We start from the raw sequence: 230,686 nt of genomic DNA on the forward strand, positions 1-230,686 counted from the left end.
TAAAAAGACATCGTATTGGTCGATATGTGCGCCCACATTACCACCGGGAGGTGCATAGCTGATCATTACGTCATCGAGCCGCCAGCGCGGAAGGAAATCAAACTCATCCATTAGCGCAGCCACCGAGGGGACATAATGGTCCACCGCCTGAACCAGTAAGCTCCAGTTGGTTTCTGGTAGCCGCTCGAAGGTGGCTTCATCGAAGGGGCCGTGGGAGACCTGCCAAGGGCCATCCGGGCCGTCTTCCTCTACCAAACGTGCCTCTACGCCAGGTTCGCAAGCGAGCCCCGCCAGCTCATCCGCCTCGATGGGGCTAATGAAATCCGGTATTGCGCCACGAATCAGCAGCGGCTTTTGCTGCCAGTAATTGGCCAGGAAGTCTGCAGCGGTGAGATCGCCCAGCAAGGTTAGCGGCTTATCGTGATGGTTCATGGCGTATCCTGGTGTCGTGGTCACAGCAATTGAAATTATAGAGCGTTTAGCTGTTGTGTGAGTGCTTCGGCTTGCGCTTGGGCATTACCAATATAGTTGGCCGGTGAGAGCGCCTTCAACTCGGTTTTGACTTCGCTGGGCAGTTCCAGTGTATCAATAAATGCAGCAAAGCCCGCTTGGTCAATGCGCTTGCCACGGGTCAATTGCTTGAGTTTTTCATAGGGCTTTTCGATGCCGTAGCGGCGCATTACCGTTTGGATCGGCTCGGCAAGCACTTCCCAGCTATTATCCAGGTCAGCGTCTAAGCGCTCGGGGTTGGCTTCTAACTTGCTGATGCCTTTCAGGCTGGCGTGATAGGCAATCAAGCCATAAGCCAAGCCGACCCCTAAATTGCGCAGCACAGTGGAGTCGGTCAGGTCGCGCTGCCAGCGTGAGATAGGCAGTTTTTGGGCAAGATGGCTAAGAACCGCATTGGCCAAGCCCAGGTTGCCTTCGGAGTTTTCAAAATCGATCGGATTGACTTTATGCGGCATGGTGGAGGAGCCAATCTCGCCTTCCACTGTGCGCTGCTTAAAGTAGCCCAGCGAGATGTAACCCCATACGTCGCGGTCAAAATCAATCAAAATGGTGTTGAAACGGCAAATGGCATCGAACAGTTCGGCGATATAGTCGTGGGGCTCAATCTGAGTGGTGTAGGGGTTGAACGTAAGCCCCAAACCTTCCACGAAGGTGCGCGCATTGGCTTCCCAGTCGATCTCTGGGTAAGTCGTCAGGTGGGCATTGTAGTTGCCCACGGCGCCATTGATTTTGCCGAGCACTTCCACCGCTTCAATTTGCTTGAGCTGGCGCTTGAGGCGATAGGCCACGTTGGCCATTTCCTTGCCCAAGGTCGTAGGGGTAGCCGTTTGACCATGGGTGCGCGACAGCATCGGTTGGGCGGCGTGGGCAATCGCCAGCTTGGCAATTTCGTCAGCCACTTCGTGCATGGTGGGCAGCATGGCGTTAAGGCCGTCGCTGAGCATCACGCCGTAGGAGAGGTTGTTGATATCTTCGCTGGTGCAGGCAAAGTGAATGAACTCGGTGACCGCATGCAGCTCCGCCTGATCGGCAATCTTTTCTTTTAAGAAGTACTCAACCGCTTTGACGTCGTGATTGGTGGTGCGCTCGATCTCTTTAATCCGCTCGGCATCGGTGACCGAGAACTCGCGGATTAACCGCTCGAGAAACGCCGTGGCTTGCGCAGAGAGGGGCGGCACTTCGGTAATTTGGCTGTGCTCGGCCAAACGCTGCAGCCAGCGAACTTCCACAATCACACGGGCGCGAATCAGGCCGAATTCACTGAAGTGTTCGCGCAGCGCGGCGGCTTTAGAGGCGTAGCGGCCGTCAACGGGAGAAAGAGCGGTCAAAGCGGAGAGTTGCATGGTATGGTTTCCAGATAGTTCGAGAGCAGGTGGTTCAAAATAGACTGTTCAACGTAAAAGCTAGTCGAGAACATGTCGGTCGAGATGAGACGAGAGAGAACGGGCGCAGCTAGCTGAGGCTATCGAGCGCACGGCGCAGCGCTTTGCGCTGGAATACCAGCTTCCAGCGACGCCCGCCTTGCTGGTGCCACAATAACCCAAAGCGAATACCCGCCATTAAACAGGCCCGCACGCGCTCGGGCATCATGCGACTTTGCAGCAGCGATGGGTCGCCTTGCACCACGATCCGGGTTTTAAAAGTGGAGATCGTCTCTTGATACGCCTCTCCTAGGCTAGCAATCACATTTTCATGGGTAGTGCCGAAGTGCTCGGCCTGGCCTTGAATACGGATTAGTTGTTGGCCGAGCGAATCCATCATGTCGCTATTAGTACGTAGCTTATTCATCAGCAGGAGTAGCGAAAAGCCGTAGCGAAGTACGACGGGGTTCGCCTGCTTACGTCCCACCAGCGCTTCTAAAGTATCCAGACCACGGCGTAAATTATTGGGATGCCCACCATAGATAGCTTCAAAGCTTTCGGGGTTGGTATCCACCGTGGCTTCAATCAGTGTTTCCCAGGCGCGCGGGTCGACCTGACCCGTGCGGGCGAGTTCGTCAACCAGACTGGCGGCTTGAAAGACACCTGCCAGGGCTAGTGCCTGGCGGGCTGCTGGCGAGTCGGGGGCGCGATGAATCGGGGTCGTCGGATTCATGCAGCAGCCTCCGCGGCTTTTTTCCAAGTGGCGCGAATCACGCCGCCGCCTAAACAAATGTCGCCATCGTAAAGTACTAACGATTGACCGGGGGTAACGGCCCACTGGGGATCGTCAAACGTGACCTCAACGCCGCCGTCGGGCAGGACCCGCATCTCACAGCTGCAGTCGCTTTGCCGGTAGCGTGTCTTGGCGGTGAAGCGGCCTTGTTGAGCCGGCGGCTCGCCAGCCACCCAATCCATCTTCTCAGTCGCCAACGTATCTGAATAGAGCAGTTGATCATGCTTACCCTGCACGGCGATGAGCACGTTTCGATCAAGATCCTTCGCTGCCACGTACCAGGGCTCTTCCGAGTAGTTGGCGAGCCCACCAATGCCTAGCCCCTGGCGCTGGCCCAGGGTGTAATACATCAGCCCCATATGATCGCCAATCACATCACCTTCAGGTGTTTCGATTTTGCCGGGCTGGGCGGGCAGGTACTGCTGCAGGAAGTCGCGAAAGCGCCGTTCGCCGATAAAACAGATGCCGGTGGAATCTTTTTTCTTGGCGGTAATTAGCTCGTACTGTTCGGCTAGCGCGCGCACAGCGGGCTTTTCCAGTTCACCCACGGGGAACAGCGTGCGGGCAATGGCGGCTTCCGGCACCGCATGCAGGAAATAGCTTTGATCTTTGTTGCCATCCAGCCCTTTAAGCAGACGAGGGCTGCCTTCACGCATGCCTTGCCTTACATAATGACCGGTGGCAATTTTGTCGGCACCCAGCATCTCAGCGTATTCAAGGAAGACCTTGAATTTGATTTCCCGGTTACACAGGATGTCCGGGTTGGGCGTGCGTCCTGCCTTGTATTCGGCTAAAAAGTGCTCGAAGACATTATCCCAGTACTCTGCCGCGAAATTGGCGGTGTGCAGCTTGATGCCCAGTTTGGCGCAAACGGCCTCGGCGTCGGCGAGATCCTCTTTGGCCGTACAGTATTCGGTGCCGTCGTCTTCATCCCAGTTCTTCATAAACAGGCCTTCCACCTCATAGCCTTGTTGCATGAGGAGAAGAGCAGAAACGGATGAATCGACGCCGCCGGACATACCGACAATCACTTTGCCGTTAGTGCTGGGCACAGTAGTGGATGGCATAGGCATCCTCAGTAGAAGTAATGTGCAAAAAAACGCTGTGCAAAAAAGCAACGTGCAATTGGGCGGTGATTATACACGATAGGGGCTTGCTTTGAGTACATCACTCACGAATCACACTGAGGGGGTAACGAGGCCCGCTGAGAGCATCTTCGATACGTTTGAGTACTAGCGGACTACGTAGCCGCGCCTGTTGATCCAAGGCACGAATCTGCTCAAGAGTGAGCCAGTGCGTGGCGATGATATCGGGGTCAAGAGGGAGGTTGAGCGGGGTAAGTGGCTCGGCAATAAAGCCGTGGCTATGGAACGTTTGCCCGCCATCGGTATGAAAAATATACAGCCCAAGGTAACTGGTGAGCGATACCTGCCAGGCAGTCTCTTCTTGAACCTCACGCAGAACAGCTTCAATGGGGCCTTCGCCGGGTTCGATATGCCCGGCGGGCTGGTTAAACACGCTGGTGGGTCCACCGCGCTGTTCCTCCACCATTAAGTAGCGTTCTCCCTGCTGAATAACACAGGCCGCCGTACTGTGAATAAGGTTCATAATGGCTTCCTGCGTTTGGCGGTGGGCCGTGCTCGTTGTCGGGAGTGCGTATTGGCAGGCCGGGGGGCGTGTAGTGTTTCTTTGCGCCACTCGCCAGGCATTAAATCGTCTAACCGCCAGGGGCCAATCGCCATACGAATCAAACGCAGCGTGGGAAAGCCGACATGCGCGGTCATGCGCCTTACTTGGCGGTTACGGCCTTCGCTGATGGTTAGCTCCAGCCAACTGGTCGATGGGTGCCGCTTGGGGTCGATGGCCGGTTGGCGCGTTGCGGTAACGGGTGGCGCTATCCTGCGCGCCTTGGCTGGCTGTGTTGGGCCGTCTTTAAGCACAATGCCCTGGCGTAGCGCCTTTAGTGCTGCGTCATCTATGTGTCCTTCGAGCTGGGCCCAGTAGGTTTTGGGCTGCTTATGGCGCGGGTGAGAGATGCGGTGAATCAATTCGCCGTCATCGCTGAGCAGCAGCAGACCTTCAGAATCGTAGTCAAGCCGCCCGGCAGGATAAATATCTTTTACATCAATATAGTGAGCCAGCGTTTGGCGTCCTTCGCGGTCACTAAACTGGCTCAATACGTGAAAAGGCTTGTGCAATAAATAGAGGTTGCTCATGACATCTCGTTACTCTTTGCCCTTGGCGTATAGGTACATCCCTCATGCGCATGAAGTGCAGCGCTGGTATACTCCGGCCTAGCTGCTGGGGCGCACATCGCTGAGTTCGCGCTCCGCTCAAGATTCCTTGCAATCAGGTTCCTTGCAATTTTAGTGACAAGAGAGGTTAACGCAAAAATGACCAAAACGCCGAAGATCATCTACACGCTCACCGACGAAGCCCCTGCGCTCGCGACACACTCCCTGTTGCCGATTATTGATGCATTCACCGATTCTGCAGGTATTCAGGTAGAGACGCGTGATATTTCTCTGGCCGCTCGGATCATCTCTCAGTTCCCTGACTACCTGAGTGAAGAGCAACAGATCGGCGATCACCTGGCAGAGCTTGGCGAACTGACCAAGACCCCAGAAGCTAATATCATCAAATTACCCAATATCAGTGCCTCGCTGCCCCAGTTAAAGGCGGTGATCAAAGAACTACAGCAGCAAGGTTACAAGCTTCCTGACTACCCGGAAGCGCCGAAAAATGATGAAGAGAAAGACATTCAGGCGCGTTACGACAAAACCAAAGGCAGCGCCGTTAATCCCGTGTTGCGGGAAGGTAACTCTGATCGCCGCGCCCCGCTGTCGGTTAAAAACTACGCCCGCAAATACCCGCACCGTATGGGCGAGTGGAGCAGCGATTCTAAATCCCACGTCGCGCACATGAGTGAGGGTGACTTTTACGGTAGTGAAAAGTCGGCACTGATTGAAAAAGCCACTGATCTTAAAATTGAGTTGGTGGCTAAAGACGGCAGCACCCAGGTTCTTAAACAGAAAACGTCTGTGCTTGAAGGCGAAGTGGTCGACGGTGCTGTGATGAGCCGTAACGCGCTGCGTCGTTTTGTGGCCGATGAAGTCGCTGATGCGAAAGCCAAAGACGTGCTGTTTTCGCTGCACCTGAAAGCAACCATGATGAAAGTCTCTGATCCGATCATGTTCGGCATGGTGGTCAGCGAATTTTATCAGGACGTGCTGAGCAAATATGCGGATGATTTGCAGCAGGCGGGCTTTGATCCCAATAACGGTATTGGTGACCTTTACTCGGCGATTAAGTCGCTGCCTGAACAGCGCCAAACCGAAATTGAAAATGAAATCCAGGCGCTATATGCCGAGCGTCCACGTCTGGCCATGGTGAACTCCCACAAGGGCATCACTAACCTGCATGTGCCCAGCGATGTGATCATCGATGCTTCTATGCCAGCGATGATCCGCGACTCCGGCAAAATGTGGGGCGCCGACGATCAGCTTCACGACGTCAAAGCGGTGATTCCGGATCGTTGCTACGCAGGCATCTACCAAACCGTGATCGAAGACTGCAAGCAGCACGGCGCCTTTGATCCGACCACCATGGGTAGCGTCCCTAACGTTGGCCTGATGGCGCAGAAAGCCGAAGAGTACGGCTCTCACGATAAAACGTTCCAGATTCCCACCGACGGCACGGTGCGTGTTACGGATGCCGGTGGTAACGTCGTGCTTGAACACAGCGTTGAACAGGGCGACATTTGGCGTATGTGCCAAACCAAGGATGCTCCGGTTCGCGATTGGGTGAAACTGGCCGTGAATCGTGCTCGCGAAAGCGGCACGCCTGCTATCTTCTGGCTGGACGCCCAGCGCGCCCACGATGCCCAGTTAATCAAGAAAGTAGAACGCTACTTGAAAGATCACGACACCGCTGGTCTGGATATCCGCATCATGGCGCCGGAAGAGGCGATGCGCTTCTCGCTTGAGCGTATCCGCAAAGGCGAAGACACTATCTCCGTCACCGGTAACGTACTGCGCGATTATCTGACCGACCTGTTCCCGATCATGGAGCTCGGCACCAGCGCCAAGATGCTCTCAATCGTACCGTTGATGAATGGCGGTGGCCTGTTTGAAACCGGCGCGGGCGGTTCAGCGCCCAAGCACGTTCAACAGCTGTTGGAAGAGAACCACCTGCGTTGGGATTCGCTGGGTGAATTCCTGGCCTTGGCCGCCTCGCTTGAACACCTGGGCAGCACCTTTGATAACGCCCGGGCGAAAATGCTGGCCAAAGCGCTCGACCAGGCGAACGGCAAATTCCTGGATAGCAACAAGTCACCTTCGCGCAAGGTTGGTGAAATCGACAATCGCGGTAGCCATTTCTATTTAGCGCTATACTGGGCAGAAGCCTTGGCTGAACAGAATGACGATAGCGAGATGAAAACGCTATTTGGGCGCTTAACTGAGCAGTTGCAGGCCAAAGAAGCGACCATTATCGATGAGCTTAACAGTGTGCAGGGCCAGCCTACCGATATTGGTGGTTACTACCACCCTGACCATGCGTTAACGGGCAAAGTAATGCGTCCCAGTAAAACGCTTAACGAAACGTTGGCACTGGTCGCGAAAGGCTAACAGCGAACTCTTTGGTGAGCCCTGTCACCCCCGTCCGCTTGGCGGGCGGGGGTTTTATGTCTTTTGCAGTGTGATATTTTGAACTTTCCATGAACCCTTGCTGATCGTGGGCGTCTTAGAAAGGAGTCTTTTACCTAGACCCTTTTATCGGTCAGCTTTGAGACAACCAACCGTGCTGCTTATGTCCAACCTAGAGAGTTCATATTGGGTCAATTTGCCTGCTTATGCGGGAATGACGCGACCTGATATGCCCGATGAAGATGATGATATAGCGGTGCAGCCGGCGGAACCAGCGCTGGCGCAACCGCCACTTTATAAGGTAGTGCTTCATAACGACGATTACACGCCGATGGAATTCGTCATTGAAGTACTGCAAGGTTTTTTCAACATGGATAGCGAGACGGCCGTCCAGGTCATGCTCGCGGTACATACCCAAGGAAAGGGCACTTGCGGCGTGTTTACTCGCGATATAGCGGAAACCAAAAGTTACCAGGTAAACGAGTACGCCCGGGAGTGTGAGCATCCGTTAATAAGTGATATTGAGGCTGCCAATTAAAAACGTTGAGAAATAATTGGTGGTGAGGCTTGCAACCGTGCCATTTGTACCCGATGTTGAGAGTATTGATCGATTAAACTGATCCGACGTCAAGCCCTAGGTGGCGATACGCCCTAGGTAGTAGCGAAAAGGGGACTGCCATGCTGAGCAAAGAACTTGAAATGACCCTGAACACGGCCTTTACCGTGGCGCGCTCCAAGCGCCATGAGTTTATGACCGTTGAGCACCTGCTGCTAGCGTTGCTGGATAATGCCTCAGCGGTAGACGTACTGAAGGCCTGCGGGGCTAACCTCGACAAGCTGCGGTCCGATCTGCAGGATTTTATTAACTCGACTACCCCGCTGATCCCAGAAGGTCAGGGTGATCGAGAAACACAGCCTACGCTTGGTTTCCAACGCGTTTTACAGCGTGCGGTATTCCACGTCCAGTCATCTGGTAAAAGCGAAGTATCCGGCGCAAATGTGCTGGTAGCCATCTTCTCCGAGCAGGAGAGTCAGGCGGTTTACTTCCTTAAACAGCAAAGTGTCGCCCGTGTTGATGCGGTTAATTATATTGCCCACGGTATCTCTAAAGTGGCTGGGCACGGTCCGTCACCTTCCCCGTCTTCATCTGAAAGCGAAGACGCAGAAGAGGGCGGCAGTGAAGGCGCTGCGCATCCGCTTACCGGCTACGCCACCAATTTGAATGAACAGGCGCGGCTAGGCAAAATTGATCCGCTGATTGGTCGCGATCATGAGCTTGAGCGCGTAGTACAAATTTTGGCGCGGCGGCGTAAAAATAACCCGCTGTTGGTGGGTGAGGCAGGCGTGGGTAAAACCGCGATTGCCGAAGGCCTGGCCAAGCGTATTGTGGAAGAAGACGTACCCGACGTGATTGCCGATGCGGTGGTCTACTCACTGGATATGGGCGCGCTGCTTGCTGGTACGAAATACCGCGGGGATTTTGAAAAGCGCCTTAAGAGCCTGCTGGGCGAGCTTCGTAAACAGCCTAACGCCGTGCTTTTCATTGATGAAATCCATACCGTCATCGGTGCGGGCGCCGCTTCCGGTGGTGTAATGGATGCGTCGAACCTGCTCAAGCCGCTACTCTCCTCGGGCGAGCTGCGCTGTATTGGCTCGACAACATTCCAAGAATTCCGCGGTATCTTCGAGAAAGATCGCGCCCTGGCACGCCGCTTCCAAAAAGTGGATGTGTTGGCGCCGTCTGTGGATGACACCATTAAAATCCTCAAAGGCTTGCGTTCACGCTTTGAAGAGCACCACGAGCTCAAATATACCGACGGCGCGTTAGAAAGTGCGGCGCGTTTGGCAGATCGCTACATCAATGATCGATTCCTGCCCGACAAGGCAATTGATGTGATTGATGAGGCGGGTGCGCATCAGCGTCTGTTGCCGCCGGAAGTGCGTGCCAAAACGATCGACGTTGAGCAAGTGGAAGCCGTGGTGGCGTCGATTGCGCGTATTCCGCCGAAGAGTGTTTCAAGCTCCGATCGCAAGCTGCTTGAAAAGCTCGACCGTGATCTGAAAATGCTGGTCTTTGGTCAGGATGAAGCGATTGATAGCCTTTCTGCGGCCATTAAGCTTTCGCGGGCAGGGCTTAAGTCGCCTGACAAACCCGTCGGTAGCTTCCTGTTTGCCGGGCCGACAGGTGTGGGTAAAACCGAAGTGGCCAAGCAGCTTGCGCATATCATGGGCATTGAACTGGTGCGCTTTGATATGTCCGAGTACATGGAGCGGCACACCGTATCACGCTTGATTGGTGCGCCTCCTGGCTACGTCGGTTATGACCAGGGTGGTCTGTTAACCGAAGCGGTTACCAAGCAACCTCACTGTGTGCTGCTGTTGGACGAGATTGAGAAGGCGCATCCAGAAGTCTTTAACCTGCTGTTGCAGGTCATGGACCATGGCCGCTTGACGGATAATAACGGTCGCGAAGCCGACTTCCGCCACGTTATCGTCATCATGACTTCTAACGCCGGAGCTGAGCAGGCATCGCGTCGTTCGATTGGTTTCCAGCATCAAGACCACTCAACCGATGCGATGGAAGTGATTCGTCGCACCTTCTCGCCCGAGTTCCGCAACCGTTTGGATGGCATTATCCAGTTCCATGCGTTACCGGTCTCTGTGGTACGCAATGTGGTCGACAAGTTCTTGATCGAACTGCAGGCGCAACTGGATGAGAAGCGTGTTCAACTGGATGTGGACGATATGGCGCGGGATTGGCTGGCCGACAAAGGTTACGATCCTGACATGGGTGCACGCCCAATGGCGCGCCTCATTCAAGAGAAGCTGAAGAAGCCATTAGCCGAAATGATATTGTTTGGCGAGTTGGCAGAGCACGGCGGTATTGTTCACGTCAGCCTGGAAGAGGGGGAATTACACCTTTCTACAGAAGCTGAAATGGCCGATGCGCCCTGAAAAGGGCGCTAAGACCGCCTGAGCCAACCACCTAATTATAGTGGTTGCCGTAAAACGCAGCGCCCTGTCTTCGACGGGGCGTTGTTGTTTTAGCGAGAGCAACGTTAGCGCGTACAGTCGTGTTTAGCGCGAGCGGTAAACGATACGGCCTTTGGAGAGATCGTAAGGCGTCAGCTCTACTTTTACCTTATCCCCAGTCAGAATGCGGATATAATTTTTGCGCATTTTGCCGGAGATGTGAGCGGTAACAACGTGACCGTTTTCCAGCTCAACACGAAACATGGTATTCGGAAGGGTATCGACGATGACGCCTTCCATTTCAATATGATCTTCGCGTGCCATATAGGCATTTCCTCACTGATGAGTTAGTAATATCACAATCGGTTAGAATTTGAGTGCTGCTAGGTAAGCGCTCAAGAAACAGCGCTATATTGTGCCGTAAGCCCGCCGTCAAGGCAAAAAAGCTGACGTGTTTAACGAATTAACTGTCGCCAATGGCGCCCATCGAGCATTTCCAGCGGCGCAAAAGCCTGTTTATATCGCATCTTACGGCACTCTTCGATCCAATACCCTAAATATAGGTGCGGCAGCGCTTTTTCTCGGCAGAGCTCAATGAGCTGAAGAATAGCAAAGGTGCCTAATGAGCGCTTATCCAGCTCTTCACTAACGGCAAAAAATGTGTAAATTGCCGAAAGCCCGTGCTCCAGTTGGTCAAACGCAGCTACCCCGATCAAGTCGTCGTCAAGGTACATTTCCATAAGATGCGCATAGGGCTCATCAAGGGTAAGAAAGGTGCGGTACTGCTCACGGCTAGGTGGATACATATCCCCGTCGGCGTGGCGTTGGTGAATATAGTCAGCATAAAGTGCATAGTGACGTGACGCAAAGTGAGCGGGCATGATGCGGATATTAATATCAGCATTGCGCCGCCAGATTTTACGCTGAGTGCGATTGGCTGCAAACTGTTCAACCGGAATGCGCACCGATCTGCAGGCGTCGCAGCCTTCACAGTGAGGGCGATAAAGGTGGCGCCCGCTGCGCCGAAATCCTAACAAGGCCAGCGAGTCATAGACCCCAGGCACGGGCGACTCCTGAGGGTCGAGAAACAACGTCGTTGCTTCCCTGCCGGGTAGGTAGCTACAAGCATGAGGCACGGTAAGGAAGAAGCGCAAATCCCGCACCGGGCGACGCGGCGTGTTACTGCTCACAGCTTGCCTCCTCGTTATAAAAAATGGTTGAAACAGAATGAATTCATCCCTTTGCGTTACCCTCGGCGGCAATCGCATTCAACCAGAGCGACGCGGGAACAGCCGGGGCCTCAATGGATGATAAGGTGAACGCCTTGTCGGGCAACCAGTCCTTAAGATAGTTGATGAATGCCTCGCGGGCGACTGTAATAGCGCCCAGGCTAGCTAAGTGGGGGGTATGCATTTGGCAGTCGATGAGTTTGCCGCCATGTTCACGCATGGCTCTGGCTAGGTGTGCCAGTGCCACCTTAGAAGCATCGGGTACACGGGAAAACATTGATTCGCCGAAAAACACCGGGCCCATGGCGATGCCATACAGTCCGCCTACCAAGTGACCGTCTTGATGAATTTCAATACTGTGGGCAATGCCCAGCGTATGTAGCAGGCTGTAGGCGTCGTGCATTTCGTCAGTAATCCAAGTACCAGCCTCCTCACCACGTGGTGCAGCACAGGCTTGAATAACATGGTTGAAGTGTTGATCCAAGGTGACATGAAAGCCACCATGGCGAATTCGTTTTGTTAGACTACGACGCTGCTTAAATTGTTCAGGTAGGAGTATCATGCGCGGGTCAGGGCTCCACCATAAAATGGGGTCGTCATCGCTGAACCATGGAAATATTCCTTGCCGGTAGGCTTCTACCAGCCAGGCGGGGGAAAGCTCTCCACCGGCAGCCAGCAGGCCGTTGGGAGAATTCAGGGCCCTAGATGTAGATGGAAAGCTAGGATATGGCGAGGAAAGCCAAGGTAGCATTATTTGCTCCTGATACGACGTTCTTGTACTGAGCGCTTAACGAGAGGCTCTGTGACGGCGAAAGGATGCTCGGTATCATGCAAACTCGCAAGTGGATTAAAGACGCCATTGAGGTGTAAAGGGAGACTCGCTTGAAAGTGACTAAAGCAGTAAACAAGCGAACGCAGCGTAGCGCGCGTCAAACACCATCATCGGCTTCTTCTGCGCGCGTTAACGCCGCGAAGGATAAGGCTCGTCGTTTTGGCCTGCGCTTACAAGGCTCTGTGCGCGAAGGCGTAGTGGTGATACTGCTTGCGCTGTGTGTGTTTTTATTATTAGCGTTATTTAGCTACCACCCCTCTGATCCCGGCTGGTCTTACCAGGGGCCGGAAACAGATGTACGTAACTGGATGGGGCAGGTGGGAGCCTGGTTAGCAGATGTGCTCTATTCATTGCTCGGTGCCAGTGCACTTTGGTGGCCGGGTATGTTTGGTTTCGCCGCTTGGTGGTTGATTCGCTCACGCCAAGTGCGCTTTGAACTCGACCCTGTTGCGATTGCCGTGCACGCGGGTGGGTTGGTATTGCTGATTTTTGGCACCACCATGCTAGGCGCGCTGCACTTTTATCATCCTGATAGCATGCTTCCCTACGCTTCGGGCGGTATTTTAGGCGAAGGGTTGGTTGGCGCGCTTAGGCCGCTGGTCAGTAGTGGTGGCGTAGGGCTAATCGCTGCGGCATTGATTCTAAGCGGCTTTCCGCTCTTTAGCGGTATGTCATGGCTGCAGGTGGCGGATGAAATCGGCAAGCGGATTTGTCGCCTGGGCGGTTGGCTGGCGGCACGTCGGCAAGCCAGTCGGATGCGAGCAGCACAGCGTGCAGCGGCTAAAACCGCCCAGCCTGCGCCGAAAGCTCAGGCTACACCTGAAGCTAACGCTAAAACGAAAGCTGAACCCGTTGCCGTTAAACCTGATGTGGCGCCGGTGGCGGCTCAGCCTACGTCTGAATCGGTGAGTAAAAACAGCGGTGGGCGTGAACGGCGTGAACCGGGCTTCTCCATGCCGCTTGATGACAGCGCCACGGATAACTCAGGTAATACTCTAGAAGGTCACGAAGCGACCGATACCTCAATTCCTTGGGAAGCTGCAGCGTTTTCAAGCAATAAGCACGTGCCGGCTAAAACACCCGCACCTGACGTCGAGCCATCGATCAAAGCATCTGAAAAAACGCCAGTGCCACCAGCCAATAAGTTGGAAGAAGAGACAGAAAGCGTAGCGTCGCCTATGCCGCGGGAAAATGCCTTTGTGCAGGCTGATACAACGCCGGTAACGCCTGAACCTACTGAAGAGCCTAAGGAGCACGATACCTCCTTCCCTCTGCGTGCAACACGCCAAGAAGAGTCATCGGCACCCGCTGCAAGTAGCTTCTTTGTCAGTGACGAACGTGCCAGAGACGAACGTGCCAGTGACGAACATGTTAGTGGCGAATTTGTCAGCGACGAAGCGCCTGTTAAGACAGAGTATATTCAGGATACGTCGATTGAACGCCGTAGTGAGCCTTCACTTACCGGCGAGCCACACCCCGGTATACGCGAGCCTGAATCATCTGTGCCTCAGCCAGTGCCTGCACGTAAACCTGAACGTGTCGCTGAGGTTGTCCCTGAGCCCGTTTGGGACGATGAAGAAATGTACGATGAGGAAACGGACGACGAGCTATACCAGGCAGACCGAGCTGGTGAAGCGCGCTCAATACCTACACCGCCGCCGACACCAGCAGCGCGACAGGAACCCACCTTCGCGCCTGATGAGAGCACGTCAGAAGCCGATGAAGGCCCCACACTTTGGACCGTGGAGCATTTGCAGAGCCAGCGGCCTGCCTTTGAAACCATGGACGAACCCGAAGGTGAAGTGCCAAGCCTGCAGCTACTAACGCCTGCAGAGCCACATCAGCCGAATTACACCGACGAGCAATTGGCCGATATGGCTGAACTGCTGGAGGTGCGGCTGCGTGAATACGGGGTCAAAGCCGAAGTCGTCGATACCTGGCCTGGGCCGGTTATCACGCGCTTTGAGATTAAGCCTGCTGCGGGTGTCAAGGTTTCAAAAATCAGCAACCTGGCGAAAGACTTGGCACGTTCACTGATGGTGAAGAGTGTGCGTGTAGTGGAGGTTATTCCAGGGCGCCCGACAGTGGGGATTGAAATACCCAACCCCAATCGCGCCATGATTCGCCTGCGCGAAGTCATCGATTCCGACCGTTACCAGCAGGAAACGTCGCCGCTGACCATGGCGCTCGGCCAGGATATTGGCGGCAGCCCTGTCGTGGCCAACCTGGGTAAAATGCCCCACCTGTTGGTGGCGGGTACGACAGGTTCGGGTAAATCGGTGGGTGTTAACGCCATGCTGATTTCGATGCTGCTTAAAGCGAAGCCCAGCGAGTTGAAGCTGATCATGGTCGATCCAAAGATGCTGGAGCTGTCTGTCTACGACGGCATTCCTCATTTGTTGGCGCCCGTAGTGACCGATATGAAAGAGGCGGCTAACAGCCTGCGCTGGTGCGTGGCTGAAATGGAGCGCCGCTATAAGCTAATGGCGGCCATGGGGGTGCGTAATATTGCGGGCTTCAATGGCCGCTTGGATGAAGCCGAACGCGCCGGTGCGCAAGTGGCAGACCCGCTCTGGGAGCCGCAACCCTGGGAAGTACATCAACCGCACCCTGTGTTGGAAAAGCTGCCCTATATCGTGGTGGTAATCGACGAATTTGCCGACATGTTCATGATCGTTGGCAAAAAGGTCGAAGAGTTGATTGCGCGCCTAGCGCAAAAGGCGCGCGCTGCTGGTATCCATTTGATTCTGGCGACTCAGCGGCCTTCGGTAGATGTCGTGACAGGCCTCATCAAAGCCAACATCCCTTCGCGGATGGCGTTTCAGGTTTCTTCACGCATTGATTCGCGCACCATTCTCGATCAGGGCGGTGCTGAAAGCCTGCTGGGGCATGGCGATATGCTCTATCTTCCGGCCGGATCTGGACCGCCTAATCGTATCCACGGTGCGTTTGTGGATGACGACGAAGTGCACCGGGTGGTCGATGACTGGAAGCGCCGTGGCGCGCCGGAGTATATCGAGGAAATTCTTTCTGGTGGGGTCTCTGCTGATGCTTTAACTGGCCTTGAAGCCGAAGGGGGCGATGGTGACGATGCCGAACAGGATGCGCTCTACGATGAAGCTGTCCAGTTCGTTACTGAAACACGCAAAGCCTCGATTTCCGCGGTGCAGCGTCGCTTTAAGATCGGCTATAACCGGGCGGCGCGCTTGGTTGAAGCCATGGAAGGGGCTGGCGTGGTGACCTCTATGGGCACTAACGGCGCACGGGAAGTGCTTGCGCCGCCACCGGTAGGCCATTAACCGAGCACAATTATGCAATAAGCGTGAAAGTAGCGCCGCAGTTGAAACCTTGCGGCGTTTTTCTCGTCTGACGGTGACTCGTCTGAGTTAGGCATGGTTTCTGAGTTAGGCATGGTTTTCTGAGTTAGGCATGAACGGTTAAGCTGACCGCACTGATTGACTATTGAGCAATGGGTAATTGTTTTGGTCATGGATATTTGATTTGGCAATGGTTGCCTAGGGAGAGTATATGCGCGATACGCAAGCAAGAAGACCTTCATCGCTGGCATTTGCCGCAAGCGCCTTGGGTTTAACATTTGGCGCGCCGGTATGGGCGGATGATGCCGCTGAACGGTTAACTGAGCGCTTAGATCCGCTTGAAAACTATCAAGCCGCTTTTGAACAGCAGATTTTGGATAGCAGCGGCGAACGCCTACAAAGTGCACGTGGTGAAATGTGGTTGTCCCGTCCCGGCTTGCTGCGTTGGGAAGTGGAAGCCCCATACTCTCAAACCGTGGTTTCCGATGGCGATGATGTCTATTTGTACGATCCCGACCTTGAACAAGTCACCGTTCAAGCGATGGATGAACGCGTAACGCATACGCCCGCGCTGCTATTGTCAGGAAGCGTTGACGAGTTAACCGATAGCTATGAGGTTTTCTACGAACAGGATGGCGGTGAAGACGTCTTTACTCTGGTGCCTATCTCTGTCGATACGCTGTTTGAAGAGTTAAGCATGGTGTTTGATGAAGACAGCCTAACTGAGTTGTGGATGATGGACAGCACCGGGCAGCGTACCGCGATTACCTTTAGCAATATTACTAGCAACAGCAATATTGATCAGAGCATGTTCGATTTTGAGATCCCTGAAGGGACGGATGTTATCCGCGAAGAAATGTGAAGAAACGATCAGGCGCCTTAGGGCGCCTGATCTGTTTCCTGGTCTCGACTTTCCCGCCACGCCATTATTTCCCCAAAACGTTTCTCCTGGCCGAAAGTACTCGGTTTAAAGAACGTCGCTTTAGGTAACTCTTCAGGCCAGCAATCATGAGCACTGCCCGCTGGGTAGCCGTCGGGCTCATTATGCGCATAACGGTAGCCTTCACCATGTCCCAGTTGTTCCATCAGCTTGGTCGGTGCGTTGCGCAGGTAAGTCGGCACCTCCACTTGGGGCTGCTGGCGTACGTACTGCTTGGCTTCACTCCAGGCGCGGTCAATGCGGTTGCTTTTGGGTGCTACCGCCAAATGAATCGCTGCATGGGCAATCGCCCGCTGGCCTTCGTAATCGCCAAGCCGCAGGTAGGCATCCCAGGCCGCTATCACCAGCGGTAGGGCGCGGGGGTCAGCGTTGCCGACGTCTTCTGAAGCAATGGCGGTCAGCCTGCGAACGACATCCAGCGGGTCGCCCCCGCCCTGCATAAAGCGCGCCATATACAGCAGCGCAGCGTTAGGGCGTGAAGAGCGGATTGATTTATGAATCGCCGAAAGCAGGTCGTAGTAAGCGTCACCTTGTTTATCAAAGGCGCTGGCCTGATGGCCGATCACATCCGCTAATACTTCTTTATGCAGCACTTCCCGGCCCGCTTCCTGAGTAGCGAAATCGCAGGCGGTTTCCAACAGCCCCAGCGCCCGGCGGGCATCGCCTGCACTGGCGTGGGCCAGGGCATTTAAAACGTCGTCATCAACGTGGATATCCCGCTTGCCGAGACCGCGTTCAACGTCGCTAAGTGCCTGACGCATCACCGTGATTAACTCCTCCTGGGTGAGCGATTTCAGCACGTAAACCCGTGCACGTGAGAGCAGCGCCGAGTTGACTTCAAACGAAGGGTTTTCGGTAGTGGCACCAATCAGCGTTAGCAGCCCTGACTCCACATGGGGGAGAAGGGCATCCTGTTGGCTCTTGTTGAGACGGTGAATCTCATCTAAAAAGAGGATAACGGTTGATGACATTTGCTGGGCACGTTCTACCACGGCGCGTATCTCTTTTACCCCAGCCATCACTGCGCTGAGGTGTTCAAGATGCGCTTGGGAGGCCCGGGCCAATAGCTCTGCCAGCGTGGTTTTGCCAACGCCTGGTGGCCCCCACAGAATCATCGAGCGCACCACCCCGGATTCCGCCATACGGCGTAGAGGTTTATCCGGCCCTACCAACGCCTGCTGACCTACGTAATCGTCCAACTGGCGTGGGCGCATGCGAAAGGCTAACGGGGCGTCGTCAGCAGGTACCGCCTGAGCGCTATCAAATAAATCCATGTGAGCTTCCATTATAAATCGAGACGTTAAGCAACAAAGCGCCACCAAGTGTCGATGGTAAATCGTGCCTTAGCGAACTACCTTTGGCGTAACCCTTCGGAAAGATACATTTGCTAGGATACCCTCATAGGGGCAAGGTTGTTGATAGCCGTTGTAAGTTCACAGCCGATTTTAACAGTCATCGTTAACAGTAATTTTGAAAAACTCGTTAGTTACGACAAGCTCACGATAGGATATGTTCTAGCGATAAAACGTTCTTGTTACCACACGCTTACGATCGCATGCTGTCAAACGCTAAGGCTTGGCGGCAGGCATGACACAACAAAGGAGACGGTTCGATGTTAAACCAACTACGTCTAGATCATGCCAACATGGCGAGATTACTCCATGTGCTGCAGCTAAAGCATAAAACCCTCGACCAGGGTGAGCGACCCAATTTCCAACTCATGCGCGAGGTGGTCGATTATATTTTGTCTTATATGGACGGCTTTGCGACGCCGCTAGAGCGGGTCTGCGTGGAACGGTTACAAACCCAAGCCCCCGAGCACAGTGCGGTTACCGAAAAGATGGCCGATGAATACCGGGAGCTAAAACCACGCCTGCAGCGCTTATCCAACGATATTGACATGATCTTAATGGATAACGTACTGCCCATGGATCGTTTTGCCGATGACCTGAAAGCCTACTTAGAGGCCCACCGTGCTTATCTGCGCCATGAGCGAGAAGGGCTGTTCCCGCTCATTGATGAGCACTTTAGCCAGGAAGATATGGAAGAACTGCGCCAGGCGCTCCCCGAAGGCGCTGAACAGGAATTAGAACGCCTGCAGCAGGCTTATCCTGAACTCTATGCGGATCTGCGCGGTGCCGATGTTCCTAATGTATAGCGGTACGCGGTTAACGGTCGCGTTGTCATGACGATGAATAAATTCACGAACGGGGCATGCTAAACTAGCGGCCCCGTTTTTGTGGTAACGGTTCAATCGTCGGCCATTTTAATCGTGTTAAAAGAAGCAGGACAATGATGCAGAGAGTGTCATGGATGCAGAGAGAGCCATGAAAGGCCCCGTGTTAATTTTTGATTCTGGTGTCGGCGGCCTGTCCGTGGCGCAGTCGCTGCGTCAGCACTATCCTGATGCTGCCATGTGCTACGCCTGCGATAATGCTTGGCTGCCCTACGGGCTGCGCGATGATGCAGTGCTAGCCGAGCGCATCGTCGCAGTCTGCCAAGCCGCTGTCAGGGCATGCCAACCTAGTGTGCTGGTCGTCGCCTGCAATACCGCAAGCACACTGGCATTGGAGAACTTACGCGAGCTGCTAGAGATTCCCGTCGTAGGCACCGTACCTGCTATCAAGCCAGCTGCGGCCATTAGCCAAACACGCCATATTGGGCTGCTGGCGACTAAAGCAACTGTGGGTAGGCCCTATACTCAGCGCCTGATTGATAACTTTGCCAGCGACTGTATGATCACCCGCGTCGCCGCTGATGCCCTGGTGATCGAGGCAGAAGCGTACTTGGCGGGTATCCCGCCCAATATTGACCGTATGCAGGCGGCATTAGCACCGCTGTGGCAAGCCGCCTCCTCGTCAGCAGCGTATCCTGCTTTGGATACCGTGGTGTTGGGTTGCACCCATTTCCCACTGCTTAAGCCGTGGCTTGAGCAGCTTGCGCCTGAACCGCTGCAATGGATTGACTCCGGCGATGCCATTGCCCGACGAGTAGCGCACGTGGTTGATGAATTAACGAGCGATCAGCAAGATGGCCGCTGCTTCACATCAGCGCCCGCCGTTAATCTGACCGCTGGCCTGGCGCGTTATGGTTTTAAGGCACCCCAGTTACTTGACCCAGTTACTTGACCCAGTTAATGAACATAGACGCATCGCAGCGCGTCGCTGAATAACCCTACCCTTAATCGTCCTGGATTGAATTTAAGAGGAGCAGCCTTGGCTATCCCTGTCGTAGAACCTGAACGCTATGCTGAGCAGTTGGCCGCCAAGCGTGACTATCTGGAAACGTTATTCGCGCCATTCAAGCCACCGGCACTGGAAGTATTTGAATCGCCGCCGGGCTATTACCGCCAGCGCTGCGAGTTCCGTATTTGGCACGAAGAGGAGGACCTCTTTTACGCCATGTTTGAGGTAGATCCGGAGAACCCGAAGAACAAGCGTGTGATTCGGTTAGATCAGTATGCAGTCGCTAGTGAACGAATTAACCAGCTAATGCCGCAACTACGCGAGGCCTGCCTTGAGTCTGACGAGCTGCGCCGCAAGCTGTTTCAGGTAGAGTTTTTAACCACGTTGTCGGGCGAAGCCCTGGTCACACTGATTTACCATCGCCCCTTAGGCGAAGAGTGGGAGCGCGAAGCCCGTGCACTGGAAGCCGAGCTGGACATCATGATCATTGGTCGTTCCCGCAAGCAGCGCCTCGTGCTGACCCGTGACCACGTATGGGAGCGGCTAGAGCTGGATGGTCGCACGTTGCACTATCAGCAGGTCGAGAACAGCTTCACTCAGCCCAATGCGCATATTTGCCAAAAAATGCTGAGCTGGGCGCGCGAAGTGACGGCGGGACAGGAGCAGCAGAATTCTCATAAGGATTTAGTCGAGCTTTACTGCGGCAACGGCAATTTTACCATTGCCCTGGCGGATAACTTCCGTCGCGTATTGGCCACCGAAATTTCCCGTACGTCGGTAGCCAGTGCCAACGTTAACCTGGAGGCTAATGGGGTAACGAACGCGCAAATTGGTCGCATGTCGGCAGAAGAGTTTTCGCAAGCGTTAAAGGGTGAAAAAGCCGGTCGCCGTGTGGCAGAAATGGGGCTGGATGACTATGACTTTTCCACCGTACTGGTGGACCCGCCTCGGGCCGGTTTGGATGAGCAGAGCTGTGAACAGCTCAGCGAGTATGCTCAGATCGTCTATATTTCATGCAACCCCGCCACGTTAGCTGAAAATTTGACCATACTGACCAACACCCATCAGATAGAACGCTTTGCGCTATTTGACCAGTTTCCGTTTACCGACCACTGTGAGTGTGGGGTGTTGTTACAGCGACGGGAGACCTAAAGCGTAAGCGACCAATGCTGAAGCGGTATGCGTCATGAATAACTCGTCAGGTGATTAGGGACGCGGCGATAGGTAGCGTAAGCTAGACTTTATGTTGGCCTAAAGGCCTATTGTTCTTCGTTTTTTTGGCCGTTTTAAGGCCTAGGCAGTCGAGGTGATGGATGCACTACGTTGCGATTGAAGAGAGTCGGCAAGATCTGTTGAAGCAGCTTCAGGAGCGGCTATATGCGCGATTAGAGCCCACTCGCGCGGCCACGGTAGACGCCTTTGCTCGACACTTTTATGCCACCGTGCCGGTGGAAGACCTCGTGGATCGTCGCCTGGACGATCTGTATGGCGCAACGCTGTCAATCTGGCAGTTTTTGCAGCATCACGATCCGCAAAGCCCTAAAGTGCGTGTATTTAACCCGGATTTCGAAGAGCACGGCTGGCAGTCAACGCATACGTTTGTGGCCGTTCTGCATGAAGATATGCCGTTTCTGGTTGATTCGGTGCGTATTGAACTCAACCGTCGCGGCTTGACGGTACATGCGATTCAGAACGCCGTGCTGGCGGTGGCCCGCGATGAACAGCACCGGTTGCAGGCGTTGGCCTCGCCGAGAGACGGCAACGCGCCTGAAGCACGCGAATCACTGATTGTGATTGAAGTCGATCGACACACCGATGTAACGCTGCTTGAGAGAATCGAGCGTACGCTGCACGAAGTGCTTCGTGATGTGCGCACCGCCGTGGGTGACTACGAAGCCATTTGTTCGAAAATTACTGATTCGATTCAAGAGCTTGAGAAAAATTGCCCACCGCAGATTGACCCCGACGACCATGAGGAGGCAATTGCCTTTCTAGAGTGGCTGCTTAAAGATAATTTCACCTTTCTGGGTTACGACGAATACCTGTTGGAAGGCCGCGAGTTGCAACGCGATGCGGATAGTGTGCTGGGCGTGTTCCGTCTGGATCATCCACGCTACTGCGAGCGTATCCGCACCGAAGAGGGCGTCGGTGATAACAACGAGTATGTGCTGGTGCCGCAACTGCTGTCGTTTGCCAAGAGCGCCCACCACTCCCGTGTGCACCGCCCCACGTATCCTGATTACATTACGGTTGACCGCTACGATGACGACGGCAATGTCATCGGCGAACGGCGCTTCTTCGGTCTGTTCACCTCGACGGTGTATAACGAATCACCGCGTAATATTCCGTTGCTGCGCCGCAAGCTCAAAGCCGTGATGGACATTGCCGGATTCAACCCGCAGGGCCATAACGGCAAGCAATTGCTGCAGGTGTTGGAAGTCTACCCCCGTGATGACCTGTTTCAGATTGAAACCGAGTCACTGGCCAGTACTGCGCTAGGCATTCTTAATATTCGTGAGCGCCGTCAGGTGCGGCTGTTCATTCGCGCCGATATCAGCGGTAAGTTTTACTCCTGTCTCGTGTTTGTTCCTCGCGACGTGTTCTCTACGGACCTACGTCAGCGGATTCAAAACGTATTGTGCGATGAGTTAAACGCCCACTTTGGTGATTTCAATACCTACTTGTCCGAGTCGGTGCTCGCCCGTATCCAACTGATTCTACGCTTTAACGGCGATGCACCGAGCGACTATGATCTCAAACTCCTTGAGAGCAAGGTGGCCCGGCTGGCGCGTAGCTGGCGCGACGAACTGCAGAACGCCATGATTGAAGGCTTCGGCGAAGAGCGTGCCAACAGTCTCATGGATCAGTTCGGCGAAGCATTCTCAGCGAGCTATCGAGAAGACTTCTCCGCGCGCACGGCCGTGTTTGACGTACAACACCTTTTAACGCTGAATAACGGCGATGATTTATCGCTGTCGCTCTACCGTCCGTTGGAAGAGCAGGGCGGTGGTGTCAATCTCAAGCTTTTCCACCGCGAATCGCAAATTCCGCTCTCAGACGTGCTGCCGATGATGGAAAATCTGGGCCTACGTGTCATTGGCGAGCGTCCCTACGACATCAACGCCCCTGAACAGCGCTACTGGATTCACGACTTTGAACTGGAGCACAGCGGCGCGGATGTCAACTTGGGTGATATGCGCGATGTGTTTACAGAAGCCTTTAAGCGTATCTGGACCGGCGAAGCCGACAATGACGCCTTCAATCGCCTGATTATCGGCGCGGGGTTGGATTGGCGTGAAGTCGCCATGCTGCGTGGCTATGCCCGTTACCTCAAACAGATTCGTTTCGGCATGTCCCAGGATTACATAGCCGCTACGCTGGCCAACTACCCAGCCATTACACGCGAACTGGTAGAGCTATTCCGCCTGCGCTTTGACCCTGAGCAACAGAGTAACGCCACCGACGAGTGCATAGCGGGCTTGAATGAACGCCTGGAAGGCGTTGCCAGCCTTAACGATGACCAACTGCTGCGCCGCTTTATGGAGCTGATTCTCGCCACGCTGCGCACCAACTACTATCAGCTCGCTGAAGGTGGACGCTTTAAGGACTACATCGCTTATAAGCTTGAACCTTCGAAAGTCACGGGTATGCCTAAGCCGCGACCAATGTTCGAGATTTTTGTTTGCTCGCCGCGGGTAGAAGGCGTGCATCTGCGGGGCGGTAAAGTAGCCCGCGGCGGCCTGCGCTGGTCGGACCGCTTTGAAGATTACCGCACCGAAGTGTTGGGGCTGGTGAAAGCCCAGCAGGTGAAGAACGCGGTTATCGTGCCGGTAGGTGCCAAAGGTGGTTTCGTCTGTAAGCGCATGCCGGAAAACGCCAGCCGTGACGTCATCCAGAAAGAGGGCATTGCCTGTTATCAGATCTTTATTCGCGCATTGTTGGATGTGACCGACAACCTGGTGGGTAGCGAGGTGGTACCCCCCGAAAATGTTGTCCGCCATGATGAAGACGATGCGTATCTAGTGGTGGCCGCCGACAAGGGCACTGCCACCTTCTCGGATATTGCCAATGAAATCTCTCTCGAATACGACCACTGGCTAGGCGATGCGTTTGCGTCAGGCGGCGCCAACGGTTACGACCATAAAAAAATGGGTATCACCGCACGTGGTGCCTGGGAGTCGGTGAAGCGCCACTTCAAAAATCTTGATGTCGATACCCAGCGCGATCTGTTTAGCGTGGTAGGCATTGGCGATATGGCGGGGGATGTGTTCGGTAATGGCATGCTGCTCTCCGACAAGATTCAGTTGGTAGGCGCCTTCAACCACTTGCATATCTTTGTTGACCCTAACCCGGATGCCGAGGCCTCCTTTGCCGAGCGTCAAAGGCTATTCGAACTGCCACGCTCCAGTTGGGAAGACTACAGCCAGGAGCTGATCTCTGCCGGTGGCGGTATCTTTAGCCGCAGCGCCAAGTCGATTGTCATAACGCCAGAAATGCAGCACGTATTTGGTATTCAAGAAACGCGTCTTTCACCCAATGAGCTTATTCGCGCCATGCTCAAATCCAAGGTGGATTTGATCTGGAACGGTGGTATCGGGACTTATGTAAAAGGTTCTGATGAAACCGACACCGATGTGGGCGACAAAGCCAATGACACGCTGCGAATCAATGGCAATGATCTGAATTGCCGTGTGGTTGGCGAGGGCGGAAACCTTGGCTTGACCCAACGCGGGCGTATGGAAGCCGCAGCCAAAGGCGTGCGCGTATATACGGACTTTATCGATAACGCTGGTGGGGTAAATTGCTCCGACCACGAGGTCAATATCAAGATCCTCATCGATGAAGTGGTCAAACGCGGCGATATGACGGAGAAGCAGCGCAATCAGCTGTTAGCGGAAATGACCGACGAAGTAGCGGATCTAGTCATTCTGGATAACTACCGTCAAAGCCAGGCGTTGGATCTGTCGGCCATCCTCTCCGATCAGGCGATGGGGCCGTATCGCCGCTTTATCAGCGAATTGGAAGCCGCCGGGCAAATTGATCGCGAACTGGAATTTTTGCCCACCGATGAGGTGCTAAAAGAGCGCGCCAGCAATGACCAGGGGATGCGTCTGCCCGAGTTGTCAGTATTGATCTCCTATGCCAAAAGCACGCTGAAAGGTGACTTGATCACCTCTGACGTGCCGGACGATCACTATATTGACCGGCATCTGGAGCGGCTCTTCCCATCAGTGCTGGTTGAGCGTTTTAAAGGCGAGATGTACGAGCACCGTCTGAAGCGTGAAATTGTCTCCACTCAGGTCGCTAACGATCTAGTCGATCACATGGGCATTGTCTTCGTGCGTCGCTTGATGGACTCCACCGGGGCGGGACGCGCCGATATTGCACGGGCTTATATTGTCGCCCGTGACAGTTTTAATTTGCCAGGACTATGGGCGCAAATTGAAGCGCTCGATAATCAGGTGCCGAACCGCATTCAGTACTCAATGATGCTCGATCTGATGCGCTTGATCCGCCGCGCCACGCGCTGGTTCTTGCGTCAGCACTTGGGGCTCTCGACCCAAGACACCATTGAATACTTCGCCCCGCGTCTGGCGCAGTTGCAAGAAGGGATTGGCGAGCTGCTAAGCGGTGAAGAACTCAGTGCCTGGAACACGCGGCGGGACGAACTGCTGGAAGCAGGCGTGCCGGATACGTTGGCGTCCACTGTGGCCGCCTCATCAAGCCTCTACGCCGGTCTCGGTATTATTCAAGCGGCGCGCCTGACGAATGAGAAACCGCAGCGAGTGGCGGAGGTACTCTACGAGATTGGTAGCCGTCTGGAACTGCCGTGGATGATTCAGCAGGTCACGCAGTTGGAAGTACGCGATGCTTGGCAGGCCCAGGCGCGTGAAACCTTCCGAGACGATATCGAGCGCCAGCAGCTTGCTCTGACCACCAGTGTATTGAAACTTGATGCGGGTAGCCGTGATACCCAGGAGCGGGTGGCGCAGTGGTTGGAACAGCACGCTGACTTGCATCGTCGCTGGTGTCGTCTTATTGAGGAAGTGCGTGGCGGCAATGAAGGGGGCTTCGCGCTGTTCGCGGTGGCGGTGCGCGAGTTGGTCGATCTCGCTGAAAGCGATAGCGAAGCCTAGGCATGCATCTTCTGTTTAACTAAAGAGGCTGCTTAGCTAAATCTCTGTTTAGTTTAAGCATATCTCTTTGTGAAAGCGCGCTCTGGTTCTCCACCAGGGCGCGCTTTATTACGCTATACTGGTGCCCGTTTTAAACCCCGTGATCGTTTTTGCCCCGTTTCAAGAGACTCGCCATGTACGCCCTTGCCCGCTCATTGTTCTTTCGCGTTGATCCAGAAACCTCCCATGGGATGGCGCTGAGCGCGCTGGATACACTTCATCGCGTGGGGGGTGTGACGCGATTGTTTGGTCAGCCGGTGGATGATCCTGTCGAGCTGATGGGGCTGCGTTTTGCCAATCGGGTGGGGTTGGCCGCTGGGTTGGATAAGAATGCAGACCATGTGGATGCCTTGGGCGCTCTAGGGTTCGGCTTTGTTGAAGTCGGCACTGTTACCCCTAAAGCCCAGCCTGGCAACCCTAAACCCCGGCTGTTTCGCTTGGCGGAACATGAGGCGATCATTAACCGCTTTGGTTTTAACAATAAAGGGGTTGAGCATCTTATCCAACAGGTTAAACGGCGCCACTACGGCGGTGTTGTGGGTATCAATATTGGCAAGAACCTGAGCACTGCGGTAGAACATGCATTGGATGACTACTTGCTATGTTTAGAGGCAGTGCATCCCTGCGCGGATTACATTGCCGTCAATGTCTCCTCACCGAATACGCCTGGGCTGCGTACCTTACAGTTTGGTGAGCAATTGGATGCACTACTGGGTCCCATTCGCGCCCGAGCCACCGAACTTAATACCCAGTCGGGGCGTAACGTTCCCCTGCTGATTAAGATTGCCCCGGATATGAGCGCAGAAGAAGTGGCGTTAATGGCGGAAAGTATTGCGCGCAACGCTCTTGATGGCGTAATCGCCACCAATACCACTGTTTCCCGCGCGGGGGTAGAGGGCGACCCGCAGGCAGACGAGATGGGTGGGTTGTCAGGGAGGCCTGTTTTTGAAGCGTCCAATCGCGTCATTCGCCAGTTGCGCGAGCATTTGCCTACGCTGCCCATTATTGGCGTAGGCGGTATTGATAGCGCCGCTGCCGCCCAGGCTAAAATCGCCGCAGGGGCAGATTTAATCCAGCTTTACTCGGGCTTGATTTATCAAGGCCCTAAACTGGTGGGCGAGTGTGCAAGAGCAGTGAAGAACGCGAGCCGTTAAAAAGCCCACTTAATAAAGTGGGCTCACTTAAAACCTGTCGTTTAAACCTGTCGTTTAAACCTAGTTTTCATTTAAACATCAGCGATGTATAAAACGTTAAGTCATGACCATGGGGTTTTTATGAATGCCGGAGATGCCGGTCATCCCGTCCCACTGGTCGCCGCGACCTTCACGCCAACCGCTCATCCAATACTCGCGTAAATTAATATCTTGACTGGGACAATCATCGCGAGAACGACCTGATATACCCGCTTTATAGCCGTGGACATAAGCCCGCTGGAAGCGATCACGTTTTTGCCGTTTCATTGGCTAACCTCTTTTCACGAAAGCCTTTGATAAGAAATAGGGTGTTATCGGAAACAGCCACTATTCCGAGAGCTTACTTCAAGAGCGAGCCGCCGCCGCAACCCAACCGTCTAGCACTCACGCGCTGAACGGGCCGAACGGCGAACTCATACAAGCCACAGGTCTGCTTATTAGGAATGTATCCTTAAGGACCCTGACAGGAAACGCATGCGTTTTTCAGTAGCTACTCTCTTATTGTTAGACCATGATGGGGCCATCTGTCGACTACCAAATTGTCATAAAACGTAAACTCATTTGATATATACAGGAATGTCGCGCCTTTCAGCGCAGCTATAACTATGACCGAGTTGAACCAAAATACCCCCCTAAAGCTGTTGGCCACCTGCCCAAAAGGCATTGAAGGCCTGCTCCACGATGAACTCATAACGCTGGGCGCCACGCCGGGTAAAACGACCGTGGCGGGGGTATATTTCACCGCCAGCCAAGCCATTGCCTATCGTGTATGCCTGTGGTCGCGGTTAGCCAACCGGGTTATTTTGTCCCTCGTACGCGAGTCCATGATCGATACGGCTGAGCAAGTGCGTGATGTGGTTGCGCGCATTGCATGGACCCAGCACCTAGCGCCGGGTAACACGCTGGCCGTAGATTTCCACGGCCGCAGCGAGCATATCCGCCATACCCGCTTTGGCGCCCAAACCGTTAAAGATGGCATTGTCGATGCACTCCAGCTGGCAGGGCAGGAACGTCCTAATGTGGATATCAAAGCCCCCCATCTGCGCGTCTATGCCCACCTGCACCGAATGAACCTCACCATTGGGCTGGATCTTTCTGGTGAGAGCCTGCACCGCCGTGGCTATCGCCGCGATGTCGGCCACGCGCCGCTTAAAGAAAACTTGGCAGCGGCACTGCTGGTGCGTGCAGGCTGGCCCGAGCGTCTAAAAGCTGGTGAGCCGTTGATTGATCCACTGTGTGGCGCGGGTACGCTGTTAATAGAAGCCGCGATGATGGCGGCCGACCAAGCACCTAACCTAAACCGTGAGCGGTTTGGTTTTCATGGTTGGGCGGGCCACGATGACACCGTATGGCGTGAGCAGAAGCGCGAAGCCGAAGCGCGCGCATCGATTGGCCGCAAGCGCTGCAAAGCTCAGTTACTTGGCTTTGATCAAAGCCCGGCGGCCCTTACGGCGGCAAAAGCCAACGCCATGCGGGCGGGTATTCCCGCGCTAATCACCTTACATGGGCAGAGTCTTGCCCAGTTGACACGGCCGGAAACACTGACTGCTGAGAGCGGCCTACTGATCACTAATCCCCCCTATGGCGAGCGCCTGGGTGAATTGCCGGAGCTGGTGCGCCTGTATGCCCAGTTAGGCGAAAAAGCCAAAACACAGTTTCCCGGCTGGACGCTTGCAGTCTTTACTGGCAACCCTGATCTCGGCCACCGATTAGGGATGCGGGCACACAAGCAGTACGCGCTCAAAAATGGCGCACTGGATGCCAAGCTGCTGTTGATGGAGATTGGCGGGGCAGAGCATACGCCTACCGCTAGCGATGCAGCGCCTGCTCAGCGCGAGAGCGTGGCAGAAGCTATGCCCAGTGAACGGACTAGCGAAGAGCAAGCTATTCATCAAGCTCTCCATAAAGCCCAGGCTGATGCTAAACCTCAAGACAATGCGCAGATGTTTGCTAATCGTCTGATCAAGAATCAGAAGCGCCTGAAGAAGTGGCTAAAGCAGAGCGGTGAAACCAGCTATCGCGTCTATGACGCCGATATGCCGGAGTACGCTTTAGCAGTGGATCGCTACGGTGATCGCGTGCACGTTCAAGAGTACGCGGCGCCCAGCTCGATCAACCCGGCCCAAGCGCAAAAGCGCTTATACGACGCACTGGAAGTCATGCCCGAAGCACTCGGTGTTGACGCTAGCAAGATTTATATCAAACGCCGTGAACGCCAAACCGGCAACGCCCAGTACCAAAAACGAGCCGCTAGTGGTGAACGCTTTGAAGTACAGGAAGGCAATGCGCGGCTATGGGTGAATCTGCGCGACTATCTCGATACAGGGCTGTTTCTTGATCATCGTCCGGTTCGGCGCATGCTGGGCGAAATGGCCATTGGCAAGCGGTTTTTAAACCTTTTTTGTTACACTGCTACGGCAACGGTACAGGCGGCGTTAGGAGGCGCCAGCGATAGCGTAAGTGTGGATATGTCCAACACCTACCTGGAGTGGGCCAAGGACAACTTTGCGCTCAATAAGCTGGATACCCGCCTGCATCGCGTGGTGCGCGACGACTGCTTTCGCTGGCTGGAAACCGCCAACGCCGAGTTCGATCTGATCTTTATGGATCCGCCAACGTTTTCTAACTCCAAGAAAATGCGCGATACCCTCGACGTTCAGCGTGACCATCCGCGGCTTGTGGAGCTCGCCATGGCGCGCTTGGCACCCGGTGGAACGCTCGTGTTTTCTAATAACCAACGGCGCTTTAAACTCGATGAAGCGCTGAGTGAGCGCTACGCGGTAGAGGACATTACCGGGCGCAGCTTCGACCCTGATTTCCAGCGGCGCACGAACCTGCACCATGTGTTTTTGCTGCGTCATAAAGTGTCATAAGAGAGCTATCGTATGAAAAGAGCATTCGCATGATTCAGCTGTCGCTTTACACGACGCTTGGCTGTCACCTGTGCAGCCAACTAGAGGGGTTGGTGGCAGCACTGGCGAATCAAAAAGTGTGGCTGCACCACATTGAGATTAGCGAGGATGATGCGCTAGTCGAGCGTTACGGCGTGCGGATACCTGTGTTGGTGGATAGTGAAGGCAATGAGCTGGACCGTGGCTTTGAGCTGGAGCGGTTAAGCGCATGGCTGCGCGAGCGTGGCTGGCTGGATGAAGCGGCCCTGGAAGCATTTACCACACCGCCAGAGGCCACGCCGCCAAAAGGCGCCTATGAGCGTGGCGGACGGCGCTTCTTAAGTTAATAGCACTAGGTTAATAGCACGAGGTTAATGGCGCGAGGTTAACAGGCATGGCTAAAAGCGTTGCTCTCAAAGCACGTCCAGCAGTGAGAGCTGGCGCATGGCTTCCTGACCTTCGGGGGTGTGGTCGGCCACTTCCAGTACCTTGCGGAACCCTCGCGAAGACTGGATAGTGGCTTCGTCCTCAAGCCACATCTGGGCTTGCTCCAGTGTATCGGCTAGCTGATGTTTCAGGCCGCCAAACTGGGTGCCGATTTGCCCCCAAGCGCGGCTGAAAATCCAGTCACCAAACATATCTTGGTGAATATGAACCAACACGTAGTCATGGTTGGTCTCCCAGCGTACGATCAAAACACTCTCCTTACTTAGCCTTTAAAAGATAGCCTTTAAACACGCCTGCACATCAAGCCGTCGCGGCGTATTGTAAAGCCCGGATAAGAAAACGCCTATGAAACTTGTTGTCGACGCCAATATCCCTGCTGCCGAGCGCTGCTTTGGCCATTTTGGTACGCTCACCCGCGTGCCGGGCCGGGAGATAACCGCCGCGCATCTGCAGGACGCTGATGCACTCATCGTGCGCTCCATTACCCAGGTCAACGACGAGCTGCTTTCAAACAGCCCCGTGGGGTTTATTGGTACGTGCACCATCGGCACGGACCATATCGATCAGGCGGCCCTTGCTAAGCGCGATATCGGTTTCGCCAGTGCGCCCGGCTGCAATGCCGAAGCGGTGGCCGACTATGTATTGAGTAGCCTGCTGACGATGGCGGAGCGGGATGGTTGGTCACTTAGCGAACGTACCGTGGGGATTGTGGGGGTAGGCAATGTCGGTCGCCGGTTATTGGCACGGCTAACGGCTATGAGCGTGGCAACGCTGGCCTGTGACCCGCCTCGGGCCGAGAAGGAGGGGCAGGCTGGGTTTCACTCCTTAGACGCCCTAATCGAGCACTGTGACGTGCTTTGCTTACATACACCGCTGACCCGCGAAGGCCCATACGCCACCTACCAATTGCTCAACGCTCAGCGTATTCATGACCTTGCGCCGGGTTGCGTGTTGCTGAATGCCGGGCGGGGCGACTGCGTGGATGGGCCAGCGCTGCGCAACCGCTTGGCGGGCAAGGGTGATATCAGCGCAGTGCTGGATGTGTGGGAGAATGAGCCTGAGATTGACGCAGGCTTACGCGATCTGGTCTCCCTGGCAACACCGCATATTGCCGGCCATAGCCTGGACGGCAAGCTGCGTGGCACCTGGATGATTCAACAAGCGTTAGCGCGCCACTGCGGCCAACCCAATGAACTCACGTTCGCCGATATTTGCCCGCCGCCTGCACTGGCTTCGCTGCATTTACAGCACGCGCTACCGCCCGAAGATGCCCTGCGGCTTTGCATACGAGCGGTGTATGACGTTCGCCGTGATCACGATGCGCTTCAGCGTCAAACGCAACATAGCGGAATGCGCAAAGGCTTCGATGATTGCCGAGCCAATTACCCGCTGCGCCGCGAATTCGCCACGCTCAACGTGATGCTGTCAGGCGAGGCGGTCGCATTGGAAGGTGTGTTGCGTGGTGCAGGGTTTTCTCTACTGCTATAGCGAGGAACCTTGCTCCTTTTCATTGGAAAGCGGTCAACTCTTGTCATTGCGAGGAGCGAAGCGACGCGGCAATCTGATCCTGCGGCGGCACATCCCCCAGATTGCTTCGCTGCGCTCGCAATGACATGAAAAGCCACCGACTCGCGGTGGTTCAAGCCTTGTCATTGCGAGGAGCGAAGCGACGCGGCAATCTGCACCCGCGGCGGCACATCCCCTAGATTGCTTCGCTTTGCTCGCAATGACATAAGCAACTTACTGACGATATGCGGCTTCTTTCAGCGCACGAATGCGCTCATCCAGCGGCGGGTGGCTGGCAAACAGCTTTTCCACCAAAGAGCGTGTTTGGCCTTTCGTGATGGCCAGGGCGCGCAGCGTGTCCGGCATTTGGTCCGGCATTTCCGTTTCGGTTTTTAAGCGTGCTAATGCACTGACCATGGCATTGGTACCCGCCAAGCGCGCGCCTGCTTCATCGGCGCGGTATTCGCGGTAGCGTGAGAACCAGGCGACGATAGCCGAGGCCAAAATACCAAACACAATTTCGGCGACCATGACCACTGCGAAGTAACCCATAAAGCCAAGCCCGCCTTCACCATCGCTACGGCTGCGCAGGAAGTTATCGACCAAGTGCGCCACTACCCGGGCGAAGAACATTACAAAAGTGTTCACTACGCCTTGGATCAGTGCCAGCGTGACCATGTCGCCGTTGGCCACATGGCCAATTTCGTGGGCTAAAACGGCACGCACTTCTTCAGGACGCATGCGGTTCAATAAGCCTGCCGAGACAGCAACAAGCGCATCGTTTTTGTTCCAACCCGTGGCAAAGGCATTAGACTGCTGCGCCGGGAATATACCCACTTCCGGCGTTTTAATGCCGACATCACGGGACAGCTCCGCGACCGTGTCCAGCAACCATTGTTCGGTTGAGTTAGAGGGCGTTTCGATAACCACTGTGCCGGTGCTGCGTTTGGCCATCCATTTGGAAATGAACAGCGAGATAATGGAGCCCGCCATGCCGAACACAAAGCAGAAGATCAATAAACTGGTGAAGTTAATGCCCTGGCCGCTCAGATAGCTCTCCACGCCCAACAGGCGCAAGGTAATACTGGCAACCAGTAAGACCGCTATATTGGTCGCCAAAAACAGCAGAATTCGCATCATAGTGCAGGTTCTCCCTTAAAGGTCTTTGCAGCGTTACTAGAATAATGGCTTAGATACGTGCTGTTCATGACAGTTTCAAGTCCCACCGGCTTATTGCCGGTAGCGGGACAAGAAATTGGCAAAGCGGTCAAGTGCATCGCCTAACTGGTCGGCCCAGGGCAGCGTCACAATGCGCACATGATCCGGTTCCGGCCAGTTAAAGGCCGTGCCCTGCACCAGCAATATTTTTTCCTGCAGCAGCAAGTCAAGTACCATCTGCTGATCATCTTTGATGTTGAAAACCTTAGGATCCAGGCGCGGAAACGCATAGAGCGCCCCTTTGGGTTTCACACACGAGACGCCGGGGATTGCATTGAGCTTTTCGACAGTGATATCGCGCTGCGCCAGCAGCCGCCCACCGGGCAGGATTAAATCATTGATCGACTGATAGCCACCTAGTGCGGTTTGTATTGCGTGCTGGGCGGGCACGTTGGCACACAACCGCATGGAAGCCAGCATATTCAGCCCCTGGATATAATCCTGAGCATTTAGCTTGGCCAGGGTGCCAGAAATGGTCATCCAGCCGGAGCGGAAACCGGCACAGCGGTAGCTTTTTGAGAGGCCGTTCATGGTGATTACCAATTGGTCATCGTCCGCCAGTGCGCCGGTGGCGGTGTGTTCGACGCCGTCATACAAAATTTTGTCGTAGATCTCGTCAGAAAATACCACCAAGTTGTGCTGCTTGGCGATCTCGAGCACCTCTTTAACCACGGCGGGCGGGTACACTGCGCCAGTCGGGTTATTGGGGTTGATCAGCACAATGGCTCGGGTGTGGCTGGTGATCTTGGCGCGTATATCCGCCATGTCAGGCGTCCAATCGGCCTGTTCGTCGCAGAGGTAATGCACCGCGTGGCCACCGGAAAGATGGGCGGCGGCTGTCCAGAGCGGGTAGTCAGGCGCGGGGATCAAGACTTCGTCGCCGTCATTGAGTAATGCCTGCATCGCCATCACGATCAGCTCGGAAACGCCGTTGCCAATAAAAATATCATCGATGCCGACGTTTGGGATCAGCTTACGCTGACACTCCTGCATAATCGCTTTACGCGCTGAGTAGAGACCTTTGGAATCGCAGTAGCCCTGTGCCGTGGGCAGGTTACGCATCACATCCTGGAGAATCTCTTCCGGCGCCTCAAAACCAAAGGGCGCAGGATTGCCGATGTTCAGCTTGAGAATTCGTTGGCCTTCCTCTTCCAGGCGCTTGGCGTGGTCGAGTACCGGACCGCGAATGTCATAGCAGACATTGTGCAGCTTGTGAGATTTCTTTAGCGGTTGTGGTTCGTGCGACTGCAGGGTATCCATGAGGTGTTTGTCCAAAAGTAGCGAGAAGCCCAAAGTATCCAACGTAATGAGGTGATTACTAAGTCAAAGGGTGGCTTAGCAGTGCTTGGCTCATTATGCGTCGGAAAGCCCTTGATTGTCTTCGTCGTTTTGCACCGGGGGAGGCGGAATATCCGCTGGCGTTTCAAGCGTTAGTCTGCCCAGCTTGCCATCGCGCAACTCGTGAAGCAGCACTTCGGCGCCGCGATGCAGATCCACCTCGCCGCCGGGGCGTAGGCCGCCTCGGCGAGCGGCAATATCTTGTAAAATAGCGTTGCCATCAAAACCAGCAATAGCGAGAAAATCGGGCTTTTTCGGGCCATCTGCATCAATGTCGTGAGGGATATCCGGCGCGGTGTAAGGGGGGAGTTCTTTGAGCTTATAACGGGCAGTCAGCGCGTCAGGGTAGCGCTTGGCCAGTTCCGCGCTGGTGACAATGGCCACATCAGTGTATTCAATGGCCGTGTCACGAATAGCGCCAGTAGCGGCGAGGCGATAAGCGCTTGCCTGATCCTCAATTTTGGGCCACAGCACCCCAGGTGTGTCGGTGAGTGCGACGCGCCCGTCGATTCGTACCTTTTGCTGGCGCTTGGTGACCGCGGGTTCGTTGCCGGTTTTAGCGATTTTGCGTCCGGCCAGGCCGTTAATCAGCGTGGACTTCCCCACGTTGGGAATGCCCATCACCATCACCCGGACATCGCGGTCGGCGCGTACGGCACCGGCCAGCTCATGGCACAGCTTGGGGATTTTCTTCAGCTCACGGGTATTGGTGGTGGTAACAGCCAAGGCGCGCATGTTCTCTTGGGCATCGAAAAAGGCCACCCACTCAGCCGTGCGTTCGGGATCAGCGAGATCGGCGCGGGAGAGAATTTTCAACACTGGCTTATGGCGCGTTAGCTCGGCCAGCATCGGGTTGGCGCTGGAGTAGGGCAGACGCGCGTCGAGCACCTCGATCACCACGTCAATCTCCGGCAGCACCTCCTTAATCTGGCGGCGGGCCTTGTTCATATGTCCGGGGAACCAGCCGAGCATGGGTCTCTCCTGAAATTACAAAAATTAGAGGCACAAAAAAAGCGGGCTGCCATTCTAGCAGATGGCGCCCGCCTTGCTGGTTTTCCTTGAATAGGATTTAGCGCTGATTACTCGTCAGGATGAAACTCCAACGACACCGAGTTGATGCAGTAGCGCAACCCTGTGGTCTCTGGTGGCCCATCGGGGAAGACGTGACCCAAATGCGCATCGCAGTGAGAACAGACAACTTCGGTACGCTGCATGCCGTGGGTGGTGTCCATATGCTCTTCAACACAGCGGCTTCCCAGCGGCCGGTCAAAGCTTGGCCAGCCACAGCCAGCGTCAAACTTATGCTCGTTTTCAAACAGGGGTGCATGGCAGCATACGCAGTGGTAAATACCCTGGGTATCCTGCACTTGGTAATCGCCGGTAAATGGGCGCTCGGTGCCTTTTTCACGGGCTACGCGGTATTGCTCGGGCGTTAGCTGTTGTTGCCATTCGTCGGGGGATTTTTCTATTTTCGCCATGGGGGCTCCTCTCCCTCTGGTTGCCGTTAGTCAGAGGCTAAATAAGCAGGCTAGCTTAACACTCCCATCAATGACAGCGAGCCGCCTGCTCAAGTTCAGCAAATACGAATCCCCGAGTGTGTACTTACACGCTCGCCGCGCCACCGTTACTGCGAGGGTCGTGGGCGCTCTCAATCAACCCATCAGGGTGATGCACAATGCCACCCGCATGGCCCATCGTGTCGCTGAACGCGTCGGGCAGCACCTCCACATCGTGGCCAGCGGTAGCCAGGTCGGTGACTAACGCATCGTCAAAACGCGCTTCCAGTTTTAAGTTGGTGCTGGTTTCCCCCCAGGTGCGCCCGAGCAGCCAGCGCGGTGCGGTGATTGCCTGCTGAAGCGGCATGCCGTACAGCGCATAGCGTGAGAAAACCGCCGCCTGGGTTTGCGGCTGGCCTTCACCGCCCATGGTGCCATAAACCATGGTGCGGCCATCGTTAAACTTGGCAAGCGCCGGGTTGAGCGTGTGAAAAGGTTTACGGCCGGGGGCCAGGCCGCGCAGATCATCAGGATTAAGCGAAAAACTGATGCCGCGGTTTTGCCACAGCACACCGCTTTCTGGCAGCACTACGCCACTGCCGAACTCCCAGTAGATGCTTTGAATAAAGCTGACTGCGCGCCCTTGGCTATCCACGGTGCCCATCCAGATAGTATCGCCGGGGGCGGGTTCGTGAGGCCAGGGTAGGGCGTGCTGTGGGTCGATGTTCGCAGCTTCTCGGCCGATATTTTCTGAGCTAAGCAACTCTTGCAGCGGCGTCGGTACACGGCCGGGGTCAGTGACGTTTTGGTCGCGTAAGATAAAGGCGCGCTTGGTGGCTTCAATTAACCCGTGCAGGTGCTCAAAGCTGTTGGGCTCGGCGGCTTTTAAGCGCTCGTAAATGGCCAAAATCATCAGCGACGCCATACCCTGGGTAGGGGCGGGCAGGTTATACAGCGTGGCATCCTGGAGGGTGACTTCCAGTGGCGTTACCTGTTGAGCCTGATAGGCGTGAAAGTCTGCCAGGCGCAGCGGACTGCCCACTGCTTCCAAGTCCCGCGCCATGCTGGCCGCCAGCTCACCACGGTAGAAGTCATCCAGTCCCGCTTCCGCCAAGCGCTTCAGCGTGGCAGCTAGACGCGGCTGGCGTAGCCGCTCGCCTTCATGGGGTACCTGCCCGTTCAGCAGTAGCGCGTCGCTAAAGCCTGGGCTTTGGGATAAACGCTCAAGGTGTTTGGCAGTCAGTGCTTGCTGGCTTTGGGAAACCGCAATACCCGCTTCTGCGTGACGAATGGCATCGGCCAGTAGCGTGGAGAGGGGCAGCTGTTTTCCACAACTCGACGCCACGTTCAGCGCTTCATGCCAACCGCCAATGGTGCCTGCCATGGTGAGGGCGGCTTTGGGGCCACGCTCGGGAATTTGCGTCTCTCCGGCGTAGAAATCCGCGTTGGCGAGGCCCGCCGCTGGGCCGCAGGCATCAATGGCAATGGGGGCTTTGCCGGGCTCATGAATCAGCCAGAAGCCATCACCGCCCAGGGCATTCATATGTGGATAAACCACGGCAATGGCCGCGGCAGCCGCTACCATGGCCTCCACCGCATTGCCGCCCTGTTTAAGCACATCGCGCCCGGCGCTGGCGGCTAGGTGATGAGGGGCGACGCAGCTGCCGCCGTAACTACGTTGGGTGTGGAGCATCTCAAATTCCTTTGTTATTGATCTTGGTTACCAGCCAATGGCGTTTGGCAACCATGTAGCAATGCTGGGGAAGATAAACACCAGCGCGACGGCGACAAACTGTAGGCCGATAAACGGCAGCGCGCCTTTATAAATATCCAGTGTGGTGACTTCTTTCGGGGCCACGCCTTTGAGAAAGAACAAAGACCAGCCAAACGGTGGGGTGAGAAACGAGGTTTGCAGTACCAACCCCACCAAAATACCCAGCCATACCAAATCGACCCCCATTTGCACAAAGAACGGCAAAAATAGCGGTAGGGCGATATAGCTGATCTCGATCCATTCCAGAAAGAAACCCAACACAAACATCAGCAGTAGCATAAACAGCATTGCGCCTAGTTCGCCCCCGGGCACCCAGTCGAACATGCGGGCAACCAAATGCTCGCCGCCCAAGCCGCGGAATGCCAAGCCAAACACCTGCGCGCTAATTAAGATAAAGAATACCATCGCTGAGATTATCAGCGTGGCTTTGGCGACTTCTTTGAGCAGCGCAAACGTTAACCGGCCTGAGCAGGCTACAAACAGCAATGCCCCTAGCGCCCCCATCGCGGCAGCCTCTGTGGGCGCGGCAATGCCGCCAATAATCGAACCCAGCACAGCAAATACCAAGCCTACTGGCGGGCCCACCACGGTGATTACCTTCACCAGCAGTTGGCGCCGTCCCATCGCTTTACGCTCCTCAATAGGGATGGGTGGCATTAGGTGAGGGTAGAGTTTGGCGATTATTAAAATGGCAATAATATAAACAGCCGCGAGCGTTAGCCCCGGCACCATGGCGGCTGCAAACATCGTACCGACGGACTCACCCAAAATTTCAGCCAATAGGATCAACACCAGACTGGGCGGGATAATCTGACCCAAGGTGCCGGACGCGCAGATCATGCCCGTGGCCAGAGATTTAGGATAACCGCGACGCAACAATGTAGGCAGCGTGAGAAGGCCTAGCGTGACGATAGTGGCGCCAACAATCCCCGTGGCGGCACCTAACAGGACGCCCACCAGAATAATCGCCACGCCCATGCCACCCGAGAGGCCGCCGAACAAGTGGCCGATCACATCGATCAACTCCTCGGCAAGCTTCGATTTCTCCAGCATCACGCCCATAAACACAAACAGCGGTATCGCCATAAACGTGTAATTGGTTACCACGCCGTAAATACGTGATGGAAGAAGGTTAAACAACATCGGGCCAAAGCCGATGTAGCCAAAGAAAAAGGCAGTGGCCGCGATGCTGATACCCACGGGAATGCCGATTAGCAGGAACACGAAAAAAGCCACGATCATGCCGATCGCTAGCCATTCATTGGGAGACATGCGTTATTCACCTCGTGTGGGCAGGGCAAACGCCTGACGCAGCGCGTGGGCCAACCCCTGCAGCGCGAGAAGGACAAAACCAAACGGAATGAGCGATTTGAGCAGCCAACGAAGGGGCAGACCACCGGGGTTAGGCGATACTTCGCCGCGGGCGAACGACTGAGCTATCCACGGCAGCGTCAGCCAGGCGATATACAGCCCCATCACCAGCAACAATAAACCGCCGATAACCTCAATCACGCGCTGCAGGCCCGTGGGGAAGCGTTCATAGAAAACATCGACGCGCACCTGCTCACCCATCATCAGCAAATACGACATGCCAAATAGCGCGATAGGTGAGATCAAGTGCCACTGTAGCTCTTGCAGCCACACCGCTCCGATCCGAAACACATAACGCATCAATACGTCGCCAGCGACGAGTCCGACTAATACCACGCAGGTCCAGGCGGCGATCCAGCCAAATAGCCGAACCACCGCCTCAACCCCGTGGACAAAGGTTGCCACGGCGCGCATATCAGACTCCGATAATGTCGTTTAACCAAGCCCGCTCGCTGGAGCCCGCCCAGCGGTCGTGATTGGCTTTAAAGGCCATGTAGCTGTCGTGGACTTTGCGTACCAGTGGGTCAGCGTTGGCCTCTGTGGCCAGCGTGTCTTGGGTGGCTTCGCGAAGCGCATCAACAACAGGAGTGGGAAGCATGCTAGCCGTCACACCTTCGTTTTCTATCAAATCGGTCATGGCTTCCCCATTAACCGCTTCAGACCACGTGACACTCTCCAAACAAGCGGCCATGCAGGCGGTTTTGACGATCATCTGCAGGTCTTCCGGCAGGCTATCCCAGTGTGTTTTCGATATCAGCAGTTCGCCGGTGGTGGAGGGCTCGTGCCAGCCGGTGGTGTGGTAGAACTTGGCGGCGTTATGCAGCCCCATGCGGCGATCTTGGAAAGGACCAACAAATTCGGCTGCATCAATGACGCCACGTTCGAGGGCTGGGAAAATTTCGCCACCAGGGAGCACGCGCGCATCGACGCCTAGCGAGGAGTAGACCTGGCCCGCCAAACCGGGGACGCGCATTCGCAGGCCATTAAGCTGACTGATATCTTCTATCGGTTCGCGGAACCAGCCGGTCATCTGCACGCCGGTATTATTGAGCGGGAAAGCCACCATGCCGTAAGGCTCATATACTTCGTGCCAAAGCTCCAAGCCACCGCCGTGATAGAGCCACGCCATATGGCCCATAAAGCTCATGCCAAACGGCACGGTGGTGAAGTACTGGGCCGCAAATGTGGTGCCTGACCAGAAGTAGCTATTAGCAGCATTCATCTCGATGGTGCCGCTTTGCACGGCTTCAAAGCCCTCAAAGGCTGGAATCAGCTCACCGGCTGCGAAGTGCTGGATGTTAAGCCGACCGCCGGACATGGCATTGATTTTGGCGATGACATCGGTAGGACTGCCAGGACCTTCTACATAAAAGGGCGAGCCGGGACCGTAGGCATTGGTCATACGCCAATTAAAACGCTCGTCGGACTGCGCACGGGCGATAGACGGAGCACCTAATACCAGCCCGGCAGTGGTGGAAACGGTTGCCGTGGTGAGAAACTTGCGGCGAGATAAGGACATAGCACACCTCATGATGGGGAAGTGGATCAGTAAGGGAACACTATGAGGTAGCAAAGGGTGTGCCATAAAAATCGATTTTATTATAAATAAAAGATTTTTAAGGGTTTCATAGCAGATGGAGAGTGGGCAAATGCTAAGAAAATTCAGCGCTTGCACCGTTATGAGGCTTCATTAGAGACGAGGGCACTCCCAATGTGCATGCTGGCGCAACAAAGCTTGTGCTTGGGTGTAGGTGATTGATAGCGGGTCAGTAAAGCCGCTGCTAGCAGAGAGCTTGACAGCTCAATACGGTCTGAGTAACATACGCGCCACCTCGACGAGGCAATGCAACGTCCCATTCGTCTAGTGGTCTAGGACACCGCCCTTTCACGGCGGTAACAGGGGTTCGAACCCCCTATGGGACGCCACTTATTCATTGAAGGGCACGTTCTTTTAAAGGTAAGCGGTCGTCAGGGTTATCGGAATGCGGGACAGATTGCGGGAATAGCTCAGTGGTAGAGCATCGCCTTGCCAAGGCGAGGGTCGGGAGTTCGAATCTCCTTTCCCGCTCCAGTTCGGTGTGTGGTAAGTCAGGCAAGGTCGGGAGCTGGAACGCCAGCCCGGTCGAATCTACTTTCCCGCTCCACACGTCCCATTCGTCTAGTGGTCTAGGACACCGCCCTTTCACGGCGGTAACAGGGGTTCGAACCCCCTATGGGACGCCACTTCCGATAAATTGATTAAGTATCTATTAGCGGGAATAGCTCAGTGGTAGAGCATCGCCTTGCCAAGGCGAGGGTCGGGAGTTCGAATCTCCTTTCCCGCTCCAGATTTAGTAGTATCGGACGGTAAGCGATGGGTCGGGAGCTGGAACGCCAGCCCGGTCGATCTCCTTTCCCGCTCCAGTTTTGATTTAGTCCCATTCGTCTAGTGGCCTAGGACACCGCCCTTTCACGGCGGTAACAGGGGTTCGAACCCCCTATGGGACGCCATCTAGCGTTATACATCGTTTTGTTTGCGTTGCGGGAATAGCTCAGTGGTAGAGCATCGCCTTGCCAAGGCGAGGGTCGGGAGTTCGAATCTCCTTTCCCGCTCCAATTTGGATGTGTGGTTAAGAGTATTGCCTTGCCTAGGCGAGGGTCGTGATCTGGTGCGCCAGCCCGGCCGAATCTCCTTTCCCGCTCCAAGTGTTTCTATGTTCACTCTTTATTATTTCAATGGTGCATCAGCTATTTGCTGAGCGTCATTTTTTGCGTGTCTAGCGCTCGGCTCGATTGTTCGCCTTGAAAAAAGTCGTTTGCGCCCTAATGTCTTACCTTCTCTTCTTATTTTGCTGACAGGACATGTTCATGGCCGAACCGGCATTGTCGATCCGTGGCCTTACCAAAGTGTACGGTAACGGCTTCCAGGCACTCAAAGGTATTGATCTCGACGTCCAACAGGGCGATTTTTTTGCCTTGTTAGGCCCTAATGGCGCCGGTAAATCCACCACGTTAGGCGTGGTCTGTTCACTGGTGCAAAAAACAGCGGGCAAGGTGTCCATATTTGGTATTGATGTCGATAAAGATTTCGCCAAGGCCAAATATCAATTGGGTGTCGTACCCCAGGAATTTAACTTCAATCAGTTCGAAAAAGTGCTCGATATCGTGCTCGCTCAGGCGGGTTATTACGGCATGACCAGCCGTGAGGCGTTGCCCCGCGCCAAGCAACTGCTGACTGATCTCGGCCTGTGGGACAAACGCAACGGCAGCGCGCGGATGCTCTCCGGCGGGATGAAACGCCGCCTGATGATCGCGCGTGCACTGATGCATCGGCCTAAATTGCTGATTCTGGATGAGCCGACTGCTGGCGTGGATATCGAACTACGTCGCAGCATGTGGGAATACATGCGGCGGATTAATCAAGATGAAGGCACCACTATTATTCTTACCACCCACTACCTGGAAGAGGCCGAGAGCCTGTGCCGCAATGTGGCGATTATCAATAATGGCGACATTGTGCGGAATACCAGTGTGCGTGAGCTGCTGGCTGAGCTTGATACTGAAACCTTCCTGATTGATACCTCCGAGGCCATTACAGCCATACCCAATATAGAGGGATTTGAGATACAGCAGCTGGAATCTACTCAGCTATCACTCGTGGTACACCGTGGGCAACGTTTAAATGATGTGTTTAGTGCGCTGAGTGAGCAAGGTGTTCAGGTGGTGTCTATGCGTAACCGGGCCAACCGTCTTGAGGAGATGTTTGTGTCAATGGTAAAAGGCAGTGGCCAAGGGGCAATAGATCAGCGCGTCGAGAAGAAGGAGGCGCGCGCATGAACGCCACACAAACACTGATCGCCTTATGGACCCTGGTGCTAAAAGAGATCAAGCGCTTCACGCGCATTTGGCCACAGACGCTATTGCCGCCCTCAATCACCATGGCGATGTACTTCATCATCTTCGGCAATCTGATCGGTTCGCGTATTGGTGATATGGACGGCTTCAGCTATATGGACTTTATCGTCCCTGGGCTGATCATGATGTCGGTGATTACCAATAGCTACTCCAATGTAGCATCCAGCTTCTTCTCGAATAAATTCCAGCGTTCGATTGAAGAGATGATGGTCTCGCCAATGCCCAATTGGGTGATTTTGTCCGGCTTTATTCTAGGCGGCATGGCCCGTGGGTTGGGCGTTGGGCTGATTGTGACCGTTGTTTCGTTGTTTTTTACCCGCTTAACAGTGGAGCATCCGCTGCTCACGGTATTAGTCGTGGTACTGACATCAGCGCTTTTCTCTATTGGCGGCTTTATCAACGCCTTGTTGGCCAACAAGTTTGATGATATTTCCATCGTGCCGACCTTTATTCTCACGCCGCTGACCTACCTGGGCGGGGTGTTTTATTCTATTTCTATGCTGCCGGACTTCTGGCAAAACGTTTCCATGCTCAACCCCATTCTGTACATGGTTAACGTCTTTCGTTACGGCTTCCTGGGCGTCTCGGATATCCCGGTTGGTTGGGCCCTCGCTGCGATTTTCGCCTTTATCATTGTGCTGTTTGTGGCGGCGCTGACCATGTTAGAGCGCGGTAAAGGTATTCGTAGTTAATGGTAATAGCGCACTGATAAAGAGAGGCTAAAAGCTAATGACACACCGCCCCGATACCCTGGAAAACGCGCCACTAGGGCGTGACTCCGCTTACCCCGAGCAGTATGACGCGGGGCTTCTCTATCCCATTCCTCGTGCGGCCAACCGCACTCCCTTGGGGATTGAAGAAGATGCCCTGCCGTTTGTAGGGGAAGACGAGTGGCACGCCTTTGAAGTTTCCTGGCTGAACAGCCGCGGCAAGCCTATCGTCGCCGTGGCGCGCTTTCGCCTACCCGCGAGCTCGCCCAATCTGATTGAGTCCAAATCGTGGAAGCTCTATCTCAATAGCTTTAACCAATCCCGGTTTTATAGCCGCCAGGAAGTGATGGAGACGCTCGCCAATGACCTCGCTGTTGCGGCAGGGGCTGAGGTGAGTGTCGAGCTCTTTGATGTCGATGCCTCAGAGCTTTCAGCACAGCAATTGCCAGGCGAATGCTTGGACGATTTAGATATCGCAGTAAGCGATTACACACCCAGCAGTGACCACTTGATGGTTGGCAACGAGATCGTCGAAGAGACGCTTTATTCTCATCTGCTGAAGTCTAACTGCCCCGTCACCGGCCAGCCGGATTGGGGAAGCGTGCTGATTCGCTACAAAGGACCAAAGCTTGATCGGGAAGGGTTGCTGCGCTACCTGATTGGCTTTCGTCAGCACCAGGATTTTCACGAGCACTGCGTTGAACATATTTTCACCGACTTAATGACGCAGGCAAAGCCTACGCAATTACTGGTGCTGGCACGCTATGTGCGCCGCGGTGGGTTAGATATTAGTCCCTGGCGCGCCACGCCTGGGCTGACGCCACCCACGCCGCTGCGTCTAGCAAGGCAGTAAACGTCGGTGTTATAAATGCTGATACTACAGTAGCCTCACACGATTGGATTTGGAGTCATTAATGGACGCACTCACGCTTCTTCACGAACGCAGCTCAATGGGCAAGTTGATGGAGCCAGCGCCCAGCGCCGAACAGCTCAGCGCCATTTATCAGGCGGCACTTCGTGCACCTGACCATAAAGAGCTGCGCCCTTGGCGCTTTATTGAGTTCAGCGGGGAGGGGCGTGAGCGTTTAGGCGAGCTATTTGCTGAGGCAGAGTTCCAAGAAGACCCTAGCGCCGACGACGAAACACTCAACTCAGCACGCAAAAAACCGCTCCGCGCGCCGATGGTTATTGCTGTGATCGCCAAAGTAACCCCAGAGATCGCCAAAGTGCCCAAAATGGAGCAGGTGATTTCCGCTGGCTGCGCCGCCCACGGCATTTTACTCGCCGCCCATGCGCTGGGGCTTGGCGCTATGTGGCGCAGCGGCAAGTACGCATTCGACCCTGTCGTACGCAAAGGACTAAGCTTGGATGAAGACGATGAAGTTGTCGCGTTTATCTATCTAGGCACCCTGGGTGGCCGCCATAAACCCGTGCCGCAGCATACTATTGCTGATTTTGTTGAGCGCTGGGATTAATCATGAACATGCCCCGTCAGCCAGGCGTACCACATCCGCGCTTGCCATTGCCGGAAGGGCAGCCAGAAGACTTATCCGCCTTTCATCGCTGGCTGAGTGAGGCGATTCCTATGGTCAAGGCGTTAGGCATTAGTGATGTGACGCGCCAAGACGATACATTAACGTGGCAGTTGGCACTCGCGCCCAACCTCAACGATAAAGGCACTGGCTTTGGCGGTGCGCTCACGGCGCAAACCACGCTACAAGGGTGGTGTTGGGTAACGCTATGGCTGCGTGAGCGGGGTATCGCCCGCGATGTCGTGGTTGCCGAAGCCAGCCAGCGTTTTCTGGCGCCGGTGACGGGCGACTATCACTTGGCATGCAGGCCAACTGAATCGGAAGGCCCCGCCCAGTTGTCCAACAAGCTCGCTGAGCGAGGGAAAGGGCGTATTGCGCTCACCCAGCAGCTTTACTGTGGCGAGACGCTCTGCCTGGAAGCCAGTAGCAGCTACGCAGTGTTACCGCTAAGTTGACCATGCCGTCCCGCGGGCCGAAGGGCTAGCCAGCCTGAAAAGGCTTGCTATTTCGAGGCTTAGCCCATAGTATATGCGCCGTTCTGTCGCGAAAGGTACAGCCTTTCAAGAGCGCCAAAACGCGGAGGGGTGTCCGAGTGGTCGAAGGAGCACGCCTGGAAAGTGTGTAAGTCGTAAGGCTTCGAGGGTTCGAATCCCTCCCCCTCCGCCAAGAATTTAGATTAAGCCGCTGATATCAGCGGCTTTTTTGTATCTGTAATTCGGCCAGCCCATACTTCAGCCCATACTTTGGTATCGGATCCCTTCGTAACGCACGGGATGCCTTTGGACAGTTCAACTATCTATCTAAGCTTCTGCAACCTCATTACCAAGTCCAAACCTAAGCCTATATGTTCCACGTAAGCTTTAAACCTACTAATGCTGAGGTGACAGGGGCTGCCGACTTCGCTATTGTCATCTTAAGAATTATGAGTAATTGCTATACATCTGCTTTCGACCGAGGCTGTGTGAAAACGTGATTGTCGCTATACTTTGACGAGGTTCGCTGAGGAAATAGTGATGAAGCGATTCGTGGTAGGCGAGGCCCGAGACCAAAGCACGTTATTTCCTACGCTTTTGGACGACTTCATCGCCGAGGACAACCCGGTTCGTGCCATTGAGGCATTTGTTGAGGGGCTCGACCTTAAAGACATGGGCTTCAAAGGTGTTGATCCGCACGCTACCGGGAGACCGGCTTATCATCCGGCTGTTCTTCTGAAGCTCTACATCTATGGTTATCTCAACCGTATTCAGTCAAGTCGCCGGTTAGAGCGAGAGACCCAACGTAATGTCGAGCTAATGTGGCTGACTGAGCGTTTAACACCCGATTTCAAGACGATTGCTGATTTCCGAAAGAATAATGGCGAGGCCATTCGCCGTGTTTGTCGAGAGTTCATCGTGCTTTGTCGACGCTTAAACCTGTTCTCAAAAGCTATTGTGGCGATCGATGGCAGCAAGTTTAAAGCCGTCAATAACCGTAATCGTAATTTCACGGCGACCAAGATGAAGCGTCGCCTTGAGCAAATTGAAGAAAGCTTTGAGCGGTACCTGGGCCAACTTGACGCGGCTGATCGCGAAGAGCCTGCGCTGGCAGAGGCAAAGACCGCCCACCTAAAGGATAAAATCAGGAAGCTGAGAGAAGAGACGTCAAGATTACAAGTGGTTGAAGAGAAGCGCTTACAGTCACCCGACCAACAGGTCTCCTTAACGGATCCGGACGCCAGAGCTATGGCCACGAGTGGCAGAGGTACCGGAACGGTGGGATACAACGTGCAAACGGCGGTCGATAGCCAGCACCATCTGATTGTCGCTCATGAAGTTACCAACATCGGCCATGACCGAGGCCAGCTGTTCAAAATGGCTAAGCACGCTCGGGAAGCCACCGGTATTAAAGAGCTTAAGGTTGTGGCTGATAGAGGCTACTTCAAAGGCGAAGAGATCCTGGCCTGTCACAAGGAAGGTATTACGACTTATCTCCCGAAGCCACTGACATCGCCAAGTCAGGCAAAGGGGCTTTTTCCCAGGTCGGCATTTCGTTATCTACCCGAGCGCAATGAATATTCTTGTCCAGCAGGACAACGGCTTACTTGGCGGTTTGAATCTGAAGAGAAAGGACAAAAGCTGCATGCTTATTGGAGTTCGTCATGTGCAAGTTGCTCCATAAGGGAGAAATGCACGACGGGAAAGCAGAGGCGGATAAAGCGTTGGGAACACGAAGATGTACTTGAAGCTGCGCAAGCCCGACTGGATTGGACCCCTGCAATGATGCGATTAAGGCGACAAACGGTGGAGCATCCATTTGGCACGTTGAAAGCTTGTATGGGGGCGACACATTTCATGACCAAACGACTTGAAAATGTGAGTACGGAAATGAGTCTTCATGTGTTGGCCTACAACTTGAAGCGAGTCATAACGATCTTGGGTGTGAATGGTTTAATAAGGGCTACAAGGGCGTAACGGGCCCTTTTACCTGCATTTTAAGAAGCCTTAAAAGCCAAGTAGGCACATTATACTGGCTTCATAACGCAAAGAAGTAACGGCAGCATCATTGAAACAGCGGATCAGTAGGGCGCCGCTGCGATAAAAGAAGAGGATGTCGTGGGTCAGGCCATATTTTCTATTTTCACACGGCCAGGACCCAAAGCAGACATGCCGGAAAAGGCAGCGAGCACGTTCATTGGGGATATTAAGCATACAGGATGACCTGTTTTATACATCTGCACTATATTGATTTTTTCGGAATTGCAAGAGAATGATAGGTGGTCGGTCGTACAGCACAAGATTGTTGAACGTGAATGCACGATCAAGTGGAATATCGGGCACGCTATGTAATAAAAATTTCATATGAAAAAGGAGGGACTGTGGTTCAGCTAGCTGATATTGAAAGGGTCGCCCCTGGTGTTGCATACCTGTCGCCCGATGAGCATGAGGCGCTGCATAGATTTTCACTGCTCTGGACTTTATTCGAAGCCCAAATGTTGGAGAGCAATGCCTCGGCGAAGAAGATTTCTGAGAAAGTGCAGAGTGTGGAGACGGAGATCATTCGGGGTGGTTGGTTCGCAGAGCATTTAGATTACTTTTCCGATCGCTATGTTGATGGCAGTAATACGAACCAACGCTTTGAAAACCTTTATCTACGTAACAACGATAACCCCGACTTGGTTCGCGCCGTGCTAACTGGGGAGAATTTAGAACCAACTTCTCAGCTTATAGGTTGCCTGATCATAGTTTATCGTTTTAGAAACAATTTCTTTCATGGCATCAAGTGGGCATATGGTCTACAAGACCAGCTTGATAATTTTAAGAATTCAGCATCTCTTCTGGGAAAGTTCTTAGAGAAGGTGCCAAATGACATATAAAACAACTGTTAATTTTGAGGCTAGCATAAAAATTTTTCGACTTATTCCTTTGCTCACGCTGTTCTTACTTCAGGCCTGTGCAAACCCATCAATCGTGAATGTTCGAGATGACATGGTCTCTGAGATTCCATCAGATGCTGTCATTTTTATTCCAAGATTTGAGGGTGAGCCAAACTTTGTTGAGGAAAGCACAGATTATTTTGTGTCCATTATTGAGGCCTCCATTGATAATCAAATCGTTCAAGGAAGTGTTCTGAGAGAGGAATCCACCGATATCGCATCAGGAGGGAATTTGGCCCCCGTGGAAATTGCATTAAGTTTTTCCCGTGAGCGTGGGTACGACGTCTTGATAATGGGGAAGGTTACAAGCCATAAAACAATGGGCAGCCTGAACGGATTTTCAACAGTCAGAATTTACGATGTTGAGACTGGCGACCGCATAGCAAATTTCCATCGTCCCAGTGGTTTGTTGGTCGCTCATAGTGAGCATCAATCTGTAATGGCAGCAGTTAAGAGAACGGCGGGTGACGCTTACAAAGTATTCCCCCGATAGTCAGAAACAACAAGTGGCCGATTTCGTCACTAGCGACCCAAAGCGGCCCCACCGGTGAAAGCGGCATGCTGATTCAGCCGTGTTATGCAGCCGACACGATAATCTATGTTATGCTTCCTATTTATACTTAATTAATTTTAATTTCAATGGGATAGATCGTGAATGAAGGGCTGAATAACCTGAATGAACGAGCCGGCGGGTTCATTCAGGTTACGTAGAAGGGAGTATAATCACTGTTATATATTTTGAGAAAAATGAATATTTGGCAACTGAATTTAAAGGATAACCATGAATAATAAGAAATCAATGAGTCACGTAAATCCTTTGGGATTAGATGCTAAAAGAGAAAAAGCAGGAAGTGATACTTATAGAAAGTATAATTATCAATATCATTGGGCATTCTGCAGGATGCTTGATGAACATAGTGAGGGAAATGAATACGCTATATTTGTGGAGGAACATGAAGATGTAACACTGGCGAACAGCCTTAATGGTGCGTCTGCATTGTTTGAGTTCAATCAAATTAAAGAGATAGCAAGCAAGTCAACAATTACCTCATTGACAAAAGATAAAGAAAAAACAGGCTCACCATTAAAAAAGCTTGCAAACAGTGTGTGCAATAAAAACTTCTCTGGTAGAGTTTCAAGTGTTAACTTTGTGTCTACTGGTGGGTTTAGCTTTGACTTGCACAAAGATGGTTTGTCGTTCGAGGTAATCAAGGTCGGGCAACTAACAGATGACGAAAAAGAAAAAGTTTTTAGTTGCATATCTGGAATAGATAAAGCAAATATGCTAGAAAGCAAACTGGCATTTATAATACCAGAGTTGCCCGAAAAAGGCTTTGATCTTGCTGTTGAAGGTAAGATTAGTCAATTGATAAATAAACGAGCGCCTGGGTGCACTTACAACTCTAGCTCTATTTACAACTGCATAATAAGAGACCTTCAAAGAAAAGGTGAAAATAGTTTTGATTACCTTGACTGGGATACTTCACTGAAGAAAAAAGCAGTTACGAGCAAGCAGCTCGATGAAATCATAGAGCAACACGTTAAAAGCAAACCTGATGAGAGTTTAACTACAGAATTATTAGATATACTCAAAGATGAATACAACCTAAAATCTTTGAGGCGGAGAAAAATCGTTAGCGCATTCGATAGGTATTATACTGCTAAACTGAGTAATCGAGATTCAGAGCTGCACAAAGTTTCGGAAGAGATAAAAATGTCAATAGAAGATAAAATTGACAACTATTCTACTGCTGCAGAATTAGATGAGAGTATATTTAGCCAAGCCTCTGATTTATTAACTAGCTATTTCCTTAGTCGAGAAGACTTTTCTGGTGCATTTTTATATGAGCTGATTGCATTGAAATGAACAATGACATTTATACATACAAAAAGCTTATTAGGAATTTAAGGAATAATTTGCATGAGAACCTTGAAGTTCAAAAAACTCACATTAATAAGCGATCTGCAAAAGAAAGCAAGACAATTAGAGTTCTCAGACAGATACAATCTGATTCTCGCTGAGGGTAAAAATAGTGTTGGCAAGTCTTCTGTGGTAAAAAATTTATTCTGGTGTTTTGGCTGTGAGCCCAGGTTTGACGACAAATGGAATAGTCTAAACTGCAAAGCCATCATTGAGTTTGAAGTTGGAGATAAAAAATACTGGCTTGCCCGAGATGACAATCGTTTCTTTTTATCTGATGATGGGGTTAAATACAAATCATTTGTTGGCCTGTCTGGAGAGTTCTCCAAAAAAATATCAGAGATCGTAAATTTTAATGCTTTATTACCAGTAAGAAACAAGGATGAGGTTGTTATACCACCTCCTGCATTTTACTTCCTTCCATTTTATATAGACCAAAAGCAGAGTTGGTCGAATGCATGGGAATCATTTGATAAACTTGGTCAGTTTTCTGACTGGAAAAAGCCAATTATACAATACCACTCCGGAATGATCAAAAAGAACTATTTTGATTTAACTGAGAATATTTACGAGAAAAAAAGAGAGAAAAGTGCGGTTAAGAATAAGATCGAAAAATATGAAACTGCAATATCAATAGTCAGCGACTTTATTCCTAATATTGAAACTACCGTAAATTTAGAAGAGTTCGACGAAATCGAAGAAGAGCTCAAGTATAAAATGTTTGATCTACACAATTTACAGGAGCTTGTCTTTGAAGAGTTTGCAGAGCTTAGGGCAGATAAAGCACACGTTCAAAGCCAGCTTGTGATTGCAAATGAAGCTTTGAGTGAGCTTGAAAAAGATTATGAGTTTGCAGAAGAAACAGATGATGAAATAGAATGCCCAACCTGTGGTGTCATTCATGATAACACTCTAGTTAATAGATTTTCGTTGCTTAAAGATAAAGAGCAGGCTGGGCAAGTTGCTAAACGACTAGAAGCGTCATTAAAAAAATTAGAGCGAAGTGTCATAAAGAAAGAGGAAGAATTAAGAGACATTAGAAACCAAATTGAAGAATTAAATGAGAAGTACTATAGAAAAGAAGAAGATGAAAATAAGATAACATTTCAAAACATCCTCGATTCGGTTGCAGTACACTCTGTTACGCAAAAAGTTAACAGTAGAAAAAGTATCAAGTTTGAACAGCTTTACTCGCTAGAAGCGGGCGAGAAAGCTTTGGGAAAAGACCGGAATAGTGCATCTAAAGAAAGTAAAAAAATTGTCAAAGAAAAATTTATAGAGCTTTTTCCAAGCTATATTTCCAAACTTAAGGCGTTTGGAGTAAATACTTCCAACATTAAATCACCAGAAAGCTATACAAAAGTCGCCAAAAGTGGTGGTGCTGCTGAAAGCACGAGAGCTATGCTGGCGTATTATGTAACTTTCTACAACCTCATAAGTATATATAGTGAAGAAGTATTGAGCCCGCTGGTTATTGATACTCCAAACCAGCATGAACAAGCTGCTAAACACTATGAAAGCATCGTTTCTTTAGTCATGAACAATACTCCTGAAAACTCACAAATATTTCTATGCGGCATGGATTCAAAGAAACTATCTCAAATGAAGGGAAAGGGAAAAGTGCACTTATTAGAGAAAGAGCATGCCCTTTTAGAAGCTAGTGAATATGAGGGTCTGAGCGAGAAATATGGTAGTATCTTCGAATAATCAAGGGTAAACGTATAACAAAAGGTTCCAGGTGACGCCTACAGCGCACCTGAACTAAACGTTATATTTTTGGTAAGCATATAGGAATGAAATGTCTATAACATATAAACAAGCTGCTGGGGCTGCTTTTGCATTGGTTGGTGCAACCGCCACGGCTACATGGAATATAAGGAATGATAGGCTAGAGGAACTTGACTCGATAGTGAACTCCTACGAGGCAGCGGAATCTTGGAAGGTTCCTGAAACAATTGCAAAATTAGATAAATCTGTTGAATACCTCAATAGCGAGTTAGGTCTCATAGCAGAAAACCAGAAATATAAAGAAGAAATCGATGAATTAATGGCCCAAGTTTCTGAGCTTTCTGAGACCGTTTCTATGAAAAATAATCAAATATCAGCGCTTGAAGACAAGGTTGCTGAGCAAGAGCAATTCGTTAATGAATTTTTTTCCGATACAGAAGAATTTGTTTTAGAAAAGAATACCTCTATTGGTTTCTTTGGCGCTGAGATTGTCGTTGCCCTAAATGATGTTTATGAAGTTTTAGGTGACGCAGATATTACGATTAACAATAGCAAACATCGGATTGAAGTAGGGAGTATCATTCCTGTCACTAGTGCGAATAAAACCTGTGATCTGATATTTAACGAATTTGTGGGATACGATAGTATTAAATTGAGCATTCTATGCAAAGAAATATAACAATTGGCTGTTGTCGGACGTTCCTGCGCTAGCGCTCCGGCACGTCGCAAAGCCAGAGCGTTATACCAGAATCACATAAAAGACCGCATTTGACCGTAATCAGTCTAAAAAGCGGTCGCTTTCTTTACGCAAGACGTCCTAGCCACCAGGTGGTTTTGTGAGGTCTGTTCTTCATAAAGAAATCGTTAAGTATTTTTATGGCTAGGAAAGGTAAACTTCTCCATCTTTCCCATCTTGCCGGTATTGAAAGGCTTTTTAACTATAAACTTAATACTCCAGTTATTAATTTTAATATTAAAGTGTCGAGCTCTGTAACTGACAACAATAAGGTGAAAAAGAGTGCCGAAGCATTTTGGCTTCCGGCACTCGTTAACATTAACTATCTATAGTCTTAATTTTTTCATATTCCTCTTTTGCCCATTTCCTAGGGTCTATTCTCCAGATATATTTAAACCCTTTTAGAAACAAAAGTAGAAACACAAGTGGCATAATTAGTGTCTTAAATAAAAATGCTGCCATCAAATTAAGTAAGGAAGGGATTATATCTTCAACTGTTGTTACAATACGTTCCCATTTTGCTATATCCCGGAACTCAGATATTTTATTCGACATACTTGCCATCCAGCCTTCAGTAACATTATTTCCTTCAATAATATCGGTGGTATTTTGAATATTCTTATCTACAGAATCAAGTTGAGTCGTTAGGTTCTCAATTTCATCCTGAAATTGTTCAATTTGTATAATTGCACTTTCTTTTTCTGATATAGCTTGAGCATACTCATCTTCACGAGAAAATACATTTAATTTTTCGATTGTACCCATTTTTCCTTCTAACTCACTCACTCTATTCTCAAGCGGTATGAGGTTATTTTGAGATGTAAGTAGAGCTGTTTCCTTATCATCTATTTTATCAATTAATTGAGAGTGCTCATTTTCGAGCTCTTCGCGCATGGTAAGAAGACCTTGTCTTTCATCTACACTTAATCCATTTTCGGGACTTCTATTCTGTTCGATCTGACTGGCGGCCACCTCTACTTCTTGTAAACTAATAGCTATTCTTTTATCCACAAAAGCCTGTTCTACCACCCCGTTCATAAGTACGACTATTACTACAAGGAACCGAATCATCGTGAAAAAAGCGAATATACGGAAAATAAAAAAAGAGTAAATGCCATCACGAAAATAATTTGAAATGATAAAAGCTATGCCTAGTAATGTAAGTGCAACCTTAAAAAAAAGCGTAGAAATAATTTCTACTGTTATTTTTTGTACAATTAAAGAGGATATAGAAAATTTCATAGCGGAGCTATATTGCTCAACTAAATCATTTAGAGGGTCTAGGATTTGAAATGGTTGTACATCAAAACCCACTCCCAGTGATGCGCTAATGCTAATAGAAGATGCGAGTGATACTGCGGCGTTTATGACCCTAGCGGTACCGTATGCTGCTAATGCCTGCACAGTCGAAGCGTTAACATATTCTCTACTTAAATGATCAATTATGCCTGTCCATGAGACGATCAAAATTATTATAACTAAAAGTGAAATAATTAATTTTCTGCTTTTGTCAAGTTCTTTTAGTTCTAACATACTGCCAGCCCCTTGATGTCCCATTTATATTTTAATGTGTACAACTGCTTTTAAGCAGGTTTTCTGCTCCCATTACATGTCGCCGTATATTTTAAGAATATTTAATAAAAATAATCATGTAATATTTTGAAACAAATTGAGACAACCATTTTTCTTTGGTTACCCCTTCTACCAGCCTTGTTGTCCGGTTGGTGATATCGCCAACATGACAACAAGACTGTCAGAGTGGGTGTTGTCATATAAAATATTATATAATTCAATTATTTAAATAAATAGCTAAAGTTGTATTTGGATTGGCCGATGTAAAAAAGGGCATTCAAAAAAAGAGAGGGCTATGATGGGAACTGAGTCAGGCAACATTCAAGTTTGGGATAAAATCATCAATTCTGCCGTGCATATGCCAGGATCGAGGGTGTCAAGAAACGATTTTTTGAGGAAAGAACTCAGCAAATACTGCGATGCAAGTTTAGTTGAAGCGGCCATAGCAGAAAGCCCAGCAGTAGCGGGTGTGCCTCAGGATTTAATTCGTAAGATTTCAGATTCAGTTATTTCTAGCCAGCGTACGCGTACTACTTCCCTCTCCGTAGCAGCGGGATTGCCAGGGGGGTGGTGGGCAGCGGGAACAATACCTGCAGATATTTCTCAGTTCTTTTGGAGTGTAACTGTCGTCAGCCAGAAATTGGCTTATTTGCATGGGTGGCCGGACCTAAATGAAGGCGGTGCCGATGATACTGATGAAAAAACGAAAGAAGTTCTTACTCTTTTCATTGGTGTGATGTTTGGTGTTAACGCCGCGAACAAGGGAATTACTCGTCTTTCTGCCCACGTCGCTGGTAATACAGCTAAACGTATTTCAGATAAAGCACTTACTAAAACTACTTGGTATCCATTATTAAAAAAGATAGCTGCAGTACTTGGATATAAAATAACAAAAGAAAGTACTGGTAAGTCAATCAGTAAAGTTATCCCCCTCTTGGGAGGTGCTATTTCTGGAGGAATGACGTGGGTTTCCTTCGGAAAAATGGCAAATCGTTTGCGAAGTCACCTAGAAGGTCTTTATTTGCACACACGTAGGCCTGAAGACTTAGCGAATGAAAATTCAATTTTCGAAGATGAAGAAGACATTATTGTGAATGAGAGCGATGAAACAGTAAATACACTAAATAAATCAGCTATTTAACGATAATTTATATCTTTGCTAAATGTTTTGTAAGGTAGCCCCTCCGGTTAAGAGGGGCTTGGATATAGCTTTATTTTTAGAATAATTTCCTCTCCTCGAACTACTCGCACCTATCACTACTCACTACCACGTGGTTAACCACTCGAATATCCATCAGCCCCTGGCTTCCTTCAATCGCTCGGTAATACAGCTGTCTGCGTTGCTGGGCTCGTTGTCTCCACTAGGATGATTGTGTACCAAGATGACCGCGGTGGCATTGTAGGCGAGGGCTGCTTTCAGTACCTCGCGGTGGGTAAACGCTTGCTGAGTCGATCGTGCCACGAAACATCTCTTCACAGCGGATGACTCGATGTTGGCTATCGATAAATAACACGCTGAAAACCTCATGTTCATAGTCTTGAAGCAGTAGCTGTAACTGCTCAAATGCTTGTTACGACTGGTTTATTTTGCGGCCTTTAGCGAGTTTACGCTGCGCAAAGTGCTTGGCATAGGTGATGATGTCTGTTTCAGTAACGGGCGAGCTCACGTGATAAGTGCCCGCTACCTCACCGGCTTTGAGTTTGGAATGAGTCATGGTTGCTTCCCAAAAAAAAATGCCGGGGTGGTGGTGGCCCGGCATCTATGTCGTTAATGATGAGTGGGTGTTGTGGTTAAGTGAGTAGGTCACGCAGCCATTACTTGACTCATGCGCCGCTCCATCTCTTCATAAAAGGCCTCGACACGCTCGGCGATGGTGCGAATCATGATGTCGTCACGGTAGGCACGTTTGATAAACAGCGGCATGCCCGGCCAATAGCTGACAAAGTCGATCCATTCCCGCTCGCTGACCCATAGGCCACCCTGGCATTGGGGCACGTGCTCATCCGGTATTTCTCCGTTTAGTAGTATGTCGATCTGGAATTTGGGCAGTTTGGTTTTGATTTCCAGCAGACCGTTACTGCCTACCAAGCTGTCAGGCGAGTAACCCACGTTGTGGTTAAGGATGATGCCCACTTCGTGTGGCTTGGGTTCGCCAGTGGTATCGCAGTAGAGCGCACGGCCTACACCTTCCAGCGAATGCCCACGGCGGGTATGGGCATTGCCTTGAAATGGCTCGGCCAGCTCGCCGGTTATCCGCTCACCGATTAACTGATGCATATAGGTAATCGCCCCGGTACCCAACCCACACGGGCCTTTACCCTTAACCAGCAAGGCTTTGAGCTCCGACATGGTGACGCGACCTAACCGCGCAGCCAGCCACTCTGGGGTGCCTTGCTCCATACTAAGCACTTGCATGGAGGTCTCCTGTCATAAGAGGTAGTTGGTGGGTTATTTAACCGATCGCTTAGAAAGTGAAGCGCGTAGCTTGTCGAAGTCAGGCTGAGGTACTTGCACGGCTGAACCATACTTGCCGCTAAACCACTCCTGGGTTGTGGCAGGGCATTGGCTGATCAGGCGTTGGATCTGTCCCGCCTGAAAGGGCGTTACTAGCTTGATAGCGGATTTAGTACTGGATTTACCGTTGTCGTCCTGGCCCCGTGTGGTGATGTTGAGTAGGGCGCAGAGTACGTAGCGCTTGCCATAGCTGGTGGATGAGCCAAACGCCTGCACCGCGTTTTTGTTACCGCTCATATCGGCAGGCAGCAGCATGCTGGTCTCTTCACGATGACCATCCTTATGCATCAGTACACCGGTCACCTCAATACCGCGCTCCTGTGTCCTAATACGAAAGCTCACTGCAAAACCGTGTTTTTGCATAATGGGGCGCACGGTGTCGACGATATCTTCCAGCGTGGCGTAGCAGCCGTTGTTGGTTTGCCCACGCTCTTCGATGCTGGGGAGTTCAGTCTGCATCGCCGCCATGGCCGCGCTATAGGCCATCATGGCCTGGCGATCCATCACTCGTTCCTGCATCTGTAGCAAGCGCTCCATCTTGTCGATATCGACGTCCGGGTTAAGCGCTGCACGCTCAATCACTTGGATAATGGCCGTGCTCTCCGCGAGGTGAGCGGTGGGTGCTGGGGGGACTGCTTGTAGGGAAGAGGTGGCAGGCTCCTGATTTACCACATTAGATTTGGTGGCCATGACAAGGCTCCTTCAATTGGGGTTAAAGATCGGCGGGAAGCTCATGCGGGGGAACGGGGCATAGGCGCAGCTCGGTGCGATACAGCTGGCCCTTGGCCATGACGTAGGTCTGGGCAAAGGTTTGATCGTTGGTGAGCAGTCGTTCCGTCAACTGGGTTAATGCGATATCTAAATCGGGGCTAAGAGAGGCCATGGTGTGCTCCACGTAAAAAGCAAAAAGCCCAGCCTGTTAGGGGCTGGGCTTATCGCGCTATCCAATGAGGGGTAAGACAAAAACTAAGAAAATTAGCAGCAAAATCATGAGAAACAGCATGTCAGCTCACCAGCGCAAGGGCTGTTTGCAATGCCTCCTGCTTCAACTGGGCCCCTTGGCCAAACCACGCTGAATCGAGCCGGGTATCGTTGCTACGCGCACGCTTGTCATGATCCACGTATTCGGTAACGGCATTGAGCAAGCCCCAGGCGGTGTCTTTGGCTGTGTCGAGGTGAGAACCGCGGCCTTCGCCGTGGTAGAGCTTCTGTACCTTGTTGAGTGCCCGGTAGTTAGGCAGTTTGGAAGGATCGTCTATCGGCTTATCGATCCCACAGAGCACCGATTGAAAATATTGCTGCGCCTCTCGGTGGTCGATCTTGCGTTCCGATAACGCCTTCATGCGGTACATGAAGTCATTCCACTGGGAAACGGAAATACCCAGCTGGCTTTTTACCGCACGGGGATCGAACTCCGACCGGTGGGGTACCTTAACCGCCTGCGACGTTCCATCGACGGCGATCTGCAGCGTGTTGTTACACACCACCCGTACTGTGGTGGGTGTCGCCATGGTGGCCAGCGTGCCATCACAGGACGTTGCCAACAGCAGGTAGTCGTTAACCTCATCCTGGTTTTTCAGCGAGGTACTTAAGCCACTGCGCGCCAAGGCCCAGAACTTCCGACCGCCTTTAAGTACCCCTGCGGTTTCCAGTTCATACCCGGCGTATTCGGTGAGATCGCGGTAGAACTCCAGTATCTCCTCGGGCTGCACCACCTTGTAGCGCTGGGACACCACCGATAGCGGCGCTTTGGTATCCGAGCGGTAGAGCACTTTCTGTTCAGGGAACGAGTGGATACTGCCCAAGTGGCTGGCACCCTCGGCAATAAAGCGTACCGGTGCTTCTTCAATATGCCAGTTCATTCCGGCCTGTTGCTGCCAGACTTCTAACGGTTGTTGACGTGATAGCTGTTGCCCCAGGCCGTGCCAAGGGGTAGCGCCGACGTAGGCCATTTGTTCAATGAGATGAGCCATGGTGAAAACTCCTAGCAATACAAAAAGCGCTGACGTTAATCGTCAGCGCTTCATGGTTGGAAAGTATGGGGTATATCGCTTAGATGGGACGCATTAGCGAGGTGCGGTCAAGGGGTGGGGTAATTGCCGGAACGCATGACCGCACGATACGCATAGCCAAGGTGTTCCTTCACCGAGTGGCAGCTTTTGGGTGAAAAACAGCGTTGCGACGCGCGAGCCTGCCTGGCTACCGGACACAGCCCCCATCACAGCAGCGGGCAGTTTGGCTAACGGGAAGCGGGAGGAGGCCATCGATAAAGGGGGCGTTGAGGTATAGGTCGCACGATACGCACCAATGGCACCGCCCACGAGGCTGCTGCCCACCGTGCCGATGCGTTGGGCAGTTTCAAGGTTAAGCGTGCAAGCGGCTGCACAGCGTAGGCAAAGTGGGGACATAAACAACACTCCTATAGGCGTCAAAGTGATCCCGTGTGCAGGATTCATAGGAGTGATATAGATCTGTAATTTTTTGGATTTTCACTTCATTCCAGTCGCATGGAAGGTGGCAAATCCAGTGTCACGTTACGCTGCATCGTTTGGCCGATGTAATGTGTCAAAGCGCTCCTTTAGCTTTTCAACCTTAACCCAACTTGTTCTCGAATTTTTGATGGTATTTAGTATTCTTCTTTTAAGGCGGAGTGCATCCCTTTGGAAGCGCGGATAAGTGACCACGTGCATCATAGGGTCATCACCCTGAAGCCTATATTTTTTAGCAACCTTTGCAGCTCGACGAAACTCTTGCTTTTTTTCAGTTTCTAGGCTGTTTATATCAATGGTAGAAACCACAAAATCTCCGCCTGGATTAGTACGTGGGATAAAAGAGTATTCTCCTGCTAACGTCACTCCTCTGAAAGTAGACCTCGCTGGTTCAAGCAGCTGATTGTAAGAGCTTGCCGCCTTTGAAACATCACGCAGGTACCGATGGCAATTTGCAATGGCACGCTGAAGCTCAGGCGTATAATCCCAGCTATACTCATTAATATCGATCAAATCCCTGTAATCGAACTTGCTAATAACATCGGGAAAGGGAACACCAATAACATAACCTTTTTCGTCCGGGTTTTGGGTCTTAAACCCTTCTTCTGCTGCAATGAACTCATGCTCTATCTGTGAGAGATCATTATAGATATATCGTTTTTGCCTCTCTATTGTTTTAGACATCTCGGGCCATTTTGCGACGAAGTACGGCTTATCGAATAATCTCTTCTGCAGGGCGGTGCTCTTTTTATAGCCCACAAAGCCAAGCGCAAAACCTGCCATGCCAGCTACAGCGGATACAATAGCGCCAATGTCGGTAAGAACATCCAGATAAGAAAGTGGCTCGGGCATAGTCTCACCTCCGTAAGTTATGCAAGACTTTAGGCGCAGACACATATGGCACTTCCCTATAAAGATTAGTACTTTCTCCGTCGGTAAGATGAAAATAAAATCAGTAACCAATTCGTGCCTTTGCTCATCAACAACAAGCGGTATGTAACTCATCACTGACTTTCATGCCACCCAGGCACGATTAAAACAACTGTCGGTAACTAAGCTGAGGAGCGTGGCACACCGTGCCAGTGAACGATTAAGAGTAATGGGCATGAGAGCGCATGGCAGCTACGCGAAGCAGACCCGAAGCGTATTAGGCAGCGCTATAGTGTGATGCAGGAACGCATCGTATGGGAGCTACGCGGGCAATCCGCCATTCAGCTCGATGACATGAGTCTACCCAAGTAACAGACCATGGTATCGCGCTCATTCGGCAGGCTAACCGATAATCCCCACGACCCGCGCAAAGCCTTAAGGCAACACGCCGACAGAGCAGCCGAAAAGCTGCGCAAACAGCACAGCTTTACTAGCGCCGTCATAGTGTTTATCCGCACCAACCCGTTTCGTACCGATTTACCCCAATACCCCCAACGTGTCGATCCCTGGTGCGGCGCACCGATGACAGCCACGACATCATCGCATCAGCGGTACAAGGATTAAGGCGTCTATGGCGAAAAGGTTATGCCTACCACAAAGCAGGCCTGATGCTGCTCGACCTTTCCCCAAAGGCTAATTGGCAGCTTACCTCACTGAAACTCCGCAAACCGACGAAGAGGCTAAGCGAAGCGAACGCCTCATGGCGACGGTAGACAAGCTAAATCGCGAACTGGGTAAGGGGGCGGTACAGCTAGGCCTACCCCGTAAAGGCAATGCCTGGTCGTTGCGTAGTGAGCGACGCACACCGCGATACACTACCCAGTGGAACGAGTTAATGATCGTCAGGTAGGACTATCACGCTTTAATGGTGCTGGTCATGCTATGGGAAGTGTCATTTAAGAAAGAAAGTACTGGCCGGCATGATTATATGAGCAGATGCCGAGCCTAAAAGGCTTTTATTCATCTTATTGAAAAAATGGAATTATTTTTATTAAAAAGGAGAGCTTACAAAGTTGTCATGACCTGTCAGCAATCCGCTTACCATGCGGGTTTTGCCACTGGATACTAAAACTATCGACCTGGTTTAAATGACGGTAATAGTATTATGCTCCTTTTAGAGATTAGAAATAGTATCCATGAAGGAGGCCTACAAGCCGACGACCTTTCCTCAAGACGATAACCGAGAGTCCTGATAAGCCATGCTCTTATACTCATGGCAAAACAACCAAGTGTCTTTTATCGCTTAGCAAGGCGTGCTTGTAACACGCCTTACGGATAGCCCTGTAGAACCCCGCTATACAACGCTAAAGCGATAAGATACCGAGTATGACTGGGCTCGCATGATGCTCACAACCGCCTGCTAGGGCATTTCCTGTTACGCCGAGGATAAGCGCGTCTGCTAACGCGTTATCACTTCAGCGTTTTCTATCTATCCCATGATCACACTTTTGCTACGGGTAATTACACGGCATCTACGCCGTGGGTATTTCCGTGCGTGAGTGTTAGGAGTTTGATGATGAACACTAATCTACCGAACGTAGGTCAACGCAATCGTAAACGCCATCCTGCTAACCCGGCACTAAAGCTATTCTGGGAATGCCGTTACCAAAACATGCCTGTGCTTACCCATGAAGGGCCTTTGATAGAAAACTATCTAGAAATATTGCTTCGTATAATTAATCAAGCAAGCCAAGACTGCCCGAGGTTATTCGCGGCCCGCATCGACTTACATTTTCCTGCACAGGGATATACGGGCTATACAGGCAATGACAACACCTGTATTGGCTCATTTATTAACCGTTTTCAGTGGGAGTTAGACATCGCAGGTATCAAGTTTCCCCACAAGATGCGTTACGTGTGGTGCCGTGAGCAGGTGACTAGCGTACATCATCATTACCATTTGCTGTTATTACTAAACAAGGATGCCTACCGGACGTTAGGCAAATATAAGGCTACCTCTGACGATTACCCCGAACATGACAACCTATACCAGCGCATTGTAAGAGCGTGGTCACACGCCATCAATTGGCCGGAGCAAGGAACACGTGGGCTGGTACACGCCACACCGTATAAATGGATTATCTACCGTGGCGACCAAGCAGCTTTCGCTGAAGTATTTTATGGAGCTAGCTACATGTGTAAGGCTTACTCAAAGCCTATCGGGCAAGGCATGCATTGTTTCGAGGGAAGTCGACGATAGCCAAATATTCCTTTTTAAGCCGTAGGTCGCGATAATCTACCTCAAATGGAATAAGCGCTCAGCAAGCGTGCTGAGCGCTTAATTTCTTTTGCACTACTCGGCATTATAATGCGCTTCTTTTGATAGCTGAATAACAGCTTACCAACACCACTCCCTGGTCAATTTAGCACGACAATGCATACTGAATATTGTATTGCCGATCTGCTTCAGTGCATTGAGACCCACCGAGTCTTCACCTTAATTGAAATCAAAAAAGCGCGAGATCTGCAACGGGTAGCATCTAGCCAAATGCCAAAAAAGTGAATAGAAACTTTGCTAATGTTGCTATTAATAGCAAAAATAGCAGCAATAGAGGTTAATTTTTATTTTTTAATGGTTACAGCGATGAGGACACAATGCACACGAGTATAAATAAAGAAGAACATTGGCCAGCTTTTGATGAGCATTCGTTATTCGAGTCCATGAGTCGTGAAGTGGCCCAGCATGTCGAGGTGGCTCCAGAAATGGCGCGAACGACAGCACTGGGGGCAATGGCAATGGCATGTCAGGGGGGCATTGATGTCGCTTATCCTAATGGCCACGTGGTCCCCGTATCGCTTTATCTTCTCACCATTGCAAATAGTGGTGAGAGAAAGACGGCCTTGGAAGCCTGGTTCTTTAAACCCATTCGTGATTTTCAGGCTGTTCAGAAAAAAGAGGGCCAGCGATCCACTCAATTGTATCAGCGAGATCTGAAAAACTGGAAAAGTGACGAAAAAGCTCTTGAAAAAAAACGAACCCAAGCCTTTGTCAATGGCGAATCTGTTAAAGAAATCGAGCAGAAACAAGCCGAATTGGATCGGCAACAACCTCAACCTACGCGTCTTCGCCAATTGATTTATGAAAATGTTACGCCAAGTGCCCTAACGTACAGCTTGCATGAAAATATCCCGTTGGCCTGCCTTGTCTCGAGCGAAGCAGGAAACATTTTGGAAGGGCAGGCATTTCGAGATCTTTATATGTTTAATTCCATATGGAGTGGCACCCCTCTAGATGTGGCGCGCCGGAGCTCTGAAAGCTTCACATTGGAAGATTCTCGGTTAAGTATGGCTTTGATGGCACAACCGAAAGTCATCGAAAGGTTTTTGGAAAAGCGAGGCAATGAGGCCAGGGATAACGGTTTTTTGTCGCGTTTGATCATGATCAAGCCAGCTTCATGGATTGGGAGCCGAATAGGCGGCAATCCTGTTGCTCCTAATACTGTGAAGGATTTCAACGAGCGCGTAACAAGTCTTCTCTCAGAAGCGTTCGCTATACTGGATAGTGACAGCCAACAGCGACGAATCCTGGAATTCACCGCGTCAGCCAAGATGCGCTGGCAAGAAATGCAACAAAGTATTGAGCAAGATATGGCGGAGCATGGAAAGTATTACCATGCTCGCGACCATGCCTCAAAGCTTATGGATAATGTCACTCGGATTGCCGCTATTCTCCACACGTTCGAGGGGTATGAAGGTGATATGGGCATCGGTGTTCTCGAGTATGCCCATCAGCTTTGTAAATGTTATTCCCACCACTATTTGAAATATCTAGCTGGCGAGCCGGAAATTGTCACTGTAACAAATGAGCTCGTCAGGGAAATTCGACGCCTAGTGGATGCTAAAGAGGCAGGTAAATATCAGTTCAAAAAAACGTGGATTCGCCAAAAGGGAAGGGGGCAGACCAGAAATCCAAGCAAGCTTGAGCCGGCACTACAATTACTTACCCAGTTGGGGCACTTGAAGAAACTATCTCAAGGGCTGTACGAATTTTCAGAGACGATTCTTCTTAACACTCAACCTGAGTTAAAAAATGGTATCGACTACCACATTGAAGAGCTTTTACGGTATGACGAACAAGAATTACAACATCGAGATCGGGGAAGATACATAGTTTTTGTAGAAGTGAGTAAATAGCAAACTACTAAAAATTAAGTGCTTTCGTATTGAGAGTCCTGAGATTTCAACCTTCATTATAAGAAAATCCTTAAAGGCTTACAGACCATCTCTGATACAACCATTCATAAGCAGGTGATTCAGGCATTTAGGTTTTGTCGAACCTTCGGAAAGCTAGCCATCCTGCGCAGAATGTGAGGCCGATTCTCATCGGCACTTCTGTATTTTCTGATTAAGCGATAAAGGCTCAGTACTTTCTTACATTATTGATTTTGAATAAAAAAACCATACGAATCGCGATTTTTACTAGAGCAGCACTTTGCCCGTTGAGTTGAGGTTAGGGGCTGGCTAAGATGTAGCCATCAATCAATGAGGAGCTACACGATGCCAACTACTAACCAGTCACTTACGATTTTGAGAATTCGCCAGCTTAGTGAAAGGCTTAGCATGAGCCGCTCATGGATCTACGAAAAAATCAATCCAGATTCACCTCGGTATGACCCCTCATTTCCGAAGCCAATCAAGTTAGGCTCAGCTGCAGTAGGATGGTTTGAGTGTGACATAGATAACTGGTTAAAGAGCTTGATTACCGCTTAGCTATCTGGAGGGTTACTGTTTCTTATTAGCAAAGAATACATCTCTACATTCTTGGTTGTTTTTTAACCAACTAATAAGTTTTATTTCCGTTTCATCTTGAGTAAGAGGGAATACTGATTTCAACCCACTTGTAAGGTAGTAATTATGAACATCTGACGCTAGCTTGGCAGCAGCTACTTTTTGGGAAATCCATCCCTTTTCAGGTGCTTCTTTCGCTAGTAAATCCACGAAATGATTTCTTAGAGGTAACATAGCTTTGTTTTTCTCACTTCCGGCAGCTTGAGTGCGTTTTCTCACCTGCAATTCTAGTTCTTTTCGCTCCTGCTGTAGGAGGTGATGCTTAGCGTCTTTAAAGCTTAGTAATGCAGACCATGCTTTTTCTGACAAACCACTATCTACTAACAATTCAGCGCAAATGATCCAGGTTGTAGCTACCGGGAACCATTCGCGATAACCTTCACTTCTAAATACAGGGGACAGTGTTGTACGCAAATGCTCTTCACAACGCATTGCATTTAATCCTGACTTCAGCTGTTGAATGCAATAATGTAACTGTTCATGAAAAAGGTCCAAATCATCTATCTTTGAAGGGTCTGAAACAGCGTTTTGTCCGTAAATCAAGGCTTCATGGTAATGTTCATAGAGAAACCTTTTTTCATCATCTACATGCTTGTGTAAAGGCCACTCCGAAAGCACGTAATAGAGGTCAGGGCCGATGATGCAGCCTTGAGGATGATTCAAATCAACATGCGATGGAGTATCAGTATCAGGTAGTGGGTTTTTAACTGTTGTTGTCATGTTATCTCCCAGCATATTAGAGCAATACCATGCCATGATGAGGACTTTAAAGCGACTGTATAACGTCGATTTTCTTACTGAGGTTGTTTCTAAGCACTACCCACAAGGAAGCCATGAATTCGCGCCTTGAACTGTTACCAGATTTTCAAGGAAGCAATGAAAGTAACCATCGCTTGAGGGGGTGATCTTTTGAACGTCAATAACGTCTTATCGTAGCGCAGCCCTAAGGTGTACTGAAGCCAGAGGGAGGTGTGTGTATCATGCCCTCCATATCAATGCCTTCTTACCTTGGAGATGCACCGTGAACACGGATAGTCACTCTCAGCTTGCTGCTTTTATCTGGTCTGTCGCTGACCTTCTGCGAGGCGATTTCAAGCAGTCCCAATATGGTCGCATCATTCTGCCGTTTACGCTGCTTCGGCGTTTGGAGTGTGTGTTGGCCCCCACCAAGGCTGACGTGCTAGAGGACGCTTTACAGCACCAGAACAAGCCCGAAGCCGTGCGCGAAAAGCTATTGCTACGCGCTTCTGATCAGCCGTTTTACAATGCCTCACCGCTAACCCTGGGGAGCCTCTCAGATACCCAGACCAGCGACGACCTAATGAGCTATGTGCAGTCGTTCAGCCAGAGCGCTCGCGAGATCTTCGAGCACTTCGAGTTCGAAAGCTTTGTTCAGCAGCTCAGCGCGAATAACCTGCTTTACAAGGTGGTGCAGCAGTTTGCGGCTATTGATCTAAGCCCGTCACGGGTGACCAATCACGGCATGGGCGGCATCTTTGAAGAGTTGATTCGCAAGTTTGCCGAAAGCTCCAACGAAACCGCCGGGGAGCATTTCACGCCACGCGATATTGTTCATTTAACGACTTCTCTAGTACTCACCGGGCAAGAAGCCAAGCTTAAGCCGAATAGCATCGTTACCGTGTATGACCCAACGGCGGGCACTGGCGGCTTTCTTTCCGAGAGCGACGAGTATATTCAGCAGGTCAGCGAGAAGGTCACCGTCTCGCTGCACGGGCAGGAGCTCAACCCTGAGTCCTACGCCATCTGTAAGGGCGATATGCTGGTAAAAGGGCAGGAGGTTGAACGGATCAAGCTGGGCAATACGCTTTCCGACGATCAACTGGCGGGCGAGCGCTTTGACTACATGCTCTCCAATCCGCCGTTTGGCGTTGAGTGGAAGAAGGTGCAGAAGCAGGTCACCGACGAGCACAAACACCGTGGCTATGATGGTCGCTTTGGCCCTGGCCTGCCACGCGTTTCCGATGGTTCGCTGCTGTTTCTGATGCACCTGGTGGCCAAGATGCGCACCCGCCAAGACGGTGGCTCGCGCATTGGCATCATCCTTAACGGCTCGCCGCTGTTTACCGGCGGCGCGGGCAGTGGGGAATCCGAAATTCGCCGCTATCTGTTGCAACATGACATGGTGGAAGCCATCGTCGGCTTACCTACAGATATGTTCTATAACACCGGCATTGCCACCTATGTGTGGGTGCTCTCCAATAACAAGCCCGCCGAGCGCAAGGGCAAGGTGCAGCTGATTAACGCCGCTGGCCGCGCCAGCAAAATGCGCAAATCGCTGGGCAGTAAACGCCAGTACATGACCGACCGCGATATTGACGATATCGTGCGGCTTTACGGCACTTTTGAAGAGACTAACGAGAGCAAGATTTTCCCCGTGGAAATCTTTGGCTATCGGCGCATTACCGTCGAGCGGCCACTGCGCCTCAACTTTGCAGCCAGCGCTGAGCGCTTGGCCAAACTCGATGACGAAAAGGCCATCCAAAAGCTGGATGACGCCGAGCAAGCTGCGCTCAAAGCCGCCTGCGAGCAATTAGGGGAGCAGCGGTACACTAACCGCGATACCTTCACCAAGGCGCTGATAAACGCTCTGAAAGCCGAAGGCTTAAAAGTTAGCGCGCCACTGCAGAAGGCGATACTCAGTGCGCTCTCTGAGCGTGACCCGGAAGCGGATACTTGCCTGGATAAAAACGGCAACCCCGAGCCGGACGCCGGTTTGCGCGATAACGAAAACGTGCCCTATAACGAATCGGTGTTTGATTACTTCGAGCGTGAGGTAAAACCCCACGTACCCGATGCCTGGATAGATGAAGAAAAACGCGACGAGCTAGATGGCCGCATCGGCATTGTCGGCTTCGAGATACCGTTCAACCGCCACTTCTACCAGTTCACGCCGCCGCGCCCGCTAGAAGAGATCGACGCCGACCTAAAAGCTTGCACTGACCGGATCAAGCAGATGATCGAGGGGCTGTCGGTATGAGCTACCCAGCCTATCCTGAGTACAAGGACTCCGGCGCTGAGTGGTTGGGGGAGGTGCCTGTGCATTGGGAGGTGACGAAGCTTTCATATATCACCAACCGCATTGGAAGTGGGAAAACCCCTTCTGGAGGAGCCACAGCATATGTCTCCAGCGGCGTGCCCTTTATCCGTAGTCAAAATGTTCATGACCAAGGTTTGCGGCTAGGTGACATCGTATATATCGATGAAGCAACTGATAGAGAAATGGCTTGGTCCCGTGTGAGGCCGCTTGATGTCCTGATAAATATTACGGGAGCCTCGATTGGTCGCAGTTGTCAAGTTCCTGTCGGCTTTGGTAGAGCAAATGTAAACCAGCATGTTTGCGTGATAAGGCTAGAGAAATCAGAGGAAACCTCGGGTTGGGTTGCTTGGTTTATGAAGGCCCCTTCAACCAAGGAGCAGGTGAAAGTCGGCCAAACTGGAGCTGCTCGGGAGGGGCTAAATTTCGAGCAGTTAGCAAGCTTTTGCCTATGTATGCCACCAATTAATGAGCGGAAGACAATCGCTGCCTTCCTCGACCACGAAACCGCCCGCATCGACGCCTTGGTGGAAGAGCAGCAGCGCCTGATCGCACTGCTCAAGGAAAAGCGCCAGGCGGTGATTTCCCATGCCGTTACCAAAGGACTCAACCCTGATGCGCCGATGAAAGACTCTGGAGTGGAATGGCTTGGAGAAGTGCCTGAGCATTGGATAGTGGCACCAATCAAGATGTTCGTTAGTTTTTTAGATGGAAAACGGATACCACTGAAATCTGAAGATAGAGGTAGTCGCCAAGGTGAGTTCTCATATTATGGCGCCTCTGGTGTGATTGATTGGATAGATGATTACATCTTTGATCGTGACCATGTTCTTGTTTCTGAAGATGGAGCAAATCTTATTGCAAGATCAACCCCAATCGCCTTCGTGGCTAGAGGGAAGTACTGGGTGAACAATCACGCCCACATTTTGGAGCCTATCGATGAAAATCTATTCTACTGGGCAGAGCTGATTGAGGTGCTAGACCTTTCCATCCATGTAACAGGATCTGCTCAGCCGAAGCTTACTAGCGAGGCGCTTGGGTCGATTTCGATTACTTCGCCGCCTTCTTGTGAAGAAAGATTTGAAATCCAAAAAAAAATAACTGAGGTTGATCAGGTAGCAAAAGATCTAATCAACGAAGCACAGAATGGAATTAAGCTATTGCAAGAACGCCGCTCCGCCATAATTTCCGCCGCCGTCACAGGAAAGATTGATGTACGCGGCTGGAAGCCGCCAGCCGAATCGGTGGTTTCTACAAAGGCCAAGCAGATGGAGGCGGTATGACCCAGCAAAATGAACCCCAAGCCCCCGTATGCTGGATAGTGGCCGGACCCAATGGGGCGGGCAAAACCACCTTTGCCTTTAACTATTTGCCACAAGTCGCCCAGTGTACGCGCTTTATCAATGCCGACTTGATTGCCGCTGGCCTTTCCCCGTTTGCACCTGAACGGGATCTTGTCGCGGCCAGTCGTATCTTCCTGCGTGAGATCGAAGAAGCGATTGACGAGCGAGAAGACTTTGCCTTTGAAACTACGCTCTCGGGGCGTGGCTACTCGCGGCTGGTAAAGCGCCTGCTAGCCGAAGGCTGGAAAGTTGAGCTAGTGTATCTCGCCTTACCCTCTGTTGAGATGTCACGCCTGCGCGTTGCCGAGCGTGTGTCTCACGGCGGCCACAACATTGCGCTCAAAGATATTCAGCGTCGATTCCCGCGCAGCCTGAACAATTTGCTAACGCTTTATGCACCATTGGTCAGCCGTGCGCGCTGCTTCATGAATGACCGAGACCAACCAGAGCCGGTTTTCGAGCAGCATGGCAATCACCGCCAGGTGTTTAATACTTCACTGTTTGACGCGCTTTCCCAGGAGGCAAAATCATGACCCAGCTTTCACCCGATACCCAGGAAATGCTCAATAGCCTTCGCACAGCCGTAGCCGAAACCTTAGAGCGCAAGCGGCGCCTTGGGCAATACGCGGTGTTTTGGCAGGAAGGTAAGCCCGTTTTCATCGGTGAGGATGCTCCACGCAATCCTGACGACACAGCCTCCGATGATGATCAGCAGCCCAAGACTCGACATTGAGCAATGCTGAGTATTCCAATAAGTGTGTATAGCCAACTCGCAAAATGGCGAGAACGGCTAGCACTAACGGAGTTGATATGACACAGGGACGCAGCATCCGACTGTTTCTAGTGGATGGCACGCCTAATGGCCTGCTTACCGCCGAGATTATGAACTGGACAGGGCATGTGCTGACAGGGCCGCGCAGCAGACTCAGCGAGTTAGTTCAGCGGCCCGAGTGTGGGAGAACCGGAATATACTTTTTGGTCGGTACAGATCCCGAGGGTGATTTACGCCCTTTGGTATATATCGGTGAAAGTGATGATGTTGCTACACGGCTTAAACAGCACAATCGACCGGAAGATAAGGGAGGCAAGGATTTTTGGGAGAAAGTGTGTCTTATAACAAGTAAAGACCAGAACCTGACCAAGGCTCATGTGAAATACCTGGAGAGCTTGCTGATACAGAAAGCTGGTGCTGTGGGGCGTTGTAAGCTAGCCAATGGGACGGCACATGAATACGTGGGACTTCCAGAATCTGATCGTGCCGATATGGCCTTTTTTATCGAGCAGGTTCGCACGGTGCTTCCCGTTCTTGGCCTGGATTTTTTACGCAGCACTACAAAGATTTCACCAAGTTCTGGCCTTGAGCGTCAAGCACCCACAGAGCTAGAGCCAAACCAAAGTGTTTCAGTAAGCCCTAGGCTGAAGATGGAAGTTAAAAGACAAAATATTGTCGCCTTCGCCCAAGAAGTTGAAGGTGAGTTTGTCGTTCTTGAGGGGTCTCTCGCCAGGGGGGAATGGATAGACCTAAAGCACAACTACCGGCATCTCTACAAGCAGCTTTGCGATGAAGGTGTGCTGATGGACGATGGTAATGGATTCAAGATGTTCACGCGTGACTATGGCTTCACTAGCCCCAGCTCGGCCGCCGCCGCTGTCGCAGGGCGCGCCGCTAACGGCCGCATTGATTGGAAAGTTGAGGCCACGGGGCAGACCTATGCCGATTGGCAGGATCAGCAGGTTAATGCCGCGGCGGCAATGCCAAATGAGAGCGTCTAGGAGTAAGCCCCGACAGCACCTGGTTAGCCCGATGCTTGGCCCTAAAGTTCTCATCAGCCGCTATGGTCGCGTTTATAATCAAGGTGAGCTTAGTGCTCTGATGGTTTGAAAAGCGTTTCTTCGAGCTTTGGCGTGAAATTATTCATCCAAGGAGCGGGTGTGGAAAGGGATAAACCGTTAAGTTTATAGCTAGCGGCTCGTCTCGTTGAGCCGCCAGTGATAGCTTACAAGGCCTTGATTTCGATAACCCAGATCCGGAAAGTGGCATCGGCCACGATTTCGTAATCTCGATTGATAAATGGTGTAAGGGGATCACTGTGAATTATTTTACAGCTCACCCCCTCGATGCCATCTAATTCTTCGAGTATTACCTGCTTTGCCTTTTCTAAGCGTGAGCCGCCCTTGGGGCATTTTCGGGTTAGAACCAGATAGTTCGTTTCCAAACTTTTGTGGCCTGCGTGAAAGCACACTCTGGCTAAACGTTTTATGTCTGGGCGTAGAGAATCCAACTTGGCGCCACGTTTGAATTCGATTACATGGGCGGGACGTTCTCGCTTGTTGTTGTAAAGCACTAAGTCAAAACGGCCGTTGTGCCGAATATCTGGATCAGCACGTAGTGACTCGGCCTCTTGGTGCCAGAGATGAGCGTTCTGGAAGGTTAGTTTGACCTGAGGTTCCAACCGATAGCCGAAATCAAGAAAATTATCCGCAAAGTAATCGGCCACGCGCATCGCCATATAATACTCCGGCATGCGGTTCAACGATGTCTCGCATAGCTGCATGGCGCTTTCATGGGCGCGTACTAAGGCGTCTACAATGGCCTGGCGTCGGCTGTTAGGTGAGGATTTGATCAAGTGCTTGCGCCTTCATGGTGGTTTTTGATAACTATTGGAATATATCGGCTAGGTCGAATATAACTTAAGCTATTAATTCAATGACGTTAATAAATTAGGAAGCCAGTTGAAAGATCAAGCCAAGAAGCAAGAGCAGCCAATCTCGCCGACCCTGCAGGCTTACTTAGTTGCTTTTCACGATGCGGTATATGCCCAGGCCGAGCTAGAAGCTCAGGACAGCATGTTTGAGATGGTAGGCACGCTCGAGCAACGAGAAGACCACGATGCAATCATTTCAACTGCTCAAGATGCCCTTCGTGCAGTGGGCTATACAGAGGCCGAACAGATAGCGGTATCACTTGTAATGCTATTGGAGGTCAAGCAACTGAGCTTCGATCAATTGGCCAAAGTGTTTGGTGAAGATATCGCTAACTTGGTGGAAACCAGTCGAGCGATAGGCGAGTCTGGCAATGTCGATGATTGGTATGCCTCGCTGGAAAAGTTTGCCCAAATGCCATCCAATTGCCAGACGCTCCGCATGGCGCTGCTGCTGGGCGTTGTCGAGCGAGGCATTGAATCGTGTTCTCCCCACGAGTTCTGGTACGAAGAAGCCCTTGCGCTACCCAATGCGCACCCGAGCCTGCGCCAGTGGGTCATCGCCCGGTTAGAAGAGAATTTAATTGGTTAATATCTAACCGCCGAGCGTCTTGCGTTCTTTATGCCTGAGCAATCGCTACCAACTATGAAGCCGGCAGAAATAGCTTCACATTAGTTTGCGAAATATTAAAAAAATCAGCACGATAATTTCTGGTTGCTTGTAGAGTTCTAATAATAAGGGGAAACATGAAAGCGAGTGATATGCAGGCGTTGTTAGATAAAGCACGCCGTCTAAAACAACCCGAACGAGAGCGGACTCTGTTTGATATAGGTGCGCTGGGTTACTTTGATACTGACAACAGACCTGCTCGCTTTCTTTCTGCGCAGTAGTCATGGAGAGTGAAAATGGCCGATAGCAGGGAAGGTCAGTTCCAACAAGACATCATCGACGCCATGGGTACCGGTGGTTGGAAACTGGGCACCGCCAGCGGTTATGACCGCTCCACAGCGCTCTATACCGAAGACTTGCTGAGTTATGCGAGAGAGGCCTGGCCCGAGCGGTGGGAAAAGTTCTGTAAGGCCAACCCACAAGCCTCCGAACAGGTGTTTGTGCAGAAGGTGGTGCGTGAGCTGGAGCGGGCGGGCACTCTGGAAGTGCTGCGCCATGGCTTTAAAGTGCCGGGGGTGGCGTTCGACCTGTGCAGTTTCCAGCCTGACCACACTATGAATCCCGAGGCGCTCGCCCGTTACCGCGCCAACCGTCTGCGGGTGGTACCGGAAGTCTCTTACTCGCCCCATGCACGAGAGAAGGGCAAAGGCGGTGAAAGTTATAACCCGCGTCTGGATCTGGTGTTATTTGTTAACGGCATACCTACTGCTACGCTGGAGCTGAAAAGCGAGTTCAAGCAGTCCGTAGAAAATGCCAAGCGCCAATACCGCAATGATCGTCCACTAAAAGACCCAATTACTCGCAAGATAGAGCCGCTGCTAGCGTTTAAGCGCGGCGCGCTAGTGCATTTTGCCGTCAGCCAAGCGGAAGTGGCGATGACCACGAAGCTGGCGGGGAAAGAGACGTTTTTTCTGCCGTTTAATCTGGGCACCGAAGGCGGCGGTGCTGGTAACCCGCCACCAGCAGATGACAATAGCTACGCCACAAGCTATTTGTGGGAGCGTGTGCTTTTGCCGGATGCTTGGCTGAAGATTCTCGGACGCTTTTTGCACTTGGAGCAGAAAACGACTGAAGACTTCCACGGGCGGCGCAAAACGAAAGAAACGCTGATTTTCCCGCGCTACCACCAATGGGAAGTAGTTAATCAGTTGATTGAGACCACCCAGGCCGAAGACGCCGGGCAGCGCTACTTGGTTCAACACAGCGCGGGCTCAGGTAAGTCCAACTCGATTGCCTGGCTCGCCCACCAGTTAGCCAACCTGTATGACGAAAGCGGCCAGCAGAAGCGATTCAACTCGGTGATTGTGGTGACTGACCGCACAGTGCTCGATAGCCAGCTGCAAAACACCATTTATCAGTTTGAGCACGCGCATGGGGTGGTGTGCCCGATTACCCGCGATGTAGGCAACCAGAGCAAATCGGAACAGCTGGCTGAGGCGCTGGCGAGCAATACCCGAATCATCATTGTCACCATCCAGACCTTTCCTGCGCTATTCGATGCGCTGGATAAGCGCCCAACGCTTGCCGAGGGCCGCTATGCAGTGATTGCCGACGAAGCACACTCTTCACAGGCAGGCGATTCTGCGCGTAAGCTCAAGGCGCTGTTAGCCGCCGCTGGCGAGGGCACAGAAGATGACGAGGAAATCAGTGCAGAAGTAATGCTGGATGCGGCTGTGTCCACTCGTCGCCCTAATGAGCGAATCAGCTACTACGCGTTTACCGCCACACCCAAAGCCAAAACACTAGAACTGTTTGGCCGTGTGCCAGACCCAAGCTTGCCGCCAAGTGCAGACAATAAGCCCGAGCCATTTCATCTCTACTCGATGCGTCAGGCTATTGAGGAAGGCTTTATTCTGGATGTGCTGTGCAACTACGTCACCTACAGCACTGCCTGGAAACTGGCACATTTGGAGGATGAAGAGCAGGAGGTGGATGCCAAAAAGGCCTCCCGTGCGCTGGCCAAGTGGGTGCGCTTGCACCCTTACAACATTGCCCAGCGTGTAGAGGTCATTGTTGAGCACTTCCGCGCCAATGTACGCCACCTGCTGGACGGCCAAGCCAAGGCTATGGTGGTTACCGCTAGCCGCCAAGAGGCGGTGCGTTACCAACTGGCTATGCGGGAGTACGTGGAAACCCAAGGCTATAGCGACGTTCATCCCTTGGTAGCCTTTTCGGGCACCGTACCGGCCGATGAGATAATTCCTGAAGAAGTCAGCGAAACCAGCAAGCTGCTCAATCCCGGGGTGCGTGGGCGTGATTTAGCGGCGGTGTTAGATACCGACGATTTCAACGTGATGATCGCTGCTAACAAGTACCAGACTGGCTTTGACCAGCCCAAGCTATGCGCCATGTACGTGGACAAGAAGCTGCAGGGCGTGGACTGCGTTCAGACGCTCTCGCGGCTGAACCGTCTGTTTCCCGGCAAACAGACGTTTATCCTCGATTTCTTCAATGAACCACAAGAAATCTTAGAGGCGTTTGCGCCGTATTACCGCAAGGCAACCTTGGCTGACGTATCCGACCCGCAGGTGGTGTATGACCTTAAACGTACGCTGGATGCTAACGGCATTTATCACTGGCCCGAGGTTGAAGCGTTCGCAACTGCTTTCTTTGACCCCAAAGCACCGGCCTCGCGCCTGAGTTATCACTGCCAGCCTGCTCAAGATCGCTTTAAGAAGCGCTATGAAGTCACCGTCGAGCAACAGCAGACCTGGAAGGAAGCCCGCTACCAAGCGGAGCAGCAGGGCGACGATAAAGGCATAAAGCGTGCCGATCAGGAACTGGAAGACGCCGGTAAAACCCGCGATGAACTGGATCTGTTTCGTAAAAACCTACAGAGCTTTGTGCGCACCTATGAATTCCTGAGCCAGATTATTCACTTCGATGATGCTGAATTAGAGCAACTGTGCGTTTACGCCAAGCACCTGTACCCCCTGCTCCGTATCGACCGGTTATTGATTGGCGACCCTATCGATGTCAGCGAGCTAGAGCTGGACAGCTACCGGCTGACCAAGCGCGCCGAACAGCAACTTTCGCTTGAAGAGGAGAGCGGCGATTACGGCTTGAAACCGATTTCAGATGTTGGCTCCGGTAAACCACATGATCCAGAGACTCAGCTCCTTAATGAGATTATTGAGCGTTTAAATGATCTCTACGGCGCAGATATTAGCGATGGAGATAAGCTGCATTTTGCCAATGGCATTGCCGACCGCATTGAACGTGATGATGCTGTCATGGCCCAGATCAACCATCATGATGAAACCCAAGTGATGCACGGGCTATTTCCCAAGCGCGTTACTGACGCCGTGTTAGATGCGATGAACGACCACGAAAAGCTGAGTATGCCGCTGCTGGAAAACGAAGAAACTGGCAGACAGTTTGCGCTGCTGATATTGAAGTTGTTGGCAGGGCGGCAGACGGATAGCCTTTACTAACGAGTGACTTGACCATGCTTATCAGCGTGCTGAAAGTATCAAAGCCTTGGTAATTTACATGAAGCGCTTCAATAAAGAGGCATAACAAGCTGATAGCGATAAGGGCTGAACTAACGTTTAGATCTCATCGTTGTAATGCGCTAACACCTGCTCGGCATTTGCCTTGAGTGCTTCTCGCCAGGAAATCGGCTCAATAACCTTTACATTGGCCCCCATGCCCATCAACCACCACAGTGTTTGTTGGTCATTAGGCACGCGAGCGGTGAGATGATAAGCCTCACTGTTCGTGAGGGGCTCAATAGTTTGGGTCTTGGCTAATGGAGTCTCTTGCAGCAACCATGCTACCGGGTGAGCAATTTCCGCTTCGAGAGTGACATCGTCTGTCCCTTGCCGATAGCCAAATGCACCCCCCTGGATATAAGCATCGATATCGAAGTCCTCTTTCACTTGCCAGGGCACATCGCTCATCGCCGCGTGCTTGACACGGTGCAACGCAAACTGGCGCAGGTCATCAAAACCATCTACTTGTGCGAGCATGTAAGTCACACTATGACGGCTCACAATTCCCTGTGGGTGCAGTGTCATTTTCTTTTCGATTTCAGTTGTGCGTGACAGATACATAACCTCAATGGCCTTTTGCTCTAACAATGCCTGTGCGACCGTCTGCCAGGTGGTTTCCTCCAACTCCGCCGGGATCAGCGCCTTGCCGTTGGGAATTGCACGCACCTTACGTGCCCATTGGCTCAAGCCATTAGTGCTCAGGTCATCCAGCAAGCGACGTGCATCGGAAAAGTGGGGCGACAGCTGACCGACCACCACCGGTGGCAGCAGCCCAGACAGATACTCTTCAGCTAGTACTAGGGTTAAAGCGCTGGGCACATCCAGGGCAGGTAGGTGGCAGTGAAAGTCTCGATCGAAGTACCACCGGTAGGGCTTTTGGCTATCATCACAAATAAGTGGAAAGTGCAGCGACAGTCGATCACGTAGGTCTCGCTGCAGGGAGCGAGTGTCAATATAAAAACCCCGCTCTTCGAGCTTTTCCTTCAGCGCTGTGGTGGAGGTGCGCCCTGGCGCACGAGGAATCAATTGTAGCAGGGTGAGGTAACGAAACAGCGTGTCACGAAAATCCGACATGGGAAGTCATGTCCTGAATTAGAGAAAAGGAATGTGCAGTTTAACGACCCGCACAAAATTCAGCGACCTTTGTCGGTATGTCGGATGTTCTCTGAGCAGTTAGGTGCGCTCGGCGACGCCACAGCTCGACCAATTCCAGGTCTGGTATCCGCGACGGGCTATATGACCAAAGGGCAGCTGGATGCACGTCGAGTGACGTCACATCATTTATGCACGGATGGTCCTCCAGCCACTGGTACACTTGAATTGCACACCGCCCGAAATACGCCGGAAACAGCAGCGCGCGGGAGGGGAGCGATACCCCTAGGGTTAGCAGTAGGCTGTTGACTTCATGATCACATGCCAGATGCCAACGATGAGGAGACGCCACCAAGGGTGCGGAAAGATGTCCAGCCACACAGTGCCAAATCAAATGTGCCTGCAGAAATATTCGCTCCTCGTCGTCGAGCGAGGCACTAAAGGTAGGGCAGAAATATAGCTTACGTCCGTCGGTGCTTGCGAAAAACGTATTGTTTTTATCTGCCACCGGGGTTAGCTCCAGAAACTGACTCAATAACTCCATCACCGGTAGAGTTTCCTTCCAACGCTTACGATCTGTCTGCCACTTAGCAAGCTCCTGTTGCGCTAGTGGGGTCATGGGCGTGAAAGATTGAAGATCATAAGACGTCATCATTGTCATCGTGCTGCCTCCCTAAGTATCAATAGAGGCAGGTTAATGTGATGATGCGACGATTAGTGTCGCTAAAGTTTCTGTCAGCTCGACAACGACGAAGGAGATGTTTCCAACCACGCCTGAATGGCTCCCAGCGAGGTAACCAGGGGCATGGTATTGCTAACCCCTCTAGCTTCGCTGAGAGCCCAACGGTTTCCTTGCCGGGCAATGGCAATGGTCACTTTTTGTGGATGATGAAGGTGATAAATGGCTAGGTGCCCCAACGCAATGGCATGACCATAGCTGCCTACGCAGTGCATCATGCGCTGACCTTCGCCAAGCAGGCCCTGCCAAGACGTGATTGGCGTAATGTTTTCAGTGCCTTGCAGCGGTGGTGTCGGATAGTCGCCATGGCGACGCTGAAGCTCAAGGGCGTGGTGATTGTCGTTTTTAAGCCCAGCATTAAAGCGCTGAACCAAACGGTCATGCAGGCGTTGTAGGTCCGTGGCGGAGCGAACACGATCAAGCGCCAAAGAGGAAGTAGGTAGCATGCGCGAGGTGTCGGTCAACATACGCTGTAGCCAAGCGCTCGTGCCGGCTGGTGTGGGCCGTGCGACGAGGCAGTCATCGATCAACACAAGCAGTCCAGACCAGCGCGGGCCTTCGTAGCGGGTTAGAAACACAAGGTGAGCTAAGTTGAGCGATGGATGATGGCGTAACAGAGCCGTATCCTCCTTGTGTTGGAGCGTGCGTATCAGAGCAGGTATATCGCGTCGACTCATTGGCCAGAGCGCGCAGCGACGAAGTAGCTTGGCACATGCTTTTGATTCGGGAAGCCCTATCGCTGAGCATTGAATGGCTTGTCGCTTTGCCAACAAGCGTACGAAGGCTTCGCGTGACCAGCTCTCATGCACACCACGCTCCACCAGCAGAATCAGCATTAGCGGCGATGATGACGCAAGCTCTTGCGCAGCCTTGACTTGGCCGCAGACTTGAGCCAGTTCAACACCAAGAAAAGGCGCGGCTTGAATCACCGATCGCACTGCCTCGGGCATGCCCGACATCAGCATCTCAGCATCGGTGGATAGCAACTCCCAACCAATACCCAAAGGAGCAAGAAACTCTCCGCTCGCTACGCGTTCGCCATTTACAAGGCTTACCCACGAGAATGGTATTTCGGATTGCCATGGTGACAGGTAAAGCGTTAACGGATACCCGACAGCTGCTTGGCAATCCAGTGCCACCGGCTTTTGTTTATTGTGTGCGCTTAACCATAAATTACGAAATAGGCGTAGAGGCTGTATCCAAGATTGCGCTAATGTAGTCATGAGCTTAATCGACATTGCCATTTGAGCCATTTGAGCCATTTGAGCCATTTGAGCCATTTGAGCCATTCGAGCCATTCGAGCCATTGGGCATCTTCCTTCCGTGCAGATAGGCAAAGCATAAAAGGGTGATGCGACACGTCTTGTCGTATCTTCACGATAAATTATCCATAAGCCCAATATAAAAGGAGTCAAATTTGCCTTTACGCGTCCATACAACTATAGAAATTGGTCTCCGCGAGCAACGCGATATTTTGGTATTGACGTTTCGTGATGAAATGGCTCAGATAAAAAGCATCGAAAACGCACCTGTAGACGGTTCATGGGAAGAGCTTCCAGAGCGAAAGGAAATAATTCGTTGGCTCGACAACCACGCTATAGGGTGGGAGCCATGTTTTCATATGACGCCTGGCTACCTGTTCGCTCAATATGAAGGGACTATCTATATCGATGTGGCGCCCCAAGCTAAAAACCCGTTGTATCAACAACTGCTTGAGTACTTGGAAGATGAATCAGAGCAATGCCGCTTCCCAGGCGTAGGCTTTTGGTTGATGCCGTATGAAATGACATTGAAACTAGATGCGAAATATAAAAGATGACGGAAGCGACTCCTCAACTGAAAAAGGGCGTGCTAACTGTTAAGCAATTGTTGGAAGACAGCAGTCTGACCATCCCCGAATATCAACGCCCCTATAAATGGACGCCGAGAAATATCAATCAGCTGTTTGCCGATATTGTACTGCATAAAGACAAATCCGCTTACCGGCTGGGTACGGTGGTTTTTCACCAGGAGGCCGATGATAAAAACCCCGGTAAAATTAAACGCAACATTGTGGATGGCCAGCAGCGTACACTTAGTCTGATGCTGGCAGTACGAGCGCTTATAAACGAGCGTGTTGACTCATACCGACCTATCAAAAGTCAGGATCTTTTAAAGACGTTGCAGACGCTTGGTGATTGCATGGTCGATCCTGTGTTCAACAGCCTGACTTCGCAATCCAATCTGCATAACAACTACCTGGCTGTCAGCAGGATCGTATCGCGGGCAGAATTTACCGAAGAGCTGATCGACTTCCTGCTGAATAAATGCCAAGTGGTTTACTTTGAACTAAACAATATCTCAGAAGCATTTCAGTTCTTCGATTCACAGAACGCCCGTGGTCGTGATTTAGAACCCCACGACTTGCTCAAGGCCTTTCATCTGCGAGAGTTTACGAATGAAGATGAGGGCCTTAAGGCGGAAGTGGTCAGCCAATGGGAGAGCAGCGAGACAGAGAAGCTGGCCAAGCTCTTTGCCAACTACCTATTTCGCATTCGCAACTGGTCGCGTGGTGCGTCAGCTCGCTATTTCGGCAAGGAGCATACGCACCTGTTTAAAGGGGTGAATATTGATCGCACTGATCGTTACCCCTTTGTGGAACAGCTGCGCATGACGCACTATTTCGTGGATAGCTATAATCGTCACGACCATCGCAAAATGGATGACAATCGCATCGCATTTCCCTTTCATCTGGATCAGATGATTATTAACGGCCGCCGCTTTTTTGAAATGATTGGCCATTACCAGAACGAAATCGACCTTTACCGAGCAACGTTTGCTACCCAGGAGACTGGAAGTGCCGGTCCGAGCGCTTATACGCTTTCGCAGTTGGACGGCTATGCGCGCCGTATTCTAGAAACTATCAACTCTTATGGTGCTCGCCATAGAACGGGCGACCGCTATGTTCGCTCGTTATTCGATTGCTTGATGATTTTCTTCATCGATAAATTTGGTATGACCGAAGTCTCCCGTGCAATCGAGAAGGCCTTTATCTGGGCCTATGGTCTGCGCTTGAAAATGCAGGTTTTACAGCTTGCCAGCATGGATAATTACGTTCTGGACAACAACATGTTTTTGCTTATCAAGGAGGCGACGCAGCCAGCGGACTTCCTGGCAGTTGAGTTGACGGTATTACAAAGTACGGCTGGCGAGAAAGTCGACGACATTAAAAAACTGTTTCAGGAGATGCGTTACTGTGAGTGATGGAATCAGCCAGCTCTCGGTCAGTGAACTACTCGACGGCCAGGTAGATTATTTGGTGCCAATGTATCAGCGTAACTACGCATGGGATGAAGCAGAAATCTCCCAGCTTATTCAAGATGTGCTGGATGAAATGCCGCAAGGTAAATACGCATCGTCAGCGCCTACGCCTTATTATATTGGTACCTTGGTGGTGTTTCGAAGGGGTACGACGTCAGGTGAACGTCCGCTTTATGAAGTGATCGACGGTCAGCAACGTTTGACCACGCTTTGTTTGTTGGCCAGCTATTTTAAACGGCGAAGTAGTAGTGAAGAAGGCTTAAACGTTAATACCTGGTTCAAGCGTCAATGCGTGCGTTTTGAGAGCCGTCCGCACTCATCAAATGCATTACTGGCAGCCTTTGAAGGTAAAGTCGAAGATATAAATACCGAGGCATTCCATAACGCCGAATATAACGCAGACATTATCCATGGTTACGAGCTGGTACAAAAACTGGTGCCCAAGCTCAAAGGCGAATCCATCGCAGAGCAGGATTTAGCTCGCTACCTGTTTAACCAAGTACAGATTATGCGGGTAGAGGTACCCGAAGATACAGACCTGAACCATTACTTCGAAGTCATGAACAATCGTGGCGAGCAGTTGGAAAAGCACGAAGTGCTCAAGTCGCGCTTGATGAACGTGCTTGACGACCCCGAAGAACGCTCTGTTCTGCATCAAGTGTGGGAAGCCTGCGCCAACATGGAGCGCTACATACAGATGGGGTTTTCGCCACGTCTGCGCAATAGACTCTTTGGTAAAAAAGATTGGGGCACATTCACCCCGAAAAATTTTGATGATGTAAAGCAGGCGCTTTTTGACAGTGAAGTCGAGAGTAAAGCTGTAACAAGTCGCTTGAGCGATATTATCAAGCAACCGCCTAAGCAGGAAAAAACTCAGAGACATCAAAGTACTGCCGAAGAAGCACCTGAGCGTTTCAATTCCGTGATCAACTTCCCCAACTTTCTGCTACATGTGTTGAGAGTGACAACCGAGCAGATGACAGCCAATAAAAATGTACCGCTTGACGATAAACAATTGATCACAGCGTTTGACGATTACGTGCTTAAGCAGAACGATGCCATAGAGCTGGTCAAGCGCTTTATCTTCGACTTGCTTAAATGCAAGTATCTTTACGACCAGCACATCATCAAGCGCGAGTTCTCAGGTAATATCGATGCGTGGAGCCTAAAACGCCTGAAATGGCAGGCTTCCAACAATAGCCATGACTACGTCAACGCTTTCAGCGATGACGCCGAAGATATAAATGCAAACCGTCGGGTGCTGATGCTATTGTCGGCTTTGCATGTATCTACCCCCACCATGGTTTACAAACACTGGTTGAATGCGGCGCTGTACTATCTTTACCACGCTGAGACGGTTACGTTTAAGGCGTATCTAAAATACCTTGAATCGGTCACCCGTTGCTTTGTTTATGACCGTTTCCTCTCCCGCCACGAAGAAGCCGGTTACTTCGAGATTATTTATAGAAGGAACGGACAGCTTCAAGCCCAAAACTGGGATGCTATTGATGAAGCCAAACTGAGGTTTGGAAATATCGCCAACAACCTAGTTTTTAATTATTTGGACTATCTTCTGTGGCTAAAATATAGGGGGAGTTCTCAGAAAGTGGTTCAAAAATATGAATTTAGCTTCCGAAGCTCGGTGGAGCACTATTATCCGCAGACACCTATAGATGGGGCTGAGAGGCTTCCTCCAGAAAGCCTTAATCTTTTTGGCAATCTCTGTTTAATCAGCCACAGCAAAAATTCAAGGCTAAGTAACCTGACGCCTAAAGCCAAGCAGGACCATTACTTAACCGGCGGTATCGACAGTGTGAAACAATGGCTGATGATGAGTAGTCCATCTTGGGGTGAGCTTGAAATCGTTCAGCATCATAAAGAGATGTTGGAAGTATTCCAGCATGACCTCCGTACAATGAAATCATCAGGTAGTAGGGATCGCCCTATACTTGTCCCTTTTCGCAGAGTTGAGGATGTTACCTCAGTAACTAGTAAGGGCAGGTAAGATGCGAGGTTAATTGAAATATTTCAAGCGCCACGGGCAGCAAGCTTAGAATTTAGCCATTGCAATTTTTCTCGCCTGCGATAGCTTATTAATGGTGTTTCCAACTGTGTTCTCCCTATCATGGCACCATTCTCGTCTTCTCGAACGGAAGGCATGCCGATTCTATATTAGTGAGATGTTGCTAAAGTTCGGTTCGACTTGCGCTGGCAGATGAGGGTGGGGCCATGGCAAAAAAAGCACGGCGTCAGCGCCAAGATACTTTCGATTTTTTGTATCTATGGCTGACGGGGTACGACATTCAGGTAGGGCTAGGGGTGAATCATCGGTTAAGGATGAACCCTCTATGGAGCGATCTCGAAACCCATGTCTTAGAAGCCAGCAGCGATTTGGAAGTGAGAGGAAAGTGCTTTTATCCGGAAGAGCGTAAAGGTGAAAAATTCGTTATCACATTGAGGGGATCCCCATCCCCAGTTGAGTTTGCACGTACTGTGGCCGACATTCAGCAACGCGACGCAGATGGAATGCCACGATACCGGACGTACCGTGGCTATCAAGTGCCGGTCTTCGAGTGCCCGAAAGGGGTGGCGAGATTACGCCGTGAGCGTCGTGCCGATGCATGGAAAGCTTGGATGTACGTTCCCGAAAGTTATATCGATAATTGCTTAGCAATACTGCGCACCAAGGCGGCACAGTACATCTATATCCACGAGCACATTATTGAGAAGGAGCGTTGGATCAACAGCTTCTCGGTTCAGTCGAACGATCCCACGGAATAAGCCTATACGAGCTAATATGCCGAGAAGGATATTTCGGTTGCTTGCTGATGTGTGCCTTAGGAGTAGGGTAGTGATGCCTGATTTGGTAATTTACGAAATGTAATCCGCCCATTCCTGCATCATCGCTCGCCGCTTCTCGAATAGATCCCCTCGTCGGTACGCTGCTTCCACCTTATTTTCGATGGTGTGGGCCAAGGCCATTTCTGCCACATCACGAGGGTAGCTGGTAACTTCACCTGTCCAGTCACGGAAGCTAGAGCGGAATCCGTGGGGGACATAGTTACCTTGTTCCCCACTCGGGCCGTAGCCTAGTCCACGCATAAACTGCAGTAGCGACATATTCGAAAGAGGGCGCCCCTGCTTCATGCCTGCGAAAATGTAAGTGTTGGCTTTCACGCGAGGCAGGTTGGAGAGTAGTTCTACAGCTTGGCGAGAGAGTGGAACGCGGTGCTCGCGATTCGCCTTCATTCTGTCAGCTGGGATCGTCCAAGTAGCATTGTTCAGATCAAGCTCATTCCATTCGGAATTCAGCACTTCCGAAGTGCGTGTGGCGGTCAAGATCAAGAACTGGAGTGCTTTCGATGACAGGCTGTTATAGCCGTTCACGGTAGCCATGAAGTCAGCAACTTCATCATAAGGCATGGCAGGATGATGATTGACCTTTTGAATTCGCGATGGCTTTGCCAATAGTTTATCAAGATGCCCACGCCAGCGGGCGGGGTTAACCGGATCACGATAGCCGTGAGCTGCTGCATAATCCAAGATGTTCTCTACGCGGCCTTGTACACGTTTGGCCGTTTCGTTTTTATTTGTCCAGATAGGCTTTAGGACTTCAAGCACGTCCTGCGTTGATATTTCATCGATGGATTTTTTGCCTATTTTGGGTCTTGCATAGGTTTTGAGCGTGCTAACCCACTGGCGGGCATGCTTGATATTACGCCAGCTGCGGCGGTGCGCCTTGATATAGCGGGCGGCACAGCTTGTAAATGTGATGGCTACTTTCTGTATTTCTTTTTCTTCTTCCAGGCGAGCATCCAGCGGATTAATCCCTTGCTTGACCAGCTTTCGGTTACCTGTAGCCTGCTCGCGGGCTGCAGATAGGTTGATGTCTGAACAGCCCCCTAACCCCATATCGCGAAGTTTACCATCCCAACGGAAACGGTAAATCCAGCTAGCCCCACCACTTTTACCGATCTTAAGATACAGGCCATCACCATCGTTGGTTAGCGCCGGTTTGGATTCCCGAATTAGCTTCTGAACCCCCTTGGTGGTTAGCTTGCCCATGACTATGTCCTCTGGTGATGAGGAATAGAAAGTATCATACCCAAGCCCATACTTCAGCCCATACTTTGGCTCTCTATTTGATTGCATTAATATGGACGAGATAGGAAGGTATAATAATTAAATGTTTTTAAAATCAGTATGTAATAGTATTTATTTGGAAGGGCTTGGATGGTAAGTATGCGGACTCCCCCTCCGCCAAGAATTTAGATTAAGCCGCTGATTTCAGCGGCTTTTTTGTGCCTGTAATTTGGCTAGCCCATACATCAATCCGGCGTCTTGAATAAAGGTAGAGCAGCTAAAAGCAGGCATACCAGTGCCACGGCAGCCAAGATGCCGCCGGGCTGGGCTAGCTGAGCCCAGCTGTCGCCGCGGATCAACGCCCCGTAAAAACCTTCAATAGCCCAGGCATTTGGCGTGAACAGGCTCACCGTCTGTAACCAGTCAGGCATCATAAAGCGCGGCACCATTGAGCCGCCGAGGCTGGAAATAGTGAGCACAAAAAACGAAGAAAAGGTTATCGCCTGTTGCGTTGTTCGACACAGCGACAGGAGTAAAAGTGCCAGCCCAGCACAAGCGGCGGCGCAGGCAAGTGCCATGACAATGACTTTCGCCAAAGCACTCTCTATCTCTAGTCCGAAACCGAACCTTGCGACTAAGAATATAGCGCTAGCCTGCAAGAATCCCAGACTTAACAAAAACAGAAACCGCCCCAATAGTAACCGTGAATGCGCAGCCTTGCTCAGTAAAAGGCGCTCGGAGATGCCGTTTTGGCGTTCTTCCAAACTGACCATGCCTGCGTTCACGGCGGACAATAACAAGAACAAAATAGTGGTGGCACCAGCATAGTAAGCAATACCGCTAAGCCCAGAGATAGACGCCGGCGTCTGGCCATAGACGGGCTGTAACTCGATAAGCGAGTCTTCGGCCGCTGCGTTGTCCGGTTCCCTGGCCATTGCTCCTAAAGCAGCGTCCAGACGCGCCTGTTGTTCGGGCGAGAAACCATCAACCAACGCTTCTGTGCTTTGCGCAAGACGTTGCACAAGAACTTGCGGTTGTTCCGAGGCCAGGCTTTGTCGCAGCCAGCCTTGTAAAGACAGGGCGGCAAGTTCACGGGTGGGTTCGCTGATGATGGTAAACAGCGGACTGTTGCTCGTGTCCAGTTGCCCGTGAATGATCACCGCTGTGTCGAAATTGCCTTGTCGCACCTGCTCCAGTAGTTGAGCACGGCTCGTATCGGGCAGAGCCGTAATCTCCACGTCTTCGGTCTGTGTCAGGTACTGCGCGAAGTCTTGCAGTACCGGATCTTCGGTTTCCACCACAAGGCCAACCCGCAGATGCAGGTCGCCTTCCGTGGCGCCGGAGAAGATGCTGGCGAATATGGTGAATACCAGGCTGGGCAAAGCGAATGCCAGGAGTAACGCTCCGCGGTCACGCCACAAGCCCAAGGCCATCACCCAGAAAATTGCCCTCATGACACCGTCTCCGCCGCAGAATCGATTCGGGCGCCGGTAAAGTGCTGCATCACGTTTTTTAATCCGGGCCGGCGAACCGAAACCTCGGCAATGGCATCACGTGCTCCGCCCAAGCCGCGGTAGAGGTGAGCGATCAACGTATCCAGCGGTAGGTCACTTTGTAGCCACCATTCATTGCTCTCATCACTATCACGGCGAAAGCCGATCTCCTGCAGCCGCTCACAGAGTGCTGGGGAGAAAATGAGAACCGTACGCACAACGAATAGCTGACTGTTGCCGAAGGTTTCGTGTACTAATGTTTGGGGCTCGGCCAAGGCTTTCAGCCGACCTTGATGAAGAAGGGCTACGCGGTGGGATAGCACTTCAGCTTCATCTAACTCATGAGTAACAACGACCACGGCCGCACCTTGCTCGGCGCGGCGGCGAATAAGGTCATGGATTGACATGCGCACACCCAGGTCGACCCCTGCTGTGGGTTCGTCCAGCACAAGTAGAGAAGGGTGCGAGACGAGGGTGGCTGCCAGGTGTAAGCGCCGTTGCATCCCACCGGACATCTGGTCCACCCGCACATGGGCTTTGTCTGTTAACTCGATTTCTTCCAGCGCTTGGCTGACCCGTGCGGGTACTTGTCGGCGATTGACACCTGTGCAGCGCGCGAAAAACGCCAGGTTCTCCCGCCCCGTCAGATGCCGGTATAAACCCAGGAACTGGGGGGTGAAACCGATGGAATGCTGATAGGCCTTACCCGGAGAAAGCGCTTTTCCTGCAATGAATATTTGCCCAGAGGTGGGGCGCAGCTTGCCGGTAATAGCGCGCAACAGCGTCGATTTTCCCGCGCCGTTAGGCCCGAGAATGCCGAGTATTTCGCCTGGACGTACCTGTAAAGAAACGTCGTCTAAGGCACTGTGGCTGCCGTAGACGACCCCTAGTTGATCGATGGTGAGTGCTGCCGTCGCCGTCATTCGCAAGGTCTAAACCCCAAGCCTTTGCGCCGCACCGTCGAAGGTAACGAACTGTTGTTCCACGAACGCTGCGAGTAGGGATTCATCGTGTCCTGCTCTACGCAATTGCTCTCTTGCCAGTGCTTGTGCGTTGCTCAATGCACCGCGAACTTCTTCCGGTGTGTAAAGAGAAAGCAAAGTGGTTTTCGCCGCATCCTGCTGCACGTCCTTACCGGTCTCCTGCGCAAAGGTACTGTGGTCTAACATATCATCGTAAAGCTGAAACAGCAGACCAAAGGCACGGGCAAAGCGCGTCAATGCCTCTATCGCTTCTGCATCCAGCCCCCGAAGTCGTGCACCGGTGACGACAGCAAACTCAAACAGGCAACCTGTTTTCTGATAATAGAGTTGTTCAATTGCGCTCTTGCCGCCAACGGGCTGGTTTTGTAAATCAGCGATCTGCCCGCCAACTAATCCCATGGAACCAATAACATGACTGAGATGAGCGCTCACGGTGACTTTGGTGGAAGCATCCACGTTGGGGCAATTGGCGATAACCCCGTACGCGAGGTTGAGGAAGTTTGTTGATGCAAGAATGGCGGTGCTTTCGGAAAAGCGTAGGTGCGTACAGGGGCGATCACGTCGCATCGTCGCATCATCCATGCAGGGCAGGTCGTCGAGAATCAGCGAAGCGGTATGCACCAGTTCCGATACACAGGCCATACTAAGGGTGTGACTGTCAGTGGCCACGTTCGCAGCCAGAAGCGTAAGAAGCGGGCGCAAGCGCTTGCCTGGACCCAACAAGGCATAATGCATGGCTTGATGCAGATGCGTAGGCGATGTTTCCTGAGCTGGCAGAAGCTCCAGCAAGGTGTCGTTTACCCTGCTCTGTAGGTGGACAACATCCATTGCTGGCGTCATGGGAGCCGAGACGGTTATTGGTGCTTGTCTCTTTCTACCTCGGGACGCGATAGACGCGGACTCTGCGGCGGACGCTTGCGGCTTGTGTGTAAAGGTCACCCTGTACCCCCGATTGGCTACCTATGCGGCTAGCATAGAGCCAGAGCTGACTCCATTTAACCGCCATTTGAAAATTGTACTGTCCTGGCCTTTTTGGATCACCACGAAAGACGGGCGACGACACGCTGCTCATCAGCGAGTAGCGAAAACGACCAGCCATTGCGCTCACACAGCCGTTGCACGATACCCAGACCAAGACCATACCCTTGAGACGACGGCGCCTCGGTCGGTGTGTGCCGATTATCAGCGTCACTGCTCACCTGATTGGTGACTAAGAGCTCATGCTCTTTAATACGAATCGTGATCGGTCCCTGCGCGTGGAGCGTATGCTCGAACGCATTTCGCACCAGATTATTGACCGCAATAGAAAAAGCCTGTGGGTGTCCGTTGACGCTGGGTTTTGCGAGTTCGTCGATATCAACATTGACGAATTTGCGGATCAGCAGGTAGCGCTGCTGATCTATCGCTTTGCTCACCAGCGGCATCACTAAAAACTGCTCGTCATACAACCCGTCGTCGGTTTCGCGAGCGAGGCACAAGAACATTTCAATCGTGATTTTCATATCGAGCGTTGCACGCTTCACTCGATCAAGCGCCTTCGTATCGGTCGCTGACAGGTTGCTTTGTTCTAGCAATTCAATTGCGCCTGTTATCACCGTGATCGGCGTCCGCAACTCATGACTGGCTGAACTGGTAAAATATCTTTCTCTCTCAACAAATGCGCTGATACGCTCAAGCGTCTTTTCGATAGTCCTGGCAAGTACACCAACTTCATCATCGCCGTAACGGCTGGACTCTATGCGTTTATGATCTTCGGCCGTTAGTTGTTCCGGGTCGATGTCCGCGACCGCTTTGGCGAGTTGCGCCACAGGGGCGACGGCTTTGCGCATAACAACCACGCCCAGCCCGAAACCAAGAGTCGCGAGCGTACCCACAGCACCGGTGATAAAGAGCAGCCACCACCAATCCTCTAACGACGACGCCTCAATCCCGGCAACATCGAACACCACAAAGCCGAGTCGCTGTTCATCGTCGGTAGCCAGCTTTTCATTGTCGGTAGATAGCACAGCGACATGCAATTCGTTTTCCTCGAATTCGTACAAGCCCTCACCGGGATTCGTTTGCGCCCATTCCCTCAGTGGTTCAGGCAAGCTAGCGATCTCATCGTATCCGCGAAGGTTCATCGGCATAGAGGGATAGCTCTCTGCGGCACGCTGCAACTGATGCTGCAGCACTCGGTCTTCGGTCAACCTGATCGCAGCGAAGAAGGCGACCCCCCAGGCCACGCTCAGTACAGCAACGCACACTGCAAATGCAATGGCGACACGCGTACGCAAACTGTGCCGGTACATTACCGAGCATCCTCAGCAATTCGGTACCCGATGCGATGAACGGTATGAATTAACGGGCTATCAAACGGCCTATCGATAGCCTGGCGCAGCTTGTACAAGTGCGAGCGCAGCGCATCGCCATCGGGGCGCTCGTCAGCCCACAACAACGTTTCGAGATCATCGCGCGCGACAACAGACGGCGCCTCTTCCATCAATCGTTGCAGTAGTTTCATGCCAGTAGGATTGAGATCAATGCGCCGCCCCGCACGATGCACTTGCAGCGTGGACCGGTTCATCGTCAGCTCACCAACCGTTAACAGGTTGTCGGTTTTGCCGTGACTGCGTTTGTACAGCGCCTGCAGTCGCGCATGTAGTTCCTGTAAGGCGAATGGCTTGACCAAATAGTCATCGGCTCCCGCCTCGAACCCCTTGAGTTTATCGTCAAGCGTGTCTCTCGCCGTTAGCATCAGTACGGGTGTTTCTAGTTTGGCGTCAGTTCGAAGTTTTTGGCAAAAACTCAGGCCATCCATCCCCGGAAGCATTAGGTCCAGAACAATAACGTCGTACGGGTTCGTCAACGCCAGGTACATCGCGCTTATACCGTCGTAGGCAAAATCCATAACATAGCGATGCTTTTCAAGGTACGCAGCAATGTTCTCGCAAATGTCGCGGTTGTCTTCGACAATCAATATTCTAATCGGCGCCGCTCCAAGCACGTTTCCCATTTGCTGTTCTCCCTTGCCAGGCACGATTTACCAGCCCCAGCCATAATCCAGTCGCAGAAGTCCAGTCGCAGAAGCCCAGCCGCATAAGCCCAGACGCAGACCAATAAGCGGCTCGGCCTCGCTATCCTGATGAAACTCTGGAAGCTAGCAAAGCCGATGTGGCTAAAAAGTCGCTGAAATGTGAAAGCTACAATTTCATGATAGTAGAAGAAGCAAATAGGACGGCGTCGGTTTCTTCAGCAAGTCGGGCGCTTGGCCACATTCGCGACTATGGTGAGTCATGAATGATTGCCGTGCATCTGGTCTGGGGGGCTGGCACCGTATGGATCGGCGAATATCTGGCGAACCGACGGGCCTTCCCCCCTCGGGTAGCTACGGCTATGCTTTTTAGTACACGCGACGCTAAGGAGAGAGAACATGCCATTGCAATGGACTGGCCAAGTGACGCTACATATCTCGAACACTGAGGAAGACGTTGTCGTGCAAGGCCAGGGTCTTGAGTTGATCCAGGCTGGCTTGCGTATCCTCGATCACGATGAGGTACGCCATGAATTCATCTATGGCTATGACGATCCCAGGTTTGAGCTGGAGGTCAATGCCACCGCCGAGAAGAACACCGTAGAGATTGACCCTCCTCTTCTCAATGCTAAGACGTCGGCGGCGGTAGAAGAGCGGGCCAATACACTCGCGGCCACTTTCCATCATGATCCTGATATCGATGACGAGCCGTTGACGCCTGTCTCGAGTAATTGACCGTCACCTCGGTCACAGGTTGGCCGGCTATCTTTGTAATCGTGGCCGACCGGGGTGTCTATGCTTTCCTGCTCCCTTCGTTGGGCCGAGAGGTTGGCTCATCAGAAGACATCGCGGCCATTTGATTAAATTCGTGCCCCTTGGGCAGAGGAACCTCGTCCAAAAATTCAAGAGCGCGCACCGGCATTGCGAATTTGATATTACGGTTACTCAGCTCTTCCAGTAGAGAGAAGTTAATGGCTTGCTGGATATCCATATAAAGGTTGTAATCCGCGCTCAAGACGTAATAGACAACTTCGTATCTCAGGGCGTAATCGTCAAACATAAGCAAATGAGCGCGATCGAAACGGGTGTTTTCGACTGCCTCAACGGCTTGTTTGATGAGTGGCGGGAGCTCGCGCGCTTTTTCGACGGGTGTCCGGAAGGAGATAGCTAGGCTGAACACGACACGCCGCTCGCTCATTCGGCTGTAATTGTGGATCGTTTGTTGGAGCAGCTTAGTGTTCGAACAAAGAATTTGTTCTCCACTCAAGCTACGGATGCGAGTGGTTTTTAGACCAATATATTCAATCGTCCCGGCAATATCGTTAAAAACAATAAAGTGGCCTGCCTTAAAGGGTTTATCCACCCCGATAGAGGCCGATGCAAACAAATCCCCCAGCAGTGTCTGTACCGCAAGGGCGATGGCAATTCCCCCGATGCCCAGGCTGGCGACAAAGGCGGTGATATCCACACCCAGGTTGGCCAGTACCGACAGCAGTACAACGGCCCAGAGCACGATGCGGAACATCAATGCCACCATGGTCACTGTCAGTTGGTTATCCTGGCCCGCTTTATCCTGGATAACTTTCTCTTTCCAATAAGCGATAGCGGCATCGACCCAAAGGCCGAATTGTAGGGCGAGGACTAAAAACCATAAATGACTGACCCGAGCATCCCAAACGGGACCCAACTCAACAACCGCCAGGCCGATTTGAAGAGCCATCGCCGCGATTAGCAGGCGACTGGTGTGCTTGAAGATCTCAGCGGCGTAGTCGCTCCAACGCCCTTTGCTCGTTGATAGCCAGTTGACGATCCGAGCAAGGACGGAACTCATCAATACCCGAAGCGCGACATAGCTGACGGCAGAAATACCTATGACTAGAGCGAAGTTCAGGAAGCTAGTTTGTGATATCCATATCTCCCAGGTCCGCCACAACTCCCAATTAACCATATCTGATTCCCTTCTTATGCAACTTAAGCCTCGTTAATATTACGGATAATCGCTTACACAAGCTGAAAACTGTTTTTTAATGTTTATCAAATTCTGTATATCAAGTTGTGTGATTCATCAGTCGTTCCTAGCCTAAGCAGACCATTATAAATTGGCAAAAACCAACACTTACGATCGCAGAAAACTTGGTATTTTAGCCGAAAGTACGCAAGCAGTTACTAGCTTACTTATGCAATACAGTTAAGATAAGTACCGGTCGCAATGTTCTATATCTTTTTATCAATTGTTTGCTTATGCCGCTGATATATGGCTTCTCATCATTAGGTGGTTTTTAAATTCACTAACTACACGGAAAGGAGGGCCCATGGAACCGACATGGAGAGAGGGTAACCGAATCCAGTTATTGCCTGGGGCCGAACATTACGTACCTGCGCTCCTTGATGCTTTGGGGGAAGCGGAGGAATCGATTCTTTTTGAACAGTATTTAATTGCGTCGGGAAGATTCGCCAGCAGTGTCATCAGCGCCTTATGTGATGCCTCGCATCGGGGTGTACAAGTATTTGTCTTATTCGATGCGTATGGCGCAAAAGGGCTCGACAAACAAGACCGACAACGACTAGAGCAAGCGGGCGTTGTGATACGAGAGTTCAACCCTCCGCTTAGCTTTCGGCGCGGAAGCATTTTTTCCCGGGACCACCGAAAGCTACTGCTGGTGGATAGCAAGGTCGCCTTCACAGGGGGGTTCTGTATTATCGATGAGTTTCTAGGGGAGTGGTACGATGTGGTGGCACGGATAGAGGGGCCGGTTGTGCAGGATTGGTTGTCATTGGGCTTTGGCAGTCGCAGGCTACCAAAGGTGCAGAGACGGCTCCGACATTCGAAGGCGCCAGATATAGCCTCGACCCCTGGTTCATCGGTTCGTCCGCGAGGGTGATCTGGGGCAGGGGGTATCGCCAGCAGGCAATTCGCTTTTCGCTACTGCAACAGATCGAAAGTGCGCAGCAAACTATTTGCTTGTGTACGCCTTATTTTCTACCAACACCGAGTCTTAAACGTAAACTAGCAGCTGCAGCCAAGCGCGGTGTTGACGTACAGTTATTAGTCGCTGGTAAAGACCATGATCATCCCACCATTTTTCATGCGGGCCGCCGACACTACACGTTCTTAATGAACGCAGGCGTGAAAATTTACGAGTATAGCTCCCGGTTTATTCATGCCAAATACGCGGCGGTAGATGACTGGGTAACCATTGGTTCCTGCAATTTTGATCATTGGAGCCTACGTTGGAATTTAGAGGCCAATCAGGAAGTGCAAGGCGTTGAGTTTGCTGACGAGACTCGGCGGCTTTTCGCACAAAATATCGCCGCGAGCGAGAAAATTGACTCAACCGAATGGGCAAGCCGACCGCATTATCAAAAATTAAAAGAAACCATGGCAGGAACCCTAACAGCTTATTTAACACGATTGCGTTAACCACGATTGCGTTAACTACGTGGCTTTCGTGTAAACATGCGCAAGCTGACGCCGCTGATAGAGGTACCCACTCCCGGTCTGACAAGCGTATGTTCTGGCAGTACATCGAAGCATTTGCGCTTTATAACGCACTGGTCGGCTACCTAGGCCTTTTGTACTAGACGCAGCCCTATATTTTTCACTCTTGCTCGTGGTTTTATTGACGACTTAGTCCAATAAGTTGTTTCGTTTATTTTATATTTAACAGCTAACATTTTTAATGTAATACGGTTTGTATTTTAATTTATTTTAATAAAAACGTTATTAGTTAATATCTGCCTGTAGACAGCTTTGAATCCACCCCAAAACCAACTAGCTTAATTGTTGTATAGCTTGGTTAAGATGATGCGAAGGCCAAGTTTAGTTTCATCTAATGACTAAAAGGAGTCGGTCATGTTTAAGAAGCTACTTATCACTGCAGCAATTTCTACCGCACTGGCCACGACTGGGTCTGCAATGGCTCAGCAGTGGGATCAAAATAACCAATCGCAGAATCAGGACCGCTACAGCCAAGACAATCAATGGGGCGATCAGAATCGTCAGAATGATCGCTATAATCAGGACCGCTACAATCAGGACAATCAGTGGCGCGATCAGAATCGCCAGAATGATCGCTATAATCAGGACCGCTACAATCAGGACAACCAGTGGCGCGATCAGAATCGCCAGGATGACCGCTATAGCCAGGACCGCTACAACCAGGACAATCAGTGGCGCGATCAGAACCGCCAGGATGACCGTTACCAGCAGGACCGCTACAACCAAGATAACCAATGGCGCGATCAGAACCGCCAGGATAACCGCTACCAGCAGGACCGTTACCAGCAGGATCGCTACCAGCAGGACAACCAGTGGCGCGATCAGAATCGCCAGGATAACCGCAATCAGCAGGACCGCTACAACCAGGACAACCAGTGGCGCGATCAGAACCGCCAGGATAACCGCAATCAGCAGGACCGCTACAATCAAGACAACCAGTGGCGTGATCAGAACAGTAACCGCTATAGCAATTAATGCTTTAAGAGCGTCCCCTTTAATAGGGTCGCCCGTAAGAGAGACGCCAGTAAGAACTTCATTATTAAGACAGTCGTTAGTAAGAAAGTCGATAGCATAAATGCCGACTGCCTTGAGTTAAGTGGTTACTAAAACTTTAGGAGTAATTTATGTTTAAGAAATTGATCATTGCGTCTGCTGTCACAACGGCTCTGGCTACCAATATGGCCGTCGCTCAAGATTGGGATAATCGCAACGATAATAACCGTTACGATAATAACCAACGAAATCAACAGAGTTACCAACAGAACTATCAACAGAACTATCAATCAAGGGATAATCAAGGCGGTCAGCAATACCAAAACGATCGTTACGGCGATAACTTCGATCAGAGCGACCGTCAGCGCAACCGGCATTGGGAAGATCAACAGCGCCAATACCAAAGCAATCGCTATGGAAATGATGACGAGCGCAGAAATCAACAGCGCAATCAGTCATCAATGGATCAAGATCGTCACCAGTATAGATCCGATGAGCACCACTATAACGATCAGCAAAGAGGCCAACGGCAGGGTCAATCACAAGCCAGTGAACAGGAATCCTACATCTTCTTTCAGGGTTACATCGAAGGTAAGCAAGAAGGGCTTGAACAGGGCCTAGTGAGAGGCTACCGGCAGGGCTATCTACAGGGTATGCAAGATGCTGCTCGTAGCCAGGACGCTAGTCAAAACACGAATCAGGGTGCCAATCAGAACTCAAATAGGAACCAAAGCAACACCGAAAGCGGCAATCAGCAAAATTCGACAAGCCAGCGCAGCGGAGGGGGGAATCAAACGCCTCCTAGGCCTGTAGGAACCGTCAGTTCCGAGAGTGCCGCTGAAATACTGAATTCGAATAACCAAAATGACTCGGAGTCGGACTCAGAGACAGACACAGAGTCTGAGGAAGATTAACGCGTCTGAGTAGGGTTATCGAACCTTAAGTATCGAGCTTTAAGTATCGAACTTTAAGTAAAGCAAGCCCAAGGTGCATGTTACCCATGCACCTTTTTAACGAGTGCACTTTTTTAACGAGTGCACTAGGCACGGCCATCAGCCGAGGCCCTGGTAGTTTATTGAGTAATACTGCCTAAAGGCCGGTTAACTACGGCACCAAGACCCGAATTTAAAAACCAAGACTCGAATTTAAAAACACAGGAGTAGGCGATAACGTCTCAAGGAACGAGCATGCAAACAGAACATGGCACGAATACCGTCATTCACCGAGAGGAACCGGAGCAGAAATCAGTGCCGCCAGTACCGCTGATGGAAGCTGTGTTAGCCGCACACAACATGCAACGGGCTTACCGCCGGGTGGTTGCCAACAAAGGCGCACCGGGTATCGACGGCATGACGGTGCAAACATTGGTGGATCACCTAAAACAGCACTGGTCAACGCTGCGAGAACAACTGCTGGCTGATACATACACCCCCCAACCGGTCCGTGCCGCGGTGATTCCCAAGCCTAAAGGCGGAACCCGACGGCTCGGCATTCCCACGGTGACGGACCGCCTAATCCAGCAGGCGCTGCTCCAGCTATTGACGCCAATCTTCGATCCTGATTTCTCTGAGTCAAGTTTCGGCTACCGCCCTAAACGCAGTGTTAAGCAGGCCGTTTCAGCCATGAAGTCCCATGTCGAGGCAGGCCACTACTGGGTGGTTGACCTTGATCTGGAAGCCTTCTTCGACCGAGTGAATCACGATGTACTCATGGCACGGGTCGCGCGGCGTGTTGAGGACAAGCGAGTGCTGCGCCTGATCCGTCGTTATCTGGAAGCCGGCACCTTTGAGCATGGCTTGATCACGCCGCGAAGGCAGGGGACGCCCCAGGGTGGGCCGCTTAGCCCGTTGCTGGCGAATATTCTACTGGATGACGTGGACAAGGAGCTGGAACGGCAAGGCCACCGCTTCTGCCGGTATGCCGATGACGTGCAGGTTTACGTCAAGAGTCGGCGTGCGGGGGAGCAAGTGATGGAAAGTCTGAGTGAGTATCTCAGCTCACTTAAATTAGCTGTTAACCGCGCTAAGAGCGCAGTTGATCGGCCATGGAAACGTGATTACTTAGGGTATCGCATTACCCTGGACAAACCGCCAGCGCTAACGCTTGCCAAGAATGAGGCCCCCTGTCACGTATCTGTACTGTCTTAATCGGCAGGGAGCCACCTTAGGCGAATTAGTGGATAGTTTACGATGTCGCTTTTTCATCAAGATGAAGGTAGAGGGGATCAAACTCGCCTGCTTCTTTTAATTTCTCCCAATCAGGGATCTTTATTTGCTTTTTATCGCTGATTATTAAGCCATCCGCACGAAGCGCCTGCAGAACCCTATTGACGTGAACCGGCGTCATACCCGTCGCATCAGCAAGCTCCGCCTGGGTAACAGGCATATTAAACGTACTATCCTCAGCCAACCCCACTGCCTTTAAGCGCATCATGAGCTCACAGATAATGTGAGCAATCCGTGCATAGCCTTCGCGCTGCCCGATATTCAACAGCCACTCTCGGAAGATAGCGGCGTCCACTAATGTTTCACGCCAAAAGGCAGAGGTAAGCCGAGGAAAGCGCTCACATAAACGATGCAGATCTTTGTGCTGTATATAGCCGACTTTGCAGGCGCTGATAGAGGCAATATTAATATCGGCGACCTCCAAATGTAGACTTTGCAGATCCGGGATATCACCGGGAATATGCATGGTCATTATTTGGCGTCTGCCCTCACGGGTCAGTTTATAGACACAGGAAAAGCCTCCAAGGAGCAAGCAGCACTGGCTAGGTTTATCACCCATTTTAACAATGTCTTGATGAGACTTGACATCGACTATTTGTATGGGTAATTCCAGAAGCGCCTGTTTTTCCTCGCTATTAAGAGGAAAGCTGAGTTCCAATTTGCTAATCATGAGATCATGATGAGGATGATGTGCTGTTGGCATGTTTGACTCCATATCTGGCAGAAATGAAGCTCCTATGCAACATTGTGTCTGCTTGTCTGCTAATTAGTTTTAATTTAAATAGCAACGCTGAAATTTCTGACGTAACTTCGCGTAACAATACGTTTCATATAAGTGTAGTTCAATAGCTTATATCAATGTGGAGTAATGGCGTTTTGAGCCAATAAAGGGCAATGCTTCCCACCTGGAGTGCTGGGGTGGGATAGGTTTCATACCAGTGGGAAGCAGTTGCGAGGGTGGTGTTCGAAATAGCTGGGTTGGGCGTTTTAAGTCAAGTGAGGCAAGCAGGTGCCGGTGTTGACATCATTCCTAACATAAGGGCCTGAATAGCTGCCTGAATAAGGGCGACAAGCGCTTTTTAAAAAGGCAGTCCGCCGCTGAAGCCAATGCCCAGTACGGCCACGACAACAACAACGATAACGACGATGGTAGTAGTAGACGGCATTTTTCTCTTCCTATGAGTAGTAAACGTGAATACAGCTTAGTCGCCATTGCGCAATTTCGCACCTTTGGGGAAAGGTCAGCGGAGTGGGCTACTGGCCATATCCTGACTACCCTTATAAGCAAATAGGTTATTTCTTAAAATATTTCTTCAAGCGAGCAACAAGGAGGCGACCACATGGAGACCGCACACGTTTATCGCATGAAAACGGCTGAGCACCTCTGCCCATTCGGTATGAAAACGGTCGATTTGTTGAAGCGAAAAGGGTACGAGGTTGACGACCACCCGTTGACATCCAGAGATGAAATTGATGCCTTCAAGGCCCAAGAGAAGGTAGATACCACGCCACAAACCTATATAGGTGATAAACGAATTGGAGGTTATGAAGAGGTGCGGGAGCATCTCGGAATGAGCGTGTCTAGCGCGAAGGAAGTCACTTATCGGCCGGTGGTCGCCATTTTTGTGACCGCTTTGTTAATTGGTTTAGCCGTTAGCTGGGCTGCCAATGGCACCTTGGTCGCGGCGCGGATGCCCGAGTATGCGGTAGCGACGGCGATGGTGCTGTTAGGTTTGCAAAAACTGCAGGACGTGGAAAGCTTCAGCACTATGTTCCTTAACTATGATCTGTTAGCGCAACGTTATGTCCCTTATAGCTACGTGTACCCCTACGCTGAAACACTGGCTGGGATCTTGATGCTGGCGGGTGCCTTGATTTGGCTGGCGGCGCCGTTGGCGCTGTTTATTGGTACGGTGGGCGCCGTCTCGGTTTTTAAAGCCGTTTATGTCGATAAGCGCGAGTTGAAATGCGCTTGTGTCGGTGGCAGCAGCAATGTGCCGCTAGGGTTTGTATCGCTTACGGAAAATATCGTCATGATACTGATGGGGCTATGGATGCCGCTTAGAATGTTGCTTTGAGCAGCTCCGATGGTGTCTTACCCTTTCGCAGCCGATGCTTGGGGAGCCAGCACAAGGCCCAGCGCGGCGGCTGGCCACCCGCTTTTGATATCATAAATATTCTCATTAAGGAGAATTAATCACGCCTACAAGATAGCGGTTTTTATCTTTTGAACTTGGCAAAAACTTATTTAAGTTACAAAAATAACCGAATTAAATAATTTTTTTTACCATTACATATCACAGGTTAGATAAACACACCGTTATAAAGCGCACAGTGTGCACACAGCGAAGGGAAATCGTGAAAAGGAAGAGCAAGCAAGGATTGCTTGAGTAGCACAAGGATGCACGAACAGGATGTTTGTGGTGCACGATCAGGGAAGACTGGATAAGGCCCGGCCAAGGAATGGCTGGGCTTTTTTTTAGCGAAAATATTACATATGTGTTAAACGATCATGACGTTTTAAATATGTTAGATTATTGCTTATTAAAAAGTAAACATTTTTTCTTAATTAGCCATTCCTTTTAGCGAGCAGCTTGGTTCTTAAGTATGCTTGTTAAATGTATTTAACTAGCACGCGTAGTGATAGTAGAGTGAACTTAGCTCACTCAGCGGGATCTCAATGGCCGTTCGGCAATTAAGGCAGCGTAAGGTGGTGCTGTCCTTGCCTGTCCCTTCTAAGCGAAAGTATTTGAAATGTGGGGTTTTGGGTGACTCTGCGTTGCCACAATGGCGACAGGTGACATCCAACCCCTTCACCTTATGACTAATGATAATATCTCGCACGCTGATCTCCTAACGCTAGGGTTAATGGTAGTACAAGCGTGGTAACATCCGTGTAGAAGTTTGTAGCTGTTGCTTCTTTAAATTATAAGCAACGTTAGCGATACGCGCTAGGTATAAATAAACGTCAATGAGTACACTAAATCGATGTTATAAAAACTATTTTTTATAACTAAAAAATTATTTTACTAGTTAATAACCTAGGTTAGTTAAGGTCTTTTTTAAAAAGCGCATTCTTCACATTAAGCACATGGAGGTGGCTTCAGGGAAGACAGCGCTAGGATGGCTTAATGCTTCAAGGAAACACAAACAGGATGTTTGTGGAGAAAGAGGAAGTTGTAATAAAGCCCCAGCCAAGGAATGGCTGGGGCTTATTTTTTATGCGTTTTGTTTAAATTATACGTTTGTTTTATTCTTCCGTTTTAATCTTCTGTTTTATTTTTACTTTCGCTCTCTTCGCTATCAGGTTTATCACTACCCTGATGGGTGAGTGGGCTTGCTTGATCCAGGCGCGGGTGGTTATCCAGGAACTCACGCGCTAGATTTGGCAGGGCATCCATGGCTTGTAGCGTATGGGTGAGAGCATGAATAGCCGCCAGCACATCCTGGGTATGGCCGGTTTCGGAGATGGTGTGCATGTTGCGGATGGGGAAGCCAATCGAGGTGGCGGCGCTGTCAATAGACGCCAGCACACCCGCCATGCCATCGGTACCCGTATCGACGCCAACAATATCGCGCTGCAGCGGGATATCCTGCTCTTTAGCGGCGGTGGCGATAATCCGGTTGAGCTGCTCGCTGGCAATAGAGCCCACCGACATGGTGAAGCCTTTACCCATTTCTAACGGCTGCATGCGCTTGTCGCCAATGCCAGGCGCGGCCACGTAGTCGTGGTTCACATCCACGCCGATGAGGGCATCAGGTTTCATCTCGCCGGCCATGACGCGGCTACCAAAGCGGCCAATCTCTTCGTAGCTGGCAATGGCAAACAGCACACGTACGTTTTTCGTACCGCCCGCTTCGGCGATAAGGCGCGCCACTTCAGCAGCCACAAAGCAGCCCAGGCCGTTATCCAAGTAAGCGCCGTAAAAGGTGTTGGGGCTAAAACCCGGGCGGATAGGGCGGTCAAAAATAATTGAATCACCCGGGCGTACACCCAGGTTCAATACCTGCTGCTTTTTATTTTCGCCATGAATTTGCAGGTCTAGATAGATCTGCTCTTTCTTGATGCCCTTGCTGCCATCGCGCTGCGCCGGATCTGAGAAGTGAATGGCGCCCAATGCTTCTACCGTGCCGCCTTCAATGCAGCGGTAACTGCCAGGGGCTTCCGGGTCTTCGCTGAACAGCTTCACTTCATGGCCGATCAGCACGGTGGGTAAGAAAGAATCAGTATTGATCCAGATCTTGCCATCTTCGCCAATCGAGCGCACCTGCATACGGATTTTATCCGCATGGCCGATCAGCATGACCTTGAACATATCGTCGCGGCCGGGGTGGGTGTCCAGCACAACCCCTGCGTTGCCCTTGAACTGGTGCAACTGCCAACCGCTGGGGGCAAAGCTTTCAAAATGTGGTTTGAGTACGCCGTACGTCATGGCGGCTTCGAGGCCCACAGGGCTTGGCGCAGCAAGAATATCGCGCATCAGCTTGAACTGCGCGTCGGGCATCGGTTGTGTCCAGGGTTTTGCAGTATCACTCATCGTATTCGCTCACTCATTAAGGTGGGTGTTGATCACCTCTAGTCTGCCAGATTCCTTCCTGGCTTGTAGAGGAAGCGCCTCATTCATAATCATGAATCAGTTGGCGCAGAGCGCTAGTGGCGGCGGAAGGAGGGTGGCGGCGGCTTAGTATAATGCCTAACTCCCGGCGGATAGTGGGCTCCACCAGCGGGCGGTGCTCAATGCCATCGGTGGCTATTTGTCGAAAACTAAGCGAGGGCAGCACGCTAATACCTAGGCCGGCAGCCACCATACGACCTACCGTGGCGATCTGACGCGCATCGCACAGGATATCCAGCCGCTCATCGATACTCTGCATAATGCGGTCGATATCCTGGCGCGAGCTGGAAAGGCGATTGATGCCAATAAACGGATAGGCGGCAAGTTGGCTCCAGGCAACTGCGGTTTGCGCCAACAGTGGATGCCCGCTGGGGCAAACGGCAACGTAGCTATCTTCGAGCACTGGCTCAAACGTAAGATCATCTGTATCGCTTGGCGGCACAGAAAGCCCTAAATCGGCACGACCCTCGCGTACCATTTGGTTGATCTGTTCGGCCAGCACATCGTGCAGGCTGAGATTAATACGCGGGTACGCCTCATGAAAACGCTTAATCACTCGCGGGAACAGCCCTGCAGCCAGCGTGGGCAGCGCGGCAACGGTAACCTTGCCGCGCTGTTTGGAAAACTGGTCGTTGAGATCCTCAAAAGCTTCGTTCCAATCATTTAATAGCCGCACGGCAACCGGCAGGAAAGCGTCGCCTTCCGGGGTGAGGGCAAGCTGGCGCGTCGTGCGGGCAAATAGCGCACCGCCCACATTTTCTTCTAGTTTACGCAGAGCAATGGAGATGGCCGGTTGGGAAAGGTGCACTCGCTCGCTGGCCTCGGCAAGGCTACGCGAATGGGCGACGGCAACGAAAACACGAAGCTGCTGGATGCTGGGATTCATTTATAAAGTAAAACATAAAATAAAAACTATTCAATATACAAAACAGAACTGGCAGACCATGCTGCTTCTATCGCGTGCAATCAGCTTCGCGATCACCGTTTTAAATAAAAAACCGCTCTACAATAACAATGGCTCGCTTCGCGAGCTTCGGAGACACAATGAAAACGCTACTTACCGCCATGGTGGCAAGCGCCGCGGTGCTGGCTGCTGCCACTTCCCATGCCGATGAGCGCCTGCTGATTGGTTCTACCTCGAGCTCCTCCAGCCACTACAGCTATTTTGTCGCAGTTAACCAGATCATCAACAACCAGGTCGAAGGCGTCAGTTCCTCTGTGGCTGAAACCGGCGCCACGGTGGATAACCTACGTCGTTTAGGGCGCGACCAGATCGATATGGGGTTGGTCACGACCAATACCGGTTATCACGCCTATGCCGGTGAGGAAGATTTTGAGGGCCGCCCGGTCGATAACCGCCTGCTATGGGTCTACACCGTCGCGCCACAGAACGCCGTGATGCGCCAGGATGCCAACGTAGAGACTTTCGCCGACCTGGAGGGCGTGCGTTTCAACCCCGGTATCACCGGCTCAGCCACTGAGAAAACCACCGAAGCGGTCATGCGTACCCTCGGTATCGAGCCAGATTACGTGCGTGGTTCCACCACCGATATGGTCGACGCCATGAAAGATGGCCGGGTGATGGGCTCGGTGAAGTCAGGGGTCGGCGAGCGTTTGGATGGCTCCTCAATGGATATCGCGACGTTCACCCCCATCAGCGTACTGTCTCTCGATGAAACACAGGCCGATACGCTGCGCAGCGAAATGCCCGACGTGGCGATTGTCGATGTGCCTGAGGGCGCGGCAGAGGGTATTCCCGCTTATACCACCTGGGCGTTTGGGGTTGCCGTTCACGCGCACCCGGATATGGATGAAGAGACCGCCTATCAAATCGTCAAAGCCGTGATGGAGAACCCCGAACCGCAGGTCAACGCCTTTGCCGCAATGAAAGATGCCGATATGGCGAAGATGACCCTGGAAGTTGGCACCGTGCCACTGCATGCCGGTGCGGCGCGCTATTTCGAAGAGCAGGGGTACGACATCCCTGAAGCCTTGCAGCCCGTTCAGTAAGGCCATTCGGAGAAGATGATCATGCGTGAGACAGTCACCAAAGGCTTGGCGCTGCTGTTGGGCGGGCTAATCCTTTATACCTCCGCCACTGGGCCGTTCGAGAGCTTGATTCAGCGGAGTATCTTTCTCGCGCTGGTCATCCTGCTAGGGCTTGCCGTGTACCCCTTGGGTGACGGCAAGCGCTGGCGCCCGCTGTGTATCGTTATCGATGTCGTACTGGCAGTCGGTGTGGTAGGCGCCTGCGGCTATGTGGCGCTTAACCACGAACAAATTCTCGTCGAACTCCCCTGGGCAACGCCCCGCGATATGCTGCTAACCGGCGTTCTGCTGGTGGCAATTCTTGAGCTTTCGCGCCGCGCCATTGGGGCTATTTTCCCCCTGCTGGTGTTAGCGGGATTAGCTTACGCGTGGTTCGGCGCGGCCATCCCCGGGCCGCTCGGCCACCGGGGGTTTGATCTCTACTACATGACCGAAACCATTTACCTGGGTGATCTAGGCGTGTGGGGCATGCTGGTGGGCGTTGCCGCCACCACCATTGCCGCTTTCGTGCTGTTCGGCTGTTTACTCCTGCACACCGGAGGCGGAAATACTTTTATGGATTTAGCGCTGCGTATCAGTGGTCGTTCGCCGGGCGGTGCGGCCAAAGTGGCCACGGTCGCTTCCGGGCTGTTTGGCATGGTCAGCGGTAGCGCGGTGGCCAATGTCGCCACCACCGGCAATTTCACCATTCCCATGATGAAACGCTTGAACTACCCACGCCCGTTCGCGGCGGGGGTAGAAGCAGTGGCCTCGACCGGCGGCCAAATCGCGCCGCCGATCTTAGGCGCGGCCGCCTTTATCATGGCGGAAATTTTAGGTGAAAGTTACCTGCGTATCGCCTTGGCGGCCTTGCTGCCAGCGATCCTGTTCTACCTGGGCGTGTTTGTCACCATCCACCTAGTGGCCAAGCGCCGTCAGCTACAGGTGGTACCCGATGATGAGCTGCCCAGTTGGGCAGACGTGATACGCCCTGAGCGGCTTATTCCCATTCTGGCGGCGTTGGGTGGGCTGTTTTACGGCGTGCTGAGCGGTCGTTCGATTCAAATGTCCGCTTTTTACGGCATCCTGATGACCGTGCTCACCTTTGTGCCTTTTGCACTGCTTTCCAAAATGCCCCTGCGTGACATACTGGGCAAACTGGTGGCGGGCCTGGTCGATGCTGGTAAAGGCATGGTGATTATCGGCGTGCTGTTGGCCGGGGCGCAGATTCTGGTGGCGATGATCGGTATGACCGGCATCGGCGTAACGCTGGCCAGCTTGATCGTCACGGTTGGCGGCGAATCGCTCTTCCTGGTGGCCTTTATCGTTGGCGGTGTGTGCCTAATTTTGGGCATGGGCATACCCACCACCGCGGCGTATGTGTTGGTGGCTTCAGTGCTGGCGCCAGCGCTCACTACCATCGGTGTCGAGCCGTTAATCGCCCACCTGTTCGTTTTCTACTTCGCCACGCTCTCGGTGATTACGCCGCCTGTCTGTATTGCGGTCTTCGTGGCCTCGGGCATTGCCGATACCAACTGGCTGCCTGCGGCAGTCGAGTCAGTACGCTTGGCGGCGGCGATCTATGTCATACCTTTCCTGCTGTTGATCTACCCAGCCTTGGCGGGCTTTGGCTCTGCCCTGGATATCGTCTTGGCCAGTTGCCAAGGCGTCGTGTTTGTTGTGGCATTTGCCGCACTGATGTCGCGTGTCGCCATGACAGGCAAGCGCGTCATCGATGTGCTGGCACTGATCGCGGTGATTGGGCTTGCACTAACGCCCGGCTGGCTGACGACGCTCGCAGCACTCGCCCTGATCATTGGGCTGTTTATACGCCGCCGTGCGCTGCTGGATGACGAGCCGGTGTCAGTCTCCGGCGGCCATTCTTCAATTCAAGCCAAGGAGACACAGCTATGAGTTTCTTGCTTGGCAGTGGTGCGGGCTTCTCCGGTGACCGTACCGATGCGGCCGTGGCCGTGGTGGCAGAGTTAATCAAGCGCCAGCAACCCGCCGCGCTGGTATTTGAAACCCTGGGCGAACGCACATTGGCCGCTGCCCACCGGGCAATGCGTGAAGACCCCGAAAGCGGGTTTGAGCCGCTGTTAGACGAACTGCTGGCGCCGGTGCTACGCGACTGCCTGGATCACGACATCAAAATTCTAGGCAACTTTGGTGCCGCCAACCCCAGTGGCGCCTGCCAGGTGATTGCGGAGTTGGCCGCCCAACTGGGCCGTGCCGATGTGCGCATTGCCCAGGTGCATGGTGATGATATCCGCCAGCAACTGCACAGCCTGGATCTACAGCGATGGGAAGCCGAACGGCTAGAGATGCCCAGCGATGACGCCTTGATTTCCGCCAATGTCTATTTGGGCGCCAAGGCACTGGCTGAGGCGTTAGCCATGCAGGCCGACGTGGTAGTCACCGGGCGTGTTGCGGACCCAGCACTGTTTTTAGCCCCGCTAATGCACCATTTTGATTGGCGATGGGACGATTGGGACCGCTTGGCCTGCGGCATGATGGCCGGGCACTTGGCCGAATGTGGCGCCCAGGTGAGCGGCGGCTATTTTGCCGATCCAGGCTTTAAAGACGTGCCTGGCCTCGCTACGGTGGGCTATCCGATCATCGAAGTAGAGCAGGATGGCAGCCTGATCATTACTAAGCCCGCCAATACCGGCGGCTGTGTCACCGAACAAACAGTGAAAGAGCAGTTGCTCTATGAAGTCCATGACCCGGCTAATTACCTGACGCCGGATGTCACCGTGGATCTCACCCATGCTGAAGTACGCCAACTGGCGCCTAATCGAGTGTCGGTTACCGGCATTCGCGGCAAGCCCGCGCCGGAACGGTTAAAGACCACTGTGTGCTACGAAGGGGGTTGGCAGGGCGAGGCGGAAATTTCTTACGCCGGGCCCAACGCGCTGGCACGGGCGCAACTTGCCGCACAGGTACTGCGCGAGAGGCTGGTGTTCCGTGCCCCCGCTGAGCTGCGAACCCGCTTGGATATCATCGGCCTGGCCAGCGTATTCGATAGCGATAGCGGCGAGCTTCAGCAAAGCACCGCGCCTTCCACCAGCGGTGATTACCGGCTGCGGCTAGCGGCCGAACACAGCGAGCGACGCTGGGTGGCGCGTGCCACCCAAGAGCTTTTGGCGCTTTATTGTGCCGGGCCTGCCGGGGGCGGCGGTGTGCGTCGTCAGTTCCAGCGGCGGGTGTTTACCGCTTCGTACCTGGTAAAGCGCAGCGACATTCATGCCCATGCCACACTGTTTGAGCCGTCGGCTCAGAATACCCACAGGAGCGAACGCTATGCGGCAAGTTGAACACACCCCGACCGCAGCGCGTCCGCTCACGTCGGTTTCACTTCATCAACTCGCCCACGCCCGTGCGGGTGATAAAGGCGAGCGGCTAAACGTGGCGCTGTTTGCCTATGACGCGGATCACTATGCCACCTTGCTGGAGCAGGTCACCGAAGAGCGAGTGCTGGCGCTGTTTGCCCACCGTGGCGCCAGCCGGGTGCGGTGTTATCCCTTGCCTAACTTGGCGGGCATGAACTTCGTGATCGATGATGTGCTGCAAGGCGGCGTTAACGGCGCACTCAATTTGGATGGCCATGGCAAAACGCTCTCGTTCTTGCTATTAAGCCTGGAGGTAACTCTTTAGCCCGGCCGCTCAAGCCTAGCCCCCCGACCTAGGTGGTCATGACGCGCTGTCCAAAACACCTTACTATGCATGAAATTGTATGCGCGCTAATCAATATAGCGTTAGCTAATATAATAAAAGCAGTGTTTAAGGAGCAGCCCGATGCCCGCAGCAACGCTAGGTTCCCAGCGCTTTAGAGTGCTATTGGCGGGCGTTTTTAGCCAGATATTGTGTGTGGGTATCGCCCGCTTTGCCTATACGCCGTTACTGCCGGTGATGCAGCAGCAAACCTGGATGGGTGACGCCGATGGCGGCTGGTTGGCGGCGCTCAACTACGCCGGTTATATGTTGGGCGCTGTATTGGCCGCTTCTATTCGCAGTGTTTACATCAAAGATACGCTATTTCGCTGTGGGCTCGTGCTGGCGGTACTCACCACCGCGGGCATGGCGCTCACTGAACACTTCTGGTTGTGGGCGGGGCTGCGTTTTCTGGCCGGTCTTTCCAGCAGTGCTTCCATGCTCCTGGCCTCCGGCCTAATCCTTCACTGGTTACTCCAACATCGTCAACGCGGCGAGTTAGGCATTCATTTTGCCGGCGTGGGGTTGGGCATGATTGTCGCAGCGGTCGCGGTTGAAATGATGCTGCAGCTATCGTTTAGCTGGCAGACTCAGTGGTGGGGCTTTAGCCTGCTGGGGGTGGTACTGCTGGTGCCTGCCTGGCGGTGGCTGCCGCGCCCGGAAAAACCGGTGGTGGGGGCGAACACGGCAAATGCTCAAGCGGCGATGCCACCCACCCGCACCTTTATGCGCTGGATGCTGGCTGCTTATTTTTGCGCCGGCTACGGCTATGTGATTAGCGCTACCTTTCTGGTGGCGATTGTCGAGCGTGAGCCGCTGCTGGCGGGAATGGGCAATTGGACCTTCGCCCTGGCCGGATTAGCCGCCGCGCCTGCGGTAATGCTGTGGGATTTAGTCGCCCGCCGGGTGGGCTATTTGGGTGCATTGATTATCGCCATGGGTATTCAAGTGGTGGGCATCGTGCTGCCTGCCATCACAGCCAATGCGGCGATCGTGCTGCTAAGCGCCGTGCTTTACGGCGGCACCTTTCTTGGCTGTGTCAGCTTAGTGTTGACGATGGCCGGCAGGCTTTATCCGGCAAGCCCCGCGCGGCTAATGGGGCAGATGACCCTGGCCTACGGTGCCGCGCAAATCTGCGCCCCGGCGCTAACGGGCATGTTGGCCGAAGCCTCCGGCCATTACGGTGTTGGGCTTTGGCTGGCAGGCGGCTTTGTAACGCTCGGCGCCGTACTACTGGCCTGTTTACGTCGCGTGGACCAAACCGCCCAGCGTTTGGATGCCGCCGCTAAAGCCACTGTCTATGCCTAAGGAGTGGGAGCTAATGGGGACTTAGTGGGCATTGCTCGCGAAATCCTCTAGCATGAGCCCCTTTTTCTGACAGGATAACTGGGCAAATGACCACGTCTGGGCAACCTCGCACTCAGTGGCTAGGCCGCTGGGGGTTTATATTAGCGGCAACAGGTTCAGCGGTTGGGCTGGGCAATATCTGGAAATTCCCCTATATCACCGGGGAGTTCGGCGGTGGTGCCTTCGTGCTGGTCTACCTGGCCTGCATTTTTGCCGTGGGTGTACCGGTAATGATGACCGAAATCGCCTTTGGGCGGCGTGGGCAGGGCAGCCCGGTGGATGCCATTCGCCGTGTGGTTAATGAGTCTGGCCGCGCATCGGCGTGGTCGCTGGTCGGCTGGATGGCCATGCTCTGCGGCTTTATGGTCCTGTCATTTTACGTCGTCGTGGCGGGCTGGTCGTTTTCTTATCTGTGGAAAATGCTAACGGGTGGCCTCGCGGGCAGCAGCGTCGATGATATGGCCGCAGTGTTTGGCGCCAATAACGCCAACCCACTGACGCTGGGTTTCTGGAGTACGTTAGTCACGCTGCTGACCATGCTGATTGTCGGCAAAGGCGTACAGAAGGGCATTGAGAAAAGCGTGAGCTGGATGATGCCGGGCTTGGTGATCATGCTCGTGGTGCTGATTGGCTTTGGCATGTTCTCCGGCGGCTTTGGCGATGCGGTCAGCTTCCTGTTTTCGTTTAACGCGGGCAGCCTTTCCAGCGAAGGCCTGCTGGCAGCGCTTGGCCACGCCTTCTTTACGCTCTCTCTCGCCTCTGGGGCGATTCTTACTTACGGCAGCTACCTGCCCAAAGGTGCCTCGATTGGCCGCACCACGGTGAGTGTTGCCGTGGCGGATACGGTGGTAGCGCTCATGGCGGGCCTGGCGATCTTTCCGGTCATTTTTGCCAACGGTATGAACCCCGGCGAAGGCCCCGGCTTGATCTTTATGAGCCTGCCGCTGGCCTTCCAGGCGATGCCGCTGGGCACGCTGTTCGGCAGCCTGTTTTTCTTAATGCTTTCTATGGCGGCGTTGACCTCGGCAATTTCCATGGTCGAAGCCACGGTTTCCTGGCTGTGTGATAACAAAGGCCTCTCGCGTCCGGCGGCCTCGTGGAGTACGGGTATTGTGCTGTGGTTAATCAGTACCCTGGCGATGTTGTCGTTTAATCTGGGCGCTGACTGGACGCTGGCAGGCAAAACCTTTTTCGACTGGCTGGATTACCTGACATCACGCTGGATGATGCCGCTGGGTGGCCTGGGCATGGTGGTGTTGGCGGGCTTTGTATTGAAGAGCGATACTTTCCGCGATGAACTAGGGCTTGCGCCGCTGCCCTATGCACTATGGCTAACCATGGTGCGCTACGTTAGCCCGCTCGGCATTGTGGTGATTTTTGTCGATGCGCTGGGCGTCTATCAAGTTTCATTTGCAGCGCATTGGCCGTGGCTGTTGGCAATTTTGGTGGCGATGGTGGCGCTGGGTGAAACCCTAAGCCCGCGGCTGCGCTCTGCGCTTCGCACTGGCTAGGGTTTGTTGCTCGCGCTGCTTTGTCTTTTCCTTCGCCTCGGCGGCGGCCAGCGCGCCGGGGTGAGTGCCCACTTTCATCAGCTCATCCCAGCGCGTGGTAAAGCGGTCAGAGCGGTGGGCGCAACGTAACTGCCAAGCCGCTGGGGCATCCGTCATACCAAAACTGATCGTGCCTTGCCCCATGCGCTGATTGATTTGGTCGACCGTGGCCATCAAAAACGGATGGCGATCACGGGTGGGCGGATGTAGCAGCGAAAGCTGATACTGCTCAGCGTCCACTAAATCGAGCAACATCACGCCCGCCTTCATAAACCGATAGCGGGGGCGGTGAATCTGCTCAAGCCCCTGGCGTACCGCGTCAAGAATCACTCGGGTGTCGTCGCTAGGTGAGGGCAGGGCGATGAGCGCTTGCGGAAAATATTGCGGTTGGTCACGGCGATGGCGGTTGGTTTTAAGAAATACCATTACCGCCCGGGCCAGGCTGCGCTGTTCGCGCAGTTTTTCAGCGCTACGCTGGGCGTGACGACGCAGCGCGTTATGCACTTCTGTAAAAGCGCCCGTCATTTGGCCGAATGAGCGAGAGGTCATAATGCGCTGGCGCGGTTGATCCAACGCGTTCATCTCCAGGCAGGGGATGCCGCGCAGTTCAAGCGCTGTGCGTGCCAACACCACCGAGAAGCGCTTGCGCAGCAGCTTTTCATCACTTTCACGTAAATCCCAGGCGGTGTTGACGCCGCCGATGGCTAAGCGCTCGGCCAGCCGACGACCAACGCCCCATACACTGCCCACCGGGGTGCGTTTTAGCAGTGCCTCGGTGGTGTGGTCTTGTCCATTCAGCAGGCAAACGCCTTCGTAGTGGGGGTCTTGCTTGGCAAGGTGGTTGGCCAGCTTAGCGAGCGTATGGGTCGGGGCCAGCCCGACACAGACCGGTAAGCCTAGGTGGCGGCGAATACGCTGGCGCAACTGCCGCCCCAGCGCCTCACATTGCTCTGCCGTTAACCCTTCTAAGTAGACGAACATTTCATCAATCGAGTAGGGGGCGATCTCTGGGCAGGCGTCACGCAACAATTGGGCTAGCCGTGCCGACATATCGCCGTAAAGCTCATAGTTAGAGGAGAGCAGATGGATCTCGCCGCGCTGGCGCAGCCCTTCAAGCTTGAAAGCTGGCGTGCCCATGGGAATGTCCAGCGCTTTCAATTCGGCTGAGCGCGCGATGACGCAACCATCATTATTCGACATAACGCCGACGGGCCGGCCTTCCAGGTGGGGCTGAAAAACGCGCTCGCAGCTGACATAAAAATTATTGGCGTCGACTAATCCGATCATCACTCTTCCTTAGCTCAACGTAAGTACTCGTGCACCACGGCACGCACCACACCCCATAATTGGCAGTCGCTGCCCTCAAGAGGAACGGGCGGGTAGTGCGGATGGGTTGAACATAGATGTGGGGTGCCCTGGTAAAGTGCGTAGCGTTTAATCAGCGCTTCGCCTTCCAGCATCGCGACCAAAATATGGCCCAGGCGCGGCTCAATACCACGGTCAACGATGAGTAAATCACCCTCAAAAATACCCCAGCCTTCCATGCTGTCGCCGGTGGCGGTGACATAAAACGTCTCGGTGGGGTTTTTGACCAGCCGGGTATTGAGATCCAGCGTGCACGGCTCGTAATCCTGCGCAGGCGAAGGAAAACCGCTAAAACCCGCGCGGCCTAAAAAAGTTAAATGCGGCAACGGCTGGGCGCTTAACGGCAAGGCGGGGGTAAAGTGAGATAGTTGGCCCGGCATTGTCGGTATCCTGATGTTTAAAGTATTGTATGAATATACAGTATTTTTTAACAGGAAAGAAAATGCAAATGGGTTGCGAGTTAAAGGTAACTAATCTTCTGTGATGACTGTCCACTCGGTCAGCATTTAATGGCTGGCTCAACATGAAGCACGCTCATGCACGACCTGACGCGGATGCGATGAAAGTCGCCTCAGGCTGCGTTATGATAGCGGCCTCGCTTCTCCCATGATGACCCTTTCTCGTTACGAGGTGCCCGCCGATGTTCAGCCGCGATATGACAATTGCCGGATTCGATGATGTGCTGTTTGATGCCATGCAGAAAGAGGTGGCGCGCCAGGAAGCCCACATCGAACTGATTGCTTCTGAAAACTACGCCAGCCCCCGCGTACTGGAAGCCCAGGGCAGCCAGCTGACCAATAAATACGCTGAAGGCTACCCCGGTAAGCGTTACTACGGCGGCTGTGAATTTGTCGATATCGCTGAAAACCTGGCGATCGATTACGCTAAAGAGCTGTTCGGCGCGACCTACGTAAACGTACAGCCGCACTCCGGCTCGCAAGCCAACAGCGCCGTTTTCCAGGCATTGGTCAAGCCAGGCGACACCATTCTAGGCATGAGCCTGGATGCCGGTGGCCACCTGACCCACGGCGCCAAGCCGAGCTTTTCGGGCAAGCACTACAATGCCATCCAGTACGGCCTGAATGACCAAGAGCTGATCGATTACGAACAAGTGGCCCAGCTTGCCCGTGAGCACAAGCCCAAAATGATCATCGCCGGTTTCTCAGCCTATTCACAAATCGTCGATTGGGCCAAGTTCCGCGAGATCGCTGACGAAGTGGGCGCTTACTTACTGGTCGATATGGCCCACGTCTCAGGCTTAGTTGCGGCAGGTGTTTACCCAAGCCCCTTGCCCCATGCCCACGTAGTCACCTCCACCACGCACAAAACCCTGCGCGGCCCGCGTAGTGGCGTAATTCTCTCCGCCGAAAACGACGCCGATATCGAGAAGAAGCTTCAGTCAGCCGTATTCCCCGGCGGCCAGGGCGGCCCGTTGATGCACGTGATCGCGGCTAAAGCAGTGTGCTTCAAAGAAGCCATGGCGCCCGAGTTCAAAACCTACCAGCAGCAGGTAGTCAAAAATGCCCAGGCAATGGCCAAGGTGTTTATCGAACGCGGTTACGACATCGTTTCCGGCGGCACCGAAGACCACCTCTTCCTACTCTCACTGATCAAACAGGGCGTCACCGGTAAAGATGCCGATGCGGCGCTAGGCCGTGCCCACATCACCGTGAACAAGAACGCCGTGCCTAACGACCCGCAAAGCCCGTTCGTCACCTCTGGCCTGCGCATCGGCACCCCGGCGGTAACCACGCGCGGCTTCGGTGAAGAAGAGTGTACCCAACTCGCTGGTTGGATCTGCGACATTCTCGACGTACTGGCCAAAGGCGAAGACACCAGCGCTATTGAAGCCCAGGTGCTGGATAAAGTAGCTGAGGTTTGCGCGCGTCTGCCTGTGTATAAATAAGCGACGCCTGCTATAAGTAGCTAGCCCAGCGTTCGATAGAGCCGCTGAAGACCACACTCTTCGGCGGCTTTGTCTTTTACGGCTACTGTAAGTACATATTGGAGGCTTCACCTGCTGATGGCCTGCTACGCCGTTTGTGCTGAATTGGAGCGGGTGGAGGGCAGCGTAACCTTGGCTTTCCGACCAGGTAGAGGGGCAGAAAGACTCGCCCCGCTTACACTGGATAAGGTACCATTGCGCGCGTTCTGCGCTGGCTTAGCTGTCGTAAAGGTACATGTCCCTCCTTGCGTTGGGATGAGCTAAACCAAGAGCATCATTAACCGTGCGGCCAATGGGCATTCTATTAAAATCGCAGTGACCGAACGCAGTAAGCCATGCAGTAAAAGGCGCCGCCTGTGCGCCAAATGCTAATTAAGGCTAGGGCCCGGGGAATGTCCAGAAAAATCCCCGGGCGGTAGCGTGCCTGAAAGGTTTTTAAGAAGCAGAGTTATGAGAGTCTCCGCTATTTATACCCTGCTCATAGGCGCGGTAGAGTTAAAAATTTGATGTGATTCAGAAGTGGTCACCGCTACCGCCCACAACCTTTAGACGCTAATCTGCAATTAGCAAGAAGGTCGGCTCAACCCTTATTGTATTTTTGTGAGGGCAGCGCGATAGCCGCTGGAAAGCAGTGCTAAAAAAGGGTGGACTCCAAGCCTTTATAGGAGGCCAGCTTGTTGGGCGATTGGTCATCTACAAAGTATCACCCACGACAACAAAGAACCTAGCACTTGTTCACGTAGTGCCTATCATTAAGAAAATGTATCATATCGATCAATTGACAACTGCAGCATGCACAAATAATTAGCTGACTAGCTAAATTAAAGCATGAGGCATATACCTAAAAAGGGCACGGGAAGGCGTCCGGAATATCCCCGGGCGGTAGCGTGCCTTTATTTTGATTACCCCTTACTGGCGAAATAGCATGAATCAATCTCCTCCTCATGAGCCGCAGCGCTACCCTTCAAACGACGAAATTTCCTTGGTTGATCTTGCTAAGATTCTGGTCAAACGCTGGAAAGCCATGGTGTTAGTCTTTCTTGTCATTGTGCTTGGTGCATTGGCCTATGTGCTGCTAACAGAGCGCTCCTATGAATACGTCTCAATTTATCAGGTGGTAGAAGAGGCGCCCGGACGTGCCCTGGAAACACCAGCTTCCGTATTGGCTAAGGTTAATAGCCTCTATATTGGATCAGAGACGCGTAAACTCAGGGAGTCGGCAGGATTGGAGAGTCTACCCTTTGAAGTGACTGCAGATAATCCTAGCGACACTTTGCTTGTCCGTTTGTATTCGGAAGCGAGTACGCACAATCATGAATTGGTAGCTCAGATGCATGAAGCATTGCTATCTCGCATGATGGAAGAGCAAGGTGATCGTCTTGAGAGGCAGCAGGCCGCCCTTGAGCAACAATTACAGAACACTGAAGCTACTTTGGAGTCCGTCGCGCAGACCAGTACCGAATGGGGAAGTGAACTGGCCGCTAGCTACACGGAACGCTTGGCCGATATACGGCAAGATCTCACTCAGTTAAGCGAAGGTGAGGTTGTGCAGGTGTCAGTGCAAAGCCTTGAACCTGCTGGTACCGGCCGCAGTTTAATTATGATTTTGGCATTGGTATTTGGCGGCATAGCGGGGATTATGATGGCATTCTTTGCTGAACTTGTTTGCAGAGTCCGTGAAAGTTTAGACGCGGAAAGTAAATAGCGTACTTTTTCTTTAAGTTAATTTTTTAAATTTAAATAATATTAATCTAAATGTTGGCTATTGCTACTTAGTCTGAGTTGAATAGGTGTAAAAATGAAGTTTCTTATTACAGGCGGTGCTGGGTTTATAGGTTCAGCAGTCATCAGGCATATTATTACCAACACCTCAGACGAAGTGATTAACCTTGATAAACTAACCTATGCTGGCAACTTAGAAAGCTTGGTTGAGTTCAGTGACAGCGAGCGGTACGCCTTTGAGCAAGTGGATGTTTGTAACCTTGCTGAAGTGAACCGAGTATTGGCCCGACATCAGCCAGACGCCATCATGCATTTAGCCGCCGAAAGCCACGTAGACCGCTCTATAGATGGTCCGGCGGACTTTATCGAAACCAACATTATTGGCACCTATACCTTACTGGAAGCTGCTCGCATCTACTTTCAATCTTTAGATGTCGACCGTAAGGCAAGCTTTCGCTTTCATCATATAAGCACGGATGAAGTCTACGGCGATCTCCCCCATCTCAGCAAAACACCGAACGCAGAAGAATATCTATTTACTGAACAAACTAGCTACGCTCCAAGCAGTCCATACTCGGCGAGCAAAGCCAGCTCCGACCACTTGGTACGTGCATGGCAGCGCACCTACGGCCTACCAACGCTGATCACTAACTGTTCAAATAACTATGGCCCCTATCACTTCCCCGAGAAGCTGATTCCACTGGTAATTCTTAATGCTTTAGAAGGTAAGCCGTTACCAGTTTACGGTAAAGGCGAACAGGTGCGTGATTGGCTCTATGTGGAAGACCATGCCCGGGCGCTCTACCAAGTAGTCACGCAAGGCCAGGTAGGGGAGACCTATAACATTGGCGGTCATAACGAAAAACAGAACATCGAAGTCGTCCGCACCATCTGTGATATCCTGCAGGAACTCCATCCGCAGGAACGCAGCTACCGTGACCTGATCACTTTTGTGAAAGACCGCCCTGGTCACGATATGCGCTACGCCATTGATGCCAGCAAAATTCAGAAAGAACTAGGCTGGGCACCAGAAGAAACCTTCGATACTGGCATTCGTAAAACCGTGCAGTGGTACCTAGAAAACCAAAGGTGGTGCCAACGAGTACAAGACGGTAGCTATCAAAGAGAACGTTTAGGAGTAAATGCATGAAAGGAATCATTCTGGCTGGCGGTTCCGGCACGCGTTTGTATCCAATTACCAAAGGCGTCTCTAAGCAGTTGCTGCCTATTTACGATAAGCCAATGATTTACTACCCGCTTTCAGTATTGATGCTGGCCGGTATCAGTGAAATTTTAATTATCTCCACTCCTGAAGACCTGCCCAACTTTGAAAAACTGTTGGGTGACGGCAGTAACTTCGGTGTAAAGCTCAGCTATGCCGAACAGCCCAGCCCAGATGGCTTGGCGCAGGCATTTATTATCGGTGAAGACTTTATTGGTGATGACTGTGTTTGCTTGGTTTTGGGTGACAACATTTTTTATGGTCAGGGCTTTTCTCCCAAGCTGAAGCATACCGCTGCACGCACATCCGGCGCCACTGTATTCGGTTATCAGGTGAAGGACCCGGAACGCTTTGGCGTGGTGGCTTTTGATGAAAACAACAAGGCTATCTCTATTGAGGAAAAGCCTGAGCAGCCCAAATCCAGCTATGCGGTTACCGGCCTGTACTTCTACGATAACGATGTGGTGGAAATTGCTAAGCAGGTGAAGCCTTCACACCGCGGAGAGCTGGAGATTACCAGTATTAATCAAGCTTATTTAGAACGCGGTGACCTGAACGTAGAGCTTCTAGGACGTGGCTTTGCATGGCTAGATACGGGCACCCATGAAAGCCTGCTGGAAGCGGGTAGCTTTGTGCAAACCATTGAGCATCGCCAAGGATTGAAAGTGGCGTGCCTAGAAGAAATTGCCTTCAATAACGGTTGGCTAAGCAAAGAGCAGCTAAAAGCACAGGGGCAAGCTTTGAGCAAGAACGGTTATGGCCAGTACCTGCTCAAGCTGGCAGGGGAAACATAATGAGTGGCTTAGTAAAGCTGATAGACCTTCTCTCATTAGGTGATGACCGCGGATCATTGGTCGCGCTTGAGGCTAATAAAACGGTTCCGTTCGATATTAAACGTGTCTACTACATATTTGGTACCAAGGCAGAAGTTGCTCGGGGTTTTCATGCGCACAAGGCACTCAAGCAGGTAGCGGTGTGTGTGACAGGCAGCTGCCGCATGGTGTTGGATAATGGCAAGCATAAAGAAACAGTATGGCTTGATTCACCGACTAAAGGGCTGGTTATTGAAGACTTGGTTTGGCGGGAAATGCATGACTTCTCCCCCGACTGCGTGCTACTAGTGTTGGCAAGCGAACACTATGATGAGGATGACTATATCCGTGATTATGGCGATTTCTTAAGGATGGCTGAATGATTTTAGAATCTAAAAACATCCTAATTAGATTTGTAGAAGAGTCTGATGCTGACTTTATTTTGAGTCTGCGATTAGATGAACGATACAACACTTTTCTTTCTGCAGTGAGTCCTGATGTTAAAGCGCAAAGAAACTGGATAAAAAAATATAAAGATGATGAAGAGAAAGGCAAGCAGTATTACTTCATTATTGAACGTTTAGATGGCACTCCTTGTGGTACGGTTCGTGTTTACGATATTCGTAAGGACTCATTCTGTTGGGGTAGCTGGATACTTAACGAAAAAAAAACACGCTACGCGGCTTTGGAAAGTGCTTTTCTTGTTTATGAGTTTGGTTTTAAGAGACTAGGTTTTAAAAAATCGCATTTTGATGTTATGAAAGGAAATAAAGGAGTGATCAGATTTCATACAAGGATGGGAGCCATTAAATTTAGTGAAGATGAAGTTAATGATTACTTTGAGATAACAGAAGAAGCAGTACTAAAAGCAAAAGAGAACTTGGCAGACAAAATCTAATGACAATACCTTTCCTCGACCTCAAATCCATCAATGCGCAATACCGCCAAGACTTAGTAGATGCTGCTACTCGTGTCATCGATTCCGGTTGGTACATTCAGGGCACAGAGCTAAAGGCTTTTGAGTCTGAATTTGCTGAATATTGCGTCAGCAAACATTGCATTGGTGTAGCCAATGGCCTGGATGCATTGACGCTGACACTGCGGGCCTGGAAAGAGCTTGGCAAGCTTAAGGAAGGCGATGAAGTCATCGTTCCTGCCAATACCTATATAGCGAGTATTCTTGCCATTACCGAAAACCGACTCAAACCGGTGTTGGTTGAGCCTGACGAGCAGACTTATAATCTCTGCCCAACGAAAACAGCAAAGGCTATTACATCCAATACTAAAGCCATTTTGGCGGTTCATTTATATGGCCAATTGGCCCCAATGCCTGAGCTCATGACATTGGCGGATCAACATGATCTACTGGTATTGGAAGATTCCGCGCAAGCACATGGTGCTGCCATCAATGGTAAAAAAGCTGGTAGTTGGGGTCATGCCTCAGGCTTCAGTTTTTACCCTGGTAAAAATCTGGGTGCTTTGGGGGATGCAGGTGCCGTTACCACAAGCGATGATGAGCTGGCGAGTACTATCCGCGCCTTGGGTAACTACGGCGGCCATAAAAAATATGAGAATCTCTATCAAGGTGTTAATAGTCGCCTGGATGAAATGCAAGCGGCCATGCTACGTGTAAAACTTAAACATCTGGTTGTTGAAACACAGCGGCGCAAAGAAATTGCACTGGCCTATGCCAAAGGCATCACCCATAAAGCGCTATCTCAGCCAATATCAGCCGACAGCACAGATGAGTCACTGGAAAACCATGTATTCCATTTATATGTTATTCGCATGGCAGAACGCGATGCCTTGCAAGCCTACCTGACAAGTGCAGGTATTCAAACACTGATTCACTACCCGATCCCACCGCATCAGCAACAGGCATATGCAGAGTGGAGCGCACAAAAGTATCCGCTGACGGAAGCTATTCATCAGCAAGTGCTTAGCTTGCCGATCAGCCCGGTGATGACAGATGAACAGGTAGATGCTGTTATTGCCGCCTGTAATCACTTTGAGATGCCCTGAGGCATGACACTGATTAAAACCAGCCTGCTTAACGGTATAGCTGTAGTCATTAAAATGCTAACCTTGCTGGGCCTAAATAAAATTCTAGCTATCTATGTTGGCCCCACAGGCTACGCTGCCATTGGTAACTTCCAAAATGCTGTGCAAATGATTACAACGTTTGCCAGCGGAGCAATTAACACCGGCGTAGTAAAATACACTGCAGAATATTACAACGAAGAAGAAAAACAACGCCAAGTTTGGCGTACAGCTGGCACTATTGCCATTGTCGGCTCTGTCATTACGGGCATTGGTGTGTCGCTATTTAGTAAGCAAATTGCATATTTGTTTTTAAAAGATGAAAGCTACAATACAGTTTTTATTTGGTTTTCCATAACCCTTGTGTTTTTTATATTAAATACACTTCTTTTGGCAATATTAAATGGCAAAAAAGAAATCCACCGTTATATTATTGCTAACATTGTGGGTAGTGTTTTCTCTCTCGCAGTCACTAGTGTACTAGCCATTCAGTTTGGTCTACATGGAGCATTAACTGCGCTAGCTATTCATCCGTCTTTTTCTTTTGTGGTAACTTTATATCTTTGCTACAAAGCTGACTGGTTTAAATTTAGCTATCTTTTTGGTGATATAAATAAAAAAGTATTGCTAAATCTAAGTAAGTTTACTGCAATGGCATTGACCAGTGCGGCATGCGTGCCAATAAGTCATATTCTGATTCGTAACCACCTGGGTGATACACTTGGCTGGGAAGCAGCTGGCTATTGGGAAGCCATGTGGCGTTTAAGTGCAGCGTATCTAATGTTAGTGACAACAACACTGAGTGTGTATTACCTACCAAAACTGTCTGAGTTACAAAAGCCAGCTGATATTAAGAAAGAAATAATCCAAGGTTATAAAGTTATTCTGCCTGCCGCAGCAGCCTGCGGCTTGGTTATTTATTTGCTACGTGACTTTATTATCAGTGTACTGTTCACTGAAGACTTTATCCCTATGCGTGAGCTTTTTGCCTGGCAAATGGTGGGGGATACATTGAAGATAGGTAGTTGGCTACTGGCTTATTTAATGCTTAGCAAAGCTATGATGAAGCTATTTATAATTACCGAAATCGTTTTTGCAATAGGTTTTTACGGCTGGACATACTTGTTCACTGGCATGGTAGGTTTAGAAGGCATGTCTATCGCCCATGCCGTCAACTACGCAATATATTGGGTGGTAATGAGTGTTTTCATTGGTAATACAGTTTTGAGAGAAGCAAAGTAAGTAATGCAAAATTACTCCCAACTTTCATTTTCCGACTTCGAAATCCTCGCAGCAGAACTACAGTCCGTGCTATGGTTACTTGATATGAGGAATCTGAATAATTGCAAAGATGGCGCAGCCTTAACTGAATTATGACAATAAAGCAAAAAAACTCAGCAAAGTTTTAATCCCCAGAATAAAGAATTAAATAATAGTTGCTTACTGCCTGCGCCGAAGAAATCGACAGAACATAAGACCCCAATCTATTAAATTAATATGATTTTTTTATGCTTAATACATTAAAGAAATAAACATACAAATGAGCAACCTTTCGTCTCCATTGTTATACTCTGTTACAGACACGCACGGTTTGTTCAAAACAGCATTCAAAGTGGGATTGATAAAGACTGTAAACATAGAATTATTTGTTATTGATGATGAATCTAACGATAATTCAGATGATTTTATTCAGTAAATAGTTGTTTTGTGAATCACGTGTTAAGGGATTTGAGTTGAGACATAGGCCAAATAAGGGTTTGTGTGCAACGCTTATTGAGAGATTTTAGTTGATGCTACGTACGATATTTTCGAGGAAGAGCTGTGAAAGTTTCAATTGCTGTAATTTCTTATAATTCAGAAAAAACAATTTTATCAACACTTGATAGCATACTGGGTCAAGATTACGATCGTCGTAAAATTGAATTGGTTATTTCAGATGATGCTTCTAGGGATGCAACTGTAGAGATCGCTCAAAATTGGCTTAAAGAGTATGGTTCTTCATTTGATTCAACTAAATTGATAGTTAACAGTGTTAACTCAGGTGTTTCAGCTAACTATAATAACGCTTCTAAAGCTTGCACCTCTGAGTGGATAAAAATTATTGCAGCTGATGATATATTAAAAGAAAATTGTCTGTCATCAAATATTAGCTTCATAATTAATGAGCCTAGGGCTCAAATAGTATTTTCATATATAGAATGTTTTGGAGACGCTACTGGGATTATCCCTTATGCATCTCAGTTAGATTTTTTTTCTCTTGATGCAAAAGAGCAAAATAATGTGTTTAGATATTTTAGTTTTAATGTGGCTCCATCTCAGTTTATAAAGAAGAGTTTACTGCAAGATGTGGGGTTTGCAAATGAAGACTATCGTCTTATGGAGGATTGTCCTTTATGGCTAAAGATCACTGCGTCGGGTGTGCGATTATATTTTAATGAAGTTGTAACAGTTAAATATCGGGTGGCAAATTCCATTTCAAAGGCTGGAAGCAAGTTTATCAATAGAGATTTTGTTAAATGTTGTTTACTTATTAATAAAAACGAGAAAAAAGAGGTTTTTCCTTCATTTGGTTTTTTCTTAAAGCTTGAAGAGCAGTTGATTCTACGTTATAAGCTTTTTCTTTCTTACATATTAGGAAATAGAAGAACTGTGTTACATAAAATCCTGTTTAACATGATATGGTTTTTCACGCCGCTTAATTTATTTTATAGGGGCAGAGAAAGAATGTTGCGAATAAGGAGTTACAATTAGTGTTTTATTTGTATCTGCTATTTTATTTGTTTGTAGTGTATGTTGAGCTTAAATTATGGAGGGAGTTGACGCCGGTAATAATATCGTTCAGTGGTATAACCGTAATTGCGGTTCTTCATGCTACGCTAGGTCGTTATTTAGGTTTTCTTGAGGTAGATCCAAAAGTTTTTCAATACATTTTTCTTTTCCTACTAATCGCATTTGTAGCTAGTTTATTTGCTTTTATAATATTTAGTTCGTGTCGGAGACCTCGGCAGTTTGCTACAGCTAATGATGGTCCTGCACTTTATTCTAGTATGTTTGAAAAGAGTAATAACGATCTTACTTTTTCAAAATCGAGTGGCGACGGTGGTTTTTCAAATGTTTTTTTCCATAAAAAAAACGTTGCTTACCTTTTCTTAAGTTCAGTTTTTCTTCTTTTAGCCTTTCTAGCTTATTCCATTTTAAATGCTTATTTGTCAACGGGTGGTATCTCGGGTCAGATGTATGAAAGGGCATTAACGTATGGGGTTGTAGGGCACTGTTTTGCTTTGTTAATGTCGTGCGTGCCTTTTTTGTATTTATTTTATAAAAACTCTCCTATTCGCTTTGTTAGGCGGTTGTGTGCTCTTTTTCTGATTTTTGCATTTGTTTTTCTTTTCATGAAGCAAGTGAAGTATTGGGTCTTGGTTCCTCTGGTTTGGATTACAATTATAAACTTTAAATTGAATGGATTCAGAATTAATTTTTCGTTTCTTTATAAGGTCCTAGGGCTGGTGGCTGTTGCTGTAGCACTATTCTATACTGTTTATTTTTTACAGGTCATTGACGGGAGGGGGGGCACAGATGGCTTGGATTTTTACCAGTTAAATTTGAGTATATTTTATCACTTACTTGGCTATTTGTTTTCAGGATTGATTGTTTTCTCTTCATTGATTGAGGATGGTTTTTTTTTAGAAATAATCTATAGAGACATAGCGGTTGCTTTTAACGGCTTGTCTAATATTTTGAGTTCTTTAGTCGGTAAAGGGGTGTACGAGGGGGAACATGTATTAATTAATTTTTATGTGCTGGATGATGGGTTCGGCAAAACTGGTAATGTGGGAACTCTCTGGGCTGATTTTATGTTGTACATGGGAGTTTTTGCATTTCCAGTTTATTTTTTACTTTACTTTGCTGTCTATTTATTATTCATGCTATCTAAAGCTTATTTTGTGTGCTTTATCTATTATTCAGGTATTGTTTCTTTCTTATTCTTCTCTTGGTTTTCATCTTATTTTAAACTTTTATCTCCTTACGAGGTGCCTATTTTGTCTGCATTTATAGCATTGCTGCTTGTACTTCTTTCTAATGCTGGATTATCAGGCAGTAGATCGAAGCGCCTACACTAAAGCAAGGTATGTAAAAGTGATAATAAATAAGCTTGGTTGTGTAAGATGCTGCTTGATCAAGGAGTTGTCCTTCAAGAAATGAGGTATGCTAAAATGAAAATTGCCTTAATCTCTGGTGCTTCTTCAATCCACACCGTGCGCTGGGCCAATGGATTAAGTGATGCTGGACATGAAGTACATGTGATTACCCAACATGCTCCTTGCGACCCGTTTGTGCCTGCAGTAACGGTGCATACTTTTCCCTTTCGTGGAGTGCTTGGTTATTTCATAATGGCCCCTGCGGTGCGTCGTTTGCTGAAGCAATTACAGCCCGATATTGTTAATGCGCATTATGCTAGTGGTTATGGTACTACCGCGTGCTTGGCGCAAGTGCGTCCCTTCGCGCTTTCGGTGTGGGGCACTGATGTGTACGACTTCCCTTATAAATCGCCTGTGCACAAATGGTTGGTACGTAGAAATGTCATGGCGGCTGATGCCGTCGCATCTACCAGTTATTGCATGGCCGAGCAAACCCGCCAGATCGCTCCTGAGGTAGGTAGTATCCACATCACACCTTTTGGTGTTGATATGAATGCCTATACCCATATCGAAGCGTTGCAGCCTAATAATGACAAGCTAGTTATCGGCACAGTAAAAACCATGGCGGATGCATATGGCATTGATACGTTAATTGAGGCGTTTGCTTTGCTGCATAAAAAGCTAATTAGCATACGGCCAGAACTTGCAAAAAAATTACAGCTGCGGTTGGTTGGTGGTGGCCAGCAAACGGAAGCATTACAAAAGCTAGCGAGCAAACTTGGTATATCAGAAAAAACCAACTTTATAGGCCGTGTTCCCCATCAAGAAGTACCTAATGAACTTGCCAAGTTGGATATATACGTGGCGTTAAGCCGTCGTGAAAGCTTTGGTGTTGCTATCATCGAAGCGGGTGCTGCTCGCCGCCCAGTGGTGGTCTCTGATGCGGGTGGCCTGCCAGAAGTAACATTAAACAATAAAACTGGCCTCGTCGTTCGTCGTGAAAACCCACAAGCTGCGGCTGATGCCATAGAGCAGCTCGTGCTTAATCCTGAGCTTCGTTTACAAATGGGTGAAGCTGGAAAGCAGCATGTAAACGAAAACTACAGCTGGGATGCTTGTATTAAAATTATGGAGAGAGTATTTGAAAAAACTATAAAAACGTATAAGGCTGATTGAGATGTAAGAATATTAAGTATCATCGTTGCTCTCCTTCAGTTTATAATAGCCAGTGTGGCATTCCGCGCAATTTAATATACGACCAGTATTTTAGAATTTATATTGCATATAATCAGTTTTTTGATGCCACATTTTAGCTAGTGAAATTAGTCGACTGACCAGGCATCTATTAATTTACCGAGGTAAAATTGTAGTTAAATTGCTCAGATTTGACAGCCAACTAAAGTGAAGATATGACACCATTAGTATCAATAATAACTCCAGTTTATAACTCTGAAATTTCTTTGAAGCAAACAGTAGAGTCTGTTAGGTTCCAAAATTTCAAAGACTGGGAGCTTATTCTTGTAGACGACAACTCTCAAGATAATTCGTATGCTCTTGCGCATGAGTTAGCTGAGAACGATTCGCGTATCAAGGTTATTAAACTTTCAGAAAATTCAGGTGCCGCTGTAGCACGTAATACTGCGATAGCTGCTGCGCAAGGTCGTTATATTGCTTTTTTAGATAGTGATGATCTTTGGTTACCAAATAAGTTGGAAAGGCAGCTAAATATTATGCAGCAAAAAGACATCGCTTTTTCATTTTCTGCTTATGAAAAGATTGATGAACAGGGAAACCTTTTGGGCTTTATGGGCGTACCTGAAAAAGTTAATTATGATCAATTGCTTAAATGTTGTGTGATAGGGTGCCTTACTGCAATGTATGATACTGAAAAGTTAGGCAAGGTTTATATGCCGTTAATTCGTAAGCGGCAAGACTTAGGTCTTTGGTTATGTTTACTTAAAAAAACTGAATTTGCTTACGGGATTCAAGAGAAATTGGGCCAGTATCGTCTACGCAAGGGCTCTATTTCATCCAATAAGGCTAATGCCGCAAGCTTTACATGGCGCCTTTACCGAGATGTTGAAAAATTGGGATTATTGAAAAGTAGTTATTATTTTTTACACTATGCGGTTCGGGGAGTTCTTCGCCAAAAATTTCCGGCCTTAGCTAAAAAGCTGGGTGTTCTTGATTAAAATATATGCTCTTATGATTAAGTGTTAATGAAAAAATAAATCAGTCATAAATTGCTGATTAATAGCTGTTTTTATTAACTGTAATGCACAAATTTTATGTATGAACACTTAATGATTTTATTTATGATAAAAGTATGTGTTTATAAAGGAAAAAAGATAAAGGGTGCTTATGAAAATTACTGTTTTTGGCACCGGCTATGTGGGCTTAGTGCAGGGCGTCATTCTAGCTAATGTCGGCCACCACGTGGTGTGTGTCGATGTGGATGCCGATAAAGTAGAAAAGCTTACCCAGGGCATCATTCCTATTTTTGAACCTGGCCTGGAAGCACTGGTAAAAGAGAACAGCGCCGCTGGGCGGCTGCAGTTCACTACCGATGCCGCCGCGGGCGTTACCCATGGCGATGTGCAGTTTATTGCAGTGGGTACGCCGCCAGACGAAGATGGTAGTGCCGATCTGCAATATGTCCTGAAGGTGGCTGAAACCATCGCTGAACATATGCAGGCGCACCGAATTATTGTTGATAAATCTACCGTGCCAGTTGGTACTGCCGATAAAGTACGCACCTGGGTGGCCCGGGTACTAGAACAGCACGGCAAAACGGCGCTTACCTTTGATGTTGTCTCCAACCCGGAATTTTTGAAGGAAGGCAGTGCCGTGGCGGACTGCCAAAAACCTGATCGTATTATTATTGGTACCGAAGATACCCATAGCATTGAGATAATGCGCGAACTTTACGCGCCGTTTAATCGCAACCATGAAAAAATGATTGTGATGGATGTACGTAGCGCTGAGCTAACCAAGTACGCCGCTAACTGCATGTTGGCGACCAAAATCAGCTTTATGAACGAAATGGCGAACCTAGCTGAGCGCTTGGGCGCTGATATTGAAGCGGTGCGCCAGGGCATCGGCACAGACCCTCGCATTGGCTATCACTTTATTTACCCAGGGGTGGGCTACGGTGGCTCCTGTTTTCCTAAAGATGTGCAGGCGCTGGTGCGTACTGCTGAAAACATTGGATTTGATGCCAAGGTGCTAAAAGCGGTAGAAGCCCGCAATGCCGAACAGAAAACTACCCTGTTCGAGAAAATCCACGCTCACTTTAACGGTGCGCTTTCCGGTAAAACATTCGCCCTTTGGGGCTTGGCCTTCAAGCCAAACACCGATGATATGCGCGAAGCGCCCAGCCGTGTGCTAATGGAAGCTCTGTGGGCAGCCGGTGCCAAGGTGCAAGCGTTTGACCCTGAAGCCATGGAAGAAACCCAGCGGCTATACGGTAACCGCGATGATCTAACCCTGTGCGGGACTAAAGAAACTGCGCTAAATGGGGCCGATGCGCTAGTAGTAGTGACTGAATGGCAAAATTTCCGTGCGCTAGATTTTGCATTGATCCATACGCAACTCAGCCAGCCCACTATTTTCGATGGTCGTAATATGCACGAACCTGCACGCATGGCCAACAAAGGCTTTACCTACTACTCCGTAGGGCGCAAGCCATTGATGAGTGAGTAACCTGCAGTATCAATTAGCGTTGCATAAAAGGCGCCGTCTTGAGCTTTTACTCTTTCATTAAAACCTTTGCCGCCTAACTATTAATGCACCTGTCGCTGTCTTTTTGGGCTGTTAGCAGTGAGGTTGTTAGAGAAGGTGACGGCTACCAAGGCCATTTGGGAGTCCGACTTGTCGGGCGATCAGACCATCTAAAAATTTTACCCTCGGCGGTAAAATGCCTAGGGCTTGTCTACGTAGTACCCGCCATTAAGAAAATGTATCATGCCGATCAATTTACAATTGCTCTGTGCGTGCGTATTCACCAACCACCTATTGAAAAATGCAGCATTGAGTATATATCAGTATTAGGTCATAGAAATGCATTCGGTACATTCCAGGGCTGTAGCACCCCCTGAACTTTATTTAAAGAGATCAACGATATGTGTGAAATCTCAAACTGCACATTGATGGAGTCGCTGTGGCATGTCGGCGCCATGGTTCAGGCCAATGAACCGGAGGCGATGCTGGATGATAAGCAAATCTACTGGTTACGCTATGATCTGAGCCAGATGGCCACTCGCGACCAAGCGGGTAAGGGCGCCAATTCGCTAGAGATCTCCACCGAATGGAAGATATTTTGTGCTGTCGATTTCGGCTGGCCAAAACAACAGCTGACCGCTCCGGTCATTATTTGTGAGCGAAACCCGCTCGAACCGGCGGCGGATGTAGCGGATGTAAAAGCGGCTGGTCTGTTGTACTACCCCGTATGTAGGGATTATGTCATTCAGGAGTATGTGTGAATAATAAATTCGAACGCCGTCATTCGCGGTGGTATGAGGTATTTCTTCTTGGTATTGCCTTTCAGATATTAATAGGGCTGCCTTTTGTCGTATTAATACCTGGTTTAGAGAGGTGGGGCTGGGATTTTTGGTTGTATCTTCCAGACGTGCGAAGAAACACTATTGCCGCAATAGCCTTATCATTTTTATGTATATTGTTTATTTTACGGCGCCTGATGCGCTTCCCAGGGGTGAAGGTCGCTTCCTTCATCTTCCCTACAGTTTCAGTTGTTTTTTTGATAGCTATGGCTATTTTGCTGTTTACACGTGAGCGCTATACACGTCAAGTAATAGGGGGTGGTTATATACTGACGTTGGTCTGGTTTTATGCTGGGTATTTCATCGGTATAAGATACAGGCGCTTAAAGTTTGGTGTTGTACCAGTTGGTGAAGCATTAAAGCTTGAACCGACGACAAATGTCGAGCTCCGTTTTCTAGACAGTCCTGAGCTTGATGGGGTCAGAGTGGATGGGATTGTTGCAGACTTACACGCTAATGATCTATCAGGGGAGTGGGAGCACTTTCTTGCAGAGTGCACACTTAGTCAGATTCCTGTGTATCATGTCAAACAAATTCAAGAATCTCTTACTGGGCGCGTTAGAATCGATAGATTATCTGAGAATGAATATGGTTCTTTACTGCCTTCATTTTTCTATATGAATTGTAAGAGATTCATCGACACCGCAGCAGTATTAGTAACCTTTCCGTTAACCTTGCCTCTTATGGCATTGACAGCTGTAGCGATAAAGTTAGATAGTCCTGGCCCAGCACTGTTTATTCAAGATCGTGTTGGGCAGGGCAACCACACCTTCCGAATCTATAAATTCCGAAGTATGGGCCGCGATTCGGAGAAAGACGGAGCCATGCTCGCACAATGCAACGATATGCGAATCACGCGGGTTGGTAAGTTCATCCGGAAGACGCGCCTGGACGAGCTGCCGCAATTCTTCAACGTATTGAAGGGCGATATGAGCCTTATCGGCCCGCGCCCTGAGCAACGCTTTTTTGTGGATCAATTCGAGAAAGAGATTCCTTTCTATATCTACCGCCATGTAGTCAAGCCAGGTATCACCGGCTGGGCTCAGGTGGTTCATGGTTACGCCAGTGATGCAGATGATACCCGCATCAAGATCGAACACGATTTTTACTACATTAAGCACTTTTCGCTATGGATAGATATACTGATCGCGTTCAAGACGTTAAAAACGATTTTGACGGGGTTTGGTGCTAAGTGATGTATTTGGCATGGTTGGTTGTCTTGATTAATATATCAAGTTGAACTGAGCTGGCTGTGGATAGAGCGACAGGAGTTGTGAGGTTTTTATCAGCTTTGTTTGGTGTGATTGTTTCATTAGCGCTTCCATTATTATTAAGGAAGATAAATGGCTATTCTCGTGACTGGTGGTGCCGGGTATATCGGCTCACATACCGTAGTGGAGCTTCTTCAAGCCGGCCATAACGTGGTAGTGGTTGATAATCTTTCCAATGCGTCTATCGAGGCACTTAAGCGCGTCGAATCGATCACTGGCAAGAAAGTATTGTTAGTTGAAGGTGATATACGTGATCGGGTCTTGTTAGACAGAATCTTCAGCGAACATTCAATCGAGGCGGTGATGCATTTCGCTGGCCTCAAGGCTGTCGGTGAGAGCGTGCAGAAACCGCTGGTGTATTATGAGAATAATGTCGCGGGCAGCGTCACGCTTTGTCAGGCCATGCAGGCGGCGGGTGTCTATCGACTGGTGTTTAGCTCCTCAGCGACCGTTTACGGCGAGCCGCCGAAAATGCCGATCCATGAAGATTTCCCTACAGGTGTGCCGACCAATCCTTACGGGCGTTCGAAGTTAATGGTCGAGGAAATACTCAAGGATCTGGCGCTGTCCGATGAACGCTGGGCGATCGCCTTGTTGCGTTATTTTAATCCGGTCGGGGCCCATGAGAGTGGCCTTATCGGTGAGGATCCGCAGGGCGTTCCCAATAATCTACTGCCTTATATCGCCCAAGTGGCTATCGGCCGTCTCGACAAGCTCGCCGTTTATGGTGGCGATTACCTTACACCCGATGGTACTGGGATACGCGACTATATACATGTGGTGGATTTGGCTAATGGTCATCTAAAGGCACTGGACGTGCTGGGCCGCCAGAACGGCGTGAATACCTGGAACCTGGGCACGGGCCGGGGAGTTTCCGTGTTGGAGATGGTCAAGGCATTTGAGCAAGCGAGTGGCAGGCCCGTTCCGTATACTGTTGCGCCGCGTCGAGCAGGGGATATCGCTGAGTGTTGGGCCGATCCCTCCAAAGCCAGGGAGGAGCTCGGCTGGAGCGCACAAAGAGGGCTGGCACATATGATGGTCGATACCTGGCGATGGCAATCACAGAATCCCACGGGCTATCGGCAAAGCTGAATGGCTATCGCCAGATATCTGCGCCGTTTTGCCGATCATAAGATTGCACTACACTATTTAATATAACAAATTTAAGTTTGTTGGTTTTTTCTGACGATGGTAGGGGAGGTATGTGGTAGTATCCCGCGCTCGATTTATATCAGTGTCGGAGCTTTCGTGAATCACTCCCCACCCACGGTTTCTTTGCCAGGCTTGTCCTCTTTGTCCTCTCCATCTATATCCTCTCCTTTGTCGATCTATACTTCCCTTTCCGTTTTTCTGTTTTGTTCTATAGCGCTGGTGGTACCTAGCGGTTATTCGCTAGGCGCGTTGATGCTGCTATTGGGTAGCGTAGTGCTGTTGATAAAACGACCGGCGCTTGCCTTGAGCCGCCAGGATGCATTGGTGATGTTAGCCATGGCGGCATATGCACTTGTGGGTGTATTGGAGGCATGGTGGGACGGGCAGGGCTCAAGTGGAATGGATAAACCGCTGCGTTTGTTGCTGGCTGTCCCCGCGCTATTGTTAGTAATGGCTTACCCCCCGCGTTTGGCGTGGTTCTGGGGCGGAATTGCGGTTGGCGCGATAGGGGCAGGGGGATGGGGAGCATGGATGAAGCTGATAGAAGAGGTTGCGCGCCCAGGTGGTTATAACAACCCGATACAGTTTGGCAATTTAAGTATGCTGCTGGGGGTGTTGTGTCTCGCAGCGTTGGGGTGGGCGGTAACCCAGCGGCACCGTCAACTGTGGGTGGCGTTGTTTTTGATGGCGGCTTTGTTTGGTATGGCTGGGTCGTTGTTTTCCGGTAGCCGCGGAGGTTGGATAGGGATCCCTTTTATTCTGTTGGTGGTGTTCCGTGCCTACGGCGGTTTTATATCCAAGCGTATGCTCGCAGGGCTAGTGGGTATCTTGTTGGCGGGTGGGCTCAGTGTTTACGCTGTTCCCGAAGTGGGGGTTCAGGCGAGGGTCAATGAAGCCGTTGAGCAGGTTCAGCGTTATGTAGCTGGCGATAGAAGCTATTCTTCTGTGGGGGCACGGTTTGAAATGTGGCGTGGGGCTGGCCATTTGATAGCAGAGAAGCCGCTGCTTGGGTGGGGGGCAAATGGTTACGCCGAGGCAATGCAAGCGTTAGCAGACGAAGGCTTGATCATCGAACGTGCTGCTGAATTTGGCCATGCACATAATGAGTTTATCGATAGTTTTGCCAAGCGCGGGTTGGTTGGCCTTGTGGTGTTGTTGGCTATTTATCTGGTGCCGATGCGCTTTTTTGCCAAGGAAATGGATGCCAGTGATTTATCGTTACGTGCCACGGCCACGGCGGGTGTATTGCTATCGGTTACCTATATTGACTTTAGCCTCACGCAGAGTTTTTTATCCCATAACAGCGGGGTGATGATGTACGCCTTTTTGCTTGCTGTGCTGTGGGGGCTTTATTCCCGCCAGCGCAAAGAGTTAGTTCGCGGAAAGCCGCAGACGTAAGAAGCAATTTCTTACACTGTGATGAACAATTCTCTACAAAAGGTTAATTGGTATTGAAGTAAAATTTATCGGCGCCAGCTAAAACTGGGCTAATCAATAGGCCTGCAGGAAACCCTAAAGGGAGGTTTGCTGCACATAATAACGGCCGATAAATTATTCAAGGGAAAACGATGCTTAAAATGAATAAAACACTCGGCTTAGCCGTAAGCGCTGTCACGTTGATGATGCTTAGCAGTCATAGCTTTGCGTATGACAAAAAAGTGTCGGTGTCTGCTATCGCCGGTACGACGGGTTTTGGAGCAGATGCGTCTTGGCGTTTCCATAAAAACCTAGCCGTTACAGCACGCTATACCGATGGTTTGGATCTGGACACTGATTTTGATGAAGATGGCGTGACTTATAACGCTGACTTTGAAATGAAGGCATCTAGTGTCAAAATGGATTATTTCCCCTTTGGTGGTAGGTTCTTCTTATCCGCAGGCATCATGATGCCGGATATCGAAGCCAACGTGGTGGGCACCCCGGATAACAACAGCTCGTATGAGATTAACAACGAGACGTATACTGCCGCTGAGATTGGTTCGGTCGTGGGTAGTGCTACCGTTTCGGATGGTACCCAGCCTTATGTGGGGCTTGGGTGGCGCAGTTCCCACCAGAGTGGGCTCTCGTTCTTCTCCGAGTTCGGTGTCGTCGCAACCAATGTTGATGTGTCGCTAAGCACTACCCGTAACCTTGAAGAGCTAGATCCGCGGCTAGAGCGGGATATTCGTGCCGAAGAGCAAAGCCTTAAAGATGACATTGATAAGTTGCCTGTCTTCCCCGTTGCAGTGCTGGGCATTTCTTATACGTTTTAAGCTTTAGACCCTGCTGTTGTTAAAGCTGGATGCGTTTTAAAGCCCGCCATCACCCAGAGTGTTGGCGGGCTTTTTGCTAATTAAACATTGCCTTTCTCGCTTTTTTACTGCATCGTCGATTTATTAATGACGTTGCTTGGAGAGCTGACGATGGTGATAAATCCTAAGACGAAGTCTCTATCCACTATCATTCATCGTGGCGGCGCTAGCGGGGTTACCGGTAGCTGTCATCAGCTGATCGCTAATAGTGAGTCTTCACTTTTAATCGATTGTGGCTTGTTTCAAGGCGACGATGCGCAGCAGGATAGCTTCGCTCAGCTCTCTATTGATTTTGATATTTCGACGGTAAAAGCGCTGGTTGTGACGCATGTTCATATCGACCACATCGGGCGGTTGCCGTATTTGTTGGCTGCTGGTTTTTCAGGCCCTATTTTATGCTCAAAGCCTTCGGCGAAGTTATTACCGTTGGTGATCGAAGATGCTTTGAAAATAGGCTTTACCCGCGATGCGCGTTTAATTTCTCAGTTTTTAGAGCGGGTAGAGCAACAGCTAGTGCCGTTGGATTATGCTAAATGGCATACCGTGGAATCATCGCCCTCTATTAACATGAAGGTAAAGCTGCAGCGTGCGGGGCATATTCTGGGGTCTAGCTTTGTGGAAGTTGCATTACGCGAACCCCACTCAACGCACCGTGAGCGTGTGGTGTTTTCCGGCGACTTGGGGGCAGCTAACTCCCCCTTGTTACCTGCGCCTAAATCGCCGCCTAGGGCCGATGTATTGGTGTTGGAGTCTACCTATGGCGACCGGCTGCATGAGGGGCGCAGCGAAAGGGCGACGCTTCTTAAGTGTGCTATTGAGCAGGCGCTAGAGAATAAAGGCACGGTGATTATTCCTGCCTTTAGCATTGGCCGAACCCAAGAATTGCTTTATGAGTTAGAGGGGATTATTCATCGGGCGGGCAGTGATGCGCTCTGGCAATCGCTGGAAATTATCGTCGATTCGCCGCTGGCGTCGCGTTTTACGCGAGTGTACCGCGAGCTAAAACCTTTTTGGGATGACGAAGCGCAGAAACGCGTGAAAGCAGGTCGGCACCCATTAAATTTTGCTGCGCTGTATACCGTGGATAGCCACGAAACGCATGAGCAAACGGTGCGCTATTTAGCCGAAAGCGGCAGGCCTGCGGTGGTGATTGCTGCCAGTGGAATGTGCGCTGGTGGGCGAGTAGTTAACTATTTAAAAGCCATGTTAGGTGACCCGCGCCATCAGGTGCTGTTTGTGGGGTACCAAGGGGCTGGAACGCCGGGGCGCGATATACAGCGCTATGGCCCTGAGGGCGGCTGGGCAATGCTGGATGGGGAGCGTTACGATATTCGTGCGGGCGTGAGTACCATCAGCGGTTACTCCGCCCACGCGGATCAACGGGACTTACTCAACTTCGTTAAGCGAATGCGTCATTGGCCCCGGGAAATTCGTCTTGTGCATGGCGATGCAGGTGCCAAGCGAGAGCTTAAAACCGCCATTGAAGCAATGGCCCGCAAAGCGGGTCGGACCATCAGTGTTGTTTTGCCTTCGGAGGATGGGTGATTTTCGAGAGGCGGGATAATTGCTGATCGCCCAATGAATTGGGCTCCTACAAGGGGGGGCGCCGAGCCCTTGTAGGAGCCCGGCTCACCAACCGCCTTGGCCTTCTAGCAAGCTGCGTGTGTTGTTATTTAACGGCAGGCGGAAGTCAGCGCTGCCGAGTACCATGGCATCGCCCGCCCGCACTACCCGAGCACTCACATAGACGTAGTCCTGCCCTTGCGCATAGGTGCCCATAAGAATGGAGCGGGCATTATGCTGGGCGCTTAAGCGCTGCACTTGGCGTGAAAGAATCAGCTCGCCCACGCTCTCTTCGATAAACATGCTGTCGCGCATTTTAACTTCGCGTACCTGCATACCTTGGCGCGATAGCGCCGATGCCATGATTTCAGAGCTGATCCGCCCAAGCGTCGACGATTGACTAAGGTTGTCGATGCTGACGAAGGTGGCGGCGATCATAGGGCTATAGCGTGTTAGCTCTGGGTTGCTGGCGATCATCTGTTCGGCAGCGGCATGAACCAATTCCGAAAGGTCGGGTTCCGGTTGGGCGGGCGTGTTGTGAGCATTACCCAAGGTGTTGCAGCCCGCTAGCATCAGTAGCGTAATGCTAACGACCATTGCACGGGTTGAGTGGTTTACAAAGCGAGCGCGCCATACAGTCAAAAAAGTCTTCAGCATGTCATTACCACGTGTCAGTAATGGAAACGGAGGGCGTGGCAGGGGCCTGAGGCACGCGATGAGGCGCGTATTGGCGACGATCGCCTGCATTAATGTAGTAAATATTGGAGGAAGAGTAGAGAATTCGTTCGCCATCGATAATCTGGGTCGTCACAATGATCTCTTCGTTGCCGGTATGGGTCCAGCTACCGCTGGTGGTGTCGGCGAGTGCGGCGGCAGGGATTAACCCCAATGCGGGTTCGGCCCACTGGTTATAAGGGATGGTCGCCACAGCGATGCCAGCGGTGAGCGCGGTAAAGGCCCCAATAGGCGGGCGTATAAAACCGCGATCCCGATGTTCGACGACTTCTACATCAATCGTGATATTGGCGCTGTTCGCGGTGGGAACCGTGGTGAGGTTGGCGCCGCGTGATACTAGCTCACTGGTGAGTAGCGTGCGGAATCCACGTCCAAACTCACCACCGCTGTAGGCATGTAGTTCGCCGTTGTCTGCTTCGCTGATATGTAAATCGCGATTGCGTACGCGCTCACGTTGTAAAATGCGGGTAGCTTCGTGTTGGGCCAGAACGTCCCAATGATGAGCTGCCTGCATGCGCTGTTGTTCAGTATAAGGATAGGTGGTGGCGATCGGCGCTTGTGATGTATTGGCGTAAAAGCAGCCGCTGAGCATTAAGCTTGCCAGCCCCAAGCTAACCGGACGTATGAAATAAGGTAGTTGAAATAATGTGGGACGGGTGCGCACCTGCTAGTTCCTTTTTCGCTACAAAACTGCTTTTGATAGACTGTTCGTCGTGCTTTTCTGCCACGGTTAGTTTGCCATGCCTGGTTCGAAGTGCCTAACCTGACATACTTAATTCCTAGTTCTTGTATTCATAGTTCTTGTATTCGAAGTACTTGTAATCGATATAAATAGCTAGATCGGCCATAAGGTTCAAAACTTGAATGAGCAATAACACCCATGCTTGAAGATTACCGCAGAGGACCGCGTCATGATTCGCTAATGTCGGCTTACCAAGAAGGCGATAGCAATAGCGGATGGATGATCAGCTATCTCGATATCATGACGTTGATGGTGGCCCTTTTCGTGGTCATTATTGCCGCTGCCGGGGCGACAAGCCCTGAATGGGTGGCGGAGGATACCGCGAGTGACTACACCCAATCAGCATCATCGCCTACGCTGGGAGTCCCGATGCCCGGGACGTTAGCTAAGGCAATGCCTGAGCGCGCCGGTACTGCCGCCTGGAATGGGGTAGGGCTGAGCCCCATGGCCATTAGTACGGCGTTGGGGGTGGCTGGGTTGCCACCCTTGTCTCAAGTACGTCGTCGCGTCAGCGTTGGGGTGCCACCCCTTTTGGCGGCACCATCTCCGCAGCCTCCCACAGAGCCGGTTATCGCCCTGCCAACCCTGCTAATGCCTACAGGTATCGAGAATTTAACGTCACCCTTGGCTGATTATATGGTGGTGTTAACGGATCGTCCCCCGGTCAATGTACAGGCGGTGAGCGATGAAGCAAGACTAGGTGCGGTTGCACTGGAGCAGTCGCTCTCTCAACGCGTTGAAGAGTCGCCTTATCTGCCCGACCTGGAGGGGGTTGAAGTGTCGCGGGTACCGGAGGGGATTAGTCTGCGTGTTCAGGATCAGCTGCTGTTTCCTTCTGCGACAGCGGAGCTAACCGACGATGGTTCTTCACTGGTGGGTAGTTTGCTGGCGACTATTCAACGTTATGATGGCGAAGTCTGGGTTGAAGGCCATTCCGATAGCCAGACCATTAACACTGACGAATTCTCTTCTAACTGGGCACTCTCAAGTGCGCGTGCCATTGCCATTGTTGAAGCGTTAGAAGCTGCCGGTGTTTCTGCTGAACGGCTACGCGCCGTCGGCTTGGCGGCCACAAGACCGCTCGAAAGCAACGCTACCGCTGAAGGGCGCGCACGCAACCGGCGGGTTGAGGTAGTCATTCATGTGGAGTAGTTGTCGTGGGCTTAAAACACGGGTCTTAAAACACAGGGCTTAAAACAAAAGCTTAAACAAACATTAAAAAAAGCCCGCCGGGGGAGGCGGGCATTAAAGGGCTTGGCTTACTGTGGCCCACTGGCATCAGGTGAGGGGTATACAGGGCTGCCAGTGGGTACAGCTTTAGTATAGCTATTTGCGCGAATTTTCCAAGTGTTGCGATATTTTTTTACTAGCTTGTTTAGTCAATTTGATAAGTTCTTTGCGTCTTAATTTGCAAACAAGCGGTGAGTAAGGTGCACCGTTCCGCTTCATGCGCTTTTTTGGTGCGCTGATGCTGCCTCTTTTTGGTGCTGAGTGATGTTTGAACGTTATGAGCCTTATAAACCCACCTGCATTTACATGTAACCTTTTGCTGATTCAATACTTCTTTGTCTTGGCGCATAACTTGCTACATTGGTTAGGTAACCTAGAGATACCATCTTAACGATGCGTTAAGACTGATGAGAGGTAGTGCCATGTCTGAACACATTCACCTTTCGGTACCAGCGCCTCCGGCAGACCCCGCTTTGCAGCCACGGCTGGTAGTGACTGATTTAGACGGCTCGCTGTTGGATCATCATAGTTATGATTTCAGCCCTGCTGCACCATGGCTTGCCCGTTTAAAGCAGATGGGGGTGCCGGTAATCCCGGTGACCAGTAAGACCCGTGCCGAGCTGCTCCCGCTGCGTGAAGCACTAGGCCTTACGGCCACGCCGTTTATTGCTGAAAATGGTGCGGTCATTGGCTTACCGCCGGGTTGGTGTCATGCGCGCTTAGACCGGCCTGGTAGCGGTCGTGACGGGGTCGTTATCAAACACCCAGGCGTCGATGTTGGCTTTATTCGCGCTCGTTTGAAGGTATGGCGCGAGCGCTTGAATGTTCAATTTACCCGCATGGGTGAGTTGAGTGTAAAGGAAGTCATGGAACTGACAGGGTTGGACGAACCACGCGCCCGTGATGCTCGGCAGCGGGAGGGGAGTGAGCCACTATTGTGGGAAGATAGTGCCGCGGCATTGGAAACGTTTCGTGCCGCGCTAGAGGGGGATAGCCTGCAACTCACTCAAGGGGGGCGTTTTTGGCATGTCATGGGGCGCGCGGCCGACAAGGGCGCCGCCGTGGAATGGTTGGTTAAACGCTTTACGGCGTTAAGAGGCCAGCCCCCACTTTCATTGGGGTTGGGAGACGGGCCGAACGATATCACTATGCTTGAAGCGGTCGATCAAGCGGTGGTGATTCGTGGTTGTCATGACTTGGTCGTCGAGCCCCGTAATACATCGCTATATCGCACGGAAGCAACAGGACCGACCGGCTGGGCCGAGGGAGTAACCCACTGGTGGGGGCGAGATGACCGCCGTTTAACGACGGCGGAGAAGCATGTTGCCGTTTCTTTATGATTCTAAGTTTATGAGACCAGGGAGGTGAGCGCGTGAGTGACTTTCATCAGAACGGTATTATTACTGACTTTCACAATCTTACCCAGCGCTCGGTTGATGCGCTTGAGCAAGAGTTATGTCAATTTTCCCATCGACGCCCGATGGGGTTGATTCTGCCCTCGCTTTTTTCGGAACTGGAAGGGCCAGCGTTGTCGGGGATAGTTGATGAGCTGGCTAAAGTCCCTTATCTCAATGAAATTGTGATTGGTTTGGATCGAGCTGACCGTGAGCAGTTCTTGTATGCCCGGGAGTTTTTCTCTCGGCTACCGCAGCATACGCGTATTTTATGGAATGACGGCCCACGGCTAAGCGCCTTGGATGCGGAACTAGGGGAGCACGGGTTAGGCGCCTCGGAACCGGGTAAAGGGCGTAATGTGTGGTATTGCGCAGGCTATATGCTGTCGTCAGGGCGCTCGACGGTCGTAGGGCTACACGATTGCGATATATTGACCTACGAACGCGGGCTGCTGGCACGGCTGTTGTATCCTGTGGCTCACCCTAATTTTAACTATAGTTTTAGCAAAGGTTATTACCCACGCATTGCGAAGGGTAAGCTCAATGGTCGTGTCTCACGGCTGCTTGTGACGCCCCTGTTACGGGCGCTTAAAACCGTGTGCGGGCCATTGCCCTATCTCGACTATCTGGATGGTTTTCGTTATCCGCTGTCAGGCGAGTTTGCAATGCGCCGTGAAGTGCTGGAAGAGATTCGCATGCCTGCTGATTGGGGGCTGGAAATTGGCGTATTGTCAGAGCTACAGCGCAATTACTCACTGCGGCAGCTTTGCCAAGTGGATATTGCCGATGCATACGACCATAAACACCAGCCGATTAGCGAAGAAGATCCCAATGGCGGTTTAAACCGCATGAGCCTTGATATCTCCAAAGCGCTCTATCGCAAATTAGCGACTCAGGGCGTTACCTTTAGCAGCGAAGATTTCCGCACGCTCAAAGCGACCTATTACCGCTTTGCACTGGATTTGATTGAGGCCTATGATCACGATGCGACGATGAATGGCCTAAGCCTTGATCGTCATAGTGAGGAGCAGGCCGTGGAGCTATTTGCCAGTAATCTACTCGAAGCAGGCAACCTGTTTTTGGATAACCCCAGAGAGCGGCCTTTTATTCCCAGTTGGAACCGTGTGCAGGCTGCCGTGCCGGATCTCCTTGCGCGCATGCACGAAGCGGTAGAACTCGATAACCAAGGTAAGGTGTAAAGGCTATTAATATGGCATTGCGAGGGTAGCAGCGATGCGGCAATCTCAGGCTGCGTTGGAGCATAAAATCGAGATCGCCGCGCTTCGCTCGCGATGACAAATACAACCAACCCCGAGATCGCCGCGCTTCGCTCGCGATGACAAATACAGCCAACCCCGAGATCGCCGTGCTTCGCTCGCGATGACAAAAACAACCAACCCCGAGATCGCCGCGCTTCGCTCGCGATGACAAATACAGCCAACCCTCCGAGATCGCCGCGCTTCGCTCGCGATGACAAATACAGCCAACCCTGAGATCGCCGCGCTTCGCTCGCGATGACAAATACAGCCAACCCCAAGATCGCCGCGCTTCGCTCGCGATGACAAAAACAACCAACCCCGAGATCGCCGCGCTTCGCTCGCGATGACAAATACAGCCAACCCCCGAGATCGCCGCGCTTCGCTCGCGATGACACCCACGTGTCATTGCGAGGAGCGCAGCGACGCGGCAATCTCCGCCTACGATGAGGCGTTAAAAATCGCTGTGCTGAGGGGAAACCCGCTTGGCAGGGGCGGAGGCTGGCAAACTCGCCTGTGCATTCCCTATGCTTTGATTAATGCGGAAGTGGGCAACCAGTTGACGTAGCTGCGCACTGAGTTGTGCCAGCGACTGGGTGGCATGGTTGCTCTCTTGGACCAGGCCGGCATTTTGCTGGGTCATTTGATCCATTTGTGTCACGGCTTGGTTAACCTGCTCGATACCGCTGCTTTGCTCGATAGTGGCGGCAGAAATTTCCTGCACCAATGTGCTGAGTTGTTTGATGTCGTCGACCATGCCATTGATCACATCGCCCGTGGCGCGCACTTGGCGGCTACCTTCCACCACTTTACTATCCGACGCTTCGATCAGGGTTTTGATTTCCTGGGCGGCAGCGGCCGAACGGCTGGCGAGTTGGCGAACCTCATTGGCGACGACGGCGAAGCCGCGCCCTTGCTCTCCAGCGCGAGCGGCTTCCACCGACGCGTTAAGTGCCAAAATATTGGTTTGGAAAGCAATGCCGTCAATGGTATTGACGATACTGCTCATTTGGGTGGCGCTCTCGTTAATGGTCCCCATGGTGGTAATGACGGTGGTCATGGAGTCACTGCCGCGCTGGGCGCTGTCGGCGGCTCTTGTGGCAAGCGTGCGCGCATGGTCCGCATGCTCGGCATTTTGCTTAACGGTCGCCGTGAGCTGTTCCATGCTGGAGGCCGTTTCAGCCAATGAAGCAGCCTGTTCTTCAGTGCGGGTGGAAAGTTCTTCGTTAACGCCGACAATTTGCTCAACGCCATTATTCACCTGGTTCGCCTCGTGGTGAATATCGCCAATCGTCTTGGCTAGGGTTTCGCGCATGCGGTTAATATCAAACAGCAGGCTTTCGCGATCCTTTGCCGACAGCTGAGTGGTTTGGGTTAAATCGCCGTCAGCGATATAGCGCACCACGCTGGCGGCGTAGCGTGGGTCACCGCCTAACCGACGCGAAACGTCACGAATTACCCAGCCCATTAGTAGGGTGACCGGTAGCCCAATGATCAGCAGGATGACGATCGAGCGAATCAAACCGGCAATAAAGGCTGCGTTAATATCATCGACATAAACGCCTGTTGCCAGCGACCATTCCCACTCGGGAAGATAGGCTACATAGCTTATTTTTGGCACCTGTTCATCGCCAGTAATACGGCGAGAGTAGTAGCCAACGTGACCGCCGCCGGCTTGGGCTGCTTCTCTGAAAGCGGCATAAAGATCCATGCCACTGGAATCTTGGTAAGCGCTCATGTCTTCGCCGCGAGGGCGGTTTGGGTGGGAAATAATATGTAGGTCGTTATCGAAGGAAAATATATATTCACCGTCGCCAAAGCTAGCGCTAGACATATTGTCGATCGCACGCTGCTGCGCTTCTTCAAGGCTGATTTCGCCAGCGGCGACTCGCTCTTGCAGCGCTACAATTTGGCTATGTACACTCTCGATGACGTACTGAATGCTGTCGCGGCGTTCGCTCTCAATTGTTTGGCGATTTTCCCATGCTAGCCAGCCCACCAATAACAGCATGGCGAGCCAAATAATGCCCAAAGTTCCCCAAAGTTTTTGCGTCGTCGTTAAGCGCGTCATGTTTTTCCTAGCCGATGTAAGTAAGTAACGGTTTTTTTATCGGCTTAACGCGGCAATACATTAGTTTTATTTAAAGGAAGTGCTGCCGCGGCAATTTCAGACTGCATTGGAGCATAAAATCGAGATCGCCGCGCTTCGCTCGCGATGACAAACACAGCCAACCCCGAGATCGCCGCGCTTCGCTCGCGATGACAAATACAGCCAACCCCGAGATCGCCGCGCTTCGCTCGCGATGACAAATACAGCCAACCCCGAGATCGCCGCGCTTCGCTCGCGATGACAAATACAGCCAACCCTGAGATCGCCGCGCTTTGCTCGCGATGACAATATAGCCAACCCCGAGATCGCCGCGCTTCGCTCGCGATGACACTCTCTGGTCATTGCGAGGAGCGTAGCGACGCGGCAATCTCAAACGGCGATGGCTAACGTTAAAAATCGCTGTCCTGGTAGGCTGCCCGAGGGGCTGTCGAAGAGGTTGGCAAACTCGCCTGCGCATTCCCAGTGCTCTGATTAATGCGGAAGTGAGCAACCAGTTGACGTAGCTGAGCACTCAGTTGTGCCAGCGACTGGGTGGCATGGTTACTCTCTTGCACTAAGCCTGCATTTTGCTGGGTCATTTGATCCATTTGAATCACGGCTTGGTTGACCTGCTCGATGCCGCTGCTTTGCTCGATGGTGGCGGCAGAGATTTCCTGCACCAATGTGCTGAGCTGCTTGATATCGTCGACCATGCCATTGATCACATCGCCCGTGGCGCGCACTTGGCGGCTACCTTCCACCACTTTACTATCCGACGCTTCGATCAGGGTTTTGATTTCCTGGGCGGCAGCGGCCGAACGGCTGGCGAGTTGGCGAACCTCATTGGCGACGACGGCGAAGCCGCGGCCTTGCTCTCCAGCGCGCGCAGCTTCCACCGACGCGTTAAGGGCCAAGATGTTGGTTTGGAAGGCAATGCCGTCAATGGTATTGACGATACTGCTCATTTGGGTGGCGCTTTCGTTAATGGTTCCCATGGTGGTAATGACGGTGGTCATGGAGTCACTACCGCGCTGGGCACTGTCGGCAGCTCTTGTGGCAAGCGTGCGCGCATGGTCTGCATGCTCGGCATTTTGCTTAACGGTAGCAGTGAGCTGTTCCATACTTGAGGCCGTTTCAGCCAGTGAAGCAGCCTGTTCCTCGGTGCGTGTGGAAAGCTCTTCGTTAACGCCGACAATTTGCTCGACACCGCTGTTGACCTGATCTGCCCCGTGGTGAATATCGCCAATTGTCTCGGCAAGCGTTTCACGCATACGGTTAATGTTAAATAGTAAACTTTCCTGGTCTTTCGCTGAAAGCTGCGTTACCTGGGTCAGGTCTCCGTCAGCGATATGGCGCACTACGCTTGCGGCGTAGCGTGGATCACCGCCTAAACGCCGGGAAACGTCACGAATCACCAAGCCCATTAGCAGCGTTACCGGTAGGCCGATGATCAGCAAGATGCCAATCGAGTGAATTAAATCGGTAATAAACGCTTCATTGATGTCATCGACATACACGCCCGTGGCTAACGACCAGCCCCACTCGGGAAGGTGAGCGACATAACTGGTTTTTGGTAGCTGTTCATCGCCACCGGCGCGGGTCGAGTAGTAATTAACGTGGCCACCGCCTGCTTGGGCAACGCGCAGCAACTCTGGATAGAGCGCCATGCCGCTAGCGTCTAAATAGTCGGTCATGTCCGTGCCGGACTCACGGCTGGGGTGGGAAATAACTAATAAGTCATCATTGAAGGAGAAAATATATTCGCCAGCGCCGAAGCTGACGCTAGACATATTGTCGATCGCGCGTTGCTGCGCTTCTTCGAGGCTGAGCTCACCGGCGGCAACCCTTTCCTGAAGTGCTTCAATTTGGTTGTGGACGCTTTCGACCACGTACTGAATGCTGTCGCGGCGTTCGCTTACAATCGTTTGACGGTTCTCAAGGGCCAACCAGCCCACCAAGAGCAGCATCGCGATCCAGATGATGCCCAGTGTTCCCCACAGTTTTTGTGTTGTTGTTAAACGAGTCATGTTTTTCCTATTTTATTGTAATTGAGTTCTTATTCTTTATCGGCATGACGCGCCGATACCTTAGCGGTATTTTTTTGGTTAATTTCTCTTGTTGAGGTCAAAAGATACATAGGGGCGATGAAGCCAATCATCGCCCCTATAATCTAGCTAACTAGCTAAGAGCGACCAGCCAACGCACGGCATAAGGGGGCAGGGCGCCTTCAGCGACCCAAGGGTTATTTGAGTCAAGCGCTTGCCAGGCGTGCTTACTGAGCGATTGGGTAACCGCTTCGCCCACGTTTTCTAAGGGAAGCGGCAGGTCGGAGACGTTATACAGTGCTAATAAGCGACGCCCATCCTGCAGTGGGCCACGTTCCACCGCCAACAGTTCGGGGGCTGAGTCCAATACTCGCTGCGCGGCATTGGGGTGAAAGCAGGGCTCCTGGCGGCGCTGGTCGAGCAGCCGGTTTAAAGCGTGGAAAACATCGTGGGTGGGGGTCGAGGGGCTATCTAATAGCAGGTCCAGCTCGCTGCGCTGCCAGCGCCGACGATTAATCGAACGCAGACGTCCACTGCGTTCAACCCCTTCTACGTCATTGAGCGTGCCCGTTAACGTATGGATATAAAGCGCGGGAATCCCCTGTAAGCTCAGCATAATCGCTTGGCTACATAGGAAGCGGGCAATTTGCCAAGGGTCCTGGCCTCGGCGGGTGCCGCGCATGGCTTCAAACCACGTGATATTGATCTCGTAAGGCGTGTCGCTGCCATCCGGATTGCTGCGCATGCTGACAAAACCGCCGAAACGGTGCATCAGTTCTAACAGCGCGTCTCGCTCGTGATCAGGCAGTAGGCCTTCCAGCGGGCGCACGCCAATGCCGTCGTGGCTGGCGGTAAAGTTCAGGTAAGTGCAGTGGTCAGGCAGCACGGGCAGGCTGGCAAGCCAGGTTTGCAGGGTGCGTGCTTCTCCCCGCGTTAGGGTATGTAACAGTAGGGGCGGTAGGGTGAATTGGTAAATCATATGGGCTTCATCGGGCGGGCCTTTGGGGAGCCGTTCCAGCCCGAAATAGCTGATGTTCTCTTGATGAGGAACGTTGGTTTCAGTCACCAGTAAGGTGCCGGGGGCAACATAATCCACAATGGCCCGCAGCAGGCGTATGACAGTATGCGTCTCCGGCAGGTGAATGCAGGGGGTGCCTAGTCGCTTCCATAGAAAGGCCACTGCATCCAGGCGGATAATTCGCATGCCTTGTTCAAGGTAGAACAGCAAAATGCCTACGAACTCCAGCAGTACATCAGGGTGTTCAAAATTTAAATCTAACTGGTCTTCGGAGAACGTTGCCCACAGGTAACGGGTGCCACGCCGGGTAGATACAGGCACCAGCAGCGGGTTGCTGCGTGGACGAACCACTTGAGAGACATCGGTATCGGGATCGACTTCGATAAAGTAATCGCGGCCGGGCTGGCTACCGCTCAGATAATCGACGAACCACAGAGATTCCCGGGAAACGTGGTTAAGTACCAGGTCCGCCATCAAGTCGTAGTGGCTTGCGAGCTCGCGAATATGTGACCAGTCACCTAGCTCACTGTTAACCTCGCGATAGTGGATGACTGAGAAACCGTCGTCGCTACTCCAGGGAAAGAACGGAAGCACATGGACGCCGCTGATACGTTCGCCCAATCGCACTTGAAGAAAATCGCTCAGCACCGCCAGCGGCGGCACACCCTCTTCTATAATAGAATCGCCATAGCTAATCACCCATTGATCCTTTTCGCTCCAAGAGGGTGCGTTTTTAGACGGTGCATCGTCGGGGGCGGGTGAAAAGGGGGCAAGCGAAAGAAAGTGCTCAATATGCTGGTTTAAACGGCGCTGAACTTCGCCAGCACGGGGCCCATACAGGTGACTGAGGTAACCGTGAACGGTCTGTTCAAAGGAAGACATTGAGAGCTCCTGATAAACAATCTGCCACAAACACTGCAGCTTGTGTGCCAAATTGTTACAATACGAGGTTGATGTCACGTTTAAACGTTATTAATAGCACACACATTAACAGGTTATAACACGCTAACTCGTGCCGTAAGCCGACACGAGCTGACAATAGGTTGACCGCCATGCATTGCCCTTTTTGTGGTGCAAACGATACTCGAGTGACTGATTCTCGGTTGGTAGCCGATGGTGACCAAGTACGCCGTCGCCGCCAATGTGCGAGCTGCCAGGAGCGCTTTACCACCTACGAAACCGCTGAGCTCGTCATGCCTCGCGTGGTGAAGTCCGACGGTTCGCGGGAAAGTTTTAATGAAGCCAAGCTGCGGGCAGGCATGTTGCGTGCGCTGGAAAAGCGTCCAGTCAGCGCAGAAGCCATTGAGGCGGCGGTGGAGCGCATTCGCCAAACCTTGCGCGCGCGGGGCGATCGCGAGATCAACGCGCGTGATATCGGCGAGTCGGTAATGCAAGCGCTTAAAACCCTCGATCATGTGGCCTATATTCGGTTTGCCTCGGTGTATCGTAAGTTTCAGGACTTGGATGAGTTCCGCGCTGAGATCGATCGGCTTTCCCAAGAGCCCTCAAACAAGAGCGCGCCGTCAAAATGAGTGCTGTGTTTAGCGAAGCCGATCACCGCTATATGGCGCGGGCGCTAAAGCTGGCTCAAAAAGGGCTTTATACCACCGACCCCAACCCACGGGTGGGCTGCGTGATTGTGCGCGATGATCAAGTGGTCGGTGAAGGCTTTCATCTGCGTGCCGGTGAGCCCCATGCGGAAATCCACGCGTTAAATGCCGCTGGTGAACACGCCAAAGGCGCGACCGCTTACGTCACCCTTGAGCCTTGCTCGCATACTGGACGTACCGGTCCCTGTGCTGTTGCTCTCCTAGAGGCCAAGGTGGCTCGGGTAGTGATCGCTATGCAGGATCCCAACCCCCAGGTTAGTGGACGTGGCATCCGCTTGCTTGAAGAAGCCGGCATTGAGGTGGCGGTAGGGTTGCTCGAAAGTGAAGCGCGTGCTCTGAATCCTGGTTTTATCGCTCGTATGACCCGGCAGCGTCCCTTTGTGCGTTTGAAAATGGCGATGAGTTTAGATGGCCGCACCGCCATGGGCTCCGGGGAGTCCCAGTGGATTACCGGCCCTGAGGCGCGCGCGCAAGTTCAGCGGCTGAGAGCGCGTTCCAGCGCGATATTAAGCGGCGTAGAATCCATTATCATGGACGATTCGCGGCTTACCTTGCGTGCAGATCAGCTACAGCTTGCCAACGCTGCTGAGGCAGTACAGCGCCAACCCCTGCGGGTGATTTTAGATACCCGGTTGCGGTTGCCCCTGGCGGCGGCCTGTTTGAGTGAGCCGGGGCGAACACTGGTGATTACTACCCCTGCCCACACGGCTGAAAAGCGTGCGCGTCTTACACAGGCTGGCGCTGAAATCCATGTGTTGCCGGCCGGCAGTGATGGCCGCATCGACCTTGCTTTGATGCTGCAGTGGTTAGCCGAACATGAGCAGGTTAATGAACTGCTGGTGGAAACCGGTGCGACGCTGGCGGGCGCACTGCTCGATGCGGCATTGATCGATGAGCTACAGTTGTTTGTAGCGCCCACGCTGTTAGGCGGTGAAGCTCGGCCGTTATTTGCGTTGCCGGGGCTTTCACGCATGGCCGATCAGCGGCGATTAACGATTCATGATATGCGAGCGGTGGGGCGTGATTGGCGTATTATCGCTTCCCCCCAGACGACTAGCGCAACCGGCACATCTGGTGAATTTAGCGAGAGCAAGGTACCCTGACGCGCGAAATCGCAGCTAACGTGACTGTCTTTTGCGACAGTCTTTCGCGACAGTCTTTCGCGACGATCTTTCGCAACAACCGTTCGTGACTACATAAATTGGAGATTCCATGGCGCATTCCTCCTCTAGAGGCTTAGCCCCTATCGCCGAGCTGGTGGACGATATCCGCCAGGGCAAAATGGTGATTCTCATGGACGACGAGGATCGCGAGAACGAAGGTGATATCATCATGGCCGCCGAAAAAGTGCAGGCCGAGCATATCAACTTTATGGCCCGTTTCGCCCGTGGTCTGATCTGTATGCCGATGACACGTGCCCGCTGTGAGCAACTTAACTTGCCGTTAATGGTGCGCGATAATGGTTCTGGTTTTGGCACCAAGTTCACTCTCTCAATTGAGGCGACTGAAGGTGTGACTACCGGGATTTCCGCTGCAGATCGCGCGCGCACGGTACAAGCGGCTGTAGCGCCCCATGCCAAGCCTTCCGATATCGTTCAGCCGGGGCATATTTTCCCGCTGATGGCAGAGCCGGGCGGCGTACTGCGCCGGGCGGGGCATACCGAAGCGGCGTGTGACCTGGCTGCACTGGCAGGGTGCGACCCAAGCGGTGTGATCTGCGAGATCATGAACGATGACGGCAGTATGGCGCGCCGCCCTGAGCTAGAAGCGTTCGCCCACGAGCATGGGATTAAAATCGGCACTATTGCTGACTTGATCCACTACCGCATTGTCAACGAGCAGACCATCGATCATCTGGAGGCGTCTTCGGTCATGACCTCCCATGGCGAGCTGACACTGCATGTTTTTCGTGATCGCATCCAAGGCGCCCACCATTTGGCGCTAGTCAATGGTCAGCCTACGCCGGAGGAGTCCACCACGGTTCGCGTGCATCTTGCCGATGCGCTGCGCGATGTGATGGGCTTGATGAAAGGCGAACAGTGCCGCTGGGATGCCCACCGCGCACTGGAAGAGATCGCTGGCGCCAAGGCTGGGGTGTTTGTGTTGATCGATGACGGACGTCCGCATCAGGATTTAAAAGATCAACTGGATATCTTTTTAGAGCGTACTCGTCAGCCGCGTACCAGCGATTCTGACGGTGCCGGCAACTATTTAACCATCGGTACCGGTTCGCAGATTTTGCGCTATTTAGGCGTAGGTAAAATGCGATTACTGAGTTCACCGTGGAAGTTCTCCGCGCTGTCCGGCTTTGATCTCGAAGTCGTTGAGCGTTTGGGCCCTAATGACACGGCGTATGAGCCAACCTTTCAGCAGGAATAAATTGATGCACTCCCTGACTCAAGTTGAAGGTACTTTTGTTGATGTTGATGGCCATTATGTCATCGTCGTCGGTCGTTTTAACCATCACGTAGTGGATAGCCTAGTAGAAGGCGCTGTCGACAGCTTGACGCGTCACGGCGTCGATGCCGAGCATATTCATATCGTTCACGTGCCGGGTGCTTGGGAACTGCCGCTAGCGGTTAAACGCGTACTGAAGGTCATGAAGCCAGATGCAGTGATTGCGCTGGGCGCTGTGATTCGTGGCGGAACGCCGCATTTTGAATACGTGGCGGGTGGCTGCAACACGGCGATTAATCACTTGCAGCTTGAGTTTGATACCCCGGTAGCCAATGGCGTGCTCACCGTAGAAAACATCGAACAAGCGATTGAGCGCGCGGGCACTAAAGCGGGTAATAAAGGGACTGAAGCCGCCATGGCCGCCATGGAAATGGTCTCGCTGCTACGTGCGCTACCGCTAGGAGAGACTCAATGAGCGAGCGTAAACCCTCTGCCGCTCAGCAGGGCCGTCACGCGGCACGTGAGCTAACGGTGCAGGGGCTTTATCAGTGGCACATGACGGGCAAATCCATTACGACGATTGAAGCCGAGTTTCGTAGCCAGGTGGCGGATGACGACCTGGAAGATCACGAAAACTGGGTGAAAGTAATGGAAATCGCCGATAAGGCGCTGTTTCATGAGCTTCTGCACAACACGGTGCGCTTTAAAACCGAGCTGGATCGTGAAATTTCACCCCTGCTAGACCGCCGCCTGGAAGATCTGGATGCAGTAGAGCTGGCGATTCTACGGTTAGGCGCTTACGAGCTTTCCCGCCGTATGGAAGTACCCTATCGTGTAGTGATTAACGAAGGCGTTGAGCTGGCTAAGTCATTTGGCGCCACCGACGGCCATAAATACGTGAACGGCATTTTAGACAAGCTGGCGATTCGCCTGCGTAGTGCCGAGGTCAGCGCTCGCCGTCTCTGAACGCGAGCGATTTGACGATGCGTTTAAGGGGCCTTTGTGCTTGCCGAATTTGATTTGATTCGACGCTACTTCATGTCGTCGCAGGAGGCGTCGGCTGCGTCAAATGGCGTCACACTAGGATGTGGAGACGATGCCACGCTACTAGCGCCTTCTGCGGGTCAGCAGCTGGCCGTGAGTGTTGATACCTCAGTGGTGGATGTGCACTTTCCCCGTGAAGCCCCAGCCTTCGCGGTGGGCCACCGTGCGCTGGCCGTTGCGCTTAGCGATTTGGCCGCCATGGGGGCGACTTCTCGCTGGTGCCTGATGGCGTTAACGTTTGATCAACGCCAATTTGCCGACGATGAGGCAACCCACGTCTGGCTGGATGGTTATGCACGCGGTTTTCATGCACTTAGCCAGCAACATGCTACGGCCCTGGTGGGCGGAGATGTTACCTCCGGTGCGCTTTCGATAGGCGTTACCGTGATGGGTGAAGTGCCGGTAGGTGAAGCGCTCACTCGTTGCGGTGCTCAGGCAGGTGATCTAATTGCGGTCACTGGCGCCTTGGGTGGTGGGGCAGGGGGGCTGGCGCTCTGGCAGCAGGGTGAACGTGATCTGACGCATCCATTGTTGCGCCGCTATTTATTGCCGGAACCACGCTTGGCAGCGGGCCTGGCTTTGCGCGGTTTAGCCACTGCCGCGCTGGATATTTCTGATGGCGTACTGGCTGACCTGGCGCATCTGCGCGAGGCCTCACAGGTCGGCGCCGACATTACGCTGGATGCGTTGCCGTTAGCGGAAGGCTTGGAAAGCCTGCTAGGCACGGAAGGAGCCCTAAAGGCGGCGCTTTCCGGTGGTGATGATTATGAGCTGCTAGTGACCTTAAACGCTGCCGATATAGCGAAGGCCCAGCAGCGCTTGGCGTCATTAGGCTTGACGCTAACGGTGATTGGCCACTGTTGCGAGACGCTAGGTATTAGCGCCTCTGGTCAGCGTGGCCTGAGTCGTTATGTCAGCGGCTATGCAGGTTGGCAGCATTTTAGTGGGGAAACGCCATGAATCGCGCACCGAAAAGTGTCTGGCGTCGCCCAACACATTTTTTTGCTTTTGGTTTAGGTAGCGGCACGGTGCCTTGGGCACCCGGTACCTTTGGCACGCTGGCAGCGATTCCGTTCTACTGGATGATGGCGGATCTGCCTCTTGGGTGGTTTTTAAGCATTTGTTTTATCGCTTTTGTGGTCGGTGTTTGGCTGTGCGATAAAACCTCCAAAGATTTAGGCGTGCATGATCACTCAGGCATCGTGTGGGATGAATTTGTCGGTTATTGGCTGACCATGGCAGCGGTACCCTTTTCTTGGGAGGCTGCGTTATGGGGGTTTGTGGTATTTCGCATCTTCGATGTCTTTAAGCCCTGGCCAATACGCTGGGCAGACCGCCGTGTCGCAGGTGGTTTTGGCATTATGATCGATGATGTGATGGCTGGCGCCTACGCATGGAGTACTATGCACCTGTGGTTCTGGTTGCACTAAAAAGTATGAGTGGTGTGCAACAAGGAGCAAGTGAGTTCAGTAGCGGTATATAGCTTTTTCTGGTGCTTTAGCTTCAAGGCGTTAGCTTCAAGGAGGTAGCATGCGCAAGGAACGTCTGATTGTCCCTATACTGGCAGTCATCGCCGTGGTATGGATGGCAGCGCAACTGCTCTCAAGCGTTCTTTTTGAACGCGGCCTGCGCCAAGCGCTGGAAGATTTGGAAGCGCGGGGTGAATGGCGTGTTAACCGAACTGAGAGTCGGCAGGGCTGGCTAAGTTCCCAAGGAAGGCTGATTCTTTCACCGTTACTGGGCCGCCCGTGGCGCCTTGAGCTGACCTATCGGGCACGCCATGGCATTTTAAGTACAGATGTTGAAGGCACCGTGTTACCCCGCCTGGATACCGTGTTGCAGCAAGCGGTGGGTGAAGTAACTGCCCCTTCCGTGCCACGCTGGCAAGGGCGCTATCACACCCTTAGCGGTCACAGTGAACTACGTCTTTCCCTAGCCCCCTTCGTTATTCAACAAAATGGCCGTGAATTAGCCGTTCGCGGTGGTCGCCTGCGCCTGGAAGGCGTTTTTGGTGATTGGCGTCTGCGTGCGTTGTTAGATCAATTGACACTCACGGATGGTATGGCGCAGCTTGCACTAGGGCCGACGGAGCTCGAAAGCCGCTATACGTATACTGAGGGTGCTTACCACTTTGCCCAGCGCGATCACCTGCATATTGAAACGCTGACATTGAGCTATCCTTCCTACGACATTCAGCTTTCGCCACTCGACTTGAATAGCCACATGGAACTGGACGAAAGCGAGCTGCGTATCAACGTTGCTTTAGACGTGGGCGATGTGATGGTGCCCTCTGAAGCACCAGACACGCCGCTGCTCAATGGGCAGATAGAGATGGAACTTTCGCGTATCAACGCCGATGCCGTTCGCCACGTTATCCGTCGGTTACGCCAGGAAGCTTCCTGGGGTGATGAAAGCCTACCCATGGCCGAAGGGTTAATAGCCCGTCTTGAACCGGATTTGCGTAAAATGCTCAGTGACTCGCCGCGTTTAGATGTGACGACCGTTGCCATCGATAGTCCGTTGTTGGGCATTCAGCTCGATGCGGACGGAGCATTATTTTTTGACGCACGCCAGTTGGATGAACTTAGCGTGGTTAATCTTGACAACGAAAAAGAGCAGGCAAAATGGCTCGAGCGGGTTGATGGCGACTTTACTTGGCACGATGCACCTACCGTTGCCGCATTATGGTTAGGGCTGCCGCTCGGCACCCGCGAGCTACAATTTGATGTGGTGCGCGGTGTATGGCGGGTGAATGGGCGCCCCATGCCCCAGCTTTGGCCTTAGCCCTGTCATTGCGTAGTGAAGCAATCTCGGGGTTGCCCTTGTTTGTCATCGCGAGCGAAGCGTGGCGATCTCGGGTTGGCTTGCCTCCTGAAGTAGAGATTGCCGCGTCGCTGCGCTCCTCGCAATGACATATGAGAAGGCTACTCGAAATGATCGAGTCAGGCTCCTTGCAGCTTCAAAGGGTGACAGCATTTTGTTATCGAACCTCCCTAAGGGTTGAAGTTTAGCCGCACTGCCCGCATTCCATGAACAAATCTAGGCGGTTCTTATCGCCGACATCGGTTCATTGGAGGACGCATGAGCGACCAGGATTACGAACGCGATTACGAACATCTTGATTGGCAAGTGGATGATGAGGAATCATCAGCCACAGACAACGCCCACGGCGCTGAAAATAGCGCTAACGCGAGTTCCGAAGAAAACTCTGAAGAACAGGACAGCAAAGAGTACCGCTCAGACGGTGAACGGGTAAATTCCCTGGTGCCGGCTAGCGAAATGCTGCCCGAGCGCATTTATCTTCTGCCTATTCATAATCGACCTTTTTTCCCCGCCCAGGTCCAGCCCCTGGTCGTCAATCGTGAGCGCTGGGAAGAGACCATGCGCCGGGTAGGTAACACCCCCCACCATACGTTGGGCGTTGCCTTTGTGGGCGAGCAAGGCGTTACCTCGCTAGATCACGAAGGTTTCCCCGAGATCGGTACCGCGGTGAAGGTGCATAAACTCAAGGGCGAAGACGATCAGATTCAGTTTATCGCTCAGGGCCTGCAGCGCTTCAAAATTACCCGCTGGCTGTCTAAAGAGCCGCCTTATCTGGTCGAAGTGACCTACCCCAAAGAGCCTGTTGACGCGGAGAATGAAGAGACGCGCGCCTACGCCATGGCGATCATCAACGGCATTAAAGAACTACTGCCGATTAACCCGCTGTATGGCGAGGAACTTAAGCATTATCTCAATCGCTTTAGCCCCCATCAGCCTGGGCCGTTGACCGATTTTGCCGCAGCGATTACTTCTGCCAAAGGGCCTGAGCTTCAGGATGTGCTGGCCACCCTATCGGTGGAAGAGCGGATGCAGAAAGTGTTGCCGCTGCTGCGTAAAGAGATCGATGTTGCGCTACTGCAGGGCGAGATCAGCGAGCAGGTGAATGCCCAAATGCAGGATCGCCAGCGCGAGTTTTTCCTGCGCGAGCAGCTCAAGGTCATTCAACGTGAACTCGGCATTTCTAAAGACGATCGTGAAAACGATGTGGATACCTTTAGAGCCCGGCTGGAGTCGCTGGTAGTACCCGAGCGTGTGCAAACGCGAATCGACGATGAGTTGAATAAACTCAGCGTGCTGGAAACCGGTTCGCCTGAGTATGGCACCACCCGGAACTACCTGGATTGGCTCACCTCGTTGCCTTGGGGTGTTACCAGCCAGGATCAACTGGATCTACCTCACGCTCGTCAGGTCTTGGACCGTGACCATGATGGCTTGAAAGACGTAAAAGAGCGCATTGTCGAGTTTCTGGCCGAGGGCACCTTCAAAGGTGATGTGGGCGGCTCAATTGTTCTGCTCGTAGGCCCGCCCGGGGTGGGTAAAACGTCCATCGGTCGCTCGATTGCCGAAGCCTTGGGACGTCAGTTTTACCGCTTCTCGGTAGGCGGTATGCGCGATGAAGCGGAGATTAAAGGGCACCGGCGTACCTATGTGGGCGCGATGCCCGGTAAGCTGGTGCAGGCCTTTAAAGAGGTGGAGGTCGAGAACCCGGTGATTATGCTCGACGAGATCGACAAACTGGGACAATCCTTCCAGGGCGATCCCGCCTCAGCATTACTGGAAGTGCTCGACCCTGAGCAGAACGTCGATTTCCTTGATCACTATCTTGATGTTCGCATGGACCTTTCAAAGGTGCTGTTTATATGCACCGCGAATACGCTGGATTCGATTCCAGGTCCGCTGCTCGACCGCATGGAGCAAATTCGTCTCTCCGGTTATATCGCGGAAGAGAAGCTGGCGATTGCCAAGAATCATCTATGGCCGAAGCTGCTTAAGCGCAACAACCTGCCCAAAAAACGCATCAACTTATCCGATGCGGCCTTGAAGCAGGTAATTGAAGGCTATGCCCGCGAAGCCGGGGTGCGCCAGCTAGAGAAACAGCTGCACCGTATTGTGCGTAAATCCGCTGTTAAATTACTGGAAGAGGAGCTGGGAACGGTCAAGGTATCGGTTAAAAACCTGGAGGAGTTCTTGGGCGCGCCGATCTTCCGTAAAGAAAAAGTGCTTACTGGCGAAGGAGTGGTGACCGGCTTGGCGTGGACCTCGATGGGCGGGGCAACGCTGCCGATTGAAGCGGGCAAAGTACACTCGCTGGATCGCGGTTTTAAACTGACCGGCAAGCTGGGCGAAGTGATGCAGGAGTCCGCCAATATCGCTTACAGCTATACGCTTGGCCATTTGCAGGAGTATGGCGCCGATGCAGACTTCTTTGACTCGGCGTTTGTACACTTGCACGTGCCTGAGGGGGCCACACCTAAAGATGGTCCTTCGGCGGGGGTTACTATGACCACCGCACTGCTATCGCTGGCCAAGCACCATGCTATTAAGCGGCCTTTGGCAATGACCGGCGAGTTAACCTTAACGGGCCAAGTGCTTCCGGTAGGGGGGATTCGCGAAAAGGTCATTGCTGCACGACGCAGCGACATCTTTGAACTAATTCTGCCCGACGCCAACAAGCGTGATTATGAAGAACTGCCGGATTATCTAAAAGAAGGCATGACGGTGCACTTTGCCAAACGTTACCGTGATGTGGCGGATGTGGTGTTTGGTAGTTGATAGAAGATTTATAACCCTTTTACGACAATTGCTTATTACCTACTTGGGCGCCATACGAAAGTATGGCGCTTTTTTTACAGTTGTTCGCGGCATTGCCGATATAAAGCGCAGCGATAATAAAGTTTGTTTTAATAAAAATTAATTATTCCTAATTATTGGAGAGCTAATGCGCAATAACCAGCCAGTGACGCAACGCGAGTATGTGCTGAGTGAGGAAGCAGTACTCATTTCCCGTTCGGACCTTAAAGGAAATGTCACCTACGCGAATCCTACCTTCGTTGAGGTCAGTGGTTATAGCCGTGAAGAGCTCATTGGTGCCCCGCATAATCTACTTCGTCACCCCGATATGCCCGAAGCGGCTTACGCGGACTTTTGGAAAACCATTCAAGCAGGCGTGACTTGGCAGGGTGTGGTTAAAAACAGACGTAAAAATGGCGATCACTATTGGGTAAATGCCACAGTTGCCCCGTTGCGGGATGGTGAACGCATTGTTGGTTATACCTCTGTGCGCCGTAAAGCTGCCGCAAATGCCGTTGCCAGAGCAGAAAAAATTTATGCAGAGATTCGCGAAAAGGGCAAGTCACGACACTATGGCCTTTCCCAGGGCACGCTACGGCGCAAAGGGTTAACAGGGATACTGGCGCGATTACAACTGACCAGCTTGAAAGCCAAGCTGACCAGTATGGTGGTGGCGTCGCTGTTGTTGCTTGTCCTCGCGGGTGGGTTGGGCGTTTATGCGTTGATGGTTTCCGGCGAGCGCCTGGAAACACTCAATCGCTCAGGGCTGGGCGAAGTCGCCTCACTGCAGCATATCGAACGCTATATTGGACAAACGGTCGAGACGTTAGAGCCGGTGGTACGTAACCCGCGTCAGGCTGATCTGGATGCCATTAACGCGGAAATTAGCCAGTATGTTGAAGCGATGCAAGGGCTATGGACGGATTATTACGTTGATGAAACAGCCGCGGCTGAGGCCACCCAGCGCTTTAATAGTGCGCTGGCCACATGGAGTACCGGCGTAAACACTACGCTGGTGGCTATTCAAGAAGGCAATGGATTCGCGGCGTTTGAAGCCTTTAATGACATTGTGGTGCCGACGACTCAGACACTGCGCGAGATAAACAGTACGCTGGTTGAACAGGTGCGTGCTGATGCCGAAGTGTTGGTTTCCCAGGCGCAAAGTGGGCGTCAACAAATGTTGCTTGCACAATTGGCGTTACTGGCCGTTGGTTTCTTAGTCATGATTGGCCTAAGTATCATGACTATGAGATCGGTGTTTCGCAGCTTGTCAGGCGCGCGTTATATCACTTTCCAAATTGCGGCAGGTAATCTGGCCGCTCGCGAGCGTCGCCAAACCAACGATGAGTTGGGCGAGTTACTCTACTCGTTGGACACGATGCGCTTTAGCCTATCCAGCATTGTGGGGGATGTTGAAAGTCGCGTCTCGGTGGTTACGCCGGCGATCCAGCAGATAGCCGCTGAAAATGAAGAGCTCTCTTCGCGCACAGAGCAACAGGCATCATCGCTTCAGCAGACCGCATCGAGCATGGAGGAGATGACCTCGACGGTTCAGCAGAATACCGAGAATGCCCGCCAGGCCACCGATCTAGCAGTGCAAAATGCCGCGAGCACTCGCGACACAGGGCGGCAAATGCAGCAATTGGTGGAGCGTATGCAGCGTATTGCCCAGAGTGCCGAAAAGATGACCGAGATGATCAGTGTGATCGATGGCATTGCTTTTCAAACCAACATCCTGGCACTCAACGCATCGGTTGAAGCCGCCCGCGCTGGCGAACATGGCCGCGGCTTTGCGGTCGTCGCCAGCGAAGTGCGCAATTTGGCCGGGCGGAGTGCGGATGCCGCCCAAGAAATTCGTAAGATGATTGACAGTACTACCCAAGAAGTCAGCGGTGGCCGTAGTGCAGTTGAGCAGGCGGAACGGGCGATAGAAGAGGTCACCCAGCAAGTTAGCCGAGTCAGTGAACTGATGGAATCCATTAGCACTGCTTCCACCGAGCAGAGCAGTGGGATTGGTCAAATCAATTCGGCAATTGCCGAAATGGACCTTGTGACTCAGCAGAACGCCTCAAAAGTACAATCAATCGCAGCGTCAGCCGATCACCTCTCTCTTGAAGCTTTTGAGCTCGTCAATGTGGTGGATGCGTTTCGTTTGGAAGGTGCTCAGGATGAGAATATCCAAGCGGCAAGAGCGAAGTTACAACGCGCCACTCAAGCGCTGAATAAAGCAACACACGGTTTGCCAGCGCCTTCCGAACAGCGTGCTAAGCCGCCCGCAACGCAATCCCGCTCTGATCAGTGGGAAGCGTTTTAGCGCTAATAGTGCTTACAATAATAGAATCAGTAACTGTAATGTAGGCTGCTGATTTCTATCAATTCGTTTTACCACATGCCACCCTTCGCGGTGGCATGTTTTATGCATTACTCCTAATTGAAAAGGCTCAGCCAGTGAGTAATTTAGCCAAGGGGACTCAGCTAAATCTAATGGCGGTAAAAAGCCTTCAATAAAAAAGTAGGGGTTCTAAATGCGCACTGTTAAGCAAACACAATCTACCCAAACACCGTTTACACAAGCGACCGCTGCTGTGTACGAGCTAGCCGATGATGATGTCTTGATCTCGCGCTCGGACCTTCAGGGCAGGATCACCTACGCCAATCAAACCTTTGTCGACGTTAGCGGCTACCCGTTGGAAGAGTTAATGGGCGAACCCCACAACCTGTTCCGCCACCCCAGCATGCCCAACGTCGTTTTTCAGAACCTGTGGGAAACCATTGAAGCGGGTAAAACCTGGCAGGGTCTGATTAAGAACCGCCGTCAAAGTGGGGAAGCCTATTGGATGCATACCACCATCGCACCGCTACTTGATGGTGACCGCGTGGTGGGTTATACCTCTATCCGGCGTAAAGCCACGGTTGAAGCGATTGAGCGGGCTGAGCGTGTTTACGCTGCCATGCAAGAGGGCAAAACACGAGGCTTCAAGCTCCATTATGGTGCAATACGCCACAAAGGAGTGCGAGGCTGGGTAAAGCGTTTTAGCTTCAGTAGCATGCAGGCCAAGCTTATAGGGATGGTGCTGGCTTCGATCATCTTGTTGGTGTTAGCAGGAGCGGCAGGCGTTTATGGCTTAACCAGTTCTGCCGAACGTCTACGTACGCTCAACCAAACCGGCCTAGAAGGCATTTCCGATCTTCAACAGATTGATCAACGCGTTAGCCAAGCGATCCAAGTGCTTGAGCCTGCCGTGCGCAACCCGCGCCGTGCGGACCTCGAACTCCTTGAAACACAATTAAAGACCATGAGCACTGACATTGATCAGTCATGGCAAGGTTTCACCGCGCAGCGTGAAACAGAGAGTTTACAGGAAGAGCTGACAGCGCAACTGGCCACCTTTGTAGAAAGTGCCGATATCACCCTAACCGCGATCGTTGATGGCAATGGGTTTGCCGCCTTTGAGGCTTTTAATGACACCGTGCAGCCGACTTCTGACAATATCAGTGTCTCTATTAACGCATTGGTGGATCAAGAGAGAGCCGCGGCCCAATCGCTAATGGAAAACGCAGAACAACAGCAACAAGTGCTGCTGTACGGTCAGTTAGGTGTTCTGCTGCTCGGTATTGTATTGATGATCGGCATCAGCATGGCGGTGCTTAAATCGCTGATTAAATCGCTTAACGAAGCGCGTCGGGTTACCTTTCAAATAGCGGCAGGCAATCTGGCCAATCGCGTTACTTTAAAGCGCAATGATGAACTGGGTGAGTTGCTGAATTCGCTAGAAACAATGCGCGCAAGCCTGTCGGGGCTAATTACCGAGGTGGGTAATAAAGTCGATGTGGTGACGCCCGCCTCTGAACATATCAAGCAGCAGAATGAAGAGCTGGCGTCACGCACCGAGCAGCAGGCGTCTTCGCTGCAGCAAACGGCTTCCAGCATGGATCAAATGACGGCGACCGTGCAGCAAAATACCGAGAACGCCCGCCAAGCCAATCAGTTGGCTATGCAAAATGCCACCACTAGTCGTGAAACCGGCGAGCGCATGCAGGCCCTTGTCGAGCGTATGGAACGCATTGCCGCCAGTGCCGGTAAGATGACCGATATTATTAGTGTCATTGATGGCATCGCCTTCCAAACCAATATTCTGGCGCTGAATGCTTCGGTGGAGGCTGCCCGGGCTGGCGAGCAGGGGAGAGGTTTTGCCGTGGTGGCAAATGAAGTGCGTAATCTAGCGGGGCGCAGTGCCGATGCCGCTGGCGAAATACGACGGCTAATTGACTCTTCCGCCCAGGAAATCAGTGGTGGTGCTCAAGCGGTGAAGGAAGCTGAGGCAGCTATCGATCAGGTCGTGACGCAAGTAATGAAAGTCAGCGACATTATGGAGGAGATCAGTACTGCGTCTGATGAGCAGAGCAGCGGAATTGCGCAAATCAATACGGCCGTCTCCGAGATGGATCATGTCACCCAGCAGAACGCATCCAAGGTGCAGACAATTTCCAACGCTGCTCACGATCTTACCCGCGAAGCCTTGAGCCTTGCCAATGTCATCGCTGCCTTCCGCTTGGAGGGCGCAGCCGACGAGAGTAGTGAAACAGCGCTTAGACGTGTGTTTAAGCAGGCAGGGCTAGGATCCCCACCTGCATTAGCAGCGGCAGCACCGTCGCCGTTAATTTCACGCCAGGACCGTTCGCTTCAACCCAATACTCCTGCCCAGCCAGCCGAAGAGGCGTGGGAAGCCTTTTAATTAATTTGGCGCCATGGAGGGCGCTTTCCTCTTCTTGTGTCTAGTCTCCTCTTCTTGTATCTAGTCTCTGGGCGGCGCTCATGCCACAATCTAAAGCCGCTGATTCTTTCAGAAAAAGCCTAGCCTGCAGCCTTGCATGCTGTGGGTTAATAAAAAATAGAGCATTTCTTTAAGATAGTTATTAAGAGAGATATTGAGAGAGTAGAGGACGACATGCCAGAGTATCGCTCACGTACGACCACCGCTGGCCGCAATATGGCCGGTGCCCGTGCCCTATGGCGCGCCACCGGTATGCAGGATGGGGACTTTCAAAAGCCAATTATTGCTGTCGCCAACTCCTTCACGCAGTTTGTGCCGGGCCATGTTCATTTGAAAGACATGGGCCAGCTTGTCGCGCGGGAAATTGAGAAAGCCGGTGGCGTTGCGAAAGAGTTCAATACCATTGCGGTGGATGATGGCATCGCCATGGGACACGACGGCATGCTCTACTCGCTGCCCAGCCGTGACCTGATCGCCGACAGCGTCGAGTATATGTGTAACGCCCACTGTGCCGATGCGCTGGTGTGTATTTCCAACTGCGACAAAATCACCCCAGGAATGTTGATGGCTGCTTTGCGCCTTAATATTCCGGTTATTTTCGTTTCCGGCGGCCCCATGGAAGCGGGCAAAACCAAGCTGCTCGACCATGGCCTGGATTTAGTCGATGCCATGGTGATGGCCGCCGATGACAGCGTTGACGATGAGACCCTCGCCGAAGTCGAGCGTAGTGCTTGCCCTACCTGTGGTAGCTGCTCGGGTATGTTTACTGCCAATTCGATGAACTGCCTGACCGAAGCGTTGGGCTTGGCACTACCGGGCAATGGGACCGTGCTGGCGACTCACTCGGATCGTCGCCGCCTGTTTGAAACGGCCGGCCAACGTATTGTCGAGCTTGCCAAACGCTACTACGAAGGTGACGAGGCGCATCTGCTACCGCGTGCTATTGCTTCCAAGGCGGCGTTTAAAAACGCCATGACCCTGGACATCGCCATGGGCGGTTCTACCAATACTATTCTGCACTTCCTGGCAGCGGCTCAAGAAGCAGAAGTGGACTTTACGATGTCGGATATCGACCGTCTGTCCCGTGAAGTGCCTCAACTGTGTAAAGTAGCGCCCAATACTCAGAAATATCATATCGAAGATGTCCACCGTGCGGGCGGCATTATGGCGATTCTGGGTGAGCTGGATCGTGCACACGTTCTGGATACCTCGGTGCCCACCGTGTATGGCGATAGCCTTAAAGAAGCGCTGGATGAGTGGGATATCATGCGCTCACCTAGCGCTGAGGTGGTCGAGTTCTTTAAAGCCGGGCCGGGTGGCGTACCTACTCAGACCGCGTTTTCCCAAAGCGCCCGTTGGCCGAGCCTGGATGGTGACCGGGCTACCGGTTGTATTCGTGATCTCGAACACGCCTTTTCTCAGCAGGGCGGCTTAGCCGTGCTTTACGGCAATATCGCGCTGGATGGCTGCGTAGTGAAAACCGCCGGGGTCGACGACTCGATTTTAGTATTTGAAGGGCCTGCCCATGTGGTCGAGTCCCAGGATCAGGCGGTCGCCGACGTGCTTGCGGATAAGGTCAAAGAAGGCGATGTCGTGGTGATCCGCTACGAAGGCCCCAAAGGCGGCCCCGGCATGCAGGAAATGCTTTATCCCACTTCGTATCTCAAGTCCAAAGGGTTAGGAAAAGCCTGCGCGCTACTCACCGATGGACGTTTTTCGGGCGGTACTTCTGGGCTTTCAATTGGCCATGTTTCGCCTGAAGCGGCAGCAGGGGGCGCCATTGGGTTAATCGAGCAGGGCGATATCATCCGCATTGATATTCCTAACCGGGCGATCAACGTCGATCTTAGCGATGCTGAGTTGGCGGCTCGCCGTGAAGCGATGGAGGCCAAAGGCGCAATGGCCTGGAAGCCCGTTGAACAACGCCCACGCAAGATTACACCAGCGCTTAAAGCGTATGCGTTATTGGCGACGTCGGCGGATAAAGGCGCCGTTCGAGACCTCAGCAAGCTGGATTGATACAGCAGCTAAGCTTAGCAATCAGCCGCAGCAACAAACTGAAGGAATGCAATGAAGGCAATTATTAACGTTGGATTGGTCGGCTACGGGTTCGCTAGCCAGACGTTCCACGCACCGCTGATTCGGGCTACGGAAGGCTTGGATCTGGTGGCGGTTTCATCAAGTGATGCCGCTAAAGTTCAGGCATCTCTACCTCATGTAGACGTGGAGGCGCAGGCACTAGCGCTTTGCAAACGCAGCGATATTGACCTGATTGTTATCCCGACACCGAATGACACGCATTTTCCTCTCGCCAAGGCTGCACTTTCTGCGGGCAAGCACGTGGTGGTGGATAAACCGTTCACGGTCACCCTGTCAGAAGGAAAGTTACTCAAAAAGCTGGCGGACGAAAAAGAGTGTCTATTATCGGTATTTCACAACCGCCGTTGGGACAGTGACTTTCTGACCATCAAGGCATTGCTAGACGCGGGTACGCTAGGGCGTGTCGTTAACGTTGAGTCTCGCTTTGACCGCTTTCGCCCCGAAGTCCGCGATCGTTGGCGCGAGAAGGCGGCCCCCGGTGGTGGGATTTGGTACGACTTGGGGCCGCACCTGCTGGACCAAGCCTGCGAGTTATTTGGCATGCCCCAGGCACTCTTGCTGGAACTAGATGCATTACGTGATGGTGCCAAGGCCGACGATGACTTCCTGGCACTGCTGGATTATGAAGGCTTCCGCGTTACCCTGTCGGCAGGTACGCTGGTAGCCGATCCAACCCCGCGCTTTCGAATTCACGGAACCCAGGGCAGCTTCGTTAAATATGGTTTGGACCCCCAGGAAGACCGTCTGAAAGCAGGCGAAGTGCCCACGTCACAATGGGGCGAGGATAACCAGCACGGCATCTTAACGCTGCGCGAAGGGGAGGGTGAAAACGCGCCGCTAGTGCGCCGTGAATTGCCAACGCTGCCGGGCGACTACTTTGCTTATTACCAAGGCATCGCTGCCGCTATCCGCGATAAAGCGCCGTTGCCCGTTACTGTAGACGATGCCCTGCGCTCAATGATCTTGCTCGAAGCAGGATTGGATAGTCACCGCCAACGGCGCTGGATATCGTTGAAAAATCATCTCTAGTGGCTGCAGGGAATGGGGCTATGGCTAGCCCCGGCCCCTATCTAGTCTCACCCCTTATGCCTCAAAGCAGGTCCGTCGCGCTGTTGCGCTTCTCTTCTCGCAGCCTGTCTCGCGCGATATAAAGCGCGGCAATGGCCCGCGCCTCATGAAAATCCTCGCGCAACAAAAGGGCGGGAAGCTCTTCGATTGCGTGGGTTTCGACAATCAACGGCTCAGGCTCATCACCTGGTAGACGCTTGGGATAAAGGTCGGTGGCGAGAAGCACCTGCATACGGTGGCGCATATAGTTGGGTGCCAGGGAAAGCTCGACTAGCGGTTCAATACGACGCGCGCCAACCCCACACTCCTCCATCAACTCACGATTAGCAGCGGTGATGATATCTTCGCCGGGGTCAACCAGCCCCTTGGGCAGGGTGAGTACATAATCTTCAAACCCGGCCGCATACTCGCGAATCAATAGCACATGGTCGGGGTCTGGCATGGCCACCATCATCACCGCGCCACGGTCAGCGCCGGTTAAGCGTTCAAACTGACGCTCTTCGCCGTTGGAAAAGCGCAAATCAAGTGACTCAATCTGGAATAAACGGCTTTGGGCTACGCTTTTACGCGCCAAAATTTGTGGCTTGCGCTGATAGCCCGAGCGCTTAACGCTAGTATCCTCGGGGGGATTAGAAGTGGGGTGCGTCGGGGGAAACGTCGACATAAAGAGAGCCTCCATGGCTGGAAAAAGGCGGTTAAGCTACAATAGCACGCTTACTCCTTATGCGACTGGAGCGGCAATGATTGATTGGCGCGAGATAGACACCGTCCTACTCGATATGGATGGCACGCTGTTGGATTTACACTTTGACAGCCATTTCTGGCTGGAGCACTTACCGCGACGCTACCGCGAACTGCACCAGTTGGATGAAGCCTCCCAGGAAGCACTGCGCGCACGCATTATCGGCGAGCAGGGCACGTTAAACTGGTACAGCCTGGCGTACTGGAGCCGCGAACTAGGCGTCGATATTGTCGCTCTTAAGCGCGAAGTTCAGCACCTGATTGGGCTGCGTAGTGACGCGCTGGATTTCCTCAAATGGCTTAAACTAGCGCACCCAAGAGTGGTGTTGGCCACCAACGCTGATCGCGCAAGTCTCGCATTGAAATTGCCTCTAACGGGTCTGGAAAGCTACTTAGACGCCATCATCTCTTCCGAGGATGTGGGGGCCGCCAAAGAGGAGCAGGCATTCTGGTTTGCCCTTCAGGAGATCGAGGCTTTTGATCCTGCACGCACGCTGTTTATTGATGACAATGTTCGCGTATTGGAGAGCGCTCGTGAGTTTGGCATCAAGCATTTGCTGGGCATTAAACAACCTGACAGCCAGCGGCCTGAAAAAGAGCTACAGGAATTTATAGCCCTTGACCGGTTCGCTCATCTGTTTCCCGAACAACTGCCGGAACAGCTGTCAGAAACGCAAGGAGAGCATTAATGAGCGAGAGCGTACGCTTGGATAAATGGCTCTGGGCCGCGCGTTTCTTTAAGACCCGCGCACTGGCTAAGAAAGCCATCGAAGGCGGCAAAGTACACTACGACGGGGCGCGGGTTAAAACCAGCAAAAACGTCGAGCTGGGCGCGCTTATCCGTGTGCCTCAGGGCTGGGATATTTATGAAGTGGAAGTGATTGCGCTTTCCGATCAACGGCGCGGCGCGCCAGAAGCGCGCACACTTTATGCAGAAACCGAAGAGAGCGCACAGCGCCGGGCCAAAGAAGCCGAAGCAAGGCGGCTCACTAACGAAGCGATGCAGCACCCGCTTAAACGCCCCGACAAAAAGCAGCGCCGCGATATACAGCGCTTTCAGCGCAACCAAGGGGAGTAGCCCCTTACGCCAATAGCCCAGTTAAACATTAGGTAGCCAATTATGTCTGATCAAATTCAACGCTTTATGTTCGATCACACCAATGTCCGTGGCGAGATCGTTACCTTGGCGGCCGCCTACCATGAAGTGTTGGACCGCCACGCCTACCCACCGGCTGTTAATGCACTATTGGGCGAGCTGTTAGCTGCCGTCGCATTGCTTACCGATACCGTAAAGCTGGATGGCACACTGAGCATTGAAGTACGCGGCACCGGTGTCCTGTCGCTGCTGATGGCCGAATCTAATCCCGGTGGCGAGCTGCGAGCGATTGCACGCATCGCGGAAGACGCCGCGCTGCCTAGCGAGCACGCTACTTTCCGCGAGCTGGTTGGTGAAGGCCAGATTGTCATTACACTCGATCCGCGTGAAGGGCACCGCTATCAAGGTATTGTCGCGCTGGATCAAGCGACGCTCGGCGGCTGTTTGGAAGCCTACTTTAGCCAATCCGAGCAGTTGCCGACCCGGCTATGGTTAGCGGCCGATGAGAAGCGTGCGGGAGGATTGCTCCTGCAGCGCCTGCCGGAAGAGTCACAAAACCAGGATGTCGATGCTTGGGACCGCAGCGTGCAATTAGCCGACACGATTAAAACGGAAGAGTTACTTGGGCTTGAGCAGCGCGAAGTGCTTTACCGCCTATACCACGAAGAAACGGTGCGCGTTTTTGACCCTAAAACACTGCGCTTTGGCTGCACTTGCTCCCGGGAGCGAATGAGCTATGCACTTCACACGCTGGGAAAGGAAGAGTTGCGCGATATTCTGCATGAACAAGGCGCTATCGACACCCAATGCCACTTTTGCCACACGAAATATCACTACACAGCGGCGGATATTGAAATTTTGTTGGACGACCCCGAGGCGCCTTCGCCCACGATTCACTGAGTATGTAGTCGAGGGTGGCCCGTAGAGCATTTTCAAGTGTCGCTAGGCGGGCCAGTGGATTCAATGAATGCGACGTTTGTTGCAAACGGCTGTTTGAATTTTTACTGCGCCGCAACACAAAATATAGTGTCTTTGTAGTAGTTTAACTACAAGATATTTGATCTTCGCCCCCGTTTCCTGGGGGCTTTCTTTTTGCCATAATGCGCCGGACTTTAGCGCGCCCAGCCGGATTTGCAGTGGTTGGGAAGAACTCTAAGGCGTCGGTGACGCCCGGTAACACGAGTGAAATGGCCTTAAGGCCCAGGAATCGACATGACCACGACTCAAGCTCCCCAAGCCCACGTCAATCTCAGCAGCGCCGAACTCATCGAGCGCGCCGTGGCACGTGGCGAAGGCCGTCTCTCGGCTAACGGCGCCCTGGTAGTAAATACCGGCCTGCGTACCGGCCGTTCACCGAAAGATCGCTTTATCGTTGATGAACCCTCCACGCGTAGCCAAATTGATTGGGGAAGCGTCAACCGCCCCTTCGATGCGGACAAGTTCAGCGCATTATGGGGCCGTGTCGATGACTATCTGAATAGCCAGGAAAATTTTGTTGCCGAATTGCACGTAGGCAGTGATTCAACCCACTACTTACCGGTTCGCGTCACCACTGAAACGGCATGGCAAAACCTGTTTGGCCGTACCATGTTTGTTCGCCCCCAAGCCTACAATCCTGCGGCTAAAGACGAGTGGACCATCCTTAATGCCGCAGGCTTTGAGTGTGATCCTTCCCGCGACGGCACCAACTCTGATGGTTGTGTGATCATTAATTTCGCCGAGAAAAAAGTGCTGATTGCTGGCATGCGCTATGCTGGCGAAATGAAAAAAGCCATGTTCTCGGTGCAAAATTTCCTGCTGCCGGCTGCTGACGTACTGCCGATGCACTGCTCGGCCAACGTGGGTGAAGATGGCGAAACTTGCCTGTTTTTCGGCCTTTCCGGCACCGGTAAAACCACGCTCTCGGCTGACCAGGCGCGTTTCCTGATCGGTGATGATGAACACGCGTGGGGCGACGGCATTGTCTTCAATATGGAAGGTGGCTGCTACGCCAAGTGCATCGATCTTTCCGAGAAGAACGAGCCGGTAATCTGGAACGCCATCAAATTTGGCACTGTGCTGGAAAACGTGGTGCTGGATGACCGTCGTGAGCCTGACTACGCCGACGATAGCCTGACCCAGAACTCCCGCGCTGCATACCCGCTGGAGCACGTTGAGAAGCGGGTACCGGAAAACCTCGCAGGCGAGCCAAATGCCATCGTGTTCCTGACCTGCGATATGTCCGGCGTGCTTCCCCCGGTATCTGTACTCTCTAAAGAAGCCGCGGCGTATCATTTCCTCTCAGGCTACACCGCCAAAGTGGGCTCAACCGAAATGGGCTCCTCTGAAGGTCTGGCTGCCACGTTCTCCACCTGCTTTGGTGCACCGTTCTTCCCGCGTCCTGCGCGCGAGTACGCTGACCTGCTGATCAAGCGGGTCGAGAAGAAAGACGCTCAGGTGTATCTGGTCAACACCGGCTGGACAGGCGGTGCTTACGGTGAAGGCGGCTCACGCTTCTCAATCCCGACCACGCGCGCCATTATCAGTGCCATTCAGTCGGGTGTATTGCGTGATATCGACACTAAGCATATTGATGGGCTCAATCTGCAAGTGCCCGTCTCCGTGCCTGGCGTTGATTCTAGCCTGCTAGATCCGCGTGAAACTTGGCAAGACCGTGAGGCTTATGATCGTCATCTCAAAGAGCTGGCGACCAAATTCGTCGATAACTTCAAGAAGTTCGAAGGTGTCAACGAAGCGATCATTCAGGCGGGACCGCAGTTAACCTAATGCTTGGCTGATTGACGCACTCAATAGGGGGCAGGGCTACGGCACTGCCCCTTTTTTGTTGCTTATCGCTTTATCATTGCATAGGCGGCTGACTTTCTGAGATAAAGAGATAGGTAAAACAAGCACTAGGAGTGTTGCGTGAAAGGATGGCTCCAACAACGATGGACCCGCAAAAAACTAGCCAGCATCCATAATTTGCACGATGTGGAGCGGTTAGCGCGTCGAAAATTGCCAAGACCTATTTTTGGCTATATCGACCATGTTGCAGAGGATGGGCGAACCCAGCGTGCTAACCTCACCGCGTTCGATGAATACTGTTTTTTGCCCAAAGCGTTTGTCAACGTCTCGCAGATTGAACTGTCCACTGAGCTATATGGAAAACGCTACTCCGTGCCTTTTGGTATCGCTCCCATGGGGATTAGTGCGTTGTCGGCTTACCAAGGGGACTTGGTGCTGGCGCGGGCAGCGGCGAAATGTAACTTGCCGATGATTATGAGTGGTTCATCGCTAGTGCCCATGGAAGAGGTGGCTCAAGTCGAAGGTGCTGACTGGTTCCAGGCGTACCTGCCGGGAACGCCGGAAGGTATTGAGGCCCTGCTTAAACGTATCGAGCAGGCCGGTTTTAAGAAACTGGTAGTGACGCTTGATTACCCCGTGCCGCCCAACCCGGATAATTTCCGGCGTTCGGGTTTTACGTCTCCGTTGGAGCCAACGCTTCGTCTGGCTGCCGATGGTTTGATGCGACCAGACTGGCTGTGTAATACCTTCCTGCGCACGTTATGGAAGCATGGCATGCCACATTTTGAGAACAATCATGCCGAGCGGGGGGCACCCGTCATCTCTCGCCGAGCGGCGCGGGACTTCTCGGGGCGGCGACATTTCGACTGGGGCTATCTCGACCTGGTGCGCCGTGTGTGGCCCGACACCTTGATCGTGAAAGGGGTACTGAACCCGGAAGATGCCGTTCGTGCACATCAAGCGGGTGTCGACGGCATTATTCTTTCCAATCATGGCGCTCGCCAGTTGGACTGCACGATCTCTCCGCTGCAGGTGCTGCCTGAAATAAAGCGCCGTGTCAGCGATATTCCTATCATGATCGACAGTGGCTTCCGGCGTGGCACCGATGTCATCAAGGCCCTGGCGCTGGGGGCCGACTTTGTATTTGTGGGGCGCCCTTTCAATTATGCGGCTGCCTGCGCTGGGCAAGCGGGAGTTGAGCATGTCGCTGACCTACTGCAGCGTGAAATTGAGCGCAATATGGCGCTACTAGGGCTCACCAGTCTCGCCCAGTTAGACCACACCTGCCTCTACCAGCCATCAACCGATAAAGTACCGCAGCCATTGACGCCCATGCCACAAAACATTCGCTGAGCTCGCATTCCTCGTTACCACGCGCTATGAGTGCAGCACAAATTTGAATTTGTAGGTGTAGGGCATCGCCAGCATGACGTAGGGGTCACCATGTTGGGCGGTTTGGTGATACCAATCCACCGCAGCTTGCTCTAAACAAAGAATCGCTAAATCGGCTTTCCGAATACCGTAGAGTCGCATACCTTCATCTTTGGCGGCTTGTGCCTCTTCATTCAGCGCCAAGACAAAAGGCGACAACAGCGCCGCTATGGCTAGCCCGGCCAGGGTGATCAGTAGGTTTGGTCGTTTTGGTAACAACATTAGGGGCCAAATTTATCGGGGAAGTAGGAGAGCGGCGGCTCACGGTTTAGCCACTCGTCCATCATTTCTTCGCCTTCTTCGCCTTCTTCGCCTTCTTCGCGTTGTTCTGGGGTGACGCTATCGCGATAAGCGCGCAAAGCATTCTCAGATGAACTGCCGGGGGCTTCTTCGTGAATAGCAAGAAACATTGCCCACCCTTTGGCTGGGTCTGGGGCCGGCGCTGAACGGCATAACTCTCGGCCTGCCTCTTCGGGCTCGATGTTACAAGCGGCCAACCAACCACGCCCATTCATATGTCCTGCTTCGGAAGCCTTGGTTATCCATTCCCAGGCCTCATCAGGCTGATCCAGATGATTCAACACAGAGGCGAGATTATTCATAGAGGGGGCATAACCTCCTTCTGCTGCCTGTCGAAACCAAACCTCAGCGGCTTCCAAACGCTCGATATCGTTGGGGTAACCTTTTTCGTCGTTGCGGGCTATCTCGCCAAGCAAGTTCATAGATTCCACATGGCCCGCCTCGGCGGCACGCCGTAGCCACTTCATCGCTTCGGCTTCATCGGGGTCTTTAACGTAGTAATAAATATTATAAAGCGCGGCCATGGCCTCGGCATCGCCTGCCTCAGCTTTAGGTAGCGTTAACTCCAAGGCCTCCTGGGGCCAGTCGCCGCCGTCTTCCGGGCAGACATCCCCCTGCTCGCATGCACCGCCATCAAACAAGCGCAGCATGGCGTGGGGGTCACCGTTTTGTGCGGCTTGGTAATACCAGTCCAACGCGGCTTGTGAAAGCCCGCGACTAAGGAGTCTATTCGCTTCGCCCAAATAATACATTGCTTCCATATCACCAGCCTCAGCCGCAATTTCAAGCGGAGGTTGCATCTTTTCCCACTAGTGGATGCCCCATAGGCGCATGTCTTCATCTTTTGCGGCTTGTGCCTCTTCGCCCAGCGCCCAGGCCGAAGGGGACAGCAGTGTCACTAACATTAGGCAAGCCAGTATGAAAGGAAGCTTCGATCGTTTTGATAACAACATCAGGGGCCAAACTTCTCAGGGAAATAGGAGAGCGGCGGTTCACGGTTTAGCCACTCTTCCATCATTCGTCCGCCTTCTTCACGCTGTTCTTGAGTAACGCTGTCACGATAAACTCGCAGCGATCTTTCTGACGAAGTGCCGGGAGCTTCTTCATGGATAGCTAGTAGGATGGCCCACCCTTTGGCAGGTTCTGGATCGGTAGCAGAATTACATAGAGTCAATTCCTCCCAATCAGGTTCAATATTACAGGCGGCCAACCACCTCCTCCCATTGATATGCCCTGCTTCGGAAGCTTTTGTTATCCATTCCCACGATTCTTCGGGCTGATCCAGATGGTTTAAGACAGAGGCAAGATTGTTCATAGAGGGAGCGTAGCCAGCCTCTGCGGCTTTGCGAAACCACACCTCAGCGGCTTCCAAACGCTCGGTATCGTTGGCGTAACCTTCTTCGTCGTTGCGGGCTATCTCACCCAGCAAATGCATGGACTCCACATGGCCCGCCTCGGCGGCACGCCGTAGCCACTTCATTGCCTCATCTTCATCGGGCTCTTTAACGTAGTAATAAATATCGTAAAGCGCGGCCATGGCTTCGGGATCACCCGCTTCTGCCTTGGGCAGGGTGAGCTCCAATACCGCCTGGGGCCAGTCGTCGCTGTCTTCCGGGCAGACATCCCCCAGCTCGCATGCACCGCCATCAAACAGGCGCAGCATGGCGTGAGGGTCGCCGTTTTGTGCGGCTTGGTAATACCAGTCCAACGCGGCTTGATTCATACCCCCCATAACCAATCGACGGTTCGCTTCACCCAGGTAATACATTGCCTCAACATCACCCGCTTCAGCCGCTTGTTCTAAATAAGAAAACGCTAAATCGGCTTTCCGAATACCGTAAAGTCGCATACCTTCCTCTTTGGCGGCCTGAGCCTCATCGTCCAGCGCCCAGACGGAAGGTAGCATGAGCGCTGTAAGCGTTAGTCCTGCTAGCATTGCCAGGGTGATTGATCGTTTTACTAACAACATTAGGGGCCAAATTTATCGGGGAAGTAGGAGAGCGGCGGCTCGCGGTTTAGCCACTCGTCCATCATTTCTTCGCCCTCTTCGCGCTGCTCAGAGGTAACGTACTCTCTATAAATATTAAGATTTTGATCGGGATAACTACCGGGTACTTCCTCTTTAATTGCTAAGAGTATTGCCCATCCCAGTGCAGGATCCGGCTCTAGAGCACCTCGGCATAAATCTTTAAAATCTCTGAGAGTGGGCACGATATTGCAAGCTGCTATCCAGCGACGGCCATTTATATGGCCGGCCTCAGAAGATTTAACTCTCCACTCTCTAGCTTCTTCATACCGTTCTAAGTTACTTAGCACTGCCGCTAAATTATTCATAGCCTGGGCATAACCTGCCTCAGCCGCCTTGCGAAACCACACCTCTGCGGCTTCCAAGCGCTCGGTATCGTTGGCGTAACCTTCTTCGTCGTTGCGGGCTATCTCGCCGAGCAAGTTAATGGACTCCACATGGCCGGCCTCGGCGGCGCGCCGTAGCCACTTCATTGCCTCATCTTCATCGGGCTCTTTTACGTAGTAATAAATATCGTAAAGTGCGGCCATGGCCTCGGGGTCGCCTGCTTCGGCTTTGGGCAGGGTGAGTTTCAGCGCTGCCTGTGGCCAGTCGTCGCCGTTTTTCGGGCATACGTCCCCGAGCTCGCAGGCACCGCCATCAAACAGGCGCAACATGGCGTGGGGGTAGCCGTGTTGGGCGGCTTGGTGGTACCAGTCCAGTGCGGCTTGATTCATCCCACCCATAACCAGGCGACGGTTCGCCTCGCCCAAGTAGTACATTGCCTCCACATCACCCGCTTCAGCCGCTTGTTCTAAATATGGGATGGCTGTTTGTGGCCTACTGATACCATACAATCTCATGCCTTCGTCTTTAGCGGCCTGAGCATCTTCGTCCAACGCCCAGACGGAAGGTAGCATGAGCGCTGTAAGCGTTAGCCCTGCTAGCGTTGCCAAGATTGTTGATCGCATTACATCATTCCTTTGTAAACTGTCTTGTTAACCCGCACAGATTTCAGTACCAAGGCCTGCGACATAGCGGCGATACCTAGTCTTGGATTCAGCAACTTGCGGGTCTCCCATGCCTGATATTCTGTCCATAAACTTATCCAGGTCACTCTTATGGTTCTGGTAAGCCGAGTCTGGGTAGTCATGCGGCGGCTGGCCGTTCTCAGTCATTCTGACCACTGCTTTGGTAAACAGGTACTGCGAAGGGGTAGGGGTTTCCCGACTAAAGCGGCAGAGGGGGCCATAAACGTTCATGGTGACGCCCTCCACGATCCAACCCAAGCAGTTGGCAATGGCGATTTGCTGAAAGTCCAGCGCTTCCTGAGCATTAAAGCGTTGTCTATTGACACCACTCCTGCCTCTACCAGGCTCTTCTACTTCAAACTCTTGTGGATTGCTGATAAGCAGGTAAAGCAGAGACCCTAGCGCTTCGGGAGTTAATTGCTGAACCCAACTGGCTATCTGTTCGCGTCGTTCAGCACGAATGGCTTCTACGATTTCAAACGCAATCGGCCCCGCATTCTGCCCACCGGTCATGGCGCTGTAGAGACGCTCGATACCCGCTTGCCCACGGGCAGCGAGCAGGCCTACGTTAAGCAGGGTGGTGGTGGCGAGATAGCCTAGCCGGCCCATGCTATGGTAGGCGTCATCATCAATCCAATCGGGTTGGACGTAGTTGTTATCCACCATGGCGCGATGGAGCATCACTAGCCACAAATCCAGGCTGTCGATATCCAGTTCGACGGAAAAACTGCCCCCAGCTCCTTTGCCGATCACGACGCGTGCAGCCATACGTAACACGAACTTGCCGTTCTGCATGCCCAGTGCAAGACCGAGCTTGCCACCTAAGCCTTCAGCCACTTCCATCGCAAGGGTGGCAGTGCCAAGTTTGCGCCACCCCGTCAGTGACTGACTGGCGCGCTGCATGTTCATCTCGGAGCGCGCCGCCCGGTTGGGGAGGATGCGTTCCAGGTTAGCGGGTGGCTCCCAGCTTAATGCGCAGCGGGTTTCGATACTCAGCCGGGCACCGGCAAAGGCCTCGATGGTTGCGCCTTCGGCTTCCCGTTTTGCCCAATCGACACCACTCACGCTGAGGCCTTCCTCGCCAAGGGAGATGCCCGTCTCGGCCGCCAGTGCTAGGCTGGCACCCGCAAACCCTTTGGCAACGGCGTCCACGACTAAGACATAGCGGCCTAATGCGCGCTGTTCATCAACCTCGGAGAGGGTGGCGACCACCTGTTGAGCCTGATCTTCTCGCGGCAGGACTAGTCGCCCTAGTGGCAGCTCCCCCCGCGCCAGGCTAAAGGTGCCCTTGGTCTCCCAGCGATAGGTGGCCTCGACAGAACTCTTGTTTGAATCACTATCATCGAGTTGCCACATACCATTGGAAGGCCGCTTGATGGCAAGCTCGTCGCGCCGTGTGGTCTTCAGCCCGTTACTTCCGCCACTGCTCATTTCCAGTTCGCCGTCTAAGAACGTCAGTGTGGGTTGCTGGGCGACGACATCCCAGGGGGTATCGCGGTCGCCGTCACTGCGCGGTTCGTTGAGATCAAACCTGTCCATGCCGACCAGCCGCATCATCTGGGCCTGAGCGCTGGCGTCGAACAGGCGCAGCCGTTCACGGCTCGGGCCGGTGAACAGAATTTTCTGCAGCGCGGCTCCCCACTGTTCTTTACTGGCGCCGTCGAGAGAGTCAACTTCATGCCCCTGCTCCTCAAGGTAGGCGAAGAAGCTTTCAGGCTGAAAAAAACCCAACGGCTCTTCATGCCAGTCGAAACGATGCTCTATTGGCTCACAGCCACGCCCTTGCAGCCATTGGGAGAGCGCGCTTTCAGGCGCCTCCCATAACTTTGCAGGCAATACCCCGTCCGCACCCATGGCATTATCCAGCCGTTGCCGCTCGGTTTGGGTCATGGCGGGCATCAACTGATAAAGGCTGAGGTGACTGAGCGACTGGCCTGCCTGGGGTGAGCTAAACTCGCGTAATGGGAAATCACGGCGAACCAGCAGCTCGATCTTGCGCTTCTGGTAGCCCATAGCATGGCGGTCGTCTTCTATATCGGTATGCCAGATAAGGACGCGACCAGGCTCCATCTTGCTGACGGCGTCATCGGCCTGTGTGAACAGATCGCTTAGCGTCTCTTGGAGGCTTTCATAATGTTGCCGTTCTTGTTCGAACAAAAAGATAGGCAGCTTGGTATTGCCGGCGGTGCCGCTTTCCCATTCGCTGAGTTTTTCCTCAACCGCCTGGTGTAACTCGACGCTTTGCTTGAGCACTTTGCAGTATGTGTCGAAGGCACTGACACCCTCGTCCAGCGACTCTGTTTCGACGTTGGCTGCCGATAGCGCCAGTTCGGGGGTGGCGATACCGAGCGAAGCAAGGGTGAGGATACTCTCGAGATAGTCGCTATACTTGCTTTCCTGCTGCTCAGAGAGCTGCTGGACGTGGCCCACAAAGTTACATTGCTGCGCTGCCTCGTCAGGCGGCATGGATTCGCACAAACCAATGAAGGTTTGATACTCGGCGAGCACCTCTTGCAGCGAGAAGGGAGTGGCTTCTCCTTCGCTTCCAGGGTTGAAGTGATACTCGCGCTGAGCCAAGGCCCGGCACGAACGGTAGGTTTCCAACGCCTGCTCGATTTCTGTTTCCCAGGGGCCATAGTAGTTTTCACCTTCGATACTATAGCCCGCTTCCTGCGCGCGATTTAGGCCCGCTTGGTAAAGGTCACGCAGTTCGTCTTCCAGGCGCACAGCGCTGGGGTCTCTGAATTGTCGCGCTAAGTGATCCAATAACGCGGGCGTCGTGAATTGCCATAGCAAAGAGCGTTGGCGCGCAATGCGATCTTCCAAGCTCTCTTGGTCAACAGAGGTAATTTCAATTAGCTGTTCGAAACACGACTGATAACGTGCTCTTTCGCTGTCGTCGAGGAAGTTTTCGGCCCGGGTCGGCAGTAGGCACTCCATTAAGCCTGCTTCTTCGTTGAGTACCCGAAGTCGCTCGGTGGCATCCTCTTCTTGTGTCCACGCCTTAAGCTGTTCTGCGGCTTCCAGTAAGATGTCTGAGACCTCTTCCGTCAGTAACCAGAACGTATGCGTTCCTGGCAGATACAGAATATCGGCCCAGCATTGCTCTTTGCAGACGTGCGCTGCGCTTTTCCCTGCGCTTTCGCCGTCAGATTCCGGTGGCTCAAAGATGTTGACCACCATCGGGTCAAGATGGCGCTCTGAGGTTTGCTCAGTACTCATAACAGGCGCTCCAACTGCTGTACTTTTTGGCGTGAAGAAAGGGGCGTGTTCAGAATGTCGTCTATCTGAATATGCAGCCTTTCGCCTTCGTCCGTAATAATGGGCAATAGCCGCTTTAAATGATCCGAGCGGCTGATGCCTGCCTGCATCGCTGTTTTCATCCGTGCCAACCAAGCATTGGGTAAAGAAGCTAGCGGTGTCTTCGTCATTCGGCTCAGCCACCACGCCTGTTGGCTCTCCTTCAACGCGGCTTCCATATCTACAGTAAGCTGCCAGCGATCAGGGGCAGGGGACGTTGGCGCATCGGCCTGCCAAATAGACCACTGACCCTGGGGTGTGGGGGTGGCGACTCGGTCTAGCGGGTTTAACCAGTGTGAGTAAAAATTGGCTGGAGCGCTGGCGAGCAGGACGGTCCATACGGCGGGCTGCTGAAGGTTGATCAGTGATTTGCCGCCGTGGGGGTCATCCAGTACAAAAAGGGCACGCAAGTGGTCAGCAATGCTTTGCAGGTTTTGATCTGCCGGTGGTTGGCATACCCATCCCAAGCGTTGCTGGCAGAGCGATTGTGCGTAACGCCATGCTTCACTGTCTGTATCTATCTCAAACAACCACGGGCTGGCATCGTTTAACAACGATAAAGCTGTACCGGCAAAGAGCGTGATGAAATCGTGTTTGCCAGGCATATCCAGCAAAGGCCTGCACTGCTCAGGCGACCGGCGCTGGTCCAGTACCACAAATCCACGCTGGCCTGTCACCATCTCCGCAAGGTTGTCCGCCGGGTAACAGCGTTCGGCAAGTTGGTTTAACCAGCCAGACATGGGCAATCCTCGCGCGAGCACTGGGTGTCATTGATCTTGCCGCAGAGCGGCATGATGGCCGCTTCGCTTAGCTGGTAATCCTTTAGCTTGGGAAGCGAGGTGGGCGGTATCGGCTCGTGCACCTCCGCCACCGCATGCCCTGGCAGCAGCGGACCTTCCACCGCCTGGCCGGAGCCGTTGCTGGGGCTGCCGCCTGCGTTGACGCGTACCTTGGGACCAACGATGGTGACGCCGCTGCCGTCCAGCTTGAGGAAGCTGCCGCCGGCGTTGAGGGTCAATTCGTTACCGGCTTCGAGCACCACCTTGTGGCCGGCCTTGATGTGCAGTTCGCGGCCGCTTTCGCTTAGCCAGGCTTGTCCTGCGTTGACATGCAGGGTGCCTTGTACCGTGAGGTGCTGCTGGCCTTCGGTATGTTCGAAACGGTTGCCGTGCACCGTGTGGTGATTGTCGTTGTCGATCTCGCTGATGCGGTCGTTCTTTACCTGCAAAAAGCTGTCGTGGCGGATTTCTTCAACACGGTCATTAAGCGTCAGCAGCTCAAGGTCTTTCTGGGCGTGGAGCCAGATCTGCTCTTCGCCGGCTTCGTCCTCAAAGCGCAGTTCGTTGAAGCCCTCGGCCTTGTGGCTTTGGGTGCGCAGTACCGTGCGGGTCTTGTGTTCGGGCAGCGGGTAGGGCGCGGTATTCACCGCATGGTAGGTGCGCCCGATGACCAGCGGCTGGTCGGGATCGCCTTCCAGAAAGGAAACAATCACTTCGTGCCCAATGCGCGGAATGGCGATGCTGCCGTAGCCGCCACCTGACCAGCCTTGGGTGACGCGTACCCAGCAGCTAGCCGTGTCATTTGGCTCTGCATAGCGATCCCAGGGGAGCTGGACCTTGACCCGGCCGTGTTCGTCGCAGTGAATCTCTTCGCCGTCGGGGCCGACCACAAAGGCGACCTGAGGGCCATCGACGCGGGGTTTAGGGGTGGGCGTCGCCCGCCAGGGGGCATCGCCGGGAATCAGCGTGACCTGATTGTGGTAACGGGTCATCCCGGCACTGTCTGATTGGGTGATACCGTCTTCTTCCAGTGCCTGGGGTTGCTCGCCGTGGTGAGTCACGCTAATGGTCTGCCAGTCGCGGTTGAGGCTGTCGGTGTCGTGGTCGGTCAGCGTGAAGCGCACACCGGGGGCGAGTTCGGGCAGGTCGCTTTCGGCGTTGGCGGTGAGCGCTTCCCGGCGCAGCTGCTCTAGGCGAATACGGGTGAACGGCTGACCGGAGGCGTCCTGCTTATAACGGCCGGGGTAGTCGTAGTGTTCGTAGTCAGCATTCTGACCATGCGCTTCTACATCGCGGCCTAGATGTTCATGTAACTGCGCATAGGCGGGATTTTTAAAGCTGTAATCTTTTAGCGTGGCGGAAGCGGCAGCGACCCGAGCGGTGTGGCTTAGCTTACGCACATGGCGGGTGGGAGCGGGGCCACCGGCGCGGCTGTTGTAAGGCCGTTCGCCGAGATTGGTCAGTACCTGAGGGTCATCGGCGAAGACCAGCCGGTGGCTGCTCTCTGCAAATTCATGGAAGTAGAACAGGCCTTCTTCTGCGGCCAGGCGCTCGATAAAGGCGAGATCCGTCTCGCGGTATTGCACGCAGTATTCGCGCTCGGGGAGCTCGCGAGTGACCGCAAAGGCCACGTCGCGGATGCCGCGCTCGTCGCACAGGGTATTGATGATGGTGAGCGGGTCGACTTTCTGGAAGATGCGCGAGTTGTGGCGCAGTGAAAGCCGCCATAGCGCCGGGCGCAGTACCAGGGAGTAGAAGGTACGTCGGTGGCCGCGGTCACCCCGGCCAAACTCGCTGACGATACCGTGCACCCGGCGCAGCGGTTCGCCGTCCTGCCAGATGGTGAGTGTGGCTCCACGATCCAGGAGGTCGGCAGCATCAAGATTGCCGTCGTGACTGGCTAAGTGAATGGCGAGCTCAAAGGGCTGGGAGAGCGCTTCGCGGTGGGTAAAATCAATCACCGCCAAATTATCAACGCCGGATAAGGTTAGAGTAAATTGCAAACCGGTGCTGAGTGCCATGCACCCTCCAGAATAATCGCTAAACGTAGCAAAGATAAATGAGAAGCGATCAGCATAGCGAGGCAGCCGCGGCGCACAACCCTGGAATGACAAGTCACCACAATCTCTTACATATATATAAGAGATGGCTTACAAAATTTTAAGTGATGGCTTACAGCTTAAAAAATTAAGTAATGGTTTGCTAAAAATGGTAGTGCATTTAGCGCCGGAATTTAATTCAGGGGTAAGTGTAGAAAAGTTTTTAATAGCAATGTTATTCGATAGCTAAAAAACTGCATTTTAGCGTCTATTTCCAGCAGCATATTGGCACTGGAGTTGATTTCGTGCCTGTCGGGCGTCTCTCTAATTACGCGGGAGTCTACGAAGAACAAGTTGGCACGACAGCTACACCATGCGTCCATTTATTAAAGCCTAAACCCTTCAGCAATATGCTCGGCCAAACTATCGATAATGGGCGACTGGGTAGATGAGGTGCGCAGTAGAACAATGGAGGCCTCTGGCAGGGCAGGAAACCCCTCTTTTTCACCCAATATTTGCATATCGGCAGTGACCAGACTGCGCATCCAGGCAGAGACGGCCAGTCCCGCGCCAACAACGGCTTGCAAGGTAGCCAAGCTGGGGCTGCTGTAAGCAATTCGATAGGTTCGTCCTGCGCGGTCTAGCGCATTACAAGCGTGGCGACGGCAAAAGCAGGGTGCCTCGAACAGCGCAAGCGGCACGGGTGTTTGTAAATGTGTGCTGTGACTCTCAGCTGAAACCCACACCGTCGTCTCGCGCCTTAAAATAGTGCCCACTTCGTCGCCTATCTCCCGCGTCATAATGATCAGGTCAAGGCTTTCCTGAGGCTGCTGGGAGAGCACGGAAGAGGGCGCGCAGTGCACATCAACATCCACCAGTGGCCAAGCTTGGGAAAAGGTTTTGAGAATGCCGGGCAGAAATCGCATCACATAATCATCCGGCACGCCCAAGCGTACACGCCCCACCATGTCCGGCTGGCGCAACAGCGTCAGTGCCTCACCTTGCAGCGATAAAATCTTGCGTGCATAGCCAAGTAGCGTATGGCCCTCGCTGGTTAACAGTAGTTGGCGATTCTGGCGCACAAAAAGTGGGCGCTCGATCACGTCCTCTTCCAGGCGTTTCATCTGCATGCTGACGGCGGATTGGGTGCGATTGACCGTCTGGGCGGCGCGGGTGAATCCGCCCTGGTCAACTATTGCCACAAAGGTACGCAGCAGTTCGTGATCGATGGTGGGTAGTGTAGCCATGATATCAATCTTATTGATGTAGAGTATAAGGAGTATTCGTTGGATTGATTTTAGACGCTGCTCAATACTTCCTTCAACGCTTATTTGCTATGCCGTGTAAGCGGCTATAAGGAGCTTGAAATGGAGTGTTCAGTCGAAACTCATCAAACCGCCCAACGCCAGCAGGCGGAGCAGTGTGTAAGCAAGGTAACTTGGGGGGAGAGGTTCTATCGGTGGCGGCAACTGCGTCGAGAGCGCTATGCATTGCGCCACTTGAGCGACGATATGCTGAAAGATATTGGCATCAGCCGCGATGACGTTCACCGTGAATCGCATCGGCCGTTTTGGGATGACAGAGGCTGGCGTCGTTAGCAAGCCGCCGGTTGAGATTGCCGCGTCGCTGCGCTCCTCGCAATGACAAGCGGGGGTCATTGCGAACGTAGTGAAGCAATCTCGGGGCTACTCTTAAGGTCATGCCAGCCATGGTGGGTTTGTGATACCTTGTGGGCACTAAAAAATGCTGCATGAGTTAGTTGCAATTTATGGATGTCAATCAGCGTATTATTTCCCGCCTGGCCACCGAGCTAAGCGTAAGACCCGAACAAGTCGCCGCCACGGTGGAGCTGTTGGATGGCGGCGCCACCGTGCCGTTTATTGCCCGTTACCGTAAAGAAGTCACCGGCGCGCTGGACGATATCCAACTGCGCCAACTGGACGAGCGCCTGCGTTACCTGCGCGAGTTGGAAGAGCGCCGCGTCGCCGTTCTCGCTGCCATCGATGAACAGGGCAAGCTCGATGCCACGCTGAAAGCGAGTATCGAGGCCGCTGAGACCAAGCAGCGGCTGGAAGATTTATACCTTCCCTTCAAAAAGAAGCGTCGTACCAAGGCGCAGATTGCGCGTGAGGCGGGGTTAGAGCCGCTGGCCGATGCGTTGCTCGCCGATCCAACGCTTAATCCAGAAAGCGAAGCGGAAAAGTATCTGCGCCCAGCAGAGGGCGATATTCCCGCCATCGAAGATGCGAAAGCGGCTTTGGATGGCGCCAAGCAGATTTTGATGGAGCGCTTTGCAGAAGACCCCGAGCTGATTGGCCAACTGCGTGAACGCCTCTGGCAGGAGGGCGAGTTAAGCGCACGCGTACTGGAAGGCAAGCAGCAGGAGGGCGCCAAGTTCTCCGACTACTTCGAGCACGATGAAAAACTCGCCAAGGCGCCTTCTCACCGCGCTCTGGCGATGTTCCGGGCGCGAAACGAAGGTGTGTTGAGCCTATCAATCCGCCTGCCCGGTGAAGAGGAAGCGCCGGTGCACCCCGCTCAGGTGACGATTGCCAAGCAGTTTGGCATCAGCGACCAGGGCCGCCCGGCGGATAAGTGGCTCTCTGAAGTGGTCCGCTGGACCTGGCGCGTGAAGCTCTACACTGCACTTGAAACCGAGCTGCTGGGCCGCCTGCGCGAACAGGCCGAGCTCACAGCGATCGAAGTCTTTGCTGCCAACCTGAAAGATTTACTGCTGGCCGCACCGGCGGGGCAGAAAGTGACGCTGGCCATCGACCCCGGTCAGCGCACCGGCTGTAAGGTCGCAGTGATCGATGCCACCGGCCAGTTTGTCGGCCACACCACCATCTATCCCCATGCGCCGCAAAACCAGTGGAATGAAGCATTGAGCGTGCTGGCGAAGCTGGTCAAACAGCACGGCGTTGAGCTGATTGCGGTAGGCAACGGTACCGCCAGCCGTGAAACCGACAAGCTGGTCGGCGAACTACTCAAAGCGCTGGCCCCCGCACACCGCTTAAGCAAAGTGATGGTCTCTGAGGCGGGCGCTTCGGTCTATTCCGCTTCTGAGTATGCCTCGCGGGAAATGCCCGATCTGGATGTCACCGTGCGCGGTGCCGTCTCGATTGGTCGTCGTCTGCAAGATCCTCTCGCCGAGTTGGTTAAAATCGAGCCCAAGTCGATTGGTGTAGGCCAATACCAGCACGATGTTTCCCAGGTGCAGCTATCGCGTAGCCTGGAAGTGGTGATTGAGGACTGTGTTAACGCCGTGGGCGTCGATCTCAATACTGCCTCCAGTGCGCTGCTTTCGCGAGTGGCTGGTTTGAGCACTGCGCTGGCCGAAAATATTGTTGCCCAGCGCAACGTTAAAGGCGCTTTCAAAAGCCGTAAAGAGCTGCTTGAAGTCAGCCGCTTGGGTGCAAAAACCTTTGAGCAGTGCGCTGGTTTCCTGCGTATTCATAATGCCGACAACCCTCTGGATGCCAGCTCCGTTCACCCGGAAGCTTACCCCTTGGTTGAACGTATCGCCAAGCAGAGCGGCCGTGAAGTGCGCGGTTTGATTGGCGACAGCGCCGCGCTGAAAGCGTTGAAGCCCGCCGACTTTGCCGATGAGCGCTTTGGTGTGCCCACGGTGAGCGACATTCTTAAAGAGCTGGACAAGCCTGGCCGCGATCCGCGCCCGGAATTTAAAGCCGCCGAGTTCCGCGAAGGAGTCGAAACGCTTAATGACCTCAAACTAGGGATGGTGCTGGAAGGCACGGTGACCAACGTGACGCACTTCGGCGCCTTTGTGGATATTGGTGTTCACCAGGACGGCCTGGTGCACATCTCAGCACTCTCGGATCGCTTTATCGACGACCCACGCAGCGTGGTGAAAGCCGGAGACATCGTCACCGTCAAGGTCATGAGTGTGGATATTCCGCGTAAGCGGGTAGGGCTATCGATGCGTCTGGATGATCAGCCGGAGTCTGAAACGGGTGGCGCTGAAATTGATCAGCGGAACACATCGCGTAAGCCCGCTCGCAGCCAGCGCAGCAGTGCAAAGCCTGCTGAAGCACCGGCGCCAATGGGCGCGCTAGGCGCCGCGCTGTTAAAAGCGCGCGGCGGCAAATAGTCGCGCACTTTGAAAGCTAATGTTTTGAAAAGCGTCGTGTCTTGAAATAAACCGCGTCTTGAAAAAACGATCGTTGCCGCCATATCCTGTTGTCTACTGTCGAGACAGCGATGATGGCGATGCCACCTGACTACACCAAGGCCCGCTCACAGCGGGCTTTACTGACAAGGAGTGTTCACCTTGCCTGAACCACTCACTGTGCCATCTGCGCTGACCGCGCAAGTCGAGCGCCTGATTCCCAGTGCACGCCTTGGTCGGTTGGGCCGCCTGCGTCGTGGGCTTGAAAAAGAGGGGCTGCGGGTTGATGCCAATGGGCACATTGCCCAAACGCCGCACCCGCACGCACTGGGTTCTAAACTCACCCACCCGCATATCACCACGGATTATTCAGAATCGTTGTTGGAGTACATCACGCCCGTCTACTCCCAGCCGGGTGAAGCGCTGTGCTTTTTGTCTGATCTGCATACCTTTACCTATCATCACCTGGAAAATGAGTGGATCTGGCCCGGCAGCATGCCGTCGCGGCTATCGGGGAACGACAGCGTACCGATTGCGGACTATGGCAGCTCCAATGTCGGCACCATGAAGCATGTTTACCGTAAAGGGTTGGACATGCGCTATGGCCGTATCATGCAGGCGATTGCTGGCGTTCATTACAACGTGTCGCTGCCGGACGATATGTGGCACGCCCTGCGCGAGATGGAAAAAGCCACCAACATTCCCTTCAACGATTACCGCTCCACCCGCTATTTCGGCATGATTCGCCACTTCCGTCGCCATAGCTGGTTACTGCTCTATCTGTTTGGTGCCTCACCGGCTATCGATAAGAGCTTTTTACCCGACGACAAGAAAGTGCCTGAAAAGCTCCAGCCGCTCAGTGACGATACCTATTACGCGCCGTATGCGACGACGCTACGTATGTCGGATCTGGGCTATCAGAACAAGGTTCAGTCGCAGCTCAAAATCTGCTTCAACTCGCTCTCGAATTACGTCAATACCCTGCGTCATGCCATCTCGTCGCCCTGGCCGGACTACGAGAAAATGGGCGTGAATGTCGATGGCGAATGGCGTCAGTTGAACGCCAATATCCTGCAGATCGAAAACGAGTACTACAGCGACATCCGTCCCAAGCGTGTTGCCAAGCACAACGAGACTCCCAGCCAGGCCCTCGAAGCCCGTGGCGTAGAGTACATCGAAGTGCGCTGTCTGGATCTCAACCCTTTCGATCCTCTCGGCGTGACCGAAACTCAGATGCGTTTTGTGGACACCTTCTTGATGTGGTGCCTGCTCAGCGACAGTCCCTGGATCTCCGACGAAGAGTGTGACCGCTTAGACGATAACCGTCGTTGGGTCGTCGAGCGCGGCCGTGACCCTGAGCTTGAACTCTATAATCACGGCGAAACCACCTCGGTGCGAGAGTGGGGCGAGCAGATTTTCATTGAGATGGGCGAAGTAGCCCGCCTACTGGATGCAGTAGAAGAGGGCGCCCCTCACGCCGATGCCTTGGCAAGCCTTGCACCAAGCCTAGAGGACCCTTCACTAACGCCTTCTGCGCAAGTGCTTGAACGGCTAAAAGAGAATGGCGGATCGCTCAGTGATCTAATGCTTAGCTTGGCCCAGGAGCAGGCGGAGCAGTTGAAAGCCGAACCCATGCAGCGCAGCCGTGAAGCGCTACTGGCTCAGTTAATTGAAACCTCTCATCAGCAGCAGCACGATATTGAAGCCGCTGACAAAGAAACCTTTGAAGAGTTTTTACAGGTCTATTTCACCAAAGCTCGTGAGTCCCGCGCCTTGTCGGCGCTGCCATCTGAGGTTCGTCAATGATTCAGCACTCCTTTCGCTCGGTGGCTCTGGCCGGGTTAGCCTTCTGCGTGCTAATGATGGCGGTGGCGCTTGGCCTGGAGCACATTGGTGGCTTTGAGCCTTGTCCACTGTGTATCTTCCAACGTGTGGCAGTGATCGCTGCGGGCATTGTGTTTGCGATTGCTGCTATCCACAGCCCGGCCGGGCGAGTGGGTAAGGTGATTTACGGGCTGCTGGCGCTTATTGCCGTCGGCACCGGCGCCTTTATCGCCGGTCGTCATGTCTGGCTACAAGGCTTGCCTGCCGACGAGGTGCCTTCCTGCGGCCCTGGGCTTGATTACATGATGGAAATCCTGCCCATGCAGGACGTGGTATCCATGGTGCTGACCGGCTCAGGGGAGTGCGCCAATATCGATTTCTCCCTGCTGGGCCTTTCGCTACCCGCCTGGACGCTGATCGGTTTTGCCATTCTGGCCATCGCCCCGTTACGGATGCTGTTTTTTAAAAGCCGGGGTTAGCCATGCGCCAGCATAAGGAGCGCCAGCTATAAGGAGATCGGCATGCTTTATCGACACTTTGCGACCCAAGAAGAGATCGACCGTGCCTACGACCCGATGCGTGGTCGAGACCCTGCGGTGTTGGTAAAAGATTGGCGTAAGCGTAGCGAAGCATCCCGTGACCGCCACCGCGCCAGTCACAACGTAAGTCTCGATCTGCCTTATGGTCCAACGCTTGCTGAGCGTATGGATATCTTCCAAGCCGATAACCCGAATGCTCCCGTCCATGTATTCTTCCACGGCGGCTACTGGCGCTCACTGAGTCATCGTGAATTCAGCTTTATCGTCGATGATCTGGTCAACGCCGGTATCACCGTCGCGGTGGTTAATTACGCGCTCTGCCCAGAGGTGCGTTTCAGTGAGACTGTACGCCAAAGCCAGGCAGCGATTGCCTACGTTTACAAGCATGCTGCTGAGTTAGGCGTCGATTCTGAGCATTTAAGTATTTCGGGCCATTCGGCGGGTGGGCATCTGTGCGCCATGCTAATGGCGACGGATTGGGAGGGCACGTTTGGCTTGCCGAATCAGTTGATTCGCGGCGCGCTCTGTATCAGCGGTCTATACGACCTACGACCCTTCCCATGGTCTTGGCTGCAGCCCAAGCTTCAGCTTAGCGGGCGCGATGTGCAGGAGTTCAGCCCGTTATGGCTACCGTGCCGTGTGCCTGCGCCTATAAAGCTGGTGGCAGGGGGCCAGGAGTCAGAAGAGTTTGAAAGGCAGATGAGTAGCTACGCTGAGCATTTGAGCCAGCAAGGCCAAACAGTGACTCAGCAGCTACTTCCCGACGTAGATCACTTTTCGGTTCTTGAGCACTATCTAAACAATGGTTGCTTTGTTGAATGGATTAAAGGGTTTCACGGTTAGTAACAGCGCCTCGCTAGAGGCGCTGTTATAACGGTTATTTAGCTGGGATCACCGCGGTTGCTTCGATTTCCACCTTAGCCTCATCTTCCACAAGCCCAGCCACCTGCACCATCGTCATAGCCGGAAAATGCTTTCCCAGCACCTCGCGGTAGGCGGCGCCCACCTCCTTGAGCCGGGCCAGATACTCCTTCTTATCCGTCACATACCAGGTTAACCGCACGATATGCTCTGGGCCTGCATTCGCCTCTTTCAAAATCGCCACGATATTCTGCAGCGCCTGGTTTACCTGTACGACAAAGTCGTCGCTTTCGAACACCTGGTCGGCATTCCAGCCAATCTGACCGCCCACAAAAACCGTCTGGCCGGTAGCCAGCACACCATTAGCGTAGCCGATGGCAGGCTTCCAATGAGAAGGGTGAAGAAGCTGATGAAAGGTGGCGTCACTCATGATGGCTATCCTTATTGGTTATCGACGGTAATGCGCTGGCGTATTGCCTCGGTCCATGGCATCGACTTACCGCTATTTAAATCCATAAAAACCAGGGTGGAACAACTCGTTAAGCGTTTCTGTTCACCGCAATAAGCGGTAATTTGCAGGGTCAGGCTGCTATGCCCCAACGCCTGCACCAACAACTCGAACGTTAGCCGCTCCCCTAACCGGCTAGGGGCGTGAAACTGAGTGTCGATCGCGGCCGTGGGTACGCCGGTGCCGCTCTCTACATGCAGCTGATTAAAGTCGTGCTGCACGACCTCCTCAAACCAGTCCTCGACCACTGAATTGATCAGCTCAAAATAGCGGGGATAAAAAACGATTCCCGCCGGATCACAGTGTTGAAAGCGAATTTTTCGCTGGGTGGTAAACGCCATTGCTATCTTCCTGTTCTATTCTCGGCTTTCTTCTCAACTTTATTTCACATTACACGCCCAGATAACGATCACGTACCGTGCTGTCCAGCGCAGCGGGTTTGCCGTCCCACACCGTGCAGCCTTTTTCCAGGATGGTGCAGCGGTCAGCGATGGGCAGGATTTCACTCAGCGACTTATCGACTAGCAGGGTAGCCTGCCCCTGCTCCTTGAGCAGCCGAATCGCCCGCCAGATCTCCTGGCGAATCACCGGCGCCAGCCCCTCGGTGGCCTCGTCCAGTACCAGCAGGCGCGGATTAGTCATCAACGCTCGGCCAATGGCCAGCATCTGCTGTTCGCCGCCAGAAAGCGTTTTGGCCATTTGCGCGCGGCGCTCCTCCAGGCGTGGAAACAGCGCCTCCACTTTCGCCAGTGTCCACTCGCCCGGGCGGGCCGTGACCAGCAGGTTTTCGCGTACCGACAAGTTAGGGAAACAGCGACGACCCTCCGGCACCAGGCCCAGGCCCGCCTTGGCGATGCGGTAAGCGGGCAAGCGGCGTATGTTCTGCGACTCGAATTCAATCGTGCCGCGGCTGGCCGGGGTCAGCCCAAAGATTGAGCGGATGGTGGTGGTCTTGCCCATGCCGTTACGGCCCATCAACGCGACCATTTCACCGGCCGCGACCTCGAGCGTCACGCCAAAGAGCGCCTGAGAAGGCCCATAGAACGTCTCAATATCAGCAACCTTAAGCATCAGAATCTCCCAGGTAAGCTTCCCGGACGCGCGGGTCCTCCTTGATCGCGTGGCTATCGCCATGGGCGATCACGCTGCCGGAGACCAGCACCGAGATACGGTCAGCAAGGCGAAAGACCGCTTCCATGTCGTGCTCGATCAACAGAATGGGCACTTCCAGCTTCAGTGCCTCGAGCAGCTCGGTCAGCTTTGCCGATCCTTCCGGCCCCAAGCCTGCCATGGGTTCATCCAGCAGCAGGGCGCGAGGCTTGAGAGCCAGCGCGCAGGCGACTTCCACTTGGCGACGCTCACCGTGGGAAAGCTCGAACACCGGCGTCCAGGCGCGGTGGCTAAGCTGCATGCGTTCCAGCGCTGCATAGGCGGGGTCGAGCAGGTGACGGTCGCGGGCGACGGGCTTCCAGAAGCGAAAACTATGACTCTGCAGCGCTTGAACGCCCATCATCACATTGCGCATCACCGATAGCGGTTCAGCCAGCGAAGACACCTGAAAGCTCCTCCCCAGCCCAAGGCGTGCGCGCTCGGCAATACTCATAGTGGTAATGTCGGTATTAGACAGATAAACGCGACCCTCGTCGGGGCGCAGGCTGCCAGCAATCTGCCCGATCAGCGTGGACTTACCCGCGCCGTTGGGGCCAATTAGGGCATGGATTTCCCCCTGCCTAAGATCCAGCGACACATCGTTGGTCGCCTGCAGTGCTCCAAAGCGCTTATGCAGCTTTTGCAGTGAAAGGACAGCCTCACTCATTGCGCTCACTCCCGGCCAGCCAACCCATCACACCGTGCTTGGCAAACAGCACCACGCCCAGCAGCACCAGCCCCAAAAAGAGCTGCCAGTACTCGGTAATGCCACCCAGGAAGGTTTCCATCATCACAAACAGCACCGCCCCGGCCAACGGGCCATAAAGCCGGCCCACACCGCCCAGGATGACGATGACCATCAGCTCGCCGGAGAAGTGCCAACTGAGCATCGAGGGGCTGACGAAGCCGTTCAGGTCCGCGTAGAGCGCCCCGGCAAGCCCGGTGATCGCCGCAGAGATAACGAACGCCACCAAACGAATGGGATAAGGGCTGATCCCGGCAGTGGCCAAACGTACGTCATTCAGCCGTGCCATGGTCAACGCGGCGCCAAAGCGCGATTTCATCAGCCGCGAGGTGATCGCCATGGCCAGTACCAGCCCGGTGAAGCAGATTAGGAAATAGGTCAATGCATCACTGCTGTCGAACAAGTTGTTACCGACCTGGGGCAGGGTGTTGCGTATGTAAATAGGCAGCCCATCCTGACCGCCGTAGGTGGGCCAGGAGTTGGCAAAGTAATAGATCATCTGCGCAAAGGCGAGGGTGATCATAATGAAGTAGACACCGGTGGTGCGCAGCGAAATGGCGCCGATCGCCAGTGCCAGTAGGGCGCAAAGCACGACGGCCACCAGCCACACCACCAGCAGGTTATCGCTGCCCGGCACGCTGAAGGGCCAGCTCATGAATGGTGTCATGTCGAAGGCATGATAGGCGCTGATGCCCGCTACATAGCCACCCAGGCCAAAGTAGGCCGCATGACCGAAGCTCACCATGCCGCCATAGCCAATCGCCAGGTTGAGCCCGACGGCCGCCATGGCAATGATGGTGACCCGCGAGGCCAGATTGACGTAATAGGTGTGACCCAAAAAATAGGCCGCCACAGGCAGTAATAGCAGCAGGCCGAGCAGGATCATCTGAACCAACCCTTTGCGGTCGAAGTGGCTATCCGCGCGGGTGGTTGGCGCAGCGTTCTTGGAAAGGGAAGTGGTATTAGTCATTGGCAGCAAACAATCCCTTGGGCTTGAACGCGAGGATGACGGCCATGAGGATATAAATCAGCATCGCAGCCAGTGAAGAACCGACCCCGGTGGCCTCGGAAGGCGGCATGAATGTTTGGAAAAACAGCGGCAGGTAGACGCGTCCCAAGGTATCGACAACCCCCACCAGCAGCGCACCGAACAGCGCGCCCTTGATCGAACCGATACCGCCGATCACGATGACCACGAATGCCAGGATAAGTACCGGTTCGCCCATGCCGACCTGCACGGACTGCAATGCCCCTACCAGCGCCCCGGCAAGGCCCGCCAGCGCAGCCCCCAGCGCAAACACCACGGTATACAGCTTGGCAATGTTAACCCCCAGCGCGCCAATCATCTCACGGTCACTTTCGCCCGCCCGAATGCGCATTCCCAGCCGCGTGCGGGAAATCAGCAGGTAAAGGCCAACCGCAATAGCGACCCCCACGCCAATCAGCACCAGCCGATAGATCGGGTAACGGGTCTCCCCCGGCAGGGTGACAAACCCGGTAAGCCACGACGGCGGGCTCAGCCATAGCGGCGACGAACCGAAGAGCCAGCGTGTGCCTTCTGAGAAGATCAGTATCAGTGCAAAGGTCGCCAATACCTGGTCGAGGTGCGGGCGGTGATAAAGGCGTCGAATGACCAGCAGCTCGACCAGGGCGCCGACCAGGGCCGCGGCGGTCATACCCGCCGTCAGGCCGATCAGAAAAGAGCCCGTCGAGGCGCTGACCGCGGCCGTGGCATAGGCGCCCACCATATAAAAAGAGCCGTGGGCAAGATTGATCAGCCCCATCACCCCAAACACCAGGGTGAGGCCGCTGGCCATCAAAAACAGCATCGTGCCTAGCTGAATGCCGTTAAGCAGTTGCTCGATTAGCAGGGTAACGGACACGTTAGTTAACCTTAACGAAGGTGAAGAGAAGTGGCTGGGTGCACGCACCCAGCCGAGGCGAGCTTACATTTCGCACTGCTCAAAATAGACGTCCTGGATATCTTCGATGGCCACACCGATCAGGCGATTAGTGGGCTCGCCATCGTCACCCTCCACCACTTCACGCACGTAAATATCCTGGATAGGATGCTGGTTCGGGCCAAAGCGGAACTCACCGCGCACGCTGTCAAAGTCGGCGGCTCGCAGTGCTTCGCGGAAGGCGTCTTTATCATCGGGGTGGGCAGTTTCAAGCGCGCTGAGAATCAGATTGGCAGTGTCGTAACCTTGTGCCGCGTAAAGCGTCGGCATGCGTTCATAGGCGGCTTGGAAGCCCTCGACGAAGCGGTCGTTGGCTTCGTTTTCCAGATCGTAGGCCCATAGTGATGTATTGCGGGCACCAATCGCAGCACTGCCAACGGCCTTGATAAGAATTTCGTCAAACGAGAACGCCGCGCCAAAGATCGGCATGTCAACACCGGAACTTTCCCACTGCTTCATGAACGAGATGCCCATGCCGCCGGGCAGGAAGAAGAATAAGCTGTCGGCATCGCTATCGCGAATCTGGGCGATTTCGGCTGCGTAGTCGGTCTGACCCATCTGGGTGTAAAGCTCGCCGACGACCTCACCTTCATAAAGGTGCTTGAAGCCCGCCAGTGCATCGGTACCCGCCGGGTAGTTGGGCGCCATGATGATCGGGCGCTCATAACCCTGTTCGCGCATGTAGGCACCCATGGCGCCATGCAGGTTGTCGTTCTGATACGCCACGTTGAAGTAGTTTTCGTGACACATGCGGCCAGCCAAGTCGGAAGGGCCAGCATTGGGCGAGAGATAGAAGGTGCCCTGACGTACCACTGAGGGAACGACGGCCATTGCCAGGTTGGACCAGATGATACCGGTCAGGATATCGACTTCATCACGCTGCATAAACTCATTGGACAAGCTGCGCGCCAAATCAGGGCGTCTAGCGTCATCCTGGATCAGCACTTCCACATCGTCGCGACCTGACTGCTCAAGCGCCAGCATAAAGCCGTCGCGAACGTCCACGCCCAGGTGCGAACCGCCGCCTGAAAGCGTGGTGATCATGCCGATCTTGACGTCTTCAGCGTGCGCGCTCAGCACGCTTGAAGAGAGCAGTAAGCCAAGGCCAAAGCGGGATATCATTTTCATTGTTCCTTCCTCATTTTATTTAATCGTTTTTTGCTTAGAGGGTCATACGTTAGTGTCGGTGCTATTGATATCGGTGCTATTCATATTGATGCCAGGAGAGCCAGCGCTCGGGTAGTGTTCCTGGCTCAGCCGAAAACGCTGAACCTTACCCGTGGATGTTTTAGGTAGTGCCTCGATAAAGCGTAGCGAGCGAGGGTACTTATACGGCGCGATGGTCTGCTTCACGAAGTCCTGCAACATGTGCTGACACTCTTCATCTTGCTGAAAACCATCGTTTAGAACAACAAAAGCCTCGACAATTTGGCCACGCTCCTGGCTAGGGGCGCCGATCACCGCGCACTCTTTAACGGCGGGGTGGGCCAGCAGCGCTGCTTCCACCTCGGGGCCTGCGATGTTGTAGCCCGCCGAGACAATCATGTCGTCGTTGCGGGCAGCGAAGTGCAAGTAGCCCTCCTCATCCTGATAAAACGCATCGCCGGTGATGTTCCAGCCATCAACCACATACTTTTGTTGACGCTTATCGGCCAGGTATCGGCAGCCTGTCGGGCCACGCACGGCAAGCTTCCCCACCGTTCCGCGGGGTACGTCATTCATCTCCATATCGACAATCCGGGCCTCGTAGCCAGCCACTGGCTTGCCAGTGCAGTTAGGGCGGTGGTCATCCAATCGATTCGAGATAAAGATGTGCAGCATTTCTGTCGCACCGATGCCATCAAGGATCGGCGTGCCGGTTTGCTTGATCCAGTCGTGATAGATCGGCGCGGGGAGGGTTTCGCCAGCGGAGACGGCAACGCGCAGACTGCTCAAATCCTCGTGGCGCGTGGGCGCGGCAAGCATCGCTCGATAAGCGGTTGGCGCGGTGAATACCACCGTGGCCTGATACTCGCGGATGATGTCCATCATGTTGGGGGGGGAGGCGTGTTCGAGCAGCACGGCGGTGGCGCCGAAGCGCAGCGGGAAGATGGCCAGTCCGCCCAGGCCAAAGGTGAAGGCCAGCGGGGGCGAGCCAACGAAGACATCCTCCGGCGTTACCCGCAGGACTTCCTTGGCGTAGCCATCGGCAATCACCAGCAAGTCGCGGTGAAAGTGCATGGTGGCCTTGGGCGAGCCGGTAGTGCCCGATGTAAAGCCCAGCAGCGCCACATCGTCGGCGGCGGTATCGACGGCTTTAAAGGTAGCGGGTTTGCTTAACGCCAAACGGTCAAGCTCTGCGTCGTGGTTGGCGGTGCCATCAAAGCCGACGATACGTTTGAGTGCGGGGGTAAGCTCCTGGCAGTCAATGAGCTCATCCAGCAACCGGGTGTCGCATAAGGCGAGGCTGATTTCCGCTTTATCGATTACCTGGCACAGCTCCTTGGTGCGCAGCATCGGCATGGTGTTGACCACCACAGCGCCCGCTTTCGTGGCGGCCAGCCAGCAGGCCACCATCGCCGGGTTATTGGCAGAGCGGATCAGTACCCGTTGGCCAGGGACCACGCCCAAGTCATCGACCAACACATGGGCAAGGCGGTTGGTCCACTCGGTGAGCTCACGGTAAGTGCGGCGTCGGCCATTGCCTGCTAGGGCAATCCGTTCGCCGTGGCCCTGGTCGAGCAGCCGGTCGCAGAGCTCAACGCCTGCATTCAGTCGTTGAGGGTAATCGTAGCCCGCGAGCAGAAACTCAGGCTGACAATCAGTGGGTGGCAGGTTATCCCGCGCAAAAGTATCAGCATGGGCCGACTGGATGTACATGACCAACCTCCGTATTTGGTGTCATTGTTTATTCCTGACGACGCTTCTGTATTAGGCGTTATCAGGGATACGGTGTCTGGCGTGGTGTTTTGTTGTTTTTAGATCGTTACGGCTTAGTGCTGTTTACTCTTCAGCGAGCATGCTGCGGGCGATGACGACTTTCTGGACGTCGGAAGCGCCTTCGTAGATACGCAGCGCGCGGATCTCCCGGTAGAGGCTCTCGATAATATGGCCCTTGCGAACGCCGTCGCCGCCGTGAAGCTGCACCGCCTGGTCTATCACCTGCTGGGCCTGGTCGGTGGCAAACAGCTTGGCCATCGCCGCTTCACGGGTCACCCGCTCTGCGCCTTGATCTTTCGTCCAGGCAGCGCGATAAACCAGCAGGGCGGCGGCATCCACATTGAGCGCCATATCCGCCAGGTGGCCCTGCACCATTTGGAGATCGGATAGCGTGGCACCAAACAGTTCGCGAGATCGGCTGCGGGAGAGCGACTCCTCCAGCGCCCGGCGGGCGAAGCCCAGAGCTGCCGCGCCGACGGTGGAGCGGAAAACGTCCAGCACCGACATGGCAATCCTGAAGCCTTGCCCTGGCTTGCCGATCAGCGCGCTGACAGGCAGAACCATGTCGTTGAAGCCCAGCCGCGCCAGTGGGTGAGGTGCCACCGACTCCAGGCGTTCACGAATTTCCAGTCCCGGCGTGTCGGCGGGCACTAAAAAGGCTGAAAGCCCTTTGGCGCCGGGGCCTTCACCGGTACGGACGAAGACCGTATAGATATCGGCGATGCCGCCGTTGGAGATCCAGGTTTTTTCACCATTCAAACGGTAGCTATCACCATCGCGCTCGGCGGTGGTATCCAGTTGCGCCACATCGGAGCCGGAGCGTGGCTCGCTTAGCGCAAACGCCGAGAGCGCTTCACCACGACGGGTTTTACCCAGCCACTGCTTCTGTTCATCGCTGCCATAAAGGCTGATGGCGCCGGTGCCCAGCCCCTGCATGGCAAACGAAAAGTCGGCCAGGCCATCATGGCGGGCCAGGGTTTCACGGATCAGGCACAGGCTGCGTACATCGATATGCTCGCCCGCCGTGCCTTCCAGAAACCCGGCTTTGCCTAAATCGCGTACTAATTGAATGCAGGTCGCATCCACATCGCTGTGGTCGCGGGGCAGCTCAGCGCGGCACCAGGCTTCCAACTGCTCGGAAAGCTCGCGGTGCTGGGCCTCAAAGAAGGGCCACTCCAGAAAACGTTTGTCGCTCATCAGTCCCCCTTAAACTCAGGTTTTTGTTTGGCTACGAAGGCATGGTAGGCGCGCTCGAAATCGTTGGTCTGCATGCAGATCGCCTGGGCCTGGGCTTCCGATTCGATCGCCTGCTCCAGGCTCATCGACCATTCCTGGTTTAACTGGGTCTTGGTAATGCTGTGGCCAAAGGTCGGGCCCTGGGCCAGGCGGGTGGCGTAGGCGATGGCATCCTGCTCAAGGGCGTCTGGTTCGACCACGCGGTTGTAAAAGCCCCACTGGAAGCCTTCCTCGGCACTCATGCTGCGCCCGCTGTAGAGCAGGTCGGCAGCGCGGCCCTGGCCGATAATGCGCGGCAGAATGGCGCAGGCGCCCATATCACAACCCGCCAGGCCCACGCGGGTGAACAGGAACGCCGTGCTGGCGCGGGGCGTGGCGAAGCGGATATCCGACGACATGGCAATGATTGCCCCGGCGCCAACGCAAATGCCGTCCACAGCGGCAATGATCGGTTTGCCACAGTTCAGCATCGCCTTGACCAAGTCCCCGGTCATGCGGGTGAATTCGAGCAACCCTTTCATGTCCTTGCCTACCAAGGGGCCGATGATTTCATGCACATCGCCGCCGGAGCAGAAGTTCTCGCCGTTGGAGGTGAACACCACCGCATGCACATCTGAGGCATACGCCAGGTCACGAAAGGTATCGCGTAGCTCGGCGTAACTCTCGAACGTCAGCGGGTTTTTGCGCTCTGGGCGATTCAACCGGATGACGGCGACGTCACCATGCATTTCCCACATAAAGTGCTCGGGGGCCAGGTCAGCCATGCTCTTCATATTCTTGTTCTCGCCTGTCAGTGATTAGTGGGTATCGTCAAGAGAAGCGGGCAAGCGGTGGAGCAGCTCGCCGATATGATGGGCATCCTCTTCGGTTACCCCTTCGAACATCGCGTTGATCCAGCGCTCATGCTCAACAGCCATGGCCCTGAAGCTTTCGCGACCGGCACTGGTCAGGCAGACCCGCGTGGCGCGACGGTCGCCTTCAATGGCAATACGCTCCACGGCGCCATCTTCCACCAAACGGTCAATAATGCCGGTAACGTTGCCGTTGGAAACCCGCAGCCGCTTGGAGAGCTCATTCATCTTCAGCCCCTCCTCACTGGCGTACAGGGCGGCCATGACATCAAAGCGGGGGAGTGTGGAGTCGTGCTCGGTACGCAGTCGCTCACGCAGCTCGGACTCCACCTGACGAGTAACTCGCAGCATGCGCAGCCATAAGCGCAGGCGCTCCTTACTTAAGCTGTTATTCTCCACCTTTCCAACCGTCATACTTCGCCCCCTGAGATAGAAATCGCCTGGCCGTTGATGGCGCCACTGTTAGGCCCGCATAGCCATAAGGCAGTCGCGGTGACCTCTGCAGGAGTGATTAAGCGCCCGGTGGGGTTCGTGGCTTGGAAATGGGCGGTGGCCTGCTCGGCGGACTGACCCGTCTTGGCCACGATATTGTCGACGCTGGTGGCCAGTAACGGCGTATCGGTGAAGCCGGGGCAGAGCGCATTGACGGTTAGGTTGCGGGTGGCGGTTTCAGCCGCCAGTGAACGCACTAAGCCCACCACACCGTGTTTGGCAGCGCAGTAAGCGCCCACATAAGCGTAGCCTTTCAGGCCAGCGGTGGAGGCAACTGCGATCAGGCGTCCGCCGTCGTTTAACTGTTTTAAGCCTTCGCGCAGGGTTAGAAATACGCCGCTAAGATTAACGTTGAGCATCCGCTGCCACTGCTCGAAAGAGGTCTTGGCGAAAGGGGCGCTTTCCGCTGCCCCGGCGTTGGCGATCACGATATCGACGCTGCCCAACTGCTCGAAGAGCGCCACCATGGCGGCTTCGTTGGTGACATCCACCGCGGCGAAATTAATGCCGTGGTGGTGCTCGGCGACCGCTTGCAGGGCAGCTTCCCGGCGGCCGGTAATGATGACCTCGGCGCCCGCCTGGGCAAATGCCAGGGCCATATCGGCGCCAATGCCGCTGCCGCCTCCGGTAATCACGGCGCGTTTGCCGGCCAGCGTGTTAGCAGGCAGCGTCATACCCAGCCCTCGCCACGCTCAGCCAAGCGCTGCAGCTGATCGGCCCCGGCCCGGTAGGGCGCGGGCCATGCCACCTCACGATCCCCCAGCCCGGCGGCCACGTGCAGCAGCCAGTAAGGGTCGGCAAGGTGCGGGCGGGCGATACACACCAGGTCGGCGCGCCCCGCCATCAGAATCGAGTTCACATGGTCGGCCTGATAGATGTTGCCCACCGCCATGGTGGCAATCGATGCTTCGTTACGAATCCGGTCAGAGAAGGGGGTCTGGAACATGCGTCCATAGACGGGCTTGGCCTGGGTCGAGGTTTGCCCGGCAGAGACATCGACGATATCCACCTCGGCGTCGCGCAGCCGCTTGGCGATTTCGACCGCATCGTCAGGGGTGATGCCTTCATCATCACGCCAGTCGTTGGCGGAAATACGCACCGAAAGCGGCTTGTGGGCGGGCCAGGCATGGCGCACGGCGTTGATCACCTCCAACGGATAGCGCAGCCGGTTGTCCAGCGAGCCGCCATACTCATCGTCACGGTGGTTTGTCAGCGGGGTAATGAACGAAGAGAGCAGATAGCCGTGGGCGGCGTGAATCTCGATCATGTCGAACCCGGCGCGGTCGGCCATCTGCGCGGCACTCACGAACTCGTCGCGTACGCGCTCCATATCGTCGCGATCCATCGCTTTGGGGGGTTGGTTGCACGCTGACCAGGCAACATTAGACGCTGCCATGATCGGCCAGTTGCCCTCGGCCAGTGGGGCATCCATCTCCTGCCAGCCAAGCTGGGTAGAGCCTTTGGGGCCGGAATGACCAATTTGGGCACATAGCTTGGCCTGGGTTTCAGCGTGTACAAAGTCACTCAGGCGTTTCCAAGCCGCTTCGTGCTCCGGGGCGTATAAGCCAGGGCAGCCGGGGGTAATGCGTCCGGTGGGGCTGATGCAGGTCATTTCGGTGTACACCAGCCCTGCACCGCCCTTGGCACGTTCGGCGTAATGGCTGAAGTGCCAATCGGTCGGGCAGCCGTCAACGGCCTTGTACTGCGCCATGGGGGAAACCACGACGCGGTTGGTAAGCGTCATGCCGCGCAGCTGGTAAGGGGCGAACATCGGCGCGCGGGCACTGCCCGGGTTGCCCGCCTGGGTCTGAAACCAGCGCTCGGCGCTCTCCAGCCATTGTGGGTCGCGTACCCGCAAGTTTTCATGGCTAATGCGCTGAGAACGGGTGAGTAAGGAATAGTTGAACTGCACTGGATCGAGATCCAGATAGCGTTCCACCTGCTCAAACCACTCGGTGGAGTTGCGCGCCGCCGACTGCAGGCGAAGCACCTCGAAGCGGCGCTCCTCCTCGTAGCGGGCGAAGGCCTCCGCCATGGTGGGTTCACTGTGCAAGACATTGGCCAATGCGATGGCGCTCTCTAGGGCCAGCTTCGAGCCCGAGCCAATCGAGAAGTGTGCCGTCGCCGCGGCGTCACCCATCAACACCACGTTATCGAAGCTCCAGCGCTCGCAGAGTACCCGGGGGAAGTTGATCCATGCCGAACCGCGTATGTGGTTGGCGTTGGTCATCAGCGCATGGCTGCCCAGATGCTTGGCAAAGATGCGTTCGCAGATCGCAATGGATTCCTGCTGGTTCAGCTCACCGAAACCGAATGCCTGCCAGGTCGCTTCGCTGCACTCGACAATAAAGGTCGCGGTGTCCTTGTCGAACTGATAGGCATGGGCCCATACCCAGCCATGCTCGGTCTTCTCGAAAATAAACGTAAAGGCATCGTTGAAGGTCTGGCGCGTACCCAGCCAGACGAACTTGCAGGCACGTACATCGATATCGGGTTTGAAGTGCTCGGCGTAGGTTTGGCGGGTGCGGGAGTTCAAGCCATCGGCGGCGAGCACCATATCGAACTCGCGCCGGTACTCATCGACGCTGGTCTCCTGGACATCGGTTTCAAAGCGCATTTCCACGCCTAATTCTCGGGCGCGCTCCTGGAGCAGAATCAACAGTTGGCGGCGGCCAATGCCGCAGAAGCCGTGGCCGGTCGACACAGTTTTAACGCCGTTATGCACCACGGCAATGTCGTCCCAGTAGGCGAAATGCTTACTAATGCGCTCGGCGCTGACGGGGTCGTTGGCCGCCAGGTTGTCCAGGGTTTCATCGGAAAGGACCACGCCCCAGCCGAAAGTATCGTCTGCCCGGTTGCGTTCAAATACCACGATCTCATGGGAAGGGTCCTGCAGTTTCATGCTAATGGCGAAATAAAGGCCGGCAGGCCCTCCACCCAGGCAGGCGATTCTCATTTTTGTTCTCCGTGGGAAACCTTACGCTTTTCTGAAGATAGGAGAGGGGGTAATAAAATTCAAGCTTAAATTGTTTAGGTTTAAAATATATTTTTGAATGTGCTGTGTATGCGGCTTTGCTCGCACTGGTAGGCGGAAAATGGGAGCATCCATGCGCTAAGCGAATGGCGCGTCTGTGTCTTGAGAATCCTGGTTATCTGTCCTAGAAGAAAGAGTTATAAGTAATGAGCATTTAGTACCATGGAAACCGTACTTGTCAGGATTGACAGGGGTAGTGGGAAACGCGACTCTAAGCCTATTCCCAGTTCTGCATGTCACAGTTCTGCGTGTCATAGTTCTGCGTGACTGATAATAGTTAACGCTGTCAGCAATTAATGCAGACAGTCGTCAAAAGGGTGAATTAAGGAGAGAGCCCCATGCTCGAAGATTGCAAAAATGCCCTGGAGCGCTGGGGAGGCGTGCACACTCTAATCGACCGCTGGCTGGATCAGCGTCGACAGCTACTGGTAAGCTTCATCGAACTGAAAGAAGCGTGCGATGCTGAACTGGAAGCCGTGAGCAAGGCGCCTATCGATACCTTCAGCGAGCTGTTGATGGACTATATCAGTGCTGGCCATTTTGAAATTTATCCTCAGCTGTCGGAAGAAGCGCAGGCCTTTGGCGATGAGGGAGCGCTCGTTATCGCAGAAAAGTTACTTGAGCGTTTAGAAATGTCTACCGAAATGGTGTTGGAGTTTGATACTGACTTCGGCACTACGCTCAGCTGCGAAGAAAATATCGCTCGCCTGCCTGCCTGGATCGACCGTCTCGCTCGCGGCCTCACCGAGCGTTTTGCCTTGGAAGACCAGCTAATCGCGCGCCTGCACGCCGCGCACAGCCCGCAGAACGTCAAAGCACCCGCTTAACGAATCACTATCGCCCGGTAGGAGCGCAATTCATTGCGCGATCAGCAAGGATCGGAGCGCCGAGAGTGAGTGCTACTCGATGGCCTGATCGCCCGACAAGTCGGGCTCCTACAGGGGCTATGTGTCATCGCCGTTTACCCCCAATCACCAGCATACAGGGCGTGAGCAGCAGGGTGAGCGCGGTGGCGAAGGTCAGCCCACCTGCAATAGCGCTCGACATCTGCGTCCACCACTGGGCGGAGGGCGCGTTGAAGCCGAGGGCGGGTGAGAAAAGATCCACATTGATGCCAAGCACCATCGGCATTAACCCCAGCACCGTGGTAATTGCCGTTAATAACACCGGGCGCAGGCGCAAACAGCCAGCTTCCAAAGCGGCTTCGCCGGGCGTCATTCCCTCACGGCGCAGCTCGTTATAAGTATCAATCAATACAATATTGTTATTGACCACGATCCCCGCCAGGGCAATCACGCCCATCCCCACCATCACAATGCCGAAGGCCTGACCGGTAATCAGTAGTCCCATTAATACCCCCGCCGTGGAGAACACGATGGCTGACAGTACCAGCCCTGCCTGGTAGAAACTATTGAACTGGGTCACCAAAATCAGCGCCATCAAGCCGATCGCAATCATGAAGGTGCTGGCCAGGAACTGCATCGACTCCTGCTGATCCTCCTGTTCGCCCGCCACGTTGACCATCAAACCGTCAGGCAGGCTGTCGCTGCCTGCTTCAAGCAGTGCATGCAGGCGCTCGTCGGCTAGATAGCCAGGGGCGAGATCTGCATCAATAGTAATCGCCCGGCGGCCATCGATACGGTTCAGCGTGCCGACCTTGGGCGCCGGTTCAAGGGTCACAAAGTGCGAAATCGGCACCTGTCCCCGCTGGGTATTGATCGTCAGGCGTTCAAGCTGGTCCAGCGAGCGCCAGTTTTGCGGCAGGCGCACGCGAATATCCACTTCATCGCTGACTTCGGGCGGCCGGTAGCTCGCTACCTGAAGGCCGGTGGTGAGTAGCTGAACCGCGCTACCAATGGTGGTGACATCGGTCCCCATGCGTGCGGCGGCTTCGCGATCGACATTAACCTGCCACTCGACGCCGGGCAGGCTACGATTATCCTGAATGTCGGTAAAACCGCCTAACTCACGCATTAACTGGGTGAGTTGGTTAACGCCTGCGTCGGCCACGTCCGGGTTGGTGGCGCTCACTTCCAGCACAATCGGCTTGCCGCCGCCGGGGCCCATCTCCTGTTCCTGAAACTCCAGCGTAATGCCGGGAATATCTTCCGCACGTTTCGCCATATCAGACAGGATTGCCTGGGCAGGGCGACGCTCATGCCAGTCGATAAACTGAAACTGCAGCATGCCGATCACATCATTACCCATCTGCTCGTTGGGTACTGCAAAGGAACGCGCATACAGCGCCCGGACTTCGCTCATGCCGGATAATTTGGCTTCCACCCGCTGTACAATGGCATCGGTCTCTTGCGCTGAAAAATCGCCCCGAGCGCGCACCAGCACCTGAGCGCTATCGGGCTCTACGGCTGGGAAGAAATCGACGCCGTGGTTAAAACGGGCGTAGCCGGTATACAGCAGCACCATCAACAGTATCGTCACCAGCAGCACCCAAGCGGGGTGCTTGAGCAATCTAGCCAGCATATGGCGGTAGCCACGCCCGAACGAGGTAGTCGATTCGTCATGCTTAGCGTCGGTCTGTTGCACGGCTGGGCGGGTAAACAAACGCCCCAGGGTGGGGAGAAATACCAGCGCCATGGCTAGCGATGCCAGCAGGCACAAAATCACTGTCGCGGGCAGGTACTTCATAAACTGGCCCACCACGCCGGGCCAGAACAGCAGCGGGAGAAAAACCGCCAGTGTGGTGGCGGTAGAGGCAATGACCGGCCAGCTCATTCTTGAGGCGGCGTTGAGCCAAGCCTGATGAGGCGTTTGGCCATCGCGCAGATGGCGATCGGCAAGCTCACTGACGACGATAGCGCCATCCACCAGCATGCCCGCCACTAAGATTAGCCCAAACAGCACTACGATATTGAGCGTAAAGCTAAACGCCCAGATGAGCAGAACGCCGGTTAAGAAAGCGCCGGGAATGGTGAGGCCGACCAGCAGCGCCATCCGCCAGCCCATGACCGCCACCACGACAATCAATACCAGCACTACGGCGGTGAGCACGTTGTTGAGCAGCTCGGAGAGCATATTCTCAACGGTGGTCGACTCATCCAGAATGGTGGTGAAACGCAGTTGTTCGGGGAGCAGGTCATCGGCTTCCGCTAATTGCTCGCGCACCGCATCAATGGTGGCGATGATATTGGCCCCGGCACGCTTGGAAATTTCGAGCACCACGGCGGGTTGGCCATCAATGCGGGCGAAGCCTTCCGGCTCTTTATAGGTGGGGTTAATCCACGCCACATCGCCAAAGGTGACGACGCGATCTTCATCCACCTTGACCGGCATGTTCATGACATCCTCAAGGGACTCAATAATGCCGGGGACTTTTAAGGCCAACCGCCCCGCGCCGGTATCCAAACTGCCGGCGGCTACCAAGCGATTATTGCGCGACACCTGATTGAACAGCGCATCGAAATCGACCCCGTAGCTCTCGAGCACCAGCGGATCCACGACGATTTCCAGCAGGTCTTCCCGTTCTCCGGCAATATCGACTTCCAACACATCGGCGATGCCTTCGATTTCCTCCTGCAGTCGCCGGGCAATCGTCATGCGTTCGCGAGTATCCAGCTGCCCAGAAAGGCCAATGGTCAAGACTGGAAACTCGGAGACGTTGACCTCCATCACCCGCGGCTCATCGGCTTCCGAAGGCAGCTCGCTACGGGCAATATCTACCCGGTCACGCACATCGGTCAGCGCGGTGTCGGGGTCGAAGCCAGGGTCGAATTCCAGCGTAATCGAACCATGTCCTTCGCTTGATTGGGCGGTAAACTTGCGCAGTCCTTCAATTCCGCGCAATTCCTGCTCCATGGGGCGAATCAGCAACCGCTCGCCATCTTCGGGGCTTACGCCCTCGAGCGACAGCGAGACATAAATCATCGGGATGGTGACGTCGGGGTTGGCTTCCTTGGGAATCATCTGCCAGGCAGTGATGCCCGCCAACAGCAGGCTCACTAACAGCAGTAGCGTGGTCCGGGTGTGGGCGAGCGCCGCATTAATCAACCGGCGCATAACTGCTATCCTGTTCCGTCGGTTGTGAAATGATGGGCTCTTCCGCAGGCACCGGGGTGACTGTTTCCCCGGTTTCCACCATGCCAGCGCCCAGAGTAATCAGGCGCAGCGGGTCGGGTAAGCCAGTGACATAGGCCCGCTGCGTATCGGCACTCACCAGTTCCACTGCGGTCTGTTGAACTTGGTCATTCTCATCCAGGTGTTTGACGGCCAGTTGGCCTTCGCTGTTTAGGCTGAGTAGTGCTGGGGAAAGTGTGTGCACTTGGCGTGGAGGCAGGGTGATCGTCAGCTCCGCGCTGCCGCCAGCAAGGCGCTTACCGGCAGGATTATCCAGCGTAGCTTCAATATAAAAACTACGCGTGGCTTCTTCGGCACGGTGGCTAATAAAGGTCAGTTCGCCCTCTAAATGGTCGCCATTCAGCAGCCGCGCGGTGACCGGCAGCCCAACGCTTAAATCGCCCACCTGCTGCTGAGACACCCAGGCGGCGCCTTTCAAGCGGCTGTCGTCGACTAGCTGGCCCCATTCCTCGCCGGGCTGCAGTAGGTCGCCAAGTTCCACCTGAACGCGGTTAAGCACGCCATCAAAAGGCGCGGTGGGGCGGCTGTCTTCCAGCTGTTTCTGTAGTTGCGCCACGGAAGCGGCACTGGCGCTTAGCGCGCCCTGTAAACGAAGCAGTTCGGGTTGGGAGATCAACTCGCGCTGGCGCAGATTGCGCGCACCAGAATACTCCGCTTCGGCCACGGCCAGTTCGTCGCGCGCTTGTTGCAGTTGCTCGGGCAGGGCGTTGTTATCCAGCACTAACAGCGTATCGCCCGCTTCAACGCGGCTGCCTTGGGCCACCGGCTTTTCTTCTACAAATCCCGCTACATTAGCGCGCAGCGTCGTTTCGCGCTGAGCGGTGAGCTGGCCCTGCACAATTTGTTCAGGAATAAAGGCGGTACTCAATTGCTCTACCACTTCAACCCGTGAGCCCACTTCGTTTCGGGCGGTGGCGTCCGGAGGCGTGGTTTGAAAACTTTGAAAATTGCCAAAAGCGAGCCATATCACCAGGGCCAGCACCAGGAGGCTGGCCAAGGTATAAGAGAAAGGGATTTTCCGCATGGAGTGTCCATGTCCTTAGCAAAACGATTAGCAAAATAAGAAAGGAGGGCTTAGAACCGTTGACACCATAGCGCAACTCGGCCTTTTCAGCGAGTCGCAGGCCGCAGCGAGAAGGGTAAGTGTGGTAAATGGCCAGAATATTGATAGAGAGTAGGTTAGTAGATAGTAGTCTCTTGTCTGATTGAGTTTTTGCCCGACTGGGCATACCATCTTTGCGTCTTGAGTTCTGTTGAGCCACTCCTCAGGCGAGAACCATCCCTAGGCGAACCTATCAAGGAGCAATGATGAAAGATCCAGTACGTATTGCGATTACCGGCGGTGCCGGTCAGATCAGCTACTCTCTTATTTTCCGCATCGCCGCTGGCGACATGTTGGGGCCGGATCAGCCTGTCATTCTTCAGCTTCTGGAAATCCCCCAGGCAATGGACGCCCTGAACGGCGTGGTGATGGAAGTCAATGACTGTGCCTTCCCGCTGGTACAAGACATCGTCGCGACCGACGACCCGAACGTAGCGTTCAAAGACGCCGACTTCGCCCTGCTGGTTGGCGCACGTCCGCGTGGTCCGGGTATGGAGCGTAAAGACCTGCTGGAAGCCAACGCAGCGATCTTCTCCGTTCAAGGTAAAGCGCTGAACGATCACGCCAGCCGTGACGTAAAAGTGCTGGTGGTAGGTAACCCGGCCAACACCAATGCGCTGATTGCTTCCTGCAACGCGCCTGATCTGGACGCTGGCCAGTTCACCGCCATGACGCGTCTGGACCACAACCGCGCCCTAACCCAGCTGGCACAGAAAACCGGCAAGCACGTCACTGACGTCGAAAACATGATCATCTGGGGCAACCACTCTGCTACCCAGTATCCGGATCTGGCCCAGTGTAAAGTCGACGGCAAAGCAGCGTTCGATCTGGTTGAGCGTGACTGGTTCGAAAACGACTTCATCCCCACCGTGCAGCAGCGCGGCGCGGCCATCATCAAAGCACGTGGCGCCTCTTCTGCCGCGTCTGCCGCCTCTTCCGCCATCGACCATATGCACGATTGGGCGCTGGGTTCCAAAGGCATCGTCAGCATGGCGATTCCGTCTGACGGCAGCTACGGCATCGAAGAAGGCATCATCTACTCCTACCCGGTACGTTGCCAGGGTGGCAAGTATGAAATCGTTCAAGGCTTCGAAATCGACGCCTTCAGCGAAGAGAAGATGAAAGCGACCGAGAAAGAACTGCGCGAAGAGCGTGCTGCCGTTGAGCACCTGCTCGGCTAAACGCGCCCGCTGGCGCTTTAACATGAGCGCCAGTCAACGCAAAAACCCTGCAAGCCATGCTTGCAGGGTTTTTTTACGCTTCATCACTTGCTCTTTCCGAGTCTGCTCAATCCCGCAAGCTCATAATCCGCCATTGGCGCTCTTCGGCTACCTTGCGCAGCGTATCATCGGGGTCTACCGCGACGGGGTGATCGACTTTCTCAAGCAGGGGTAAATCATTGTGGGAGTCGCTGTAGAACCAAGCGCCGTCCAATGAAATGTCCTGCTGTTCAAGCCACTGGCTCAAGCGGGTGACTTTGCCCTCGCGATAACTCGGAATACCCGAAACACGTCCCGTGTAGCGCCCCTGGTTCACTTCCGGATTGACAGCAATTAGGTGATCAACACCCAAGCGCTCGGCGATCGGCGCCGTGATAAAACGATTAGTGGCCGTGATGATCAGCAGCGTGTCGCCTTTGGTACGGTGGCGGGCCAGTAGCTCTTCTGCCTTAGGCAAAATGTTAGGCTCGATTTTGCTGGCCATAAACTGCTGATGCCAGGCAGCAAGCTGTTCAGGCGTATTGTCGGCCAACGGTTTAAGCGCCATTTCCAAAAAGGCAGCCATGTCCAGGGTGCCTGCATTGTAATCGGCCATGAAGCGCTCATTGGCTTCTCGGTAAGCGATCGGATCGACTGCCCCTTGTTCGAGCAAAAACTCTCCCCAGGCATGATCGCTGTCGATGGATAGCAGCGTATTATCCAAATCGAAAATGGCCAGACTCACGGCGCTCCCCTTATCGTTGATGTTGGTTAATTTATCATTCACGTCATTTAATCAGGCGGCGGATTATCGCAGAGTCGCCATGCCATTCCCACCAATGCTAAGACTAAGACAAAGTAAGCATTCATCACTTAGCGTTATATTGTATTGATACGCTTGTCACCCTTGTGGAAAAATGGGGACAACTGAAAATTTATGAAGGTGATGTCCGTGATCGACGCTGACGGCTTTCGCCCCAATGTTGGCATTATCATTGCCAATAGCCAGGGGCAGCTGCTTTGGGCGCGTCGGGTAGGACAAAATGCGTGGCAATTTCCCCAGGGGGGCATCAATGCAAGCGAGACGCCACAACAAGCACTTTTTCGTGAGCTTTACGAAGAGATCGGCTTAACTGCCGGCGATGTTGATATTGTTGCCTGCACCCGGGGCTGGCTACGCTACCGTCTGCCACGACGCATGATTCGCACGCATTCGCGTCCGGTCTGTATAGGCCAGAAGCAGAAGTGGTTTTTACTTAAAATCCGTTGCCAGGAAAGCCAAATCTGTATGACGGCAACCCCAACACCCGAATTTGATGGGTGGCGGTGGGTGAGCTACTGGTACCCGCTAGGGCAAGTAGTGCCTTTTAAGCGAGAGGTATATCGGCGCGCACTGCGAGAGTTATCTCCCCGCGTTCAGCGCCTGGCACAGGATGAAGATTAGAGCAGGCCGGCCCATGCATAAGGTAGGGTGGGCAGTCTGCCGTGAAATTCCTCAGCGAGGCAAATAACAGTGAAAAGTAAAACGTCCATGCTTGAGGTGCTGCGCCGGGTAATCCAGGAAGTGAATGGCGCGCGCAACCTTGATGCCGCGCTGTCTACGATGGTTCGCCGAATTCGTAAAGCGATGCAGACCGATGTCTGTTCCTTCTACCTTTACGATAAAGAGCTTGAATCGCTGGTATTAGTGGAAACCATTGGTCTGCGTACTCAAGCCGTTGGGCGCGTTGTAATGCCGTTAGGCGAAGGCTTGGTGGGCTTGGTCGCCAAACGCAGCGAGCCTTTAAATCTCGAAGATGCCCAGGCACATCCGCAGTTTCGCTATTTTGAAGCCACGGGCGAAGAGCGCTACTCCAGTTTCCTGGGCGTACCCATCATCCACCAGCGCCATATGCTAGGCGTGCTGGTCGTCCAGCAGGCTGAAAAACGCCAGTACGACGACGAAGACGAAGCCTTTCTGGTCACCATGGCCGCCCAGTTGGCGGGTGTGTTGGCACACGCATTAGCGACCGGTAATTTGCTGCGCCCGACGCTTGCCGGTGGGCAGGCGATGTTTAAGGGCGTTGCCGCTTCGCCCGGTATGGCAATGGGGGAAGCGGTGGTCATTACCCCGCCTGCCGATCTAAACAGCGTGCCCGACCTGGTGCCCAGCGATCAGGATTATGAGGTGGCACGCTTAAAGGAAGCCATTGGTAAAACGCGCAGCGAGATTCGAGCGGCAGCCGAGCGTTTGGCGAGCCGCATTTCCGCCCAGGAGCTGGCGCTGTTTGATGTCTATCAGCAGATGCTTGGCGAAGCAGCGCTGGCTGATGAAGTAGAAAAGCGTATTCGTGAAGGGCAGTGGGCGCCTGGCGCACTCGCTGATGTGGTCCGACGCCACGTGCAGTATTTGGAACGTGTTGACGATAATTACCTGCGTGAGCGGGCAGCCGATATTCGTGACCTGGGTCGCCGAGTGTTGGCGCACCTGCAAGAAGATACCCCTTCGACACCGGAAACCTACCCCGATAGCGCGATTCTGGTCGGCGATGAAATCAGCGTGGCCATGCTGGGTGAAGTCCCTCGCGATAAGCTCAAAGGGCTCGTCTCGGTACGTGGCTCCAGCACATCCCATGTAGCGATTGTCGCGCGTGCCATGGGGATTCCTACGGTGCTGGGGATGGTGGATTTGCCACTGCCGCGCCTGGGTGGCGCACCGGTAGTGCTGGATGGCCACCGGGGTCGTTTATTTGTGCGCCCCGCGGCTGAACTCAAAGCCCGTTACGCCAGTCTGATTGCCGAAGAAGAAGCGCTCAGCGAATTGCTTGAGCACGAACAGGATCTACCCAGCGCCACGCCCGACGGCCACACCATGCCGCTGATGGTTAACACTGGTCTAGCGGTAGATGCCACCGCGCTGCTTAAAAATCGTATCGGTGGCGTGGGGCTCTACCGAACCGAAGTGCCGTTTATGATTACCGAACGCTTCCCTGGCGAAAAAGAGCAAACACGACTCTATCGCGACCAGCTAGAAGGCTTCGCGCCGCTGCCGGTGGTCATGCGTACCCTGGATATCGGCGGCGACAAAGATCTACCCTATTTCCCCATTGAAGAGGCCAACCCATTCCTTGGCTGGCGTGGCATGCGCGTGACGCTGGATCACCCCGAAGTGCTGATGGTGCAACTGCGGGCCATGCTTAAAGCTTCAATGGGTCTGGATAATCTCTACGTACTGTTCCCGATGATCACCAACGTAGAAGAGGTGGACGAAGCTTTACGTCTACTGGATCGTGCTATTTTAGAGCTGGGTGAAGAAGGCGTTAATGTTGCCAGGCCCAAGGTAGGCGTGATGATCGAAGTGCCCGCTACCATCTACCAAATGGACGCACTCGCTAAGCGCGTCGACTTCTTTTCAGTAGGCAGCAATGATCTCACGCAATACTTACTGGCGGTGGATCGTAACAACCCCCGTGTGTCGAGTCTTTACGATGCGATGCATCCGGCGCTACTCGGTGCTCTGCAGGAACTGGCGAGTGATGCCTCACGGCTCAATAAGCCCATTTCGTTATGCGGTGAGCTGGCTGGTGACCCAGCGGGTGCGCTGCTGCTCATGGCGATGGGCTTTACCAGCCTCTCCATGAACGCGCCGAGCTTGCCTAAGGTGCGTGCGGCTATCCGCCGGGTACCATTTAGCGATGCCGAGCAACTGCTTAAGGAAGTGATGGCGTTAGATACGCCCGCCCAGGTGCATGCGCATTTAGAACAACGCTTGGATGAGTGGCAGTTGTCGCACCTGATGCCTCCTCGGGATTAAGACGCCGGTTCCAACGAGTCGCTGGGCAGCGTTAGGGTCGTTTCACCTACAAAGCGACCCAGCGGCCCAAAGCGCTGTTCAGTAATATCGATCTTGCCTTGAGCGTCTAACGTCAGCCACGACGTGGCGCGAGTACCGTAACGCTCGCCGATGATAAATGCCGCTGAAAGCTGGCGCTCCAATTCAAGCCCCACGCCCGTATCTGGCAATGCCTTAATAGCAGCCTCTTGTGGGTTTTGCATCGCCCGCAGAACGGCACTAGGCCATGCCGGGAAGGCGTCGGGCGGCGAAAGACCTGCTTGTGGTAAATCTTTATTTAAAAAACCTTGTTCAAGCGCATTACGCACGTTTACGAGCTTTGGCCAAGGGGAGTTAAGGTCGGCATTGGATAACCCGTGAACGCCGGGAGACACCTCGCTGAGGGCTAGATGCTCGCGGCCACGGTGCAAATGCCAAAGCCGCTGTGGCGTGGCGACGAGTAAATTAAAACCTGCGTAGCGTAATGCTTCGCCTTGGCTAAGCGTTGTTAGCCACGCTCCAATATCGTTACACTGTAGTGCATCAGTAACCAGTTCACCTCGGCTAGGTGCGCCGGGCGGTACGGTTAATTGAGGGTCACGTACGTTGGTTAACGCTGCAACGACACCACCCCGCTTGGCCGCTAACCACGAGCCACCGGCCTCTAAATCACGGCCTCCGACAATGTCTGGGTTGTCTTGCCACTCTGCAAGCGGCGCAGTAGGGCGCGCATGGAACTCATCACGGTTGCCCATCAGTCGCAAAGGCGTAGGCGTGCCAGGTAGCCAAGCAAACGATATCAAGCACATAACAAACTCATTGTCCGAAAGGAGAAATTGTCAACGGAAGAGCAGCATGACAGTAATGAAGCGTAGACGTACACTGATGTCGGTATCATGTTTGTAGCACAAAATATCAGAAAACGGTGTAAGCAACTGGCAGTCGTTAGGCTGTCGGCAACTGCGCAGCGTTTAAACAATGGTCATTTTTTCAGCGGCTATGCCGGTCAATAGGAAGGCGAAAGCATGCAACGCTATCAAAGGGAGCATTTTTGGGACGCCATCGTGTGGCCGCTATTGTGGCCTTTGTTACTTGTGCAAGCAGCATTGGTTGTGCTGTGCTTGATGGTTGGCGCAATGGTGTGGTGGATGACGCCGAGTCACGCCTCATGGAGCACCACGCTCTGGCTAATGTCGGCATTGCTGGTTGGCAGTAGTTTAAATGCTGGTGCCTTTCTTATGTTGGTTAAAGCACGCGCCCGACGTAAAGATAACCATTTGTCGCAAGAGCTAAACGAACTAGAGCGTCGTAGCCAGGTACTTTTTCAAGAGCTATGCCAGGAACCGTTCCAGAAGCCTTTACCCAATGCCCACGATGACTCTCTTCTGCCTTGCCAGCGTTTGGCTAGTATTAATGAAATGCTAGTCCGCATTGAGCACTACCTGCAAGGCGCACAAGGGGTCAGCGCTGTCAGCAAAAATACAAAGCATGAACATGAACAAACACTGCTGGATGATTTTCAGCATCAGCAGCAGCAACTCAAACACTTAATGGCTGGCCGAGAAAGGGCGCGGGAAGAGTCACGTTTAAAGACGGGTTATTTAACATTGCTACAGCGTGAAACAGACGGTTTGCTCGACCATTTAAATGTGATGGCTGGCAAAGAGGCTACCGATAATGGTCGCCAAAATGTCACAGAGGTGCACGAGCGCCTACTGGATATCCGTTCGTTATTAGCCAATCTCGTTCAGCAGAGTGCAGAAAGCACTGAGAAACCTACTGAAAAAAGCAGTGAAAAAAGCACTGAAAAGCTAACTGAGGAAAATATAAGCCAAGGCGGCACTGACGCGCAGCGCAATTTGCGCATACTCGTTGTCGATGACGGGCCAGTGAATTTGATGCTGGCGCGCCAGATGCTCGAAACCCAAGGGCTACAGGTGGAAGGTGTCAGCAGCGGCGAGCAGGCGCTTGAACGTCAACAGGGCGCGTTATTCGATCTGGTGTTTATGGATATCTTCATGCCGACCTTGGATGGGCTCGAAACAACCCGGCGTTGGCGTGAATACGAGCGCCACCAAGGCGGCAGCCAAAGTGTGCTGGTCGCGCTAACGGCCAACGCGGATGATGCCAGGCTCGATGCCTGTTTAGCGGCTGGCATGGATGACCTGCTCGCCAAGCCGTATCAACCCGAAACCCTTCTCAATATAATTACTCGCTGGTTTCCAGGGACGGCTAAAGCACTTCCGCCTGCATGACTATCGTCACGGCGTTACTCATTTACTTAACCCTGGGTGCCGTCGCCGGCACAATGGCAGGTGTGTTTGGAGTGGGGGGCGGGCTGATCATCGTTCCCGTGCTGGTGTTTGCGTTTGAACTACAAAACATCGCCTCGGAAATTACCATGCACTTAGCCATCGGTACTTCTCTCGCCACTATCCTAGTCACTGGTTCCTCTTCAACGCTGGGCCATTTTCGTCGAGGAAGCATTCACCGTGAGTGGCTTATCGCACTGCTACCAGGCTTGGTCTTAGGTTCCATCGCTGGGGTGTTTGTGGCCGATAATCTGTCGGGCACATTGTTGGAAACCATGTTTGGCCTCTTTATTTTATTGATTGCCACAAAAATGTTGTTTGGTTTAGCGCCCAAGCCCGGCAGTGTTGCGCTAGGCAAAGGGGCAATGGCCTTGGCAGGTGGGGTGATTGGCATGATTTCAGCGCTCTTTGGGATTGGCGGTGGCGCCATGACGGTTCCGTTATTGTCACGCTGCGGTGCCAGCATGACCCAGGCCGTAGGGACGGCAGCGGCAGTCGGCTTGCCGATTGCGTTGGTCGGGGCACTGACGTTTATCGTAGTGGGATGGGGAAATTCGCTGCTGCCTGCCTGGGCAACGGGCTTCGTCATGTGGCCTGCTTTTTTCAGTATCGTTATCACCAGCGTTCCCTTTGCGCGTTTAGGCGTTAAACTTGCCCATATTTTGCCCGCCCTTACGCTACGGCTCTCCTTTGCGCTATTGCTAACAGTGGTAGGGGTACGCTTTTTACTGTCGTAACGTCTCCTGGGCTAACGTTTACTTGGTCTAACGTTTGAAAAGCCAAGAGTTTGGCTGGCTTAGCTTTTGGCTGCTCTGCTAAAAATATGCGTTTTCATACTTCCTTTGGTCAGATTAGAGAGTGTAAATGATTAATTATCCGACGATTGACCCAGTGGCTATCTCCCTCGGGCCGCTGCAAGTCCATTGGTATGGCTTAATGTATGTCGTAGGTTTTGTAGCTGCCTGGTGGCTCGGCTGTCGGCGTGCTTCGCGCATCGGGCTCAACAATGATGATATTGGCGATCTACTGTTCTACTGTGCTATCGGGGTGGTGGCCGGTGGGCGTTTGGGGTACGCGCTGTTCTACGGGCTTGAGCAGTGGATGGCCGACCCGCTCTGGATCTTCCGCGTATGGGATGGCGGTATGAGCTTTCATGGTGGTCTGCTTGGTGTCTTATTGGCCGCCTGGATATTCGCCCGTCGCAAACAGCTAGCGTTCTTAACACTCACTGATTTTATTGCCCCCCTGGTACCCATTGGGTTGGGCGCCGGTCGCATCGGTAACTTTATCAATCATGAGTTACCGGGGCGCGTAACATCACTGCCCTGGGGGATGCCGTTTCCCGGCATGGGGCCTGAGCCACGTCATCCGTCAGCGCTCTATGAGGCCTTGTTAGAAGGTGTCGTACTGTTCGCCATTCTTTGGTGGGTTTCTTCCAAGCCAACATCACGGGGGTTTGTGTCCGGACTATTTTTAGTTTGCTATGGCGTTTTCCGCTTTATGGTCGAATTTGTTCGTATGCCTGACGCCCACATCGGTTTTATTGCCTTCGGCTGGGTCACCATGGGCATGCTGCTTACACTCCCCATGATCGCGCTGGGCCTAATCATCATCGCTTGGTCACGCTCCCAGCCTGTAGACGTGAAAATTCAAAACGCGTAATAGCAAAGCTCGTAATAGATAGATAATTAGTTACCTAGTCGAAAAGAAGGGCAATCCTCGCATTGCCCCTCTTCACCTCACCCCCTAGAATAAACCGCTACACCGCCTGCTAACTTGGAAACTCTGTGACTGCTACAACGCCCGCACTTGAGCAACCCTATTTAGATTTGATGCAAACCGTTTTAGAGCATGGCGTTGACCGCCACGACCGTACAGGTGTCGGTACGCGCTCTGTGTTTGGCCATCAAATGCGCTTTGATTTGTCGCGTGGTTTTCCGCTGCTGACCACCAAGAAGCTCCACCTACGCTCCATCATTCATGAGCTTTTATGGTTCTTGAAAGGCGACACCAACATCGCCTATCTAAAAGAGAACGGGGTGCGCATTTGGGATGAGTGGGCGGATGAAAACGGCGATCTAGGCCCCGTTTATGGCTACCAGTGGCGTAGCTGGCCCGATCCTAAAGGCGGCAGCGTTGATCAAATCGCCAAAGTGCTCAATCAAATTCGCACCTCGCCCCAGTCGCGCCGCCTGATTGTCTCTGCCTGGAACCCGGCCCAGGTAGATGAAATGCAGCTACCGCCATGCCACTGCCTGTTTCAGTTTTACGTTGCCAATGGGAAGCTGTCGTGCCAGCTCTATCAGCGCAGTGCGGATATTTTCCTCGGTGTGCCGTTTAATATCGCAAGCTACGCACTGTTGTTAACCATGGTCGCACAGGTAACGGGTCTGCAACCCGGTGAATTTATCCACACCCTGGGCGATGCGCACCTGTACAGTAATCATTTGGAACAGGCCAAAGAACAGCTGGCGCGTACCCCCAAAGCAGCGCCAACGTTAGTGCTTAATCCAGCGGTGGATGACCTGTTCGCGTTCCGGTTTGAAGACATACATATTGATGCTTACGAGGCGCATCCGCACATCAAAGCCGAGGTGGCGGTATGAGCCAGCCAATCGATACTAGCAAGCAAAGCGACGACTTCGACTCTTTAGTGCCGGTGGCCATGATTGTCGCCATGGCTAAAAATCGCGTAATCGGCGTAGACGGTAAGCTGCCCTGGTACCTGCCCGAAGATTTAAAGTTCTTCAAGCGCATTACTCAGGCAAAACCACTGGTGATGGGGCGTAAAACCTTCGCCTCCATTGGTAAGCCGCTGCCCAATAGGCTTAACGTGGTCGTTACCCGCAACGCCGGGTTCTCTCATGAAGGCATACGCGTATGCCATGATTTGCCCGCAGCGCTTGAGCTAGCCGACCAGCATGCCACGATAGAGGCAGCAGAAGAGATCATGGTAATGGGCGGCGGTGAAATTTACCGCCAAGCGTTACCCTTTGCCCAGCGGCTTTACATCACGGAAGTGGATTGTGAGGTAGAGGGTGATGCAAAATTTCCTGACTTCACCCCCCACGAGTGGCAAGAAGTCCAACGCGTAGCGGGGCAGCCGGCAGAAGGGCAGCCAAACTACGATTTCGTGGTCTACGAGCGCATCGCCGACTGAGAAAGTCAAAGGAGAAGGCTATGGCCGCCAGCTTAACGAACCTGTTAGATGACTTGGAAATGCGTCTTGAACGCACACAAGCTGAGCTAGAAGCCCTGCGCGATGAGAATCAGCAGCTAAAGCAGCAATTGGCGCGGCAAGATGCCCGGGTGCAAAGCGAGCCAAGCCTGGAAGCTATGCCAAGTGCAGAAGCTATGCCTGCCGCTGAAAGGTCCAGCGAAGAAACATTCAACCCTGTTGCGCTTGAAGACGATGCCCAGGAACAGGAACAGGAAGCGGTCAGCGGAAACGCTGATTTACCGCCTGTGGATGAACCAGCCAAAATCCCGTCGCCGCATGCGCTGCTTAATCAGTGGTACGAACGCTACCCTAACGCGTTCTTTAAAGGCCACACCAGGCCGCTTAAAGTCGGTATTCATCAAGACTTGGCAGAGCGTGAGCATTGGCCGAATAAGCTCATTCGCCGTGCGTTAGCCAACTACGTCAACCTGCCGCGTTATATAAAAGCAGTGCGCGAGGGCGCCGAGCGAGTCGATTTAGATGGTCAGCCTGCTGGCAAGGTGGATAAAGAAGCCGCGCTGCATGCATCCGAAAAGCGTGGTGAAAAGAAAGAGCGCACAGATAAGGAAGAGCGCGGGTATAAGGAAAAGCGCAGAGAAAAGGAAAAGAGAGAGCAGCCCAAAAAAGCGCAGCCTAAATCATCGTTAGCCGCTAAAAAGCCTCATAAAGAGACTTTAACAGAACCACAAGATGAAAAAACTGAAAAAAGTGAGTCACGTAAGCCGCTTAGCATGGAAGACAAGTTGTTAGGCTTGCAGCAGAAATTCAAAGGCCGCTGAGACCAAACTTGTCAGTAGGGGTTCCATAAAAAAGTGCAAATAGTAAAAAAACACTGTTTTTTTCTATTGCGTTCCCTGGAATCCCGGTATAGAGTTTGTCTTGCGAGCATTGGACTATAACAAGGCTTAGTTGAGGACATGCCGCATACCACCGGGAAAAACCGGGGATGAAAAAAGAGCATGGCCCGCAAAAGCCACCTGCCGGCTTATAAAGAGCCGAGCAGTAACGATCGAAACAATATACGAGTTAAGGAACTTACATCATGAAAAAAACACTTTTAGCGACTGCTATCGTTGGCGCCCTGGGCGCCTCAGCTGCAGCCCAAGCTGCAACTGTTTATGACCAAGACGGCACCAAGCTGGACGTCTATGGCCGTATCGCTATGGGTATCGCCGGTGGCGGCCCTGAGTATAATAGCGACGGTAATCGTATTAATACCGATGCTGACTTTGTTGATGTTTATTCTCGCCTTGGTCTACGCATGAGCCACGAAGTTTCTCGCGACTTGACTGCTTTCGGTCGTTTAGAGTGGCGTTTCGACGGTGATGAGCGTACCGGTCCTAGCGGCAACGGCAACACCGGCTTTAAAGAAGTTCGTCAGAGCTACCTCGGTCTGCAAAGCGACCAGTTCGGTACTTTCCAGGGTGGTAACTTTGACTCCTTCTACAACCAGTTCGTTTCTCTGCCGTTCTATGTTTACATCGACCGTGGTTTAGAATTCGCTGGTCACCCGAAACAGTCACGTGGTGACTCGATCGGTTACTACACGCCTGACCTGAGCGGTTTCACCGTCTTCTTGCAGGGCAAGCACTATAGCGACCGTGGTGTTGAAGCGGCATCCGGTGTAACTGAAGAGCCAGGTCAAGGTACTGAAGTAGCTGCACAAGGTGGTGTTCGTTACGCGCAAGGCCCCGTTACTCTTGGTCTAGGTTTTGTAGACGACATTGAAGAAGGCGGCGGCAACGACGAAGTGCTGTACGGCTTGATCGGTTCATACGACTTTACCGACCAGTTCTCTATGCGTCTTGGTTACGAGACTCGTGATGAAAATGCCGATTATACACCGAGCGCTACTGGCGAAAACGGTTATGATAAAGTAGGTCTGGGTGGCACCTTCACCACTGGCCCTTGGGCGTTTACTGCTGATTACTACAATGTAGACAGTGATAGTGACGAGACCCGCCACGCATGGGCCGCAGGCTCTTACTACAAAGTATCCAGCAACTTTGACGTGTTCGTTGAAGTCGCCGATGGCGATTCAAGCTTCAGCAGCGATGAATCCAGCGTTGACGACAATATCGATGCACTTAAAGAAGACGTTTACTGGCTGACTGGCGCACGTTACCACTTCTAAGCTTGGTTTAACTACCACGCTTGAAGGGTTAACTGCCTAGCAGAATCAATAGAACCGGCCTCTTATGAGGCCGGTTTTTTTATGTGTCAACGTTTTAAAGGTATAATTTGCCATGGCATTTGAGGTCTTTTTAGTTTGGCTTAGGGAATGAGCTGTACTGGCAAAAGTTCCATCTCTATTCTGGAATACTGAGGCACTCATGAAAGTGGCTTACGGGGGCAAATTGCAGTTCTCGCTTTCCTGGTTACAATAATATACATTGTTATTGTTTTTTTTAACGTCTAGCTACTTGTGGGCATATTATGTGTGGCATTGTCGGCGCGGTTAGCGCAAAGGATAGCACTCCCTTTCTACTCGAAGGGTTAGCAACATTGGAATATCGCGGCTACGATTCGGCGGGGTTGGCGCTGTTAGCAAGCGATGGGGTGAGCGGCTTGCAGCGTGCACGTTCCAAGGGGCGTGTCGCTGAGCTGGCCGCGAAGGTCAAACAAGAAGGCATCAACGGTCGTGTGGGTATTGCTCATACCCGCTGGGCGACCCACGGTGTACCCGCCGAGCGCAATGCACACCCGCATATCTCCGCTGGTTTGGCGGTGGTACATAACGGCATTATCGAAAACTACGAAGCGCTGCGAGAACAACTGCAGGGTTTGGGGTATGCATTTACCTCCGACACCGACACTGAAACCATCGCTCACCTGATTCAAGCCTGCTTTAAAGGCCAAATTGGCGAGCCAGCAGAAAACCTGTTTTCCGCTGTGCAGTGTGCCGTGGGGCATTTGAAAGGCGCCTTCGCCCTGGCCGTGATCAGTGAGGAAGAGCCCGAGTGCGTCGTGGTGGCCCGTGAAGGTTCGCCGCTGATGCTGGGTGTTGCCGAAGATGGTCACTACGCCGCCTCGGATGCCTCGGCGCTACTCTCGGTGACCAAGCGCATGATGTATCTCGAAAACGGTGATATCGCCCGTTTGACGCGTGAGTCGATTACCTTGGTCGATCGGTTAGGTCAGCCTGCGCAGCGCCAAGTGATTACGTCCAGCCTGAGCCCTAATGCAGTAGAGCTGGGTGATTACAGCCACTACATGCAAAAAGAAATTTTCGAGCAGCCCCAGGCATTAAGCAATACATTGGAAATGATTAGCGGGGCAGGGCAACTGCAGCCCGGGATCTTTGGCGCCGAGGCCGCCGACATCTTCCCCCAGGTCGATTCGGTTCTGATCATTGCTTGCGGCACCTCCAGTTATGCAGGCATGACCGCTAAGTATTGGATTGAGCAAGTGGCAGGCATTGCCTGCAACGTTGAAATTGCCAGCGAGTACCGCTACCGCCAAAGCGTGCCGAATCCTAAGCAGTTGGTGGTGGTTATTTCACAATCCGGCGAAACCGCCGATACCTTGGCCGCGCTGCATCATGCGAAGGCGCAAGGGCATACCTATACGTTGGCGATTTGTAACGTGCCGGAATCCGCCATTGTACGTGAGACCGCGCTGCGCTTTATTACCCGCGCCGGGCCGGAAATTGGAGTGGCGTCGACCAAGGCATTTACGACCCAGCTAAGTGCGCTGTTCTTGCTGACGCTGCTACTGGCGAAAGCCAACCATCGCTTAAGTGAAGATGATGAAAAGGCCTACCTGGATGAGCTGCGCCATTTGCCCATCGCGGTCGATAAAGTGCTGGCGCTAGAGCCCAGCATTCAAGCGTGGTCGAATCACTTCGCCAATAAACACCATGCGCTGTTTTTAGGCCGTGGGCGGCACTACCCGATTGCGCTGGAAGGCGCGCTCAAGCTTAAAGAAATATCTTACATTCATGCCGAAGCCTACCCGGCGGGTGAGTTAAAGCATGGCCCCTTGGCATTGGTCGACTCAGAAATGCCTGTCGTCGTCGTGGCCCCCAACGACGAGATGTTGGAAAAGCTCAAAGCCAATATGCAGGAAGTCAGCGCGCGTGGCGGGCAGCTCTATGTGTTTGCCGATGGTGGCAGTGCCGTGAAACCCTCCGACGGCGTGCATGTCCTGCAAATGCCCGAACATTACGGGCTACTGTCGCCGGTATTGCACGTTGTGGCATTACAGTTGCTTTCCTACCATGTGGCCTTGGTAAAAGGCACTGACGTGGATAAGCCGCGTAATCTAGCTAAGAGTGTGACGGTAGAGTAGAGCGACACTTCATAATTCAGGTATTTCAAAATGCGACAATATTTTGGCACGGATGGAGTGCGGGGCCGGGTGGGTGAGTTTCCGATGACCGCCGATTTTGCCATGAAGCTTGGCTGGGCTGCAGGGCAGGTATTAGGTGCTGAAGGGGCCAGGGAAGTCGTGATTGGGAAAGATACCCGTGCCAGTGGCTACATGCTGGAATCTGCACTAGAAGCAGGTTTCTCCGCGGCGGGTGTCAATGTAGCGTTGGTTGGGCCGCTGCCGACACCGGGCGTTGCCTATCTAACCTCTACTTTTCGAGCGGATGCGGGCGTGGTTATCAGCGCATCGCATAACCCTTTTGATGATAACGGCATTAAGGTTTTTGCCCAGGGCGGCCATAAACTTACCGATGCTCAAGAGCAGGAAATCGAGCGCTGGTTACAGATTGCCCTTGATGGTGGCATGACCTGCGTTAGCTCTGAAAAATTGGGTAAAGCGCGCCGTATTGATGATGCTACCGGCCGCTATACCGAATACTGCAAGGCGAATCTACCGGGGCATTTAAGCCTTAGCGGCCTGAAAATCGTTGTCGATTCTGCCAATGGCGCTGCTTATAAAGTGGCTCCGGCGGTGTATAGCGAACTGGGTGCAGAGCTGATTAGCATCCATGCAAGCCCCAATGGCCTGAATATTAACGAGCGTTGTGGTGCTACCGCAATGCAGAGCTTAAGGGCGGCGGTGGTTGAGCACCAAGCTGACCTGGGTATTGCCTTAGATGGTGATGCCGACCGTTTAATGATGGTCGACCATACCGGCACGGTGGTCGATGGGGACGAACTGCTGTACTTGTTGGCGAAAGATGCCAAAGCATCCGGCTATAGCGGCGGGGTAGTGGGTACTCAGATGAGTAACTTGGGCTTAGAGCAGGCGCTAGCGAGGCTGGAGGTTCCTTTTCTTCGCGCCAAGGTCGGCGACCGGTATGTCATGGAGCAGCTTAAAGCCACTGGTTGGCGGCTAGGCGGCGAAGGTTCAGGGCATTTGTTGAGCTTGGATCATGCCTCGACAGGGGATGCCATCATTGCCTCGCTGCGTGTGCTTACCTGTTTGTTACAGCAAGGCACGATACTGTTTGATGGCAAGCAGGGTATGCATAAACTTCCTCAAACGCTGATCAATGTACGTATTAAAGCCCAAGACGGTAATGACCCGTTGGACTCGGCGCAAGTCAAGTCAACTGTTGCCCAGGTAGAAGAGCAATTAGGGCAAGATGGCCGCGTGTTGCTGCGTAAGTCCGGTACTGAACCATTGATTCGTGTGATGGTGGAAGCTGTCGATGCGGTTCAAGCACAGCACTGCGCGGAGCAAATAGCAGACTCACTGAGTAATGCAGGTTAGTGAGTTTAAGCTAGTTGTGCTTTAACAAGCTATTGTGCTTTAACGAGCTGAGGCTGAAATACGCACCCCAAAATACGTGGCTAATGAAAGCAAGGGAGACGCAAATGGATGTTGTCACGAAGGCTTTTTATGATGAAACACCGAGTGCTAACGAAGCAAAGGAACGCGTAGCGTTTGGCACCTCCGGTCACCGTGGCCGTTCTATTGAGCGTACGTTTAACCAATCCCATATTTACGCGATTACCCAGGCCGTTGTCGATTATCGGCGCCAGGTGGGCTACCAAGGGCCGCTGTTTTTAGGCTTTGATACCCATGCGCTTTCCCGGCCTGCTTGGGAGTGCGCGCTACAAGTATTAGCCGCTAATAATGTGCCCGTTTTCGTAGAGAAAGGGCATGGCTACACTGCTACCCCTTTGGTCAGTCACGCGATTTTGCAGCACAATCGCCGTGAAAATCCGGCGGGGTCTGGCGCAGCACTGGCGGATGGATTGATTATCACGCCTTCTCATAACCCTCCCGAAGATGGCGGTATTAAGTACAACCCACACCACGGTGGCCCAGCGGACACCGATGCCACCGACTGGATAGAACTGCGCGCGAATGCTTACTTGCTGCGTGAGTTAGCCGATGTGCCGACCGTTCCGGTTGAGCAAGCAATTGCTTATGCCCAGCCGTATGACTTCACCGCCCATTATGTCGCGCAGCTGGCGAGTGTGATCGATATAGGTGCTATTCAACAAGCTAACCTGACGCTGGGCGTTGACCCGATGGGGGGTACGGCCTTACCGGTGTGGCAGGCCTTAGCTGCCCATTACAAGCTGAATATCGAGGTAGTGAATACCGCGATTGACCCGGCGTTTGCCTTTATGCCGCCGGATCACGATGGCAAGATCCGTATGGATTGTTCAAGCTCAGCAGCCATGGCGAATCTGTTAACGATTAAAGACCGTTTTGATATTGCCTTTGGTAACGACCCCGACGCCGACCGCCACGGTATTGTGGATGCCAATGGTTTGATGAATCCGAACCATTTTCTGGCGGTGTGCGTTGATTACCTGATTACCCATCGCCCTGAGTGGGCCGCAACGCTAAAAGTGGGTAAAACCCTGGTGTCCTCTTCGATGATCGACCGGGTGGTGGCTTCCCACGAGCGTGAGCTCTATGAAGTGCCGGTGGGCTTTAAGTGGTTTGTCGATGGCCTGCACGAAGGCTGGTTGGCCTTTGGTGGTGAAGAGAGCGCAGGTGCTAGTCTGCTGACCCGTGATGGCAAGGCATGGTCAACCGACAAGGATGGTATTGCGCTGTGTTTGTTGGCAGCGGAAATTATGTCGGTCACCGGCAAAACCCCCAGCGAGTATTACCGTACGCTTACCGATCGGTTTGGCGAGCCCTTTTATAAGCGCGTGGATACGGCTTGTTCGCCCGAAGAGAAGGCGGCGTTTAAAAACCTGAATGCTGAAAGCATCACGGAAAAATCGCTGGCAGGCGACCCTATCACGGCGGTGCTGGTGGATGCGCCGGGTAATGGTGCAGCTATCGGGGGTATTAAAGTCAACACGCAGAACGGTTGGTTTGCCGCTCGTCCGAGTGGTACTGAGTCGCTTTATAAAATCTATGCCGAAAGCTTCAAAGGCGCACAGCACCTGGACGAACTGATCGAAAACGCCAAAGCATTATTAGCCGGTGTGTTGAGCTAGTGCCAGAAATTTGAACCAGACATTTGAAGAAGTACCATAAGATTCATATTGCTCGCTATGTTGTTATTTAGTATTAAGTTAACGGCTGGAGGATATTTATTGGCTTAAAGCTTGCTGGTTTTAGAGGAGTAAAACCTGCTGTTTAGTGATGAAAAGCTTACTGGGTGATAAACGCGAGTTTTCCATCTTAGCGGTACCTGAGTTCAAGGAGGAACGAATGTATTCATCAGCGCACTCATTGATGCAGCGTGTTTATACACCGCTCAATGCTTTGGAGGAACATGCTGAGCACCTGCAAGCGCAATCGCTCAGTGATTTAATAGGCGGTGATTCTGCTGCCGCCGTGCAACGATCAAATAACTTGGCATTTTCGCTGGGGCCGCTTCACTTGGACCTTAGCAAACAGCGGATTACCCCAAAAACGCTCTCACTATTAGTCGATTGGGCGCATAGTTGTGGTGTCGAATCGAAGCGAAAAGCATTGTTTGCTGGTGAAAAAGTCAACACGTCTGAGCGACGCTCTGCGTTGCACATGGCGGCGCGTTGGCCTGCTCATGCCACGCCGCCTAAGGGAATGGAAGCAGCGGTCGCTTTTTGTCAGCATCAGCGTGCCCGCTTAACAGCGATGGTAGAGCGTTTACATCGAGGCGAGTGGTTTGGTGCCAGTGGGCAGAAAATCACCGATGTGGTGCATGTAGGCGTTGGCGGCTCAGATTTGGGCCCCAAGATGGTGAGCGAGGCGCTGGCGGACCGGCCAAGCCATGCTTACATCAACGTTCATTATGTTTCCAGTATGGATGGCGCGCAGTTATTGCCGCTGATGGAACGCTTAGATCCGGCCACGACGCTGTTGGTACTAGCCTCCAAGTCGTTTACCACCGCTGATACACAGTTTAATGCACGTACTGCGTTGGCGTGGCTAAGTGATGCGCTGGAAATTGATGTGGCTACGGTATGTCGTTGTCAGCTAATTGGGGTCTCCTCAAAACCTGACAAAATGACTGAGTTCGGTATTCCAGACGCTCATCAGTTGGTCTTTAAAGACTGGATTGGTGGGCGTTTTTCGTTATGGTCACCGATTGGTGTTAGCGTCGCGATGCAGCTTGGTATGGCGAGCTTTAATGCATTGCTGGATGGTGCGCATGCCATGGACCGCCATTTCCTTGAAACACCGCTTGAGGAGAACTTGCCCGCGCTAATGGCGCTAGTCGGTGCATGGAATTGCCAGTTCTTGGGTATCTCCACCCATGCGGTACTGCCTTATGATGGCCGACTGAAGAGCTTGCCTGCTTATTTGCAGCAGCTAGAGATGGAATCGAACGGTAAGAGCGTATGCCTCGATGGCCGCTCTGTTACCCATGCCACTTGTCCGATTATTTGGGGCGATGTAGGGCCGAATGCACAGCATGCATTTTATCAATTGCTGCATCAGGGCGGTCATACCATCAGTGCTGATTTTGTCGCGGTGGCTGGGCGCGACGTGGACGCCGTGCCGGATGTTAGAGATGCCTTGGCAGCTCAAGAACAGTTAACATTAGCTAATTGCTTGGCCCAGGCGCAGTTATTTGCGCTGGGTGATGATGCGATACCGAAAGCGTTGCGTGGGCATATGGCGCAGGGCTATCGCGGTAATCAGCCCAATTCACTGCTGATGTTAAAGCAGCTAGATGCGTGGGGCCTTGGAGCGCTGGTAGCGCTTTATGAGCATAAAGTGTTCGTACAGTCGGTGCTTTGGAACCTGAATCCCTTTGATCAGCCAGGCGTTGAGCTCGGTAAAAAACTGGCGACGAGTCTTTTTAACACGCTGACGGGTAGTGATAACGAACAGGACTTGGTGAAAGATGCGAGTACCCAGCAGCTACTGCGTAAAGTGGGTGAATGGCGTCAGTAATATAGCCAGAATAGCCCGTATAAACGCTAGAAATAAAACAGTAGATACTGTCAATAAACAAAGCCAGTCACCAAATGAAGGAAGCCACTAATGACGCAGGTACGTAAAGCGATTATTCCAGTCGCGGGTTTTGGGACGCGTTTATTGCCTATTAGTAAATCGATCCCTAAAGAGATGGTCCCTGTGGTTGACCGCCCACTGATACAGCACGTGGTGGAAGAGGCATTAGCCGCGGGGATTAATGAAATCATTCTGGTGACCCGTTCAGGTAAATCCGCCATTGAAGACCACTTCGATGCCCATGTGGAGCTTGAGGATTCGCTGGCCAGTAAAGGAAAAGATGACCTGCTGAAAATGTTGGCTGATATCGCGCCGCCCTATTTAAAAATCACCAGCGTTCGTCAGCCTAATGCGCAGGGGCTTGGGCATGCGGTTTTTTGCGCCGCTCATTTATTGAGTAAGGATGAGCCTTTCGCCGTTATCCTGCCGGATGTATTGGTGAAGCCACAGCTGGGTAGCACAACCTGTGACTTGGGTGATATGGTCACCCGCTGGGATAAAAGCAACGCCGCGCAGATTATGGTGGAAGCAGTGCCGGAAGAAGAAGTTTACCGTTACGGGATTGTGGATTGTTCAGGTAACGAACCCAATGCGGGCGATAGCGTCGATATGCGCGGGGTGGTGGAGAAGCCTAAACCCGAAGACGCACCTTCACGCCTTTCGGTGATTGGCCGCTACGTGCTGCCATACCGCGTGATGGAGCTGTTAAGCGACCAACCCCCAGGTGCCGGCAACGAAGTGCAACTAACCGATGCGATTGATCGATTAATGCAAGAAGGTAAGCCAGTGCAGGCCTTCCGCATGAACGGTCGCACTTTCGATTGTGGCAACATAGATGGTTGGTTAAAAGCCAACTCCCTTCTTGCCCGCGAAGCGGGTTACGACGTGTAAGAATGTTACTCAACCCGGAGGCGGCTAGCGCCGCCCTTCGTGGGGCGCCTCATTGCTCTACTCAACCTTCGTTTTTTTGCAGGCTCTCCACTGGCAGATCAAGATGCTGTGGACGGTTGAGTACGTTCAGTAAAACAATGGCGCGCTCTTCCCCTTTGCAGCGGGCAAAGATGGCTTCAAGGTCTTTGAAAGGGCCTTCGGTAATGGTGACTTTTTCACCAGCGCTAAAATAGGTATGAATTTCATCTTTATGGTGTGGTTGGGCGCGCAGGGTATCGATTAAAGCGTCGGGTGTGGCGACGGGCCGATTACCGAACGTAAGTAACCGAAGTACACCCCGGGTGGAACGGATCGGTCGCCAGTTACTGACGACTTGATCTAAACGAATAAATAGGTAGTAAGGAAATAATGGCTCGTTAACGGTCACTAGCTTGCCTTGACGTTTTCGCTTAACGTTCAAGACAGGATGAAACACCTCGTATCCTTGGTTAGTAAGGTGCTCAGCAGCGCGGAATGATTCCCCACCTTTGCATTGAATAACGTACCAAGAAGGTATCGCTCCCTCTAAGTCGCTGAAAGAATCCATCCGTTCATCCTTGGGCTAAGCGAATATTAACTATGTGTAGCGTAATGATTAGATTACGGTAGCAGCGTGGCTAATGCATGTAACGTTTGGTCAATATGTGTTTTGGTGCGCTCACAGGAGAGAGTTGCATCGACTATCAATAACCTGCGATGCTTATCCAGTTCATAGCGCTTGACTGTCAGGGGGCTCAACTAAAAATAAACATAGGCACAACATTAATCTGTAACCTGCGTTATGCGGCCAGCGAGACTAACGCATATTGCCTCGCTTCTTCAAGATCAGCAGTACCCCAAACATTTTCTGTATCAAACCTCAGCCAGCTCATGCAGCGTAAAGGTTTAACGGGTTTCATCGCAGCGGCTGATAGGTAAAACGTCTAAAAGCATACTAGGATAGAGTTGGCTATTTATTAAGCTTAATTTGTAAATGGTCGGCGCCATCGCTTGTACCAATAATTACTTGCGTATGGTTGATATGTGTCAACGATTAAATGCGTCATAATATTGGTAAGTTGGCTATTGTATTGGCATTGCGGCTACAGCCCTCCTAATCAAAAGCAATTGGATATTATGTATATCAAGGTCACTCAGTGCGTTTGGCTTCTTCGCTAAAATTCATGCTCATCTCCCGTTCATTAAGAGGCCGGCTACTGCTGGGACTCGCAGTCACTTGGTTTTTGGTCGTCACGCTGTTGCTAGGCATGTCCTGGCAGCTGGGTAAAACCATGGTGCACGACACCAATATGTCGCACCTTCGGTATGAAGCTACTCTCCTGGCTGACGAAGTTACGCAACAAATAGAGCTGCGCTTCCAGGCATTAGAGCGACTACGCGAAACGATAGGCAGCACAGATGATGCGACTTGGGTTAGCTATCAGCTACAAAACAACGATGCTCTATCGGCCTGGTTCGAGGGAATTGTGGTTGCCAACCGCGAGGGAGAAATCATAGCCGACTGGCCTGCCGTCGTGGGTCGAGTAGGTCTTCAAACTGCTGAGCTTGAATACTTTCGTATGCTGCGTGGTTCCCGTCGGCCTTACGTTAGCGAGCCATTTGTAGGACGAGCGAGCGGTATGCCGATGGTATTAGTCGGTGTTCCTCGTTTCAATGAGGAAGGTGATTTTGACGGTTTAGTCGGCGGTATCGTAAGTCTTGCTTCAGGAGGGATGTTCAGCCGTTTAGCCAAAGTGCGCTTGGGAGAGAAGGGCTATGCGGGGGTGGCCACGGCAACCGGGAAGATTTTATATCACCCAAATGCAGCGCTAGTTAACAACTCAGTACCCGATAAGAGTTTTAACCCCTGGCTAGACTTAGCGCTGGATGGCTGGGAAGGAGATACTGTTGGCAAGTTAATGAATGGCCAAATGGCGCTCCAGTCCTATGCCCAGGTGTGGCCTGCTGGCTGGATCGTTGGCCTTTATTTGCCGATTGACCAAGCACAATTACCATTGGCTGACTTTATTCGAAAACTCTGGTGGCTATGGCTGCCACTGGCAATTTTAATGCTTCCCTTGTTGTGGTGGTTATTGGGTCGTGTGCTTTCGCCCCTCAAACACTTGGAAAAACAAATTGGCGAGGTAGGGCGGGGCCACCGCGAGGATGTCAGTCTGGCGACGAATATGCAGGAATTGCAGCAAGTCGCTGGTACTTTCAATCGGGTTGAAAAAGAACGACAGCAGTTGCTTGGCCACCTTCAAGAGCGTGAGGCATTTCTTGATTCTGTGCTTAATGCGGCGCCTCAAGGTATGTTTGTCGCTAATATTCGGGGCGATATTACGTATATGAACCCAGCGCTGCTGACTATGCTGGGAATTCCTGCTGAACTGCCTATGGATGCTTGGCTGCACCAAATCCACATCGATGATATTAACGGCGCTCAGGATATGTGGCGGTATAGCCTGAGGACTGGTAATGATTTTGTACGTCAACTGCGGTTCTTGCGTAGCGATGAAGAGCTGTTATGGCTGGATATTCATGCCAGCGTAGTCATGCTTTCCCAGGATGGCCATACCCTCGGTTTAGTGGGCGTTGTGAAAGATATTACCGAGCGCCGAGAGCAGGAGGCTCTTCAACGATGGGAGGCGGAGCATGATCCGTTAACCGGTCTACTTAATCGTCGCGGTTTTGAGCGCCGCCTGGAAGAAGCCTTTGCCGACTTCCAAAAAACCAGCACGCCTTCGGCCTTATTATTGTTCGATTTAGATCACTTCAAGCCCATTAATGATGAAGGTGGCCACGCATTAGGGGACGAAATGTTGCGCCGTATTGCTCAGATAGTCGCCTGGGAGGTTCGTCGCAGCGATCACGTAGCGCGACAGGGTGGTGACGAGTTTGGCGTGCTGCTACCCAGTTGCACCTTGGTTCAGGCGACGAGAATTGCAGAAGCTTTACGACAAGCGGTGGGCGATATCTCGGTGACTCATGAAAGCAAGGAATACAGGGTCACACTGAGTATTGGCGTGACCACATTTGATGAGTCTGACTACAATGTGGCCAACGTCTTAGCTCGTGCCGATGCCGGTAGTTACAAGGCCAAAGGGCAGGGCAGAGATGGGGTAGTAGTCAATACCCCCCAACATCAAGTAACTGTCTTGATGCCCTTCGATAAACTTAATTAAACTTCGGGTAAGTGCTTTGAGCCGTCACTTCTGCTTAGAAAATGCTTACCAGTCGACAAAACTTGCACAACAGTAGAATATAAGCAGATGCTGAACTTGTTGTTAGAAGCCAGTTTTTGAAATCCAGGCTGATCGAGATACTGTTGTGAATCTAATTGAATTGTTTTCCCGCACGCTGGATACCACGCTACCTGTCTTCGCAATGGTATTTGTAGGCCTCGGCCTTAAGCGTTTGAAATGGATTGATAGCGCCTTCGTCTCGACCGCTTCAGCGCTGGTTTTTAAAGCAACGCTCCCCACCTTGATTTTTCTCAGTTTGATAAAAGCCGACTTAAGCGTTGCGCTGGATGTGTCGCTGATGGTGTTTTTTGCCGTGGCAACGCTCTGTCAGTTCCTGCTCAGTTGGGCATGGGCGCACTATCGTATTGCTCGCCAGGATCGAGGTATTTACGTCCAGGGTGCGTTTCGCGGTAATTGCGGGGTAGTGGGATTGGCACTAGCGGCGGGCATGTACGGTAACTATGGCCTGTCAGCGGGCAGTCTTCTGCTGGGCGTGGTGATTGTGATGTATAACGCGTTCTCGGTTGTCGTGCTGGCATTCTATCAACCTGGCCAGTCCACCGATTGGCGCAGCCTGCTCAAATACGTCGCTAAGAACCCGTTAATTATTTCCGTATTTGCGGCATTACCCTTTACCGCACTTTCGATTTCTCTGCCCAGTTGGGTGGTTACCTCGGGGGACTATTTTGCCTCGTTAACACTTCCGCTGGCGCTGATTTGTATTGGCGCGACGCTCTCCGTTTCAAGTATGCGTGACAGCAGCCAAGTGGCACTAGGCGCTAGTTTGATGAAGATGGTTACGCTACCGATACTCTCCACGTTGGCGGCCTGGATGATGGGCTTTTCAGGTGAACAGCTGGGCTTGCTGTTTCTGTTCTTCGCAAGCCCCACCGCCGCCGCCAGCTTTGTGATGGTGAAAGCGATAGGCGGCAATGTGTCATTAGCGGCCAATATCATCGCTATCACCACGCTGATGGCGAGCATAACCGTCACGCTGGGTGTCTTTGCACTGCGTTTGCTTGGTTGGATCTAGTCATTGCTTAAAGTGAGCAACTCGGTTGGCCCTGTCTAAGTTGACGCGTTATACTACCCGCCCGCTTCAAAGGGTAGCACCCTCAAGTTTGTATTCAGTTTAAGTCCCTGTAGCTCAGTAGGATAGAGCAGCCGC

At 52.8% G+C, this 230,686-nt stretch carries 195 protein-coding genes, 8 tRNA genes and 2 pseudogenes (2 of these 205 running past the window's edge); 127 read left to right on the top strand and 78 right to left on the bottom strand.

The annotated features are described in order from the left end of the window. The 6 genes from ACW44H_RS05060 to ACW44H_RS05085 form a co-directional block, all read right to left on the bottom strand. Positions 1 to 432: the 5' end (the start) of a JmjC domain-containing protein gene (locus ACW44H_RS05060; RefSeq protein WP_457507396.1), read on the bottom strand. 759 nt of this gene lie to the left of the window's left edge; the window shows 432 of its 1,191 coding nt (coding positions 1–432); the start codon lies at positions 430 to 432; its stop codon lies beyond the left edge, outside the window. 35 nt (positions 433 to 467) lie between these two features. Next, a complete protein-coding gene (purB, locus tag ACW44H_RS05065; protein ID WP_457507398.1) occupies positions 468 to 1,853 on the bottom strand; it encodes an adenylosuccinate lyase in 1,386 nt (461 codons plus the stop codon). 109 nt (positions 1,854 to 1,962) lie between these two features. Beyond that, positions 1,963 to 2,604, bottom strand: a complete 642-nt coding sequence (gene hflD / locus ACW44H_RS05070; protein WP_457507400.1) for a high frequency lysogenization protein HflD — start codon at positions 2,602 to 2,604, stop codon at positions 1,963 to 1,965. Further along, the gene (gene mnmA, locus ACW44H_RS05075; RefSeq protein WP_457507402.1) at positions 2,601 to 3,731 is read right to left on the bottom strand and encodes a tRNA 2-thiouridine(34) synthase MnmA; all 1,131 of its coding nucleotides are present in this window, start codon (positions 3,729 to 3,731) and stop codon (positions 2,601 to 2,603) included. The genes hflD and mnmA overlap by 4 nt, the downstream gene beginning before the upstream one ends. A 100-nt stretch (positions 3,732 to 3,831) precedes the next feature. Then, complete coding sequence (locus ACW44H_RS05080; RefSeq protein WP_457507404.1) at positions 3,832 to 4,272, bottom strand: NUDIX hydrolase; 441 nt, start codon at positions 4,270 to 4,272, stop codon at positions 3,832 to 3,834. Further along, positions 4,269 to 4,880, bottom strand: coding sequence for a pseudouridine synthase (locus ACW44H_RS05085; RefSeq protein ID WP_457507406.1), 612 nt, complete (start codon positions 4,878 to 4,880; stop codon positions 4,269 to 4,271). Before ACW44H_RS05085 ends, ACW44H_RS05080 begins: the two co-directional genes overlap by 4 nt. 177 nt (positions 4,881 to 5,057) lie before the next feature. Between ACW44H_RS05085 and ACW44H_RS05090 the strand changes: the two genes are divergently transcribed. From ACW44H_RS05090 to clpA, 3 genes are all read left to right on the top strand, one after another. Further along, positions 5,058 to 7,292 carry an NADP-dependent isocitrate dehydrogenase gene (locus tag ACW44H_RS05090; protein ID WP_457507408.1) on the top strand — a complete coding sequence of 745 codons (2,235 nt, stop codon included), beginning with the start codon at positions 5,058 to 5,060 and terminating at the stop codon, positions 7,290 to 7,292. Positions 7,293 to 7,539: 247 nt separating this feature from the next. Continuing rightward, positions 7,540 to 7,848: an ATP-dependent Clp protease adapter ClpS gene (clpS, locus tag ACW44H_RS05095; RefSeq protein ID WP_447042464.1), complete on the top strand. Its 309-nt coding sequence runs from the start codon at positions 7,540 to 7,542 to the stop codon at positions 7,846 to 7,848. Positions 7,849 to 7,988: 140 nt separating this feature from the next. Further along, a complete protein-coding gene (gene clpA, locus ACW44H_RS05100) occupies positions 7,989 to 10,265 on the top strand; it encodes an ATP-dependent Clp protease ATP-binding subunit ClpA (RefSeq protein WP_113270407.1) in 2,277 nt (758 codons plus the stop codon). Between the two features lie 123 nt (positions 10,266 to 10,388). Here the strand turns inward: clpA and infA are convergent, their stop codons facing one another. From infA to aat, 3 genes are all read right to left on the bottom strand, one after another. Then, entirely contained in the window at positions 10,389 to 10,607 is a 219-nt protein-coding gene (gene infA / locus ACW44H_RS05105) for a translation initiation factor IF-1 (RefSeq protein ID WP_007111068.1), read from the bottom strand. 131 nt (positions 10,608 to 10,738) lie between these two features. Then, positions 10,739 to 11,473: an arginyltransferase gene (locus ACW44H_RS05110; protein WP_457507411.1), complete on the bottom strand. Its 735-nt coding sequence runs from the start codon at positions 11,471 to 11,473 to the stop codon at positions 10,739 to 10,741. Between the two features lie 43 nt (positions 11,474 to 11,516). Next, positions 11,517 to 12,263: a leucyl/phenylalanyl-tRNA--protein transferase gene (aat, locus tag ACW44H_RS05115; protein WP_457507413.1), complete on the bottom strand. Its 747-nt coding sequence runs from the start codon at positions 12,261 to 12,263 to the stop codon at positions 11,517 to 11,519. A 131-nt stretch (positions 12,264 to 12,394) separates the two neighbouring features. Here aat and ACW44H_RS05120 point away from each other — a divergent pair, with 131 nt between their 5' ends. Continuing rightward, on the top strand, positions 12,395 to 15,643 hold the full coding sequence (locus tag ACW44H_RS05120) for a DNA translocase FtsK 4TM domain-containing protein (RefSeq protein WP_457507415.1): 3,249 nt from the start codon (positions 12,395 to 12,397) through the stop codon (positions 15,641 to 15,643). Between the two features lie 229 nt (positions 15,644 to 15,872). Beyond that, the gene (gene lolA / locus ACW44H_RS05125; RefSeq protein ID WP_113270410.1) at positions 15,873 to 16,523 is read left to right on the top strand and encodes an outer membrane lipoprotein chaperone LolA; all 651 of its coding nucleotides are present in this window, start codon (positions 15,873 to 15,875) and stop codon (positions 16,521 to 16,523) included. Positions 16,524 to 16,540: 17 nt separating this feature from the next. On the opposite strand, the gene ACW44H_RS05130 is transcribed toward lolA, so the two are convergent. Further along, complete coding sequence (locus tag ACW44H_RS05130) at positions 16,541 to 17,875, bottom strand: replication-associated recombination protein A (RefSeq protein ID WP_113270411.1); 1,335 nt, start codon at positions 17,873 to 17,875, stop codon at positions 16,541 to 16,543. Positions 17,876 to 18,213: 338 nt separating this feature from the next. On the opposite strand from ACW44H_RS05130, the gene ACW44H_RS05135 reads away from it, so the two are divergent. The 5 genes from ACW44H_RS05135 (at position 18,214) to ACW44H_RS05155 (ending at position 27,116) form a co-directional block, all read left to right on the top strand. Then, complete coding sequence (locus ACW44H_RS05135) at positions 18,214 to 18,759, top strand: hemerythrin domain-containing protein (RefSeq protein WP_113270412.1); 546 nt, start codon at positions 18,214 to 18,216, stop codon at positions 18,757 to 18,759. A 169-nt stretch (positions 18,760 to 18,928) separates the two neighbouring features. Further along, positions 18,929 to 19,729 carry a glutamate racemase gene (gene murI / locus ACW44H_RS05140; protein WP_457508936.1) on the top strand — a complete coding sequence of 267 codons (801 nt, stop codon included), beginning with the start codon at positions 18,929 to 18,931 and terminating at the stop codon, positions 19,727 to 19,729. An 87-nt stretch (positions 19,730 to 19,816) separates the two neighbouring features. Further along, complete coding sequence (gene trmA / locus ACW44H_RS05145; protein ID WP_457507417.1) at positions 19,817 to 20,938, top strand: tRNA (uridine(54)-C5)-methyltransferase TrmA; 1,122 nt, start codon at positions 19,817 to 19,819, stop codon at positions 20,936 to 20,938. Between the two features lie 161 nt (positions 20,939 to 21,099). Continuing rightward, complete coding sequence (locus tag ACW44H_RS05150; protein WP_457507419.1) at positions 21,100 to 25,923, top strand: NAD-glutamate dehydrogenase; 4,824 nt, start codon at positions 21,100 to 21,102, stop codon at positions 25,921 to 25,923. A gap of 173 nt (positions 25,924 to 26,096) precedes the next feature. Next, complete coding sequence (locus tag ACW44H_RS05155) at positions 26,097 to 27,116, top strand: quinone-dependent dihydroorotate dehydrogenase (protein WP_457507421.1); 1,020 nt, start codon at positions 26,097 to 26,099, stop codon at positions 27,114 to 27,116. A gap of 96 nt (positions 27,117 to 27,212) precedes the next feature. On the opposite strand, the gene rmf is transcribed toward ACW44H_RS05155, so the two are convergent. Next, positions 27,213 to 27,422, bottom strand: coding sequence for a ribosome modulation factor (gene rmf, locus ACW44H_RS05160; protein WP_113270416.1), 210 nt, complete (start codon positions 27,420 to 27,422; stop codon positions 27,213 to 27,215). Positions 27,423 to 27,760: 338 nt separating this feature from the next. On the opposite strand from rmf, the gene rlmKL reads away from it, so the two are divergent. Beyond that, entirely contained in the window at positions 27,761 to 30,028 is a 2,268-nt protein-coding gene (gene rlmKL, locus ACW44H_RS05165) for a bifunctional 23S rRNA (guanine(2069)-N(7))-methyltransferase RlmK/23S rRNA (guanine(2445)-N(2))-methyltransferase RlmL (protein ID WP_457507423.1), read from the top strand. 29 nt (positions 30,029 to 30,057) lie between these two features. Further along, positions 30,058 to 30,393 (top strand): glutaredoxin family protein, encoded by a 336-nt coding sequence (locus tag ACW44H_RS05170; protein ID WP_457507425.1) that lies wholly within the window; start codon positions 30,058 to 30,060, stop codon positions 30,391 to 30,393. Positions 30,394 to 30,459: 66 nt separating this feature from the next. On the opposite strand, the gene ACW44H_RS05175 is transcribed toward ACW44H_RS05170, so the two are convergent. Further along, the gene (locus ACW44H_RS05175) at positions 30,460 to 30,741 is read right to left on the bottom strand and encodes a WGR domain-containing protein (RefSeq protein ID WP_113270419.1); all 282 of its coding nucleotides are present in this window, start codon (positions 30,739 to 30,741) and stop codon (positions 30,460 to 30,462) included. 97 nt (positions 30,742 to 30,838) lie between these two features. On the opposite strand from ACW44H_RS05175, the gene pdxB reads away from it, so the two are divergent. Then, positions 30,839 to 31,981 carry a 4-phosphoerythronate dehydrogenase PdxB gene (gene pdxB / locus ACW44H_RS05180; RefSeq protein WP_457507427.1) on the top strand — a complete coding sequence of 381 codons (1,143 nt, stop codon included), beginning with the start codon at positions 30,839 to 30,841 and terminating at the stop codon, positions 31,979 to 31,981. A gap of 252 nt (positions 31,982 to 32,233) precedes the next feature. On the opposite strand, the gene htpX is transcribed toward pdxB, so the two are convergent. The 8 genes from htpX to ACW44H_RS05220 all read right to left on the bottom strand — a co-directional run bounded on the left by htpX (position 32,234) and on the right by ACW44H_RS05220 (position 40,715). Then, complete coding sequence (htpX, locus tag ACW44H_RS05185; RefSeq protein ID WP_113270421.1) at positions 32,234 to 33,139, bottom strand: protease HtpX; 906 nt, start codon at positions 33,137 to 33,139, stop codon at positions 32,234 to 32,236. Between the two features lie 90 nt (positions 33,140 to 33,229). Continuing rightward, complete coding sequence (locus ACW44H_RS05190) at positions 33,230 to 34,477, bottom strand: pyridoxal phosphate-dependent aminotransferase (protein ID WP_457507429.1); 1,248 nt, start codon at positions 34,475 to 34,477, stop codon at positions 33,230 to 33,232. Positions 34,478 to 34,570: 93 nt separating this feature from the next. Beyond that, complete coding sequence (gene ylqF, locus ACW44H_RS05195; protein WP_457507431.1) at positions 34,571 to 35,527, bottom strand: ribosome biogenesis GTPase YlqF; 957 nt, start codon at positions 35,525 to 35,527, stop codon at positions 34,571 to 34,573. A gap of 107 nt (positions 35,528 to 35,634) precedes the next feature. Beyond that, on the bottom strand, positions 35,635 to 36,033 hold the full coding sequence (gene msrB / locus ACW44H_RS05200; protein WP_457507433.1) for a peptide-methionine (R)-S-oxide reductase MsrB: 399 nt from the start codon (positions 36,031 to 36,033) through the stop codon (positions 35,635 to 35,637). 124 nt (positions 36,034 to 36,157) lie between these two features. Next, positions 36,158 to 37,744 carry a gamma-glutamyltransferase family protein gene (locus tag ACW44H_RS05205; RefSeq protein ID WP_457507435.1) on the bottom strand — a complete coding sequence of 529 codons (1,587 nt, stop codon included), beginning with the start codon at positions 37,742 to 37,744 and terminating at the stop codon, positions 36,158 to 36,160. A gap of 27 nt (positions 37,745 to 37,771) precedes the next feature. After that, complete coding sequence (locus ACW44H_RS05210) at positions 37,772 to 39,097, bottom strand: TRAP transporter large permease (protein WP_457507437.1); 1,326 nt, start codon at positions 39,095 to 39,097, stop codon at positions 37,772 to 37,774. Between the two features lie 3 nt (positions 39,098 to 39,100). Beyond that, positions 39,101 to 39,610, bottom strand: a complete 510-nt coding sequence (locus ACW44H_RS05215; protein ID WP_457507439.1) for a TRAP transporter small permease subunit — start codon at positions 39,608 to 39,610, stop codon at positions 39,101 to 39,103. Between the two features lies 1 nt (position 39,611). Beyond that, on the bottom strand, positions 39,612 to 40,715 hold the full coding sequence (locus ACW44H_RS05220; RefSeq protein WP_457507441.1) for a TRAP transporter substrate-binding protein: 1,104 nt from the start codon (positions 40,713 to 40,715) through the stop codon (positions 39,612 to 39,614). A 331-nt stretch (positions 40,716 to 41,046) separates the two neighbouring features. On the opposite strand from ACW44H_RS05220, the gene ACW44H_RS05225 reads away from it, so the two are divergent. The 18 genes from ACW44H_RS05225 (at position 41,047) to ACW44H_RS05310 (ending at position 53,072) form a co-directional block, all read left to right on the top strand. Continuing rightward, positions 41,047 to 41,122, top strand: a tRNA-Glu gene (locus ACW44H_RS05225). Between the two features lie 70 nt (positions 41,123 to 41,192). After that, positions 41,193 to 41,267, top strand: a tRNA-Gly gene (locus ACW44H_RS05230). Between the two features lie 76 nt (positions 41,268 to 41,343). Continuing rightward, a tRNA-Glu gene (locus ACW44H_RS05235) sits at positions 41,344 to 41,419 on the top strand. A 29-nt stretch (positions 41,420 to 41,448) separates the two neighbouring features. After that, a tRNA-Gly gene (locus ACW44H_RS05240) sits at positions 41,449 to 41,523 on the top strand. An 87-nt stretch (positions 41,524 to 41,610) separates the two neighbouring features. Then, a tRNA-Glu gene (locus tag ACW44H_RS05245) sits at positions 41,611 to 41,686 on the top strand. 30 nt (positions 41,687 to 41,716) lie between these two features. After that, a tRNA-Gly gene (locus tag ACW44H_RS05250) sits at positions 41,717 to 41,791 on the top strand. 252 nt (positions 41,792 to 42,043) lie between these two features. After that, positions 42,044 to 43,012 carry an ABC transporter ATP-binding protein gene (locus tag ACW44H_RS05255; protein ID WP_113271178.1) on the top strand — a complete coding sequence of 323 codons (969 nt, stop codon included), beginning with the start codon at positions 42,044 to 42,046 and terminating at the stop codon, positions 43,010 to 43,012. Continuing rightward, positions 43,009 to 43,782 carry an ABC transporter permease gene (locus tag ACW44H_RS05260; RefSeq protein ID WP_113271179.1) on the top strand — a complete coding sequence of 258 codons (774 nt, stop codon included), beginning with the start codon at positions 43,009 to 43,011 and terminating at the stop codon, positions 43,780 to 43,782. The genes ACW44H_RS05255 and ACW44H_RS05260 overlap by 4 nt, the downstream gene beginning before the upstream one ends. A gap of 37 nt (positions 43,783 to 43,819) precedes the next feature. Continuing rightward, a complete protein-coding gene (gene queF / locus ACW44H_RS05265) occupies positions 43,820 to 44,653 on the top strand; it encodes an NADPH-dependent 7-cyano-7-deazaguanine reductase QueF (protein ID WP_457507444.1) in 834 nt (277 codons plus the stop codon). Between the two features lie 61 nt (positions 44,654 to 44,714). Then, positions 44,715 to 45,275 carry a nitroreductase family protein gene (locus tag ACW44H_RS05270; RefSeq protein WP_457507446.1) on the top strand — a complete coding sequence of 187 codons (561 nt, stop codon included), beginning with the start codon at positions 44,715 to 44,717 and terminating at the stop codon, positions 45,273 to 45,275. A 2-nt stretch (positions 45,276 to 45,277) separates the two neighbouring features. Further along, complete coding sequence (locus ACW44H_RS05275) at positions 45,278 to 45,787, top strand: YiiD C-terminal domain-containing protein (RefSeq protein ID WP_457507450.1); 510 nt, start codon at positions 45,278 to 45,280, stop codon at positions 45,785 to 45,787. A gap of 123 nt (positions 45,788 to 45,910) precedes the next feature. Further along, a tRNA-Ser gene (locus ACW44H_RS05280) sits at positions 45,911 to 45,998 on the top strand. A 347-nt stretch (positions 45,999 to 46,345) separates the two neighbouring features. Then, complete coding sequence (locus tag ACW44H_RS05285) at positions 46,346 to 47,782, top strand: IS1182 family transposase (protein ID WP_457507452.1); 1,437 nt, start codon at positions 46,346 to 46,348, stop codon at positions 47,780 to 47,782. A 338-nt stretch (positions 47,783 to 48,120) separates the two neighbouring features. Continuing rightward, positions 48,121 to 48,684: a hypothetical protein gene (locus ACW44H_RS05290; protein WP_457507454.1), complete on the top strand. Its 564-nt coding sequence runs from the start codon at positions 48,121 to 48,123 to the stop codon at positions 48,682 to 48,684. Next, entirely contained in the window at positions 48,674 to 49,237 is a 564-nt protein-coding gene (locus ACW44H_RS05295; RefSeq protein WP_457507456.1) for a hypothetical protein, read from the top strand. Before ACW44H_RS05290 ends, ACW44H_RS05295 begins: the two co-directional genes overlap by 11 nt. Positions 49,238 to 49,525: 288 nt before the next feature. Continuing rightward, positions 49,526 to 50,611: a DUF4297 domain-containing protein gene (locus ACW44H_RS05300; protein WP_457507458.1), complete on the top strand. Its 1,086-nt coding sequence runs from the start codon at positions 49,526 to 49,528 to the stop codon at positions 50,609 to 50,611. Between the two features lie 54 nt (positions 50,612 to 50,665). After that, positions 50,666 to 52,372: a hypothetical protein gene (locus tag ACW44H_RS05305; protein WP_457507460.1), complete on the top strand. Its 1,707-nt coding sequence runs from the start codon at positions 50,666 to 50,668 to the stop codon at positions 52,370 to 52,372. A gap of 91 nt (positions 52,373 to 52,463) precedes the next feature. Then, on the top strand, positions 52,464 to 53,072 hold the full coding sequence (locus ACW44H_RS05310; protein ID WP_457507462.1) for a hypothetical protein: 609 nt from the start codon (positions 52,464 to 52,466) through the stop codon (positions 53,070 to 53,072). A 375-nt stretch (positions 53,073 to 53,447) separates the two neighbouring features. Here the strand turns inward: ACW44H_RS05310 and ACW44H_RS05315 are convergent, their stop codons facing one another. Beyond that, positions 53,448 to 54,662: a hypothetical protein gene (locus ACW44H_RS05315; RefSeq protein ID WP_457507464.1), complete on the bottom strand. Its 1,215-nt coding sequence runs from the start codon at positions 54,660 to 54,662 to the stop codon at positions 53,448 to 53,450. Between the two features lie 334 nt (positions 54,663 to 54,996). Between ACW44H_RS05315 and ACW44H_RS05320 the strand changes: the two genes are divergently transcribed. Beyond that, a complete protein-coding gene (locus ACW44H_RS05320) occupies positions 54,997 to 55,842 on the top strand; it encodes a hypothetical protein (RefSeq protein ID WP_457507466.1) in 846 nt (281 codons plus the stop codon). A 100-nt stretch (positions 55,843 to 55,942) separates the two neighbouring features. Here ACW44H_RS05320 and ACW44H_RS05325 read toward each other — a convergent pair. From ACW44H_RS05325 to ACW44H_RS05360, 8 genes and pseudogenes are all read right to left on the bottom strand, one after another. Further along, positions 55,943 to 56,245, bottom strand: a pseudogene (locus ACW44H_RS05325) (JAB domain-containing protein); the annotation flags it as partial. A 27-nt stretch (positions 56,246 to 56,272) separates the two neighbouring features. Continuing rightward, entirely contained in the window at positions 56,273 to 56,416 is a 144-nt protein-coding gene (locus tag ACW44H_RS05330; protein WP_457507468.1) for a hypothetical protein, read from the bottom strand. Between the two features lie 89 nt (positions 56,417 to 56,505). Then, positions 56,506 to 57,117, bottom strand: coding sequence for a lambda exonuclease family protein (locus ACW44H_RS05335; RefSeq protein ID WP_457507470.1), 612 nt, complete (start codon positions 57,115 to 57,117; stop codon positions 56,506 to 56,508). Between the two features lie 33 nt (positions 57,118 to 57,150). After that, the gene (locus ACW44H_RS05340; RefSeq protein WP_457507472.1) at positions 57,151 to 57,906 is read right to left on the bottom strand and encodes an ERF family protein; all 756 of its coding nucleotides are present in this window, start codon (positions 57,904 to 57,906) and stop codon (positions 57,151 to 57,153) included. A 22-nt stretch (positions 57,907 to 57,928) separates the two neighbouring features. Then, positions 57,929 to 58,099 (bottom strand): hypothetical protein, encoded by a 171-nt coding sequence (locus ACW44H_RS05345; protein WP_457507474.1) that lies wholly within the window; start codon positions 58,097 to 58,099, stop codon positions 57,929 to 57,931. 121 nt (positions 58,100 to 58,220) lie between these two features. Next, positions 58,221 to 59,189, bottom strand: a complete 969-nt coding sequence (locus ACW44H_RS05350; protein ID WP_457507476.1) for a DUF932 domain-containing protein — start codon at positions 59,187 to 59,189, stop codon at positions 58,221 to 58,223. A 93-nt stretch (positions 59,190 to 59,282) separates the two neighbouring features. Further along, complete coding sequence (locus tag ACW44H_RS05355) at positions 59,283 to 59,624, bottom strand: hypothetical protein (RefSeq protein ID WP_457507478.1); 342 nt, start codon at positions 59,622 to 59,624, stop codon at positions 59,283 to 59,285. A 126-nt stretch (positions 59,625 to 59,750) separates the two neighbouring features. Next, entirely contained in the window at positions 59,751 to 60,557 is an 807-nt protein-coding gene (locus ACW44H_RS05360; protein ID WP_457507480.1) for a hypothetical protein, read from the bottom strand. Positions 60,558 to 60,953: 396 nt separating this feature from the next. Here ACW44H_RS05360 and ACW44H_RS05365 point away from each other — a divergent pair, with 396 nt between their 5' ends. The 6 genes from ACW44H_RS05365 (at position 60,954) to ACW44H_RS05390 (ending at position 65,345) form a co-directional block, all read left to right on the top strand. After that, positions 60,954 to 61,199, top strand: a complete 246-nt coding sequence (locus tag ACW44H_RS05365; protein ID WP_457507482.1) for a DinB/UmuC family translesion DNA polymerase — start codon at positions 60,954 to 60,956, stop codon at positions 61,197 to 61,199. Further along, entirely contained in the window at positions 61,145 to 61,348 is a 204-nt protein-coding gene (locus ACW44H_RS05370) for a DinB/UmuC family translesion DNA polymerase (RefSeq protein ID WP_457507483.1), read from the top strand. Before ACW44H_RS05365 ends, ACW44H_RS05370 begins: the two co-directional genes overlap by 55 nt. Then, a complete protein-coding gene (locus ACW44H_RS05375; protein ID WP_457507485.1) occupies positions 61,336 to 61,485 on the top strand; it encodes a DUF4113 domain-containing protein in 150 nt (49 codons plus the stop codon). The genes ACW44H_RS05370 and ACW44H_RS05375 overlap by 13 nt, the downstream gene beginning before the upstream one ends. 663 nt (positions 61,486 to 62,148) lie before the next feature. Further along, complete coding sequence (locus tag ACW44H_RS05380) at positions 62,149 to 62,835, top strand: YagK/YfjJ domain-containing protein (RefSeq protein ID WP_457507487.1); 687 nt, start codon at positions 62,149 to 62,151, stop codon at positions 62,833 to 62,835. A 395-nt stretch (positions 62,836 to 63,230) separates the two neighbouring features. Next, positions 63,231 to 64,769 carry a YfjI family protein gene (locus ACW44H_RS05385; protein ID WP_457507488.1) on the top strand — a complete coding sequence of 513 codons (1,539 nt, stop codon included), beginning with the start codon at positions 63,231 to 63,233 and terminating at the stop codon, positions 64,767 to 64,769. 426 nt (positions 64,770 to 65,195) lie between these two features. Continuing rightward, on the top strand, positions 65,196 to 65,345 hold the full coding sequence (locus ACW44H_RS05390) for a helix-turn-helix transcriptional regulator (RefSeq protein WP_457508938.1): 150 nt from the start codon (positions 65,196 to 65,198) through the stop codon (positions 65,343 to 65,345). A gap of 12 nt (positions 65,346 to 65,357) precedes the next feature. Here ACW44H_RS05390 and ACW44H_RS05395 read toward each other — a convergent pair whose 3' ends face one another. Next, entirely contained in the window at positions 65,358 to 66,143 is a 786-nt protein-coding gene (locus tag ACW44H_RS05395; RefSeq protein WP_457507490.1) for a hypothetical protein, read from the bottom strand. A 301-nt stretch (positions 66,144 to 66,444) separates the two neighbouring features. Between ACW44H_RS05395 and ACW44H_RS05400 the strand changes: the two genes are divergently transcribed. The 5 genes from ACW44H_RS05400 (at position 66,445) to ACW44H_RS05420 (ending at position 71,594) form a co-directional block, all read left to right on the top strand. Beyond that, on the top strand, positions 66,445 to 68,421 hold the full coding sequence (locus ACW44H_RS05400; RefSeq protein ID WP_457507492.1) for a type I restriction-modification system subunit M: 1,977 nt from the start codon (positions 66,445 to 66,447) through the stop codon (positions 68,419 to 68,421). After that, positions 68,418 to 69,761 (top strand): restriction endonuclease subunit S, encoded by a 1,344-nt coding sequence (locus ACW44H_RS05405; protein WP_457507494.1) that lies wholly within the window; start codon positions 68,418 to 68,420, stop codon positions 69,759 to 69,761. Before ACW44H_RS05400 ends, ACW44H_RS05405 begins: the two co-directional genes overlap by 4 nt. Then, on the top strand, positions 69,758 to 70,354 hold the full coding sequence (locus ACW44H_RS05410; RefSeq protein ID WP_457507496.1) for a zeta toxin family protein: 597 nt from the start codon (positions 69,758 to 69,760) through the stop codon (positions 70,352 to 70,354). The genes ACW44H_RS05405 and ACW44H_RS05410 overlap by 4 nt, the downstream gene beginning before the upstream one ends. Next, positions 70,351 to 70,554, top strand: a complete 204-nt coding sequence (locus ACW44H_RS05415) for a hypothetical protein (protein WP_457507498.1) — start codon at positions 70,351 to 70,353, stop codon at positions 70,552 to 70,554. The genes ACW44H_RS05410 and ACW44H_RS05415 overlap by 4 nt, the downstream gene beginning before the upstream one ends. A gap of 77 nt (positions 70,555 to 70,631) precedes the next feature. Then, positions 70,632 to 71,594, top strand: coding sequence for a GIY-YIG nuclease family protein (locus ACW44H_RS05420; RefSeq protein WP_457507500.1), 963 nt, complete (start codon positions 70,632 to 70,634; stop codon positions 71,592 to 71,594). 224 nt (positions 71,595 to 71,818) lie between these two features. Here ACW44H_RS05420 and ACW44H_RS05425 read toward each other — a convergent pair whose 3' ends face one another. After that, a complete protein-coding gene (locus tag ACW44H_RS05425; RefSeq protein WP_457507502.1) occupies positions 71,819 to 72,448 on the bottom strand; it encodes a hypothetical protein in 630 nt (209 codons plus the stop codon). A gap of 106 nt (positions 72,449 to 72,554) precedes the next feature. Here ACW44H_RS05425 and ACW44H_RS05430 point away from each other — a divergent pair, with 106 nt between their 5' ends. The 3 genes from ACW44H_RS05430 (at position 72,555) to ACW44H_RS05440 (ending at position 76,627) form a co-directional block, all read left to right on the top strand. Then, positions 72,555 to 73,115 (top strand): hypothetical protein, encoded by a 561-nt coding sequence (locus ACW44H_RS05430; protein ID WP_457507504.1) that lies wholly within the window; start codon positions 72,555 to 72,557, stop codon positions 73,113 to 73,115. A 155-nt stretch (positions 73,116 to 73,270) separates the two neighbouring features. Further along, positions 73,271 to 73,414: a hypothetical protein gene (locus tag ACW44H_RS05435; RefSeq protein ID WP_457507506.1), complete on the top strand. Its 144-nt coding sequence runs from the start codon at positions 73,271 to 73,273 to the stop codon at positions 73,412 to 73,414. 15 nt (positions 73,415 to 73,429) lie between these two features. After that, positions 73,430 to 76,627: a type I restriction endonuclease subunit R gene (locus tag ACW44H_RS05440; RefSeq protein WP_457507508.1), complete on the top strand. Its 3,198-nt coding sequence runs from the start codon at positions 73,430 to 73,432 to the stop codon at positions 76,625 to 76,627. 117 nt (positions 76,628 to 76,744) lie between these two features. On the opposite strand, the gene ACW44H_RS05445 is transcribed toward ACW44H_RS05440, so the two are convergent. The 3 genes from ACW44H_RS05445 to ACW44H_RS05455 all read right to left on the bottom strand — a co-directional run bounded on the left by ACW44H_RS05445 (position 76,745) and on the right by ACW44H_RS05455 (position 79,825). Continuing rightward, positions 76,745 to 77,761, bottom strand: a complete 1,017-nt coding sequence (locus ACW44H_RS05445) for a helix-turn-helix transcriptional regulator (protein WP_457507509.1) — start codon at positions 77,759 to 77,761, stop codon at positions 76,745 to 76,747. Between the two features lie 40 nt (positions 77,762 to 77,801). Further along, entirely contained in the window at positions 77,802 to 78,434 is a 633-nt protein-coding gene (locus tag ACW44H_RS05450) for a DUF2201 family putative metallopeptidase (RefSeq protein WP_457507511.1), read from the bottom strand. A gap of 80 nt (positions 78,435 to 78,514) precedes the next feature. Continuing rightward, positions 78,515 to 79,825 carry a PcfJ domain-containing protein gene (locus tag ACW44H_RS05455; RefSeq protein ID WP_457507513.1) on the bottom strand — a complete coding sequence of 437 codons (1,311 nt, stop codon included), beginning with the start codon at positions 79,823 to 79,825 and terminating at the stop codon, positions 78,515 to 78,517. A gap of 110 nt (positions 79,826 to 79,935) precedes the next feature. Here ACW44H_RS05455 and ACW44H_RS05460 point away from each other — a divergent pair, with 110 nt between their 5' ends. The 4 genes from ACW44H_RS05460 (at position 79,936) to ACW44H_RS05475 (ending at position 84,599) form a co-directional block, all read left to right on the top strand. Beyond that, the gene (locus tag ACW44H_RS05460; RefSeq protein WP_457507515.1) at positions 79,936 to 80,337 is read left to right on the top strand and encodes a hypothetical protein; all 402 of its coding nucleotides are present in this window, start codon (positions 79,936 to 79,938) and stop codon (positions 80,335 to 80,337) included. Beyond that, positions 80,334 to 81,761 (top strand): DUF262 domain-containing protein, encoded by a 1,428-nt coding sequence (locus tag ACW44H_RS05465; protein ID WP_457507517.1) that lies wholly within the window; start codon positions 80,334 to 80,336, stop codon positions 81,759 to 81,761. The genes ACW44H_RS05460 and ACW44H_RS05465 overlap by 4 nt, the downstream gene beginning before the upstream one ends. Next, a complete protein-coding gene (locus ACW44H_RS05470) occupies positions 81,754 to 83,823 on the top strand; it encodes a DUF262 domain-containing protein (RefSeq protein WP_457507519.1) in 2,070 nt (689 codons plus the stop codon). The genes ACW44H_RS05465 and ACW44H_RS05470 overlap by 8 nt, the downstream gene beginning before the upstream one ends. A 224-nt stretch (positions 83,824 to 84,047) precedes the next feature. Further along, positions 84,048 to 84,599 (top strand): hypothetical protein, encoded by a 552-nt coding sequence (locus tag ACW44H_RS05475; RefSeq protein WP_457507521.1) that lies wholly within the window; start codon positions 84,048 to 84,050, stop codon positions 84,597 to 84,599. Between the two features lie 90 nt (positions 84,600 to 84,689). On the opposite strand, the gene ACW44H_RS05480 is transcribed toward ACW44H_RS05475, so the two are convergent. The 6 genes and pseudogenes from ACW44H_RS05480 to ACW44H_RS05505 form a co-directional block, all read right to left on the bottom strand. Next, positions 84,690 to 85,883 (bottom strand): tyrosine-type recombinase/integrase, encoded by a 1,194-nt coding sequence (locus ACW44H_RS05480; protein ID WP_457507523.1) that lies wholly within the window; start codon positions 85,881 to 85,883, stop codon positions 84,690 to 84,692. Positions 85,884 to 86,146: 263 nt separating this feature from the next. Further along, positions 86,147 to 87,355: an ABC transporter permease gene (locus ACW44H_RS05485; RefSeq protein WP_457507525.1), complete on the bottom strand. Its 1,209-nt coding sequence runs from the start codon at positions 87,353 to 87,355 to the stop codon at positions 86,147 to 86,149. Next, positions 87,352 to 88,242 (bottom strand): annotated as a pseudogene (locus tag ACW44H_RS05490) (ABC transporter ATP-binding protein); the annotation flags it as partial. The gene ACW44H_RS05485 and the pseudogene ACW44H_RS05490, both read right to left, overlap by 4 nt. Positions 88,243 to 88,326: 84 nt before the next feature. Continuing rightward, the gene (locus tag ACW44H_RS05495; protein ID WP_457507527.1) at positions 88,327 to 89,205 is read right to left on the bottom strand and encodes a polyprenyl synthetase family protein; all 879 of its coding nucleotides are present in this window, start codon (positions 89,203 to 89,205) and stop codon (positions 88,327 to 88,329) included. Between the two features lie 209 nt (positions 89,206 to 89,414). Next, the gene (locus ACW44H_RS05500) at positions 89,415 to 90,668 is read right to left on the bottom strand and encodes a sensor histidine kinase (protein ID WP_457507529.1); all 1,254 of its coding nucleotides are present in this window, start codon (positions 90,666 to 90,668) and stop codon (positions 89,415 to 89,417) included. Next, the gene (locus ACW44H_RS05505) at positions 90,668 to 91,372 is read right to left on the bottom strand and encodes a response regulator transcription factor (protein ID WP_457507531.1); all 705 of its coding nucleotides are present in this window, start codon (positions 91,370 to 91,372) and stop codon (positions 90,668 to 90,670) included. The genes ACW44H_RS05500 and ACW44H_RS05505 overlap by 1 nt, the downstream gene beginning before the upstream one ends. Before the next feature lie 417 nt (positions 91,373 to 91,789). On the opposite strand from ACW44H_RS05505, the gene ACW44H_RS05510 reads away from it, so the two are divergent. Continuing rightward, positions 91,790 to 92,125 (top strand): hypothetical protein, encoded by a 336-nt coding sequence (locus ACW44H_RS05510; protein ID WP_457507533.1) that lies wholly within the window; start codon positions 91,790 to 91,792, stop codon positions 92,123 to 92,125. Positions 92,126 to 92,183: 58 nt separating this feature from the next. Here the strand turns inward: ACW44H_RS05510 and ACW44H_RS05515 are convergent, their stop codons facing one another. Continuing rightward, complete coding sequence (locus ACW44H_RS05515; RefSeq protein ID WP_457507535.1) at positions 92,184 to 93,338, bottom strand: mechanosensitive ion channel family protein; 1,155 nt, start codon at positions 93,336 to 93,338, stop codon at positions 92,184 to 92,186. Between the two features lie 364 nt (positions 93,339 to 93,702). Here ACW44H_RS05515 and ACW44H_RS05520 point away from each other — a divergent pair, with 364 nt between their 5' ends. The 5 genes from ACW44H_RS05520 (at position 93,703) to ltrA (ending at position 98,029) form a co-directional block, all read left to right on the top strand. After that, positions 93,703 to 94,272: a phospholipase D-like domain-containing protein gene (locus tag ACW44H_RS05520; RefSeq protein WP_457507537.1), complete on the top strand. Its 570-nt coding sequence runs from the start codon at positions 93,703 to 93,705 to the stop codon at positions 94,270 to 94,272. Beyond that, positions 94,269 to 94,811, top strand: coding sequence for a phospholipase D-like domain-containing protein (locus ACW44H_RS05525; RefSeq protein ID WP_457508940.1), 543 nt, complete (start codon positions 94,269 to 94,271; stop codon positions 94,809 to 94,811). The genes ACW44H_RS05520 and ACW44H_RS05525 overlap by 4 nt, the downstream gene beginning before the upstream one ends. Before the next feature lie 432 nt (positions 94,812 to 95,243). Then, the gene (locus ACW44H_RS05530; RefSeq protein ID WP_457507539.1) at positions 95,244 to 95,864 is read left to right on the top strand and encodes a hypothetical protein; all 621 of its coding nucleotides are present in this window, start codon (positions 95,244 to 95,246) and stop codon (positions 95,862 to 95,864) included. A 149-nt stretch (positions 95,865 to 96,013) separates the two neighbouring features. Then, complete coding sequence (locus ACW44H_RS05535) at positions 96,014 to 96,796, top strand: hypothetical protein (protein WP_457507541.1); 783 nt, start codon at positions 96,014 to 96,016, stop codon at positions 96,794 to 96,796. A 273-nt stretch (positions 96,797 to 97,069) separates the two neighbouring features. Continuing rightward, the gene (ltrA, locus tag ACW44H_RS05540; RefSeq protein ID WP_457507542.1) at positions 97,070 to 98,029 is read left to right on the top strand and encodes a group II intron reverse transcriptase/maturase; all 960 of its coding nucleotides are present in this window, start codon (positions 97,070 to 97,072) and stop codon (positions 98,027 to 98,029) included. Between the two features lie 37 nt (positions 98,030 to 98,066). Here the strand turns inward: ltrA and ACW44H_RS05545 are convergent, their stop codons facing one another. Continuing rightward, on the bottom strand, positions 98,067 to 98,810 hold the full coding sequence (locus ACW44H_RS05545) for a Crp/Fnr family transcriptional regulator (RefSeq protein WP_457507544.1): 744 nt from the start codon (positions 98,808 to 98,810) through the stop codon (positions 98,067 to 98,069). A gap of 637 nt (positions 98,811 to 99,447) precedes the next feature. On the opposite strand from ACW44H_RS05545, the gene ACW44H_RS05550 reads away from it, so the two are divergent. Next, positions 99,448 to 100,185: a glutaredoxin gene (locus ACW44H_RS05550; protein WP_457507546.1), complete on the top strand. Its 738-nt coding sequence runs from the start codon at positions 99,448 to 99,450 to the stop codon at positions 100,183 to 100,185. A gap of 1,185 nt (positions 100,186 to 101,370) precedes the next feature. Here ACW44H_RS05550 and ACW44H_RS05555 read toward each other — a convergent pair. Then, positions 101,371 to 102,645 carry a M20/M25/M40 family metallo-hydrolase gene (locus tag ACW44H_RS05555; protein ID WP_457507548.1) on the bottom strand — a complete coding sequence of 425 codons (1,275 nt, stop codon included), beginning with the start codon at positions 102,643 to 102,645 and terminating at the stop codon, positions 101,371 to 101,373. Positions 102,646 to 102,724: 79 nt separating this feature from the next. Next, complete coding sequence (locus ACW44H_RS05560; protein ID WP_457507549.1) at positions 102,725 to 103,609, bottom strand: LysR family transcriptional regulator; 885 nt, start codon at positions 103,607 to 103,609, stop codon at positions 102,725 to 102,727. Between the two features lie 158 nt (positions 103,610 to 103,767). On the opposite strand from ACW44H_RS05560, the gene ACW44H_RS05565 reads away from it, so the two are divergent. From ACW44H_RS05565 to ACW44H_RS05590, 6 genes are all read left to right on the top strand, one after another. Then, positions 103,768 to 104,733 (top strand): TAXI family TRAP transporter solute-binding subunit, encoded by a 966-nt coding sequence (locus ACW44H_RS05565; RefSeq protein WP_457507550.1) that lies wholly within the window; start codon positions 103,768 to 103,770, stop codon positions 104,731 to 104,733. A 21-nt stretch (positions 104,734 to 104,754) separates the two neighbouring features. After that, positions 104,755 to 106,665 (top strand): TRAP transporter permease, encoded by a 1,911-nt coding sequence (locus tag ACW44H_RS05570; protein WP_457507552.1) that lies wholly within the window; start codon positions 104,755 to 104,757, stop codon positions 106,663 to 106,665. Next, on the top strand, positions 106,662 to 108,068 hold the full coding sequence (locus ACW44H_RS05575; RefSeq protein WP_457507554.1) for an acyclic terpene utilization AtuA family protein: 1,407 nt from the start codon (positions 106,662 to 106,664) through the stop codon (positions 108,066 to 108,068). Before ACW44H_RS05570 ends, ACW44H_RS05575 begins: the two co-directional genes overlap by 4 nt. Further along, positions 108,055 to 108,408: an AtuA-related protein gene (locus ACW44H_RS05580; protein ID WP_457507556.1), complete on the top strand. Its 354-nt coding sequence runs from the start codon at positions 108,055 to 108,057 to the stop codon at positions 108,406 to 108,408. The genes ACW44H_RS05575 and ACW44H_RS05580 overlap by 14 nt, the downstream gene beginning before the upstream one ends. 141 nt (positions 108,409 to 108,549) lie before the next feature. After that, entirely contained in the window at positions 108,550 to 109,773 is a 1,224-nt protein-coding gene (locus tag ACW44H_RS05585) for a YbfB/YjiJ family MFS transporter (RefSeq protein WP_457507558.1), read from the top strand. Positions 109,774 to 109,859: 86 nt separating this feature from the next. Beyond that, on the top strand, positions 109,860 to 111,323 hold the full coding sequence (locus ACW44H_RS05590; RefSeq protein ID WP_457507560.1) for a sodium-dependent transporter: 1,464 nt from the start codon (positions 109,860 to 109,862) through the stop codon (positions 111,321 to 111,323). Here the strand turns inward: ACW44H_RS05590 and ACW44H_RS05595 are convergent. Further along, positions 111,285 to 112,649 carry a Y-family DNA polymerase gene (locus tag ACW44H_RS05595; protein WP_457507562.1) on the bottom strand — a complete coding sequence of 455 codons (1,365 nt, stop codon included), beginning with the start codon at positions 112,647 to 112,649 and terminating at the stop codon, positions 111,285 to 111,287. The genes ACW44H_RS05590 and ACW44H_RS05595 overlap by 39 nt on opposite strands. 14 nt (positions 112,650 to 112,663) lie before the next feature. Next, positions 112,664 to 113,107 (bottom strand): LexA family protein, encoded by a 444-nt coding sequence (locus ACW44H_RS05600; RefSeq protein WP_457507564.1) that lies wholly within the window; start codon positions 113,105 to 113,107, stop codon positions 112,664 to 112,666. A 260-nt stretch (positions 113,108 to 113,367) separates the two neighbouring features. On the opposite strand from ACW44H_RS05600, the gene glyA reads away from it, so the two are divergent. The 19 genes from glyA (at position 113,368) to ACW44H_RS05695 (ending at position 135,425) form a co-directional block, all read left to right on the top strand. Then, positions 113,368 to 114,633 carry a serine hydroxymethyltransferase gene (gene glyA / locus ACW44H_RS05605; protein WP_457507566.1) on the top strand — a complete coding sequence of 422 codons (1,266 nt, stop codon included), beginning with the start codon at positions 113,368 to 113,370 and terminating at the stop codon, positions 114,631 to 114,633. Between the two features lie 964 nt (positions 114,634 to 115,597). Then, positions 115,598 to 116,377: a Wzz/FepE/Etk N-terminal domain-containing protein gene (locus ACW44H_RS05610; RefSeq protein ID WP_457507568.1), complete on the top strand. Its 780-nt coding sequence runs from the start codon at positions 115,598 to 115,600 to the stop codon at positions 116,375 to 116,377. Between the two features lie 93 nt (positions 116,378 to 116,470). Further along, positions 116,471 to 117,544, top strand: coding sequence for a dTDP-glucose 4,6-dehydratase (gene rfbB, locus ACW44H_RS05615; RefSeq protein WP_457507570.1), 1,074 nt, complete (start codon positions 116,471 to 116,473; stop codon positions 117,542 to 117,544). Continuing rightward, on the top strand, positions 117,541 to 118,410 hold the full coding sequence (gene rfbA, locus ACW44H_RS05620; protein ID WP_457507571.1) for a glucose-1-phosphate thymidylyltransferase RfbA: 870 nt from the start codon (positions 117,541 to 117,543) through the stop codon (positions 118,408 to 118,410). The genes rfbB and rfbA overlap by 4 nt, the downstream gene beginning before the upstream one ends. Next, entirely contained in the window at positions 118,410 to 118,811 is a 402-nt protein-coding gene (locus ACW44H_RS05625; RefSeq protein WP_457507573.1) for a sugar 3,4-ketoisomerase, read from the top strand. The genes rfbA and ACW44H_RS05625 overlap by 1 nt, the downstream gene beginning before the upstream one ends. Next, a complete protein-coding gene (locus tag ACW44H_RS05630) occupies positions 118,808 to 119,326 on the top strand; it encodes a GNAT family N-acetyltransferase (RefSeq protein ID WP_457507575.1) in 519 nt (172 codons plus the stop codon). Before ACW44H_RS05625 ends, ACW44H_RS05630 begins: the two co-directional genes overlap by 4 nt. Continuing rightward, positions 119,326 to 120,450 carry a DegT/DnrJ/EryC1/StrS family aminotransferase gene (locus tag ACW44H_RS05635; RefSeq protein WP_457507577.1) on the top strand — a complete coding sequence of 375 codons (1,125 nt, stop codon included), beginning with the start codon at positions 119,326 to 119,328 and terminating at the stop codon, positions 120,448 to 120,450. The genes ACW44H_RS05630 and ACW44H_RS05635 overlap by 1 nt, the downstream gene beginning before the upstream one ends. A 3-nt stretch (positions 120,451 to 120,453) precedes the next feature. After that, complete coding sequence (locus ACW44H_RS05640; RefSeq protein ID WP_457507579.1) at positions 120,454 to 121,710, top strand: O-antigen translocase; 1,257 nt, start codon at positions 120,454 to 120,456, stop codon at positions 121,708 to 121,710. 579 nt (positions 121,711 to 122,289) lie between these two features. After that, complete coding sequence (locus ACW44H_RS05645; RefSeq protein ID WP_457507581.1) at positions 122,290 to 123,219, top strand: glycosyltransferase family 2 protein; 930 nt, start codon at positions 122,290 to 122,292, stop codon at positions 123,217 to 123,219. Next, positions 123,219 to 124,589 (top strand): DUF6337 family protein, encoded by a 1,371-nt coding sequence (locus tag ACW44H_RS05650; protein WP_457507583.1) that lies wholly within the window; start codon positions 123,219 to 123,221, stop codon positions 124,587 to 124,589. The genes ACW44H_RS05645 and ACW44H_RS05650 overlap by 1 nt, the downstream gene beginning before the upstream one ends. Positions 124,590 to 124,682: 93 nt before the next feature. Continuing rightward, positions 124,683 to 125,783, top strand: a complete 1,101-nt coding sequence (locus ACW44H_RS05655) for a glycosyltransferase (protein WP_457507585.1) — start codon at positions 124,683 to 124,685, stop codon at positions 125,781 to 125,783. 233 nt (positions 125,784 to 126,016) lie between these two features. After that, positions 126,017 to 126,799: a glycosyltransferase family 2 protein gene (locus ACW44H_RS05660; protein ID WP_457507587.1), complete on the top strand. Its 783-nt coding sequence runs from the start codon at positions 126,017 to 126,019 to the stop codon at positions 126,797 to 126,799. Between the two features lie 169 nt (positions 126,800 to 126,968). Next, on the top strand, positions 126,969 to 128,309 hold the full coding sequence (locus tag ACW44H_RS05665) for a UDP-glucose dehydrogenase family protein (protein WP_457507589.1): 1,341 nt from the start codon (positions 126,969 to 126,971) through the stop codon (positions 128,307 to 128,309). 419 nt (positions 128,310 to 128,728) lie between these two features. Continuing rightward, positions 128,729 to 129,088 carry a hypothetical protein gene (locus tag ACW44H_RS05670; protein ID WP_457507590.1) on the top strand — a complete coding sequence of 120 codons (360 nt, stop codon included), beginning with the start codon at positions 128,729 to 128,731 and terminating at the stop codon, positions 129,086 to 129,088. After that, positions 129,085 to 130,362 (top strand): sugar transferase, encoded by a 1,278-nt coding sequence (locus ACW44H_RS05675; protein WP_457507592.1) that lies wholly within the window; start codon positions 129,085 to 129,087, stop codon positions 130,360 to 130,362. The genes ACW44H_RS05670 and ACW44H_RS05675 overlap by 4 nt, the downstream gene beginning before the upstream one ends. 147 nt (positions 130,363 to 130,509) lie before the next feature. Continuing rightward, a complete protein-coding gene (gene galE / locus ACW44H_RS05680; RefSeq protein WP_457507594.1) occupies positions 130,510 to 131,529 on the top strand; it encodes a UDP-glucose 4-epimerase GalE in 1,020 nt (339 codons plus the stop codon). A gap of 312 nt (positions 131,530 to 131,841) precedes the next feature. Beyond that, complete coding sequence (locus ACW44H_RS05685) at positions 131,842 to 132,987, top strand: O-antigen ligase family protein (protein ID WP_457507596.1); 1,146 nt, start codon at positions 131,842 to 131,844, stop codon at positions 132,985 to 132,987. Between the two features lie 179 nt (positions 132,988 to 133,166). After that, a complete protein-coding gene (locus ACW44H_RS05690; protein ID WP_457507598.1) occupies positions 133,167 to 133,841 on the top strand; it encodes a hypothetical protein in 675 nt (224 codons plus the stop codon). Between the two features lie 150 nt (positions 133,842 to 133,991). Then, positions 133,992 to 135,425, top strand: a complete 1,434-nt coding sequence (locus ACW44H_RS05695; protein ID WP_457507600.1) for an MBL fold metallo-hydrolase RNA specificity domain-containing protein — start codon at positions 133,992 to 133,994, stop codon at positions 135,423 to 135,425. Between the two features lie 84 nt (positions 135,426 to 135,509). On the opposite strand, the gene ACW44H_RS05700 is transcribed toward ACW44H_RS05695, so the two are convergent. Both ACW44H_RS05700 and ACW44H_RS05705 read right to left on the bottom strand, forming a co-directional pair. Next, a complete protein-coding gene (locus ACW44H_RS05700) occupies positions 135,510 to 136,100 on the bottom strand; it encodes a FlgO family outer membrane protein (RefSeq protein WP_457507602.1) in 591 nt (196 codons plus the stop codon). A 4-nt stretch (positions 136,101 to 136,104) separates the two neighbouring features. Then, entirely contained in the window at positions 136,105 to 136,770 is a 666-nt protein-coding gene (locus tag ACW44H_RS05705) for a hypothetical protein (protein ID WP_457508942.1), read from the bottom strand. A gap of 288 nt (positions 136,771 to 137,058) precedes the next feature. Here ACW44H_RS05705 and ACW44H_RS05710 point away from each other — a divergent pair, with 288 nt between their 5' ends. The 3 genes from ACW44H_RS05710 to ACW44H_RS05720 all read left to right on the top strand — a co-directional run bounded on the left by ACW44H_RS05710 (position 137,059) and on the right by ACW44H_RS05720 (position 140,743). After that, the gene (locus tag ACW44H_RS05710) at positions 137,059 to 138,072 is read left to right on the top strand and encodes an OmpA family protein (protein ID WP_457507604.1); all 1,014 of its coding nucleotides are present in this window, start codon (positions 137,059 to 137,061) and stop codon (positions 138,070 to 138,072) included. Positions 138,073 to 138,572: 500 nt separating this feature from the next. Then, positions 138,573 to 139,490, top strand: a complete 918-nt coding sequence (locus tag ACW44H_RS05715) for an HAD-IIB family hydrolase (RefSeq protein ID WP_457507606.1) — start codon at positions 138,573 to 138,575, stop codon at positions 139,488 to 139,490. A gap of 32 nt (positions 139,491 to 139,522) precedes the next feature. Then, positions 139,523 to 140,743 carry a glycosyl transferase gene (locus tag ACW44H_RS05720; protein ID WP_457507608.1) on the top strand — a complete coding sequence of 407 codons (1,221 nt, stop codon included), beginning with the start codon at positions 139,523 to 139,525 and terminating at the stop codon, positions 140,741 to 140,743. 511 nt (positions 140,744 to 141,254) lie between these two features. On the opposite strand, the gene ACW44H_RS05725 is transcribed toward ACW44H_RS05720, so the two are convergent. The 3 genes from ACW44H_RS05725 to ACW44H_RS05735 all read right to left on the bottom strand — a co-directional run bounded on the left by ACW44H_RS05725 (position 141,255) and on the right by ACW44H_RS05735 (position 146,834). Further along, positions 141,255 to 142,871, bottom strand: coding sequence for a methyl-accepting chemotaxis protein (locus ACW44H_RS05725; RefSeq protein ID WP_457507610.1), 1,617 nt, complete (start codon positions 142,869 to 142,871; stop codon positions 141,255 to 141,257). A 428-nt stretch (positions 142,872 to 143,299) separates the two neighbouring features. Then, positions 143,300 to 144,916 (bottom strand): methyl-accepting chemotaxis protein, encoded by a 1,617-nt coding sequence (locus ACW44H_RS05730; protein ID WP_457507612.1) that lies wholly within the window; start codon positions 144,914 to 144,916, stop codon positions 143,300 to 143,302. A gap of 151 nt (positions 144,917 to 145,067) precedes the next feature. Continuing rightward, a complete protein-coding gene (locus ACW44H_RS05735; RefSeq protein WP_457507613.1) occupies positions 145,068 to 146,834 on the bottom strand; it encodes a sugar phosphorylase in 1,767 nt (588 codons plus the stop codon). 170 nt (positions 146,835 to 147,004) lie between these two features. Between ACW44H_RS05735 and nrdR the strand changes: the two genes are divergently transcribed. The 13 genes from nrdR (at position 147,005) to ACW44H_RS05800 (ending at position 164,520) form a co-directional block, all read left to right on the top strand. Beyond that, positions 147,005 to 147,484 (top strand): transcriptional regulator NrdR, encoded by a 480-nt coding sequence (nrdR, locus tag ACW44H_RS05740; RefSeq protein WP_113268369.1) that lies wholly within the window; start codon positions 147,005 to 147,007, stop codon positions 147,482 to 147,484. Then, positions 147,481 to 148,665, top strand: coding sequence for a bifunctional diaminohydroxyphosphoribosylaminopyrimidine deaminase/5-amino-6-(5-phosphoribosylamino)uracil reductase RibD (gene ribD / locus ACW44H_RS05745; RefSeq protein WP_457507615.1), 1,185 nt, complete (start codon positions 147,481 to 147,483; stop codon positions 148,663 to 148,665). The genes nrdR and ribD overlap by 4 nt, the downstream gene beginning before the upstream one ends. Before the next feature lie 109 nt (positions 148,666 to 148,774). Then, the gene (gene ribBA, locus ACW44H_RS05750; RefSeq protein ID WP_457507617.1) at positions 148,775 to 149,941 is read left to right on the top strand and encodes a bifunctional 3,4-dihydroxy-2-butanone-4-phosphate synthase/GTP cyclohydrolase II; all 1,167 of its coding nucleotides are present in this window, start codon (positions 148,775 to 148,777) and stop codon (positions 149,939 to 149,941) included. A 4-nt stretch (positions 149,942 to 149,945) separates the two neighbouring features. Further along, positions 149,946 to 150,434 carry a 6,7-dimethyl-8-ribityllumazine synthase gene (ribH, locus tag ACW44H_RS05755; protein ID WP_457507619.1) on the top strand — a complete coding sequence of 163 codons (489 nt, stop codon included), beginning with the start codon at positions 149,946 to 149,948 and terminating at the stop codon, positions 150,432 to 150,434. Beyond that, positions 150,431 to 150,925, top strand: a complete 495-nt coding sequence (nusB, locus tag ACW44H_RS05760) for a transcription antitermination factor NusB (protein WP_447044826.1) — start codon at positions 150,431 to 150,433, stop codon at positions 150,923 to 150,925. Before ribH ends, nusB begins: the two co-directional genes overlap by 4 nt. Positions 150,926 to 150,961: 36 nt before the next feature. Then, positions 150,962 to 151,963, top strand: a complete 1,002-nt coding sequence (gene thiL, locus ACW44H_RS05765) for a thiamine-phosphate kinase (RefSeq protein ID WP_457507621.1) — start codon at positions 150,962 to 150,964, stop codon at positions 151,961 to 151,963. Then, entirely contained in the window at positions 151,960 to 152,433 is a 474-nt protein-coding gene (locus ACW44H_RS05770) for a phosphatidylglycerophosphatase A family protein (protein WP_113268365.1), read from the top strand. The genes thiL and ACW44H_RS05770 overlap by 4 nt, the downstream gene beginning before the upstream one ends. Before the next feature lie 100 nt (positions 152,434 to 152,533). Then, on the top strand, positions 152,534 to 153,787 hold the full coding sequence (locus ACW44H_RS05775; RefSeq protein WP_457507623.1) for a DUF945 family protein: 1,254 nt from the start codon (positions 152,534 to 152,536) through the stop codon (positions 153,785 to 153,787). A gap of 297 nt (positions 153,788 to 154,084) precedes the next feature. Beyond that, complete coding sequence (gene lon, locus ACW44H_RS05780; protein ID WP_457507625.1) at positions 154,085 to 156,598, top strand: endopeptidase La; 2,514 nt, start codon at positions 154,085 to 154,087, stop codon at positions 156,596 to 156,598. A 166-nt stretch (positions 156,599 to 156,764) separates the two neighbouring features. Beyond that, the gene (locus tag ACW44H_RS05785; protein ID WP_457507626.1) at positions 156,765 to 158,930 is read left to right on the top strand and encodes a methyl-accepting chemotaxis protein; all 2,166 of its coding nucleotides are present in this window, start codon (positions 156,765 to 156,767) and stop codon (positions 158,928 to 158,930) included. A gap of 211 nt (positions 158,931 to 159,141) precedes the next feature. Continuing rightward, on the top strand, positions 159,142 to 161,352 hold the full coding sequence (locus ACW44H_RS05790; RefSeq protein ID WP_457507628.1) for a methyl-accepting chemotaxis protein: 2,211 nt from the start codon (positions 159,142 to 159,144) through the stop codon (positions 161,350 to 161,352). A gap of 213 nt (positions 161,353 to 161,565) precedes the next feature. After that, positions 161,566 to 163,410: a dihydroxy-acid dehydratase gene (gene ilvD, locus ACW44H_RS05795; protein WP_457507630.1), complete on the top strand. Its 1,845-nt coding sequence runs from the start codon at positions 161,566 to 161,568 to the stop codon at positions 163,408 to 163,410. A gap of 51 nt (positions 163,411 to 163,461) precedes the next feature. After that, entirely contained in the window at positions 163,462 to 164,520 is a 1,059-nt protein-coding gene (locus ACW44H_RS05800) for an oxidoreductase (RefSeq protein ID WP_457507632.1), read from the top strand. Positions 164,521 to 164,581: 61 nt separating this feature from the next. Here the strand turns inward: ACW44H_RS05800 and nudE are convergent, their stop codons facing one another. Beyond that, positions 164,582 to 165,223, bottom strand: a complete 642-nt coding sequence (gene nudE / locus ACW44H_RS05805) for an ADP compounds hydrolase NudE (protein WP_241524533.1) — start codon at positions 165,221 to 165,223, stop codon at positions 164,582 to 164,584. Between the two features lie 76 nt (positions 165,224 to 165,299). On the opposite strand from nudE, the gene yrfG reads away from it, so the two are divergent. The 5 genes from yrfG (at position 165,300) to ACW44H_RS05830 (ending at position 170,533) form a co-directional block, all read left to right on the top strand. Next, positions 165,300 to 165,989 (top strand): GMP/IMP nucleotidase, encoded by a 690-nt coding sequence (gene yrfG, locus ACW44H_RS05810; RefSeq protein ID WP_113268358.1) that lies wholly within the window; start codon positions 165,300 to 165,302, stop codon positions 165,987 to 165,989. Continuing rightward, a complete protein-coding gene (gene hslR, locus ACW44H_RS05815; RefSeq protein WP_447044836.1) occupies positions 165,989 to 166,378 on the top strand; it encodes a ribosome-associated heat shock protein Hsp15 in 390 nt (129 codons plus the stop codon). The genes yrfG and hslR overlap by 1 nt, the downstream gene beginning before the upstream one ends. A 42-nt stretch (positions 166,379 to 166,420) precedes the next feature. Further along, complete coding sequence (gene hslO / locus ACW44H_RS05820; RefSeq protein ID WP_457507636.1) at positions 166,421 to 167,296, top strand: Hsp33 family molecular chaperone HslO; 876 nt, start codon at positions 166,421 to 166,423, stop codon at positions 167,294 to 167,296. Positions 167,297 to 167,608: 312 nt separating this feature from the next. Next, entirely contained in the window at positions 167,609 to 169,162 is a 1,554-nt protein-coding gene (locus tag ACW44H_RS05825) for a phosphoenolpyruvate carboxykinase (protein WP_457507637.1), read from the top strand. Between the two features lie 138 nt (positions 169,163 to 169,300). Beyond that, on the top strand, positions 169,301 to 170,533 hold the full coding sequence (locus tag ACW44H_RS05830; RefSeq protein ID WP_457507640.1) for an alpha-hydroxy acid oxidase: 1,233 nt from the start codon (positions 169,301 to 169,303) through the stop codon (positions 170,531 to 170,533). 24 nt (positions 170,534 to 170,557) lie between these two features. On the opposite strand, the gene ACW44H_RS05835 is transcribed toward ACW44H_RS05830, so the two are convergent. The 8 genes from ACW44H_RS05835 to ACW44H_RS05870 all read right to left on the bottom strand — a co-directional run bounded on the left by ACW44H_RS05835 (position 170,558) and on the right by ACW44H_RS05870 (position 181,312). Further along, entirely contained in the window at positions 170,558 to 170,833 is a 276-nt protein-coding gene (locus ACW44H_RS05835; RefSeq protein ID WP_457507642.1) for a hypothetical protein, read from the bottom strand. Next, positions 170,833 to 171,711, bottom strand: a complete 879-nt coding sequence (locus tag ACW44H_RS05840; RefSeq protein WP_457507644.1) for a tetratricopeptide repeat protein — start codon at positions 171,709 to 171,711, stop codon at positions 170,833 to 170,835. The genes ACW44H_RS05835 and ACW44H_RS05840 overlap by 1 nt, the downstream gene beginning before the upstream one ends. 152 nt (positions 171,712 to 171,863) lie before the next feature. Beyond that, on the bottom strand, positions 171,864 to 172,880 hold the full coding sequence (locus tag ACW44H_RS05845) for a tetratricopeptide repeat protein (RefSeq protein WP_457507647.1): 1,017 nt from the start codon (positions 172,878 to 172,880) through the stop codon (positions 171,864 to 171,866). Continuing rightward, entirely contained in the window at positions 172,880 to 173,887 is a 1,008-nt protein-coding gene (locus ACW44H_RS05850; protein WP_457507649.1) for a tetratricopeptide repeat protein, read from the bottom strand. Before ACW44H_RS05850 ends, ACW44H_RS05845 begins: the two co-directional genes overlap by 1 nt. A gap of 27 nt (positions 173,888 to 173,914) precedes the next feature. Further along, positions 173,915 to 177,169 carry a hypothetical protein gene (locus ACW44H_RS05855; protein WP_457507651.1) on the bottom strand — a complete coding sequence of 1,085 codons (3,255 nt, stop codon included), beginning with the start codon at positions 177,167 to 177,169 and terminating at the stop codon, positions 173,915 to 173,917. Further along, positions 177,166 to 177,987 carry a DUF4123 domain-containing protein gene (locus tag ACW44H_RS05860; RefSeq protein ID WP_457507653.1) on the bottom strand — a complete coding sequence of 274 codons (822 nt, stop codon included), beginning with the start codon at positions 177,985 to 177,987 and terminating at the stop codon, positions 177,166 to 177,168. Before ACW44H_RS05860 ends, ACW44H_RS05855 begins: the two co-directional genes overlap by 4 nt. Beyond that, positions 177,972 to 180,047 carry a type VI secretion system Vgr family protein gene (locus ACW44H_RS05865; RefSeq protein ID WP_457507655.1) on the bottom strand — a complete coding sequence of 692 codons (2,076 nt, stop codon included), beginning with the start codon at positions 180,045 to 180,047 and terminating at the stop codon, positions 177,972 to 177,974. The genes ACW44H_RS05860 and ACW44H_RS05865 overlap by 16 nt, the downstream gene beginning before the upstream one ends. A 404-nt stretch (positions 180,048 to 180,451) precedes the next feature. Then, positions 180,452 to 181,312, bottom strand: coding sequence for a LysR substrate-binding domain-containing protein (locus tag ACW44H_RS05870; protein ID WP_457507657.1), 861 nt, complete (start codon positions 181,310 to 181,312; stop codon positions 180,452 to 180,454). Positions 181,313 to 181,432: 120 nt separating this feature from the next. On the opposite strand from ACW44H_RS05870, the gene ACW44H_RS05875 reads away from it, so the two are divergent. From ACW44H_RS05875 to ACW44H_RS05895, 5 genes are all read left to right on the top strand, one after another. Next, positions 181,433 to 181,663 carry a DUF1127 domain-containing protein gene (locus ACW44H_RS05875; RefSeq protein WP_457507659.1) on the top strand — a complete coding sequence of 77 codons (231 nt, stop codon included), beginning with the start codon at positions 181,433 to 181,435 and terminating at the stop codon, positions 181,661 to 181,663. Between the two features lie 170 nt (positions 181,664 to 181,833). Then, positions 181,834 to 184,176, top strand: coding sequence for a Tex family protein (locus tag ACW44H_RS05880; RefSeq protein WP_457507661.1), 2,343 nt, complete (start codon positions 181,834 to 181,836; stop codon positions 184,174 to 184,176). A 180-nt stretch (positions 184,177 to 184,356) separates the two neighbouring features. Continuing rightward, entirely contained in the window at positions 184,357 to 186,000 is a 1,644-nt protein-coding gene (gshA, locus tag ACW44H_RS05885) for a glutamate--cysteine ligase (RefSeq protein ID WP_457507663.1), read from the top strand. Further along, a complete protein-coding gene (locus ACW44H_RS05890; protein WP_457507665.1) occupies positions 185,997 to 186,497 on the top strand; it encodes a disulfide bond formation protein B in 501 nt (166 codons plus the stop codon). The genes gshA and ACW44H_RS05890 overlap by 4 nt, the downstream gene beginning before the upstream one ends. A gap of 42 nt (positions 186,498 to 186,539) precedes the next feature. Then, complete coding sequence (locus tag ACW44H_RS05895) at positions 186,540 to 187,400, top strand: alpha/beta hydrolase (RefSeq protein WP_457507667.1); 861 nt, start codon at positions 186,540 to 186,542, stop codon at positions 187,398 to 187,400. A gap of 34 nt (positions 187,401 to 187,434) precedes the next feature. On the opposite strand, the gene ACW44H_RS05900 is transcribed toward ACW44H_RS05895, so the two are convergent. From ACW44H_RS05900 to ACW44H_RS05960, 13 genes are all read right to left on the bottom strand, one after another. Beyond that, a complete protein-coding gene (locus ACW44H_RS05900) occupies positions 187,435 to 187,848 on the bottom strand; it encodes a RidA family protein (RefSeq protein ID WP_457507669.1) in 414 nt (137 codons plus the stop codon). Between the two features lie 11 nt (positions 187,849 to 187,859). After that, positions 187,860 to 188,267, bottom strand: a complete 408-nt coding sequence (locus tag ACW44H_RS05905) for an acyl-CoA thioesterase (RefSeq protein WP_457507671.1) — start codon at positions 188,265 to 188,267, stop codon at positions 187,860 to 187,862. A 49-nt stretch (positions 188,268 to 188,316) separates the two neighbouring features. Continuing rightward, positions 188,317 to 188,997 (bottom strand): ABC transporter ATP-binding protein, encoded by a 681-nt coding sequence (locus ACW44H_RS05910; RefSeq protein ID WP_113268345.1) that lies wholly within the window; start codon positions 188,995 to 188,997, stop codon positions 188,317 to 188,319. After that, entirely contained in the window at positions 188,990 to 189,742 is a 753-nt protein-coding gene (locus ACW44H_RS05915) for an ABC transporter ATP-binding protein (protein ID WP_457507673.1), read from the bottom strand. Before ACW44H_RS05915 ends, ACW44H_RS05910 begins: the two co-directional genes overlap by 8 nt. Further along, on the bottom strand, positions 189,735 to 190,790 hold the full coding sequence (locus tag ACW44H_RS05920; RefSeq protein WP_457507675.1) for a branched-chain amino acid ABC transporter permease: 1,056 nt from the start codon (positions 190,788 to 190,790) through the stop codon (positions 189,735 to 189,737). Before ACW44H_RS05920 ends, ACW44H_RS05915 begins: the two co-directional genes overlap by 8 nt. Continuing rightward, the gene (locus tag ACW44H_RS05925; RefSeq protein ID WP_457507677.1) at positions 190,783 to 191,703 is read right to left on the bottom strand and encodes a branched-chain amino acid ABC transporter permease; all 921 of its coding nucleotides are present in this window, start codon (positions 191,701 to 191,703) and stop codon (positions 190,783 to 190,785) included. Before ACW44H_RS05925 ends, ACW44H_RS05920 begins: the two co-directional genes overlap by 8 nt. 63 nt (positions 191,704 to 191,766) lie before the next feature. Next, positions 191,767 to 192,909: an ABC transporter substrate-binding protein gene (locus tag ACW44H_RS05930; protein ID WP_457507679.1), complete on the bottom strand. Its 1,143-nt coding sequence runs from the start codon at positions 192,907 to 192,909 to the stop codon at positions 191,767 to 191,769. A 42-nt stretch (positions 192,910 to 192,951) separates the two neighbouring features. Continuing rightward, positions 192,952 to 194,640, bottom strand: coding sequence for an AMP-binding protein (locus ACW44H_RS05935; protein WP_457507681.1), 1,689 nt, complete (start codon positions 194,638 to 194,640; stop codon positions 192,952 to 192,954). A gap of 123 nt (positions 194,641 to 194,763) precedes the next feature. Beyond that, positions 194,764 to 195,897, bottom strand: coding sequence for an acyl-CoA dehydrogenase family protein (locus ACW44H_RS05940; protein ID WP_457507683.1), 1,134 nt, complete (start codon positions 195,895 to 195,897; stop codon positions 194,764 to 194,766). Next, on the bottom strand, positions 195,897 to 196,709 hold the full coding sequence (locus ACW44H_RS05945; RefSeq protein WP_457507685.1) for an enoyl-CoA hydratase family protein: 813 nt from the start codon (positions 196,707 to 196,709) through the stop codon (positions 195,897 to 195,899). The genes ACW44H_RS05940 and ACW44H_RS05945 overlap by 1 nt, the downstream gene beginning before the upstream one ends. 24 nt (positions 196,710 to 196,733) lie before the next feature. Beyond that, positions 196,734 to 197,201, bottom strand: a complete 468-nt coding sequence (locus tag ACW44H_RS05950) for a MarR family winged helix-turn-helix transcriptional regulator (protein WP_457507687.1) — start codon at positions 197,199 to 197,201, stop codon at positions 196,734 to 196,736. After that, positions 197,198 to 197,953 (bottom strand): SDR family NAD(P)-dependent oxidoreductase, encoded by a 756-nt coding sequence (locus ACW44H_RS05955; protein WP_457507689.1) that lies wholly within the window; start codon positions 197,951 to 197,953, stop codon positions 197,198 to 197,200. Before ACW44H_RS05955 ends, ACW44H_RS05950 begins: the two co-directional genes overlap by 4 nt. Continuing rightward, complete coding sequence (locus ACW44H_RS05960) at positions 197,950 to 200,235, bottom strand: bifunctional salicylyl-CoA 5-hydroxylase/oxidoreductase (RefSeq protein WP_457507691.1); 2,286 nt, start codon at positions 200,233 to 200,235, stop codon at positions 197,950 to 197,952. Before ACW44H_RS05960 ends, ACW44H_RS05955 begins: the two co-directional genes overlap by 4 nt. Before the next feature lie 416 nt (positions 200,236 to 200,651). Between ACW44H_RS05960 and rsd the strand changes: the two genes are divergently transcribed. Further along, the gene (gene rsd / locus ACW44H_RS05965) at positions 200,652 to 201,140 is read left to right on the top strand and encodes a sigma D regulator (protein ID WP_457507693.1); all 489 of its coding nucleotides are present in this window, start codon (positions 200,652 to 200,654) and stop codon (positions 201,138 to 201,140) included. A 124-nt stretch (positions 201,141 to 201,264) separates the two neighbouring features. Here the strand turns inward: rsd and ACW44H_RS05970 are convergent, their stop codons facing one another. Further along, positions 201,265 to 204,327, bottom strand: coding sequence for an efflux RND transporter permease subunit (locus ACW44H_RS05970; RefSeq protein ID WP_457507695.1), 3,063 nt, complete (start codon positions 204,325 to 204,327; stop codon positions 201,265 to 201,267). After that, entirely contained in the window at positions 204,311 to 205,429 is a 1,119-nt protein-coding gene (locus tag ACW44H_RS05975; protein ID WP_457507697.1) for an efflux RND transporter periplasmic adaptor subunit, read from the bottom strand. Before ACW44H_RS05975 ends, ACW44H_RS05970 begins: the two co-directional genes overlap by 17 nt. A 284-nt stretch (positions 205,430 to 205,713) precedes the next feature. Between ACW44H_RS05975 and ACW44H_RS05980 the strand changes: the two genes are divergently transcribed. Then, positions 205,714 to 206,688, top strand: coding sequence for a malate dehydrogenase (locus tag ACW44H_RS05980; RefSeq protein WP_457507699.1), 975 nt, complete (start codon positions 205,714 to 205,716; stop codon positions 206,686 to 206,688). A 106-nt stretch (positions 206,689 to 206,794) separates the two neighbouring features. Here the strand turns inward: ACW44H_RS05980 and ACW44H_RS05985 are convergent, their stop codons facing one another. After that, positions 206,795 to 207,451 (bottom strand): histidinol-phosphatase, encoded by a 657-nt coding sequence (locus ACW44H_RS05985; protein ID WP_457507701.1) that lies wholly within the window; start codon positions 207,449 to 207,451, stop codon positions 206,795 to 206,797. Positions 207,452 to 207,658: 207 nt separating this feature from the next. Between ACW44H_RS05985 and rppH the strand changes: the two genes are divergently transcribed. Beyond that, positions 207,659 to 208,150: an RNA pyrophosphohydrolase gene (gene rppH / locus ACW44H_RS05990; protein ID WP_113268330.1), complete on the top strand. Its 492-nt coding sequence runs from the start codon at positions 207,659 to 207,661 to the stop codon at positions 208,148 to 208,150. A gap of 87 nt (positions 208,151 to 208,237) precedes the next feature. Next, entirely contained in the window at positions 208,238 to 210,499 is a 2,262-nt protein-coding gene (gene ptsP / locus ACW44H_RS05995) for a phosphoenolpyruvate--protein phosphotransferase (protein WP_457508943.1), read from the top strand. On the opposite strand, the gene ACW44H_RS06000 is transcribed toward ptsP, so the two are convergent. Continuing rightward, entirely contained in the window at positions 210,496 to 211,326 is an 831-nt protein-coding gene (locus tag ACW44H_RS06000) for an NRDE family protein (RefSeq protein ID WP_457507703.1), read from the bottom strand. The genes ptsP and ACW44H_RS06000 overlap by 4 nt on opposite strands. Positions 211,327 to 211,542: 216 nt before the next feature. Between ACW44H_RS06000 and ACW44H_RS06005 the strand changes: the two genes are divergently transcribed. The 12 genes from ACW44H_RS06005 (at position 211,543) to ACW44H_RS06060 (ending at position 226,255) form a co-directional block, all read left to right on the top strand. After that, entirely contained in the window at positions 211,543 to 212,772 is a 1,230-nt protein-coding gene (locus tag ACW44H_RS06005) for a response regulator (RefSeq protein WP_457507705.1), read from the top strand. Then, complete coding sequence (locus ACW44H_RS06010; protein WP_457507707.1) at positions 212,769 to 213,566, top strand: sulfite exporter TauE/SafE family protein; 798 nt, start codon at positions 212,769 to 212,771, stop codon at positions 213,564 to 213,566. Before ACW44H_RS06005 ends, ACW44H_RS06010 begins: the two co-directional genes overlap by 4 nt. Positions 213,567 to 213,693: 127 nt before the next feature. Then, positions 213,694 to 214,491 carry a prolipoprotein diacylglyceryl transferase gene (gene lgt, locus ACW44H_RS06015; protein WP_457507709.1) on the top strand — a complete coding sequence of 266 codons (798 nt, stop codon included), beginning with the start codon at positions 213,694 to 213,696 and terminating at the stop codon, positions 214,489 to 214,491. 125 nt (positions 214,492 to 214,616) lie between these two features. Further along, on the top strand, positions 214,617 to 215,435 hold the full coding sequence (locus tag ACW44H_RS06020; protein WP_457507711.1) for a thymidylate synthase: 819 nt from the start codon (positions 214,617 to 214,619) through the stop codon (positions 215,433 to 215,435). Next, positions 215,432 to 215,989 carry a dihydrofolate reductase gene (locus ACW44H_RS06025; RefSeq protein WP_457507713.1) on the top strand — a complete coding sequence of 186 codons (558 nt, stop codon included), beginning with the start codon at positions 215,432 to 215,434 and terminating at the stop codon, positions 215,987 to 215,989. Before ACW44H_RS06020 ends, ACW44H_RS06025 begins: the two co-directional genes overlap by 4 nt. A gap of 20 nt (positions 215,990 to 216,009) precedes the next feature. Beyond that, on the top strand, positions 216,010 to 216,828 hold the full coding sequence (locus ACW44H_RS06030; protein ID WP_457507715.1) for a ProQ/FINO family protein: 819 nt from the start codon (positions 216,010 to 216,012) through the stop codon (positions 216,826 to 216,828). 263 nt (positions 216,829 to 217,091) lie between these two features. After that, positions 217,092 to 218,183, top strand: a complete 1,092-nt coding sequence (locus ACW44H_RS06035) for a porin (protein ID WP_457507717.1) — start codon at positions 217,092 to 217,094, stop codon at positions 218,181 to 218,183. A 302-nt stretch (positions 218,184 to 218,485) separates the two neighbouring features. Next, positions 218,486 to 220,339: a glutamine--fructose-6-phosphate transaminase (isomerizing) gene (gene glmS, locus ACW44H_RS06040; RefSeq protein WP_457507719.1), complete on the top strand. Its 1,854-nt coding sequence runs from the start codon at positions 218,486 to 218,488 to the stop codon at positions 220,337 to 220,339. Between the two features lie 30 nt (positions 220,340 to 220,369). Further along, positions 220,370 to 221,716, top strand: a complete 1,347-nt coding sequence (gene glmM / locus ACW44H_RS06045; RefSeq protein ID WP_457507721.1) for a phosphoglucosamine mutase — start codon at positions 220,370 to 220,372, stop codon at positions 221,714 to 221,716. A gap of 104 nt (positions 221,717 to 221,820) precedes the next feature. After that, complete coding sequence (pgm, locus tag ACW44H_RS06050; protein ID WP_457507723.1) at positions 221,821 to 223,413, top strand: phosphoglucomutase (alpha-D-glucose-1,6-bisphosphate-dependent); 1,593 nt, start codon at positions 221,821 to 221,823, stop codon at positions 223,411 to 223,413. Positions 223,414 to 223,630: 217 nt separating this feature from the next. Further along, a complete protein-coding gene (gene pgi, locus ACW44H_RS06055; RefSeq protein WP_457507725.1) occupies positions 223,631 to 225,304 on the top strand; it encodes a glucose-6-phosphate isomerase in 1,674 nt (557 codons plus the stop codon). 90 nt (positions 225,305 to 225,394) lie between these two features. After that, positions 225,395 to 226,255: a UTP--glucose-1-phosphate uridylyltransferase gene (locus tag ACW44H_RS06060; protein WP_457507727.1), complete on the top strand. Its 861-nt coding sequence runs from the start codon at positions 225,395 to 225,397 to the stop codon at positions 226,253 to 226,255. A gap of 61 nt (positions 226,256 to 226,316) precedes the next feature. On the opposite strand, the gene rfaH is transcribed toward ACW44H_RS06060, so the two are convergent. Then, a complete protein-coding gene (rfaH, locus tag ACW44H_RS06065) occupies positions 226,317 to 226,841 on the bottom strand; it encodes a transcription/translation regulatory transformer protein RfaH (protein ID WP_457507729.1) in 525 nt (174 codons plus the stop codon). A gap of 616 nt (positions 226,842 to 227,457) precedes the next feature. On the opposite strand from rfaH, the gene ACW44H_RS06070 reads away from it, so the two are divergent. From ACW44H_RS06070 to ACW44H_RS06080, 3 genes are all read left to right on the top strand, one after another. Then, complete coding sequence (locus ACW44H_RS06070) at positions 227,458 to 229,458, top strand: sensor domain-containing diguanylate cyclase (protein ID WP_457507731.1); 2,001 nt, start codon at positions 227,458 to 227,460, stop codon at positions 229,456 to 229,458. Between the two features lie 145 nt (positions 229,459 to 229,603). Beyond that, on the top strand, positions 229,604 to 230,551 hold the full coding sequence (locus ACW44H_RS06075) for an AEC family transporter (protein WP_457507733.1): 948 nt from the start codon (positions 229,604 to 229,606) through the stop codon (positions 230,549 to 230,551). Positions 230,552 to 230,654: 103 nt separating this feature from the next. Further along, positions 230,655 to 230,686: transfer RNA gene (locus ACW44H_RS06080), tRNA-Arg, on the top strand; it runs 45 nt beyond the window's last position.

The sequence above is a fragment of the Vreelandella sulfidaeris Esulfide1 genome (genome assembly GCF_054072535.1).

Excerpts from the sequence above, each read along its gene's own strand:
- ribD (WP_457507615.1), top strand. The coding sequence starts at position 147,481 with ATGAGTGCTGTGTTTAGCGAAGCCGATCACCGCTATATGGCGCGGGCG.
- ACW44H_RS05360 (WP_457507480.1), bottom strand. The coding sequence starts at position 60,557 with ATGCCCGAGCCACTTTCTTATCTGGATGTTCTTACCGACATTGGCGCT.
- ACW44H_RS05950 (WP_457507687.1), bottom strand. The coding sequence starts at position 197,201 with ATGACGGTTGGAAAGGTGGAGAATAACAGCTTAAGTAAGGAGCGCCTG.
- ACW44H_RS05170 (WP_457507425.1), top strand. The coding sequence starts at position 30,058 with ATGATTCAGCTGTCGCTTTACACGACGCTTGGCTGTCACCTGTGCAGC.
- ACW44H_RS06010 (WP_457507707.1), top strand. The coding sequence starts at position 212,769 with ATGACTATCGTCACGGCGTTACTCATTTACTTAACCCTGGGTGCCGTC.
- ACW44H_RS05930 (WP_457507679.1), bottom strand. The coding sequence starts at position 192,909 with ATGAAAATGATATCCCGCTTTGGCCTTGGCTTACTGCTCTCTTCAAGC.
- ACW44H_RS05465 (WP_457507517.1), top strand. The coding sequence starts at position 80,334 with ATGACGGAAGCGACTCCTCAACTGAAAAAGGGCGTGCTAACTGTTAAG.
- ACW44H_RS05845 (WP_457507647.1), bottom strand. The coding sequence starts at position 172,880 with ATGTTGTTAGTAAAACGATCAATCACCCTGGCAATGCTAGCAGGACTA.
- ACW44H_RS05555 (WP_457507548.1), bottom strand. The coding sequence starts at position 102,645 with ATGAGTGATACTGCAAAACCCTGGACACAACCGATGCCCGACGCGCAG.
- ACW44H_RS05580 (WP_457507556.1), top strand. The coding sequence starts at position 108,055 with ATGCGGCAAGTTGAACACACCCCGACCGCAGCGCGTCCGCTCACGTCG.
- ACW44H_RS05915 (WP_457507673.1), bottom strand. The coding sequence starts at position 189,742 with ATGAGTGAGGCTGTCCTTTCACTGCAAAAGCTGCATAAGCGCTTTGGA.
- ACW44H_RS06000 (WP_457507703.1), bottom strand. The coding sequence starts at position 211,326 with ATGTGCTTGATATCGTTTGCTTGGCTACCTGGCACGCCTACGCCTTTG.
- ACW44H_RS05535 (WP_457507541.1), top strand. The coding sequence starts at position 96,014 with ATGTTTAAGAAATTGATCATTGCGTCTGCTGTCACAACGGCTCTGGCT.
- ACW44H_RS05530 (WP_457507539.1), top strand. The coding sequence starts at position 95,244 with ATGTTTAAGAAGCTACTTATCACTGCAGCAATTTCTACCGCACTGGCC.
- ACW44H_RS05850 (WP_457507649.1), bottom strand. The coding sequence starts at position 173,887 with ATGCGATCAACAATCTTGGCAACGCTAGCAGGGCTAACGCTTACAGCG.
- ACW44H_RS05785 (WP_457507626.1), top strand. The coding sequence starts at position 156,765 with ATGCGCAATAACCAGCCAGTGACGCAACGCGAGTATGTGCTGAGTGAG.
- ACW44H_RS05565 (WP_457507550.1), top strand. The coding sequence starts at position 103,768 with ATGAAAACGCTACTTACCGCCATGGTGGCAAGCGCCGCGGTGCTGGCT.
- ltrA (WP_457507542.1), top strand. The coding sequence starts at position 97,070 with ATGCAAACAGAACATGGCACGAATACCGTCATTCACCGAGAGGAACCG.
- ACW44H_RS05350 (WP_457507476.1), bottom strand. The coding sequence starts at position 59,189 with ATGGCTCATCTCATTGAACAAATGGCCTACGTCGGCGCTACCCCTTGG.
- ACW44H_RS05665 (WP_457507589.1), top strand. The coding sequence starts at position 126,969 with ATGAAAATTACTGTTTTTGGCACCGGCTATGTGGGCTTAGTGCAGGGC.
- ACW44H_RS05335 (WP_457507470.1), bottom strand. The coding sequence starts at position 57,117 with ATGCAAGTGCTTAGTATGGAGCAAGGCACCCCAGAGTGGCTGGCTGCG.
- ACW44H_RS05355 (WP_457507478.1), bottom strand. The coding sequence starts at position 59,624 with ATGTCCCCACTTTGCCTACGCTGTGCAGCCGCTTGCACGCTTAACCTT.
- pgi (WP_457507725.1), top strand. The coding sequence starts at position 223,631 with ATGTATTCATCAGCGCACTCATTGATGCAGCGTGTTTATACACCGCTC.
- ACW44H_RS05705 (WP_457508942.1), bottom strand. The coding sequence starts at position 136,770 with ATGCTCAGCGGCTGCTTTTACGCCAATACATCACAAGCGCCGATCGCC.
- ACW44H_RS05690 (WP_457507598.1), top strand. The coding sequence starts at position 133,167 with ATGAATAAAACACTCGGCTTAGCCGTAAGCGCTGTCACGTTGATGATG.
- ACW44H_RS05575 (WP_457507554.1), top strand. The coding sequence starts at position 106,662 with ATGAGTTTCTTGCTTGGCAGTGGTGCGGGCTTCTCCGGTGACCGTACC.
- msrB (WP_457507433.1), bottom strand. The coding sequence starts at position 36,033 with ATGGCGAAAATAGAAAAATCCCCCGACGAATGGCAACAACAGCTAACG.
- rfbA (WP_457507571.1), top strand. The coding sequence starts at position 117,541 with ATGAAAGGAATCATTCTGGCTGGCGGTTCCGGCACGCGTTTGTATCCA.
- ACW44H_RS05825 (WP_457507637.1), top strand. The coding sequence starts at position 167,609 with ATGACCACGACTCAAGCTCCCCAAGCCCACGTCAATCTCAGCAGCGCC.
- ACW44H_RS05635 (WP_457507577.1), top strand. The coding sequence starts at position 119,326 with ATGACAATACCTTTCCTCGACCTCAAATCCATCAATGCGCAATACCGC.
- ACW44H_RS05715 (WP_457507606.1), top strand. The coding sequence starts at position 138,573 with ATGTCTGAACACATTCACCTTTCGGTACCAGCGCCTCCGGCAGACCCC.
- ACW44H_RS05220 (WP_457507441.1), bottom strand. The coding sequence starts at position 40,715 with ATGTCCTTATCTCGCCGCAAGTTTCTCACCACGGCAACCGTTTCCACC.
- galE (WP_457507594.1), top strand. The coding sequence starts at position 130,510 with ATGGCTATTCTCGTGACTGGTGGTGCCGGGTATATCGGCTCACATACC.
- ACW44H_RS05515 (WP_457507535.1), bottom strand. The coding sequence starts at position 93,338 with ATGGTTAATTGGGAGTTGTGGCGGACCTGGGAGATATGGATATCACAA.
- ACW44H_RS05595 (WP_457507562.1), bottom strand. The coding sequence starts at position 112,649 with ATGATCGGATTAGTCGACGCCAATAATTTTTATGTCAGCTGCGAGCGC.
- ACW44H_RS05255 (WP_113271178.1), top strand. The coding sequence starts at position 42,044 with ATGGCCGAACCGGCATTGTCGATCCGTGGCCTTACCAAAGTGTACGGT.
- ACW44H_RS05505 (WP_457507531.1), bottom strand. The coding sequence starts at position 91,372 with ATGGGAAACGTGCTTGGAGCGGCGCCGATTAGAATATTGATTGTCGAA.
- ACW44H_RS06030 (WP_457507715.1), top strand. The coding sequence starts at position 216,010 with ATGGCCGCCAGCTTAACGAACCTGTTAGATGACTTGGAAATGCGTCTT.
- ACW44H_RS05290 (WP_457507454.1), top strand. The coding sequence starts at position 48,121 with ATGCACGATCAAGTGGAATATCGGGCACGCTATGTAATAAAAATTTCA.
- hslR (WP_447044836.1), top strand. The coding sequence starts at position 165,989 with ATGAGCGAGAGCGTACGCTTGGATAAATGGCTCTGGGCCGCGCGTTTC.
- ACW44H_RS05875 (WP_457507659.1), top strand. The coding sequence starts at position 181,433 with ATGGAGTGTTCAGTCGAAACTCATCAAACCGCCCAACGCCAGCAGGCG.
- infA (WP_007111068.1), bottom strand. The coding sequence starts at position 10,607 with ATGGCACGCGAAGATCATATTGAAATGGAAGGCGTCATCGTCGATACC.
- ACW44H_RS05585 (WP_457507558.1), top strand. The coding sequence starts at position 108,550 with ATGCCCGCAGCAACGCTAGGTTCCCAGCGCTTTAGAGTGCTATTGGCG.
- nrdR (WP_113268369.1), top strand. The coding sequence starts at position 147,005 with ATGCATTGCCCTTTTTGTGGTGCAAACGATACTCGAGTGACTGATTCT.
- ACW44H_RS05560 (WP_457507549.1), bottom strand. The coding sequence starts at position 103,609 with ATGAATCCCAGCATCCAGCAGCTTCGTGTTTTCGTTGCCGTCGCCCAT.
- ACW44H_RS05935 (WP_457507681.1), bottom strand. The coding sequence starts at position 194,640 with ATGTACATCCAGTCGGCCCATGCTGATACTTTTGCGCGGGATAACCTG.
- ACW44H_RS05510 (WP_457507533.1), top strand. The coding sequence starts at position 91,790 with ATGCCATTGCAATGGACTGGCCAAGTGACGCTACATATCTCGAACACT.
- htpX (WP_113270421.1), bottom strand. The coding sequence starts at position 33,139 with ATGATGCGAATTCTGCTGTTTTTGGCGACCAATATAGCGGTCTTACTG.
- ACW44H_RS05285 (WP_457507452.1), top strand. The coding sequence starts at position 46,346 with ATGAAGCGATTCGTGGTAGGCGAGGCCCGAGACCAAAGCACGTTATTT.
- ACW44H_RS05670 (WP_457507590.1), top strand. The coding sequence starts at position 128,729 with ATGTGTGAAATCTCAAACTGCACATTGATGGAGTCGCTGTGGCATGTC.
- ACW44H_RS05455 (WP_457507513.1), bottom strand. The coding sequence starts at position 79,825 with ATGGCTCGAATGGCTCGAATGGCTCAAATGGCTCAAATGGCTCAAATG.
- lon (WP_457507625.1), top strand. The coding sequence starts at position 154,085 with ATGAGCGACCAGGATTACGAACGCGATTACGAACATCTTGATTGGCAA.
- ACW44H_RS05570 (WP_457507552.1), top strand. The coding sequence starts at position 104,755 with ATGCGTGAGACAGTCACCAAAGGCTTGGCGCTGCTGTTGGGCGGGCTA.
- ACW44H_RS05710 (WP_457507604.1), top strand. The coding sequence starts at position 137,059 with ATGCTTGAAGATTACCGCAGAGGACCGCGTCATGATTCGCTAATGTCG.
- ACW44H_RS05800 (WP_457507632.1), top strand. The coding sequence starts at position 163,462 with ATGAAGGCAATTATTAACGTTGGATTGGTCGGCTACGGGTTCGCTAGC.
- ribBA (WP_457507617.1), top strand. The coding sequence starts at position 148,775 with ATGGCGCATTCCTCCTCTAGAGGCTTAGCCCCTATCGCCGAGCTGGTG.
- murI (WP_457508936.1), top strand. The coding sequence starts at position 18,929 with ATGAAAGGCCCCGTGTTAATTTTTGATTCTGGTGTCGGCGGCCTGTCC.
- ACW44H_RS05735 (WP_457507613.1), bottom strand. The coding sequence starts at position 146,834 with ATGTCTTCCTTTGAACAGACCGTTCACGGTTACCTCAGTCACCTGTAT.
- ilvD (WP_457507630.1), top strand. The coding sequence starts at position 161,566 with ATGCCAGAGTATCGCTCACGTACGACCACCGCTGGCCGCAATATGGCC.
- ACW44H_RS05685 (WP_457507596.1), top strand. The coding sequence starts at position 131,842 with ATGCTGCTATTGGGTAGCGTAGTGCTGTTGATAAAACGACCGGCGCTT.
- ACW44H_RS05905 (WP_457507671.1), bottom strand. The coding sequence starts at position 188,267 with ATGGCGTTTACCACCCAGCGAAAAATTCGCTTTCAACACTGTGATCCG.
- ACW44H_RS05300 (WP_457507458.1), top strand. The coding sequence starts at position 49,526 with ATGAATAATAAGAAATCAATGAGTCACGTAAATCCTTTGGGATTAGAT.
- rmf (WP_113270416.1), bottom strand. The coding sequence starts at position 27,422 with ATGAAACGGCAAAAACGTGATCGCTTCCAGCGGGCTTATGTCCACGGC.
- ACW44H_RS05130 (WP_113270411.1), bottom strand. The coding sequence starts at position 17,875 with ATGGATTTATTTGATAGCGCTCAGGCGGTACCTGCTGACGACGCCCCG.
- ACW44H_RS05895 (WP_457507667.1), top strand. The coding sequence starts at position 186,540 with ATGCTTTATCGACACTTTGCGACCCAAGAAGAGATCGACCGTGCCTAC.
- ACW44H_RS05600 (WP_457507564.1), bottom strand. The coding sequence starts at position 113,107 with ATGCCGGGCCAACTATCTCACTTTACCCCCGCCTTGCCGTTAAGCGCC.
- ACW44H_RS05855 (WP_457507651.1), bottom strand. The coding sequence starts at position 177,169 with ATGAGTACTGAGCAAACCTCAGAGCGCCATCTTGACCCGATGGTGGTC.
- ACW44H_RS05090 (WP_457507408.1), top strand. The coding sequence starts at position 5,058 with ATGACCAAAACGCCGAAGATCATCTACACGCTCACCGACGAAGCCCCT.
- ACW44H_RS05970 (WP_457507695.1), bottom strand. The coding sequence starts at position 204,327 with ATGCGCCGGTTGATTAATGCGGCGCTCGCCCACACCCGGACCACGCTA.
- ACW44H_RS05385 (WP_457507488.1), top strand. The coding sequence starts at position 63,231 with ATGCACACGAGTATAAATAAAGAAGAACATTGGCCAGCTTTTGATGAG.
- yrfG (WP_113268358.1), top strand. The coding sequence starts at position 165,300 with ATGATTGATTGGCGCGAGATAGACACCGTCCTACTCGATATGGATGGC.
- ACW44H_RS06035 (WP_457507717.1), top strand. The coding sequence starts at position 217,092 with ATGAAAAAAACACTTTTAGCGACTGCTATCGTTGGCGCCCTGGGCGCC.
- glyA (WP_457507566.1), top strand. The coding sequence starts at position 113,368 with ATGTTCAGCCGCGATATGACAATTGCCGGATTCGATGATGTGCTGTTT.
- ACW44H_RS05945 (WP_457507685.1), bottom strand. The coding sequence starts at position 196,709 with ATGAAGAGCATGGCTGACCTGGCCCCCGAGCACTTTATGTGGGAAATG.
- ACW44H_RS05340 (WP_457507472.1), bottom strand. The coding sequence starts at position 57,906 with ATGGCCACCAAATCTAATGTGGTAAATCAGGAGCCTGCCACCTCTTCC.
- ACW44H_RS05440 (WP_457507508.1), top strand. The coding sequence starts at position 73,430 with ATGGCCGATAGCAGGGAAGGTCAGTTCCAACAAGACATCATCGACGCC.
- ACW44H_RS05500 (WP_457507529.1), bottom strand. The coding sequence starts at position 90,668 with ATGTACCGGCACAGTTTGCGTACGCGTGTCGCCATTGCATTTGCAGTG.
- ACW44H_RS05725 (WP_457507610.1), bottom strand. The coding sequence starts at position 142,871 with ATGACGCGCTTAACGACGACGCAAAAACTTTGGGGAACTTTGGGCATT.
- ACW44H_RS05630 (WP_457507575.1), top strand. The coding sequence starts at position 118,808 with ATGATTTTAGAATCTAAAAACATCCTAATTAGATTTGTAGAAGAGTCT.
- rsd (WP_457507693.1), top strand. The coding sequence starts at position 200,652 with ATGCTCGAAGATTGCAAAAATGCCCTGGAGCGCTGGGGAGGCGTGCAC.
- ACW44H_RS05980 (WP_457507699.1), top strand. The coding sequence starts at position 205,714 with ATGAAAGATCCAGTACGTATTGCGATTACCGGCGGTGCCGGTCAGATC.
- glmM (WP_457507721.1), top strand. The coding sequence starts at position 220,370 with ATGCGACAATATTTTGGCACGGATGGAGTGCGGGGCCGGGTGGGTGAG.
- ACW44H_RS06025 (WP_457507713.1), top strand. The coding sequence starts at position 215,432 with ATGAGCCAGCCAATCGATACTAGCAAGCAAAGCGACGACTTCGACTCT.
- ACW44H_RS05415 (WP_457507498.1), top strand. The coding sequence starts at position 70,351 with ATGACCCAGCTTTCACCCGATACCCAGGAAATGCTCAATAGCCTTCGC.
- pdxB (WP_457507427.1), top strand. The coding sequence starts at position 30,839 with ATGAAACTTGTTGTCGACGCCAATATCCCTGCTGCCGAGCGCTGCTTT.
- ACW44H_RS05770 (WP_113268365.1), top strand. The coding sequence starts at position 151,960 with ATGAATCGCGCACCGAAAAGTGTCTGGCGTCGCCCAACACATTTTTTT.
- ACW44H_RS05920 (WP_457507675.1), bottom strand. The coding sequence starts at position 190,790 with ATGACTAATACCACTTCCCTTTCCAAGAACGCTGCGCCAACCACCCGC.
- clpS (WP_447042464.1), top strand. The coding sequence starts at position 7,540 with ATGCCCGATGAAGATGATGATATAGCGGTGCAGCCGGCGGAACCAGCG.
- ACW44H_RS05315 (WP_457507464.1), bottom strand. The coding sequence starts at position 54,662 with ATGTTAGAACTAAAAGAACTTGACAAAAGCAGAAAATTAATTATTTCA.
- ACW44H_RS05210 (WP_457507437.1), bottom strand. The coding sequence starts at position 39,097 with ATGTCTCCCAATGAATGGCTAGCGATCGGCATGATCGTGGCTTTTTTC.
- ACW44H_RS05395 (WP_457507490.1), bottom strand. The coding sequence starts at position 66,143 with ATGACAACAACAGTTAAAAACCCACTACCTGATACTGATACTCCATCG.
- ACW44H_RS05330 (WP_457507468.1), bottom strand. The coding sequence starts at position 56,416 with ATGACTCATTCCAAACTCAAAGCCGGTGAGGTAGCGGGCACTTATCAC.
- lolA (WP_113270410.1), top strand. The coding sequence starts at position 15,873 with ATGCGCGATACGCAAGCAAGAAGACCTTCATCGCTGGCATTTGCCGCA.
- ACW44H_RS05870 (WP_457507657.1), bottom strand. The coding sequence starts at position 181,312 with ATGGCTACACTACCCACCATCGATCACGAACTGCTGCGTACCTTTGTG.
- ACW44H_RS05260 (WP_113271179.1), top strand. The coding sequence starts at position 43,009 with ATGAACGCCACACAAACACTGATCGCCTTATGGACCCTGGTGCTAAAA.
- ACW44H_RS05960 (WP_457507691.1), bottom strand. The coding sequence starts at position 200,235 with ATGAGAATCGCCTGCCTGGGTGGAGGGCCTGCCGGCCTTTATTTCGCC.
- ACW44H_RS05495 (WP_457507527.1), bottom strand. The coding sequence starts at position 89,205 with ATGGATGTTGTCCACCTACAGAGCAGGGTAAACGACACCTTGCTGGAG.
- ACW44H_RS05860 (WP_457507653.1), bottom strand. The coding sequence starts at position 177,987 with ATGTCTGGCTGGTTAAACCAACTTGCCGAACGCTGTTACCCGGCGGAC.
- ACW44H_RS05775 (WP_457507623.1), top strand. The coding sequence starts at position 152,534 with ATGCGCAAGGAACGTCTGATTGTCCCTATACTGGCAGTCATCGCCGTG.
- pgm (WP_457507723.1), top strand. The coding sequence starts at position 221,821 with ATGGATGTTGTCACGAAGGCTTTTTATGATGAAACACCGAGTGCTAAC.
- ACW44H_RS05310 (WP_457507462.1), top strand. The coding sequence starts at position 52,464 with ATGTCTATAACATATAAACAAGCTGCTGGGGCTGCTTTTGCATTGGTT.
- ACW44H_RS05435 (WP_457507506.1), top strand. The coding sequence starts at position 73,271 with ATGAAAGCGAGTGATATGCAGGCGTTGTTAGATAAAGCACGCCGTCTA.
- rfbB (WP_457507570.1), top strand. The coding sequence starts at position 116,471 with ATGAAGTTTCTTATTACAGGCGGTGCTGGGTTTATAGGTTCAGCAGTC.
- ACW44H_RS05450 (WP_457507511.1), bottom strand. The coding sequence starts at position 78,434 with ATGATGACGTCTTATGATCTTCAATCTTTCACGCCCATGACCCCACTA.
- ACW44H_RS05625 (WP_457507573.1), top strand. The coding sequence starts at position 118,410 with ATGAGTGGCTTAGTAAAGCTGATAGACCTTCTCTCATTAGGTGATGAC.
- rlmKL (WP_457507423.1), top strand. The coding sequence starts at position 27,761 with ATGACCGAGTTGAACCAAAATACCCCCCTAAAGCTGTTGGCCACCTGC.
- ylqF (WP_457507431.1), bottom strand. The coding sequence starts at position 35,527 with ATGCTCGGCTGGTTCCCCGGACATATGAACAAGGCCCGCCGCCAGATT.
- ACW44H_RS05150 (WP_457507419.1), top strand. The coding sequence starts at position 21,100 with ATGCACTACGTTGCGATTGAAGAGAGTCGGCAAGATCTGTTGAAGCAG.
- ACW44H_RS05445 (WP_457507509.1), bottom strand. The coding sequence starts at position 77,761 with ATGTCGGATTTTCGTGACACGCTGTTTCGTTACCTCACCCTGCTACAA.
- ACW44H_RS05520 (WP_457507537.1), top strand. The coding sequence starts at position 93,703 with ATGGAACCGACATGGAGAGAGGGTAACCGAATCCAGTTATTGCCTGGG.
- ptsP (WP_457508943.1), top strand. The coding sequence starts at position 208,238 with ATGCTTGAGGTGCTGCGCCGGGTAATCCAGGAAGTGAATGGCGCGCGC.
- ACW44H_RS05655 (WP_457507585.1), top strand. The coding sequence starts at position 124,683 with ATGAAAATTGCCTTAATCTCTGGTGCTTCTTCAATCCACACCGTGCGC.
- nusB (WP_447044826.1), top strand. The coding sequence starts at position 150,431 with ATGAGCGAGCGTAAACCCTCTGCCGCTCAGCAGGGCCGTCACGCGGCA.
- ACW44H_RS05480 (WP_457507523.1), bottom strand. The coding sequence starts at position 85,883 with ATGGGCAAGCTAACCACCAAGGGGGTTCAGAAGCTAATTCGGGAATCC.
- lgt (WP_457507709.1), top strand. The coding sequence starts at position 213,694 with ATGATTAATTATCCGACGATTGACCCAGTGGCTATCTCCCTCGGGCCG.
- ACW44H_RS05790 (WP_457507628.1), top strand. The coding sequence starts at position 159,142 with ATGCGCACTGTTAAGCAAACACAATCTACCCAAACACCGTTTACACAA.
- ACW44H_RS05275 (WP_457507450.1), top strand. The coding sequence starts at position 45,278 with ATGAACATGCCCCGTCAGCCAGGCGTACCACATCCGCGCTTGCCATTG.
- hslO (WP_457507636.1), top strand. The coding sequence starts at position 166,421 with ATGTCTGATCAAATTCAACGCTTTATGTTCGATCACACCAATGTCCGT.
- ACW44H_RS05190 (WP_457507429.1), bottom strand. The coding sequence starts at position 34,477 with ATGGATACCCTGCAGTCGCACGAACCACAACCGCTAAAGAAATCTCAC.
- ACW44H_RS05700 (WP_457507602.1), bottom strand. The coding sequence starts at position 136,100 with ATGCTGAAGACTTTTTTGACTGTATGGCGCGCTCGCTTTGTAAACCAC.
- ACW44H_RS05420 (WP_457507500.1), top strand. The coding sequence starts at position 70,632 with ATGACACAGGGACGCAGCATCCGACTGTTTCTAGTGGATGGCACGCCT.
- ACW44H_RS05955 (WP_457507689.1), bottom strand. The coding sequence starts at position 197,953 with ATGACGCTGCCTGCTAACACGCTGGCCGGCAAACGCGCCGTGATTACC.
- ACW44H_RS05485 (WP_457507525.1), bottom strand. The coding sequence starts at position 87,355 with ATGAGGGCAATTTTCTGGGTGATGGCCTTGGGCTTGTGGCGTGACCGC.
- ACW44H_RS05975 (WP_457507697.1), bottom strand. The coding sequence starts at position 205,429 with ATGCGGAAAATCCCTTTCTCTTATACCTTGGCCAGCCTCCTGGTGCTG.
- ACW44H_RS05155 (WP_457507421.1), top strand. The coding sequence starts at position 26,097 with ATGTACGCCCTTGCCCGCTCATTGTTCTTTCGCGTTGATCCAGAAACC.
- ACW44H_RS05305 (WP_457507460.1), top strand. The coding sequence starts at position 50,666 with ATGAGAACCTTGAAGTTCAAAAAACTCACATTAATAAGCGATCTGCAA.
- ACW44H_RS05640 (WP_457507579.1), top strand. The coding sequence starts at position 120,454 with ATGACACTGATTAAAACCAGCCTGCTTAACGGTATAGCTGTAGTCATT.
- ACW44H_RS05380 (WP_457507487.1), top strand. The coding sequence starts at position 62,149 with ATGATGAACACTAATCTACCGAACGTAGGTCAACGCAATCGTAAACGC.
- ACW44H_RS05910 (WP_113268345.1), bottom strand. The coding sequence starts at position 188,997 with ATGCTTAAGGTTGCTGATATTGAGACGTTCTATGGGCCTTCTCAGGCG.
- mnmA (WP_457507402.1), bottom strand. The coding sequence starts at position 3,731 with ATGCCATCCACTACTGTGCCCAGCACTAACGGCAAAGTGATTGTCGGT.
- ACW44H_RS06005 (WP_457507705.1), top strand. The coding sequence starts at position 211,543 with ATGCAACGCTATCAAAGGGAGCATTTTTGGGACGCCATCGTGTGGCCG.
- ACW44H_RS05590 (WP_457507560.1), top strand. The coding sequence starts at position 109,860 with ATGACCACGTCTGGGCAACCTCGCACTCAGTGGCTAGGCCGCTGGGGG.
- ribH (WP_457507619.1), top strand. The coding sequence starts at position 149,946 with ATGCACTCCCTGACTCAAGTTGAAGGTACTTTTGTTGATGTTGATGGC.
- ACW44H_RS05865 (WP_457507655.1), bottom strand. The coding sequence starts at position 180,047 with ATGGCACTCAGCACCGGTTTGCAATTTACTCTAACCTTATCCGGCGTT.
- ACW44H_RS05545 (WP_457507544.1), bottom strand. The coding sequence starts at position 98,810 with ATGCCAACAGCACATCATCCTCATCATGATCTCATGATTAGCAAATTG.
- ACW44H_RS05345 (WP_457507474.1), bottom strand. The coding sequence starts at position 58,099 with ATGGCCTCTCTTAGCCCCGATTTAGATATCGCATTAACCCAGTTGACG.
- ACW44H_RS05365 (WP_457507482.1), top strand. The coding sequence starts at position 60,954 with ATGGTATCGCGCTCATTCGGCAGGCTAACCGATAATCCCCACGACCCG.
- ACW44H_RS05610 (WP_457507568.1), top strand. The coding sequence starts at position 115,598 with ATGAATCAATCTCCTCCTCATGAGCCGCAGCGCTACCCTTCAAACGAC.
- ACW44H_RS05835 (WP_457507642.1), bottom strand. The coding sequence starts at position 170,833 with ATGTTGTTACCAAAACGACCAAACCTACTGATCACCCTGGCCGGGCTA.
- ACW44H_RS05840 (WP_457507644.1), bottom strand. The coding sequence starts at position 171,711 with ATGCAACCTCCGCTTGAAATTGCGGCTGAGGCTGGTGATATGGAAGCA.
- ACW44H_RS05320 (WP_457507466.1), top strand. The coding sequence starts at position 54,997 with ATGATGGGAACTGAGTCAGGCAACATTCAAGTTTGGGATAAAATCATC.
- ACW44H_RS05135 (WP_113270412.1), top strand. The coding sequence starts at position 18,214 with ATGTTAAACCAACTACGTCTAGATCATGCCAACATGGCGAGATTACTC.
- rfaH (WP_457507729.1), bottom strand. The coding sequence starts at position 226,841 with ATGGATTCTTTCAGCGACTTAGAGGGAGCGATACCTTCTTGGTACGTT.
- ACW44H_RS05550 (WP_457507546.1), top strand. The coding sequence starts at position 99,448 with ATGGAGACCGCACACGTTTATCGCATGAAAACGGCTGAGCACCTCTGC.
- ACW44H_RS05730 (WP_457507612.1), bottom strand. The coding sequence starts at position 144,916 with ATGACTCGTTTAACAACAACACAAAAACTGTGGGGAACACTGGGCATC.
- ACW44H_RS06070 (WP_457507731.1), top strand. The coding sequence starts at position 227,458 with ATGCTCATCTCCCGTTCATTAAGAGGCCGGCTACTGCTGGGACTCGCA.
- ACW44H_RS05405 (WP_457507494.1), top strand. The coding sequence starts at position 68,418 with ATGAGCTACCCAGCCTATCCTGAGTACAAGGACTCCGGCGCTGAGTGG.
- nudE (WP_241524533.1), bottom strand. The coding sequence starts at position 165,223 with ATGTCGACGTTTCCCCCGACGCACCCCACTTCTAATCCCCCCGAGGAT.
- ACW44H_RS05890 (WP_457507665.1), top strand. The coding sequence starts at position 185,997 with ATGATTCAGCACTCCTTTCGCTCGGTGGCTCTGGCCGGGTTAGCCTTC.
- ACW44H_RS05475 (WP_457507521.1), top strand. The coding sequence starts at position 84,048 with ATGGCAAAAAAAGCACGGCGTCAGCGCCAAGATACTTTCGATTTTTTG.
- ACW44H_RS05695 (WP_457507600.1), top strand. The coding sequence starts at position 133,992 with ATGGTGATAAATCCTAAGACGAAGTCTCTATCCACTATCATTCATCGT.
- aat (WP_457507413.1), bottom strand. The coding sequence starts at position 12,263 with ATGCTACCTTGGCTTTCCTCGCCATATCCTAGCTTTCCATCTACATCT.
- ACW44H_RS05390 (WP_457508938.1), top strand. The coding sequence starts at position 65,196 with ATGAGCCGCTCATGGATCTACGAAAAAATCAATCCAGATTCACCTCGG.
- ACW44H_RS05080 (WP_457507404.1), bottom strand. The coding sequence starts at position 4,272 with ATGAACCTTATTCACAGTACGGCGGCCTGTGTTATTCAGCAGGGAGAA.
- ACW44H_RS05295 (WP_457507456.1), top strand. The coding sequence starts at position 48,674 with ATGACATATAAAACAACTGTTAATTTTGAGGCTAGCATAAAAATTTTT.
- ACW44H_RS05270 (WP_457507446.1), top strand. The coding sequence starts at position 44,715 with ATGGACGCACTCACGCTTCTTCACGAACGCAGCTCAATGGGCAAGTTG.
- clpA (WP_113270407.1), top strand. The coding sequence starts at position 7,989 with ATGCTGAGCAAAGAACTTGAAATGACCCTGAACACGGCCTTTACCGTG.
- ACW44H_RS05205 (WP_457507435.1), bottom strand. The coding sequence starts at position 37,744 with ATGCTCCACACCCAACGTAGTTACGGCGGCAGCTGCGTCGCCCCTCAT.
- ACW44H_RS05880 (WP_457507661.1), top strand. The coding sequence starts at position 181,834 with ATGGATGTCAATCAGCGTATTATTTCCCGCCTGGCCACCGAGCTAAGC.
- ACW44H_RS05410 (WP_457507496.1), top strand. The coding sequence starts at position 69,758 with ATGACCCAGCAAAATGAACCCCAAGCCCCCGTATGCTGGATAGTGGCC.
- ACW44H_RS05660 (WP_457507587.1), top strand. The coding sequence starts at position 126,017 with ATGACACCATTAGTATCAATAATAACTCCAGTTTATAACTCTGAAATT.
- hflD (WP_457507400.1), bottom strand. The coding sequence starts at position 2,604 with ATGAATCCGACGACCCCGATTCATCGCGCCCCCGACTCGCCAGCAGCC.
- ACW44H_RS06060 (WP_457507727.1), top strand. The coding sequence starts at position 225,395 with ATGACGCAGGTACGTAAAGCGATTATTCCAGTCGCGGGTTTTGGGACG.
- queF (WP_457507444.1), top strand. The coding sequence starts at position 43,820 with ATGACACACCGCCCCGATACCCTGGAAAACGCGCCACTAGGGCGTGAC.
- ACW44H_RS05900 (WP_457507669.1), bottom strand. The coding sequence starts at position 187,848 with ATGAGTGACGCCACCTTTCATCAGCTTCTTCACCCTTCTCATTGGAAG.
- ACW44H_RS05215 (WP_457507439.1), bottom strand. The coding sequence starts at position 39,610 with ATGCGCGCCGTGGCAACCTTTGTCCACGGGGTTGAGGCGGTGGTTCGG.
- glmS (WP_457507719.1), top strand. The coding sequence starts at position 218,486 with ATGTGTGGCATTGTCGGCGCGGTTAGCGCAAAGGATAGCACTCCCTTT.
- ACW44H_RS05375 (WP_457507485.1), top strand. The coding sequence starts at position 61,336 with ATGGCGACGGTAGACAAGCTAAATCGCGAACTGGGTAAGGGGGCGGTA.
- ACW44H_RS05085 (WP_457507406.1), bottom strand. The coding sequence starts at position 4,880 with ATGAGCAACCTCTATTTATTGCACAAGCCTTTTCACGTATTGAGCCAG.
- purB (WP_457507398.1), bottom strand. The coding sequence starts at position 1,853 with ATGCAACTCTCCGCTTTGACCGCTCTTTCTCCCGTTGACGGCCGCTAC.
- ACW44H_RS05940 (WP_457507683.1), bottom strand. The coding sequence starts at position 195,897 with ATGAGCGACAAACGTTTTCTGGAGTGGCCCTTCTTTGAGGCCCAGCAC.